At 63.4% G+C, this 230,686-nt stretch carries 204 protein-coding genes, 1 other RNA gene and 4 pseudogenes (2 of these 209 running past the window's edge); 121 read left to right on the plus strand and 88 right to left on the minus strand.

Annotation, left to right across the window (positions count from 1 at the left end; all coding sequences use genetic code 11):
• The 3 genes from KZJ38_RS04055 to KZJ38_RS04060 all read left to right on the plus strand — a co-directional run.
• Positions 1-478: the 3' end of a ribonucleotide-diphosphate reductase subunit beta gene (locus tag KZJ38_RS04055; protein ID WP_219798886.1), read on the plus strand. The gene continues 794 nt to the left of window position 1, outside the view; the window shows 478 of its 1,272 coding nt (coding positions 795-1,272); its start codon lies off the left edge, out of view; the stop codon is at positions 476-478.
• An 83-nt stretch (positions 479-561) separates the two neighbouring features.
• Positions 562-924, plus strand: a complete 363-nt coding sequence (locus KZJ38_RS36355; protein ID WP_425518317.1) for a hypothetical protein — start codon at positions 562-564, stop codon at positions 922-924.
• Between the two features lie 29 nt (positions 925-953).
• Complete coding sequence (locus KZJ38_RS04060; protein ID WP_219798887.1) at positions 954-1,535, plus strand: histone H1-like DNA-binding protein; 582 nt, start codon at positions 954-956, stop codon at positions 1,533-1,535.
• A gap of 375 nt (positions 1,536-1,910) precedes the next feature.
• Here KZJ38_RS04060 and KZJ38_RS04065 read toward each other — a convergent pair whose 3' ends face one another.
• The 10 genes from KZJ38_RS04065 to KZJ38_RS04110 form a co-directional block, all read right to left on the minus strand.
• The gene (locus KZJ38_RS04065) at positions 1,911-2,405 is read right to left on the minus strand and encodes an outer membrane lipoprotein (RefSeq protein WP_219800107.1); all 495 of its coding nucleotides are present in this window, start codon (positions 2,403-2,405) and stop codon (positions 1,911-1,913) included.
• 87 nt (positions 2,406-2,492) lie between these two features.
• On the minus strand, positions 2,493-3,434 hold the full coding sequence (locus KZJ38_RS04070; protein ID WP_219798888.1) for a carbohydrate kinase family protein: 942 nt from the start codon (positions 3,432-3,434) through the stop codon (positions 2,493-2,495).
• A 183-nt stretch (positions 3,435-3,617) separates the two neighbouring features.
• The gene (gene tpx / locus KZJ38_RS04075; protein WP_219798889.1) at positions 3,618-4,118 is read right to left on the minus strand and encodes a thiol peroxidase; all 501 of its coding nucleotides are present in this window, start codon (positions 4,116-4,118) and stop codon (positions 3,618-3,620) included.
• A gap of 79 nt (positions 4,119-4,197) precedes the next feature.
• Positions 4,198-5,700 (minus strand): zinc-ribbon and DUF3426 domain-containing protein, encoded by a 1,503-nt coding sequence (locus KZJ38_RS04080; protein ID WP_219798890.1) that lies wholly within the window; start codon positions 5,698-5,700, stop codon positions 4,198-4,200.
• A gap of 48 nt (positions 5,701-5,748) precedes the next feature.
• Entirely contained in the window at positions 5,749-6,651 is a 903-nt protein-coding gene (prmA, locus tag KZJ38_RS04085) for a 50S ribosomal protein L11 methyltransferase (RefSeq protein WP_219798891.1), read from the minus strand.
• A 4-nt stretch (positions 6,652-6,655) separates the two neighbouring features.
• Positions 6,656-8,023: an acetyl-CoA carboxylase biotin carboxylase subunit gene (accC, locus tag KZJ38_RS04090; protein WP_219798892.1), complete on the minus strand. Its 1,368-nt coding sequence runs from the start codon at positions 8,021-8,023 to the stop codon at positions 6,656-6,658.
• A gap of 19 nt (positions 8,024-8,042) precedes the next feature.
• A complete protein-coding gene (gene accB / locus KZJ38_RS04095; RefSeq protein ID WP_219798893.1) occupies positions 8,043-8,516 on the minus strand; it encodes an acetyl-CoA carboxylase biotin carboxyl carrier protein in 474 nt (157 codons plus the stop codon).
• A gap of 70 nt (positions 8,517-8,586) precedes the next feature.
• Positions 8,587-9,090 carry a type II 3-dehydroquinate dehydratase gene (gene aroQ / locus KZJ38_RS04100; protein ID WP_219798894.1) on the minus strand — a complete coding sequence of 168 codons (504 nt, stop codon included), beginning with the start codon at positions 9,088-9,090 and terminating at the stop codon, positions 8,587-8,589.
• A 195-nt stretch (positions 9,091-9,285) separates the two neighbouring features.
• Entirely contained in the window at positions 9,286-9,843 is a 558-nt protein-coding gene (locus KZJ38_RS04105; RefSeq protein ID WP_219798895.1) for a TlpA family protein disulfide reductase, read from the minus strand.
• 11 nt (positions 9,844-9,854) lie between these two features.
• Positions 9,855-10,511, minus strand: a complete 657-nt coding sequence (locus KZJ38_RS04110; protein WP_219798896.1) for a UDP-N-acetylmuramate--alanine ligase — start codon at positions 10,509-10,511, stop codon at positions 9,855-9,857.
• A 177-nt stretch (positions 10,512-10,688) separates the two neighbouring features.
• Between KZJ38_RS04110 and mpl the strand changes: the two genes are divergently transcribed.
• The 5 genes from mpl to mtgA all read left to right on the plus strand — a co-directional run bounded on the left by mpl (position 10,689) and on the right by mtgA (position 16,918).
• A complete protein-coding gene (gene mpl, locus KZJ38_RS04115) occupies positions 10,689-12,110 on the plus strand; it encodes a UDP-N-acetylmuramate:L-alanyl-gamma-D-glutamyl-meso-diaminopimelate ligase (RefSeq protein WP_219798897.1) in 1,422 nt (473 codons plus the stop codon).
• Positions 12,107-12,793 (plus strand): YqiA/YcfP family alpha/beta fold hydrolase, encoded by a 687-nt coding sequence (locus KZJ38_RS04120; RefSeq protein ID WP_219798898.1) that lies wholly within the window; start codon positions 12,107-12,109, stop codon positions 12,791-12,793. The genes mpl and KZJ38_RS04120 overlap by 4 nt, the downstream gene beginning before the upstream one ends.
• Positions 12,794-13,030: 237 nt before the next feature.
• Positions 13,031-15,193 carry a ribonuclease catalytic domain-containing protein gene (locus KZJ38_RS04125; RefSeq protein ID WP_219798899.1) on the plus strand — a complete coding sequence of 721 codons (2,163 nt, stop codon included), beginning with the start codon at positions 13,031-13,033 and terminating at the stop codon, positions 15,191-15,193.
• Positions 15,190-16,068, plus strand: a complete 879-nt coding sequence (gene aroE, locus KZJ38_RS04130; RefSeq protein ID WP_219798900.1) for a shikimate dehydrogenase — start codon at positions 15,190-15,192, stop codon at positions 16,066-16,068. The genes KZJ38_RS04125 and aroE overlap by 4 nt, the downstream gene beginning before the upstream one ends.
• Before the next feature lie 97 nt (positions 16,069-16,165).
• Positions 16,166-16,918: a monofunctional biosynthetic peptidoglycan transglycosylase gene (mtgA, locus tag KZJ38_RS04135; protein ID WP_219798901.1), complete on the plus strand. Its 753-nt coding sequence runs from the start codon at positions 16,166-16,168 to the stop codon at positions 16,916-16,918.
• A 118-nt stretch (positions 16,919-17,036) separates the two neighbouring features.
• On the opposite strand, the gene KZJ38_RS04140 is transcribed toward mtgA, so the two are convergent.
• Positions 17,037-17,585: an outer membrane beta-barrel protein gene (locus KZJ38_RS04140; RefSeq protein ID WP_219798902.1), complete on the minus strand. Its 549-nt coding sequence runs from the start codon at positions 17,583-17,585 to the stop codon at positions 17,037-17,039.
• A 600-nt stretch (positions 17,586-18,185) separates the two neighbouring features.
• On the opposite strand from KZJ38_RS04140, the gene KZJ38_RS04145 reads away from it, so the two are divergent.
• From KZJ38_RS04145 to pyrF, 11 genes are all read left to right on the plus strand, one after another.
• Positions 18,186-19,121, plus strand: coding sequence for an IclR family transcriptional regulator (locus tag KZJ38_RS04145; protein ID WP_219798903.1), 936 nt, complete (start codon positions 18,186-18,188; stop codon positions 19,119-19,121).
• Positions 19,118-20,323, plus strand: a complete 1,206-nt coding sequence (locus KZJ38_RS04150) for a 2-dehydro-3-deoxygalactonokinase (protein WP_246641633.1) — start codon at positions 19,118-19,120, stop codon at positions 20,321-20,323. The genes KZJ38_RS04145 and KZJ38_RS04150 overlap by 4 nt, the downstream gene beginning before the upstream one ends.
• Before the next feature lie 83 nt (positions 20,324-20,406).
• Positions 20,407-21,087, plus strand: coding sequence for a 2-dehydro-3-deoxy-6-phosphogalactonate aldolase (locus KZJ38_RS04155; RefSeq protein WP_219798904.1), 681 nt, complete (start codon positions 20,407-20,409; stop codon positions 21,085-21,087).
• Positions 21,084-22,010, plus strand: coding sequence for an SDR family oxidoreductase (locus KZJ38_RS04160; RefSeq protein WP_219798905.1), 927 nt, complete (start codon positions 21,084-21,086; stop codon positions 22,008-22,010). The genes KZJ38_RS04155 and KZJ38_RS04160 overlap by 4 nt, the downstream gene beginning before the upstream one ends.
• A gap of 205 nt (positions 22,011-22,215) precedes the next feature.
• Positions 22,216-23,217 carry an arabinose ABC transporter substrate-binding protein gene (locus KZJ38_RS04165; RefSeq protein ID WP_219798906.1) on the plus strand — a complete coding sequence of 334 codons (1,002 nt, stop codon included), beginning with the start codon at positions 22,216-22,218 and terminating at the stop codon, positions 23,215-23,217.
• 110 nt (positions 23,218-23,327) lie between these two features.
• Complete coding sequence (araG, locus tag KZJ38_RS04170; RefSeq protein ID WP_219798907.1) at positions 23,328-24,851, plus strand: L-arabinose ABC transporter ATP-binding protein AraG; 1,524 nt, start codon at positions 23,328-23,330, stop codon at positions 24,849-24,851.
• Positions 24,852-24,869: 18 nt separating this feature from the next.
• Entirely contained in the window at positions 24,870-25,889 is a 1,020-nt protein-coding gene (gene araH, locus KZJ38_RS04175) for an L-arabinose ABC transporter permease AraH (protein ID WP_219798908.1), read from the plus strand.
• Positions 25,890-25,948: 59 nt separating this feature from the next.
• Positions 25,949-26,749, plus strand: a complete 801-nt coding sequence (locus tag KZJ38_RS04180) for an SDR family NAD(P)-dependent oxidoreductase (RefSeq protein ID WP_219798909.1) — start codon at positions 25,949-25,951, stop codon at positions 26,747-26,749.
• A complete protein-coding gene (locus KZJ38_RS04185) occupies positions 26,746-27,666 on the plus strand; it encodes an SMP-30/gluconolactonase/LRE family protein (protein ID WP_219798910.1) in 921 nt (306 codons plus the stop codon). Before KZJ38_RS04180 ends, KZJ38_RS04185 begins: the two co-directional genes overlap by 4 nt.
• Before the next feature lie 219 nt (positions 27,667-27,885).
• Positions 27,886-28,977 (plus strand): aldose 1-epimerase, encoded by a 1,092-nt coding sequence (locus KZJ38_RS04190; RefSeq protein WP_219798911.1) that lies wholly within the window; start codon positions 27,886-27,888, stop codon positions 28,975-28,977.
• Between the two features lie 205 nt (positions 28,978-29,182).
• Positions 29,183-29,998, plus strand: coding sequence for an orotidine-5'-phosphate decarboxylase (gene pyrF / locus KZJ38_RS04195; protein WP_219798912.1), 816 nt, complete (start codon positions 29,183-29,185; stop codon positions 29,996-29,998).
• A 113-nt stretch (positions 29,999-30,111) separates the two neighbouring features.
• Here pyrF and KZJ38_RS04200 read toward each other — a convergent pair whose 3' ends face one another.
• From KZJ38_RS04200 to thiL, 4 genes are all read right to left on the minus strand, one after another.
• On the minus strand, positions 30,112-30,633 hold the full coding sequence (locus tag KZJ38_RS04200; protein WP_219798913.1) for a cupin domain-containing protein: 522 nt from the start codon (positions 30,631-30,633) through the stop codon (positions 30,112-30,114).
• Positions 30,634-30,753: 120 nt separating this feature from the next.
• Entirely contained in the window at positions 30,754-31,254 is a 501-nt protein-coding gene (locus tag KZJ38_RS04205) for a CinA family protein (RefSeq protein ID WP_219798914.1), read from the minus strand.
• 99 nt (positions 31,255-31,353) lie between these two features.
• Entirely contained in the window at positions 31,354-31,968 is a 615-nt protein-coding gene (locus KZJ38_RS04210) for a phosphatidylglycerophosphatase A family protein (RefSeq protein WP_246641634.1), read from the minus strand.
• A gap of 223 nt (positions 31,969-32,191) precedes the next feature.
• A complete protein-coding gene (gene thiL / locus KZJ38_RS04215) occupies positions 32,192-33,238 on the minus strand; it encodes a thiamine-phosphate kinase (RefSeq protein ID WP_219798915.1) in 1,047 nt (348 codons plus the stop codon).
• A gap of 214 nt (positions 33,239-33,452) precedes the next feature.
• Here thiL and KZJ38_RS04220 point away from each other — a divergent pair, with 214 nt between their 5' ends.
• The 3 genes from KZJ38_RS04220 to KZJ38_RS04230 all read left to right on the plus strand — a co-directional run bounded on the left by KZJ38_RS04220 (position 33,453) and on the right by KZJ38_RS04230 (position 37,244).
• Entirely contained in the window at positions 33,453-35,747 is a 2,295-nt protein-coding gene (locus KZJ38_RS04220; protein ID WP_219798916.1) for an NADP-dependent malic enzyme, read from the plus strand.
• Between the two features lie 500 nt (positions 35,748-36,247).
• Positions 36,248-36,661, plus strand: a complete 414-nt coding sequence (locus KZJ38_RS04225) for a ribonuclease (protein ID WP_219798917.1) — start codon at positions 36,248-36,250, stop codon at positions 36,659-36,661.
• Between the two features lie 16 nt (positions 36,662-36,677).
• Positions 36,678-37,244, plus strand: coding sequence for a barstar family protein (locus KZJ38_RS04230; RefSeq protein WP_219798918.1), 567 nt, complete (start codon positions 36,678-36,680; stop codon positions 37,242-37,244).
• A 127-nt stretch (positions 37,245-37,371) separates the two neighbouring features.
• Here the strand turns inward: KZJ38_RS04230 and KZJ38_RS04235 are convergent, their stop codons facing one another.
• From KZJ38_RS04235 to speE, 3 genes are all read right to left on the minus strand, one after another.
• Complete coding sequence (locus KZJ38_RS04235; protein WP_219798919.1) at positions 37,372-38,112, minus strand: 16S rRNA (uracil(1498)-N(3))-methyltransferase; 741 nt, start codon at positions 38,110-38,112, stop codon at positions 37,372-37,374.
• 19 nt (positions 38,113-38,131) lie between these two features.
• Positions 38,132-38,545: a VOC family protein gene (locus tag KZJ38_RS04240; RefSeq protein WP_219798920.1), complete on the minus strand. Its 414-nt coding sequence runs from the start codon at positions 38,543-38,545 to the stop codon at positions 38,132-38,134.
• A 121-nt stretch (positions 38,546-38,666) separates the two neighbouring features.
• Positions 38,667-39,581 (minus strand): polyamine aminopropyltransferase, encoded by a 915-nt coding sequence (gene speE / locus KZJ38_RS04245; protein WP_219798921.1) that lies wholly within the window; start codon positions 39,579-39,581, stop codon positions 38,667-38,669.
• 375 nt (positions 39,582-39,956) lie between these two features.
• Between speE and tkt the strand changes: the two genes are divergently transcribed.
• Both tkt and gap read left to right on the plus strand, forming a co-directional pair.
• Complete coding sequence (gene tkt, locus KZJ38_RS04250; RefSeq protein ID WP_425518345.1) at positions 39,957-41,954, plus strand: transketolase; 1,998 nt, start codon at positions 39,957-39,959, stop codon at positions 41,952-41,954.
• Positions 41,955-42,050: 96 nt separating this feature from the next.
• Entirely contained in the window at positions 42,051-43,061 is a 1,011-nt protein-coding gene (gap, locus tag KZJ38_RS04255; protein WP_219798923.1) for a type I glyceraldehyde-3-phosphate dehydrogenase, read from the plus strand.
• Positions 43,062-43,152: 91 nt separating this feature from the next.
• Here gap and KZJ38_RS04260 read toward each other — a convergent pair whose 3' ends face one another.
• Positions 43,153-43,845: a FadR/GntR family transcriptional regulator gene (locus tag KZJ38_RS04260; protein ID WP_219798924.1), complete on the minus strand. Its 693-nt coding sequence runs from the start codon at positions 43,843-43,845 to the stop codon at positions 43,153-43,155.
• 254 nt (positions 43,846-44,099) lie between these two features.
• Between KZJ38_RS04260 and KZJ38_RS04265 the strand changes: the two genes are divergently transcribed.
• The 3 genes from KZJ38_RS04265 (at position 44,100) to KZJ38_RS04275 (ending at position 47,098) form a co-directional block, all read left to right on the plus strand.
• Positions 44,100-45,428, plus strand: coding sequence for a C4-dicarboxylate transporter DctA (locus tag KZJ38_RS04265; protein ID WP_425518320.1), 1,329 nt, complete (start codon positions 44,100-44,102; stop codon positions 45,426-45,428).
• Positions 45,429-45,498: 70 nt separating this feature from the next.
• Complete coding sequence (gene alc / locus KZJ38_RS04270) at positions 45,499-46,509, plus strand: allantoicase (protein WP_219798925.1); 1,011 nt, start codon at positions 45,499-45,501, stop codon at positions 46,507-46,509.
• Positions 46,510-46,609: 100 nt separating this feature from the next.
• Positions 46,610-47,098 carry an ureidoglycolate lyase gene (locus tag KZJ38_RS04275; protein ID WP_219798926.1) on the plus strand — a complete coding sequence of 163 codons (489 nt, stop codon included), beginning with the start codon at positions 46,610-46,612 and terminating at the stop codon, positions 47,096-47,098.
• 93 nt (positions 47,099-47,191) lie between these two features.
• Here the strand turns inward: KZJ38_RS04275 and fur are convergent, their stop codons facing one another.
• Positions 47,192-47,620: a ferric iron uptake transcriptional regulator gene (gene fur, locus KZJ38_RS04280; RefSeq protein WP_219798927.1), complete on the minus strand. Its 429-nt coding sequence runs from the start codon at positions 47,618-47,620 to the stop codon at positions 47,192-47,194.
• A gap of 191 nt (positions 47,621-47,811) precedes the next feature.
• On the opposite strand from fur, the gene KZJ38_RS04285 reads away from it, so the two are divergent.
• The 4 genes from KZJ38_RS04285 (at position 47,812) to KZJ38_RS04300 (ending at position 50,958) form a co-directional block, all read left to right on the plus strand.
• A complete protein-coding gene (locus KZJ38_RS04285; protein WP_219798928.1) occupies positions 47,812-48,660 on the plus strand; it encodes an outer membrane protein assembly factor BamE in 849 nt (282 codons plus the stop codon).
• A 181-nt stretch (positions 48,661-48,841) separates the two neighbouring features.
• A complete protein-coding gene (gene dapB / locus KZJ38_RS04290) occupies positions 48,842-49,639 on the plus strand; it encodes a 4-hydroxy-tetrahydrodipicolinate reductase (protein ID WP_219798929.1) in 798 nt (265 codons plus the stop codon).
• Positions 49,640-49,720: 81 nt separating this feature from the next.
• The gene (locus KZJ38_RS04295; protein ID WP_219798930.1) at positions 49,721-50,443 is read left to right on the plus strand and encodes a MotA/TolQ/ExbB proton channel family protein; all 723 of its coding nucleotides are present in this window, start codon (positions 49,721-49,723) and stop codon (positions 50,441-50,443) included.
• A 50-nt stretch (positions 50,444-50,493) separates the two neighbouring features.
• Entirely contained in the window at positions 50,494-50,958 is a 465-nt protein-coding gene (locus KZJ38_RS04300; RefSeq protein WP_219798931.1) for an ExbD/TolR family protein, read from the plus strand.
• 177 nt (positions 50,959-51,135) lie between these two features.
• On the opposite strand, the pseudogene KZJ38_RS04305 reads toward KZJ38_RS04300, so the two are convergent.
• Both KZJ38_RS04305 and KZJ38_RS37070 read right to left on the minus strand, forming a co-directional pair.
• Positions 51,136-53,988: pseudogene (locus KZJ38_RS04305) on the minus strand (YadA-like family protein); the annotation flags it as partial.
• 338 nt (positions 53,989-54,326) lie between these two features.
• A pseudogene (locus KZJ38_RS37070) lies at positions 54,327-54,851 on the minus strand (ESPR-type extended signal peptide-containing protein); the annotation flags it as partial.
• Between the two features lie 508 nt (positions 54,852-55,359).
• On the opposite strand from KZJ38_RS37070, the gene leuS reads away from it, so the two are divergent.
• The 6 genes from leuS (at position 55,360) to KZJ38_RS04345 (ending at position 70,222) form a co-directional block, all read left to right on the plus strand.
• A complete protein-coding gene (leuS, locus tag KZJ38_RS04320; protein WP_219798933.1) occupies positions 55,360-57,954 on the plus strand; it encodes a leucine--tRNA ligase in 2,595 nt (864 codons plus the stop codon).
• Positions 57,955-58,064: 110 nt separating this feature from the next.
• Positions 58,065-58,616 carry an LPS-assembly lipoprotein LptE gene (locus KZJ38_RS04325; RefSeq protein WP_219798934.1) on the plus strand — a complete coding sequence of 184 codons (552 nt, stop codon included), beginning with the start codon at positions 58,065-58,067 and terminating at the stop codon, positions 58,614-58,616.
• Positions 58,617-58,650: 34 nt separating this feature from the next.
• The gene (gene holA / locus KZJ38_RS04330) at positions 58,651-59,811 is read left to right on the plus strand and encodes a DNA polymerase III subunit delta (RefSeq protein WP_219798935.1); all 1,161 of its coding nucleotides are present in this window, start codon (positions 58,651-58,653) and stop codon (positions 59,809-59,811) included.
• 196 nt (positions 59,812-60,007) lie between these two features.
• On the plus strand, positions 60,008-61,279 hold the full coding sequence (locus KZJ38_RS04335) for a glutamate-5-semialdehyde dehydrogenase (protein ID WP_219800110.1): 1,272 nt from the start codon (positions 60,008-60,010) through the stop codon (positions 61,277-61,279).
• Between the two features lie 46 nt (positions 61,280-61,325).
• Entirely contained in the window at positions 61,326-61,742 is a 417-nt protein-coding gene (locus KZJ38_RS04340) for a CopD family protein (RefSeq protein ID WP_219798936.1), read from the plus strand.
• Between the two features lie 1,022 nt (positions 61,743-62,764).
• Positions 62,765-70,222: a YadA-like family protein gene (locus KZJ38_RS04345; RefSeq protein ID WP_246641636.1), complete on the plus strand. Its 7,458-nt coding sequence runs from the start codon at positions 62,765-62,767 to the stop codon at positions 70,220-70,222.
• A 131-nt stretch (positions 70,223-70,353) separates the two neighbouring features.
• Here KZJ38_RS04345 and KZJ38_RS04350 read toward each other — a convergent pair whose 3' ends face one another.
• Positions 70,354-71,199, minus strand: coding sequence for a MurR/RpiR family transcriptional regulator (locus KZJ38_RS04350; RefSeq protein WP_219798938.1), 846 nt, complete (start codon positions 71,197-71,199; stop codon positions 70,354-70,356).
• Positions 71,200-71,515: 316 nt separating this feature from the next.
• Here KZJ38_RS04350 and edd point away from each other — a divergent pair, with 316 nt between their 5' ends.
• The 4 genes from edd (at position 71,516) to KZJ38_RS04370 (ending at position 76,234) form a co-directional block, all read left to right on the plus strand.
• A complete protein-coding gene (gene edd, locus KZJ38_RS04355) occupies positions 71,516-73,492 on the plus strand; it encodes a phosphogluconate dehydratase (RefSeq protein ID WP_219798939.1) in 1,977 nt (658 codons plus the stop codon).
• An 11-nt stretch (positions 73,493-73,503) separates the two neighbouring features.
• A complete protein-coding gene (gene eda, locus KZJ38_RS04360) occupies positions 73,504-74,139 on the plus strand; it encodes a bifunctional 4-hydroxy-2-oxoglutarate aldolase/2-dehydro-3-deoxy-phosphogluconate aldolase (RefSeq protein WP_219798940.1) in 636 nt (211 codons plus the stop codon).
• 204 nt (positions 74,140-74,343) lie between these two features.
• On the plus strand, positions 74,344-75,729 hold the full coding sequence (locus tag KZJ38_RS04365; protein WP_219798941.1) for a GntP family permease: 1,386 nt from the start codon (positions 74,344-74,346) through the stop codon (positions 75,727-75,729).
• A gap of 10 nt (positions 75,730-75,739) precedes the next feature.
• Entirely contained in the window at positions 75,740-76,234 is a 495-nt protein-coding gene (locus KZJ38_RS04370) for a gluconokinase (RefSeq protein WP_219798942.1), read from the plus strand.
• Between the two features lie 56 nt (positions 76,235-76,290).
• On the opposite strand, the gene purB is transcribed toward KZJ38_RS04370, so the two are convergent.
• On the minus strand, positions 76,291-77,679 hold the full coding sequence (gene purB, locus KZJ38_RS04375) for an adenylosuccinate lyase (protein WP_219798943.1): 1,389 nt from the start codon (positions 77,677-77,679) through the stop codon (positions 76,291-76,293).
• A 173-nt stretch (positions 77,680-77,852) separates the two neighbouring features.
• Between purB and KZJ38_RS04380 the strand changes: the two genes are divergently transcribed.
• The 6 genes from KZJ38_RS04380 (at position 77,853) to KZJ38_RS04405 (ending at position 83,727) form a co-directional block, all read left to right on the plus strand.
• A complete protein-coding gene (locus KZJ38_RS04380) occupies positions 77,853-78,812 on the plus strand; it encodes a LysR family transcriptional regulator (RefSeq protein ID WP_219798944.1) in 960 nt (319 codons plus the stop codon).
• A gap of 195 nt (positions 78,813-79,007) precedes the next feature.
• Positions 79,008-80,312 carry a Glu/Leu/Phe/Val family dehydrogenase gene (locus KZJ38_RS04385; RefSeq protein ID WP_219798945.1) on the plus strand — a complete coding sequence of 435 codons (1,305 nt, stop codon included), beginning with the start codon at positions 79,008-79,010 and terminating at the stop codon, positions 80,310-80,312.
• A gap of 281 nt (positions 80,313-80,593) precedes the next feature.
• Positions 80,594-81,499, plus strand: a complete 906-nt coding sequence (locus KZJ38_RS04390; protein WP_219798946.1) for a glutamate/aspartate ABC transporter substrate-binding protein — start codon at positions 80,594-80,596, stop codon at positions 81,497-81,499.
• Between the two features lie 88 nt (positions 81,500-81,587).
• Positions 81,588-82,328 (plus strand): amino acid ABC transporter permease, encoded by a 741-nt coding sequence (locus KZJ38_RS04395; protein ID WP_219798947.1) that lies wholly within the window; start codon positions 81,588-81,590, stop codon positions 82,326-82,328.
• On the plus strand, positions 82,328-83,005 hold the full coding sequence (gene gltK / locus KZJ38_RS04400; RefSeq protein ID WP_219798948.1) for a glutamate/aspartate ABC transporter permease GltK: 678 nt from the start codon (positions 82,328-82,330) through the stop codon (positions 83,003-83,005). Before KZJ38_RS04395 ends, gltK begins: the two co-directional genes overlap by 1 nt.
• A complete protein-coding gene (locus KZJ38_RS04405; RefSeq protein ID WP_219798949.1) occupies positions 83,002-83,727 on the plus strand; it encodes an amino acid ABC transporter ATP-binding protein in 726 nt (241 codons plus the stop codon). Before gltK ends, KZJ38_RS04405 begins: the two co-directional genes overlap by 4 nt.
• A 147-nt stretch (positions 83,728-83,874) precedes the next feature.
• On the opposite strand, the gene KZJ38_RS04410 is transcribed toward KZJ38_RS04405, so the two are convergent.
• The gene (locus KZJ38_RS04410) at positions 83,875-84,786 is read right to left on the minus strand and encodes a LysR family transcriptional regulator (RefSeq protein ID WP_219798950.1); all 912 of its coding nucleotides are present in this window, start codon (positions 84,784-84,786) and stop codon (positions 83,875-83,877) included.
• 266 nt (positions 84,787-85,052) lie between these two features.
• On the opposite strand from KZJ38_RS04410, the gene KZJ38_RS04415 reads away from it, so the two are divergent.
• From KZJ38_RS04415 to KZJ38_RS04435, 5 genes are all read left to right on the plus strand, one after another.
• Positions 85,053-86,312: a 3-isopropylmalate dehydratase large subunit gene (locus KZJ38_RS04415; RefSeq protein ID WP_246641637.1), complete on the plus strand. Its 1,260-nt coding sequence runs from the start codon at positions 85,053-85,055 to the stop codon at positions 86,310-86,312.
• A 14-nt stretch (positions 86,313-86,326) separates the two neighbouring features.
• Complete coding sequence (locus KZJ38_RS04420) at positions 86,327-86,827, plus strand: LeuD/DmdB family oxidoreductase small subunit (protein WP_219798952.1); 501 nt, start codon at positions 86,327-86,329, stop codon at positions 86,825-86,827.
• Between the two features lie 63 nt (positions 86,828-86,890).
• Positions 86,891-87,571 carry an RraA family protein gene (locus KZJ38_RS04425; protein ID WP_219798953.1) on the plus strand — a complete coding sequence of 227 codons (681 nt, stop codon included), beginning with the start codon at positions 86,891-86,893 and terminating at the stop codon, positions 87,569-87,571.
• A gap of 68 nt (positions 87,572-87,639) precedes the next feature.
• Complete coding sequence (locus KZJ38_RS04430) at positions 87,640-88,845, plus strand: pyridoxal phosphate-dependent aminotransferase (RefSeq protein WP_219798954.1); 1,206 nt, start codon at positions 87,640-87,642, stop codon at positions 88,843-88,845.
• A 60-nt stretch (positions 88,846-88,905) separates the two neighbouring features.
• Complete coding sequence (locus KZJ38_RS04435) at positions 88,906-89,832, plus strand: transporter substrate-binding domain-containing protein (RefSeq protein WP_219798955.1); 927 nt, start codon at positions 88,906-88,908, stop codon at positions 89,830-89,832.
• A 30-nt stretch (positions 89,833-89,862) separates the two neighbouring features.
• On the opposite strand, the gene KZJ38_RS04440 is transcribed toward KZJ38_RS04435, so the two are convergent.
• Entirely contained in the window at positions 89,863-90,777 is a 915-nt protein-coding gene (locus KZJ38_RS04440; RefSeq protein WP_219798956.1) for a class II glutamine amidotransferase, read from the minus strand.
• 343 nt (positions 90,778-91,120) lie between these two features.
• Between KZJ38_RS04440 and pyrC the strand changes: the two genes are divergently transcribed.
• From pyrC to rnpB, 3 genes are all read left to right on the plus strand, one after another.
• Positions 91,121-92,191 carry a dihydroorotase gene (pyrC, locus tag KZJ38_RS04445; protein WP_219798957.1) on the plus strand — a complete coding sequence of 357 codons (1,071 nt, stop codon included), beginning with the start codon at positions 91,121-91,123 and terminating at the stop codon, positions 92,189-92,191.
• Positions 92,188-93,045: a DUF3025 domain-containing protein gene (locus tag KZJ38_RS04450; RefSeq protein ID WP_246641638.1), complete on the plus strand. Its 858-nt coding sequence runs from the start codon at positions 92,188-92,190 to the stop codon at positions 93,043-93,045. Before pyrC ends, KZJ38_RS04450 begins: the two co-directional genes overlap by 4 nt.
• A 50-nt stretch (positions 93,046-93,095) precedes the next feature.
• An RNA gene (gene rnpB, locus KZJ38_RS04455) (RNase P RNA component class A) lies at positions 93,096-93,508 on the plus strand.
• Positions 93,509-93,630: 122 nt separating this feature from the next.
• Here rnpB and KZJ38_RS04460 read toward each other — a convergent pair.
• Entirely contained in the window at positions 93,631-94,053 is a 423-nt protein-coding gene (locus KZJ38_RS04460) for an OsmC family protein (RefSeq protein WP_219798958.1), read from the minus strand.
• Between the two features lie 722 nt (positions 94,054-94,775).
• On the opposite strand from KZJ38_RS04460, the gene rplM reads away from it, so the two are divergent.
• The 3 genes from rplM (at position 94,776) to erpA (ending at position 96,232) form a co-directional block, all read left to right on the plus strand.
• Positions 94,776-95,204 carry a 50S ribosomal protein L13 gene (rplM, locus tag KZJ38_RS04465; RefSeq protein ID WP_075158980.1) on the plus strand — a complete coding sequence of 143 codons (429 nt, stop codon included), beginning with the start codon at positions 94,776-94,778 and terminating at the stop codon, positions 95,202-95,204.
• Between the two features lie 11 nt (positions 95,205-95,215).
• Positions 95,216-95,608: a 30S ribosomal protein S9 gene (gene rpsI / locus KZJ38_RS04470; protein WP_219798959.1), complete on the plus strand. Its 393-nt coding sequence runs from the start codon at positions 95,216-95,218 to the stop codon at positions 95,606-95,608.
• A gap of 258 nt (positions 95,609-95,866) precedes the next feature.
• A complete protein-coding gene (gene erpA / locus KZJ38_RS04475; RefSeq protein WP_219798960.1) occupies positions 95,867-96,232 on the plus strand; it encodes an iron-sulfur cluster insertion protein ErpA in 366 nt (121 codons plus the stop codon).
• 148 nt (positions 96,233-96,380) lie between these two features.
• On the opposite strand, the gene KZJ38_RS04480 is transcribed toward erpA, so the two are convergent.
• Positions 96,381-97,472 carry an anhydro-N-acetylmuramic acid kinase gene (locus tag KZJ38_RS04480; protein ID WP_246641726.1) on the minus strand — a complete coding sequence of 364 codons (1,092 nt, stop codon included), beginning with the start codon at positions 97,470-97,472 and terminating at the stop codon, positions 96,381-96,383.
• Between the two features lie 322 nt (positions 97,473-97,794).
• Here KZJ38_RS04480 and tyrS point away from each other — a divergent pair, with 322 nt between their 5' ends.
• The 3 genes from tyrS to KZJ38_RS04495 all read left to right on the plus strand — a co-directional run bounded on the left by tyrS (position 97,795) and on the right by KZJ38_RS04495 (position 100,375).
• Positions 97,795-99,036: a tyrosine--tRNA ligase gene (gene tyrS, locus KZJ38_RS04485; protein WP_219798962.1), complete on the plus strand. Its 1,242-nt coding sequence runs from the start codon at positions 97,795-97,797 to the stop codon at positions 99,034-99,036.
• Positions 99,037-99,108: 72 nt separating this feature from the next.
• Positions 99,109-99,567 (plus strand): D-aminoacyl-tRNA deacylase, encoded by a 459-nt coding sequence (gene dtd / locus KZJ38_RS04490; RefSeq protein ID WP_219798963.1) that lies wholly within the window; start codon positions 99,109-99,111, stop codon positions 99,565-99,567.
• A gap of 142 nt (positions 99,568-99,709) precedes the next feature.
• Positions 99,710-100,375, plus strand: a complete 666-nt coding sequence (locus tag KZJ38_RS04495) for a histidine phosphatase family protein (protein WP_219798964.1) — start codon at positions 99,710-99,712, stop codon at positions 100,373-100,375.
• Positions 100,376-100,450: 75 nt separating this feature from the next.
• Here the strand turns inward: KZJ38_RS04495 and ruvB are convergent, their stop codons facing one another.
• From ruvB to KZJ38_RS04535, 8 genes are all read right to left on the minus strand, one after another.
• Positions 100,451-101,515 (minus strand): Holliday junction branch migration DNA helicase RuvB, encoded by a 1,065-nt coding sequence (gene ruvB, locus KZJ38_RS04500; RefSeq protein WP_219800112.1) that lies wholly within the window; start codon positions 101,513-101,515, stop codon positions 100,451-100,453.
• A 143-nt stretch (positions 101,516-101,658) separates the two neighbouring features.
• Positions 101,659-102,240 carry a Holliday junction branch migration protein RuvA gene (gene ruvA / locus KZJ38_RS04505; protein ID WP_219800113.1) on the minus strand — a complete coding sequence of 194 codons (582 nt, stop codon included), beginning with the start codon at positions 102,238-102,240 and terminating at the stop codon, positions 101,659-101,661.
• A gap of 160 nt (positions 102,241-102,400) precedes the next feature.
• Positions 102,401-102,943, minus strand: coding sequence for a crossover junction endodeoxyribonuclease RuvC (gene ruvC, locus KZJ38_RS04510; RefSeq protein ID WP_219798965.1), 543 nt, complete (start codon positions 102,941-102,943; stop codon positions 102,401-102,403).
• A gap of 156 nt (positions 102,944-103,099) precedes the next feature.
• The gene (gene purH / locus KZJ38_RS04515) at positions 103,100-104,665 is read right to left on the minus strand and encodes a bifunctional phosphoribosylaminoimidazolecarboxamide formyltransferase/IMP cyclohydrolase (protein ID WP_219798966.1); all 1,566 of its coding nucleotides are present in this window, start codon (positions 104,663-104,665) and stop codon (positions 103,100-103,102) included.
• A gap of 45 nt (positions 104,666-104,710) precedes the next feature.
• A complete protein-coding gene (locus KZJ38_RS04520) occupies positions 104,711-104,944 on the minus strand; it encodes a Fis family transcriptional regulator (protein WP_219798967.1) in 234 nt (77 codons plus the stop codon).
• A complete protein-coding gene (gene dusB, locus KZJ38_RS04525; RefSeq protein ID WP_219798968.1) occupies positions 104,941-106,005 on the minus strand; it encodes a tRNA dihydrouridine synthase DusB in 1,065 nt (354 codons plus the stop codon). The genes KZJ38_RS04520 and dusB overlap by 4 nt, the downstream gene beginning before the upstream one ends.
• Before the next feature lie 335 nt (positions 106,006-106,340).
• Positions 106,341-107,618 (minus strand): UbiH/UbiF/VisC/COQ6 family ubiquinone biosynthesis hydroxylase, encoded by a 1,278-nt coding sequence (locus KZJ38_RS04530; RefSeq protein WP_219798969.1) that lies wholly within the window; start codon positions 107,616-107,618, stop codon positions 106,341-106,343.
• Positions 107,615-109,099, minus strand: coding sequence for an aminopeptidase P N-terminal domain-containing protein (locus KZJ38_RS04535; protein WP_219798970.1), 1,485 nt, complete (start codon positions 109,097-109,099; stop codon positions 107,615-107,617). Before KZJ38_RS04535 ends, KZJ38_RS04530 begins: the two co-directional genes overlap by 4 nt.
• 178 nt (positions 109,100-109,277) lie before the next feature.
• Here KZJ38_RS04535 and KZJ38_RS04540 point away from each other — a divergent pair, with 178 nt between their 5' ends.
• Positions 109,278-109,889, plus strand: coding sequence for a glutathione S-transferase (locus KZJ38_RS04540; protein WP_219798971.1), 612 nt, complete (start codon positions 109,278-109,280; stop codon positions 109,887-109,889).
• A 54-nt stretch (positions 109,890-109,943) separates the two neighbouring features.
• Here KZJ38_RS04540 and KZJ38_RS04545 read toward each other — a convergent pair whose 3' ends face one another.
• The 3 genes from KZJ38_RS04545 to KZJ38_RS04555 form a co-directional block, all read right to left on the minus strand.
• Complete coding sequence (locus KZJ38_RS04545) at positions 109,944-111,554, minus strand: FMN-binding glutamate synthase family protein (protein WP_219798972.1); 1,611 nt, start codon at positions 111,552-111,554, stop codon at positions 109,944-109,946.
• 90 nt (positions 111,555-111,644) lie between these two features.
• A complete protein-coding gene (gene mnmA / locus KZJ38_RS04550; protein WP_219798973.1) occupies positions 111,645-112,844 on the minus strand; it encodes a tRNA 2-thiouridine(34) synthase MnmA in 1,200 nt (399 codons plus the stop codon).
• A gap of 22 nt (positions 112,845-112,866) precedes the next feature.
• On the minus strand, positions 112,867-113,343 hold the full coding sequence (locus KZJ38_RS04555) for an NUDIX hydrolase (RefSeq protein WP_219798974.1): 477 nt from the start codon (positions 113,341-113,343) through the stop codon (positions 112,867-112,869).
• A 274-nt stretch (positions 113,344-113,617) separates the two neighbouring features.
• Here KZJ38_RS04555 and KZJ38_RS04560 point away from each other — a divergent pair, with 274 nt between their 5' ends.
• From KZJ38_RS04560 to KZJ38_RS04570, 3 genes are all read left to right on the plus strand, one after another.
• Positions 113,618-114,769 (plus strand): Re/Si-specific NAD(P)(+) transhydrogenase subunit alpha, encoded by a 1,152-nt coding sequence (locus tag KZJ38_RS04560; protein ID WP_219798975.1) that lies wholly within the window; start codon positions 113,618-113,620, stop codon positions 114,767-114,769.
• A 112-nt stretch (positions 114,770-114,881) separates the two neighbouring features.
• A complete protein-coding gene (locus KZJ38_RS04565; RefSeq protein WP_219798976.1) occupies positions 114,882-115,205 on the plus strand; it encodes an NAD(P) transhydrogenase subunit alpha part 2 in 324 nt (107 codons plus the stop codon).
• Complete coding sequence (locus KZJ38_RS04570; RefSeq protein ID WP_219798977.1) at positions 115,206-116,660, plus strand: NAD(P)(+) transhydrogenase (Re/Si-specific) subunit beta; 1,455 nt, start codon at positions 115,206-115,208, stop codon at positions 116,658-116,660.
• Between the two features lie 76 nt (positions 116,661-116,736).
• On the opposite strand, the gene KZJ38_RS04575 is transcribed toward KZJ38_RS04570, so the two are convergent.
• From KZJ38_RS04575 to KZJ38_RS04595, 5 genes are all read right to left on the minus strand, one after another.
• Positions 116,737-118,035, minus strand: a complete 1,299-nt coding sequence (locus tag KZJ38_RS04575; protein ID WP_219798978.1) for a THUMP domain-containing class I SAM-dependent RNA methyltransferase — start codon at positions 118,033-118,035, stop codon at positions 116,737-116,739.
• A 304-nt stretch (positions 118,036-118,339) separates the two neighbouring features.
• Positions 118,340-119,125, minus strand: coding sequence for a PqiC family protein (locus KZJ38_RS04580; protein WP_219798979.1), 786 nt, complete (start codon positions 119,123-119,125; stop codon positions 118,340-118,342).
• Positions 119,122-120,765, minus strand: a complete 1,644-nt coding sequence (locus KZJ38_RS04585; protein WP_219798980.1) for a PqiB family protein — start codon at positions 120,763-120,765, stop codon at positions 119,122-119,124. The genes KZJ38_RS04580 and KZJ38_RS04585 overlap by 4 nt, the downstream gene beginning before the upstream one ends.
• On the minus strand, positions 120,758-121,489 hold the full coding sequence (locus KZJ38_RS04590; RefSeq protein ID WP_219798981.1) for a paraquat-inducible protein A: 732 nt from the start codon (positions 121,487-121,489) through the stop codon (positions 120,758-120,760). Before KZJ38_RS04590 ends, KZJ38_RS04585 begins: the two co-directional genes overlap by 8 nt.
• Before the next feature lie 7 nt (positions 121,490-121,496).
• Positions 121,497-122,234 carry a paraquat-inducible protein A gene (locus KZJ38_RS04595; RefSeq protein WP_219798982.1) on the minus strand — a complete coding sequence of 246 codons (738 nt, stop codon included), beginning with the start codon at positions 122,232-122,234 and terminating at the stop codon, positions 121,497-121,499.
• A 464-nt stretch (positions 122,235-122,698) separates the two neighbouring features.
• Here KZJ38_RS04595 and KZJ38_RS04600 point away from each other — a divergent pair, with 464 nt between their 5' ends.
• The 3 genes from KZJ38_RS04600 (at position 122,699) to KZJ38_RS04610 (ending at position 124,567) form a co-directional block, all read left to right on the plus strand.
• The gene (locus tag KZJ38_RS04600; protein ID WP_219798983.1) at positions 122,699-123,268 is read left to right on the plus strand and encodes a cytochrome b; all 570 of its coding nucleotides are present in this window, start codon (positions 122,699-122,701) and stop codon (positions 123,266-123,268) included.
• A 9-nt stretch (positions 123,269-123,277) separates the two neighbouring features.
• Positions 123,278-123,877, plus strand: a complete 600-nt coding sequence (locus KZJ38_RS04605; protein WP_425518321.1) for a YceI family protein — start codon at positions 123,278-123,280, stop codon at positions 123,875-123,877.
• Positions 123,878-123,976: 99 nt separating this feature from the next.
• Positions 123,977-124,567: a YceI family protein gene (locus tag KZJ38_RS04610; protein ID WP_425518322.1), complete on the plus strand. Its 591-nt coding sequence runs from the start codon at positions 123,977-123,979 to the stop codon at positions 124,565-124,567.
• Between the two features lie 96 nt (positions 124,568-124,663).
• On the opposite strand, the gene secF is transcribed toward KZJ38_RS04610, so the two are convergent.
• From secF to queA, 5 genes are all read right to left on the minus strand, one after another.
• Positions 124,664-125,614: a protein translocase subunit SecF gene (gene secF / locus KZJ38_RS04615; RefSeq protein ID WP_219798984.1), complete on the minus strand. Its 951-nt coding sequence runs from the start codon at positions 125,612-125,614 to the stop codon at positions 124,664-124,666.
• A gap of 18 nt (positions 125,615-125,632) precedes the next feature.
• Positions 125,633-127,729, minus strand: a complete 2,097-nt coding sequence (gene secD / locus KZJ38_RS04620; RefSeq protein WP_219798985.1) for a protein translocase subunit SecD — start codon at positions 127,727-127,729, stop codon at positions 125,633-125,635.
• Between the two features lie 135 nt (positions 127,730-127,864).
• The gene (gene yajC, locus KZJ38_RS04625) at positions 127,865-128,131 is read right to left on the minus strand and encodes a preprotein translocase subunit YajC (RefSeq protein WP_246641727.1); all 267 of its coding nucleotides are present in this window, start codon (positions 128,129-128,131) and stop codon (positions 127,865-127,867) included.
• A gap of 245 nt (positions 128,132-128,376) precedes the next feature.
• The gene (tgt, locus tag KZJ38_RS04630; RefSeq protein WP_219798987.1) at positions 128,377-129,585 is read right to left on the minus strand and encodes a tRNA guanosine(34) transglycosylase Tgt; all 1,209 of its coding nucleotides are present in this window, start codon (positions 129,583-129,585) and stop codon (positions 128,377-128,379) included.
• 122 nt (positions 129,586-129,707) lie between these two features.
• Positions 129,708-130,760, minus strand: a complete 1,053-nt coding sequence (gene queA / locus KZJ38_RS04635; protein WP_219798988.1) for a tRNA preQ1(34) S-adenosylmethionine ribosyltransferase-isomerase QueA — start codon at positions 130,758-130,760, stop codon at positions 129,708-129,710.
• Between the two features lie 467 nt (positions 130,761-131,227).
• On the opposite strand from queA, the gene recG reads away from it, so the two are divergent.
• On the plus strand, positions 131,228-133,561 hold the full coding sequence (gene recG / locus KZJ38_RS04640) for an ATP-dependent DNA helicase RecG (RefSeq protein ID WP_219798989.1): 2,334 nt from the start codon (positions 131,228-131,230) through the stop codon (positions 133,559-133,561).
• 127 nt (positions 133,562-133,688) lie between these two features.
• Entirely contained in the window at positions 133,689-134,648 is a 960-nt protein-coding gene (locus KZJ38_RS04645; RefSeq protein ID WP_219798990.1) for a LysR substrate-binding domain-containing protein, read from the plus strand.
• 44 nt (positions 134,649-134,692) lie between these two features.
• On the opposite strand, the gene KZJ38_RS04650 is transcribed toward KZJ38_RS04645, so the two are convergent.
• Both KZJ38_RS04650 and KZJ38_RS04655 read right to left on the minus strand, forming a co-directional pair.
• Positions 134,693-135,049, minus strand: coding sequence for a type II toxin-antitoxin system RelE/ParE family toxin (locus KZJ38_RS04650; protein ID WP_219798991.1), 357 nt, complete (start codon positions 135,047-135,049; stop codon positions 134,693-134,695).
• 7 nt (positions 135,050-135,056) lie between these two features.
• Positions 135,057-135,326, minus strand: a complete 270-nt coding sequence (locus KZJ38_RS04655) for a ribbon-helix-helix domain-containing protein (protein WP_219798992.1) — start codon at positions 135,324-135,326, stop codon at positions 135,057-135,059.
• Positions 135,327-135,497: 171 nt separating this feature from the next.
• Here KZJ38_RS04655 and KZJ38_RS04660 point away from each other — a divergent pair, with 171 nt between their 5' ends.
• The 5 genes from KZJ38_RS04660 to ubiA all read left to right on the plus strand — a co-directional run bounded on the left by KZJ38_RS04660 (position 135,498) and on the right by ubiA (position 139,233).
• Entirely contained in the window at positions 135,498-135,659 is a 162-nt protein-coding gene (locus KZJ38_RS04660; RefSeq protein ID WP_219798993.1) for a hypothetical protein, read from the plus strand.
• A 64-nt stretch (positions 135,660-135,723) separates the two neighbouring features.
• Entirely contained in the window at positions 135,724-137,184 is a 1,461-nt protein-coding gene (locus KZJ38_RS04665; RefSeq protein WP_219798994.1) for a catalase, read from the plus strand.
• Between the two features lie 117 nt (positions 137,185-137,301).
• Positions 137,302-137,466: a hypothetical protein gene (locus KZJ38_RS04670; protein ID WP_219798995.1), complete on the plus strand. Its 165-nt coding sequence runs from the start codon at positions 137,302-137,304 to the stop codon at positions 137,464-137,466.
• Between the two features lie 210 nt (positions 137,467-137,676).
• A complete protein-coding gene (locus KZJ38_RS04675) occupies positions 137,677-138,165 on the plus strand; it encodes a Dps family protein (RefSeq protein WP_219798996.1) in 489 nt (162 codons plus the stop codon).
• A gap of 204 nt (positions 138,166-138,369) precedes the next feature.
• Positions 138,370-139,233: a 4-hydroxybenzoate octaprenyltransferase gene (gene ubiA / locus KZJ38_RS04680; protein ID WP_219798997.1), complete on the plus strand. Its 864-nt coding sequence runs from the start codon at positions 138,370-138,372 to the stop codon at positions 139,231-139,233.
• 114 nt (positions 139,234-139,347) lie between these two features.
• Here the strand turns inward: ubiA and proC are convergent, their stop codons facing one another.
• The 6 genes from proC to KZJ38_RS04710 all read right to left on the minus strand — a co-directional run bounded on the left by proC (position 139,348) and on the right by KZJ38_RS04710 (position 146,655).
• Positions 139,348-140,163, minus strand: coding sequence for a pyrroline-5-carboxylate reductase (gene proC / locus KZJ38_RS04685; protein WP_219798998.1), 816 nt, complete (start codon positions 140,161-140,163; stop codon positions 139,348-139,350).
• A 19-nt stretch (positions 140,164-140,182) separates the two neighbouring features.
• Complete coding sequence (locus KZJ38_RS04690; protein ID WP_219798999.1) at positions 140,183-140,881, minus strand: YggS family pyridoxal phosphate-dependent enzyme; 699 nt, start codon at positions 140,879-140,881, stop codon at positions 140,183-140,185.
• A gap of 153 nt (positions 140,882-141,034) precedes the next feature.
• Positions 141,035-142,261: a glycolate oxidase subunit GlcF gene (glcF, locus tag KZJ38_RS04695; RefSeq protein ID WP_219799000.1), complete on the minus strand. Its 1,227-nt coding sequence runs from the start codon at positions 142,259-142,261 to the stop codon at positions 141,035-141,037.
• A gap of 7 nt (positions 142,262-142,268) precedes the next feature.
• Positions 142,269-143,357 (minus strand): glycolate oxidase subunit GlcE, encoded by a 1,089-nt coding sequence (gene glcE / locus KZJ38_RS04700; protein ID WP_219799001.1) that lies wholly within the window; start codon positions 143,355-143,357, stop codon positions 142,269-142,271.
• Between the two features lie 249 nt (positions 143,358-143,606).
• On the minus strand, positions 143,607-145,100 hold the full coding sequence (locus KZJ38_RS04705; RefSeq protein ID WP_219799002.1) for an FAD-linked oxidase C-terminal domain-containing protein: 1,494 nt from the start codon (positions 145,098-145,100) through the stop codon (positions 143,607-143,609).
• A 139-nt stretch (positions 145,101-145,239) separates the two neighbouring features.
• The gene (locus KZJ38_RS04710; protein WP_219799003.1) at positions 145,240-146,655 is read right to left on the minus strand and encodes an FAD-binding oxidoreductase; all 1,416 of its coding nucleotides are present in this window, start codon (positions 146,653-146,655) and stop codon (positions 145,240-145,242) included.
• A gap of 166 nt (positions 146,656-146,821) precedes the next feature.
• Here KZJ38_RS04710 and KZJ38_RS04715 point away from each other — a divergent pair, with 166 nt between their 5' ends.
• On the plus strand, positions 146,822-147,379 hold the full coding sequence (locus KZJ38_RS04715; protein ID WP_219799004.1) for a cob(I)yrinic acid a,c-diamide adenosyltransferase: 558 nt from the start codon (positions 146,822-146,824) through the stop codon (positions 147,377-147,379).
• Positions 147,380-147,515: 136 nt separating this feature from the next.
• Here the strand turns inward: KZJ38_RS04715 and KZJ38_RS04720 are convergent, their stop codons facing one another.
• The 6 genes from KZJ38_RS04720 to KZJ38_RS04745 form a co-directional block, all read right to left on the minus strand.
• The gene (locus tag KZJ38_RS04720; protein WP_219799005.1) at positions 147,516-147,848 is read right to left on the minus strand and encodes a helix-turn-helix domain-containing protein; all 333 of its coding nucleotides are present in this window, start codon (positions 147,846-147,848) and stop codon (positions 147,516-147,518) included.
• Positions 147,845-148,189 (minus strand): type II toxin-antitoxin system RelE/ParE family toxin, encoded by a 345-nt coding sequence (locus KZJ38_RS04725; RefSeq protein ID WP_219799006.1) that lies wholly within the window; start codon positions 148,187-148,189, stop codon positions 147,845-147,847. Before KZJ38_RS04725 ends, KZJ38_RS04720 begins: the two co-directional genes overlap by 4 nt.
• 193 nt (positions 148,190-148,382) lie before the next feature.
• Complete coding sequence (aroG, locus tag KZJ38_RS04730) at positions 148,383-149,456, minus strand: 3-deoxy-7-phosphoheptulonate synthase AroG (RefSeq protein ID WP_219799007.1); 1,074 nt, start codon at positions 149,454-149,456, stop codon at positions 148,383-148,385.
• A 375-nt stretch (positions 149,457-149,831) separates the two neighbouring features.
• Entirely contained in the window at positions 149,832-151,298 is a 1,467-nt protein-coding gene (gene tldD, locus KZJ38_RS04735; RefSeq protein WP_219799008.1) for a metalloprotease TldD, read from the minus strand.
• A 147-nt stretch (positions 151,299-151,445) separates the two neighbouring features.
• Entirely contained in the window at positions 151,446-152,315 is an 870-nt protein-coding gene (locus KZJ38_RS04740; RefSeq protein ID WP_219799009.1) for a carbon-nitrogen hydrolase family protein, read from the minus strand.
• Positions 152,316-152,463: 148 nt separating this feature from the next.
• Positions 152,464-156,741: a YhdP family phospholipid transporter gene (locus KZJ38_RS04745; protein WP_219799010.1), complete on the minus strand. Its 4,278-nt coding sequence runs from the start codon at positions 156,739-156,741 to the stop codon at positions 152,464-152,466.
• Positions 156,742-156,974: 233 nt separating this feature from the next.
• Here KZJ38_RS04745 and glnE point away from each other — a divergent pair, with 233 nt between their 5' ends.
• Entirely contained in the window at positions 156,975-159,776 is a 2,802-nt protein-coding gene (gene glnE / locus KZJ38_RS04750) for a bifunctional [glutamate--ammonia ligase]-adenylyl-L-tyrosine phosphorylase/[glutamate--ammonia-ligase] adenylyltransferase (RefSeq protein WP_246641639.1), read from the plus strand.
• 145 nt (positions 159,777-159,921) lie between these two features.
• Here glnE and recN read toward each other — a convergent pair whose 3' ends face one another.
• Together recN and KZJ38_RS04760 are read right to left on the minus strand one after the other, a co-directional pair.
• Positions 159,922-161,613, minus strand: a complete 1,692-nt coding sequence (gene recN, locus KZJ38_RS04755; RefSeq protein ID WP_219799012.1) for a DNA repair protein RecN — start codon at positions 161,611-161,613, stop codon at positions 159,922-159,924.
• A gap of 144 nt (positions 161,614-161,757) precedes the next feature.
• Positions 161,758-162,666 carry an NAD kinase gene (locus tag KZJ38_RS04760; RefSeq protein ID WP_219799013.1) on the minus strand — a complete coding sequence of 303 codons (909 nt, stop codon included), beginning with the start codon at positions 162,664-162,666 and terminating at the stop codon, positions 161,758-161,760.
• 311 nt (positions 162,667-162,977) lie between these two features.
• On the opposite strand from KZJ38_RS04760, the gene hrcA reads away from it, so the two are divergent.
• From hrcA to KZJ38_RS04775, 3 genes are all read left to right on the plus strand, one after another.
• The gene (gene hrcA, locus KZJ38_RS04765; RefSeq protein ID WP_219799014.1) at positions 162,978-164,012 is read left to right on the plus strand and encodes a heat-inducible transcriptional repressor HrcA; all 1,035 of its coding nucleotides are present in this window, start codon (positions 162,978-162,980) and stop codon (positions 164,010-164,012) included.
• 273 nt (positions 164,013-164,285) lie between these two features.
• Positions 164,286-165,356, plus strand: a complete 1,071-nt coding sequence (gene hemH / locus KZJ38_RS04770) for a ferrochelatase (RefSeq protein WP_219799015.1) — start codon at positions 164,286-164,288, stop codon at positions 165,354-165,356.
• A 98-nt stretch (positions 165,357-165,454) separates the two neighbouring features.
• Positions 165,455-165,862 carry an RNA-binding S4 domain-containing protein gene (locus KZJ38_RS04775; protein WP_219799016.1) on the plus strand — a complete coding sequence of 136 codons (408 nt, stop codon included), beginning with the start codon at positions 165,455-165,457 and terminating at the stop codon, positions 165,860-165,862.
• Here KZJ38_RS04775 and KZJ38_RS04780 read toward each other — a convergent pair.
• Positions 165,834-165,995 (minus strand): hypothetical protein, encoded by a 162-nt coding sequence (locus tag KZJ38_RS04780; protein WP_219799017.1) that lies wholly within the window; start codon positions 165,993-165,995, stop codon positions 165,834-165,836. The two genes, KZJ38_RS04775 and KZJ38_RS04780, sit on opposite strands and share 29 nt — an antisense overlap.
• A 398-nt stretch (positions 165,996-166,393) precedes the next feature.
• Between KZJ38_RS04780 and grpE the strand changes: the two genes are divergently transcribed.
• The 5 genes from grpE (at position 166,394) to KZJ38_RS04805 (ending at position 173,044) form a co-directional block, all read left to right on the plus strand.
• Positions 166,394-166,981 (plus strand): nucleotide exchange factor GrpE, encoded by a 588-nt coding sequence (gene grpE / locus KZJ38_RS04785; protein ID WP_219799018.1) that lies wholly within the window; start codon positions 166,394-166,396, stop codon positions 166,979-166,981.
• 91 nt (positions 166,982-167,072) lie between these two features.
• The gene (locus tag KZJ38_RS04790; protein WP_219799019.1) at positions 167,073-167,510 is read left to right on the plus strand and encodes a thioredoxin family protein; all 438 of its coding nucleotides are present in this window, start codon (positions 167,073-167,075) and stop codon (positions 167,508-167,510) included.
• A 142-nt stretch (positions 167,511-167,652) separates the two neighbouring features.
• A complete protein-coding gene (gene dnaK, locus KZJ38_RS04795) occupies positions 167,653-169,599 on the plus strand; it encodes a molecular chaperone DnaK (protein WP_219799020.1) in 1,947 nt (648 codons plus the stop codon).
• Between the two features lie 368 nt (positions 169,600-169,967).
• Positions 169,968-171,104: a molecular chaperone DnaJ gene (gene dnaJ, locus KZJ38_RS04800; RefSeq protein WP_219799021.1), complete on the plus strand. Its 1,137-nt coding sequence runs from the start codon at positions 169,968-169,970 to the stop codon at positions 171,102-171,104.
• A 35-nt stretch (positions 171,105-171,139) separates the two neighbouring features.
• Positions 171,140-173,044 carry a chorismate-binding protein gene (locus tag KZJ38_RS04805; RefSeq protein ID WP_219799022.1) on the plus strand — a complete coding sequence of 635 codons (1,905 nt, stop codon included), beginning with the start codon at positions 171,140-171,142 and terminating at the stop codon, positions 173,042-173,044.
• A 124-nt stretch (positions 173,045-173,168) separates the two neighbouring features.
• On the opposite strand, the gene KZJ38_RS36850 is transcribed toward KZJ38_RS04805, so the two are convergent.
• From KZJ38_RS36850 to KZJ38_RS04840, 8 genes are all read right to left on the minus strand, one after another.
• Entirely contained in the window at positions 173,169-173,303 is a 135-nt protein-coding gene (locus tag KZJ38_RS36850; protein ID WP_281425812.1) for a hypothetical protein, read from the minus strand.
• A gap of 149 nt (positions 173,304-173,452) precedes the next feature.
• Positions 173,453-174,268, minus strand: coding sequence for a 3-methyl-2-oxobutanoate hydroxymethyltransferase (gene panB, locus KZJ38_RS04810; protein WP_219799023.1), 816 nt, complete (start codon positions 174,266-174,268; stop codon positions 173,453-173,455).
• A 49-nt stretch (positions 174,269-174,317) separates the two neighbouring features.
• The gene (locus tag KZJ38_RS04815) at positions 174,318-175,016 is read right to left on the minus strand and encodes a deoxynucleoside kinase (RefSeq protein ID WP_219799024.1); all 699 of its coding nucleotides are present in this window, start codon (positions 175,014-175,016) and stop codon (positions 174,318-174,320) included.
• The gene (gene folK / locus KZJ38_RS04820; protein ID WP_219799025.1) at positions 175,013-175,579 is read right to left on the minus strand and encodes a 2-amino-4-hydroxy-6-hydroxymethyldihydropteridine diphosphokinase; all 567 of its coding nucleotides are present in this window, start codon (positions 175,577-175,579) and stop codon (positions 175,013-175,015) included. Before folK ends, KZJ38_RS04815 begins: the two co-directional genes overlap by 4 nt.
• Positions 175,580-175,627: 48 nt before the next feature.
• Positions 175,628-177,355 (minus strand): polynucleotide adenylyltransferase PcnB, encoded by a 1,728-nt coding sequence (gene pcnB, locus KZJ38_RS04825; RefSeq protein WP_219799026.1) that lies wholly within the window; start codon positions 177,353-177,355, stop codon positions 175,628-175,630.
• Positions 177,352-178,038 (minus strand): histidinol-phosphatase, encoded by a 687-nt coding sequence (locus KZJ38_RS04830; RefSeq protein WP_219799027.1) that lies wholly within the window; start codon positions 178,036-178,038, stop codon positions 177,352-177,354. The genes pcnB and KZJ38_RS04830 overlap by 4 nt, the downstream gene beginning before the upstream one ends.
• The gene (hda, locus tag KZJ38_RS04835; protein ID WP_219799028.1) at positions 178,031-178,795 is read right to left on the minus strand and encodes a DnaA regulatory inactivator Hda; all 765 of its coding nucleotides are present in this window, start codon (positions 178,793-178,795) and stop codon (positions 178,031-178,033) included. The genes KZJ38_RS04830 and hda overlap by 8 nt, the downstream gene beginning before the upstream one ends.
• A gap of 143 nt (positions 178,796-178,938) precedes the next feature.
• The gene (locus KZJ38_RS04840; protein WP_219799029.1) at positions 178,939-180,015 is read right to left on the minus strand and encodes an AI-2E family transporter; all 1,077 of its coding nucleotides are present in this window, start codon (positions 180,013-180,015) and stop codon (positions 178,939-178,941) included.
• 142 nt (positions 180,016-180,157) lie between these two features.
• Here KZJ38_RS04840 and purM point away from each other — a divergent pair, with 142 nt between their 5' ends.
• On the plus strand, positions 180,158-181,213 hold the full coding sequence (purM, locus tag KZJ38_RS04845) for a phosphoribosylformylglycinamidine cyclo-ligase (RefSeq protein WP_219799030.1): 1,056 nt from the start codon (positions 180,158-180,160) through the stop codon (positions 181,211-181,213).
• A gap of 171 nt (positions 181,214-181,384) precedes the next feature.
• On the opposite strand, the gene KZJ38_RS04850 is transcribed toward purM, so the two are convergent.
• Positions 181,385-181,801: a BON domain-containing protein gene (locus KZJ38_RS04850; RefSeq protein ID WP_219799031.1), complete on the minus strand. Its 417-nt coding sequence runs from the start codon at positions 181,799-181,801 to the stop codon at positions 181,385-181,387.
• A gap of 474 nt (positions 181,802-182,275) precedes the next feature.
• On the opposite strand from KZJ38_RS04850, the gene KZJ38_RS04855 reads away from it, so the two are divergent.
• The 4 genes from KZJ38_RS04855 to KZJ38_RS04870 all read left to right on the plus strand — a co-directional run bounded on the left by KZJ38_RS04855 (position 182,276) and on the right by KZJ38_RS04870 (position 187,337).
• Entirely contained in the window at positions 182,276-184,459 is a 2,184-nt protein-coding gene (locus KZJ38_RS04855) for an FUSC family protein (RefSeq protein WP_219799032.1), read from the plus strand.
• A gap of 30 nt (positions 184,460-184,489) precedes the next feature.
• Positions 184,490-184,699: a DUF1656 domain-containing protein gene (locus KZJ38_RS04860; RefSeq protein WP_219799033.1), complete on the plus strand. Its 210-nt coding sequence runs from the start codon at positions 184,490-184,492 to the stop codon at positions 184,697-184,699.
• Positions 184,696-185,664: an efflux RND transporter periplasmic adaptor subunit gene (locus tag KZJ38_RS04865; RefSeq protein ID WP_246641640.1), complete on the plus strand. Its 969-nt coding sequence runs from the start codon at positions 184,696-184,698 to the stop codon at positions 185,662-185,664. Before KZJ38_RS04860 ends, KZJ38_RS04865 begins: the two co-directional genes overlap by 4 nt.
• Before the next feature lie 143 nt (positions 185,665-185,807).
• Positions 185,808-187,337 (plus strand): efflux transporter outer membrane subunit, encoded by a 1,530-nt coding sequence (locus tag KZJ38_RS04870; protein WP_219800117.1) that lies wholly within the window; start codon positions 185,808-185,810, stop codon positions 187,335-187,337.
• Between the two features lie 93 nt (positions 187,338-187,430).
• Here KZJ38_RS04870 and miaA read toward each other — a convergent pair whose 3' ends face one another.
• Positions 187,431-188,393 (minus strand): tRNA (adenosine(37)-N6)-dimethylallyltransferase MiaA, encoded by a 963-nt coding sequence (miaA, locus tag KZJ38_RS04875; RefSeq protein ID WP_219799034.1) that lies wholly within the window; start codon positions 188,391-188,393, stop codon positions 187,431-187,433.
• Positions 188,394-188,550: 157 nt separating this feature from the next.
• Positions 188,551-190,680, minus strand: a complete 2,130-nt coding sequence (mutL, locus tag KZJ38_RS04880; RefSeq protein WP_219799035.1) for a DNA mismatch repair endonuclease MutL — start codon at positions 190,678-190,680, stop codon at positions 188,551-188,553.
• A 324-nt stretch (positions 190,681-191,004) separates the two neighbouring features.
• On the opposite strand from mutL, the gene KZJ38_RS04885 reads away from it, so the two are divergent.
• Entirely contained in the window at positions 191,005-191,691 is a 687-nt protein-coding gene (locus KZJ38_RS04885) for a DedA family protein (protein ID WP_219799036.1), read from the plus strand.
• A 242-nt stretch (positions 191,692-191,933) separates the two neighbouring features.
• On the opposite strand, the gene KZJ38_RS04890 is transcribed toward KZJ38_RS04885, so the two are convergent.
• The 8 genes from KZJ38_RS04890 to KZJ38_RS04925 form a co-directional block, all read right to left on the minus strand.
• Positions 191,934-192,749, minus strand: coding sequence for a mechanosensitive ion channel family protein (locus KZJ38_RS04890; RefSeq protein ID WP_219799037.1), 816 nt, complete (start codon positions 192,747-192,749; stop codon positions 191,934-191,936).
• 354 nt (positions 192,750-193,103) lie between these two features.
• Positions 193,104-193,448 carry a hypothetical protein gene (locus KZJ38_RS04895; RefSeq protein ID WP_219799038.1) on the minus strand — a complete coding sequence of 115 codons (345 nt, stop codon included), beginning with the start codon at positions 193,446-193,448 and terminating at the stop codon, positions 193,104-193,106.
• A 251-nt stretch (positions 193,449-193,699) separates the two neighbouring features.
• Positions 193,700-195,220 (minus strand): MFS transporter, encoded by a 1,521-nt coding sequence (locus KZJ38_RS04900; protein WP_219799039.1) that lies wholly within the window; start codon positions 195,218-195,220, stop codon positions 193,700-193,702.
• Between the two features lie 236 nt (positions 195,221-195,456).
• The gene (locus KZJ38_RS04905) at positions 195,457-196,248 is read right to left on the minus strand and encodes a class I SAM-dependent methyltransferase (RefSeq protein ID WP_219799040.1); all 792 of its coding nucleotides are present in this window, start codon (positions 196,246-196,248) and stop codon (positions 195,457-195,459) included.
• A gap of 158 nt (positions 196,249-196,406) precedes the next feature.
• Entirely contained in the window at positions 196,407-197,717 is a 1,311-nt protein-coding gene (gene tcuC, locus KZJ38_RS04910) for an MFS transporter (RefSeq protein WP_219799041.1), read from the minus strand.
• Positions 197,718-197,831: 114 nt separating this feature from the next.
• Positions 197,832-199,061, minus strand: coding sequence for a tricarballylate utilization 4Fe-4S protein TcuB (gene tcuB / locus KZJ38_RS04915; protein ID WP_219799042.1), 1,230 nt, complete (start codon positions 199,059-199,061; stop codon positions 197,832-197,834).
• A complete protein-coding gene (gene tcuA, locus KZJ38_RS04920) occupies positions 199,048-200,499 on the minus strand; it encodes an FAD-dependent tricarballylate dehydrogenase TcuA (RefSeq protein ID WP_219799043.1) in 1,452 nt (483 codons plus the stop codon). The genes tcuB and tcuA overlap by 14 nt, the downstream gene beginning before the upstream one ends.
• A gap of 129 nt (positions 200,500-200,628) precedes the next feature.
• On the minus strand, positions 200,629-201,549 hold the full coding sequence (locus KZJ38_RS04925; protein ID WP_219799044.1) for a LysR family transcriptional regulator: 921 nt from the start codon (positions 201,547-201,549) through the stop codon (positions 200,629-200,631).
• Positions 201,550-201,790: 241 nt separating this feature from the next.
• On the opposite strand from KZJ38_RS04925, the gene KZJ38_RS04930 reads away from it, so the two are divergent.
• The 10 genes from KZJ38_RS04930 to KZJ38_RS04975 all read left to right on the plus strand — a co-directional run bounded on the left by KZJ38_RS04930 (position 201,791) and on the right by KZJ38_RS04975 (position 211,659).
• Positions 201,791-203,218, plus strand: coding sequence for an MFS transporter (locus KZJ38_RS04930; RefSeq protein WP_219799045.1), 1,428 nt, complete (start codon positions 201,791-201,793; stop codon positions 203,216-203,218).
• Between the two features lie 77 nt (positions 203,219-203,295).
• Positions 203,296-204,696: an MmgE/PrpD family protein gene (locus KZJ38_RS04935; protein ID WP_219799046.1), complete on the plus strand. Its 1,401-nt coding sequence runs from the start codon at positions 203,296-203,298 to the stop codon at positions 204,694-204,696.
• Between the two features lie 137 nt (positions 204,697-204,833).
• Positions 204,834-205,160, plus strand: coding sequence for an NIPSNAP family protein (locus tag KZJ38_RS04940; protein ID WP_219799047.1), 327 nt, complete (start codon positions 204,834-204,836; stop codon positions 205,158-205,160).
• A gap of 117 nt (positions 205,161-205,277) precedes the next feature.
• Positions 205,278-206,708: an aldehyde dehydrogenase family protein gene (locus tag KZJ38_RS04945; protein WP_219799048.1), complete on the plus strand. Its 1,431-nt coding sequence runs from the start codon at positions 205,278-205,280 to the stop codon at positions 206,706-206,708.
• Positions 206,709-206,876: 168 nt separating this feature from the next.
• The gene (locus tag KZJ38_RS04950; RefSeq protein WP_219799049.1) at positions 206,877-207,272 is read left to right on the plus strand and encodes a carboxymuconolactone decarboxylase family protein; all 396 of its coding nucleotides are present in this window, start codon (positions 206,877-206,879) and stop codon (positions 207,270-207,272) included.
• Between the two features lie 88 nt (positions 207,273-207,360).
• A complete protein-coding gene (locus tag KZJ38_RS04955; protein WP_219799050.1) occupies positions 207,361-208,734 on the plus strand; it encodes an MFS transporter in 1,374 nt (457 codons plus the stop codon).
• Positions 208,735-208,787: 53 nt separating this feature from the next.
• A complete protein-coding gene (locus tag KZJ38_RS04960; RefSeq protein ID WP_219799051.1) occupies positions 208,788-209,702 on the plus strand; it encodes an NAD(P)-dependent oxidoreductase in 915 nt (304 codons plus the stop codon).
• A complete protein-coding gene (locus KZJ38_RS04965; protein ID WP_219799052.1) occupies positions 209,702-210,100 on the plus strand; it encodes a cupin domain-containing protein in 399 nt (132 codons plus the stop codon). Before KZJ38_RS04960 ends, KZJ38_RS04965 begins: the two co-directional genes overlap by 1 nt.
• 19 nt (positions 210,101-210,119) lie before the next feature.
• Positions 210,120-210,890, plus strand: coding sequence for a carboxymuconolactone decarboxylase family protein (locus KZJ38_RS04970; protein WP_219799053.1), 771 nt, complete (start codon positions 210,120-210,122; stop codon positions 210,888-210,890).
• Positions 210,891-210,978: 88 nt separating this feature from the next.
• Positions 210,979-211,659, plus strand: coding sequence for a GntR family transcriptional regulator (locus KZJ38_RS04975; RefSeq protein ID WP_219799054.1), 681 nt, complete (start codon positions 210,979-210,981; stop codon positions 211,657-211,659).
• Between the two features lie 42 nt (positions 211,660-211,701).
• Here KZJ38_RS04975 and KZJ38_RS04980 read toward each other — a convergent pair whose 3' ends face one another.
• On the minus strand, positions 211,702-212,502 hold the full coding sequence (locus tag KZJ38_RS04980) for an N-acyl homoserine lactonase family protein (protein WP_219799055.1): 801 nt from the start codon (positions 212,500-212,502) through the stop codon (positions 211,702-211,704).
• Positions 212,503-212,705: 203 nt separating this feature from the next.
• Here KZJ38_RS04980 and KZJ38_RS04985 point away from each other — a divergent pair, with 203 nt between their 5' ends.
• The 3 genes from KZJ38_RS04985 to KZJ38_RS04995 all read left to right on the plus strand — a co-directional run bounded on the left by KZJ38_RS04985 (position 212,706) and on the right by KZJ38_RS04995 (position 215,648).
• Positions 212,706-213,734: a LacI family DNA-binding transcriptional regulator gene (locus KZJ38_RS04985; RefSeq protein ID WP_246641641.1), complete on the plus strand. Its 1,029-nt coding sequence runs from the start codon at positions 212,706-212,708 to the stop codon at positions 213,732-213,734.
• Positions 213,735-213,859: 125 nt separating this feature from the next.
• Entirely contained in the window at positions 213,860-214,651 is a 792-nt protein-coding gene (locus KZJ38_RS04990; RefSeq protein WP_219799056.1) for an SDR family oxidoreductase, read from the plus strand.
• Positions 214,652-214,763: 112 nt separating this feature from the next.
• Positions 214,764-215,648 carry an NAD(P)-dependent oxidoreductase gene (locus KZJ38_RS04995; protein ID WP_219799057.1) on the plus strand — a complete coding sequence of 295 codons (885 nt, stop codon included), beginning with the start codon at positions 214,764-214,766 and terminating at the stop codon, positions 215,646-215,648.
• On the opposite strand, the gene KZJ38_RS05000 is transcribed toward KZJ38_RS04995, so the two are convergent.
• Positions 215,645-216,505, minus strand: coding sequence for a 2OG-Fe(II) oxygenase (locus KZJ38_RS05000; protein ID WP_219799058.1), 861 nt, complete (start codon positions 216,503-216,505; stop codon positions 215,645-215,647). The two genes, KZJ38_RS04995 and KZJ38_RS05000, sit on opposite strands and share 4 nt — an antisense overlap.
• Positions 216,506-216,960: 455 nt before the next feature.
• Here KZJ38_RS05000 and KZJ38_RS36980 point away from each other — a divergent pair.
• The 17 genes and pseudogenes from KZJ38_RS36980 to KZJ38_RS37080 form a co-directional block, all read left to right on the plus strand.
• Positions 216,961-217,389: pseudogene (locus KZJ38_RS36980) on the plus strand (carbohydrate-binding protein); the annotation flags it as partial.
• A gap of 74 nt (positions 217,390-217,463) precedes the next feature.
• Entirely contained in the window at positions 217,464-218,000 is a 537-nt protein-coding gene (locus KZJ38_RS36375) for a hypothetical protein (RefSeq protein WP_246641827.1), read from the plus strand.
• A complete protein-coding gene (locus KZJ38_RS36380) occupies positions 217,909-219,174 on the plus strand; it encodes a glycoside hydrolase family 18 protein (RefSeq protein WP_246641728.1) in 1,266 nt (421 codons plus the stop codon). Before KZJ38_RS36375 ends, KZJ38_RS36380 begins: the two co-directional genes overlap by 92 nt.
• A 103-nt stretch (positions 219,175-219,277) precedes the next feature.
• Positions 219,278-219,664, plus strand: coding sequence for a type II secretion system major pseudopilin GspG (gene gspG / locus KZJ38_RS05010; RefSeq protein ID WP_246641642.1), 387 nt, complete (start codon positions 219,278-219,280; stop codon positions 219,662-219,664).
• A gap of 23 nt (positions 219,665-219,687) precedes the next feature.
• Positions 219,688-220,872, plus strand: a complete 1,185-nt coding sequence (locus KZJ38_RS05015) for a type II secretion system F family protein (protein ID WP_219799061.1) — start codon at positions 219,688-219,690, stop codon at positions 220,870-220,872.
• A 4-nt stretch (positions 220,873-220,876) separates the two neighbouring features.
• Entirely contained in the window at positions 220,877-222,565 is a 1,689-nt protein-coding gene (locus KZJ38_RS05020) for a GspE/PulE family protein (RefSeq protein ID WP_219799062.1), read from the plus strand.
• A 22-nt stretch (positions 222,566-222,587) separates the two neighbouring features.
• Complete coding sequence (locus KZJ38_RS05025) at positions 222,588-223,421, plus strand: hypothetical protein (RefSeq protein ID WP_219799063.1); 834 nt, start codon at positions 222,588-222,590, stop codon at positions 223,419-223,421.
• Positions 223,418-224,008: a hypothetical protein gene (locus tag KZJ38_RS05030; RefSeq protein WP_219799064.1), complete on the plus strand. Its 591-nt coding sequence runs from the start codon at positions 223,418-223,420 to the stop codon at positions 224,006-224,008. Before KZJ38_RS05025 ends, KZJ38_RS05030 begins: the two co-directional genes overlap by 4 nt.
• Complete coding sequence (locus KZJ38_RS05035; RefSeq protein ID WP_219799065.1) at positions 224,005-224,517, plus strand: hypothetical protein; 513 nt, start codon at positions 224,005-224,007, stop codon at positions 224,515-224,517. The genes KZJ38_RS05030 and KZJ38_RS05035 overlap by 4 nt, the downstream gene beginning before the upstream one ends.
• On the plus strand, positions 224,517-225,125 hold the full coding sequence (locus KZJ38_RS05040) for a hypothetical protein (protein WP_219799066.1): 609 nt from the start codon (positions 224,517-224,519) through the stop codon (positions 225,123-225,125). The genes KZJ38_RS05035 and KZJ38_RS05040 overlap by 1 nt, the downstream gene beginning before the upstream one ends.
• Positions 225,122-226,969, plus strand: a complete 1,848-nt coding sequence (locus tag KZJ38_RS05045; RefSeq protein ID WP_219799067.1) for a secretin N-terminal domain-containing protein — start codon at positions 225,122-225,124, stop codon at positions 226,967-226,969. The genes KZJ38_RS05040 and KZJ38_RS05045 overlap by 4 nt, the downstream gene beginning before the upstream one ends.
• A gap of 17 nt (positions 226,970-226,986) precedes the next feature.
• Positions 226,987-227,454, plus strand: coding sequence for a type II secretion system protein (locus tag KZJ38_RS05050; protein WP_219800119.1), 468 nt, complete (start codon positions 226,987-226,989; stop codon positions 227,452-227,454).
• Between the two features lie 5 nt (positions 227,455-227,459).
• Entirely contained in the window at positions 227,460-227,837 is a 378-nt protein-coding gene (locus tag KZJ38_RS05055) for a type II secretion system protein (protein ID WP_219799068.1), read from the plus strand.
• Entirely contained in the window at positions 227,837-228,055 is a 219-nt protein-coding gene (locus KZJ38_RS05060) for a hypothetical protein (RefSeq protein ID WP_219799069.1), read from the plus strand. Before KZJ38_RS05055 ends, KZJ38_RS05060 begins: the two co-directional genes overlap by 1 nt.
• Positions 228,025-228,465, plus strand: coding sequence for a type II secretion system protein (locus KZJ38_RS05065; RefSeq protein WP_219799070.1), 441 nt, complete (start codon positions 228,025-228,027; stop codon positions 228,463-228,465). The genes KZJ38_RS05060 and KZJ38_RS05065 overlap by 31 nt, the downstream gene beginning before the upstream one ends.
• A gap of 166 nt (positions 228,466-228,631) precedes the next feature.
• A pseudogene (locus tag KZJ38_RS37075) lies at positions 228,632-229,087 on the plus strand (carbohydrate-binding protein); the annotation flags it as partial.
• Between the two features lie 396 nt (positions 229,088-229,483).
• Complete coding sequence (locus tag KZJ38_RS37080; protein ID WP_425518346.1) at positions 229,484-230,638, plus strand: chitinase; 1,155 nt, start codon at positions 229,484-229,486, stop codon at positions 230,636-230,638.
• Positions 230,639-230,672: 34 nt separating this feature from the next.
• Here KZJ38_RS37080 and KZJ38_RS05075 read toward each other — a convergent pair whose 3' ends face one another.
• Positions 230,673-230,686, minus strand: partial view of a lytic transglycosylase domain-containing protein gene (locus KZJ38_RS05075; RefSeq protein ID WP_246641643.1) — the end only. 535 nt of this gene lie beyond the right edge of the window; 14 of the gene's 549 nt are visible here — the last part of the coding sequence; its start codon lies beyond the right edge, outside the window — the gene reads right to left on this strand; its stop codon occupies positions 230,673-230,675.

Below are 230,686 nucleotides of genomic sequence, written 5' to 3' on the forward strand. Positions count from 1 at the left end.
TGTGATGGAGGGCCTGTTCTTCTACGTCGGCTTCACGCAAATCCTGGCGCTTGGCCGCCAGAACAAGATGACCGGCGCGGCAGAGCAGTACCAGTACATCCTGCGCGACGAGTCGATGCACTGCAATTTCGGCATCGACCTGATCAACCAGATCAAGCTTGAAAACCCGCATCTGTGGACGGCTGAATTCCGCGCGGAAATCCGCGAGCTGTTCAAGCAGGCGGTCGACCTTGAATATCGCTACGCCGAAGACACCATGCCGCGCGGCGTGCTCGGCCTGAACGCGTCGATGTTCAAGAGCTATCTGCGCTTCATCTGCAACCGCCGTTGCCAGCAGATCGGTCTCGATCCGCTGTACCCGAACGAGGAAAACCCGTTCCCGTGGATGAGCGAGATGATCGACCTGAAGAAGGAACGCAACTTCTTCGAGACGCGGGTAATCGAATATCAGACTGGCGGCGCGCTCTCCTGGGAGTAACGTCCCTCGCGCCGCGTATGAGATTTTGATGGGGATGCCGCCGGCACGTGCCGCGGCATATTGGTTAGGAGTTTGACTGCCTGATGCAGAGCGTGCCGGGTGCCATAGGCGCCGCAGTGTTATCGATGCGGGCCCAAAAGCGGGCCCACCAAGATCAGAGGCACTTTGCGAACCCTTCAGTGGGATGGGCAAACTTCCCCTTACGAAAAGCCGCTCGCCTGGCTCATGCGAGCTCGGGCGGCTCGATCAAACGCTTGCCGGCGTCGGTATCCGACGTCGACTGGACTTGGCGCGCGATGCCACGGGGCAACGCGCGCCTTACCGTATTCATTAGCGTAAGCGCGTCGGATATGCGTACGCCGATGAATAGCCCGCTTCGTAGCGCGCGCCCTGAAAAGCGTCCGCGGGAAACGGGTTTTGATGACGAAGGGTGTTGTTTGATTTAACTCTCATCTGAAACCTGAAGGAGAAAACCATGGCAATGGCCAAAAAGAAGCCTGCTGCAAAGAAAGCGGCAGTGAAGAAGGTTGCTGCGAAGAAGGCCGCTCCGGCGAAGAAGGCAGCTGCTAAGAAAGTCGCAGTGAAGAAGGTTGCTGCGAAGAAAGTAGCAGTGAAGAAGGTTGCCGCGAAGAAGGCGCCGGCGAAGAAGGCAGCAGCAAAGAAAGTCGCTGCAAAGAAAGTCGCAGTGAAGAAGGTCGCAGCGAAGAAGGTCGCAACGAAGAAGGCAGCACCGGCGAAGAAGACCGCAGCGAAGAAGGTTGCTGCGAAGAAGGCGCCGGCTAAGAAGGCCGCTGCGAAGAAGGTAGCGAAGAAGGCTGCTGCCAAAAAGGCGCCTGCGAAGAAGGCTGCCGCCAAGAAGGCTGCCCCTGCGAAGAAGGCTGCCGCGAAGAAGGCCGCTGCGCCTGCGAAGAAGGCTGCCCCTGCGAAGAAGGCTGTCGCCAAGAAGGCTGCCCCTGCTCCGGCTGCGCCCGCTGCATCGTCGGCTCCTGCTTCGACGGTCAAGACCGCGTTGAATCCGGCTGCTGCATGGCCGTTTCCGACGGGCCCGCGTCCGTAATAGCCGCAGTCAGGCTAGGCAGAGCAACAAGCTGTGAGAGCCGGCGCTGCGCGCGACTAAGGCGTGTGCCGGTTCGGTTGAGTAGCGCTACTCAATCCTCGATCCCGTCTCCCAATGTGGGTGGCGGGATTTTTTTCGCGCAAAGAAAAGCAATGCACAGGGAAGGGCAGGCGAGCGAGGTTGGCCGTCGACAGCGGCGTGCGCCGTCGTGGCCGGGGAAAGAAACGTTAGCGTCTATCTGACTGATGCACTGGCGTAGGCATGCTCAATGCGGATCACTGCGCGGCAGCGCGCGTTCAGTGCGGCGCTCTATGTGCCGTTCAGAGTGCCGCTGAGTGTGCCCGTCAATGCGCCCGTCAATGCGCCGGGCGCTCGTCAGTGCGTGACGCGCGTGACGCCGCCGCTCGATAGCAGCCGCACGCGTTCACCCGCGAGGAAGACCTCGCCGGTGTTCGTCTGCGTGATCGCGCGCATGTCGCCGTTGTCGAGGCGCACCGTGATCTCGACACCGTCGCGCGTGGCCGCGGCGTTCTCGACCGCATTGCCGGCTACTGCGCCCGCGAGACCGCCGATGATGCCCGTGACGATCGACCCGGTGCCGCCGCCGATCTGGCTGCCGGCGATGCCGCCGAGCGCGCCGCCGCCGAGAAAACCCAGGCCGGTCGGCTGACCGTTGTTCGAGCTGATCTTCACCGCGCGCACGCTATCGACGGTGGCCAACCGCACGGTTTCCTCGCGCTGCGCCTGCGACGCGGTGTAGACGTCGGCCGAGCTGCTGTTGTACGCGCACCCCGACATCGCAAGCGCGCCGCCGATTGCGCAAGCAATCGCCACGGCGGCGCCGCGCCGCTCTGCTGATCGATTATTCATCGAACGATTCATTGTTTTCATCTTTCACTCCCTTTGGGCCCCCGACAGGCCCCGAACTTCCTGACTGCGATACTGCGCCGAGTCAGTCTACGCGTCGAGTGCGTAGCCGAACGCCTGCTTGAATCGTTCGTTGATTTCCGCGCGCGACGGCGCGTAGTTTTGCGGCCCCTGGTGCTCGATCTTCAGCGCGCCCATCAGGCTGGCGAGGCGACCCGCAGTGGCCCAGCCGAGTTGTTTTTCGATGCCGTACAGGAGGCCGCCGCGGAATGCATCGCCGCAACCGGTCGGATCGAGCACGCGTTGCGCCTTGACCGCCGGAATTTCTTCGATGCCGCCTGCGTGATGGATCTGCGAGCCGTGCTCGCCGCGCGTAATGATCAGCGCATCGACGCGGCTCGCGATCTCTTCGATCGACCAGCCGGTCTTGTTGCTCACCAGTTTGGCTTCGTAATCGTTGACCGCAACGTAAGTGGCAAGTTCAATCATGCGCCGCAGCGACGCACCGTCGAAGAGCGGCAGGCCCTGGCCCGGATCGAAGATGAACGGCACCTTGGCGGCGGCGAACTGTTCGGAATGCTGGATCATTCCGTCGAAGCCGTCCGGCGCGACGATGCCGAGCGTCACGCCCTTCGCTTCGTCCGCGCGGTTCAGGTGCGACTGCATCATCGCGCCCGGGTGGAACGCGGTGATCTGGTTGTTCTCGAGGTCGGTCGTGATCATCGCCTGCGCCGAGTACGTGTCGGGCAGCACGCGCACGTGCGCCTTCGCGAGGCCGAGCTGATCGAGGCGATCGATATAGAGCTGCGCGTCGACGGCGCCGAGCGTCGCCATGATGTGCGCGTCGCCACCGAGCAGATGCAGCGCGTAGGCGATGTTGCCCGCGCAGCCGCCGAACTCGCGGCGCATCGTCGGCACGAGGAAGCTGACGTTCAGGATGTGGACCTGTTCCGGCAGGATGTGCTCCCGGAACCGGCCTTCGAAGGTCATGATGTTGTCGTAGGCGAGCGAACCGCAAATCAACGTAGCCAAGGCGAGCGTCCTGTAACAGTCAAAAGAACGAAATGTGCAGAAAGGTGAAAACCGGTATGTCGATACGACAGCGCCGCGCGTTCGTGGTCGTCGAGACCCGAAGCGCGGCGCAAGCGCATGCGCGCGAATAAGGCGGAGAGCGCGCGGCGCGTGAAGATTACGTCAGCAACTTACTCGCGCACCTTATTTCAGTGCATTGAGCGCGGCGTCATAGTTCGGCTCGGTCTTGATTTCGCTGACGAGCTCCGCGTGCACGACCTTGTCGTTTTCGTCGATCACGACAACCGCGCGCGCGGTGAGGCCGGTCAGCGGGCCGCTCGTGATGTCGACGCCGTAGGCGCGCGCGAACTCATGGCCGCGGAAGGTCGACGCGGTGGTGACATTGGCGAGGCCTTCCGTCGTGCAAAAGCGCGATGCGGCGAACGGCAGATCGCCCGACACGACGATCACCGCGGTGTTCGCAAGCTTGCCGGCCGCTTCGTTGAACTTGCGCGTCGAGGTGGCGCAGGTCGGCGTATCGAGGCTCGGCACGATATTGAGCACCTTGCGCTTGCCATGGAACTCGGCGAGCGTGACCGACTTGAGGTCGCGACCGACGAGCGTGAACGCCGGCGCCTGTTGGCCGACGGACGGGAACGTACCGGATACGTCGATCGGGTTGCCGCCCAGCGTAACTTGACTCATGTTGTGCTCCGAAGATTGATTGGACTAGCGATGGTTGGAAACGCGCGGCGGCCGGGTGCGGTCGCGCGCGTGAGGTCGGTCATGGATAAAAAATCTGCACGCGGAAATTGGTGGCCGTCGCGCTGCCGGTGTCGAGCCGCACGAACATCGTTTCGGTCGTGCGCGGCGCGAGGCCCGCGGAGATCTGCGTGCCCGGCTTCACATAGTCCTGCGGCCATAGCACGCGGCGCACCGCGATGTTGTTGTGTTCGTCGAGCAGCGTCAGTTCGACGGCCGGGTAGGCGAGCGGCACGTTGAAGCGATTGTGCAGCGGCATGCGCAGTTCGAGCTTGTGCGGGCCGTCCACCTGGCGCAGATCCGACGGTTCGACCTGCAAGCCGTCGATATCGCGCGGCGGCGTGAACGTGCAGCCGAGGTGCTCGCAGACCTGCGCGAACAGCATCCGCGAACCCGGCGCATAGACCATCACCGTTTCGCGCTGCCACCAGGCGAGCTGCGCAATCAGCACAACAAACAGCACGAGCGCAACGAGAATGCCGACGATGCGCAAGCCGAGGCGCCGCGGTTCGGACGCGCGCTTTTCGCGCACGACGGCGAATGCGTTGTCGTCGTCGCCGGGCGCGGCGGCGAACGGCGACGCGGCGGCCGGCCCTGCTGCGGCCGCGGCCGCCGGGCCGGGTCCGAAGTGTGGCTCGTTATCGGAGATATTCGGCGGGATACGCGTGCGATCTTCATCGGGCTCAAGCGCGGGTTCAAGTGCGGGCTCGGGGCGCGCCTCTTCTTCGCGACGGCGCCACACGTGCGGCGGCGGCACCGCGGGATCGCGCGGCGCTTCGGGCTCAGGCTGTGCGGCCAGATGCGGAACAACGGGCTCGGGTGGCGTTCTGAACGCAGGCTCGATCGGACGCGCGGTCGCGTTCTCGAGGTGCAGATCCTGCCCCTCGGTGAATTCGAGCTTGAGCTTGGGCTGCGCGGAGCGCGGGATCGTGACCGGGTTGTACGGAATCGTCGCGGCGTTATGGCGGATGCGGCGATCGACCGAGGCGTCCGGCGCGGGCGCCCATGGATTCCATGTTTCCGCGCGGAAATCGGGCGAATTGGGATCGTCGCTTGAGCCCGGCGCGTGCGCTTCGGGCGATGCCGACTCGAAAGGTGCATGGGGTGCCGCAGGGGCCTCGGGCGCAGCAGGGAAGCTCGCGGCGGCTGCCGCCGTTGCCGTAGCAGCCGGCGGAGGCACCGGCTCGGCACGTTCCGCAGCGGACGCATTAGAGACAGTGGAAGCAGCGGATGCGGTAGACGCAGCGGGCGACGCAGATGCAGAAGCGCCCGTCACAGCCGCCGCACCCAATCCTTCACCGCCGCTCACACGCGGCTCCTGCGCGATCAGCCGTGCAACTTCGTCGGCCGTGACCGGCGTCGCGCTGCGAAAATCGCCGCCGTCGGCGAGATCGAACAGACTGCTCGACGCATCGAATACTTCGCGGCAATGTCCGCAGCGCACGAGACCGCGGCGCAGGGCGAGCTGCGCGGGTTGAAGGCGGAAGACTGTTTCGCAGAAGGGACAGCGCGTCGCAAGAGCCATATTGAACCGGGAGCCGCGCGGGGCTGTGAGTGGAAAATATGCCCTATTCTAATGACTTTCGCGGCGGGTTCCGGCAAGGCACACCCAGCCGTCATGTTCGCGCCAAACCGAAATGTCGATCCAGGGCGCGTAAGCGCCTGCCACTTCGAGTGCCTGACGCGCGAGAATGCCCGACAGCGCGAGGCGTCCGCCCGGTTTCACCTTCGACGCGAGCATCGACGCCATCAGTTTGAGCGGGTTCGACAGAATATTCGCGACGACGATATCGAACTCGCCGGCAGGGCAATCGGCCGGCAATCCGTAGGTGACCTCTGCATGATTGCGCTCGCTGTTGTAGCGCGCGGAATCGACCGCTTGCGGGTCGATATCGATGCCGACCACTGGGTTCGCGCCGCACTTCTTCGCGAGAATCGCGAGAATGCCGGAGCCGCAGCCGTAGTCGAGCAGCGACTGACCGGGCGTCACCGTTTCTTCGAGCCATTCCATGCAAAGCCGCGTGGTCGGATGGCTACCGGTGCCGAACGCGAGGCCCGGATCGAGCTCGAGCACGAGCGCGTCCGGATCGGGTGCGTCATGCCACGACGGCACGACCCAGATCCGCTTGCCGATATGAATCGGGTCGAACTGCGATTGCGTGAGCCGCACCCAGTCCTGTTCTTCGACGTCGCGAACCGTAAACGGCGGCGTCGGCGCGAGGCCGAGTTCATTGGCTGCGGCCGCGAGCAGCACGCCAGGCTCGTGTTCGGCCGCGAGCAGCGCGACCACGCGCGAGTGCTGCCACGCGGTGCGCTCGGGCGTGAGCCCCGGTTCGCCGAACAGCGGCTGCTCGGCGGGCGTATCGGCGTCCGCGTCTTCGACAGAGACGGACAGCGCGCCCAACTCGAGCAGCGCGTCGGACAGGCTTTCCGCGTGCTCGCGCGCGAGTTCGACGACCAGTTCCCGATAGCTCATCGGCTTATGCTTCTTCCGGCGCGACCTGCTGCTTTGCGGCGAGCCGGTTTTCGAGGTAATGAATGCTCGTGCCGCCCTCGACGAACTTCGCATCGAGCATCAGTTCGCGGTGCAACGGAATGTTGGTCTGAATGCCTTCGACCACCATCTCGGAGAGCGCGATGCGCATCCGCTTGATCGCCTGCTCGCGCGTCGCGCCGTAGGCGATCAGCTTGCCGATCATCGAATCGTAGTTCGGCGGCACGAAGTAGCCGTTGTACGCATGCGAATCGACGCGGATACCGGGGCCGCCCGGCATATGCCACGACGTGAGCCGACCCGGCGACGGGATGAACTTGAACGGGTCTTCGGCGTTGATCCGGCATTCGATCGCGTGGCCGCGGAACTGAATGTCGCGCTGGCGGAACGCGAGCTTTTCGCCGGCCGCGATGCGGATCTGCTCCTGCACGATGTCGATGCCGGTAATCAGTTCAGTGACCGGATGCTCGACCTGCACGCGCGTGTTCATCTCGATGAAGTAGAACTCGCCGTTCTCGTAGAGGAACTCGAACGTGCCCGCGCCTAGATAGCCCATCTTCTTGCACGCGTCCGCGCAGCGGTCGCCGATGCGATCAATCAGCCGCCGCGCGATACCGGGCGCCGGCGCTTCCTCGATCACCTTCTGGTGGCGGCGCTGCATCGAGCAGTCGCGTTCGCCGAGCCAGATCGCGTTCTTGTACGAATCCGCGAGCACCTGAATTTCGATGTGGCGCGGGTTCTCGAGGAACTTCTCCATATAGACCTGCGGGTTGCCGAACGCGCGGCCCGCTTCTTCACGCGTCATATTGACCGCGTTGACGAGCGCAGCCTCGGTGTGCACGACGCGCATCCCTCGTCCGCCGCCGCCGCCCGCTGCCTTGATGATGACCGGATAGCCGACCGAGCGCGCCATCTTGACGATCTCTTTCGGGTCGTCGGGCAGCGCGCCCTCGGAACCGGGCACGCAGGGCACGCCGGTCTTGATCATCGTCTGCTTGGCCGAGACCTTGTCGCCCATCAGGCGGATCGTCTCGGGGCGCGGGCCGATAAAGACGAAGCCCGACTGCTCGACGCGCTCGGCGAAGTCCGCGTTTTCGGACAGGAAGCCGTAGCCGGGGTGAATCGCTTCGGCGTCGGTCACTTCGGCCGCGCTGATCAGCGCCGGCATATTCAGATAGCTGAGGTTCGACGGCGCCGGGCCGATACAGACCGCCTCGTCCGCGAGCTTCACGTACTTGGCTTCCTTATCGGCTTCCGAATAGACGACGACTGTCTTGACACCCAGCTCGCGGCACGCGCGCTGCACGCGGAGCGCGATCTCGCCGCGATTGGCAATGAGGATTTTTTCAAACATAGCGGATATTCGACTCGCGTCAGCCGATCACGAAGAGCGGCTGGCCGTATTCGACGGCCTGCCCGTTTTCGACGAGGATTTCCTTGATCACGCCGGCGAGATCGGATTCGATCTCGTTCAGAAGCTTCATTGCTTCGATGATGCAGATGGTCTGGCCTTCCTTGACCGTGTCGCCGACCTGCACGAACGGATCGGCGCCCGGCGACGGTGCGCGATAGAACGTGCCCACCATCGGCGAGGTCACGACATGCCCTTGCGGCGCCGCGGCAACGGGCGCCGACGGCGCGGCGGCCGCACCCTCGGCCACGCCCGCCGGATGAACGGGCGCGCCCACCGGAATCTGCGGCGCGTATTGGGCGGCAGGCGACTGCACGTAAACCGGCGGCGCATTCTTGACGATGCGCACCTTGCCTTCGCCCTCCGTGACTTCCAGCTCCGAAATACCGGATTCGGAGACGAGGTCGATCAGAGTCTTCAGTTTACGTAAATCCATGGGCATACCCCTTTCAATGCGTAGGTGCGCCGGCGCTCCCGCGAGCCAGCGCTCAATTCGTGTTCTGGGTTCAGGCGCGCGTCGTACCGGTGGCCGCCTGGGCGTTTGCCGGGGCTGATCCCTGAGCTGATCCCTGAGCAGACAAGCGGTCGAGCGCGAACTCGAGTGCGTACAGATAGCCTTTCCAGCCGAGACCGCAGATAACCCCCTCGGCAAGATCGGAGAAATACGAATGGTGCCGGAACGATTCGCGGCGATGCACGTTCGACAGGTGAATCTCGACGAACGGGATGCCAACGCCTGCCAACGCGTCCCGAATCGCGACGCTGGTATGAGTGTACGCAGCGGGGTTGATCAGGATGAAATCGGTCTTCTCGTTCCGCGCGGAATGGATGCGATCAATGAGCGCGCCTTCATGATTGCTCTGAAACGACGCGAATTCGACGCCGGCGTCCGCCGCGCGGTCCGCCAGCGCCTGGTCGATCTGCGGCAAGGTCACGCGGCCATAAACCTCGGGTTCCCGGGTGCCGAGAAGGTTGAGGTTGGGGCCGTGCAGAACCAGCAGTCGCGTCATGGTCGCTTCTATTTCCGTGGAATTCGCGGCACTTTAGCGCTGTTTAGAGAAATTTGTCTAGTTTCTCGAACGCCCGGACGGATGCCGTCGCAGCAGCCGGAAGCACATAGGAGCACAACTTCTCTCAATTTCAGTCGATTGGTGCATAAATCGCACGGTTCCGACCTCAATTAAACGTCGACAAATTGTCCTGCGTCAGAGCGCGTCGAGCGTGGCTTTCAGCTCATTTGGCTGAATCTGGCCCAATTTTGTCGACCGAACGACACCTTTTGCGTCAATCACGACCGTGTAAGGCAACGCGCCCGCGTTGTTGCCGAATGCGCGCGCGAGGTCGGCGCCGCCGAAGCCGATCACGTAGATCGGATAGTCAACATGCACCTTCTGTAGAAACGCTTTGACGTTTTTGTCGGAGTCCACGCCGAGGCCGACGAACTCGACGCCTTTTTTCGCGTATTCGCGATGCAGCTGGCTCAACGAGGGCATTTCCTCGACGCACGGTCCGCACCACGACGCCCAGAAGTTGATGACGACCGGGTGGCCTTTGAACAGGCTCAACGACTGCGGTTTGCCGTCCGCGTTCGTAACCGCCGCCGACCAGAGCTGGTCGACGGGGCTCGCCGGCGGGGCGGCGGGCGTTGCCGCGTGCGCGACCTCGGTCAGCGATTGACCGAATATCCAGTGACTGGCCGCCGCGCCCCCCGCGGCCGCGACGACCGCGACTGCAACTGCCGCCAGAATCCGCTTCGTGTTCATCTTTGGTCTGTTCAATTAGTAGAGGAGGCGGCGTCGCTTTCGGCGAGCAACGCCTGGACCGCCTGGACGCCCGCGCGTGCGGTCCGGCCGCGCGCATCGGCGCGCACCGCGCCGCGCAGGTCGTCGGTGCCGTAGAGCGCGACGTGGATGCCGACCGGCTCCGCGTCGCGTCCCGCCGCCCCGCTGGGACGCCACAGGAAGCTCAGCGTCTCGACATAGCCGCGTCCGGCGAAATGCCGGGTTTCCGAAACGTCGTACTGCACGTTCTCATTCAGCAGATAAATCGCGACTTCTTTCGGGTTGTCGCAAAACGCCTGCAGGTGAATATCCGAGTGCTCGCCCGCCGTGCCGCCGAGCACCGCGCCGGTCAGATACGGGTTGAACGGGGCGAGGCGCAACATCCAGTCGAGCGCGATTTCGCGGAGGCGGCGCAGCACCGCGGGCTGCGTGTCGCCCTGAAACAGCGACTGATACTCGCGGATTTCTTCTTCGATCTGGTCGTTATCAGGCAGCCAATCGCCGGAAACGCGCGTCTCCCCGACGACTTGCCGCGCTGCTTTACGCTTGGCCGTCGAATAGTCGAGACCGTCTTCCGCGATCATCCTCGCGGCGGCGATGGCGATTTCCTCGCGCACGCGCGTCGGGTCGAAATGTAGTTTGCGGACCATCAGCTAATCATACTAGAGAATACGTGGCGGTCTGCCTTGCGGCGGCCCTCCGGCCAAGGCGGCGGCGCTTGCCGGTGCACGCTGGCGCATGCCGGCCATGGTCGGCACACCGCGCCGCGAGGGCTCTGGGCGGCGCGGGTCGTCGGGTACAATAGCGGCCTTTGCAAGGACCGCTCTATGCACATCCACATTCTCGGTATCTGCGGCACGTTCATGGGTGGTCTCGCGGTGCTGGCGCGCAGCGCGGGTCATAAGGTCACCGGCTGCGATGCCGGCGTCTATCCGCCGATGAGCACGCAGCTCGAAGCACAAGGCATCGGGCTTATCGAGGGTTACGGCGTGGAGCAGGTCGATCTGAAGCCCGATCTGTTCGTGATCGGCAATGTGGTGTCGCGCGGCAATCCGCTGATGGAAGCGATTCTCGACCGCGGCCTGCCGTATATGTCGGGCCCGCAGTGGCTCGGCGAACACGTGCTCAACGGCAAATGGGTGCTCGCGGTGGCCGGCACGCACGGCAAGACCACGACGAGCTCGATGCTCACGTGGCTGCTTGAAGACGCCGGCATGAACCCGGGCTTTCTGATCGGCGGCGTGCCGCTTAACTTTGGCGTGTCCGCGCGGCTTACCGATTCAAGCTTCTTCGTGATCGAAGCCGACGAGTACGACACGGCGTTCTTCGACAAGCGCTCGAAGTTCGTCCATTACCGGCCGCGCACCGCGGTGCTCAACAATCTCGAGTTCGATCACGCTGACATCTTCCCCGATCTCGCCGCGATCGAGACGCAGTTTCACCATCTCGTGCGCACCATTCCCGGTATTGGCCGCATCGTCACGAACGGCCGCGAGGCCGCGCTCGAGCGTGTGCTCACGCGCGGCTGCTGGAGCGAGGTCGAGCGGTTCGGCGTCGAAGGCGGCTGGCAGGCGCTTGCTGCCGAAGACGGCGTGCCCGTCGACGAGCAGTTCGCGGTGTACCAGCAGGGCGAGCGCGTGGGCGTGGTCGACTGGCAGGTGCAGGGCGAGCACAACCGCATGAACGCGCTTGCGGCGATCGCGGCCGCGCGCCACGTCGGCGTGCCGCCTGCGCAGGCCGCGCAGTCGCTCGCGGGCTTTCGCAATGTGAAGCGCCGCATGGAAGTGCGCGGCAGCGTCGACGGCGTGACCGTCTACGACGACTTCGCGCACCATCCGACCGCGATTGATACGACGATTGCCGGCCTGCGCACGCGCGTCGGCCGTGGTGAACACGGAAAACGCACGCGCATTCTCGCCGTACTCGAACCGCGCTCGAACACAATGAAGCTCGGCGTCATGAAGGCGCAATTGCCGGCAAGCCTCGCCGACGCGGATCTGGTATTCGGCTATGGCGCTTTGAGCGGCCGCGACGCGCTCGGCTGGGATCTGGCGGAAGCGCTCGCGCCGCTCGGCGACAAGGCGCGCGCGTTCAACGATATCGACGCACTCGTCAAAGCGGTGCTTGACGCCGCGCAGCCGGGCGACCACGTGCTCGTGATGAGCAATGGCGGCTTCGGCGGCGTGCATCAGAAGCTGCTCGATGCGCTGTCGACGAGGCCGGCGGTGCTTGCGCGAGGCGTCGCGTGATTCTTTACCTGCACGGATTCCGCTCGTCGCCGCAGTCGTTCAAGGCGCGCCTTCTCGGCGAGCGCCTCGCGGCGCTTGGCCGCAGCGACGAATGGTGCTGCCCGCAACTGCCGGTGTCGCCGCTCGAAACGATCGCGCTGGCCGAGTCGCTTGCTCATGTGGGAAGTGACGCGCGGGTTAATTCACGAGTTGATTCAAATACGGCCCCGGACAACGCCGCGCACCCCGAGCGCGTCGTCGTGATCGGCAGCTCGCTCGGCGGCTTCTTCGCGACGTATCTTGCCGAAAAGCACGGCTGGCCGGCGGTGCTGCTCAATCCGGCGGTCGTGCCGCAGCGCGACCTGTCTGCGTATCTTGGCGAGCAGCCGCGCGTACACGGCGGCGGCAGTATCGTCGTGCAAGCGCATCACCTTGACGAGATGCGTGCGCTCGCCGTCACATCGGTCACGCGCCCCGAACGCTATTATCTGTTTGCGGCCACCGGCGACGAGGTGCTCGATTACCGCGAGATGCTCGCGCACTATCCGGCGGCACGAACGAAACTGATCGAAGGCAGCGATCATTCGATCAGCGAGTTCGCGGACTACGTCGACGATGTGCTCGCGTTTTGCGATAGCGCCGCGGCCGTCCCGCCTGCGCCGAACCCGAAGGCCGCGCCTCGCGAGGGCGCCGCGACGAAGTAGGCGCGCGGTTTGCGCGCCGAGGTTGCGTTCCGCGGATATCGTCCGCAGCTGCGCATTTCGCGGCCGGTTCGCGCACAATTCGCACCCAGTTGGCAGACAGTTAACAGATCATCATTTCCACGAATAGGCAGCAGCCGAGCGCGGCGCCATGCCAGATACACAAGGCGCGCACGCAACCGGATGCATGCAAACGCGGCGGCCCATGGCGGTCGACGCAAGTCAGAACGAGAGTATTGAGTGAACGTTTTCTTTGAGGAATCGGGCAGTTTCAAGGCAGGCAGCGTGTTGTCGAAGCAGGGCGACGCGTTCCAGGTCGAGTTGCCGGGCGGCCGGCGCGCGAAAGTGCGCGCCAAAGACGTGCTGATCGAATTCGACAAGCCGGCCGCCGGCGAACTGATGGAACAGGCCGACGCGGCCGCGCAGCAGATCGATCTCGACTTTCTGTGGGAATGTGCACCGGAGGACGAATTTCCGTTCGCGACGCTCGGTGCCGAATACTTCGGCGCCACCTTCGGTCCGATCGAGCGCGCGGCGCTCGTGCTGCGCATGCATAGCTCGCCGGTCTACTTCCGCCGCAAGGGCCGCGGTCAGTATCAGCGCGCGCCGCAGGAGCAATTGCAGATGGCGCTCGCGTCGCTCGAACGCAAACGTCAGCAGGCGCTCGTGCAGTCGGGTTACGAAGACGAGCTGAAAGAGGGCCGTCTGCCCGAAGCGTTCGCCGGCAAGGCGCTTGCGCTGCTCACAAAGCCCGACAAGAACTCGATCGAGTACAAGGCGCTCGAAGCGGCGGCGGCTCATCGCGGCGTGTCGCCGGCACGGCTCATGCTCGACTGCGGCGGCATTCCGTCGGCGCGCGCGCTGCATGAGGCGCGCTTTTTGTCCGAATTTTTCCCGCATGGCACGGGTTTTCCGCCGGTTACGCCGGGCGCGCTGCCCGACGATCTGCCCGAAGCCGAGGTTCAGGCGTTCTCGATCGACGACGTCACGACAACCGAAATCGACGATGCGTTCTCGGTCGAACATCTCGCCGATGGGCGCGTGCGGATCGGCGTGCATATCGCGGCGCCGGCGCTCGGCATTGCGCGCGGCGACACGGTCGACGCGATCGCGCGCGCGCGTCTGTCGACGGTCTATATGCCCGGCGACAAGATCACGATGCTGCCCGATGGTGTGGTCGATGTGTTCACGCTCGCCGAAGGCGGCATGCGGCCGGCGCTGTCTCTCTATAGCATCGTGAACCGCGAGACGCAGGAGATCGTCGCGAGCGAAACGCGCGCCGAGCTCGTGTTCGTGAAGTCCAACCTGCGGCACAACACGCTCGACGAAGTCGTCACCGAAGACGCGCTTGCCGCGGGCACCGGAGACTATCCGCACAAGGACGACATCGCCGTGCTGTGGCCGTTCGCGCAGGCGCTGTTCGAAAAGCGCCAGGTGATGCGCGCGAGCTTTGGCCTCAGGCGCGAAGTACAGCGCAATACCGATTTCAATTTCTACGTCGAAGGCGAGCATGTGACGATCACGCCGCGCCGGCGCGGCTCGCCGCTCGATCTGATCGTCGCGGAACTCGCGATTCTCGCGAACTCGACGTGGGGTGCGTTCCTGCACGATCACGGCGTGCCCGGCATCTACCGCTCGCAGCGCGCGTTCGGCGCGCCGACCGGCCCGAAGCGCACGCGCATGCAAACAACGGCCGCGCCGCATGAAGGGCTCGGCGTCGCGCAGTACGCGTGGAGCACGTCGCCGCTGCGGCGCTATGTCGACCTCGTCAACCAGTGGCAACTGATCGCGTGTGTGCAGCATGGGGTGACCGCGAAGCTCGCCGCGCCGTTCAAGCCGAAGGACGCGGACCTGTTCGCGGTCGTGCAGGGCTTCGACGATACGTACACCGCGTACGCCGACCATCAGCGCCGCATGGAGTATTTCTGGTGCCTGCGCTGGATCAAGCAGGAAGGGCGGAAGCAGATCGTCGCATCGGTGGTGAAGGGCGACCTCGTGCGGTTCGAGGAAGTGCCGCTGCTGCTGCACGTACCGGGGCTCGGCGTGCATGCGCGCGGCACGCGCGTGCTGCTCGAGGTGATGTCGATCGATGAGCTGACGATCGAAGCATCGGTGCGCCTGCTGCATGTGCTCGATGCGCCGACCGTGACGAGCGGCAACGAAGCTGAAGAAGCCGATGAGAACGAAGGCGACGAGGAAATCATCGACGCCGCCGATGAGTCCGCGGAAAGCGAAGCCGAGGCACAAGCGGAAGCGGATCTCGACGGCGCGGCGTCGTCCGAAGGCGGCGACGCTTCTGCCGCCGAGGGCTCCGCGCAAAACGACGCCGGACACGATGGCGACGCGGCGAACGCCGATGCGGCCGGTTCCGATTCGCATCACGAGACGGAGCCGGGCCGATGAGCGCGTCTTCGGTCCCGGTCTCCCGTTCGCGTGATCAATACGCGGTGATCGGCAATCCGATCGCGCACAGCAAGTCGCCGTTTATTCACGCGCGCTTTGCCGAACAAACCGGCGAGCCGGTCGAATACGGCCGGCTGCTCGCGCCGGTCGATGCGTTCGTGCCGCACGTGCGCGAATTCATCGAGGCGGGCGGTCGCGGCCTCAACGTGACGGTGCCGTTCAAGCTCGACGCGCATGCATTGGCCGACACGTTGTCGCCGCGCGCGGCGGCCGCGGGCGCGGTGAACACGCTGCGCTTCGACAAGGCGGGCATCTACGGCGACAACACCGACGGCTTCGGACTCGTGCGCGATATCGAAGTGAACCTCGGCGTATCGCTGGCGGGCGCGCGCGTGCTGCTGCTCGGCGCCGGCGGCGCGGCGCGCGGCGTCGTGCTGCCGATGCTCGAGCGTGCGCCGCGCGTGCTGACGATCGTCAATCGCACGGCGGCGAAGGCCGATGCATTGGTCGCGCAGTTCGCGCGGGCTGCTAGCGACGCGGGCTGCGGTCTGACGGGCGGCGGTGCGCAGGCGATCGAGCCCGGCGCATACGACGTGATCGTCAACGCAACCGCCGGGAGCCTCGATGGCGCGCTGCCGGAATGCGACGACCGTGCGTTTGGTGCAGAGACGCTTGCCTACGACATGATGTACGGCGCGCAGCCGACCGTCTTCATGCAGCACGCGCGCACGCTCGGTGCACGCGCGGCCGATGGACTCGGCATGCTGGTCGAACAGGCGGCCGAGTCGTTTTACGTGTGGCGCGGTGTGCGGCCCGATGGCGCGCCGGTGCTCGCGGAATTGCGCAAGCAGCTTGCCGCGCCGGCGGGCGCTTAGCAGCAGCTGGGCGCTTGCGTCGCGAGCAGGTTGCCTTCCGGGGTTGCCATCCGACGACATTCTCTAAAGGCGAACGGCGTTGAGCATAGCGGACAACATGAGAACACCGAAGCGCTCGAAAGCAGGCGCGAAGGCAGGAGCGAGCGTCAAGGCGATCACCGCGGGCCGTTGGGCGGCGTACGCGGTGGCCGTGTTCGCGTTCTCATGGTTTGCGATTCAGGCGTTCTACTTCGCGCAGATCGCACTGTGGAATTACGTGAACCCGCAATCAACAGCGTTCATGCGTTCCGACGCATGGCGTCTCGCACAAGACCGGCCCGATCTGTCGATCCAGCACACGTGGGTGCCATATGACCAGATTTCGCGCAATCTGAAGCGCGCGATCATCGCGTCCGAAGACGCGAATTTCGTCAACAACAACGGCTACGAAACCGACGCGATCCTGCAAGCGTGGGAGAGGAACAAGGCGCGCGGCAAGATCGTCGCGGGCGGCTCGACGATCACGCAGCAGCTTGCGCGCAATCTGTTCCTGTCGCGCGAAAAGAGCTATATCCGCAAAGGGCAGGAGCTCATCATCACGTGGATGCTCGAGACGCTGATGGACAAGGAGCGGATCTTCGAGATCTATCTGAATTCGGTCGAATGGGGTAACGGCGTCTACGGCGCCGAAGCGGCGGCGCGCTACTACTACAAGACCACGGCGGCGAAGCTTTCCGCCGGTCAGGCGGCGCGGCTCGCGGTCATGCTGCCGCGCCCGAAGTACTTTGACGAGCACCGCAATTCGGGGTATCTGACGCAGCGCGCCCGCGTCATCGCGCGACGCATGGGGGCGGCGGAATTGCCGGATTGACTGCTTGACGGATGGGGCTTGCCGTTTAGGTTTCCGCCTCTCGCGACAAAATAAAACGGCAACTGCGCGTCCAATGCAGTTGCCGTTTTTTGCTTTGCGGCCAGGAATAGATGCCGGTTCAGCGGAAATAATAGGTCAGGCCGACCGTGAAACTATTATTGGTTCTTTTTGTTCCATTCGAATTCGACTGGTCGGCTGTCCATTCGCCGCTGATATGGATATTTTTGTAAATCGCGTATTCGATGCCGAGTCCGCCATGAAGCCGTGTATCCGGCCATGCTGACGTAAAGCCGATGCGCGCGTACGGCATGACCTTATTGAACGGCACGCCGATGCGGAGATCGAGGCCGCCGTCGTCTTTGGTCGTCGATCCGCCGTGCAGATCGGCGAAGACTTCGGCGCCGAGCACGACAGGTCCGACGTCGAAGCCGTAGCCGGCCATCGCACCGAAAAACCCGGTGCCGTGCGTGCTTTTGTTGACGACGCCGGATGCGTCCGACCAGTTGCCACCGACTTTGATGCCGGCATAGGGGCCGGCGAACTCCGAGTGCACTGTCTGAGCAGCGGCGGATTGCGAATCAGGCGATTGAGGCGGTGTTTGAGCGTGCGCGACGCCCGCAAGCGCGGCGAAGGTAAAGGCGGCCAACCAGAGTTTAATTGAAGTCATCTCGGAAATGAAAAGTTCGCTGTTTGCTTTTGATTTTCTTCATTTCGGGAAACGAAGAAAATCAATATAAGACAATAAATACGAAGACTTAAACGCAAGCAATGCGAGACTAAAAACTTCAGATAGTTGACTGAATCAGACGCTTCTTAAATAAATTTGCGACAGCACGTGCCGTTTATCCTGGTTTTATTGAGGCCGCGCGCCGATCGCGCATCGAGGTGAAGTGAGCCGGCTGGCGTCGGCCGTGCGCCCGAAAAGGGCGTCGATCATGCCTTCATCCCAGTATGTGGTTGATCTATTCACATATTGGTGTATCTTGGAAAAGCGCCCTACAATCCGTTCCAACCAGCCGGTCCACCCGGCGAAAACACATCGTCGGCGCCACCGCAGCATAAGCGCGACGAAACGCAAAACGAATCGGAGACAACCCGCTATGGCCTCGTTCCTGTTCTGCCGGCAGCCGGCGCGCATCAGTCGCGCCGCGCCCGTTTGACGTTCCACTCGACGTTCCGCCCGACGTAGCGCAATTCAGTCCCGTCTACGTCCCGCTTGACGTCGTGCGTCACGTTCCCTGATACCCCCAACGTTTGCCTGATCGCCATGAATAAAGCGATGACCAATCACGCCGGGTCCGAGTCCGACGCGGTGAGACAACCCGTAGTACGCCCGTCGAACGGCACGGCGCTCCCGCCCGCCGACCGCGACACGATCGCGCTGCCGAGCACGCTGCTCGATATCACGCCACAACAGGCCGGCACGCAGACGCTGTTGCGCGGCCTCGCGATTCTCGAAGCGGCCGCAGCGGGCGTGCGCGATCTGCGCACGTTCGGCGCCGCGCTCGGCACGACGCGCAGCACGACGCACCGGCTCGTCAGCAGCCTCGTCCAGGCGCGCTATCTGCGCCAGGTGCAGGGCGGCTATCTGCTCGGCCCGAAGCTGATCGAACTCGGCACGATCGCGCTCGAGCAGATGCCGCTCACGACCGTCGCGCGTCCGCATCTGGCCGCGCTCGCCGAAGAAACGCACGACACGATTCACCTCGGCGTGCGCGACGGCGACGACGTGCTCTATATCGACAAGATTCCCGGCACGCGCGGGCTTGAGATGCGTTCGCGCGTCGGCCACCGGATGCCGCTCGCGTCGACCGGTATCGGCAAGGCGATGATGCTCGACCTCACGCCCGAGCAATGGCAGAAGCTGTTCGACGCATCGCGCCGCGCGCTCGCCGGCGTGAGCTTCAAGCCCGACAACCGTCCCGATCTGCAGACCTTCATGCAGCGCATGACGAACTACTCCGGCGGCGGCTTCACCTTCGATCTCGAAGAAAACGAAGCGTCGATCCGCTGCGTCGCGGCGCCGGTGCGCGACGCGTCCGGTTCGATCGTCGCGGCGTTGTCGGTGGCGAGCACGCTGCCGTATATGTCGCTCGAGCGCATGGATGAACTGATTCCGGTCGTGCAGCGCGAAGCGCGCGCGATCTCGGAAGAACTCGGCTGGCGTGCGCCGCAACCGGCAACCCGCAGGATCAAGCGATGACAGCACTGGGTTCACCGCCCTCCATGCGGCCTTCGATGCCGCGCGCGGCTGCGGATAAGTCCGCAGCCGCGACTCGCGACGCACAGAAGCGTCGCAGCGCAGCGGCCGGCGCCGACGATGCCGCCGGCGGCGAGTCGGGCGCCATCGCCAACCACAAAGCGGCACTGATCGCGCTCGACTGGGGCACGACCGCGCTGCGCGCCTATCTGTTCGATGCGGCGGGTCAGTTGCTCGAAACGCGCGCGTCGACGGCCGGCATCATGAACTTGCCGCGCGCCGCGAACGAAGGCGGCTTCGATGCGGCCTTCGACTCCGTGTGCGGCAGCTGGCTCGAACAGGCGCCGCATCTGTCGGTGATGGCAGCCGGCATGGTCGGCAGCGCGCAGGGCTGGAAAGAGGCGCCGTACGTCGACACGCCGGCGAGCCCCGATGCGATCGTGCGCGGTCTCGCGCGCGTCCAGACCGCGAGCGGCGTCGCGCTCCATATCGTGCCCGGTGTGCTCGAGCGCGGCGAACTGCCGAACGTGATGCGTGGCGAAGAGACGCAGATTTTCGGCGCGCTTGCCGGTGACACGGTAACCGTCGCGAACCAGCCGGCAGCGGGAGCAAAGGCAGAAGCGAACGCAGCAAGTGCGGCAAACGAAGATGAAAGCGCGCTGATCGGCTTGCCCGGCACGCACGCGAAGTGGGTGATCGTGCGCGGCACGCACATCGAGCGCTTCTATACGTTTATGACGGGCGAAGTGTTTGCCGCGCTGTCCGAGCACACGATTCTCGGCCGCACCATGACGACGCCCGATCGTCCCGATACGGCGGCGTTTCTGCGCGGCATCAGCGTCGCGCGCAATCACGGCCACGCGGGCATGCTCGCGACGATTTTCAGCACGCGCACGCTCGGCTTGACCGCGCAGCTATCGCGCGAAGAGCAGCCCGACTATCTGTCGGGGCTTCTGATCGGCCACGAACTGAACGGACTCGAAGCGGTGCTCGAGCGTCAGCAGTCGACGCTTGCCGGCCGCACGCTGCGCCTGATCGGCAACGAGGCGCTGTGCGAACGGTATCGGCTCGCGCTCACGCAATACGGCTGCCAGTCGGCCGAACTCGTTAAACATGCAACCGAACGGGGCCTGTGGCGCATTGCCGTGCAGGCAGGCCTCGTAACACCCGCCGCCGGTGCTGCGCCTGCGTCGCGCAACGGCTAACGCCCGAGCGAAGCGCATGCGAACCACGCGGACCGCAACGCAATGGGCCCACGCACCGGCAGGGGAACAGACAAGGAACCGACATGCAAGCTGAACTGAATCTGCCCGGACCCTACCAGCCGCACGCGGGCTTGATGTCCGCCTTCGAAGCGTGTCCGCTGATCGCGATCCTGCGCGGCGTGACACCGGCCGATGCGGCCGATCACGGCCGCGCGCTCTATGAGGCGGGCTTTCGCATCGTCGAGGTGCCGCTTAATTCGCCGCAGCCGTTTGACAGCATCGCGGCGATTCGCCAGGCGCTGCCGCCCGACGCGATCGTCGGCGCGGGCACGGTGCTGCGGGCCGAGTTCGTCCATCAGGTGAAGCAGGCGGGCGGCGAACTGATCGTGATGCCGCATGCGGACCCCGAAGTGGTGATCGCCGCAAAGGCGCATGCGATGGCCTGTTCGCCCGGCGTCGCCACGCCGACCGAAGCGTTTATCGCGCTCAAGAACGGCGCCGACGTGCTGAAGATGTTCCCGGCCGAACAACTGGGCTGCCAGGTCGTGAAGGCGTGGCGCGCGGTGATCGCGGCCCAGGTGCCGCTCGTGCCGGTCGGCGGGATCACGCCCGACAACATGGGTCCGTTTCTGACCGCGGGCGCGAACGGTTTCGGTCTCGGCTCCGCGCTCTTCAAGCCGGGCCAGAGCGCCGCGATTACCGCGTCGCATGCGAAGGCGTTTATCAACGGGCTGCGCATTGCGCGCGCGGGTGCGAAGAAATGAATCGCCTTGCCAGCAAGGTCGCATTGATCACGGGCGCCGGCCGCGGCATCGGCGCCGCGATCGCGCACGCGTTCGCGCGCGAAGGCGCGGCGGTCGTGCTTGCCGAACTCGATATCGAAACGGCGCAGCAGACGGCGCGAGAGATTGAAGCGGCGGTAGCTGCCGGGAACTCCGTCGCGAACGGTAACGCGAGCGGCGGCGCAAGCGCTACGAACGGCGGTAGAAGCGGTGCGAACAGCACAGGCGGAGCAAGTAGCACAAGCGGCACGAGCAGCGCAAGCAGTGTGAGCAGCGCAAACAGCACAAGTGCCGCACGCGTGCTCGCAGTCCGCACCGACGTCACGCAGTCCGCATCCGTGCAGCACGCCGTCGACGAAGCGCAGCGCGCCTTCGGCCCGCTCGACGTGCTCGTCAACAATGCGGGCATCAACGTGTTCTGCGATCCGCTGACGATGACCGACGACGACTGGCGCCGCTGCTTCGCGGTCGACCTCGACGGCGTCTGGAACGGTTGCCGCGCGGCGTTGCCGGGCATGGTCGAACGCGGCCGCGGCAGCATCGTCAATATCGCGTCGACGCACTCGTTCAAGATCATTCCGGGCTGCTTCCCGTATCCGGTCGCCAAGCACGGCGTGATCGGTCTGACCCGCGCGCTCGGCATCGAATACGCGCCGCGCAATGTGCGCGTCAATGCGATCGCGCCCGGCTATATCGAAACGCAGTTGACGCGCGAATGGTGGGACAACCAGCCGGACCCCGCTGCCGCGCAGCAGGCGACGCTCGATTTGCAGCCGATGAAGCGCATCGGCCGACCGGAAGAAGTGGCGATGACGGCGGTGTTTCTCGCTTCCGACGAAGCGCCGTTTATCAACGCGAGCTGTATCACCGTCGATGGCGGGCGCTCGGCGCTTTATCACGATTGACGGGCAATAAGAGCGACGAACGCAACAAGCGCAACAAGAGCAACGAACGCAACATCGAACACAACAAGAGCAATAACGGCAAGAGTACCGTCCACGCCAACCCGTGGCGAGCAAAGTGAACCGGTTGACGCGCTGGCCGCGTGTGTCAGTCCCGGTACAAGAAGACGCGGCCGATAACCTTCTCGTTACTAGTCAGGAGACAAGCATGAAACGCAGAATATTCCTCACGCTCGCGGCGGCAGCGACGACGGCGGTGCTCGTCAACGCGCCGGTTGCGCAGGCGGCCGACCAGGTCAAGATCGGCTTCCTCGTGAAGCAGCCGGAAGAACCGTGGTTCCAGGATGAGTGGAAGTTCGCCGAGATCGCCGCGAAGCAAAAGGGCTTCACGCTCGTGAAGATCGGCGCGCCGTCGGGCGAGAAGGTGATGAGCGCGATCGATAACCTCGCCGCGCAAAAGGCGCAGGGCTTCGTGATCTGCACGCCGGACGTCAAGCTCGGACCGGGCATCGTGGCGAAGGCGAAGGCCGACGGCCTGAAGATGATGACGGTCGACGACCGCCTCGTCGACGGTTCGGGCAAGCCGATCGAGTCGGTGCCGCATATGGGCATCTCGGCTTACAACATCGGCAAGCAGGTCGGCGAAGGCATCGCCGCCGAAATCAAGAAGCGCGGCTGGGACATGAAGGACGTCGGCGCAATCGACGTGACCTACGAGCAGCTGCCGACCGCGCACGACCGTACGGCCGGCGCAACCGACGCGCTCATCGCCGCGGGCTTCCCGAAGGCGAACATCATCGCCGCGCCGCAAGCGAAGACAGACACGGAAAACGCCTTCAACGCAGCGAACATCGCGCTCACGAAGAACCCGCAATTCAAGCACTGGGTGGCCTACGGCCTCAACGACGAAGCGGTGCTCGGCGCAGTGCGCGCTGCCGAAGGCCGCGGCTTCAAAGCCGACAACATGATCGGCATCGGTATCGGCGGTTCGGATTCGGCACTGAACGAGTTCAAGAAGCCGCAGCCGACGGGCTTCTACGGCACCGTGATCATCAGCCCGAAGCGTCACGGCGAGGAAACCTCGGACCTGATGTACGCATGGATTACGCAAGGCAAGGAACCGCCGCTGCTGACGCTGACGACGGGCATGCTCGCCACGCGCGACAACGTGGCGGAAGTGCGTAAGGAGATGGGTCTCGCGTCGAAGTAACGAGCCTTTCGTTACAGGAGACGTGACGTAGCACGAAGTAACGGCAAAGCGCGTGGACGCCTGTGACGTCCGCGCGTTTTGTGCAAACACCAGTGGCAACAGGAGGCGAAGTGTCAGCGACGCTGCGTTTTGACAATATCGGCAAGGTGTTCCCAGGCGTACGCGCGCTCGACGGCATTACGTTCGACGTGCATGCGGGCCAGGTGCACGGCCTGATGGGCGAGAACGGCGCGGGGAAATCGACCCTGCTCAAGATCCTCGGCGGCGAATATCAGCCGGACTCGGGGCATGTATTGATCGACGGCAAAGAGGTGCATTTCGGCAGCGCCGGCGCGTCGATCGCGGCCGGCATCGCGGTGATTCACCAGGAATTGCAGTACGTGCCCGATCTGACGGTCGCGGAAAACCTGATGCTCGGCCGCTTGCCCAATGCGCTCGGCTGGGTCAACAAGCGCTATGCGAAGCGCTATGTGCGCGAGCAGCTCGCGGCGATGGGCGTCGATCTCAATCCCGATGCGAAGCTGCGCAAGCTGTCGATCGCGCAGCGGCAGATGGTCGAAATCTGCAAGGCGCTGATGCGCAATGCGCGCGTGATCGCGCTCGACGAGCCGACCAGCTCGCTGTCGCATCGCGAAACCGAAGTGCTGTTCAAGCTCGTGCGCGATCTGCGCGCCGACAACCGCGCGCTGATCTATATCTCGCACCGCATGGACGAGATCTATCAGTTGTGCGACGCCTGCACGATTTTCCGCGACGGCCGCAAGGTTGCCTCGCACGAGACGCTTGAAGGCGTGAGCCGCGACACGATCGTCAGCGAAATGGTGGGCCGCGAAATTTCGGATATCTATAACTACACGCCGCGCGCGCTCGGCGAAGTGCGCTTTTCGGCCAAGGCGATCGAAGGCGGACCGCTCACGGAACCGGCGAGCTTCGAAGTGCGGCGCGGCGAGATCGTCGGCTTCTTCGGGCTGGTTGGCGCCGGCCGCAGCGAACTGATGCACCTGGTGTACGGCGACGATCCGAAAAAGGGCGGACAACTGACGCTCGACGGCAAGCCGATCAAGGTGAAAAGCGCGGGCGACGCGATCCGCCAGGGCATCGTGCTGTGCCCCGAAGACCGCAAGGAAGAGGGCATCGTTGCGATCGCATCGGTGGCCGAGAACATCAATATCAGCTGCCGGCGCCACTATCTGCGCGCGGGCATTTTTCTCGATCGCAAGAAGGAAGCGGAAACCGCCGACCGCTTTATCAAGCTTCTGAAGATCAAGACGCCGAGCCGCCGCCAGAAAATCCGCTTTCTGTCGGGCGGCAACCAGCAGAAAGCGATTCTGTCGCGCTGGCTGGCCGAACCGGATCTGAAGGTCGTGATTCTCGACGAGCCGACGCGCGGGATCGACGTCGGCGCGAAGCACGAGATTTACAACGTGATTTACCAACTCGCGGAGCGCGGCTGCGCGATCGTGATGATTTCGTCGGAATTGCCGGAAGTGCTCGGCGTTTCCGATCGCATCGTCGTGATGCGGCAAGGCCGTATTTCCGGCGAACTGGCGCGAGGAGCGGCGACCGAGCAATCGGTGCTGAACCTTGCATTGCCGAAGAGTTCGACAGTATCCGAGACCGCACAGGCGGCCTGAAGTCTGAGGAGCAACGACATGCAACAAGCTCAAGAAAACCTCGCGCAACAGGCGGCGAAAAGCGCCGCCGAAGCGCTGATTCCGCAGGCGAACGATCGCCAGAAATGGTGGCAGCAGATCACCGAGTACAGCCTGATCGTAATCTTCGTCGTGATGTTCATCACGATGTCGCTGACGGTCGAACACTTCTTCTCGATCGAGAATATGCTCGGCCTCGCGCTGTCGATTTCGCAGATCGGCATGGTCGCGTGCACGATGATGTTCTGTCTCGCGTCGCGCGATTTCGATCTGTCCGTGGGCTCGACGGTGGCGTTTGCCGGCGTGCTCTGCGCGATGGTGCTCAATGCGACCGGCAACACGTTTATCGCGATCGTGGCCGCGGTGTTCGCGGGCGCCGTGATCGGCTTCGTGAACGGCGCCGTGATCGCGTACCTGCGCATCAACGCGCTGATCACGACGCTCGCAACGATGGAAATCGTGCGCGGTCTCGGCTTTATCGCGTCGCACGGGCAGGCGGTCGGCGTGTCGTCGGAGACGTTTATCGCGCTCGGCGGCCTGTCGTTCTTCGGTGTGTCGCTGCCGATCTGGGTCACGCTGATCTGCTTTATCGTGTTCGGCGTGATGCTCAATCAGACCGTGTACGGCCGCAATACGCTGGCGATCGGCGGCAATCCGGAAGCATCGCGTCTGGCCGGTATCAATGTCGAGCGCACGCGCGTGTATATCTTCCTGATCCAGGGCGCGGTGACGGCCCTGGCCGGTGTGATCCTTGCGTCGCGCATTACGTCGGGCCAGCCGAATGCAGCAGAAGGCTTCGAACTCAATGTGATCTCGGCGTGCGTGCTTGGCGGCGTATCGCTGCTCGGCGGCCGCGCGACGATCTCGGGTGTGGTGATCGGCGTGCTGATCATGGGCACGGTCGAGAACGTGATGAACCTGCTCAATATCGATGCGTTCTATCAGTACCTCGTGCGCGGCGCGATCCTGCTCGCCGCGGTGCTGCTCGACCAGTTGAAGAACCGCGGTTCGCGCGATTGATCTGTGATCGGCGCGCAACCGATACGCAACCTGTGATCGACCTTTAGGGGAAGCGAACCATGTCATCTCCGGCTAACGCAAGCGCACGGCATGCCGCCGATGCCTATGCGCGCTATCCGAGCCTCACGGACCGCACGGTGCTGATCACGGGCGGCGCGACCGGCATCGGCGCGAGCTTCGTCGAGAATTTTGCCGCGCAGGGCGCGCGCGTCGCGTTCTTCGATATCGACGAAACGGCCGGCGATGCGCTGGCCGACGAACTCGGCGATTCGCGGCATAAACCGCTGTTCGCGCGCTGCGACCTGGCCGATATCGACGCGCTGCAGAAGGCGATTGCCGACGTGCGCGCGGCGCTCGGGCCGATCGCGGTGCTCGTCAACAATGCGGCGAACGACAAGCGCCACAAGATCGAGGACGTGACGACCGAGTCGTTCGACGCTGGTATCGCGGTGAACGTGCGGCATCAGTTCTTCGCTGCGCAAGCGGTGGTCGACGATATGAAAGCGGCCGGCGGCGGCTCGATCATCAATCTCGGCTCGATCAGCTGGATGCTGAAGACCGGCAACCTGCCGGTCTACCTGATGGCGAAGTCGGCGGTTCAAGGGCTGACGCGCGGCCTGGCGCGCGATCTCGGGCCGTTCAATATTCGCGTCAATTCGCTGGTGCCGGGCTGGGTGATGACGGAAAAACAGAAACGCCTGTGGGTCGACGACGCGGCCCGCCGCGCGATCAAGGAAGGGCAGTGCATCGACGCCGAGCTGATGCCGGACGATCTCGCGCGCATGGCGCTGTTTCTGGCCGCCGACGATAGCCGGATGATTACCGCGCAGGACATGATTGTCGACGGAGGGTGGGCATGAACGGGGAGGCAGGGGTGCAGGCAAAAACACAGGAACAGCGTGCGGCGCTCGCGATCGACGCGAAATGCGCGCTCGGTGAAGGCGCGACGTGGTGCTCGCGCAGCAACCGCTTCTATTGGGTCGACATCGAAGGCGCGCGCTTGTGGCGCTACGATCCGCGTGATGCGAGCAGCACGTCGTGGTCGATGCCGGAGCGGCTTGCCACCTTCGCGCTGTGCGCCGATCCGCACTATCTGCTGCTCGGGCTCGCGTCGCGTCTTGCGTTCTTCGATCTGGCGACCGGCGCGATCGAGACGATCGTCGAGGTCGAAGCGGGCTTGAATACACGTGTCAACGATGGCCGGTGCGATCGCCAGGGGCGCTTCGTGTTCGGCACCAAAGATGAAAGCGCACCGGCGCAACCGGTCGGCGGCTTCTACCGGCTCAATCGCGACCTTTCACTTGAAAGGCTGCCGTTGCCGGCGCCGGCGATTTCGAACAGCATCGCCTTCAGTCCCGACGGCGCGACGATGTATTTTTGCGACTCGCCGACCCGCGAAATTCGGGCGTGCGATTATGGCGCGGACGGACGCGTGTCGAATGAGCGCCTGTTCGTGCGGCTTACCGATGCGACGGGTGAACCCGACGGTTCGACTGTCGACGCCGAAGGCGGCTTGTGGAACGCGCATTGGGGCGGTGCTCGTGTCGTGCGCTACGATGCGAACGGCGTCGAAACGGAACGCGTGACGGTGCCGACCGCGCAGCCCAGTTGCGTGGCGCTCGGCGGTGCGCGGCTTGCGACGCTCTATGTGACGAGCGCGCGTGTCGGTCTCGATGCCGATGCACTGCGCGAGAATCCGCTTGCAGGCGGCGTGTTTATCGCGACGCCGGCGCGGCGCGGTTTGCCGGAGCCGGTGTTCGAGGGTATCCCACGCTAGAGTCGCGCTGCGGTGTGATCTACAGTTCTGCTGGTTCCGGGTTTTTCTCCGGTGCTGTTAGTGCTTGGGCTTTCGCTTATCCGTTTCCGCTTTCTCCGCTTGAAGCAGGGCAATTCGCAGCATGCAGCACAGACCAAAGAGGCTGCCGTTATTCGCGCAGCCCGCATAAGCCGCCGTCCCTGACGGCGACATTCGATGCCTCTCGAAGGGAGCTTTGACATGACTGTCGCGAATACTGCTGTCCCGTCTTCTTCGTCCTCTTCGTCGTCCTCGTCTTCTTCCGCTTCTCCCACTGAAACGCGTCGCGCGCGGCTGCAGGCGGCGACGCATCCGGTACTGGCCGGGCCGAGCACGTCGGCGGTTGCGATCGGCGCGTCGAATGCCGGCGAAATCGACAACGTCACGCTCGCCAATGCGTACTTGCGTATCGATGTCGCGCCGCATCTCGGCGGCGGCCTCACGCGCTTCGACTGGCGCAGCGAAGGCAATCTGGTGCCGGTGTTCCGGCGCTGCCGTCACGTGAGCCCGCATACCGATGCGAACGAACTCGCGTGCTATTCGCTGCTGCCGTATTCGAACCGGATCGGCGGCGGGCGTTTCACGGTCGGTGGCCGGACAGTCGACGTGCCGTGCAATCGCACCGGCGAAGCGCTGCCGATTCATGGCGACGGCTGGCTCGCGTCGTGGCACGTGGCCGAGATGGGTCAGGAAAGCGTGCGGCTCACGCTCGATCGCAGCGACGGCAAGCCGTATGCATATCGCGCCGCGCAAAGCTATACGCTCGATGGCCCGACGCTCGTGATCACGCTTGATATCGAGAACGTCGGGCGCGATACGCTGCCGTTCGGTCTCGGCGTGCATCCGTTTCTGGTCCGCGACGACGATACGCAGCTGTCGGCCGCGGCCGCGGGCCTCTGGCTTTCCGGCGACGACTGGCTGCCGGTGCGCCAGGTGCCGGTGCCGCCCGCATGGCAGTTCGGCGTGGCGTATCCGTTGCCGCGCACGATGGTCAATCACGCGTTCACCGACTGGAGCGGGCACGCGACCGTGGTGTGGCCGAAGCGGAGATTGTCATTGACGGTGTCGTCGGGCACCGATTACTACGTGCTTTACACGCCGCCTGGCGAGGACTTCTTCTGCTTCGAGCCCGTCGATCACCCGATCAACGCGATGAACCTGCCGGGCGGTGCGGCCGAGCATGGGATGACGATGCTTGCGCGCGGCGAGCGGCTGTCGCGGACATTCCGGTTTACGGTCGAACACGTCGGGCTGCGTGCGGTGGCGGGTGGTAGGGGCGCACGGCGGCAGTGAGGTTTATGCGGGGCGGCGCGCGCTTGTCCCGCGTGCTTGTCGTGATGCGCGTGTGATGCGCGTGTGTCGTGTCTTGCGCGCGCCCTCGTGAAGCTCACCGCGAGCCCGCGCATTAGACGTGTCTAAATGCGCGCGAGTAAAATACGCGCCTTTCCTGCATTCGATGCCCGCGCGCGGGTTTCACTTGTTCCACCCGGGCTCTACCATGACCTCCTTCATTCAGACGCTCAATCTCGCCTGGCAAAACACGAACTCGCTGCTGTGTGTCGGGCTCGATCCGGAGCCGGCGAAGTTCCCCGGCGCGCTCGCGAACCGGTCCGATGCGATCTTCGATTTCTGCCGCAAGATCGTCGATGCGACGGCGCCGTATGCCTGCGCATTCAAGCCGCAGATCGCGTATTTCGCCGCGCATCGCGCGGAAGATCAGCTCGAGCAGCTGATCGCGCATATTCATCTGAAGCACCCTGAATTGCCGGTGATTCTCGACGCGAAGCGTGGCGATATCGGCAGCACGGCCGAGCAATATGCGCGCGAGGCGTTCGACCGCTACCGCGCGGATGCGGTGACCGTGAACCCGTATATGGGCTTCGATTCGCTCGAGCCGTATCTCGAGCACAAGGGCAAGGGCGTGATCGTGCTGTGCCGGACCTCGAATCCGGGCGGCTCCGATCTGCAGTTTCTCGACGCCGGCGGACGGCCGCTTTATCAGACGGTCGCGCAGCTCGCGGCGGAGAAATGGAACGCGAACGGCCAATTGGGCCTCGTGGTCGGCGCGACGTTCCCGAAGGAAATCGAAGTGGTGCGCGGGCTCGTCGGCGACATGCCGCTGCTGATTCCGGGCATCGGCGCGCAAGGTGGCGACGTCGAAGCGACGGTGCGCGCGGGGCGCACCGCGGCGGGTACGGGCATGCTGATCAACTCGTCGCGCGCGATTATTTACGCGGGCAAAGGCGACGATTATGCGGAAGCGGCGGCTGCGGCCGCGCAGAAGACGCGGGATTCGATCAACGCGTATCGCTGATCCGATACGCGAAGAGGGCTCGCTTTCCGATTGTGCGACCGTGCCAAGGCGCCTGAAACAGATCGCGCTTAACGCGGCGCGCGCCGCCTGAATTTCCGCCGCGCGGCGGCGCCTTACGCCCCGCCTTCCACCGGCCCCAGCCGCGCAATCAAATCGCGATGCGCGGGAAACTGCGCCTGCAATTGTGCGACGTCGGCCACTTCGAATTCGCTGAATTCGAACCCCGGCGCGACCGTGCAGCCGACCACGGCGAAGCTCGCCGGATCTTCACACTCGGCGGCGAACCAGTCGCCTCCCAGCACGGTTGCCTGAAACACGGTATCCGGATGCGTGAGCGCGTTGCCGAGCCGATGCGTCGTGAGCTTTCCCTGTCGGTCGAGCACGCGCACGAGGAGCGGATCGCCCGCATAGAAGTGCCAGAGTTCATCGGACTTCAACCGGTGCCAGCGCGAATACGCACCGTCACATAGCATGTAATAGATCGCCGTCGACGCGGAGCGCGGTTCGTTTGCGTTTTCCTTGCGATGGATAGTCTGCGCCGCGCGATACGTCTCGCGGTAGTAGCCGCCTTCCGGGTGCGGCTGCAAGTCGAAGTGGCGGATCAGTTCGTCTTTCGAATGGGCGTTTGTGGGCATGGTCGGCGATGGTTCGGGTTTAGTCCGCGTTCAGCTCGCGTCTGGCAGGGCGTTGGCCGTGATGTGCCGGTAACGTGCGCAACGGACATTGAAGGATGAAGCTTCACCCAACAAAACGCCTCAGCGCTCCCTTTCATCCAGCAATTTAAGCATCCCGCGCAATGCGTGCTCGGCGGCCTGCACACGAATTCGCTCGCGATCGCCCTTGAACACGAGTGTTTCCACAACGGTATGCAGCCGGTTGCTCCAGCCGAACGAGACCATGCCGACCGGCTTCGTTTCCGTGCCGCCGCCCGGCCCCGCAACGCCGGTAATCGCCAGCGACACCTGTGCGCGGCTGTTGCGCAACGCGCCTTCCGCCATCGCGCGCGCGACGGGTTCGCTGACTGCGCCGTGCTTCTCGATCATGTCGGCGGGTACACCGATCATTTCGCTCTTCGCCTGATTCGAGTACGTGACGAAGCCGCGCTCGAACCACCCGCTGCTGCCCGAAATATCGGTGATCGCGGTGGCGACCATGCCCCCCGTGCACGACTCGGCGGTTGCGAGCATCAGACGCTCATCGCGCAGGCGGTTGCCGACGCGGATCGCGAGTTGGTGAACGACGGTATCGGTAGGCATGCTGTATCCCGTTCAGGTTTGCGCTCGGTATTCCGCGCAGGCTTCCGCTCGGTATTCCGCTCGGTTTCCAATTCGATCGGTCTGATGAAGGCGCGCCGGTCAGACCGCCATTCGCCACAACGCAATCACGAGCAACGTGAAAAACGCGGCGACGAGATCATCAAACATGATGCCGAAACCGCCTTTCAGTCTGCGGTCGAAGTAACCGATCGGCGGCGGTTTCACCATATCGAAGAAACGGAACAGCACGAATGCCCACAGTTGCCCGGTGAACGACACCGGCGTGACCAGCAGCAGCACGAGCCAGAACGCGACGATCTCGTCCCACACGATCGGCGAGGGATCTTCGATGCCGAGACGGTTCGCGGTAAAAGCGCAGACCGCTATTCCGCCGAAGAAACCCGCGATAACGAGAATGCCCCATTCGATCACCGTAAGCCGGTCGGCGAACAGCGCGAACGATGCCCACGCGAAGAGCGTGCCGATCGTGCCCGGTACGATCGGCGACAGACCGCTGCCGAAGCCGAGCGAAATCAGATGGCACGGGTGCGACAACATAAAGCGGGCCGTCGCGCGGCGCGGGCCCGGCTTGCGCGGACCGCGATTGTCGACGCCGTTTGCATCGCGTCGCGTGTCCGCGCCGGTGGCTGTCGGGTTGTTGGTTGCCGGGCGGTTCGTGTCCGAAGCGCCCGATGCGGACGCGTTCGATGTCAATGCTTCGGGCGTCGTAGCGCGCGTAGCCGCCGGCTCATCGCTGGGTCGGCCGTCGGTTGCGGAACCACTGTGCGCGCGAGCGCCGGCTGCCGGAGCTCCGGTTGCTGGGTTGCCGTCCACCGGAGTGCCGGCCACCGGAGTGCCGGCCACCGCAGTGTCAGCCACAGGTTTGCTGGCTGCCGGTTCACCTGTCATGGGTCCACTCGCGGAACCGAACGAAGGTTCAGTCTGCATGAAAATGATCGAAGCCTTGCAACGTCAATGTAAGCGGCGCGCCCGTTGCATCGTGCCACGCAATCGTAGGCGTGGCGGCGGCCGAGTCGGGAGCGATTATTGTACCGATGCGAGTCGCGCGTACGCCTGCGTTGTCACTGACTTTTTCAATTGAAGCGCGCGCGGCGACGGGCGCGGTGAAGCACAACTCGTAATCGTCGCCGCCCGCAACCGTGCAGCGGCGCTGCACGTCAGCCGGCAATCGGCTCAATTGCTCTGAGCGAGGCAACGCGTCCGCATCGACTGTCGCGTTCATCTGCGAGCGTTCAAGGATATGCATGAGATCGCCCGCCAGTCCGTCTGAAATATCAAGCGCCGCGTAAGCAAGGCCGCGCAATGCGAGGCCGAGTTCGATACGCGGCTCAGGACGCTCGAGTGCGTGACGAAAGTGCGCGGCGTCGCTTGCGTTCGCCTGCCATTCGTTGCGTGCGACGCCGAGCCCCGCGCGCGCATCGCCGAGCGTGCCCGATACCCAGATGTCGTCGCCGGCGCGAGCGGCATCTCGACGCAGTGCAACATGAGCCGGCACGGAGCCGAACACGGTGATGCACAGATTGAGCGGGCCACTCGTCGTATCGCCGCCGATCAGTTCGCAGTTAAAGCGCTCGGCGATATCGAAGAGGCCCTCGCTGAACGCGGCCAGCCATGCTTCGTCGGCGCGCGGCAGCGAGAAAGCAAGCGTGAACGCCTGCGGTTTCGCGCCCATCGCGGCGAGATCCGACAGGTTCACCGCGAGCGCCTTGTGACCGAGCGCGCGCGGATCGATGTCCGCGAAAAAATGCCGTCCTTCGACAAGCATGTCAGTCGATATCGCCATCATTTCGCCGGCGGGCGGCGCGATCAGCGCGCAATCATCACCAATGCCGAGCGCGATCGCGCCTTCACGCAGCGCGGTGTTCGTGCTCGACGCGGCGCCGCCTGTCGCGCTTGAGGGCGGACGTGTACGCGCCGCACGGCGCGCGAAGAAGCGGTCGATCAGCGAGAACTCGGAAAGCATGCGGTAAAGTCCGGAGTACGGTTAGCGACTGAAGCCGCGCATTGCATTCAGGATCACAACACACTTCTGAATGTTGCGGCGCGATCAGCCCAAATGCGGGTTTTAGCACGGTTTGAGCGGTAGCTATTGTTCCCGGATTGAAAGGCTCGTATTGTGGGATTGGCGCTACAATGCCGTCGAACTTCTATTCTAATCCGCCAATTCAGGCTCGCTTATGTCGACTCCCGCCAATAGCAAACTCCGTGAAGCCGCGCTCGACTATCATGAATTCCCGACCCCGGGAAAGATCGCAGTCACGCCCACGAAGCAGATGATCAACCAGCGCGATCTGGCGCTTGCCTATTCGCCGGGTGTCGCGTTCGCGTGCGAAGCGATCGTTGAGAATCCGCTTAATGCGGCGCGCTTCACCGCGCGCAGCAACCTGGTCGGCGTGGTCACGAACGGTACCGCGGTGCTCGGTCTCGGCAACATCGGACCGCTCGCATCGAAGCCGGTCATGGAAGGCAAGGCGGCACTCTTCAAAAAGTTTGCCGGCATCGACGTGTTCGACATCGAGCTCAACGAGTCGGACCCGCACAAGCTCGTCGATGTGATCGCCGCGCTCGAGCCGACTTTTGGCGGCATCAACCTCGAAGACATCAAGGCGCCCGACTGCTTTATCGTCGAGCGCGAAGCGCGCAAGCGCATGAAGATTCCGGTCTTCCACGATGACCAGCACGGCACGGCGATCGTGGTGGCGGCGGCGATCCTTAACGGCCTGAAAGTGGTCGGCAAGAATATTCGCGAAGTGACGCTTGTTGCATCGGGCGCCGGCGCGGCCGCGCTCGCGTGTCTCGACCTGCTCGTCGACCTCGGGCTGCAGCTCGAAAACATCACCGTGACGGACCTCGCGGGCGTCGTCTACAAGGGCCGCACCGAGCTGATGGATCCGGACAAGGAACGCTTCGCACGCGAAACCAACGCGCGCACGCTTTCCGAAGTGATCGCCGGTGCAGACGTGTTCCTCGGCCTGTCGGCTGCGGGTGTGCTGAAGCCCGAAATGGTCAAGCAGATGGGCGACAAGCCGCTCATCCTGGCGCTTGCGAACCCGACGCCGGAAATCCTGCCGGAAGTCGCGCGCGAACTGCGCCCCGATGCGGTGATTGCAACGGGCCGCACCGACTATCCGAACCAGGTCAACAACGTTCTGTGCTTCCCGTTTATTTTCCGCGGTGCACTCGATGTCGGTGCAACGACCATCACACGTGAGATGGAAATCGCCGCGGTCAACGCGATTGCCGAACTCGCGCGCCAGGAGCAGAGCGATATCGTCGCGACTGCGTACGGCATTCAGGACCTGTCGTTCGGGCCCGAGTACCTGATTCCGAAGCCGTTCGATCCGCGCCTGATCGTGAAGGTCGCGCCGGCTGTCGCGAAGGCGGCGATGGAATCGGGCGTCGCGACGCGTCCGATCGAGGACATGGACGCGTACGAACAGCATCTGCAGCAGTTCGTCTATCACAGCGGCACGACGATGAAGCCGATCTTCCAGCTTGCGCGCAGCGTCGACGCGGGGAAGAAGCGCATCGTGTTCGCCGAGGGCGAGGAAGAGCGCGTGCTGCGCGCGGTGCAGATCGTCGTCGACGAAAAGCTCGCGAAGCCGATTCTGATCGGCCGCCCGGCCGTGATCGAGCAGCGCATTGCGCGTTATGGTCTGCGTCTCGTGGCGGGCCAGGACTACACGATCGTCAATACGGACCACGACGAGCGCTATCGCGACTTCTGGCAGACGTACGCGAAGATGATGGCGCGCAAGGGCATCAGCGAGCAGATGGCGAAGCTCGAAATGCGCCGCCGCACGACGCTGATCGGTTCGATGCTGGTGAAGAAGGGCGAGGCGGACGGCATGATCTGCGGCACGATCAGCACGACGCATCGTCATCTGCACTTTATCGATCAGGTGATCGGCAAGAAGGAAAACGCGAGCGTCTATGCAGCGATGAACGCGCTCGTGCTGCCGAACCGGCAGATCTTCCTCGTCGATACGCACGTGAACGTCGATCCGACGCCGGCGCAGCTGTGCGAGATCACGGTGATGGCGGCCGAGGAAGTGCGGCGCTTCGGCATCGAGCCGAAGGTGGCGCTCCTGTCGCATTCGAACTTCGGCACGAGCCATGCGCCGTCCGCGCAGAAAATGCGCGAGGTGCTCGCGATGCTGAAGGAGCATGCGCCCGACCTGCAAGTGGATGGCGAGATGCACGGCGACGTCGCGCTCGACGCGAACCTGCGCCGCGAGATCCTGCCGGAATCGACGCTCGAAGGCGATGCGAACCTGCTCGTGCTGCCGAACATCGATGCGGCGAACATTTCGTACAACCTGCTGAAGACGGCGGCGGGCAATAACATTGCGATCGGTCCGATTCTGCTCGGCGCCGCGCAGCCCGTGCATGTGCTGACCGCGTCGGCGACGGTGCGCCGGATCGTCAATATGACGGCGCTGCTCGTGGCGGATGTGAACGCCACGCGTTAAATCAAGCGCGTTATGCCGCCAGGTGCTGACGGTCACCGTCACCGGCGTCAGCTGAGCGTCATTCGACTGTGAGCATCGCCGGGTCGTCACCCGAGGCCGCACCGCCGGCCTCATCTCACCTCCACCCGCAAAAAAGGGCGTGCCCGCAACGGGCACGCCTAGGGTGAGCAGGGGATCGATTCACCCAAAAAAGGCCGGATGCTGGCATTCCGTTTTGCGGATCGCCGGGGGCAAGGAGGCATGAGGTACTGCCCCGCATCTCGCCTTGGTTGAATTTTATCTTGTTCGAGATAAGTCCCGCTGTAAAGAGTTGTCAAGAAAGGCGCACAGGGCGGAATGCGCGACGAATGGGCGAGATGCAAGGTTCATTTCTGCTCGCGGGCCGCTTCGTCTAAAACCTTTCATTTTCCGAACGAGCGTTGCTTCCGGGGTCCATTAGCGATACCCTTACGACTTTCATGGTCGTCAAACTCGTGATCTAACAGCGGGAACCCTGATTCATGGCACGCAGGTGGCTTCGCAACGGCGTGCTGGTCGCCGTCCTGTCGGTCGGCGGTCTGTGCAGCGGTTTTGCGCCCGGCGCCGCGTCTGTGGCCTTCGGCCGCGACGTCACCGTACCGGGCAGCACTGACACCGTCGCGGTAGCGCAGTTGCCGCCGGAAGCAGTCAAAACGTTGAACTTGATTGCAGCGGGCGGGCCTTACCCGTATGAGAAGGATGGCGTCGTATTCGGCAATCGCGAGCGGTTGCTGCCACCGCGCCAGCGGGGCTATTACCACGAATACACCGTTCCCACGCCGCGCGCGCATAACCGCGGAGCGCGTCGCATCGTCTGCGGTGGTCCGCTAAGGCGAACCGACAACTGTTTTTACAGCGACGATCACTACGCCAGTTTTAATCGCATCATTGAATGACATCGGGACATACGGCATGAGCGACAACATTTACGCGCACGACCGCAAAGTCGCGAGGGATCTTTTTGCACCCGGTAACGGCAATCTTTTCCAGCGCGTCATGCAGATGCGCGAGGCCGGAGAAGGTCAGGGCGGCCCGGTCGGGCCCGAAGCCGGTACGGCGCATTCATCGAACGAGGATTCCATGAGTCTTTTTGCGACCGTACGACCGAATATCGTACAGTCGATTCGCGCCTTCCGCGTCCAGGATCTGGCCGACGAAGCACAGAAGCTCGGCCAGCATTTTCTGTTTGCCTGCTGCGGCAATGCGCAGAGCAAACAGGAGGTGATGGAAACCATTGCGACGTCCTTCCTGTTTCCGAAGCATTTCGGCAAGAATTACGACGCCTTGTACGACTGCCTGACCGATCTTGTCGCGAAGGCCGGAACGCAACCGGGCTTTGTGATCGTGCTCGAGGCGCTGCCGGTCGCGACGAAGTTCGATAAGGAAGCGCGCGAGACGCTGCTCGACGTGTTCCGCGAGGCGGCGGAGTTCTGGGCCGAGCGCAAGGTCGCGTTCAGGGTGTTTTACTCGTTCGCGTGAATGGATCGAGCGCGCGGCGCACCGGCTCTCGCGATTGCTTCGTAAGATAAGAAAAGGCTTGCCGATCAAAGATTGGCGAGCCTTTTTCGCTTTGTGCTGTCGGGGTGCTCAATCGCAGTAGAACGGTTTACCAGCCACCCCATCGCGCAGCCAGCGCGGACAACACCGCAATTCCTGCCGTTTCGGTACGCAATACACGCGGACCGAGCCCTACGGCGGTGAAGCCGTGGCTCGTTGCTGCCGCTTCTTCCGCGGCCGAAAATCCGCCTTCAGGGCCAATCAGCACCAACGCGCGCCGTTTCGGCGGTTCATGCGTCAGCGCCGAAAACGGGACGCTCGCGCGCGGCGACAGCAGGAGCCGCAACTCGCCGTCTTCCGGTTCTTTCGGCATCGAGCCGAGCCATGTCGCGAGTTCGCGCGTCGGCAGCACTTCCGGCAGGCGATTGCGCCCGCATTGCTCGCACGACGCCTGCACGATGCGCTGCCAGTGCACCTGGCGCCGCTGCGCGCGTTCGCCGGAGAGGCGCACGACACTGCGCGTGGTGGTGAGCGGCGCGAATGCCGATGCGCCGAGTTCCACCGCCTTCTCGATCAGCCAGTCCATCTTGTCGCTGCCCGCAATGCCCTGCGCGAGCGTCAGGTGGTAGGGCGGTTCCGCTTCGGCATCTCGAAAATCGCCGATGCGCACCGTCGAGCCGCGCCGTTCCATTTCGACGACTTCCGCGCCGTATTCGCCGCCCGTTCCGTTGAAGAGCGTGATCGTATCGCCGGGCTGCAGGCGCAACACCTGAACATGTCGATTGACGTCATCAGGCAGGGCGACGACGTCGCCGGACGTCAGCGCGATCCCGACGAAAAAGCGGGGCATAAGCGAAGTTCTCATTGATTTACGACAGATGGCGCGCCAGCGCCCAGCGGTAGCCGTCAGGATCTTCGATTTGCGCGAAGCGGTCGCCCCAGAACTGATCTTGCGGCTCGCTCAACGATTTCGCGCCGGCGGCCATGGCGCGGGCAAATACCGCATCGACGTCGTCGACGTATAGGTAGAAAGACTGCGGTGCGATGGCGTTCGCGCTTTTCGGCGTCTTCGCCTTCGAGCCGAATGCGCCTTCCGGCGCGAACATCACGATCAGCTGATCCTGATAGGTCATCTCGACATGCATCAGGGCGCCGTCGTCGTGCACGCTGTCGCGCACGTGAAAGCCGAGTGCGGTTTCGTAGAAGGCGATCGCCATGCGTGCATCGCGGACCGTCAGATACGGGGTGAGCCACGGCACTCCGGCTGGGCGTGGGGAAGTCATCGAGCTCTCCTGAAGCTTGGGGCGGTCCGATCGTCGCCGTGTGCCCGGGCTGCCGGAAGTTTCGCCGCTGGGCCGGATGCGGATCGCGGCGACGGATGGAGCCGGGCATTGTGCATGTCTGTCATGGCGACGGCTTTAAGAATCGGCCTAGTTTATCGCGCACGGCATGCGGTGCGGCGAACAGCGCGGCGTGCAGTGCCGCATCGTAAAAACGCAGCCCATGCAAACCGCGTTGCACGAGGCGCGCGGCAAGCTCAGGTTCGGCGAGCGAAGCGGGGTCGAGCGTGTCGCTTGCGATGGCCATCATCCACAGCGAACCGTAGAGCGGCACGTACGCGGCAAGCGGGCGGACGATCGCGAAGGCCTGCTGCAAATTCGCCAATAGCGCCGTGACGCGCGCCGCGTGAAAGTACGGCGACCCCAGATGCAGCGAGAGCGCGGCTTGCGGCGCGAGAATGCGTTTCAGGTCTGCGAAGAAGGCTGGCGTGTAGAGGCCTGCGGCGGGCGAATCGGGCGGCGTCAGGTCGAAGACGACAAGATCGAACAGATCGCACGGCATCGGCATTTCGCCCGGAGCGAGTGCCGCATGTTGCGCAACGCAGCGCGCGACATATTTCGCGGCATCGCCGATCACGAGTTCGACACGCGGGTCCTCAAATGCGCCGCCGTGCACGTCGGGCAGATGTTCGCGCGTGAGCCGCACGACTTCGTCGTCGAGTTCCGCCACGACGATCCGCTCGATGCTCGCGTACCTGAGCAACTGTTTTGCCGCGCCGCCATCGCCACCGCCGAGCACGAGCGCCGCGCGCGGCGCCGGATGCGCGAGCGCGGCCGGGTGCGTCATGCATTCGTGATAGATGAATTCGTCGCCGGCCGACGTCATCGGCTGTCCGTCGAGCGTGAAGAGACGGCCGAGCTGCGGCGTGTCCCACACCTCGATGCGCTGATGCGGCGAATCGACGCGCGCGAGCTGGCGCGCATTCGGAAAACCGTAGACCGCATCGGGCGCGGGCTCGAACAGTAGCGAAACGCTCACGGAGCAGCGGTGCGCGGGTGAGGCGCGTCAAGTTGGCGATGCGCCGATTATAAAGGCCGAAGAGCCACGCAACGCCCCGCCGGCAAGGGGGACAAAGCCGATCCTCTGTTAGAATATTCCGCTTTCAGCCGCATCCGATTGCCTGGTCGTACCGCGTCACTGGCGCCTGGTTTCGTCTCCTGCTGGCGCTTCCTGAATCTGGCCGATGAAGTTGGCCAGTCAAGTTGCCCGATGAAGTTGCCCAATGTTGTCTCTGGAGCGCGTTGACCGAGGTTCACTGGCCGCCAGGCTTTCCGGACCCTCCGCCCGCGCCTCGCTTTTTGGACTCGTTCTCCGGATCTACACATGACGACCTCTCCCGCCCCGACCTCCCAGATGGCCAACGCGATTCGCGCGCTGGCGATGGATGCTGTTCAGAAGGCGAATTCAGGCCACCCCGGCATGCCGATGGGCATGGCGGAAATCGCCGTCGCGCTGTGGTCGCGCCATCTGCGTCATAACCCGACGAATCCGCACTGGGCGGACCGCGACCGCTTCGTGCTGTCGAACGGGCACGGCTCGATGCTGCTGTACTCGCTGCTGCATCTGACCGGTTACGACCTGCCGATGGAAGAGCTCAAGAACTTCCGTCAACTGCATTCGAAGACGCCGGGCCACCCCGAGTACGGCATGACCGCGGGCGTCGAGACCACCACGGGCCCGCTCGGCCAGGGCCTCGCGAATTCGGTCGGTATGGCGCTTGCGGAGGCGTTGCTGGCGGAAGAATTCAACAAGCCGGACGCGAAGATCGTCGATCACCACACGTATGTGTTCCTCGGCGACGGCTGTCTGATGGAAGGCATTTCGCACGAAGCCTGTTCGTTCGCCGGCACGCTGAAGCTGAACAAGCTGATCTGCTTCTACGACGACAACGGCATTTCGATCGACGGCGAAGTGGTCAACTGGTTCCACGACGATACGCCGAAGCGTTTCGAAGCTTATGGCTGGAACGTGATTCCGAACGTCAAGGGCGACGACGTCGAAGCGGTCGATGCGGCGATCAGGAAAGCGAAACAGTCGGACAAGCCGACGCTGATCTGCTGCAAGACGGTGATCGGCGAAGGCGCGCCGCATAAAGCCGGTTCGCACGACGCGCACGGTGCGCCGCTCGGCGCCGACGAAATCGCGGCCACGCGCGCGAATATCGGCTGGACCGCGGAGCCGTTCGTGATTCCGCAGGACGTCTACGCCGCGTGGGATGCGAAGGAATCGGGCGCGAGCGTCGAAGGCGAATGGAACAAGCGTTTCGCCGCCTACAAGGCGAAGTATCCGACGGAAGCCGTCGAATTCGAACGCCGGATGTCCGGCAAGCTGCCCACCGACTGGGCGCAAAAGGCGCAGGCGATCATCGCCGGCGCGAACGAGCGCAAGGAAACGGTTGCGACGCGCAAGGCTTCGCAGCAAACCATCGAAGGTCTGGCCGCGGCGCTGCCGGAACTGCTCGGCGGCTCGGCCGACCTGACGGGCTCGAACCTCACGAACTGGAAGGCGTCGAAAGCGGTGCGCGCGCGCAAGGAAGGCGCGAGCGGCATCCAGTGGGGCAACCACGTGAACTATGGCGTGCGCGAGTTCGGCATGAGCGGCGCGCTGAACGGCATCACGGTGCACGGCGGCTATAAGGCATTCGGCGGCACGTTCCTGACGTTCTCCGACTACAGCCGCAACGCGCTGCGCGTCGCCGCACTGATGAAGGCGCCGAGCATTTTCGTGTTCACGCACGATTCGATCGGTCTCGGCGAAGACGGTCCGACGCACCAGTCGGTCGAACACGTCGCGAGCTTGCGTCTGATTCCGCATATGACGGTGTGGCGTCCCGCTGATACCGTTGAAACGGCGGTGTCGTGGACGCAGTCGATCGAGCACAAGGGCCCGTCCTGCCTGATCTTCAGCCGGCAGAACCTGCAGTTCTCGGAGCGCACCGATGCGCAGATCGCGAATATCGCGAAGGGCGGCTACGTGCTGCGCGACTGGAGCGACGACGTGCCCGCGCGCAAGGTAATCCTGATCGCGACAGGCTCGGAAGTGGAACTCGCGATGAAGGCGGTCGAGCCGCTCGCACGCGAAGGGATCGCGGCGCGTGTCGTGTCGATGCCGTCCACTAATGTGTTCGACCGTCAGGACGCCGCGTATCGCGAGCGCGTGTTGCCGGCAGGCGTGCGGCGCGTCGCGATCGAAGCGGGCGTGACCGAGTTCTGGCGCAAGTATGTGGGCCTCGAGGGCGGCGTCGTCGGTATCGACACGTTCGGCGAGTCGGCGCCCGCCGGTGCGCTGTTCAAGCATTTCGGCTTTACCGTCGAGAAGGTAGTGGAGACGGCGAAAGCCGCGCTCGGCTGACGCGCATGGGCGCCGCCGCGCTGCGAGCGAAGCGGCGCGCGCGGCGCAGTCCGCAGCCGCAACGTGCAGATTTTTTTTAGTCACCAGGAGAGAGCAATGACGATTCGCGTCGCAATCAACGGCTATGGCCGGATTGGCCGGAACACGCTGCGTGCGTTCTACGAGAACGGCAAGAAGCACGACCTGCAGATCGTGGCGATCAACGACCTCGGCGATGCCAACACCAACGCGCATCTGACCCAGTACGACACCGCGCACGGTCGCTTCCCGGGCGAAGTGAAGGTGGACGGCGAGAACCTCGTCGTGAACGGCGACAAGATCCGCGTGCTCGCGAACCGCAACCCGGCTGAACTGCCGTGGGGCGACCTCGGCGTTGACGTCGTGATGGAGTGCACGGGCTTTTTCACGACGAAGGAAAAGGCGAGCGCGCATCTGAAGGGCGGCGCGAAGAAGGTGATTATCTCGGCGCCGGGCGGCAAGGACGTTGACGCGACGATCGTCTACGGCGTGAATCACAACACGCTGAAGGCCGCGCACACGGTGATCTCGAACGCATCGTGCACGACGAACTGCCTGGCGCCGCTGGTCAAGCCGCTGAGCGACAAGATCGGCCTCGAAAACGGCCTGATGACGACGATTCACGCCTACACGAACGACCAGGTGCTGACCGACGTCTATCACGAAGATCTGCGCCGCGCGCGCTCGGCGACGCACAGCCAGATCCCGACCAAGACCGGCGCCGCATCGGCGATCGGTCTCGTGCTGCCGGAACTGGCTGGCAAGCTCGACGGCTACGCGATTCGCGTCCCGACCATCAACGTGTCGATCGTCGATCTGTCGTTTATCGCGAAGCGCGATACGACGGTCGATGAAGTCAACGCGATCATGAAGGAAGCGTCGGAAGGCGCGTTGAAGGGCATTCTCGGCTACAACACGGCGCCGCTCGTGTCGATCGACTTCAACCACAACCCGGCTTCGTCGACGTTCGATGCGACGCTCACGAAGGTGTCGGGTCGTCTCGTGAAGGTGTCGAGCTGGTACGACAACGAGTGGGGCTTCTCGAACCGCATGCTCGATACGGCGGTGGCGTTCGCGAACGCGAAGTAAGAAGCGCGAAATAAGGAACGCGAATAACGTACGCTGAATAAAGCGTCGCGTTGCTCGAAGAAGGCTGTCCTGTTATTTAGGGCAGCCTTTTTTATTTTTGCGGCGTCGGAAAATAGACGCCCGCGCGCTGCGCCGCATTGGCGATGTGCGTTTCGATCGCGTTGCCAGCCGCGGCTGAATCGCGCGCCTTGAGCGCGTCGAGAATCGCGCGATGCTCGTGATACGTCGATAACACCAGTTCGCGTCGATAGAACGGCATGCGCTGGCTTTCCTTCATGATGTCCGCGCTGCTGCGCAGGACCGTCTCAATCGCCGCATTACCGGCGATATTCACGATACGCATGTGAAATTCGAAGTCGAGCTGCGCGGCTTCGTCGAGTTCGTTTGCCGTCAGCGCCGCTTGCAGGGCGGCGATGTTGTCCTCGAACCAGACGATGTCGTCCTCGCTGATCGCGAGCGCCGCCATGCGCGCGGCAAAGCCTTCAAGCGCGTAGCGCATCTGGTAGGTGTCGGGCAGCGAGGTCTGGTCGGCGAAACGCCACGGGTGCGCGCTCGATGCCTTCGTGCTTTGCACGTAGACGCCTTTGCCCGCGCGAATCGCCAGCAGCCCGAGTGCCTCGAGTGTGGTCAGCGCTTCGCGTAGCGACGCGCGGCTGATCGATAACTCTTCGGAAAGCTGACGTTGTGCGGGCAGCAAACTGCCGACGGGATAAACGCCGCCTTCGATCCGTTCGCGGATCGTGGCGATGGCGGCGTCGGTGACGGTGTGCGGAGCGTTCTTCATGATTGGGCAGACTCGAGCGTGGTCTGACCAGCATTGTAGTCGCGATTTCTTCGGCTGCACCGGCTCGAGGCGTAAACGCACGGCCGTGCACGGGCGAGTGATCAAAAAGAGTGCCTGAAATTCACGGGTAAACACGGTCCCTAACTTCCTTGACTCGACTATATCGGCTTCCTACTATCCGCCATAACAGTACTGGTCGGACCAGTATGAACAGAAGTCGATTCGTCGCAGCAATCCGTAACCGGGAGAAAGCCGTGTTGAAGTTTTTCAATTCGCTGTTTGGTCGGGTGGTGATCGCGCTGGTCGCGGGCATCGTAATCGGCGCGCTCTTTCCGCATTTTGCGCAGTCGTTGCGGCCGCTCGGGGACGGCTTCCTCAAGCTGATCAAGATGGTGATCGGGCCGATCGTGTTCTGCGTGGTGGTGAGCGGCATGGCGAACGCGGGCGATCTGAAGAAAGTCGGCCGCGTCGGCGTGAAGGCGGTCGTCTACTTCGAGGTGATGACGACGATCGCGCTCGTGATCGGCGCGGTGCTCGCGTATGTCACGCGGCCCGGTGTCGGCATGAATATCGATCTGCATTCGCTCGACGCGGCGTCGCTGGCCACGTACACCGATCACGCGAAGAGCCTGAAAGACACCGCGGGCTTCCTGCTGAAGATCATCCCCGAAACGGCGATCGACGCGTTCGCGAAAGGCGACATCCTGCAGATCCTCGTGTTCTCGGTGCTGTTCGGCTCCGCGCTGTCGCTGCTCGGCGAGCGTGCGCAGCGTGTCAACGGGCTGATCGAAGAGCTTTCGCATGTGTTTTTCCGCGTGATGAGCTTCATCATCAAGCTCGCGCCGCTCGGCGTGCTCGGCGCGATCGCATTCACCACCGGCACATACGGCGTCGCGTCGTTGAAGCAGCTCGGCATGCTGGTCATCGTGTTCTACGTGTGCTGCATTGTGTTCGTCGCGGTCGTGCTGGGCATCGTGATGCGGCTCTCCGGCTTGAGCATATTCAAGCTGATCCGCTATTTGCGCGAGGAACTGTCGATCGTGCTCGGCACGGCGTCGTCGGATGCGGTGCTGCCGCAGATCATGCGCAAGCTCGAATGGATGGGCGTCAAGGATTCGACGGTCGGCCTCGTGATTCCGACCGGTTACTCGTTCAACCTCGACGGCTTCTCGATCTACCTGACGCTCGCGGTGATTTTCATCGCGCAAGCGACCAATACGCCGCTGTCGATGCACGACCTGATCGTCGTCGTGCTCGTGTCGCTCGTGACGTCGAAAGGCGCGCATGGCATTCCGGGCTCGGCAATCGTGATTCTCGCGGCGACGCTGTCCGCGATTCCCGCGATTCCGGTGTTGGGCCTCGTGCTGATATTGCCGGTCGACTGGTTCGTCGGCATCGCGCGGGCGCTGACGAATCTGATCGGCAACTGTGTCGCGACGGTCGTCGTCGCGGTGTGGGAGTCGGACATCGACAAGGCGCGCGCCCGTCAGGTGCTGAATCTTGCGCCGGGCTACCGCTACATCGCCGCTGAGAACGAAACGCCCGAGGAGACGCAGCACCACGGTCATGCGCCGGCGGTGTGAGCGGTAGCGAACGGCTTTCAACCTTGCTTCAGCAGCACTCATCGACCGATCGATCATCGAGTAAATCATCATGGCCCAACCTGCTCTCGACCCCAACGCCCCCGCCTTCACGCGCCGCTATATGAATCTCGCCGATCCGCGCCTGGGTGCGAAGGCGCTTTTCGCCAGCGACGAATTCTTTGCGCCGAAGGAGCGGATGCTCGATCCGCAGCCAGCCGTGTTCATTCCCGGTAAGTACGACGAGCACGGCAAGTGGATGGACGGCTGGGAGACGCGCCGCAAGCGCACGACCGGCCACGACTATTGCGTGCTGCGCCTTGCGCGGCCCGGTATCGTGCACGGCGTCGATCTCGACACGAGCCATTTCACCGGCAACTTTCCGCCGGCCGCCTCGATCGAGGGATGCTATACGGACGCCGAGGTGCCGCCCGATCAGGCCGACTGGCAGACGCTCGTCCCGGCCACTACGCTGCAAGGCAACCAGCATCACTATGTCGACGTCGACGACACGCGGGTTTTCACGCATCTGCGTGTGAATCTGTTCCCTGACGGCGGCCTTGCGCGACTGCGCGTGTACGGCCAGCCGAAGCGCGATTGGGAGCGCCTCGAGCGCGGCACGCTGGTCGACCTGGCGGCGATCGAGAACGGTGCGTATCTGGTCGCCGCGAATAACCAGCACTTCGGTCCCGCGTCGCAGATGCTGATGCCGGGCCGCGGCGTGAACATGGGCGACGGCTGGGAAACACGGCGCCGCCGTGAACCCGGTAACGACTGGGCGATCGTCGCGCTGGCGCGGCCGGGCACGATTCACAGGGTCGAAGTCGACACCGCGCACTTTAAGGGTAATTTCCCCGACCGTTGTTCACTGCAGGCCGCAACGGTGACCGGGGGCACCGACGATTCGCTGGTCACGCAGGCGATGTTCTGGCCGGTGCTGTTGCCGGAGCAGAAGCTGCAAATGGATCATGTGCATACGTTTGCGGCCGAGCTGGCGGCGCTCGGCCCGGTGACGCATGTACGATTCAATATCTTTCCGGACGGCGGCGTGTCGCGGCTGCGTCTGTGGGGAGAAATAACGTAAATGAGAAGGTAAATGAGCGGGTAAATGAGCGGCTAATTGAGCGACTCACCAGCGAGTCAATGAGCGACTAACCGGCGATGAGATATCGGGAGCAGCGGCGATGAATACACTGCGAATCGAGCGTCTGACGCGCGAAGCGTTTGCGCCGTTCGGCGATGTGATCGAACTAGACGGCGCGCGCCACTATCCGATCAATGGCGGCACGACCGAGCGCTATCACGACCTCGCAAGTGTCGACGTCGGCGAGGGCGGCGGCCGGCCGCTGATCAACGTGTTTCGCGGGCAGCCGCGCGCATTGCCGATCGAGATATCGATGATGGAACGGCATCCGCTTGGCAGCCAGGCGTTTGTGCCGGTTACCGACGTACGTTATGCGATCGTGGTGGCGCCGGCGGGCGAACTCGATCCGTCGCGTTTGCGGGCGTTCATGACGGAAGGCTGGCAAGGCGTTAATTATGCGAAAGGCGTCTGGCACCATCCGCTGCTTGCGCTCGATCGCGTCAGCGATTTCATCGTGATCGACCGCGGCGGCGAAGGGCCGAATTGCGATGAACAGACATTGCCCGAACCGTGGCGCCTCGTGCTTTAGCTGATGTAACGGTGGCGAATCGCATCCGCTAGCCTGACGAAAAAAGACCCGCCCGACTTTCATCGGACGGGTCCTTTTTTGTTGTGTGCCGCGTCAGTGCTTGCGATGCGGGCAGTTGTCCTTCGTGCACGCACCGTACAGCGCGAGCGCATGCTCCTGGAGCCGGAAACCGCGCTGCTTCGCGATGGCCTGCTGGCGATTCTCGATTTCAGGGTCGAAGAATTCCTCGACGAGACCGCAATCGATGCACACGAGGTGGTCGTGGTGCGTCCCTTCGTTCAGCTCAAAAACCGCTTTGCCCGATTCGAAATTGCTGCGCGTCAGCAATCCGGCCTGCTCGAACTGTGTGAGCACGCGATAAACCGTCGCAAGGCCGATGTCGAGTTCTTCGTGCAGCAGATTGCGGTACACGTCTTCAGCCGTGAGATGGCGTACGGGGCTGTGCTGGAAGATCTCGAGAATCTTGAGGCGCGGTAGGGTCGCCTTGAGCCCGATATTCTTGAGATCGGTTGGATTGGTCATGGCAAGGGATCCCTAGAGTACAATGCAGGGTTCTCATAGTAATTGGATTTGCCGTTCAGGTCATCTTCGACGGAAACTTGCAAACCTACGTGGCTCGTAGCGGCTTGTTTTACGGCTTGTTCGTGGCAAATAGAGCCCGCACGGTGAGGGAAATGATTCCAAAATCTGTATTGTTCTACCGGGGGAGCCGCATGCGGAGTACCTTGCTTGCCGCGGCGGCCGTAGCGCTGGTTGCCGGATGTTCCACATACGATAGCGTGACGCAGAAAATCGCGCAGAGCATCACGCCATACCGCATTACCGTCGTGCAGGGCAATTTCGTGTCGAAAGAGGCGGCGGCACAAATGCAGGTCGGCATGTCGCGCGCGCAGGTGCGTCAGTTACTCGGTACCCCGTTGTTGACGGACATGTTCCACGCGGACCGCTGGGACTACCTCTTCTATTTCAAGCGCGGCTCGACGGCGATCGTCCAGCAGCGCGATTTCGTCGTGATTTTTGCGAACGACCGCGTCGCGAGCTGGTCGGGTGGTGAAGATCTGCCGTCGAATCTCGAACTGCTCGCCGATATCGACGGCGACAAGGCGGGCAAGAAGACGCACGCGACGGCGATTGCGGCAAGCAGCGCGAGCGCGCCGGCTGCCGCGGCATCCGGCGCATCGGCGGCCGTCGCCGCGGGTTCGCAGCCGGCGGTGGCGCCGTCCACGCCGGACACCACGCTTTCACCGACCGCGGAAGCGGCGCAGGCAGGCAATCTGCCGCCTGAGGACCCGAACGCACAGGCCGCGCAAGCCGCGAACCGGTTGACGAACGCCGTGCCCTCATCGCCGGCGCCGGGCGCGACGCCGTCGGTGCGCGCGGGCACGCCGCAATCGAACGGCGGTGTGCCGCAAAACGCTACGGCGCCGGGCCAGCCGCAGTTCCACTTCCAGCGTCCGCCGCCGCCGCAAATTCAAGGCGTGCCGCAGGACAATCCGGTTGGACCGACGGGTCCGCAGAGCAGCACTCCGCAGGCGCCGGCGCAGTCGCAACCGGCGTCCTGATTGTCTGATAGACGGGAACGGGCGGTGCCTCGCAAGGTCCGCCTTAGGTGGTCCGCTTTAGGGGGGCTGCCTTGTAGTGGTCCATTCAGCGGTCCGTTTCCGTATTGCCGCACAGGCGCGGTGCGGGCCCATGCCAATGCCGTTGCCGAGTCACGTCGCGAGACACGTTACCGAGTCAGCCATGAAAATTGCCATTGCCGGCGCATCGGGCCGTATGGGCCGCATGCTCATCGAAACCGTTCTCAACGAATCTGACATGACGCTTTCGGGCGCGCTCGATCGCCCCGGGACGCCGCAACTGGGCCAGGACGCAGGCGCATTCCTCGGCAAAGAAACGGGCGTCGTGTTATCGGACGACATCGACGGCGTGCTCGCGAAATCTGACTATCTGATCGACTTTACGCGTCCCGCGGGGACGATCGCGCACGTCGACGCGGCGATGCGTCACAACGTGAAGGTCATCATCGGCACGACGGGTTTTGATGACGCGCAAAAGGGGCAGCTGCGCGCCGCGGCTGAAAAGACCGGCATCGTGTTTTCGTCGAATATGAGCGTGGGCGTCAACGTCACGCTGAAGCTGCTCGAATTTGCCGCGCGTCATTTCGCGCAAGGCTACGACATCGAGATTATCGAGGCGCATCATCGTCATAAGGTCGATGCGCCGTCCGGCACCGCGCTGATGATGGGCGAAACGATCGCCGATGCGCTTGGCCGTAAGCTTGATGATTGCGCGGTGTATGGTCGGCATGGTGTGACCGGCGAACGCGATCCGTCGACGATTGGTTTTTCCGCGATTCGCGGCGGCGATATTGTCGGCGATCACACGGTGCTGTTTGCGGGCACGGGCGAGCGCATCGAAATTGCGCACAAATCGGCGAGCCGATTGTCGTATGCGCAGGGCGCGTTGCGCGCGGTGCGTTTTCTCGCGGGACGCGAGAACGGTCTGTACGATATGCAGGACGTGCTCGGGCTGCGGTGAACGGCTAGCGCAAACGCGCGGCGGGCCCGTTAGCGCGTCACGTCCACGTCCGTTCTGCGCGTTTTCAAACTGCGAGGTCAGATGGCAAGCCCCGGCATTCTCCACTACCTGCAAACCAGCGATGCCATCACGCATGGCGTTGCTTATGTGCTGGCGGCAATGTCGATTGCCAGCTGGTGCTTCCTGATCGTCAAAGGCTGGATGCTCGGGCGCGCGAAGCGGCAGGCGCCGCGCGCAATCTCTATTTTTTGGCAGGCTTCCACATTGTCCGATGGCGTCGCCGCGCTGCGGCGCGCGGACAGCGAGCGCGTTTTTACGCCGCTTGCGGAAGCTGCGCTGCGCGCATCGGAAGTCGAAGTTCCGGGCGCGATGCTCGCGCGCGTCGAGCGCAGCGAGCGCGTGCTGCGTGCGTTGCGAGAGGCGCTCAGCAAGTCGCAGCGCCGGCTGGAGTTCGGACAGGTGCTGCTCGCGTCCGTAGGAAGCACGGCGCCGTTCGTTGGCCTGCTCGGCACCGTGTGGGGCATTTATCACGCGCTCGGCAGCATCGCGGAGAGCGGGCAGGCGATGATCGAGAATGTCGCCGGGCCGGTCGGCGAGGCGCTGATCATGACCGCGTTCGGTCTCGTAGTCGCGATTCCTGCGGTGCTTGCGTACAACGTGCTCGGACGCCTTGTGCGGCAATTGTCCGAGGAACTCGACGGCTTCGCCCACGACTTGCACGCGTACCTGTGCGCACCGGCGGAGCGGCAGCCACGCGATGCCGCGGAACACGCGGCGAGCCGCAACGCCGCCGCGCATCGCTAACGCGCGCATCGGCGGCATATTCCCGCAACACGACGCGGAGACCCAGCGACATGGCATTCGGCGGACTCGACAAGCACAAGACAGCGGCGCCGATGGCGGACATCAACATGACGCCGCTGATTGACGTGATGCTCGTGCTGCTGGTGATTTTCATCATCACGGCGCCGCTTTTCACGCACGCTATTCGGCTGGACTTGCCGCGCGTGAGCGCATCCGAGGCACGCGAGACGCCGCAGACGGTGACGCTTTCCATTGATGCGGCGGGCAAAATCTACTGGAATGACAAGCCGGTGACGCTCGATCAGATGCGCGCACGGTTCGATGAAGCGGGCAAGCAGAAGGATCAGCCGGAAATTCATTTGCGCGCCGCACGGACCACGCAGTATGAGGTGATTGCTCAGGTGATGGGCGCGGCGCAGCAGGCGGGGTTGGAGCGGATCGGGTTTGTGACGCAGCCGCCGGCGGATCCCAATGAACGACGTTCTTCGGGTAAAGCGGCGACTGATCGGCCGTAGCGCGCCGGGCGTCAGCGCTTTGAAGGACAGCGCTACGATTCGACGCCGCAATAGGACGGCAAGGCGCGCCGCTGGATAAATGCAAAAAAGCGCGGATGACTGTTACCAGTCAACCGCGCTTAAACCTACGTTATCGGAATACGCCGCAACTTCCAGCGCATCCGTTTCAGGCTTAGCTTAGAACTCGTAGCCAACCTGCACTCGGGCACCTGCGTCGCCCGTCGAGGTCACGGACAAGGCGCCGTTCGTCAGCCACTTGCCGTTGCGTGAACGGTGCGTCACGCCTACCGCTGCGGCCGCGCCGCTCTTGTACACGCCGCTGCCCGCTGCGACGACCGTCTTGCCCGGCTGGGACGGCGTCAGGTTCGGCATTGCCATCGCCGCTGCGATACCGGCGTACGAGTTCTTCGCGACCTGATTCACCGTGTTCTGCACCGAGTTGATGCGCGAATCGGTGTAGTCCTTCGCGGTCATGCCGGCGGGCATGTTGCCGATTGCGTCACCTACTGCAGCGTTCAGCTGTTCGACGTTCACGGCGTCGGTGGCTTCCGTACCGGCCGCCACGTTGGCGATCTGGCGCTCGCTGCCCGCTGCGCCCACCGAGACGGTGTTCGCACGGTCAGCGACCGAGTTCGCGCCGAGGGCGACGGAGTTGTCCGCCGAAGCCTTCGCGTTGGCGCCCATCGCCGTTGCGTGGTTGCCGCTTGCGACTGCGGCTTCCGTTTCGCGGCTGCCGTTTGCCGTGAACAGCGGGTTCGACGAATTGTTGGCGATGTTCGTCACGTTGGCGATGGCTTCGTTCATCTGGCTCACGTTGACCGCGTCCATGCTGTCGGTGCCGGCCGCCACGTTGTGGATGGTCGTGCCGCCTGCGACGTTGTCGCCCATCGTGATGCTGTTGTAGTTGATCGAGCCGTCGGCGTTGTGGTCGTACGTGGCTGCGGCGTTTGCGGTGCCGTCGGTGTTGATCAGGCCTGCCGCTTTGAGCTGGCCGAGATTGACGGCGTCGGTATCGGCTGTGCCGGCTGCGACGTTCGTGATCTGGCGTTCCGCGCCGGCGGCGCCGACTGACACCGTGTTCGCACGATCAGACACCGAGTTCGCGCCGAGTGCGACCGAGTTGTCTGCCTGTGCACGAGCGTTGCCGCCGATTGCAACCGCATCCGTGCCGATTGCCTGCGAGTCGGCCAGAACCGAGTTGGCGTGGAAGTACTTGATGCCGGTTCCGTTGTTCGTGATGTTGTTCAACGACTCGTTGATGTTGCTGATCGCCGTCGAGTTGATCGTCGTGCGCTCGTCGATGTTGGTGATCGCGTCGCCGATGTTGTGAACCGTCGTGCCGTCAACCGTGTAGCTCGGTGCGGAGATCGTGCCGTCCGCGTTGACCGTCGAGCCGCCGCCGATTGCGTCCGCAATCGAGGTGCTGACGCTGTACAGCTGCGAGCCGTTCACGGCGTCGGTGCTCGTGGCGTTGACTGCGCCAGCCTTCACGTTCGTGATGGTCGTGCCGTTCGCGCCGTTCAGCGTGACCTTGTCATGCGCCGATGAGTCGTACGCAACTGCGTCAGCGAGCGAGCCGTTGATGTTGGTGATCTTCGAGTTCAACGTGGTGATGTCGCTGGTGTTTTGCGCGACGTTCTGGTTCGTGGCGTACAGCTGCGAGCCGTTCACGGCGTCGGTGCTCGATGCGCTCAGGACGCCGGCCTTCACGTTCGTGATCGTCGTGCCTGCTGCGCCGCCTGCCAGCGTGATCTTGCCCTTCGTGGCGTCGTCGTAGGCGACGAAAGCGTTCGAGACATTGCCCGAGGTGTCCACGTTCAGGCCTGCGGCCTTGAGTTGTGACATGTTCACTGCGTCGGTGTCGGCCTTGCCTGCTGCGACTCCCTTGAGCTGACGTGCGCCAGCCGTGCCGGTGAAGTCCACCGTCGTGCCGTTGGTTGCCTTAGCGACCGTGATCGACTTGGTAGTCGCGTCCTGCTGGACCAGGCCCACCGTACCGTTGCTGATGTTGTTCACCGTGTTCGACAGGTTCGTCACGTTCGTGTTGGTCGCGTTCAGCTGCGAGCCGTTCACGGCGTCGGTGCTCGTGGCGTTGACTGCGCCAGCCTTCACGTTCGTGATGGTCGTGCCGTTCGCGCCGTTCAGCGTGACCTTGTCATGCGCCGATGAGTCGTACGCAACTGCGTCAGCGAGCGAGCCGTTGATGTTGGTGATCTTCGAGTTCAACGTGGTGATGTCGCTGGTGTTTTGCGCGACGTTCTGGTTCGCGGCGTACAGCTGCGAACCGTTCACGGCGTCGGTGCTCGATGCGCTCAGGGCGCCGGCCTTCACGTTCGTGATGGTCGTGCCTGCTGCACCGCCTGCCAGCGTGACCTTGCCCTTCGTGGCGTCGTCGTAGGCGACGAATGCGTTCGAGACATTGCCCGAGGTGTCCACGTTCAGGCCTGCCGCCTTAAGCTGCGACATGTTCACTGCGTCGGTGTCGGCCTTGCCTGCTGCCACGCCCTTGAGCTGACGTGCGCCCGCCGTGCCGGTGAAGTCCACCGTCGTGCCGTTGGTTGCCTTCGCCACCGTGATCGCCTTGGTCGTTGCGTCCTGCTGGACCAGGCCCACCGTACCGTTGTTGATGTTGTTCGTCAGGTTCGTGATCGACGTCGTGTTGCCCGTCGTCGCCGTGTCAAGTGCGGTCAGCGCCGAGCCTACATCGCCCTTCGTCTGACCTTGCACCGTATAGGACGGCGCCTTGACCGTGCCGTCCGCGTTCACTGCGGCGCCACCGCCCAGTGCCGTCGTCACGCCCTTGAGCTGCGAGACGTTCACTGCATCGTTATCCGCCGTGCCGTTTGCAACGTTGGTGATCTTACGTTTAAGCGTTGACGAACCGACCGAAACGGTGTTTCCGGTGTCCGCGACAGAATTGGCGCCCAGCGCGACAGAATTGGTCGCAGACGCCGTTGAGTTTGCACCAAGAGCGGTGCCCAGATACGCATTTTGCGCAGATGCATTTGCACCGATTGCCGTTTGATAGCCGTAAGTACCCTCGACCATCGTCGCATTTGCGTTCGAGCCGATGGCGACGCTGTAGCCGCTTTGCACCGTATAGCCCAGCCCCCCGGCCGCAGCATTGTTACCCATTGCGATGGAGTCTCCATGGTACGCTTTGCATTGGTACCAATGGAGATGTTGTTGCCGCTCGTCACAGTCTTGGCGCCCGCGGTTGCCACCGCGCCACCGCCAATCGCGATATCGTTCGTGTAGTTTGCAGCCGAGTCGGCCAGCGACGAGTTCACGTGGAAGTACTTGATCCCCGCGTTGCCGTTGGTGATGTTGTTCACCGTGTTCGACAGGTTCGTCACGTTCGTGTTCGTCGCGTTCAGTTGCGAACCGTTCACCGCGTCCGTGCTCGTTGCGCTCACCGTACCGGCGCCCAAGCCCGTGATCTTGTTGTTATTCATCAGCACGGCGCCGACCATGCTGATGCCCGCCGTACCCTTCAATACGAGCGTACCATCCGACCAGCCGGTAACACGTGCTACCGAATCGCCAAAACCCGCTCCACCGTTCGAGTCACCATTAGTGTTCAGAGAAAAGGCAACCGTCCCATGGGTAGTACCCTCGTCGCTATTCCATCCATAGCAACCCACCCCATTATTGCTAACGTCACCGTAGCTATGTCCGCCACTCTCGCCACACAATTGCAAGCTGCCATTGATCGGCTGACCAGCCATAGCCGTGCCGCTAGACATCAGCCCACCAAGCCCACCTGCACAGAGCACTGCGCCGACAATTGCCAACTTGAGCGATGAAGATTTCTTGCGGCCCTTTGCATTTTCTTGCGCGACATTCCAAGTTGCAGTAACGGCATTCCAAACGATACGGTAAGCGCGATTCATAATTCGATCCCAAAAATAATCTAAAAAAGACCGAAGCAGTGCGCTCCCTGCTACGAAATAAAATGCTCTAGTTCCTGAGCTTTTCGTGGTTCTGTCCTTTGGGACAGTCAGCGCAACAAGGAAAATTCTAGAGATCGAATATTGAGATAGGCATCGGAGGATTCTTAAACCGTCTTATTTTTTGGGCGAAAAGCCGCCGTGCCGCTTAAGACTCGATTGAGTTTGAAGTCAGGAAACTTTGTAGAAAGAAAATTGAATGGCGGCTAATAGCGGATAGAAACGCAAACCAGGTTGTCGGGTCTTCACGCCTCCAGGATGCGGAGACGCACCACTGGGTGGCAGCGCCTCTCACCGGTCGCGCGCCGCGCAACCGGCCCGCACCGCCCGGCGCCGCCCCCACCGGACGGTATAATCAGCACTTTCCCCAAAACCGGGGATCCGACGACATTTGACCCAGCCGGGCAAGCGGCCCAGTGCCTCCGGACCGACCCAGCGACACCACCCAACCATGCAAGAAAAGTACATCCCATCCGACGTCGAATCCGCCGCGCAATCTCAATGGCGCGCGACCGACGCCTACAAGACGGCGGAAACCGCCAGCAAGCCCAAGTTCTATTGCGTGTCGATGCTGCCGTACCCGTCGGGCAAGCTGCATATGGGGCACGTGCGCAACTACACGATCAACGACGTGATGTACCGTTACCTGCGGATGAACGGCTACAACACGCTGATGCCGATGGGCTGGGACGCGTTCGGCATGCCCGCCGAGAACGCGGCGATGGCAAACAACGTGCCGCCGGCGAAGTGGACGTACGACAACATCGCGTACATGAAGGGGCAGATGCAGTCGATGGGCCTCGCGATCGACTGGTCGCGCGAAGTCACCACCTGCAAGCCCGACTACTACAAGTGGAACCAGTGGCTGTTCCTGAAGATGCTCGAGAAAGGCATCGCGTATAAGAAGACGGGCACGGTGAACTGGGACCCGGTCGATCAAACGGTGCTCGCGAACGAGCAGGTGATCGACGGCAAGGGCTGGCGCTCGGGCGCGGTCGTCGAGAAGCGCGAAATCCCGATGTACTACATGCGCATCACGCAGTACGCCGACGAACTGCTGAACGACCTCGAAGGCCTCGGCTGGCCCGAGCGCGTGAAGGTCATGCAGCAGAACTGGATCGGCAAGAGCTTCGGCGTGAACTTCGGTTTCCCGTATGAAATCGACGGCGAGAAGAAGCTGCTGCGCGTGTTCACGACGCGCGCCGACACGATCATGGGCGTCACATTCGCCGCAATCGCCGCCGAGCATCCGCTCGCGACGCGCCTCGCGCAGGGCAAGCCCGACCTGCAAGCATTCATCGACGAATGCAAGCACGGCGGCGTCGCCGAAGCCGATATGGCGACGATGGAAAAGAAGGGCATGGCGACTGGCTTCTACGTCACGCATCCGCTCACGCAGCAGCAAGTCGAAGTGTGGATCGGCAACTACGTGCTGATGAGCTACGGTGAAGGCGCGGTGATGGGCGTGCCGGCGCACGACGAGCGCGATTTCGCATTCGTGAAGAAGTACGGTATTCCGGTCAAGCAGGTAGTGGCGGTTGAAGGCCAGAGCTTTTCGACCGACGCCTGGCAAGAGTGGTACGGCGACAAGGAAAACGGCGTCCTGGTCAACAGCGGCAAGTACGACGGGCTCAACTACACGCAGGCCGTCGATGCGATCGCGGCCGATCTGAAAGCGCTCGGCGTCGGCGACAAACAAATCACCTATCGCCTGCGCGATTGGGGTATTTCGCGTCAGCGCTATTGGGGCACGCCGATTCCGATCATCCACTGCCCGACGTGCGGCGACGTGCCGGTGCCCGAGCAGGATCTGCCCGTCGTGCTGCCCGAAGACCTCGTGCCGGACGGCACCGGCAATCCGCTCGCGAAGTCCGAAGCGTTCGTCAATTGCACGTGCCCGAAGTGCGGCGGCGCGGCGAAGCGCGAAACCGACACGATGGACACCTTCGTCGATTCGTCGTGGTACTTCTACCGCTACGCGGCGCCCGATGCGAAGACGATGGTCGACGCGCGCACCGATTACTGGATGCCGATGGATCAGTACATCGGCGGCATCGAGCACGCGATTCTTCACCTGCTGTACTCGCGCTTCTGGGCGAAGGTGTCGCGCGATCTCGGCATCGTCAAGTTCGGCGAGCCCGCGAAGAACCTGCTCACGCAAGGGATGGTGCTCAACGAGACCTTCTACCGCGAAGACAAGACCGGCAAGAAGACGTGGTACAACCCGGCCGACGTGACGGTCACGCATGACGACAAGGGTCGTCCGATCGGTGCGACGCTCAATTCGGATAGTCAGCCGGTCGTGCTCGGCGGCGTCGAGAAGATGTCGAAGTCGAAGAACAACGGTGTCGACCCGCAGGTGCTGATCGATCAGTACGGCGCTGATACTGCGCGTCTCTTTACGATGTTTGCCGCGCCGCCGGAGCAGCAACTCGAGTGGTCGGGTGCGGGCGTCGAAGGCGCGAGCCGGTTCCTGCGGCGCCTGTGGGCGTTCGCGCAAGCGAATCACGCGGCGTTGCGGAAGCCCGCATCGTTTGACGCATCGCAACTGGCGGACGTTGAGAAGACCGTGCGTCGCGAGATCCACAGCGTGCTGAAGCAGGCCGATTTCGACTATCAGCGTCTGCAATACAACACCGTCGTCTCGGCCGCGATGAAGATGCTCAACGCAATCGAAGGCGCGCGCGATGCGAACCCGGGCGTGCTGCGCGAGACGTATGGCATCCTGCTGCGCGTGCTGTATCCGGTTGTGCCGCACGTGACGTTCCAGCTGTGGCAGGAACTCGGCTATGCCGAAGAATTTGGCGTACTGCTCGACGCGCCATGGCCGAAGGTCGACGAAAAGGCGCTCGAACAGGCCGAGATCGAACTCGTGCTGCAGGTGAACGGCAAGGTGCGCGGCGCGCTGACCATTGCAAAGGACGCACCGCGCGAAACGATCGAACAGGCTGCGCTCGCGCATGAGATGTTCGCGAAGTTCAGCGAAGGGCGGCCGCCGAAGAAGGTCGTTATCGTGCCGGGCCGGCTCGTGAATATCGTCGCGTGATTGCAGGCGCGCATGCGAAAAGCGCGGCGCGGGCGTCGCAATGCGCTTCCGCTGCCTTTCACGGCTGTTTCGCCGTGTGCCAAGAATTAACTGCGAACCCAGGAGCCAAAGTGACTCGCAGATCGTTTCTGACGCTCGCGTGCAGCGTAATGATGTTGTCCGCGTGCGGCTTCCAGCTGCGCGGCCAGTCGGACTACGCGTTCAAGCGCCTCGCCATCGCCGGCGCGCCGCCGGCGTTCGCCGCGCGCCTGACGCGCGTCGTCCAGGGCGGCAGCGATACTGTCATCGTCAATTCGCCCGCCAATGCGGACGCGGTGCTGCGCATAACCGAATCGCTCGGCAACAGCGTGTTGACGCTGAATTCGCTCGGCGTGGTCGAAGAGTACGCGTTGACGTATTCGATCAACTACACACTGGTTGGCGCGGACGGAACGCTGCTGATTCCAACGAGCGTGATTTCGCTGAATCGCGCCATGACCTATAGCGATCAGTTCTCGCAGTCAAAGGCGGCCGAGGCCGACATTCTTTACGCGGACATGCGTAACGACGCGGTCGATCAATTGTGGCGGCGTCTGGCGATCGTGAAGTCGCTGCATCCGGCGCCGGGGCAGGGCGTGCCGGCCGTGGTGCCGCACGCGCCGCTACCCCCGCCGCCGCTTTGATCAGTGTTGCCTTTGTTTATCGCTAAATCCGACCATGCAACTGCGACTTGACGCGCTTGAACCGCATCTGACGAAAGGGCTCGCTGGCCTGTATGTCGTGTATGGCGACGAGCATCTGCTCGCGCAGGAAGCCTGCGATCGCATTCGCGCGGCTGCGCGCGCAGCGGGCTTTACGGACCGCAATGTGTTCACGGTCGAGCGGGGCTTTGACTGGAGTTCGCTGCTTGGGGCGAGTCAGTCGATGTCGTTGTTTGGTGACAAGCAACTGGTCGAACTGCGTATTCCGACCGGCAAGCCCGGCAAAGAAGGCGCCGAAGCGCTGAAGACGCTGGCCGACGCTGCAAATCCGGATGTGCTGACGCTTATCACGCTGCCGCGGCTCGATGCGGCGACGCAGAAGGCTGGGTGGTTCACCACGCTTGCCGATGCAGGTGTTGCGTTGAAGATCGATCCTGTCGAACGCGCGCAGCTGCCGAACTGGATCGGGCAGCGGCTCGCGCTTCAGCAGCAGCGCGTAGCGCCCGGCGATGAAGGACGGCGTGCGCTGCAGTTTATGGGCGAGCGCGTCGAAGGGAATCTGCTGGCTGCGCATCAGGAGATTCAGAAGCTTGGGCTGCTGTATCCGGCCGGTGTGCTTACGTTCGAGCAGATTCACGACGCGGTGCTCAACGTCGCGCGCTACGACGTGTTCAAGCTTAACGAGGCGATGCTGGCCGGCGACGTCGGCCGCTTATCGAGGATGCTCGACGGCCTGCGCGGCGAAGGCGAGGCCGCGGTGCTCGTGCTGTGGGCGGTGGTCGAAGAGATACGGACACTGCTGCGCATCAAGCGCGGTGTCGCCGCGGGCAAGCCGCTCGCGATGCTGCTGCGCGAAAACCGCGTGTGGGGGCCGCGCGAGCGGCTCGTCGGACCTGCTCTATCGCGTGTGACCGAGCGCGCACTGGAGAAGGCGCTGAGCCTGGCCGCGCGGCTGGATCGGCAAGTGAAAGGCTTATCGGGAAGCGCGCCCGGCAGTCGTCGCGCTGGCGATCCACCGCCTGATCCATGGGCAGGATTGTTCGAACTCGCAATGACAGTAGCCGCAGCTCCAGCACCGAGCGCGGGAAAAGGCGCGGGCCCGGCCGGCGGCTCGCCGCGTGTGCCGCCAGCCGGGCGACCGGCGCCCGCGGGGGCGGTCGGGAGGCGGCCGTCGTAGTTTTGACGGGTTCCCCTGATCCTGGCGGCCGATGGTCCGGCGCTCATGGCCCTTGTAGCGGCCGCAGTCTGGGCCCGGGTTCACTTTAGCCTTGACGTGCAAATCGCTTCTCCGACTTACAATCGATCCAAGGTTCGCTAACTGACAGCGGCCGCGCCCTCAAAACCCGAGGCAGCGTGACCGCATGAGACTCACGATGGATATCGACCAGTACATGACCGACCTCGGCCAACGCGCGCGCAAGGCGTCGCGCGCGATGGCGCGGGCGTCGACGGCGGCGAAGAATGCCGCGCTAGAGGCCATTGCACACGCGATCGAGCGCGACGCAACGCAGCTAAAGGAAGCGAACGGGCGGGACGTTACGCGCGCTCGCGAGAAGGGCCTGGATGCGGCGTTCGTTGACCGCCTCACGCTCTCCGACAAGGCGCTGAAGACGATGGTCGAAGGCTTGCGCCAGGTTGCGGCGCTGCCGGATCCGATCGGCGAGATCAGCAATCTGAAATACCGGCCGAGCGGCATTCAGGTCGGGCAGATGCGCGTGCCGCTGGGCGTGATCGGCATCATCTATGAGTCGCGGCCGAATGTGACGATCGATGCGGCGGCGCTGTGTCTGAAGTCGGGCAATGCGACGATTTTGCGCGGCGGGTCCGAGGCGCTCGAATGCAATACGGCGCTGGCCAAACTGATCGGCGAAGGACTCGATGCGGCCGGTTTGCCGCAAGATGCAGTGCTGGTGGTTGAGACATCGGACCGAGCAGCCGTGGGCAAGCTGATCACGATGACCGAATACGTCGACGTAATCGTGCCGCGCGGCGGCAAGAGCCTGATCGCGCGGCTGATGGAAGAGGCGCGCGTGCCGATGATCAAGCATCTCGACGGCATCTGTCATGTGTATGTCGACGATCGCGCGGATATCGCGAAGGCGATGAATGTTTGTGATAACGCAAAGACGCATCGCTACGGCACGTGCAACACGATGGAGACGCTGCTGGTCGCACGCGAGATCGCACCGAGGATCTTGCCGCAGCTCGGCAAGCTCTATCGCGAAAAAGAGGTTGAATTGCGCGTGGATTCCGCAGCGCGTGTTGTGCTCGAGGCTGCTGGTGTTGCGCCGTTAGTCGATGCAACCGAAGAGGATTGGAGTACCGAGTATCTCGCGCCGGTGCTTGCAGTGAAAATCGTCGACGGCCTTGATGACGCGATCGAGCACATCAACACGTACGGCTCCGCACACACGGATGCAATCGTCACCGAAGATCACGACCGCGCGATGCGCTTTCTGCGCGAAGTAGATTCGGCGAGCGTGATGGTGAATGCGTCGACGCGTTTCGCAGACGGTTTCGAGTTTGGCCTCGGCGCTGAGATCGGGATATCCAACGATAAACTGCACGCGCGCGGGCCTGTGGGGCTTGAAGGCCTGACGTCTCTCAAGTATGTCGTGTTGGGACATGGCGAAGGGCGCCAATAAGCTTGTTTGTCTGATTGACATCAAAAATGCAGAATAAGGACTCTTGATGCTTTGGATCAAAACGTTTCACATCGTATTGATCGCTGCGTGGTTCGCCGGGCTTTTCTATTTGCCGCGGATTTACGTCAATCTTGCGATGGAGACGGAGCCAGCGGCCGTCGCACGATTACTGATCATGGCGCGCAAGCTGTTTCGCTTTATGTCGTTTATCGCCGTGCCTGCGCTTGCCTGTGGGCTTTGGCTTTGGCTCGCGGTCGGCATCGGGCGCGGGCAAGGATGGATTCACGCGAAGGTCGGCGTGGTTGTATTACTGGTGATTTACCACGTCTACTGCGGCGTATTGCTGCGGACGTTCGAGCGCGGCGAGAATCGTCGCTCGCACAAGTGGTATCGGATGTTTAATGAGCTTCCGGTGCTGGGCATGCTGGCAGCGGTGGCGCTGGTGGTGATCAAGCCGTTTTAAAGTAACTTGTTGTTCTCTCGGTGCTCTTCAATTACCGGCATAGACGCTAAAATAAGTTAGTGAACCTTCTTTAGCGTCTTTTGTTGCGTATCAAGCTCTTCTTTTTTTGACCGACTATCACGTTGGTTATCTTCGCGGCGCTTATGTGCCGATTCGCATCGCAGTCCATTTCGTTTAGACGTTTCGACGAATTACTGGCAATACGCAAGTAGTGCCTATCTTCGCACCGCCGCCTTCTTTTGCATCACGTGCGCACGCTCCGCCCTTTGACACGACGGATTTCGGCTAGCGCGGAATTTCTTTCGCCTTCCTTTCTTGCTTGCTTTGATCGGCCTCCGGCAAGTCCCTATTCGGAGTTGTCCGATATTCCCTTAAGAGGGCGTCCCATAAAGTTCACATCGCGGTAGATGGGCTGGGCGAACTCTCTCTCTTCTCAAATTTTCTCCTATCCCACCTCCCGGCTTCGGCCGATTGACACGCGACAGCGGTTCACGACTTCTCGTGTCCCGAGGCCGGTCTGAAGTGCTCCATTTTTTCTTTGGCTAAAGGCTCCGATTGCTCGGCGCCGCGGGATGTTTTTGCGTCTGTTTTAGCTGCAAAGGTTATTCCGAGATTTTTAGGATTGTGCGATGAATAAGGCTTATCGGTCAGTTTGGAATGAGTCCACCGGGACGTGGATGGCGGTGCAGGAGAATGCGAAGGGACGTGGGAAAAAATCTCGCGGCACAACTTTGTCTGCCGTTGGCGGAAGCCTGATCGCAGGGACCCTGCTTGTCGCGGCTAGCGGTTATGCGCCTGAAGCGATGGCTAAGGGTGCGCTGCGCCTATGTAACGGTGGTTATGGCAGCGGTGGAACTGCATATGGGCCTAGCAGCAGCAGCAGCATCGGAATTGGCTGTACCAGTGGGTCGAATGACGGTGCGGACTTTACGTTGGACGCCAATCAGTCGTCGACAGACGGTGGTGCCGGATTTGAAGGCGCAACGACCTATGTCCGCGGATGGTACAACGGCGCTCTTGAATTGAAGGCTGGCACTACCGTGAATGTGCTTAGCCAGATGGACATGGGGAGCAACAAGATCACCAACGTTGCAAACGGCACGGCGGATAACGATGCGGTGAACGTCTCGCAGCTCAAGGGCGTGACGACGGCACTGGGCGGTGGCGCCGCAGTGAACGCGGACGGCACGATCAAGAAGCCGAGCTACAACGTTGCAGGCAGCACCTACGGCGACGTCGGCGCAGCGCTGAGCGCAGTGGACGCGAAGGCATCGACCGGCTCGGCTGACGGCGTGAAATACGACACGTCGGCACACGACAAGGTGACGTTCAGCGGTGCAAACGGCACGACGCTGTCGAACGTGAACGCCGGCAAGGCGGACAAGGACGCGGTGAACGTCGCCCAGCTGAAGGCAGCGGGCCTGAACATCGATACGTCGGGTGCGGTGACGAACTCGTTCGTCGCCTACGATGATGCGACGAAGGGCAAGGTCACGCTGGCAGGCGGCTCGGCAGGCACGACGATCACAAACCTGAAGGCCGGCGCAGTCAATGCAACGAGCAAAGACGCGATCAACGGCTCGCAGCTCTTCACGCTTGCAGCAAGCGAAGCAGCAGCGCTGGGTGGCGGTTCAGCTGTCAACACCGACGGCAGCATCTCGAAGCCAACCTATTCAGTCGACGGTAAGTCAGTAAGCGGCGTCGACGGCGCGGTGAGCGCACTCGACACGCGCATCACCAATGCCACAGCTAACAATGTGGATATCGCCAGCAAGATGAAGTACGTCAAGTTCGGCGACACGACCGCACTGGACGCCACGGCTTCCGGCGAGAACTCCGTCGCAATCGGCGGCTACGCCCAAGCAATTGGTGCAAACTCGCTCGCAATCGGCGCGCAGTCTCGTGCAATGGGCGCGAACTCCGTCGCGGTCGGCTACGGCTCGTCGGCTACGCAAGACAACACCTTCGCAGTCGGTTCCACCACGTTGAAGCGTCGCGTCGTCAACGTTGCAGACGCGACCGGCGTCAGCGATGCGGTCACGCTCGGCCAGATGAACACGGCCATCGGCGCGGCGATCGTGAACTCCGGCGTGAAGAGCAACGGCATGCTCGGCGCATCGACGATGCTGCTCGGCGCGACCGCCTCGAGCAAGACGCCGGATCAGTTGATCGTCTCCGGCCCGACTAGCCTGTCCACTCCGACCGACGCCATCGGCCGGAACGGCATCGCGATGGGTCTGAACGCGCACGCCAATGCGGATAACGCAGTGGCCGCCGGTCAGAACGTCAGCGTGCTCGGCGCGAACGGCGTTGCAGTCGGCCAGAACATCGCGGTCGGCGCGGATTCCGCCGTCGGCATCGGTGTGGGCACGTCCGTAGCGTCCGAAAACGCGGTCGCTATCGGCAGCAACGGCACGGAAGTCAACACCGGCGCGGCGAATGCTGTCGCGATCGGTAGCGGCGTGTCGGTCGGTGGCCAGAATTCCGTCGGTCTCGGCAGCAACATCATTGTCGGCACCGCGAATAGCGTGGTGCTCGGTGCGAACAGCTCCGACGACAACCGTGCGAATACGGTATCGGTCGGCTCCTCGGCCGTGCCGGGCATGGGCACGTCGCTCGTGCGTCGCCAGGTCATCAACGTCGCAGCGGGTACGCAAGACTTCGACGCAGTCAACGTTTCGCAGCTGAAGGGCGTGACGACGGCATTGGGCGGCGGCGCTGGCGTGAACACGGACGGTTCGATCAAGAAGCCGAGCTACAACGTGGCGGGCGGTACGTATAACGACGTCGGTACGGCACTCGCCGCTGTGGACTCGAAGGCAGGGTCGGGCTCGGTCGACGCGGTCAAGTACGACACGTCGGCGCACGACAAGGTGACGTTCAACGGTTCGAACGGCACGACGCTGTCGAACGTGAACGCCGGTAAGGCGGACAAGGACGCGGTGAACGTCGCCCAGCTGAAAGCAGCGGGCCTGAACATCGACACGTCGGGCGCGGTGACGAACTCGTTCGTTGCGTATGACGATGCGACGAAGGGCAAGGTCACGCTGGCAGGCGGTTCGGCAGGCACGACGATCACCAACGTGAAGGCCGGTGCAGTTAGCGCATCGAGCAAGGACGCGATCAACGGCTCGCAACTGTACGGTGAGGCCAGCAGCACGGCCGCCGCATTGGGTGGTGGCGCCGCGGTGAACTCGGACGGCACGATCAAGGCGCCGACGTACACGGTCCAGGGTCAGACGAAGGGCGATGTTGGCTCGGCGCTGGCTGCGATCGATACGGCGACGACCGGCAACACGACGTCGATCACGAACCTGACGAATAACATCAACAACGGCACGATCGGTCTGGTCCAGCAGGACAAGACGACGAAGGCGATCACCGTGGCGAAGGCAACCGACGGCACGACGGTGGACTTCACCGGCACGGCTGGCGCGCGTCAACTGAAGGGCGTGTCCACGGGCTCGGCCGACACGGATGCAGTGAACGTAGCGCAGCTGAAGGCAGCAGGCCTGAACATCGACACGTCGGGCACGGTGACGAACTCGTTCGTTGCGTATGACGATGCGACGAAGGGCAAGGTCACGCTGGCAGGCACGAACGGCACGACCATCTCGAATGTGAACGCCGGTAAGGCGGACAAGGACGCGGTGAACGTCGCCCAGCTGAAGGCAGCGGGACTGAACATCGACACGTCGGGCACGGTGACGAACTCGTTCGTCGCCTACGACGACGCGACGAAGGGCAAGGTCACGCTGGCAGGTGGCGCGGCAGGCACGACGATCACGAACGTGAAGGCCGGTGCAGTCAACGCATCGAGCATGGACGCGGTCAATGGCTCGCAGCTGTACAACACGGCGAACAGCACGGCGGCAGCGCTGGGCGGCGGCACGACGGTGGACGCGAACGGCAAGATCACGAAGCCGAGCTACAACGTTGCCGGCAGCACGTACGGCGATGTCGGTTCAGCGCTCGCAGCGGTGGACGCGAAGGCGGCCACGGGTTCGATTGACGGCGTGAAGTACGACTCGTCGGCGCACGACAAGGTGACGTTCAATGGTTCGAACGGCACGAAGCTGTCGAACGTGACGGCCGGTACGGCGGACATGGACGCAGTGAACTTGGCGCAGCTGAAGGCAGCGGGTCTGAACGTGGACACGTCGGGCAATGTGACGAACTCGTTCGTTGCATACGACGACGCGACCAAGGGCAAGGTCACGCTGGCAGGCGGCTCGGCGGGCACGACGATCACCAACGTGAAGGCGGGTGCATTGAACGCCACCAGCACGGAGGCGGTGAACGGCGCGCAACTGTACGCCACGAACCAGAACGTGAGCTCGCTGTCGACGCAAGTCACCAACATCAACGCGCAGATGGGCGACGTGGTGAAGTACGACACGTCGGCGCACGACAAGGTGACGTTCAACGGTTCGAACGGCACGACGCTGTCGAACGTGAACGCCGGTAAGGCGGACAAGGACGCGGTGAACGTCGCCCAGCTGAAAGCAGCGGGCCTGAACATCGACACGTCGGGCGCGGTGACGAACTCGTTCGTTGCGTATGACGATGCGACGAAGGGCAAGGTCACGCTGGCAGGTGGTTCGGCAGGCACGACGATCAGCAACGTGAAGGCTGCAAAGGCCGACAACGAAGCGGTCAACCTCGCGCAGCTGAAGGCAGCCGGCCTGAATGTCGACACGTCGGGCACGGTGACGAACTCGTTCGTCGCCTATGACGACGCGACGAAGGGCAAGGTCACGCTGGCAGGTGGTGCAGCAGGCACGACGATCACGAATGTGAAGGCCGGTGCGGTCAACGCATCGAGCATGGACGCGATCAACGGCTCGCAGCTGTACAACACGGCGAACAGCACGGCGGCAGCGCTGGGCGGCGGCACGACGGTGGACGCGAACGGCAAGATCACGAAGCCGAGCTACAACGTTGCCGGCAGCACGTACGGCGATGTCGGTTCAGCGCTCGCAGCGGTGGACGCGAAGGCGGCCACGGGTTCGATTGACGGCGTGAAGTACGACTCGTCGGCGCACGACAAGGTGACGTTCAATGGTTCGAACGGCACGAAGCTGTCGAACGTGACGGCCGGTACGGCGGACATGGACGCAGTGAACTTGGCGCAGCTGAAGGCAGCGGGTCTGAACGTGGACACGTCGGGCAATGTGACGAACTCGTTCGTTGCATACGACGACGCGACCAAGGGCAAGGTCACGCTGGCAGGTGGTGCGGCAGGTACGACGATCACCAACGTGAAGGCCGGTGCAGTTAGCGCATCGAGCACGGACGCAATCAACGGTTCGCAGCTCTACTCGCTCGCTGCCAGCGAAACGAAGGCACTCGGCGGCGGTTCGACGGTCAATCCGGACGGCACCATTTCGATGCCTGAGTACTCGGTCGGCGGCAAGACGGTCGACGGCGTGGATGGTGCGGTGACCGCGCTCGACACGCGTATTACCGATATGTCGTCGGCGATGGTCGAAATCGCGCCGAAGCTGAAGTACATCAAGTTCGGCGACACGACGGCGCTCGACGCGACGGCTTCCGGTGCGGACGCGGTTGCAATCGGTGGCTACGCTCAGGCAATGGGCGACGGCGCGCTCGCAATCGGCGCGAATGCCCGTGCGATGGCAACCAACTCGGTGGCGATCGGTTTCGGTTCGTCGACGTCGCAAGCGAACACGTTCGCGGTCGGTTCGACGACAGGCAAGCGCCGTATCGTGAACGTCGCTGACGGTACGAGCATCACCGATGCGGTGACGGTGGGCCAGATGAACACGGCTATCGGTGCGGCGATCTCGGGCTCCGGCGTGAAGAACAACGGCATGCTCGGCGCCTCGACGATGTTGCTCGGTGCGACGTCCAGCAAGACGCCGGATCAGCTGATCGTCTCGGGTCCGACGACGTTGTCGACCCCGACCGACGCGCTCGGCAAGAACGGCATCGCAATGGGTCTGAACGCCCACGCTAATGCGGATAACGCAGTGGCAGCGGGTCAGAACGTCAGCGTGCTGGGCAGCAACGGCGTTGCGGTCGGCCAGAACATCGCGATCGGCGCGGATTCCGCGGTCGGTATCGGTTCGACGGTTTCGGCGGCTTCGATCAACTCGGTGGCCATCGGCAGCAACGGCACCGAAGTGAACACGGGTTCGGACAACGCAGTGGCGATCGGTAGCAACGTGTCGATCGGTGGCAAGAACACCGTCGGCATCGGCAGCAACATCGTCGCCGCTACCGAAGGCAGCGTGGTGCTGGGCGCGAACAGCTCGGACGATAACCGTGCGAACACGGTCTCGGTCGGCTCGTCGGCAGTGCCGGGTATGGGCACGTCGCTGGTGCGTCGTCAGGTGATCAACGTGGCGGCCGGTACGCAAGACTTCGACGCGGTCAACGTGTCGCAGTTGAAGGGCGTGACGTCTGCGCTCGGCGGCGGTGCGACGGTGAACGCGGACGGTTCGGTGAAGAAGCCGAGCTACGCGATCGGCGGCAACACGTACACGGATGTGGGTTCGGCATTCTCCGCACTGGCATCGCAAGCAGGTTCCGGTTCGGTCGACGGCGTGAGCTACGACACCTCGGCGCATGACAAGGTGACGTTCAACGGCGCCAGCGGCACGACGCTGTCGAACGTGAAGGCCGGCGCGCTTAGCGCCACCAGCATGGACGCGGTGAACGGTTCGCAGCTCTACGCGACGAACCAGAACGTGGCGAAGAACACCGGCGACATCACGACGCTGAACACGCAGATCACCACGATCAACGGTCAGCTCGCGGATGCCGTGAAGTACGACTCGTCGGCGCACGACAAGGTGTCGTTGGCAGGTGGTGCAGCAGGCACGACGATCACGAACGTGAAGGCGGGCGCAGTCAGCTCGTCCAGCATGGACGCGGTCAACGGTTCGCAGCTGTACAACACGGCTAGCAGCACGGCGGCAGCGCTGGGCGGCGGTTCGTCGGTGAACGCGGACGGCACGGTCAAGAAGCCGAGCTACAACGTCGCAGGCAGCACGTATGGCGACGTCGGTTCGGCCCTGGCGGCGGTGGACGCGAAGGCGGCAACCGGTTCGGTCGATGGCATCAAGTACGACACGTCGGCGCATGACCGCGTGACGTTCAACGGCGCCAACGGCACGACCCTGTCGAACGTGAACGCCGGTAAGGCGGACAAGGACGCGGTGAACGTGGCTCAGCTGAAGTCGGCGGGTCTGAACATCGATACGTCGGGCAACGTGACGAACTCGTTCGTCTCGTACGATGACGCATCGAAGGGCAAGATCACGCTCGGCGGCGCAGCCGGCACGACGATCGCGAACGTGAAGGCCGGCGCGGTGAACGCGACCAGCAAGGACGCGATCAACGGCTCGCAGCTGTTCAACACGGCTAGCAGCACGGCGGCAGCGCTGGGCGGCGGCTCGACGGTGAACGCGGACGGCACGATCTCGGCTCCGACGTACGCGCTGAACGAAGGCTCGACGACCGTTCATACGGTTGGCGATGCGATCACTAACATCGACGGTCGTGTCACGCAGAACACCAGTGACATCACCAACATCACCAACACGCTGGTTGACGGTGGTGTGATCGATGGCTCGACGGGCAAGTCGCTCGCCGTGGTGTACGACAGCGCAACGAAGGACTCGGTGACGTTCGGTGGCAAGGGTGCAACGGCTCCGGTCGCACTGCACAACGTTGCTGCGGGTGAGTTGTCGGCAACGAGCAACGATGCGGTCAACGGTTCGCAGTTGTTCACGACCAACAAGCGTATCGACGAGATCAACCACAACGCGGGCAACATCGGCGACGTGGTGATGTACGACACGTCGGCTCACGACCGCATCACGCTGGGTGGTCTCGCTGGTGGCATGAGTGCTCCGGTGATCCTGTCCAACGTCGCGGACGGCAAGAGCAAGTACGACGCGGTGAACTTCGGTCAGTTGTCCGCGCTGCAAGGTCAGGTCACGAACCTCGACAACCGTGTCACGGTGGTCGAAGGCCAGGTGACCAACATCAGCGGTGGCGGCGGTAGCTGGAACAACGATGCAGGTGGCAAGAAGATCACCAACGTCGCTGATGGCACCGAGAAGACCGATGCGGTCAACGTGGGTCAGTTGAACGAGGCGGTGCAAAGCGCGAACAACTACACGGATTCGCGTATCGGTGAATTGCCGAGCGGCATGTCGTCGAAGGACTACGTCGATCAGAGCATGAAGTCGATGCAGTCGCAGGTGAACAGCGTCGCGAAGAACTCGTACGGCGGTATCGCCGCGGCAACCGCGCTGACGATGATTCCGGACGTCGATCAGGGCAAGACGATCGCGGTCGGTGTCGGTACCGGTAACTACAAGGGCTATCAGGCTGTCGCGCTCGGCGCTTCGGCACGCATCACCCAGAACCTGAAGGTGAAGGTTGGTGCGGGTATGGCCCCGGGTAACGGGACGACCGTCGGTGCGGGTGCTTCGTACCAGTGGTAAGCAGTAAGCGGAAGAGCGGTGCAGTAACGGCCGCTCGACTGCGAGTTGCAAGACCTGTGTAGTTCTTCAAGCAGTAGTTGGTCAAACGGGCTCCTTCGGGAGCCCGTTTTTTTGCATGGCCGCCTGGGCGCTTAGCCTTCCGGCCCAACCCGCCGGCGCGTAATCAGATCCTTCGCGCCCGCCAGTTTCTCCGCCAGCTCCGGCCCGCGCTGCAACGCGACGCCGACCGCCAGAATGTCGCCGATCGCGAGATGCGAGGTACGCGACGTCATCGGCGAAAAAATATCTGTGTCTTCATCGACGTTCGCAAAGAGTCCAATCGAGGCGATTCGCGCGAGCGGCGAATTGCCGTGCGTGACCGCGATCACTTTCGCGCCTGCGGCAAGCGCCGATTTCGCCGCATCGATGATGTCGCGCGTGCGTCCCGTGTTCGAAATCGCGACCACCACGTCGCCTTTGCCCAGCAGCGCGGCTGACATCAAAAACGTATGCGGATCCGAATAGGCGACGCTCGGCATGCCTAGCCGGAAAAACTTGTGCTGCATATCGAGCGCGGCGACGCCCGAGCCGCCCGCACCGTAGAACTCGATCCGGCGCGCGTGCGCGAGCACGTCGATTGCCGCCGCGACGCTGTCCGACGACAGGTTGTTGCGCACCTGGATCAGCGCGCCGATGGTCCGGTCGAGTACTTTTGCCGCGACGCCCGGCGCCGGCTCGTCCGGACGCACGTCGCGATAGACCGCAGGCACGTCGGCTGCAATACCCTGTGCCAGCCGGATCTTGAACTCGCGGAAGCCCGAAAAGCCGAGCGCATGGCAGAAGCGCGCGATTGTCGGCTGGCTCACGCCCGCGCGCGCCGCGACTTCCGTCATCGACAGATCGAGCACTTCGCGCGGCGCCTCGATCACGTAGTCGGCGAGCTTGCGTTCGGATGGGCGCAACTGGTCGCGCATCGCTTCCACCTGGGACAACATCATCGGAGAACTCGCACTATGCTGAAGAAACGAATGGACTATAGCTGATCAGCAGATTAGGTACAAAAACTACATATCGCTGTATAGGTGATTTCCCTGGGAAGCGGGCTGTTTTATCGAACGCCTTTGATAAAGCGGCTTATGAGCCGATCGACTGAATCTCGGATTCAGCATCGGCAACATTGATTCGATGTAGTTTTTCTACTAAACTCCCTGTGCACGGTCGGAAACGCAGGCCGTGTCCCCGCGATACCGAATCCGGCGCGAGCGCCTTCCGATGTGCGCATCCGCCCGCCAGAGCGACGAAGGAGCATCATCGATGGTTTCCCCGCATTCGCAATTGATGAAGGTCACGCGTCGCGTGATCGAGCGCAGCCAATCGACTCGCGACGCCTATCTGGCGCGCATCGAGCAGGCGCAGGGTCATTTCCCGGCGCGCGGCGCGCTGTCGTGCGCGAACCTCGCGCACGGTTTCGCCGGCCTCGAAGGCAACGACAAGTTCGCGATCAAGACGATCGCTCAGCCGAACATCGGCATCGTGTCCTCGTACAACGAGATGTTGTCCGCGCACGCGCCGTATAAAACATTCCCCGACATCATCAAAGCCGCCGCGCGCGAAAACGGCGGCGTCGCGCAGTTCGCGGGCGGCGTGCCCGCGATGTGCGACGGCATCACGCAAGGCAACGCGGGCATGGAACTGTCGCTCTTTTCGCGCGAAGTCATCGCGATGAGCACAGCCGTTGCGCTCACGCACAACATGTTCGATGCGGCGCTATGTCTTGGCGTGTGCGACAAGATCGTGCCGGGCCTGATGATCGGCGCGTTGCAGTTCGGCCACTTGCCGACCATCTTCGTGCCGGCCGGCCCGATGACGAGCGGCCTGTCGAACGACGACAAGGCCAAGATCCGCCAGCAGTTCGCGACCGGTGGCTGCGATCGCGGCGCGCTGCTCGAGGCGGAAGCGGCCGCGTACCACAGCCACGGCACCTGCACGTTCTACGGCACCGCCAACAGCAATCAGATGCTGATGGAAGTGATGGGCATGCATCTGCCCGGCTCGGCGTTCGTGCATCCGCATACGCCGCTGCGCGATGCGCTGACCGCGCAGGCCGCCCGCCGCGTGCTCGATCTCACGGTCGATCGCGGCCACTACATGCCGATCGGTCATGTGGTCGACGAGAAGGCGGTTGTGAACGGCATCGTGGCGTTGCTCGCAACCGGTGGTTCGACGAACCACACGCTGCACCTCGTCGCGATCGCGCGCGCGGCGGGCATCATCATCGATTGGGATGACTTCGACACGCTGTCGCAAGCCGTGCCGCTGCTCGCGAAGGTCTATCCGAACGGCAAGGCCGACGTGAATCACTTCCATGCGGCCGGCGGCGTGGCGTTCCTCGTGCGCAATCTGCTCGAAGGCGGTCTGCTGCACGAAGATGTGAACACCGTCGCGGGCAAGGGCCTCTCGCACTACACGCAGGAGCCGAAGCTGATCGACGGCAAGCTGACGTGGGTGCCGGGCGCGCACGAAAGCCACGACACGAAGGTGCTGCGCAGTATCAAGGAGCCGTTCCAGCCCGACGGCGGCCTGCGTCTGATGCAAGGCAAGCTCGGCCGCGGCGTGATCAAGATTTCCGCGGTTGCGCACGAGCATCGCGCGGTGAAAGCGCCCGCGATAGTGTTCGACTCGCAGGAAGCCGTGCAGGAAGCATTCGATAACGGCGAACTGAAGCGCGATTTCGTCGCGGTCGTGCGCTTCCAGGGCGCGCGTGCAAACGGTATGCCCGAGCTGCATCGTTTGACGCCGTTGCTCGGCGTGCTGCAGGATCAGGGTTTCCATGTGGCGCTCGTCACCGATGGCCGTATGTCCGGTGCATCGGGCAAGGTGCCCGCGGTGATTCACGTATCGCCTGAAGCGTTATTGCAAGGCCCGCTCGGCAAGGTGCGCACCGGCGACACGATCGTGATCGACGCGGAAGCCGGCGTGCTCGACATCGAGATCGACGCAGCCGAATGGGAGGCGCGTCCGCTTGCCGTGTGCCACCACCAGGCGGAAAACGAAGTGGGCTTCGGTCGCGAGCTGTTCGGCGTGTTCCGCGCGGCGGCGGCGCCGGCAGAGCTCGGCGCATCGGTGTTCGGTCCGCTCGTCGGCGAAGCCGCGCATTACGACGGCGCACAAGCAAGCGGCCACGGCCACGGCGCGAAGGCGGGCGCTTCAGCATCGACAGACCACGAGGCGAAAAAGCACGCCTCTGCACAAGCCACGCACGCGCAATCCAGCCACGCAATGCACAAGTAAGGAGTGTGACCATGACGTCAAAGACAGTAAGCGACATCGTTCGGCTGGGCCCCGTCATTCCGGTGCTCGCATTCGATTCGGTCGAGCAGGGCGAGCACGTGTCGCGTGCGTTGCATGCGGGCGGCGTAAAAGTGCTCGAAATCACGCTGCGCACCGAATCGGGTTTGAAAGCGATCGAGCGCGCAAGCCAGCTGGCGGAAGATATCGTCGTCGGTGTCGGCACGATCACGAGGCCCGAGCAATGCGCGCTGGCGAAGAAAGCCGGTGCGCAGTTCGGTGTGTCGCCGGGACTCACGAAAGACATGCACAAGGCCGCGCAGGATGCCGGACTGCCGCTGCTGCCCGGCGTGATGACGCCGACCGACATCATCGTCGCGCTCGAACTCGGCTATGAGATCGTGAAGTTTTTCCCCGCGCAGCAAGCAGGCGGCGTGCCGATGCTGCAAGCGTTTCACGGTCCGTTCCCGACGCTCAAGTTCTGTCCGACCGGCGGCATCACGGCTGAATCGGCGCCGAATTTTCTCGCGCTGCCGAACGTGGTCTGCGTCGGCGGCTCGTGGCTCACGCCGAAGGCCGCGCTCGCGGCGCAGAACTGGGATGAAGTGACGCGTCTTGCACGTGCCGCGACCGCGCTCGCCGCACATTGATGTGAGGGCAATGCGTTTTTACCGTTGATCTAGCCTGAGCATCGGTTTCTGCAGTACGCACGAAGCCTCGCCGAGTCAGCCGTATGGCTGCGAAGGCGAGGCTTTTTTACGCGCACACAGTAAAATTCGCGTCCTGGTACGCGACGTGCAGCCGCACTCTCCGACACCCTGCATTCAAAATCAATAACGCATAGGAGGAGCTTTATGGAAGCTGTCCACGGCAGCATGCTGCTGGTCTACGGCGTGATCGCGATCGCAGTTCTGATCCTGATGATCACGCGCTTCAAGGTCTATCCATTCCTCGTCCTGATCATCGTTTCCTTGCTGCTCGGGCTCGCTGCCGGTATGCCGGCCGGGTCGATCGTCAAATCGTTCGAAACGGGCAACGGCAATACGCTTGGGCATATCGCGATCGTCGTCGGCCTCGGCACGATGCTTGGCAAGATGATGGCCGAATCGGGCGGCGCCGAGCGCATCGCCACCACGCTAATTCGCTGGTTCGGCGAAAAGAACATTCACTGGGCGATGATGTTCGTCGCGATCATCGTCGGTTTGCCGGTGTTCTTCGAAGTGGGCTTCGTGCTGCTGATTCCGATTGCCTTCAACGTTGCGAAGCGCACGGGCAAATCGCTGCTGCTGATCGGCCTGCCGATGGTCGCGGGTTTGTCGGTCGTGCACGGGCTGATTCCGCCGCACCCGGCCGCCTTGCTCGCGGTGCAGGCGTATCACGCGGATATCGGCAGAACGATTGTGTATGGGTTGATCGTCGGTGTGCCGACGGCGATCGTTGCCGGGCCGCTATTCGCGTTGCTGATTCACCGTCACATCACGTTGCCGGAAAACAATCCGCTCGCTGCACAGTTCATCGCGAAGTTCGACGATCAGAGCGGTGATCATGACAAGAAGCGTGAAGAGTGCGACTTGCCGGGTTTCGGTGTCACACTCTTCACGATCCTGCTGCCGGTCATCCTGATGCTGATCGGCAGCTGGGCCGATCTTGTCACGACGCCGAAGACGCTCGCGAATGATCTGTTGCACTTCATCGGCAATACGGATGTCGCGCTGCTGATCGCGGTGCTCGTCAGCTTCTGGACGTTCGGTGCGCAGCGCGGCTTCAATCGCGAGCAGATCCAGAAATTTTGCGGTGAATGTCTCGCGCCGATCGCGGGGATCACGCTGATCGTCGGAGCGGGCGGCGGGTTCGGCCGCGTGCTGATGGATAGCGGTATTTCGAAGCAGATCGTCGACACGGCGACGTCCGCGCATCTGTCGCCGCTGTTGCTCGGATGGTTGGTGGCCGCGCTGATTCGCCTCGCGACCGGTTCCGCAACCGTCGCGATGACGACGGCCTGCGGCATCGTCGCGCCGATCGCGTCCGCGGGTGCGGTCGCCGTCAAGCCGGAACTGCTTGTGCTCGCAACCGGCTCAGGCTCTCTGATTTTCTCGCACGTCAACGATGGCGGCTTCTGGCTGATCAAGGAGTATTTCGGAATGACGGTCGGTCAAACGTTCAAGACGTGGTCGCTGTGCGAGACCATCATTTCGGTGCTAGGTTTGGGACTAACCTTCGCATTGGCGGCCGTCCTGTAAGGAGTGTTCGATGATTCTGATTGCGATGGGCGTGTCGGGCGCCGGCAAAACGCGGATTGGCGAGTTGCTCGCCGAGCGGTTGCATTGCGACTTCACCGATGGCGACGCGTTTCACAGCGCGGCGAACAAGGCGAAGATGCACAAAGGCATTCCACTGACCGACGACGACCGCTGGCCGTGGCTGAAGACAATACGCGCGGCGATCGAAGAAAAGCAGCATGCGCACGAGACGGCGGTGTTCACGTGCTCGTCGCTCAAACGCGCGTATCGCGACATCTTGCGCGCGGGTGACAAGGATGTGTGCTTTGTCTATCTGAAGGGAACGCGCGAAGTACTGCAGGAGCGGTTGTCGACTCGTACCGGGCACTTCTTCGACCCGTCGCTATTGCAGAGCCAGCTCGAGACGCTCGAAGAGCCGAACGAAGATGAAGCGATTACGGTGAGTATCGATCTGACGCCGGAGCAGATTGTCGATGAGGTGATTGATCGGCTGAAGATGCGTTAGCCCTCGTGCGGGGTCCATAGATAAAAATTGAGCCGCCCTTGGGCGGCTCATTTCTCTTAACCAATCCGCTTCGCCAACTCCACCGCCTTCCCGACATAAGAGCCCGGCGTCATCGCAAGCAGCCGCTCTTTCGCATCCGCCGGAATATTCAACCCGCCGATAAACGTCTGCAGCGCGTCGCGCGTAATGCCCTTGCCGCGCGTCAACTCCTTCAGCTGCTCATACGGGTTTTCGATTCCATATCGACGCATCACGGTCTGCACCGGCTCGGCCAGCACTTCCCAGCAATTGTCGAGATCGTCGTTCAGGCGCTGCGGATTGACTTCGAGCTTGTCGAGACCGCGAATCAGCGCATCGTATGCCAGCAGCGAGTAACCGAACGCGACGCCGATATTGCGCAGCACCGTCGAATCGGTCAGGTCACGCTGCCAGCGCGACACCGGCAGTTTGTCCGCGAGGTGGCGCAGCGTAGCGTTCGCGAGCCCGAGATTGCCCTCGGAGTTTTCGAAGTCGATCGGGTTGACCTTGTGCGGCATCGTCGACGAACCGATTTCACCCGCCTTCGTCCTCTGCTTGAAGTAGCCGAGCGAGATATAGCCCCACACGTCGCGATCGAGATCGAGCAGGATCGTGTTCGCGCGTGCGACCGCGTCGAACAGTTCCGCCATATAGTCGTGCGGCTCGATCTGGATGGTGTACGGGTTGAACGCCAGCTTCAGCCGCTCCTCGACGACCTTGCGCGAGAACGCTTCCCAGTCGAACTCCGGATACGCAGACAGATGCGCGTTGAAGTTGCCGACCGCGCCGTTCATCTTGCCGAGCAGTTCGACCTTCGCGATGCGCTCGATTGCCCGCGCGAGCCGCGCGGCCACGTTCGCCACTTCCTTGCCGAGCGTCGTCGGGCTGGCTGGCTGGCCGTGCGTGCGGGACAGCATCGGTTGCTCCGCCTGTGCATGCGCCAGCGCGATCAGCCGCTGATGCACCGAACGCAGCGCCGGCAGGATCACATGTTCACGCGCACCGGCAAGCATCAAACCGTGCGACGTATTGTTGATATCTTCCGACGTGCACGCGAAGTGGATGAACTCGCTCGCGCGTTCGAGCTCGGGCTGTCCCTTGACCGACTCCTTCAGCCAGTACTCGACGGCCTTCACGTCGTGGTTCGTCACGCGCTCGATGTCCTTGATGCGCGCCGCATCGTGCGCCGTGAAGCGCTCGACCAGCTGCAGCAGAAATTGCTCGGATGCCGCCGAAAAACGCGGCACCTCGGCAAACCCGGCGTGCGACAGCGCGATCAGCCAGTGAATTTCGACGGTCACGCGGTGACGCATGAAGGCGGCTTCCGAAAGCCAGTCGCGCAGGGCTTCGGTTTTCGGCGCGTAGCGGCCGTCGAGCGGGGACAGCGCGGTCAGCGCGAACAGGGTATCGGGGCGGGTGTCGGACATGATGGGGCGGACGCGCAGCGTCAGGACGGAAACGGGGAGAACCGCGAATTTTACCACCGCGGGCGCCTTGTCCAGTGCTTAAGCCCGTCGTTAGTCCCATTGGCTTGCCGGGCCGCCGCTAGAATGCTGACTTCGCCGGACTTCCTTTTTCCCCGGCGCCCATAGGCTCGCGCATGGAACTGAAATGGCTCGAAGACTTCGTGTCGCTCGCGGAAACCCGCAGCTTCAGCCGCTCCGCTGAACTGCGGCACGTCACGCAGCCGGCATTTTCGCGCCGCATCCAGGCGCTCGAAGCGTGGCTCGGCACGGAGCTGATCGACCGCTCGGTGTATCCGACGCGTCTGACCAACGCCGGCCAGGTGTTCTACGAGCAGGCGCTCGCGATGCTGTCGCAGTTCCACGAAGCGCGCACGCTGTTGCGCGGCCACACGGCGACGCCCGCCGCGACGATCGAATTCGCGGTGCCGCATACGCTATCGCTTACGTACTTTCCGCGCTGGCTGCAGCGCATCGAGGCGCAACTCGGGCCGATCCATACGCGCTTGCGCGCCCTCAACGTACACGATGCGGTGTTGTCGCTCGTCGAAGGCGGTTGCGATGTCGTCATGGGTTATCACCATCCGAGCCATCCGGTCGCGCTCGATCCGGCCCGTTACGACATGTTGACGCTCGGCCACGAGCCGATCAGTCCTTTCTCGGCGCCGGGCCGCGCGGGGCGCGCGCGTCACACGCTGCCGGGCACGCCGGATGCGCCCGCACCATACCTGTCGTATACGCCGAACGCCTATCTGGGTCGCATGACCGAGGTGATTATCTCGAACGCGCCCCAGCGTCTGTATCTCGACCGTGTGTACGAGACCGACATGGCGGAAGGACTGAAAGCGATGGCGCTGGCCGGACACGGCATCGCATTTCTTCCGCATAGCGCCGTCGAAGACGCGGTCGCCGACGGCCGCCTGATCCGGCTGGACCGCGCGACGCGCGGCAGCGGCACGTTAGGCCAGTTCACGTTGACAATGGAGATCCGCCTCTATCGCGACAAGCTCGCCGTACAAGGCGACGATCCGCGGCATACGCTGATCCGGGCGCTGTGGGACGTGGTAGAGGCTGAGTTGGCGCAAGACGCCAGCTGATCGATGTAACGCACACACACGGGAACAAAGCGTAGGCGACGGCAAGCAAGGGCAGACAAACACCGCCGTCAGCAACAGCATTTTGCGCGTTCCCAAAGGTTATGCATAAAAAACATAACGGGATGATCAAACGGCATTGGCCTTCACCGAGGCGATTTTCGACAATGGCGTCATTCGTTGAGCGTCGGAGTCTTCATGTCATCCCAATCGAAGTTCGAAACATCGCCGGAAGCATTGCCCTCCTATCTGCATAAAGACGACCTCGGCCCGTGGGGCAACTATCTGCGCCAGGTCGACCGCGTCGCACCGTACCTCGGTACCCAATCGCGCTGGATCGAGACGCTGAAGCGTCCCAAGCGCATCCTGATCGTCGATGTACCGATTGAACTCGATAACGGCACGGTTGCCCATTTCGAAGGCTACCGTGTGCAGCACAACGTATCGCGTGGTCCCGGCAAGGGCGGCGTGCGTTATCACCAGGATGTGACGCTGTCGGAAGTCATGGCGCTGTCCGCCTGGATGTCGGTAAAGAATGCGGCCGTCAATGTGCCGTACGGCGGCGCGAAGGGCGGCATCCGCGTCGACCCGCGCAAGCTGTCGCGTGGCGAACTCGAGCGCATGACGCGCCGCTACACGAGCGAAATCGGCATCATCATCGGGCCGAACACCGATATTCCCGCGCCGGACGTGAACACGAACGAGCAGATCATGGCGTGGATGATGGACACGTACTCGATGAACCAGGGCCAGACGGCCACGGGCGTGGTGACCGGCAAGCCGATCACGCTCGGCGGGTCGCTCGGCCGCCGCGAAGCGACGGGCCGCGGCGTGTTCGTGGTCGGCTGCGAAGCGGCGCGGCGCACCGGCGTGTCGATCGAAGGCGCGCGCATCGCGGTGCAGGGCTTCGGCAATGTCGGCGGTATCGCGGCGCGGCTCTTCCAGGAGGCGGGGGCAAAAATCGTCGCCGTGCAGGACCACACGGGCACCCTGCATAAATCGACCGGCATCGATGCGGGCGCGCTGCTCGAGCACGTTGCGAAGACCGGCGGTATCGGCGGCTTCCGTGAAGCGGACACCATTGCCAGCGACGACTTCTGGTCCATCGAATCGGACATCCTGATTCCGGCCGCGCTCGAAAACCAGATCACCGAGAAGAACGCGCCGAAAATTCGCACGAAAATCGTCGTGGAAGGCGCAAACGGCCCGACCACGACCGCGGCCGACGACATCCTGCACGACAAGGGCGTGCTCGTCATTCCCGATGTGGTCGCGAATGCGGGCGGCGTGACCGTCTCGTACTTCGAATGGGTGCAGGATTTCTCGAGCTTCTTCTGGACCGAGAACGAGATCAACGAGCGGCTCGAGCGCGTCATGCGCGAGGCATTTGCCGCGGTCTGGCAGGTCGCGGATGAGCAGAAGGTCTCGGTGCGCACCGCGGCGTTTATCGTCGCGTGCAAACGGATTCTGATGGCGCGCGAGATGCGCGGGCTTTACCCCTGATGCACCCCTGAAGTACCTCTGATGGGCGGCTTCGGCCGGGATTTAATTTTTCACAAACGGTTTGTGCACGATTCTGTATGATCGCGCACACTGCAGGCGGACGGCGTTGTAAGATGCCGTCCGCTTTTGCGTATGCGTTCCGTAGGGGCTGCGCGCGGGGCGCAATACCGGACACAGTGCTGGATTTACGCAACATTTGCGTCCAAACATGGTTAACGACCATTCTTTCAAAATAGTTACTTTGATACACTTGCGCCGGTATTTGCCAAGGAGACTTACAAATGAAGGTTAAAAAAGCTGCACTGCTTCTCGCGACTGTCGGACTGTTTTCGGGTTTGTTCACGGCGGGCGCTCAGGCGCAGGACGCCGGCACGCTGAAGAAGATCAAGGACACGGGCGTTATCTCGCTGGGTCACCGCGAATCGTCGATTCCCTTTTCGTACTATGACGATAAGCAGAATGTGGTCGGTTACTCGCAGGAATTCGCGCTCAAGGTAGTCGAGGCCGTCAAGGTGAAGCTGAATATGCCGAACCTGAAGGTGAAGCTCACGCCGGTGACGTCGCAAAACCGCATTCCGCTCGTGCAGAACGGCACGATCGACCTCGAGTGCGGCTCGACCACGAACAACCTTGAGCGCCAGCAGCAGGTCGCATTCTCGAACACGATCTTCGTGATCGGTACGCGCCTGATGACGAAGAAAGACTCCGGCATCAAGGACTTCCCGGACCTGAAGGGCAAGACGGTCGTGACGACGGCCGGCACCACGTCCGAGCGCCTGCTTCGCAAGATGAATCAGGACAAGGACATGGGCATGAACATCATCAGCGCGAAGGATCACGGCGAATCGTTCCTGACGCTGTCGACGGGCCGTGCCGCCGCGTTCATGATGGACGACGCGCTGCTCGCAGGCGAGCGCGCGAAGTCGAACAACCCGAACGACTTCGTGATCGTCGGCACGCCGCAATCGCATGAAGCGTACGGCTGCATGCTGCGCAAGAACGATCCGGAATTCAAGAAGGTGGTCGACGATGCGATCGCGAAGCTCGAAACGTCGGGCGACGCCAATCCGATCTACAAGAAGTGGTTCGAATCGCCGATTCCGCCGAAGGGCCTGAACCTGAACTTCCCGGAAAGCGACGATATCAAGGCTCTGTACAAGAGCCCGAACGACAAGGCAATCGACTAAGGTCGATCAACCGTTACCGTCGCAACGTGTTGAACGAAACGGAAGGGGCGAGGCGCTTCTTCCGTTTCTTTTTGTTGGAGTCTTTGTCATGTCCTATCACTGGAACTGGGGCATTCTGCTAAGTCCGGTTTCCACGGGCGAGCCGACTACCTATCTTGGCTGGCTGATGTCCGGCTTCTGGGTGACGATCGTCGTTTCGCTGTCGGCATGGGTGATCGCACTGATCGTCGGTTCGCTGTTCGGCGTGCTGCGCACCGTACCGAACAAAACGCTTTCCGCGATCGGCACCACGTATGTCGCGATCTTCCGCAACATCCCGCTGATCGTCCAGTTTTTCACCTGGTATCTCGTGATACCGGAGTTGCTGCCTGTATCGATGGGCACCTGGTTCAAGCAGTTGCCACCGACCGCGCAGTTCTTCTCATCGTCGATTATCTGTCTGGGTCTCTTCACCGCCGCGCGCGTCTGCGAACAGGTGCGTTCGGGCATCAACGCGCTGCCGCGGGGCCAGCGCGCCGCCGGCCTCGCGATGGGCTTCACGCAATGGCAGACCTATCGCTATGTGCTGTTGCCGGTTGCGTACCGCATCATCGTGCCGCCGCTTACGTCCGAGTTTCTGAATATCTTCAAGAATTCCGCGGTGGCGTCGACAATCGGTCTGCTCGAACTTTCGGCGCAGGCGCGGCAGCTCGTCGATTACACCTCGCAGGCGTATGAGTCGTTTATCGCGGTGACAGTCGCGTATATGGTGATCAACCTGATCGTGATGCAGTTGATGCGCATCCTCGAACACAAGACCCGCCTGCCGGGCTATATCGGAGGCAAGTGATGCATCACTTCGACTGGAGTGGTATTCCGGGCGCGCTGCCTACCTTGTGGACCGGCGCGATCATCACGTTCCAGATTACCGTGATCGCGATTGTCTGCGGCATTCTGATCGGCACGGTGCTCGCGCTGTTGCGGCTATCGGGCGTCAAGCCGCTCGAATGGTTCGCGCGTATCTATGTGACGCTGTTCCGCTCGATTCCGCTCGTGATGGTGCTGCTGTGGTTCTTCCTGATCGTGCCGCAGGTGCTGCAGAACCTGCTCGGGCTGTCGCCCGACATCGACATCCGGCTCGCTTCGGCCATGGTCGCGTTCTCGCTGTTCGAAGCGGCGTACTACTCGGAGATCATCCGGGCCGGCATTCAGGCGGTGCCGCGCGGCCAGGTCAATGCGGCGTTCGCGCTCGGCATGACCTACAGCCAGGCGATGAAGCTGATCGTGCTGCCGCAAGCGTTCCGCGCGATGGTGCCGCTGCTGCTTACGCAGGCGATCGTGCTCTTTCAGGATACGTCGCTTGTCTACGTGATCGGCCTCGCCGATTTCTTCCGTACGGCTGCGAATATCGGCGACCGTGACGGTACGAGCGTCGAGATGGTCCTGTTTGCGGGTGCCTGCTATTTCGTGATCTGCGTGATCGCGTCGAGCCTCGTCAAAAGTCTTCAGAAAAAGGTCGCAAGATGATCTCTATCAAGAATGTTTCGAAGTGGTACGGCCAGTTTCAGGTGCTGACCGACTGCACGACGGAAGTGAAAAAGGGCGAGGTGGTCGTCGTGTGCGGCCCGTCGGGTTCCGGCAAATCGACGCTGATCAAGACCGTGAACGGCCTCGAGCCGTTCCAGAAAGGCGATATCGTCATCAACGGCCAGTCGCTCGTCGACAAGAAGACGAACCTGTCGAAGCTGCGTGCGAAGGTCGGCATGGTGTTTCAGCACTTCGAACTGTTCCCGCATCTGACGATCACTCAAAACCTGACGCTTGCGCAGATCAAGGTGCTCGGCCGGTCGAAGGACGAAGCTGCGGCGAAGGGGCTCAAGCTGCTCGATCGCGTCGGCCTGCGTGCGCATGCGGACAAGTTTCCGGGGCAGCTGTCGGGCGGTCAGCAGCAGCGCGTGGCGATTGCGCGCGCGCTGTCGATGGACCCGATCGCGATGCTGTTCGACGAGCCGACGTCCGCGCTCGACCCGGAGATGATCAACGAAGTGCTCGACGTGATGGTCGAACTCGCGCAGGAAGGCATGACGATGATGTGCGTCACGCATGAAATGGGCTTTGCGAAGAAGGTCGCGCATCGCGTGATCTTCATGGACAAGGGCCTTATCGTTGAAGACGACCGCAAGGACGATTTCTTCGCGAATCCGAAGTCGGATCGCGCAAAGGATTTCCTCGCGAAGATCCTGCATTGAGTGCACGCCAATGCGCCGCGCTTTGCCTGGTTTGGCGAAGTGCGAGCAAGTGGTCATAGCAAACGGGCAGCGCGACGCTGCCCGTTTTGTTTTTGGCGATGCAACGACCATCGCCGCCGCAAGACCATCGCCGCCGCAACGACGAGACTAACGCGCGACCAACGCGAGATCGGGCTTTGAGAAATCGCAGAGCCGCCGTGCCTGATCGGCGACCACCGAATACAGCGCTGACGGCCCGTCGTTTCGATAAATCGCGTAATAGCGCACGTCGGGCAGCCGCTGCGGCGAATCCAGCACATTGAGCAGTCCTTGCTCGACGAGATCGGCGAAGTACAGCGCCGGCAGATAGCTCACGCCAAATCCCGCCACCGTCAACGAACTGAGCGCGATCAGGCTATTGCCCGCGAAGGTGCGCCGTATGGCCAGCTTTTTCGATTCGAACCAGCGGTCGTAGATCGCGTCGACGCCCGACGTGCCGATCTGCATCAGGATCGGATAGTTCGCAATTTCCTCAAGCGACAGCACGCGCGATGCATCGACGAGCGACGGACTCGCCATCCATTTGAGCTGCAGCTTCCTGAGCGGCACCGACGTAAAGCGCGGATCCTTAAGCACGGTCGGCGCGATGATGAAGTCGATATCGCCGCGCAGGAGCCTTGCGCCCAGATTCGTGCTCACGTCGATTTCCGGTTCGAGCGACACGGTCGGATAGGCCACGCGAATGTCCTGCACGAGCTTCGGCAGGAACGTCAGTGCGATCAGCTCGGTGATGCCGAGGCGAAAGTGCCGCACCACTTCCACTTCCTTGCCCATCTTTTCCAGCAGACGGTCGCGCAGCTGCAGCATTTCCTCGGCTGCTTCGAGCAGTTCGCGGCCTTTCGGCGTCAGTTGCACGATGCGGCGGCTGCGATCGAACAGCGGCACGAGGAAGAATTCTTCGAGTTCGCTGATGCGCTTCGAAATGGCCGACTGCGTCGTGTACAGGCGGTCGGCGGCCGCGCTGAAGGTACCGAGGCGCGCGACCCAGTAAATGGCTTCGAGCTGCTTGAGCGTGAGCATGGTTTCGCGAAGGTGAAGTAATGCGGTTGATGGGAAACACGAGGCAACGGCGGGTAGCAGCCGCGGGCCAGTTATCCGAACTATGAATTTTATTCATGTTTCGCGATGCCTTTTACTCCGGCTACGCGGCATTCTGGTTTGGGATACTGCGCAAACCGGTTACGCGAGGAGATAGCCAACACCGGCAACGCGGAACAGCGACGTAGAACCCAGCGACGTAGAAAAGCCCAGAACCCGCATCAGCGAGGCAAAACGATATGCGAGGCATGACCTTGTCGGAAAAGCTGCTGTCCGCCGCGGCAGGGCGCAATGTACGAGCAGGCGAAATCGCGATCTGCGAGGTCGACTGCGCGATGGGCACCGACGGCTCGATTCCGATGGCGATGGACTATTTCGCGTCAATGGGCGGCGTGCGCGTGCATGCACCCGAGAGGCTGCTGTTCGCGCTCGACCACTATGCACCGCCTGCCAGCGCGAAAGCCGCCATGCTGCAGGCGAGGATCCGCCGCTTTGCGCGCGAGCAGGGCATTCCGCTCTTCGACATCGGCGCGGGCATCGGGCATCAGATTGTCGTCGAGCAGGGGCTCGCGACGCCGGGGCGGCTGCTGGCCGGCGCCGATAGCCACGCGGTCACGTACGGCGCCGCGAACTGCTTTGCGACCGGCATCGGCTCATCGGACCTCGCGGGCATCATGCTGACCGGCAAGACGTGGCTGCGCGTGCCCGAGTCGATCCGCATCACGCTGCACGGGAAGCTGCCGCGCGGCGTTTACCCGAAGGATCTCGCGTTGTGCCTCGCGCAGCTGTTCGGCGCGGATGGCGCGACTTATCAGGCGCTCGAGTTTCACGGCGATGGCGTCGCATCGCTCGATTTCGAAGACCGGCTTGTCGTGGCGAATCTGTCGGTCGAAATGGGTGCGAAAAACGCCGTGTTTCCGTTCGATGCTGCTGCGCGCCGCTATCTGGAAAAGCGTGTTGCCGGGCCGCTCGAAGCGGTATCGGCGGATCCGGATGCGCAGTATGCCCGCGTTATCGATGTCGACTTGTCGACGCTGCAGCCTTACGTCGCTATGCCTCACAACGTCGACAACGTCACAAGCCTCGCAGAGCTCGGCAATGTGCCGGTGCAGATGGCGTATCTCGGCACGTGCACGGGCGGCCGCGCGAAGGACTTTCGACAGGCGCTTGCAGTGTTCCGTGAGTACGGCAAGCCCGCGAAAGGCGTGCAACTCGTGGTGACGCCTGCGTCGCGCGAAGTGATGCACGAGCTGACCGAAGGCGGTGAACTGGCCGAATTCGTCGCGCTCGGTGCGGTTATCGTCACGCCCGGCTGCGGGTCGTGCTGCGGCACCGCGGGCGCGATTCCCGAAGACGGCGCGAACGTCGTGTCGACGGCGAATCGCAATTTCAAGGGGCGCATGGGCAACGCAAGCGCGAATGTGTTTCTCGCGTCGCCGGAAGTTTGTGCCGCAAGCGCGGTCGCGGGCCGCATCGTCAGCCTTCAAACCTTCGCCGCCAGCCGATAACGATTCCAACGACCATGCAATTTTCCGTGACAGGGCTTGCGCGCCGCTTCGGCGACGACGTGAACACCGACTACATCATCTCTTCACAGCGCAAGCGCGAGTCGCTCGACCCCGCGGTGCTGAAAAACTTCCTGTTCGAAACGATCGCGCCGGAATTCGCGCAGACCGTGCGTATCGGCGACATCCTCGTGGCCGGCAAGAACTTCGGCTGCGGCTCGGCGATGGAAGTCGCGGTGACCGCGGTGGTCGGCGCGGGCATTCGCGTCGTGCTCGCGCAGAGCTTTGCGCGCACGTACTTTCGCAATGCGATCAATAACGGGCTTTATCCGGTCGAGTGCGATACGCGTGCGATTCGCGAGGGTGACGCGTTGCAAATCGACATCGGCGCGCACACGCTGGTTCGTTGCGCGAGCAACGATCAGGTTATCGAAGCAGCGCCTATCGCGCATGACATTCTGAAAATACTCGACGCGGGCGGCCTCGTGCCGTATCTGCGCCGGCACTCGTCGTTCTGAATGCCTGACCGAACGACTGATGTTTTCCCAGCTTTCCAGCTTTCAGATACACGGACATTCACCATGAGCCAGCCCAATATCCCCGGTTTTCGCATCCTGCCGATGCCCGCGCCGATCGGCAAGGACATCATCGAGCGCTTTCAGTCGGTCGTGACGCCGCATATCAGCGACAACATGCATCGGCTATGCGGTGTGATCGGCCTTAAGGCTTATCACGCCCGCAGGAAGCTTGTCGGACGCGCGATCACCGTGAAGGTCAGGCCCGGCGACAACCTGATGATCCACAAGGCAATCGATATCGCCGAGCCCGGCGATGTGATCGTCGTCGACGGTGGCGGTGAGGTCACGCAGGCGCTCGTCGGCGAGCTGATGCAGATGCATGCGCAGGTGCGTGGACTCGCCGGCTTCGTCATCGATGGCGCCGTGCGCGATGTCGCAGCGCTCCACGCGGCCGATTTCCCGTGCTACGCGCGCGGCAATACGCATCGCGGTCCGTTCAAGGAAGGTCCGGGCGAAATCAATGTACCGGTTGCGATCGGCGGTCTCGTGATCGAAGCGGGTGATTTGATTGTCGGCGATGAAGACGGACTGGTCGCGGTGCCGGCCGATCAGCTCGAGACGCTGCTTGCCGCGGCGGCGGCGCAGGCCAAGCGCGAGCAGCAGCGTAAGGAAGCGATTCTGAAGGGCGAAGACAAGCGCGGCTGGATCGATGTGTATTTGCGAGAGAAGGGCGTGATCGCCTGAACCGCGTGCCTGAACCGCGCTTAAAGCAAGAGAAAGCCGCCGCCACATACCAACAAGGGGACTTCGAAATGAAGCTGATTGCCGCACGGATGGACCGTATCAAGCCGTCGCCGAGTTCGATGGCGACCGCGCGCGTGAAGGAGCTGCGCGCCGCGGGCCGCGATATCGTCGGGTTGACCTCGGGCGAGCCGGACTTCGAGACACCGCCGCATATCGTCGAAGCGGCCTATGCGGCGATGAAGGCCGGCAAGACGCGCTATACGGTAGTCGACGGCACGCCTGAACTGAAGCGCGCCGTACGCGATAAATTCGCGCGCGAGAACGGCCTCGCGTACGAACAGGACGAAGTGTCGGTCGGCAATGGCGGCAAGCAGATCGTGTTCAACGCGCTCACCTGCACGGTCGAAGAAGGCGATGAAGTGGTGATTCCCGCGCCGTATTGGGTGTCGTATCCGGACATGGTGATGCTCAACGGCGGGCGGCCGGTGATCGTCGAATGCGATGCGCAAAGCGGCTACAAGATGACGCCCGCGCAACTCGAAGCGGCGCTCACACCGCGCACCAAGTGGGTCGTGCTCAATTCGCCGTGCAATCCATCCGGTGCGACGTACACGGAGAGCGAACTCGTCGCGCTCGGCGAAGTGCTGAGCCGTCATCCCGATGTGTGGGTGTTGACCGACGACGTTTACGAGCACCTGATCTACGACGGCCAGACCTTCGCGACATTTGCGCGCTGCAACCCGCAGCTGCACGATCGGACGCTGACCATCAACGGCGTATCGAAAGCGTATGCAATGACCGGCTGGCGCATCGGCTTCGCCGGAGGCCCGAAGACGCTGATCAAAACGATGGCGAAGCTGCAGTCGCAGAGCACCAGCAATCCGTCGTCGGTGAGCCAGGCGGCGGCGCTTGCGGCGTTGACCGGTCCAAACGACTTTCTCGCGGGCTGGCGCAGCGAGTATCAGCGGCGGCGCGATCTGGTCGTCGACCGCCTGAATGCGATCGATGGCCTTTATTGCCCGCGGCCCGCGGGCGCGTTTTACGTCTATCCGTCTTGCGCGGGCGTGATCGGGCGGCGCGGTCCGAACGGCAGCGTGATCAGCGACGACAGCGACTTCGTCATGCATCTTCTGGAGAGCCGCGAAGTAGCGGTGATTCAGGGCGCGGCGTTCGGCCTGTCGCCCGCGTTTCGCATTTCATTCGCTACGTCGTACGAACAACTCGAAGAAGCATGTAACCGGATCGAGGCGGCTTGCGCGATGCTCGACTCATAGCTTTCAGCACGGCGCGCGGCCCCTTGCCGCGCGTTTTCCACTATCGGGAAGGGGACAACAATGAAAACGCTGCAGATCAAGGCGCGTCACTGGGCGCCGTGCGGGGCGATTGCGTTGCTGCTGTACGGTTGCTTCGCATTGCCGGCGCAGGCGCAGGATCTGACCGGACGCCTCGCGTCGATCAAGGATCGCAATACGATCGTGCTCGGCTACCGTGAGTCGTCGGTGCCTTACTCGTACTACGACAACAACGAGCAGGTAATCGGCTACTCGCACGACATCGCGCTGCAGATCGTGAAGGAATTGAAGGCCGCGATCAATGCGCCGAATCTGCAGGTCAAGATGATTGCGGTGAATGCGCAAAACCGCATTCCGCTGATTCAGAACGGTACGGTCGATCTTGAATGCGGCGGCACGACGAACAACAAGGAACGTGCGCAACAGGTCGGCTTCTCCGATACGATTTCCGTCACCGAAACGCGGCTTCTGACCAGAACGAATTCGGACATTCATTCGTTCAACGATCTGAACGGCAAGACGGTCGCGGTTACCGCGGGCACCACGTCGGAGCGCTTTTTGCGCAGCTACGTGCACGAGAAGAACGCGAATATCACGATCATCTCGTCGCGCGACCATAGCGCGTCGTTCATGACGCTCGAAACCGGACGTGCCGCCGCATTCTTTATGGACGCCGATGTGCTCGCGAGCCAACGCGCGACGGCGCACAACCCGCAGGAATATGTGGTGACGGGTGAGCCGCAGACGCGTGAGGCGATCGCGTGCATGCTACCCAAAGGCGAGACTCAACTGAAGGCGATCGCGGACCGCACGATCGCGCGGCTCGAGACGAGCGGCGAAGGCGAGGCGCTGTACAAGAAGTGGTTTATGTCGCCGATTGCGCCGAAGGGCATCAATCTGAATTTGCCGATGAGCGATGCGATGAAGGCAGTGTTTCAGCATCCGAACGATCAGCCGATGGATGACTGAATGGGCGCGGCAGCGTGGTCCGGCGTGACTTTACGACTCGAACGCAGCCGCGTCGTCGGATTCGAGATCGAGCGTCGACGTGTCGGGCAGCATCGATGCGCCCGACGTCACCGCGCCGTCGCAAGGCGCTTGCGCGGCTTTTTCGAGCACGGCGGGCGGCACCGGCACGTTCGTCTGCGCGACCATCTTGCCGTGCTGGAACATCAGCAGATCGCCGGGCGCAAAACGCGTCCAGACTTCGTTGTCCGTGAGCGGTTGCGTGGCGATGACCGCCACGCGATCCTCGGGCGTCGTGTACTTCGCGAAATCGATCGAGACGTCCGCATCCACCAGATGCGCGGTCGAGAACGGCCAGCTGCGCACAAGGTAGTACAGGTGCGTCGAGCAATGTGCAAAGAGTGCCTGCCCGTTCGACATCAGGAAGTTGAACACACCGAATTGCGTGATTTCACGCGTGAGCGTTTCGAGCGCGGCGAACAGTTCTTCGAGCGGGGGTTGCTGCTGACCCGGAAACGCCTGGCGCAGACCCTGCAGCAGCGCGCAGAACGCGAGTTCGCTATCGGTCGTGCCGACGGGCTGATAGACGCCTGACAGGACAGGGCGGTAATTCTGCAGATCGCCGTTGTGCGCGAATATCCAGTGACGCCCCCACAGTTCGCGCAGGAACGGGTGGCAATTTTCGAGCACGATATGGCCTTGCGTCGCCTTGCGGATATGCGCGATCGTATTCTTTGATTTGATCGGATAGCGCTTGACCATCTCGGCGATCGGCGACGTGGCCGACGATTGATGATCGATAAAGAGGCGGCATGCCTTGTCTTCGAAGAACGCGATGCCCCAGCCGTCGGCGTGGTGATCGGTGACGCCGCCGCGTGCCGCAAAACCGGTGAACGAAAACACGACATCCGTCGGCGCGGCGCAGTTCATTCCAAGAAGTTGGCACATGATGCGCTAGGGTCAAGCGTCTGAGACGTGTAAGGGCCGGTAGTGCGCGAAGCCTTGCGGCTTAAGGGCGAGCCAGCCGTTACAATGGTATTTTTACAAGCATAGCACCGCGCCCCAGGCCGTAATCATTAAAATTGACGTATGTTCAGGCCGCTTTTCGACCGCTTGTGACCGCTTGTGACCGCTTGTGACCGCTTGTGACCGCTTGTGACCGCTTGTGACTGCTTGTGGCCGCTCTTGACCAGGTGTGACCGGGTTTGAGAGGGCCTGCATGCGTGATTTACGCCGTGATTGCCGTGCTTTGCTCAATTTGATTGCCATGATCTCCTCATCGTCCGCTCCCATGTCTTCTTCGTCACCTACCGGCACGTCCGTCGATTCTGTTTCGCTTGCACGTCCTGATGACTGGCATCTGCACGTGCGCGACGGCGCGATGCTCGCGGCCGTGTTGCCGCACACGGCGCGCCAGTTCGGCCGCGCGATCATCATGCCGAACCTGAAACCGCCGGTGACGACGACCGAACAGGCGCGTGCGTATCGCGAGCGAATCCTTGCCGCGATTCCTGCGGGCATGAAGTTCGAGCCGTTGATGACGCTATATCTCACCGATAACACCGCGCCCGATGAGATTCGTCGCGCGCGCGAAAGCGGCTTCGTGCATGGCGTCAAACTGTATCCGGCCGGCGCGACAACGAATTCCGATGCGGGCGTGACGAACCTCGCGAAGTGCGCGAAGACGCTCGAAGCGATGCAGGAAACCGGCATGCCGCTACTCGTGCATGGCGAAGTGACCGATGCGTCGATTGACCTGTTCGACCGCGAGAAGGAATTCATCGATCGCGTGATGACGCCGTTGCGCCGCGACTTCCCCGCGCTGAAGGTTGTGTTCGAACACATCACGACGAAGGACGCGGCCGAATACGTGCGCGATTCTCACGCGGAGCCCGGGCTTCTCGGTGCGACGATCACCGCGCACCATCTGCTCTACAACCGCAACGCGATTTTCCAGGGCGGCATTCGTCCGCATTACTACTGCCTGCCGGTGTTGAAGCGCGAGCAGCATCGTGTGGCGCTTGTCGAAGCGGCCACCTCGGGTAATCCTCGCTTTTTCCTCGGCACCGATAGCGCGCCACATCCTAAGGGGCTCAAGGAACATGCATGTGGCTGCGCAGGCTGCTATACGGCCCTGCATGCGCTCGAGCTTTACACGGAAGCGTTCGACAAGGCCGGCGCGCTCGATCGCCTCGAAGGCTTCGCGAGCTTTTATGGCGCGGACTTCTATGGTCTGCCGCGCAGTGCCGAACGCGTGACGCTGCGTCGCGAGGAGTGGACGCTGCCCGCCGAGGTGACGGCCGGCGATACGCCCGTCGTGCCGTTGCGCGCGGGTGAAGCAATTGGCTGGCGGCTTGTGTGAATCGTTTGAATTGCGTGACGGGGCAGGCGGCGCGGCCCGCTGCCGGCTTTGCCGATATCGACTGGTCGACGCCCTGGTTCTCGCAATTCACGCCACGTGGGGAGCGCTGGCAGCAGGCCGCGCTACAAAGCCCGGCCGCACTGCTCGCGGAAATGAACGCCGATGCGCAGCGATGCGTCCACACAACCGGGCGCGGCGCGCGCCTGTCGTTTATCTCGCAGCATGAGCTTCCGCCCGGCGCGACCTACGAGGCGCACATCGCAGCGACCGGTTGCGTTCCCACCCGTCACAATCTTCACGATTTCTTTAACGCGCTTTCGTGGTTCCAGTTTCCGCGGATCAAGGCCGCGCTCAGTGCGCGCGGAAGCGCCGCGCTCGATGCGCTCGGCGTGGGTCCGACACGCGGTAGCACACGCGACGCGTTGACCGTATTCGACGAAAACGCGGTTCTGTTCGCCTGTTCCGACCGGGCGCTGGCGGCCGCGTTGCGGGCGTTCGACTGGCGGGCGCTTTTTATCGCGGGCCGTGACGCATGGGGCGCGCGCGGCGAAGTGCGCTGTTTCGGCCATGCGCTGCTGGAAAAGCTGGTTGCGCCGTACAAGGCTTGCACCGCGCATGCGTGGATCGTCGACGTGCCTCCCGCTTACTTTTCGTGGGACGTAGTCGCACGCGACGCTTGGCTCGACGACACAGTCAGCCGCGCCTTGCTTGCGACAGATGCAATGACGGGCCGCGTGTTCGCGCCGCTGCCGGTGCTCGGCATTCCGGGATGGTGGACGGCGAACGAAGCACCGTCGTTCTACGACGATCAATCGGTGTTCCGCGCGGGCCGCCGGGCCGAACGGGCGGGGTAGGCCGTAGGCCCGACAGGTCGATCATGCGCGATGGTAGAATCGCGCTCAGCAAAGCAGGCCAGGCAGTCGCGGCTTTGCCGGTTACGGCCGGCGAAGGCGAGGAAAGTCCGGACTCCATAGGGCAGGGTGATGGCTAACGGCCATCCGTGGCGACACGCGGAACAGGGCAACAGAAAGCAAACCGCCGATGGCCTGGCGAAAGCCAGGATCAGGTAAGGGTGAAACGGTGCGGTAAGAGCGCACCGCGGCTGCGGTAACGTAGCCGGCACGGTAACCTCCACCCGGAGCAATTCCAAGTAGGCAGGCGTGCATCTTCGCGATGCAGGACGGGGCCCCCGTTTCGTCTGCGGGTAGGAAGCTTGAGCGCGTCAGCAATGGCGCGCCTAGAGGAATGGCTGCCACGCGCGGTGCGTTTTCGGACGTGCGGCGTGCACAGAATCCGGCTTATCGGCAGGCTTTGCCGCTGAATGAAAAACGCCGGCGTCCCTATTTGCAGAGTTACTGCAGTTGGGGCGCCGGCGTTTGTTTTTGTTGCGTGTGGCGGCGGTGCGCATTTGCGCACCGCACGCAGGAAGGCCAGTCCGATCAGGCGTCGACGATGTCGAACGAGTGGGTCAGCTCGGCGGTCTTCGCGAGCATGATTGACGCGGAGCAGTACTTGTCGTGCGACAGATTGATCGCGCGCTCGACCGTCGTCGGGTTCAGGTTCTTGCCGGTCACGGTGAAGTGGAAGTGGATCTTCGTGAACACCTTCGGATCTTCGCTCGCGCGCTCGGCCTTCAGCGTCACCGAACAGTCGACGATTTCCTGGCGGCTCTTCTTGAGGATCATGACGACGTCGTACGCGGTGCAGCCGCCCGTGCCGAGCAACACCATTTCCATCGGGCGCGGCGCCAGATTGCGGCCGCCGCCTTCAGGCGCGCCATCCATCGCGACCAGATGGCCGCTGCCGGTTTCCGCGGCGAAGGCCATGCCGTCCGTTCCCATCCAGCTCACTTTGCATTCCATGTGCGATCCCCAGCTGATTCGGTGCAAATTCGAGCAGGCATTGTAGCCCGTTGGTTCGGGGTTCGCCCGAAGCTACATCGTTTCGCACGCACCTTGACCGCACGTCGATTGTTGCGGTGCGTCACACAACCGCTTATGAGGGGTTCCCCTAAGACCTTTAGGGTTTTCCAGCGCTGATTTTGCACCCTCATGGAGCATTGAGTGCGCGTTATTCATTGATTTTAAAGGGAGTTTGTCGAGTATTTAAAGTACAGGCGACATGTCATATTGTGAAATCAAATTTCGCATTGCAAATCCTCTTGCATCGCACAAGCCGCGCTCATATAATCTGTTCATTGGTTGTCGCTTCTGGGCAACCTCCGCATGTCTCCTCCACCCTCCTCCTAAGGTGGATTAAGCCCGAACCAGTGGTTCGGGCTTTTTTTCGTCTGCTGAGCTCGTTCCGCCGGAGTTCATCCGGCTCCCAGTCGCGCTGCGCTGTTTTGCTCGCGATTTCGTCCTGCGCACCGGACACACGCCGGCATCGTTAGCGACGCTTTGACTCGGGCTCACAATTTCCTTTATAATTCAGGGCTTTTCCGCATTCATGCCCGCGGAAGAAGAACAGGGAGCGCCTGCACAGCGTTACGGAAGCATCTAGAACTTCCCGGCAAACGTGGTCAATGGACGCAGTTCAAGTCCAGCAGGAACAAAAAGGGCACAGCAATTTATTTGGATCGATCATGAAAACTTTTTCCGCAAAAGCCCATGAGGTGACGCGCGAATGGTACGTGATTGACGCGACGGATAAGGTTCTCGGCCGTGTCGCCAGCGAAGTGGCACGCCGTCTTCGCGGCAAACACAAGCCTGAATTCACTCCTCACGTCGACACTGGCGATTTCATCATCGTCATCAATGCCGGCAAGCTGAAGGTCACGGGCAACAAGACCACGGACAAGAAGTACTACCGTCACTCGGGCTACCCGGGCGGTATCTACGAAACGACGTTCGGCAAGATGCAGGAACGCTTCCCGGGCCGCGCGCTCGAGAAAGCGGTCAAGGGCATGCTGCCGAAGGGCCCGCTCGGCTACGCAATGATCAAGAAGCTGAAGGTCTACGCCGAAGCAACGCATCCGCATTCGGCGCAACAGCCGAAGGCGCTCGAGATCTAAGGGGAGCCCACATGATCGGTAACTGGAATTACGGTACGGGCCGCCGCAAGAGCGCTGTTGCTCGTGTCTTTATCAAGGCTGGCAAGGGCGAGATCATCGTCAACGGCAAGCCTATCGCTGACTACTTCTCGCGCGAAACGTCGCTCATGATCGTGCGTCAGCCGCTGGAACTCACGAACCACGGCACCACGTTCGATATCAAGGTGAACGTGTCGGGCGGCGGTGAAACGGGTCAGGCCGGTGCGGTTCGCCACGGTGTCACCCGTGCGCTCATCGACTATGACGCAACGCTGAAGCCGGCGCTGTCGAGTGCTGGTTTCGTCACGCGTGACGCACGTGAAGTCGAGCGTAAGAAGGTCGGTTTCCACAAGGCACGCCGCAGGAAGCAGTTCTCGAAGCGTTAATCGCTTCTGGCGATTCCCGTCGCGCCTGCTTTACTGGCTGCGGCGGAATCCGTCACAAAAGGCCGCTGTCGCAAGCTTGCGTCGGCGGCTTTTTGTTTTGCAGGCCCGGGCGGGCTGCATCCCGCGCGCTTGGGCGCGGCGCCGACCGTGTCAGCCCGTCATCCCGCTATTCGTAAGAACCTATTGTTTTCATGGACTTCGGCACGATATCAGGATCGGCCCTACAATAGCGTTTAGTAGCTTTTTTGGAGAGTTCGCATGAACGCAGTGACCGAAACCCCAGTAGCCGAAATGCCGGCTCCGTTCGTTTTCACGGACGCAGCGGCTGACAAGGTCAAGGAACTGATCGACGAAGAAGGCAATCCGGAGCTGAAGCTGCGTGTTTTCGTGCAGGGCGGCGGCTGCTCGGGCTTTCAGTACGGTTTCACGTTCGACGAGGCGATCAACGAAGACGATACCGTGATGAACAAGAGCGGCGTCCAGTTGCTGATCGACTCGATGAGCTATCAGTACCTGGTCGGCGCCGAGATCGACTACAAGGACGACATCAACGGCGCGCAATTCGTGATCAAGAACCCGAACGCGTCGACAACCTGTGGTTGCGGCTCGTCGTTCTCGGTTTGACGATTTAATGCGCAGTCTGTGTGACAGGAAACGGGGCCTCGGCCCCGTTTTTATTTGCCACCACCGCTTTGAGTTTAGCTTCACCATGCTTTGAAGCAGCTTTGGCACGGCGTGGCGCGCCGTTCGCCGCTCACTCCGTCTCAAGCATTCAGCGCGGATATAACGCCCCCAGCACACGTTCGCCTGCCGCGCCGGTCACTGCCGGCAAATTTCCAGGTTCCCGCGCAACATGCCGCATCGCCAGCCACGCGAACGCAAGCGGCTCGACCTGATGCGGCGGCACGCCGAGCGCTTCAGTGGTCAGCACCGGCACGCCGCTCACACCGCTTTCCTCCATCGCGCGTTGCAGCGCTTTGAGCAATTCCGCATTGCGCGCCCCGCCGCCGCACACATAGAGCGCCGTGCAATCCGACGCGTGACGCTCGATCTCGCGCGCAACGGTTATCGCGGTCAGCGACGTCAATGTGGCTTGCACGTCGGCCGGCTGTAGCGAACTGAATGGCTGCAACTTCGCATCGAGCCATTCGTTATTGAAGAGGTCGCGCCCCGTGCTTTTCGGCGGCTGAAGCTCGAAGAAAGGCTCGTCGAGCAACGCATGCAGCAGCGGGCGGTGCACCTGGCCGTTTGCGGCGAAATGCCCGTTCTCATCGAAAGGCTTGCCCAGATGGCGCTGCGCCCATTCGTCGAGCAGCGCATTTGCGGGCCCGCAATCGAAGCCACGCACCGCACCGTTTGCCGACAGGATCGTGATGTTGCTGATGCCGCCCAGGTTGCACACAACACGCGTTTCGCCGCTGGCGCCGAACACGGTGGCATGAAACGCCGGCACGAGCGGCGCGCCTTGCCCGCCCGCTGCAACGTCGCGCGAGCGGAAGTCGGAGACGACGTCGATATGGGTCATCTCCGCGAGCAGCGCCGGGTTGTTGATCTGCCGCGTATACCCTTTCTCCGGACGGTGCCGAACGGTTTGCCCATGTACGCCAATCGCGTGGACATCTTCCGCGGACAGGTTGCCGCTTCTGAGCAGCTCATGTACGCAAACGGTGTAGCGCGCGGCGAGCGCGTTAGCCGCAAGCGCTTCGCGCTCGATTTCGTTGTCGCCTGGCTGTTGCAGGCCGAAGAGGGCGTCGCGCAGCGTTTCCGAAAAGCTCACGAACGCTTCCGATCGCACCACCGGTACCTTGCCCGCCGCAAATTCGACAGCGATACCATCGACGCCGTCCATGCTCGTGCCCGACATCAACCCGAAGTACACGCCGTCTGCGCTTGTCGCCTCTTTCGCCACGTTGGGCTCCTTTCAAACGTAGGTTGCGAATCGCTTATTGCATACCGCTCATTGCAAGCAGATCACGGCGATTGTCGCGCAATGCGGCCTCACGCAACAGGTTATGCAACGCGGTGCGCGGCCGCACGCGGTTGATTCGACACCTGCATCATGCCTCATTCGGGGCGCGGCGAAACCCTGGCCATTCGGCCAGCACGGTGCGATCGCGGTCCCATTCCGGCCGCTTTGCGCGTCAACTATGGGACAATCTCACTTTTCGCGATTCCTCCGTTACAGCATGAGCACCGAGCCCACTTCCAAACCCGCCTTTCCCGTCACTGACGAAGTCCGTCATGCGCTTGCCGTCACGAAGCGCGGTGTCGACGAGCTGCTGATCGAAGAGGAGTTCGAGCAAAAGCTCGCGAAAAGCGCGGCGACCGGCACCCCCCTTCGCATCAAGCTCGGTCTCGATCCGACCGCGCCTGACATCCATATCGGCCACACGGTCGTACTCAACAAGATGCGGCAGTTGCAGGACCTCGGGCACAACGTGATCTTCCTGATCGGCGATTTCACGTCGCTAATCGGCGATCCGTCCGGCCGCAACGCAACGCGTCCGCCGCTCACACGCGAGCAGATCGAAACGAACGCCAAGACTTACTTCGACCAGGCGTCGCTTGTGCTCGACCGCGCGAAGACCGAGATTCGCTACAACAGCGAATGGTCGATGCCGCTCGGAGCGGACGGCATGATCAAGCTCGCGTCGCGTTACACGGTGGCCCGCATTCTCGAACGCGAAGATTTCACGAAACGCTTTCAAAGCGGTGTGCCGATTTCGATCCACGAATTTCTGTACCCGCTGATGCAGGGCTACGACTCGGTGGCGCTGAATTCGGACCTCGAACTGGGCGGTACGGACCAGAAGTTCAACCTGCTGGTCGGGCGCGAACTGCAAAAGCAGTATGGCCAGGAGCAGCAATGCATCCTGACCATGCCGCTGCTCGAAGGGCTCGACGGCGTCGAGAAGATGTCGAAGTCGAAGAACAACTACATCGGTATCAGCGAAAAACCGACCGATATGTTCGGCAAGCTGATGAGCATCTCCGATGACCTGATGTGGCGGTATTTCGAACTGCTGTCGTTCCGGCCGATGAACGAGATCACCGGATTCAGACGCGAGGCCGAAGCGGGCCGCAACCCGCGCGACTTCAAGGTGATGCTCGCGCAGGAGATCGTTGCGCGCTTCCATTCGCAGGCGGACGCCGAGCGTGCGCTCGAAGACTTCAATCACCGCGCAAAGGGCGGCGTGCCGGACGACATCCCGTCGGTGACGCTCACTGGCGCGCCGCTCGCGATCGGTCAGTTGCTGAAGCAGGCGGGCCTCGTGCCGTCGACGAGCGAAGCGCTGCGCAACATCGAGCAGGCCGGCGTGAAGATCGACGGCACGACGATTTCGGATAAGGCGCTCAAGGTCGAAGCGGGCGAATACGTCGTGCAGGTCGGCAAGCGACGTTTTGCGCGCGTGACGCTTTCGGTGTGACGTGAACGTCATCGCGCACATGGTCGACTCCGCCACGCGAATCCTCGCCCTTGCGTTAGCCGGGTGTGCCGCATGATTGCGTTGATCCAGCGCGTGAGAAACGCCGAGGTGCGCGTCGGCGATCGTGTGACCGGCGCGATCGGTGCTGGTCTGCTTGCGCTTGTCTGCGCGGAACGCGGCGATACCGACGCGGTTGCCGACCGGTTGCTTGCGAAAGTGCTCGGCTATCGTGTTTTCAGCGATGCCGCGGGCAAGATGAACCTGAATGTGCAGAACATCGACGGCGCTGGTCGCGCGGGCGGCCTGCTGCTGGTCTCGCAGTTCACGCTGGCGGCGGATACGAATAGCGGCCTGCGGCCGAGCTTCACGCCGGCAGCACCGCCCGACGAGGGCAAGCGCCTGTTCGATTACTTCGTTGCGGCGGCGCGTGCGAAGCATCCGCTTGTCGAAACCGGCGAGTTCGGTGCGGAGATGCAAGTCTCGCTGGTGAATGACGGGCCGGTCACGTTCTGGTTGCAAGTTCGCGCATAACGCATCGTATTGCATGACATTGCGTCTCAGCGCATTGCGCGTCGGGCCGGCACCGCTCGCCGGCATGTGTTATTAACGAACGATCCAACTTTGCGTTCGATATCCGGCTTGACGAAGCCACGAACACGCACCGCTTATTCTCATGTCCACTCAAATTCTCTTTATCCGGCACGGCGAAACGGACTGGAATCGCATCAAGCGCATACAAGGGCATATCGACATCCCGCTCGCGGCGTCCGGCATCGCACAGGCGCGGCGGCTCGCTGTGCGGCTTGCGCGCGAAGCGAAAGGGGGTGCGCGCCTCGATGCGATCTATTCGAGCGACCTGCAGCGCGCGCAGCAAACGGCGCAGCCGTTCGCCGACGCACTCGGCATGCCGCTGATCCTGAACGAAGGCTTGCGCGAGCGGTCGTTCGGCGCGTTTCAAGGCCACGACAGCGACGAGATCGCCCAGCGCTTTCCCGACGAATACGCGCAATGGCAAACGCGCGATCCGGGCTTCGCTCCGCCGGAAGGCGAGTCGGAACGGGTGTTCTATCACCGTGTGTTGCACGCGCTCGAGCCGATCGTCGCCGCGCATCCGGATGGACGCATCGCGTGCGTCGCGCATGGCGGCGTACTCGACTGTGTGTACCGGCTTGCAAAGGGCATTGCGCTCGACGCGCCACGCGATTACCCGCTGCTCAATACGAGCATCAACGTTGTCGATTTCGACGGCGGGAAGGCGACTGTCGTGTCATGGGCAGACGTTGCACATCTCGACGGGCACAGCGAGGACGACGGCTTCCACAAGTCGCCGCGGGCGTAACGTTAAAGCCGTTGGCGTATCTCAATCAAGGCTGCCGCATCGCGCGCTGAACCACTGCGCGCGGGGCGGCGGCGCTTATGCAGGATCCGAGTCCCACAAGCCGCGTACCGGACTCGAAGAGTCGGGCGCGGCCAGCCCGAAATGCCGGTACGTGAGCAGCGTCGCAACACGGCCGCGCGGCGTGCGCTGCAGATAGCCCTGCTGGATCAGATAAGGTTCGAGCACGTCTTCGATCGTATCGCGCTCTTCGCCGATCGCCGCGGCGAGATTGTCGACGCCGACCGGGCCGCCATCGAATTTGTGCAGGATTGCCTCGAGCAGCTTGCGGTCCATCAGATCGAAACCGACCGGATCGACATCGAGCATTGCCAGAGCGGCATCCGCCACCTTCGCGCTGATATTGCCGTCCGCCTTCACTTCCGCGAAGTCGCGCACACGCCGTAGCAGGCGGTTCGCAATACGCGGCGTGCCGCGCGAGCGTTTCGCGATTTCGAGCGCGCCTTCCGGATCGATCTGCGCATTCAATAACGATGCGGAGCGCGTGACGATGCGCGCGAGTTCCGTCGCGTTATAAAACTCGAGCCGCGCAACGATACCGAAGCGATCGCGCAGCGGATTGGTCAGCATGCCGGCGCGCGTGGTCGCACCCACCAGCGTGAACGGTTGCAGATCGAGCTTCACGCTGCGCGCAGCCGGACCTTCGCCGATCATGATGTCGATCTGGTAGTCCTCGAGCGCCGGGTACAGGATCTCCTCGACGACCGGCGACAAGCGGTGAATTTCGTCGATAAACAGCACATCGTTTGCTTCGAGATTTGTCAGCAGCGCGGCGAGGTCGCCGGCTCGCTCGAGCACCGGCCCCGACGTTTGCCGCAGATTGACACCCATTTCACGCGCGATGATGTGCGCAAGCGTGGTCTTGCCGAGGCCCGGCGGCCCGAACAACAGAACGTGGTCGAGCGACTCCGAACGGCGCTTCGCAGCTTCGATAAAAATCTCGAGCTGACCGCGCACCTTTTCCTGGCCGACGTATTCGTCGAGCTGACGCGGGCGCAGCGCGCGCTCGAACGCCTCCTCATTCGGCGACACGGGCGTGGCGGCGATGATGCGTTCGGCGGCGAGTTTGTCGGTTTCGATCATGACGGGCATTGTACCGCGCGCCGCGTGTTCACAAACCTGGCCGAATGGCCAGGGTGTTTTCGCGGCGGCAGTGTGACATGCTTCGCTTCGTCGTCAGGTGCAACGCGCCGCCAGCGTTGCACAGCGCGACGGCGACACGCCGGTCAGGTCTTCGACAATGCCTTGAGCGCGAGCTTGATGCCTTCCGAGACTCCCGTGCCGGCCGGCACATTTTTGATGGCCGCCAACGCTTCTTTTTCGGAGTAACCCAATGCGAGCAAAGCATTCAGGATATCGGACGCATGACCGGAAGCGGAGACAGCGCCTGCGGCAGCGCCGAGGTCGGCACCGAGCTTTCCCTTGAGTTCGAGCAGCAGCCGCTCCGCGGTTTTCTTGCCGATGCCGGGCACGCGCGTGAGGCGGGCGGCATCCTGCAGCGTCACGGTTTGAGCGAGCTCCTGCACGCTCATGCCGGACAGCACGGCGAGCGCCATGCGCGCGCCGATGCCACTGATCTTTAACAATTCGCGAAACGTTGCGCGTTCCTGCGCGGTGCCGAAGCCGTACAGCAGGTGGGCGTCCTCACGCACGATCAGCTGCGTGAGCAGCACCACTTTTTCGCCTGTCGACGGCAGGTTGTAGAAGGTGCTCATCGGCACGTCGACTTCGTAACCGACGCCGTTGCAGTCGACGAGCAGGTGCGGCGGGTTCTTTTCCAGCAGGACGCCGGCAATGCGACCGATCATGATCGATTCAATCGTGGGGGAAAGCGCGAGTGTAGCGCAGCGCGAACCCACGCGGCGCGGGCCGAAGGGGATGAAAGGGCTGGAGGGGCTAAAGCACGCTGCCGCTGTGATCTTGCCGCCCGTGGGCGCAGCGGTTCGGGTTCGTGCGACGCGGTGCGCCCTAACCGACCAGCCGTCCCCGCCGCACGCGCAGGCCCTTCTTCGCCAGCGCCGGCGCGATACCACCGAGCGTGCTCAGCGTACTGCCGCCGTGCGCGTGGCAAATGGCCATACCGAGCGCATCGGCGGCATCGGTGCCCGGCATGCCGGAGAGCGTTAGCAGGCGCACCACCATCTGCTGCATCTGCTCCTTCGTTGCGCGACCGTAGCCGACCACCGCCTGTTTCAACTGCAGTGCCGTGTATTCGGCCACCGGCACGCCGCCCGCCACGAGCCCGCAGATCGCCGCGCCGCGCGCCTGGCCGAGCAGCAGCGTCGATTGCGGATTGACGTTGACGAAGACCTTCTCGATGGCCGCCTGATCGGGCGCATGCTCGCGAATCAGCGTGGATATACCCTCGAAGATCGTACCGAGACGGGACGGCAGATCGCTGTCCTGCGTCTTGATGACGCCGCTCGCGACGTAGCGCAACTGGTGACCGGACTGGTCGATCACGCCGAAGCCGGTCACGCGCAGGCCGGGGTCGATGCCGAGAATTCTCATAGCGGAAGGGCGGACTCAGTGCCTGCGATACTACAACGAATCGGATGAAAAACGGCCCGACAGTGTCGCTCTGCCGGGCCGCCTGGTCAATCTGGTGACGTGATTCAGTGGGGTAACTCAGTAACGTGACTCAGTAACGTGACTCGGTGACGTAACTCAGTGCCGGAAATGCCGCACGCCAGTCACGACCATCGCGATGTTGTGCTCGTCCGCGGCGGCGATCACCTCGTCGTCGCGCACCGAGCCGCCCGGCTGGATCACGCAGGTCGCGCCGGCCGCGACGACCACGTCGAGCCCGTCGCGGAACGGGAAGAACGCGTCCGACGCAACGGCCGAGCCGTTCAGCGACAGCCCGGCGTTCTGCGCCTTGATGCTCGCAATGCGCGCCGAGTCCACGCGGCTCATCTGTCCGGCGCCGACGCCGAGCGTCATGCCGTTGCCGCAGAACACGATCGCGTTCGACTTCACAAACTTCGCCACGCGCCACGCGAACAGCAGATCGTCCATCTCCTTCGGCGTCGGATAGCGCTTCGTCACGACACGCAGGTCGCGCGCCTGCACATTCTTCGCATCGAGCGACTGCACGAGCAGCCCGCCGCCGACGCGTTTCAGGTCGAACGCGTTGCTCCCGTCGCCGAGCGCGATTTCGAGCAACCGGACGTTCTGCTTGGCAGCGAACACCTGACGCGCCGCGGCGCTAAACGCCGGCGCAATCAGCACCTCGACGAACTGCTTGGCAACGGCCTGCGCGGTTGCTTCGTCCACCTCGCGGTTGAACGCGATGATGCCGCCGAACGCCGAGGTCGGATCGGTCTGGAATGCCTTCGCGTACGCTTCGTTCGTATCGGCGCCCACTGCCACACCGCACGGATTCGCGTGCTTGATGATCACGCAGGCCGGTACGTCGAATGTTTTTACGCATTCCCAGGCAGCGTCCGAATCGGCGATGTTGTTGTACGACAGTTCCTTGCCCTGCAGCTGCGTGTAGTTCGCGAGCGCACCGGCCGGCACCGCGAGGTCGCGATAGAACGCCGCGCTTTGATGCGGATTTTCACCGTAGCGCAGGTCCTGAACCTTGTCGAATGCGAGATTGAACGTGGCCGGATACGTGTTGCGCGAGCGATGCTGCAGCTCTTCGGTGAGGCTCGTCAGGTAATTCGTGATCGCGCCGTCGTACTGCGCGGTGTGTGCGAACACCTTGGTCGCAAGCCGGAAGTTCGTCTTGTAGCTGACCGTGTTGCGGTTCGCGCGCATTTCGTCGAGCACGGCCGCGTAATCGACCGGATCGACGACCACCGTAACGTCGCGGTGATTCTTCGCCGCGGAGCGCAGCATCGTCGGGCCGCCGATGTCGATGTTCTCGATCGCGTCTTCGAGCGAGCAGTCTTCCTTCGACACGGTCTGCACAAACGGATACAGATTCACGACAAGCAGGTCGATGGTCGGAATGCCGTGCTGCTCGAGCGCGGCCATGTGTTCGGGCAAATCGCGGCGCGCGAGAATGCCGCCGTGCACTTTCGGATGCAGCGTCTTCACGCGCCCGTCGAGCATTTCCGGAAAGCCCGTGTAATCGGCTACCTCGGTGACCGCGAGGCCCGCATCGGCGAGCAGTTTTGCGGTGCCGCCGGTCGACAGGATCTTGACGCCGAGTTCCGACAGCGATTTCGCAAAATCGACGATACCTGACTTGTCGGAAACGGAGATGAGCGCTTGCTTGATCATGATGAAAACGGGAAAGCCCGATGAAGGCGTGGCAGGGCGCGTGCGCTACAGCAAACCGTGCTGTTGCAACTTCTTGCGCAGCGTATTGCGGTTGATGCCGAGATACTCGGCGGCCAGCGACTGATTGCCGCCGGCCTGCTCGAGCACCACCTCGAGCAGCGGTTTTTCAACGCACGAGATGACCATGTCATAGACGTCGTGCGGATTGGAGCCGTCGAGGTCCTGAAAGTACACATCCAGGCTGTCGCGGACACATTGTTCGATATTGTGCTTGCTCATGCTGCTAATAAGTCGGATTGGTCCCGTTCGCCGTTGTTTTTTGCATCGTCTTCGACATACACGAGGCGATCGGAAATCGCCTTTTGCGCGTCGAAGAATTCATTGACGGCGAGCAGCTGCTCGCGCGTCGTATCCAGCGTATTCATCCGATGGCGGAACACGTTGGCGCCGGAAAGGCCGCGAGTGTACCAGCCGATATGCTTGCGCGCAGTACGCACGCCGGTGAATTCTCCGTAAAAAGCGTAGTGATCCTCGAGATGCTCGTTCATGACCTGCTGAATCTCGTCGATTCGCGGCGGCGGCAGCAGGCTGCCCGTCTGCAGGAAATGATCGATTTCGCGGAACAGCCACGGGCGCCCCTGCGCCGCGCGGCCAATCATGATGGCATCCGCGCCGGTCGCGGCGAGCACATCGCGCGCCTTCTGCGGCGACGTGATGTCGCCGTTGGCGACGACCGGAATGCTCACCGCAGCCTTGACCGCGGCGATTGTTTCGTATTCGGCTTCGCCGTGGTAGAGATCCGCTCGCGTGCGGCCATGCACGGTCAGCATCGAGATGCCGGAGGATTCGGCGAGACGCGCGACGTTGAGCGCGTTTTTGTTTTCGCGATTCCAGCCGGTACGAATCTTGAGCGTGACGGGTACCGCATCGGGCCCGATGCCCACTGCGTTGACGACGGCCTCGACAATGCGTTGCACGAGCGGTTCGTTTTGCAGCAGCGCGGAGCCGGCCGCGACGTTGCACACTTTTTTCGCGGGGCAGCCCATGTTGATGTCGATGATCTGCGCGCCGTTCGCGACGTTGTAGCGCGCGGCTTCGGCCATCATCTGCGGGTCGGCGCCGGCGATCTGCACGGCGATCGGCTCGACTTCGCCCGCGTGGTTCGCGCGCCGCATGGTCTTTTCGCTCTTCCAGAGCTGCGCGTTCGACGCAACCATTTCCGAGACGGCATAGCCCGCGCCGAGCCGCTTGCAAAGCTGGCGGAACGGCCGGTCCGTCACGCCCGCCATGGGGGCGACGAAAAGGTTGTTGCGCAAATTGTGCGTGCCGAGAACGGGCATGAGCAAAAGAACCAGCCGCGGTGAGCCGCTTTGCGGGACAGCGCTGCACAACAGCGCCGACACAGGAGCGGGTACCGCAGATCGCGAGGGGAAAGTTTCTATTTTAACGTTAACGGCGCACCACCCGTCAGAGTTAAGTGCGTGATAAGCCGTTAAATCTTCTATGAAAGTGCGCTCTGTCATAGAACGCACACGCGCCGACAGGCGTTATTTCCGATGCAGTACCATGCAAATGGACGCGTGCACAGGCACACACTAGCGCGATCGGTGCACGAAGTGTGCGGCCACGCTCCCGCAAACGCGCCGCCCGCCTGCCGCAATTGGCGACGCTGGCGCTAGCGCCGTTGCCCGAACATCATCTGCCGTGCGAGCGCCGTTTTCACAGGCGGCACGAATTCAAGCGCAGTCAGCGCGAGGCCGCGCAGCGGGCCAAGCGCGGGAAAGTCGAACGTGAAGAGACGTGCGAGCGTATCGGTGGCGCCGATCGTGAGTCGCCGGTCGAGCGCGCGGCTGCGCGCGAACGCCGCCAGCGCGAGCGGCGACGCACCGTGTTGCGACAGCGCGTCGGCCAGCGCATGCGCGTCGCGCAGACCGAGGTTGAGCCCTTGCCCGGCGACCGGGTGCAGCGTCTGCGCGGCGTTACCGATCGCGACGACGCGGCCGTTCACGAGCGCGTCGACGGTATTGAGACCGAGCGGAAATGCCGCACGTCCGCGAATGTGCGTAAAGCGGCCCATCCGCTCGCCGAACGCGACGCCGAGTTCGTGCAGAAACGCGTCGTCGGGCAGTTGCGCCCGGCGTGCCGCTTCTTCGGGCGCGCAGCACCAGACGAGCGCATAGTCGGCGCCGCGCACACCGCCTACCGGAAGCAGCGCGATCGGCCCTTGCGAGGTGAAGCGTTCCCATGCGACATGCGGCCGCGGCGTCGACACGGTGACCGTGCCGACGAGCGCCGTTTGCCCATAGTCGCGCGTGCCGCCGCCGCGAGCCGCCTGCTGTTCGTGAAAGAGGCCGCCTTCGGCGCTGACCAGCAGACGCGTACGCAGCGTGCGCGGCGCGTGGGCCGGGCCAGTGCTTTCGATATGCAGCGTCACGCCGTCGTCTTCCTGCACGGGCGGCCGCGCGGTCGTCGATTTGAACCAGTGCACGGGCGTCGTCTGCACGACCTGCGCGAGCGCGTGCACGATCGAGCCGTAGCGCAGCACGTAGCCGAGCGCCGGCAGCCCGTGCTCGGCGTGGTCGATCAGCGTGCGGCCGAAGTGTCCGCGCTGCGAGACGTGAATGCGATGAATCGCGGTCGCATCGGTGGGCCAGCGCAGCGGCTCGAGTATCATCCGGCTGCCTTGCGACACGGCGATCGAGCGCGGATCGGATGCCGCGTCTTCCGGCTCGCGAGCGTCGATCAGCGCAATCGACAGCGCGCGCGTCGCGCTGCGCCGCGCGAGCCAGCCCGCGAGCGCGAGCCCGACCGGACCCGCACCGACTATCGTCACGTCGAAGTCGAACGGCTGGTTTTGCTGCGGAAGGCTTACGGTGTTCGAGCCTGGCCGCTCGCCCGTCTGAAACCCATGACTTGGCGTATGCTGCCCCTGATCCACATTCGCCTCGCTCATGCGGCGCCGGGCGCAGCAAGCGCAGTATCTTGCACCGCTTGCGCGTCGCGCATTAACGCTTCGATCTCGTCAGCGTCGACGGGTACGTCGCGTGTGAGCAGCTCACAGCCGGTCGCGGTGACGACCGCGTCGTCTTCGATGCGGATGCCGATGTTCCAGTATTTTTCCGGCACGTCTTCAGCGGCACGAACATAGAGACCAGGCTCGATCGTGAGCGTCATCGACGGCGCCAGCGTGCGCCACGGCGGCATTTTCTGACCGTCTGGCGCCGCACTTCCATTAACGCTGCCTTCACCGCTTCTCTCACCGCTTCTTTCCCCGCTTCTCTCACGGTAATCGCCGCAGTCATGCACATCCATCCCGAGCCAATGCCCGGTCCGATGCATATAAAACCGCGCATACGCGCGCTGCTCGATCACGTCGTCGACGGTGGCATAACGGTCGCGCCCGATGATGCCGGTATCGAGCAGCCCTTGCGCGAGCACGCGCACCGCGGCTTCATGCGGTGCATCGAAGCTCACACCGGCGCGCGTCGCATCGATCGCCGCCTGCTGCGCGGCGAGCACGATGTCGTACAACTCCCGCTGCGCGGCGCTGAAGCGGCCGTTGGCCGGAAACGTGCGCGTGATGTCGGATGCGTAGCCGTCGAGTTCGCAGGCGGCGTCGATCAGAATCAGATCGCCGTCGCGCGCGATCGCGTTGCCGGCCGGATAGTGCAACACGCAGGCGTTCGCGCCGGCCGCAACGATTGATCCGTACGCCGGCGCTTGCGCGCCGTACTTGCGAAACGTGTAAAGCAGCTCCGCTTCGAGTTCGTATTCGCGCATACCCGGCCGGCATACGGCCATCGTGCGGCGATGCGCGAGCGCGGAAATCTGTGCGGCGCGGCGCATCACGGCCAGCTCGTGGCTGTCCTTGAAAAGACGCATCTCGTCGAGCACCGGCAGCAGGTCATGTACCGCAGTCGGCGCCACGACGCCGCTGCGCGAGCGCGCGCGCACCGCGTCGAGCCATAGACGCACCTGCGCGTCGAGTTCCGGCGATACGCCGAGCGCATAGTGCAGGGCAGGCTTGTCCGCAATGATGCGCGGCACATGCGTGTCGAGCTCGTCGAACGGAAACGCGGCATCGAAGCCAAACGCATCGCGCGCGCCTTCCGGACCGTAGCGGAAGCCTTCCCACGTCTCGCGCTCCGCGTTCTTCTCGCGGCAGAACAGGATGGCCGCGGGCGCATCGGGCGCCGCGCTCGCATCGAGCACGAGCAGCGCTTCGGGTTCGGTAAAGCCGGTCAGATAGTAGAAGTAGCTGTCGTGCCGGTACGGGTAGTCGGCGTCGCGGTTGCGCAGCACTTCGGGCGCGGTCGGTACGATCGCGACACCGCCGCCCGCTGCGCGCAGTGCGGCCAGCACGCGCTCGCGCCGTTGACGGTAGACGGCGACGGCCGCTGTCGGATCGAGGGAGGATTCGGTCGGCAGGTTCATCGTGCGATTGTAGCGCTCTATAAGACATTGCAATGCGCAGCGCGTATGGCGCGAATTGTTGCAATCCGCCCACAAGCAGCCCGGCACCGCTTACAGGATCGGGCCGCGACCCTTGAAACGACGCCATTCCACGTATACTTTCGGCCAATCAAGAAAACGAGAAGAGGCAGAAGAAGTGATGAAACTCATCGGTTCACTGACGAGCCCGTTTGTCCGCAAAGCGCGGATTGTGCTCGCAGAAAAAAAGATCGACTACAAACTGGTGCTCGAGAACCCGTGGTCGGATGAGACGACTATCCACACGTTCAACCCGATCGGCAAGGTGCCATGCCTCGTGATGGAAGACGGCGAGGCCGTCTTCGATTCGCGCGTGATCTGCGAATACGTCGATACGCTGTCGCCGGTCGGCAAACTGATTCCGCAACAGGGGCGCGAGCGCATCGAAGTGCGCTGCTGGGAGGCGCTCGCGGACGGCATCATGGACGCCGCCGTGCTTGCGCGGCTCGAAGGCGTGTTGCGCACGCCGGATCAGCGTAGCGAGAACTGGGTCGAGCGGCAGCGCCGCAAGGTCGACGAGGGTCTCGTCGCGATGTCGCAAGGCCTGGGAAGCAAGCCGTGGTGCACCGGTAATCACTACACGCTGGCCGATATCTCGGTGGGCTGCGCGCTCAGCTATATCGACTTCAGAATGCCGGCGCTGAACTGGCGCGAGCTGCATCCGAATCTGGACAAGCACTACCAGAAGCTGTCGCAGCGGCAGTCGTTCATCGACACGGTGCTGACGGAGTAAGGACCAAAGAAGCGGCGGCTGCGTCGATAAACGCACGCACGCCGCCTTCTGCTGTCAAGCCGCAACGCTCGACACTTCCGGCGTGAACGAATCGCTGGTCGCGACCGGCCACCATTTCTCATACAGCGTGTAGCGGTAGGTGCCGTTGAGCAGATCGTTCGGCTCGAGGTACTTCAGTAGATCGCACATCAGCCGCACCTCATACGACGACACGCGCCGCACGATATGATGCGGCCGCAAATCCGCCGGATGCCGCAGCCCGGCGGCCTGCACGATTTCCTTGAGCGCATGCAGCGTGTTGTGGTGATAGTTGAACACGCGATCGGACTTGTCGGACACGATCAGCGCGCGCTGGCGCACCGGGTCTTGCGTCGCGACGCCGGTCGGGCAGCGTCCGGTATGGCAGGTTTGCGCCTGGATGCAGCCGACCGCGAACATAAAGCCGCGCGCCGCGTTGACCCAGTCCGCGCCGATCGCGAGCGTCTTCGCGATATCGAACGCGGTAATCATCTTGCCGCTCGCGCCGATGCGAATCTTGTGGCGCAGCCCGATGCCGACGAGCGTATTGCGCACGAGCAGCAGCCCTTCCTGCAGCGGCACGCCGATATGATCGGTGAACTCGAGCGGTGCCGCGCCCGTGCCGCCTTCCGCGCCGTCGACCACGATAAAGTCCGGCAGGATGCCCGTTTCCAGCATCGCCTTCGCGATACCGAAGAATTCCCATGGATGCCCGATGCACAGCTTGAAGCCGGTCGGCTTGCCGCCGGACAGCGTGCGCAGTTGTTCGACGAATTCGAGCAGCTCGCGCGGCGTCGAGAACTCCGAGTGCGAGGCCGGCGACACGCAGTCGCGGCCCATCGGCACGCCGCGCGTCTCAGCGATTTCCGGCGTGATCTTCGCGGCCGGCAGCACGCCGCCGTGGCCCGGCTTCGCGCCTTGCGACAGCTTGATCTCGATCATCTTCACCTGCGGGTCGCGTGCCTGCTTCGCGAACTTGTCCGGGTTGAAGGTGCCGTCGTCGTTCCGGCAGCCGAAGTAACCCGACGCGATCTCCCAGATGATGTCGCCGCCGTGCTCGCGGTGATACTTCGACATCGAGCCTTCACCGGTGTCGTGCGCGAAGCCGCCTTTCTTCGCGCCGAGATTGAGCGCGCGAATCGCGTTCGCCGACAGCGAGCCGAAGCTCATCGCCGACACATTGAAGATCGACATCGAATACGGCTGCTCACGCCCTTCGCCGACCGTGATGCGGAAGTCGTGATCGTCGAGCTGCGTCGGCGCGAGCGAGTGGCTGATCCATTCGTGGCCGACCGCTTTCACATCGACTTCGGTGCCGTAAGGGCGGCTGTCGGTTTCGTTCTTCGCGCGCTGATAGACGATGCTGCGCTGCACGCGCGAAAACGGCTTTTCATCGGTGTCGCCTTCGACGAAATACTGGCGGATCTCGGGCCGGATGAATTCGAACAGGAAGCGGAAATGTCCCCACAGCGGATAGTTGCGCAGGATCGCGTGCCGTTTTTGCGTGAGATCCCATGCGCCAAGCGCAACGAACAGCGCGGGCACGACAAGCCAGAACCACGAGATAAGCGACACGGCCGCGAGCGCCGCGCAGGTCGCGGTGACAAGCACCGCGCACCACATCGCCAGATAACGTCGAGAAAACATGGGGACTCCGTTGCTATGAATGCGCCGCGGCGGGATCGTTCGTCGCCATGCGAACGGAATCCGCTGCGGGGGTGAGGGCGTGGAGCGTGGTCAGCGCGCGGCAAGCGCCGCGTCGCGCGGCGCTTGCGTGGCAGGCTGAGGCTGCGCGGTTACCGCGTGTTCGATGATGCCGCCGCCAAGACAGATGTCGCCATCGTAGAGCACGGCGGATTGCCCCGGTGTGACAGCCCATTGCGCATCGTCGAAGTGCAGCGAGAAGAGAGCTTGTTGCGCGCTGTGCTGCGAACCTTGCTGCGAAGAACCTTGCGCTGCGCTTGGCGACACGCCGACGCGCGAGAACGTGCACGCCGCATCGGCTTGCCGGTAACGCGTTTTCGCGCCGCACGCGAAGCCTTCGGCCGGCGGCTCGCCCGCGACCCAGCTCGTATTGCCGGCGACGAGCGTTTCGCTGAGCAGCCACGGATGGTCGTGCCCCTGCGCGACGAAGAGCGTGTTGGTCGGAATATCCTTGCCCGCGACGAACCACGGTTCGCCGCTGCCGTCCTTGCTGCCGCCCAGACCAATGCCCTTGCGCTGGCCGAACGTATAGAACGCAAGGCCGATATGCTCGCCGACGAGCTTGCCGTCGGTCGTTTTCATCGGACCGGGCTTCGTCGGCAGATAACGGTTCAGGAAGTCGCGGAACGGCCGCTCGCCGATAAAGCAGATGCCGGTCGAATCCTTCTTCTTCGCGTTCGGCAGGCCGATCTGTTCAGCGATCTCGCGCACCTTCGTTTTCGGAATTTCGCCGAGCGGAAACAGCGTCTTCGACAGTTGCGCCTGGTTCAACCGGTGCAGGAAGTACGACTGGTCCTTCGTATGGTCTTTCGCCTTCAGCAGTTCGAAACGGCCGTCGATTTCGCGCACGCGCGCGTAGTGCCCCGTCGCGATGGTTTCCGCGCCGAGCGACATCGCGTGATCGAGGAATGCCTTGAACTTGATTTCGGCGTTGCACAGCACGTCCGGATTCGGTGTGCGGCCGGCCGAGTATTCGCGCAGGAATTCGGCGAAAACACGGTCTTTGTATTCGGCGGCAAAGTTGACCGCCTCGACGTCGATGCCGATCAGGTCGGCCACCGATACGACGTCGATCCAGTCCTCTCGCGTCGAACAGTATTCGCTGTCGTCGTCGTCTTCCCAGTTCTTCATGAAAAGGCCGACCACGTCGTAGCCCTGTTCCTTCAGCAGCCACGCAGTGACCGACGAATCGACGCCGCCCGACATGCCTACTACGACTTTCTGCTTGCTCATCTCTTTGTGCCTGCTGCTTTCTTTATCGGGGAGGCCCGACCGAATGCGTGTGCACGAAGTCGAGCGGGAAACGCTTGCCCGCGAGGTAATCGTCGATGCAGCGCATGACGAGCGGCGTGCGATGCCGTTCGGTACATGCGCGCAGCTCGTCGGCGGTCATCCACAGCGTGCGGACGATGTCGGGGTCGAGTGCGCGATCGGTGACGGCGCCTGCCGACCCGCAGAACGTGAAGCGCAGGTACGTCGTGCCATCGCTGTCCGGGCGCGCCCAATGCGTCATATAGACGCCGATCAGCGCCTCGGGCGTGAACGGATGCGCGGTTTCCTCGAGGGTCTCGCGAACCACCGCTTCGGCGAGTGTTTCGCCCGTTTCGAGGTGGCCGGCCGGCTGATTGAGCCGCAGCCCGGCGGACGTATGTTCCTCGACGACGAGAAAGCGCCCGTCGCGTTCGACGACGGCCGCGACCGTCACATGCGGAGCCCAGGTTTCCGGTTTCATGGGCCGACATTTTACCGTTTCTGAGGTTTCGCCGCCCAACCGGTGCGCGGACTTGCGAGCGCCGGCGAATGGCGGGTGAGGGCCGCCGCAGGCCTGCAAGGGCCTCGCGCGGGCGCGTGAAGACCTGTGGCTTTCCCCTACGCCCTATCAGCCGACAAATTTAATGCGCGCGCTGGGGATTCGGTTAAAGTGACACAGTAGCCGATGCATTGAGCAAGCCGGCGAGCCCTCGTCGGCAAGTCCGTCAAACAAGAAGGTCGAGGAGGAGTTCACGATGCACATCGGAGTGCCAGCCGAGACGCGCGCCTACGAAACCCGCGTCGCCGCGACGCCCGAGACGGTCAAAAAGTACGTGTCGCAGGGCCATCGCGTGACGGTACAAAGCGGCGCCGGCGTGCCCGCCAGCTTTCCGGACGACGCATTTTCCGCTGTCGGCGCCGAAATTGCCGATGCGGCCACTGCCTTCGCCGCCGATCTCGTTCTCAAAGTCCAGTCGCCCACCGAAGCCGAGCTGCCGCTGATCAAGCGCGGCGCGACGCTGGTCGGCATGCTCGATCCGTTCAACGCGGAGAATGCCGCGCGCCTTGCCTCAACGGGCGTCACCGCCTTCGCGCTCGAAGCCGCGCCGCGCACGACGCGCGCGCAAAGCCTCGACGTGCTGTCGTCGCAGGCGAATATTGCCGGTTACAAGGCGGTGCTGCTTGCCGCGGATCTCTATCCGCGCTTCATGCCGATGCTGATGACCGCGGCCGGCACCGTGAAGGCGGCGCGCGTGCTGATACTCGGCGCGGGCGTCGCGGGCCTGCAGGCCATTGCGACCGCGAAGCGCCTTGGCGCCGTGATCGAAGCATCCGATGTGCGGCCCGCGGTGAAAGAGCAGATCGAATCGCTCGGCGCGAAATTTCTCGATGTGCCCTACGAAACCGATGAGGAACGCGAAGCGGCCGAAGGCGTCGGCGGCTACGCGCGGCCGATGCCGCCGTCGTGGCTCACGCGCCAGGCGGCGCTCGTTCACGAACGCGCGCGGCAGGCCGACATCGTGATCACGACAGCCCTGATTCCGGGACGCGCGGCGCCGACGCTGATTTCGACGGACACCGTGCAGTCGATGAAGCCCGGCTCCGTGCTGATCGACCTCGCGGCGGGACGTGGCGCGGAAGTCGAAGGCGAGGCAGGACGACGCGGCGGCAACTGCCCGCTGACCGAAGCGGACCAGGTTGTCGTCAAGCATGGCGTGACGCTTGTCGGTTACACGAACCTCGCATCGATGGTGCCTGCGGACGCGTCGTCGCTGTACGCGCGCAACCTGCTCGACTTCCTGAAGCTGATCGTCACGAAGGAAGGCGCGCTCAACATCGATCTTGCCGACGATATCGTCGCGGCCACGCTGCTCGTGCGCGACGGCGCGGTCGTGCGCGCAGCCTGATCGCGGCCTGATCGCAGCCATCGGCCCGTAACCGTACAAGTACTGTTCCAGCACCGCAAAACGAACGCTTGAACGCACAAGAACGCTTGAAGACGCACAAGGAGAATCAGCGATGGAAGTCATCAACCACACGGTGATCAACCTGATCATTTTCGTGCTGGCGATCTACGTCGGCTATCACGTGGTCTGGAACGTCACGCCCGCGCTGCACACGCCGCTGATGGCGGTGACCAACGCGATCTCGGCGATCGTGATTGTCGGCGCGATGCTCGCGGCGGGGCTGACGGTCGGGCCGGGCAAGTTCTTCGGCACGATCGCGGTCGCGCTCGCGGCCGTCAATGTGTTCGGCGGCTTTCTCGTCACACGGCGCATGCTCGAGATGTTCAGGAAGAAGGAGCCAAAGAAGCTCGCCGCTCCGGGCAAGGAGGGCGCATAAATGAGCCTGAACGTCGTTACGCTGCTCTACCTCGTTGCGTCGGTGTGCTTCATCCAGGCGTTGAAGGGCCTGTCGAATCCGAAAAGCGCACGCGCGGGCAATCTGTTCGGCATGGTCGGCATGGCGATCGCGATCGTCACGACCATCGCGCTGATCGTCAAGCAGGCGGCGCTGCTCGGCGCCGACTTGCCGCTCGGGCTCGGTCTGCTGTTCGGCGGGCTTGTAGTCGGCGGCGCGATCGGTGCGTTTATCGCCGCGCGTGTCGAGATGACGAAGATGCCGGAACTGGTCGCCGCGATGCACTCGCTGATCGGTCTTGCGGCCGTGTGCATCGCCTACGCGGTCGTGTCGGAGCCGGCCGCGTTCGGTCTCACGGCCGAGGGTGCGCCGTATCCGAACTTCCTGCCGTACGGTAACCGCATCGAGCTCTTTATCGGCACCTTCGTCGGCGCGATCACGTTCTCGGGTTCGGTCATCGCGTTCGGCAAGCTGTCGGGCAAGTACAAGTTCCGCCTGTTCCAGGGCGCGCCGGTGGTCTACGCGGGCCAGCACACGATCAACCTGCTGCTCGCGCTCGCAATGATCGGCTTCGGCATCATCTTCTTTCTGACGCAGTCGTGGCTGCCGTTCGTCATCATGACGCTGATCGCGTTCGTGCTCGGCGTGCTGATCATCATTCCGATCGGCGGCGCCGATATGCCGGTCGTCGTGTCGATGCTGAACTCGTACTCGGGCTGGGCGGCCGCGGGCATCGGTTTCTCGCTGAACAACGCGATGCTGATCATCGCGGGCTCGCTGGTGGGTTCATCGGGTGCGATTCTGTCTTACATCATGTGCAAGGCGATGAACCGCTCGTTCTTCAATGTGATTCTCGGCGGCTTCGGCGCGGAACCAGGCGCGGCGGCCGCGGGCGGCGCGCAGGAGCAGCGGCCCGTGAAGTCGGGCTCGGCGGAAGACGCGTCGTTCATGCTCGGCAACGCGGAGACGGTGGTGATCGTGCCGGGCTATGGGCTTGCCGTTGCGCGCGCGCAGCATGCGTTAAAGGAGCTGACCGACAAGCTCGTCGAAAAGGGCATCGACGTGCGTTATGCGATCCACCCGGTTGCGGGCCGCATGCCGGGGCATATGAATGTGCTGCTTGCCGAGGCGGAAGTGCCGTACGACCTCGTCTTCGAGATGGACGACATCAACAACGAGTTCGGCCAGACCGATGTCGTGCTCGTGCTCGGCGCGAACGACGTGGTGAATCCGGCGGCCAAGAACGATCCGAAGTCGCCGATCGCGGGCATGCCGATCATCGAGGCGTACAAGGCGCGCACCGTGATCGTCAACAAGCGCTCGATGGCGGCCGGCTACGCGGGCCTCGACAACGATCTCTTCTACATGGACAAGACGATGATGGTCTTCGGCGATGCGAAGAAGGTGATCGAGGATATGGTGAAGTCGGTCGAGTGAGCGATACGGTTCGGTGTGCATCAATCGACCGGTTGCTGCGGTTGCTGCACACCAACCAGAAGCAGAATCCCCGCAATTACTCCGCGGACGCGGCGGGCTTCTGCTTGACACTGCCGGCGACGAGATCGAAACGGAACAGCCGGCATTCGAGCGCGCCGTTGAAAAGCGGCGTCTTCGCCGATTCGCGTAGCCGAAGCTGACCCGGCAGTTTGCGATCGGACGTCAGAACGAACGCGTGCCAACCGGTAAAGCGCTGCTTCAACGCATCGCCGAGCGACTGGAAAAACTCGCTGTCCGGCGTATCCGAATGCGTGCGATGAAACCGTTCGTCACGATCGTCGCGGTTCTCGCGATCGCGGCTTGGCGCACGAACCTCGCCGCGCGGGCCGCGGCCGCGCACTTCGATGCGCTCGCCGTACGGCGGATTCGCGACCAGAATGCCTGCGGCGTCCGTCGGCGGCGTCATGCCGCGCGCGTCGACCTGCTTGAGCGGCAGCCCTGAAAAGCCCGCGCGGTCGAAGTTTGCGCGCGCCTTTTCAAGCATGTCGCCGGAGATGTCGCTGCCGTAAATTTGCAGGTCACCGCGCCTCGCATCGGCACGCGCGGCGCGTTTGACGTCCTGCGCCGCGACCTTCATTGCTTGCCAGACGCTGACGTCGTATTGCTTGAGCTTCTCGAAGCCGAAACGCCGGTCGGCTCCCGGCGCGATGTTCAATGCGACCTGCGCCGCTTCGGCGAGGAACGTGCCGCTGCCGCACATCGGGTCATAGAGCGGCGTGCCCGGCGTCCAGCCCGTCAGCCGCAGAATGCCGGCGGCGAGGTTCTCGCGCAGCGGCGCGGCGCCCTTGTCGAGGCGCCAGCCGCGCTTGAAGAGCGGCTCGCCCGATGTGTCGAGATACAGCGTGCATTCGGTGGCGGTGAGAAACGCGAACACGCGCACGTCGGGTGCGCCGGTGTCGATGCTCGGCCGCGCGCCGCTGACGTCGCGCAGGCGATCGCAGATCGCGTCCTTGACCCGCAGCGTAGCGAACTCGAGGCTGCGCAGCGGCGACTTGATCGCGGTCACGTCGACGCGCAACGTTTCATTCGCCGAAAACCATTGCTCCCAGCGTTGCTCGAGCGCGAGCGCATAGACGTCCTGTTCGTTGCGGTACGGCCGCTGCGCGATTTTCAGCAGCACGCGGCTCGCAATACGCGAATGCAGATTGGCGGCCATGCCGGCCGCCCAGCCGCCGCGAAAGTGCACGCCGCCGGGCACCTGCGCGCCCGCGGTGAACGGCGCGCCGTTCAGATGCTTCGCGGCAATCTCGGCGAGTTCGGCGGCAAGCGCGGCTTCGAGGCCGCGTGGGCAGGGGACAAAAAAATCGAAAGACATGGAGCGGGCCGCAGGGCGTTGGACGCGGATCGGAACGCGTCGGGCGTGGAGTAAGCCGCCATTGTACGCGGTCGGGCTCCGGGCTTGGCGAGGCCGTGGCTCTGCGGAAATCGCGTTGTATCGGCGCCGCGCGGGCCGAAGTCGACGGATACGTGAGCGCCGTGCGGCCGGCGTATCTGCATCGGCGACCGGGCCTCAGTGCTCGCGGTCGCCGCGCCCGAAGTAGAGAAGCATCACCTTGTGCTGAAGCCGGCGGATATCCGCACGCCGTGTCGCGTCGGCGATATCCGCTGCTTCAGTTGCTTCAACTGCCCGCGCCCGCCTTTGGCGGAGCCACTGCCGTCGGCGCCGCCTGCACCGACGCCGTCGGACACGCGGGCGTTGCACCCTTCGCCGGATTCGCGGAAAGCGTGCGCACCGCGTCGGCGATTTCGTTCGAAATCTGCTGGACCGCGCGCTGATGTCCGATGGCGAGCGCATCGTAGCCGGCGACGACCGGTACGCTTGCCACCGTACGGCACGTTAGAAGCGCCTGCGTGCGCACCGCGCGCACGCTCCAGACGGCATCGATCAGCGCATGCGAACCGGGCCACGACTCGAAGCGCTGCACGTTCACCTTGACCCGATAGACCGGCACGCGGTCCGGATACGGCGTACCGAATACGTCGAACGTGCCCAGCTGCCGCGTCAGCGAGTTCGACAGCGCGCGGCGGATTTCATCGCCCGGCAGCGACGCCCAGCGCTCCTCTTCGAGCACGCTCACCTGGTTGTTGCTGTTCTGGACGACGAACTGGTTCTTGGCAACCTGCGGCGGCACATCGACCGGCGTCACTTCAATCAGAAACGCCGGATTCGCGACAGCTGCTGTCGCGGCGGTAGGCGCGGACGTATCGCCGGTGGAGAGCGTGTAGAACCGGCTCGACGGCGACGAGCACGCGGCCAGCGCCAGCGCACACAACACGCCGGCCGCGGCCGTCGTCGTAGCCCTGGCCTTGGCTGTAATCGCAACAGCCGCCTCGCCGCCGGAACCGGATCGCGCCGCCGTGCCGCGCGGCGCACGCAACGAACGGGTGAGCCACGCAAACGTCATTTTTGATCTCCTGGTTTTCCGCGGACGAGCGATTCGGGGTGGCGCTCCAGATAATCGGACAGCGCGTTCAGCGACTGCAGCGTGCGCGTCAGCTCCTGCAGCGCCTGGTGGACGTCGGATTGCAGCGGCGAATCCTGCTGCAGCGTCTGCTCGGCCGAGCCGAAAGTCTGCTTGGCGGCCGTGAGCGTGTCGCGCGCCTGCGGCAGCAGTTCCGTGTCGAGCTGCGAGAACAGCTTGTCCGCATGCTTGAGCGCGGCGTTCACGTTCGTGCCGATCTGGTCGAACGGCACCTTGTCGAGCTTCTTCGCAATGTCCGCGATCTGCAGCTGCAGTTCGTCGAGCGAATTCGGCATGGTCGGCAGCTCGAGCGGATCGGCCGCTACGTCGACGGTTGCCTTCGGCGCGTTCGGGAACATGTCGAGCGCGATATACAGCTGGCCCGTGATCAGGTTGCCGGTGCGCAGCTGGCCGCGCAGCCCGTGCCTGACGAGCGCCTGCAGCAGATCGTTGCTGGACGGCGTGCCCGGCGCCGGCAGCGCTTCGCGCGTGCGGCGGCGCAGACGGTCCGGATACAGGTTCATCGTGACCGGCATCGTGAAGTTGCGGATCTTCGGATCGTATTCGACGCCGATACTCGTCACCTGGCCGAGCACGATACCGCGGAAGTCCACCTGCGCGCCGACCGACAGCCCGCGTAGCGACTGGTTGAAGTTCATTACGACGCGCACCGGTTCGCCGTCGGGCTCGCGCATTGCATCGCTTTCGTCGTCACCGAGGCGGAACGTCATATTGTTCGGCGCCTGCACGCCGACTGCCTGGCCCGGCGGCGACTGGAACGCGAGACCGCCGACGATCACCGTCGCAAGCGACTGCGTATTGAGTTTGAAGCCGCTCGAATCGAGCCGCAAGTCGACGCCGCTCGCATGCCACCAGCGCGAATTCGTGCCGACATACTGGTCGAACGGCGCATTGACGAACACCTGCACCGTCACGCCGGTGCCGTCCTTGTCGAGCGAAAAGCCCGTGACCTGGCCGACTTGCACGCGCCGGTAGTAGACGGGCGAGCCGATATCGATCGAGCCGAGCGACTCGCCGCGCAGCGTGAACTGCCGCCCCTTCTGGTCGACCGTGACGGCCGGCGGCGCTTCGAGTCCGACGAATTCAGTCTGCGTCTCGGTCGAACGCCCGCCATCGACGCCGATATACGAGCCCGACAGCAGCGTGCTCAAACCCGTCACGCCGCTAGCGCCGATCCGCGGCCTGACGACCCAGAAGCGGCTGTCCTTCACCGCGAAGTCGTCGGCTTCCTTCGACAGCTGCACATAGACGAGCACGCGCGAATGATTGTTCGACAGCTTGATCTGCTTCACGTAGCCGATGTCGACGTCCTTGTACTTGACCTTCGTCTTGCCCGGCTCGAGCCCCTCCGCGGAGCTGAAGCTGATCGTGATGGTCGGGCCTTTCTGGTAGACCGACTGGATTACGAGCGCGACGCCTATCAGCGCGGCGATCAGCGGAATTACCCACACGAGCGACGGCAGCCAGCGGCGGCGCGCGTCGATATCGGGCTCGGGTACGTCCGGTCCGGTCGGATCGTGGCGCGGCGCGTCGGGCGGCGTCGGGTCTTGTGGACTATTCATGGGGCGTGTCCTGGGAGTCCTGTGAGGCCTTCGAAGGGGAAGTCGTGCTGTCGTTGTTGTTCGTGTTCGTGCTCGGTCGGCGGCGCGGCGGTGGGCCGGTCTCGATGTTGTCCCAGATCAGGCGCGGATCGAATTGCATCGACGCGAGCATCGTCAGGATGACGACCGAGCCGAACGCGATCGCGCCGGGCCCCGCGGTAATTTCGGCGAGCGACTTGAAGCGCACCAGCGCGACGGTCAGCGTGATGACGAAGATGTCGAGCATCGACCAGCGTCCGATCCGCTCGACCATGCGATATAGCGCGGTGCGCTCGTGCGGCCGCCAGCGCGAACGGCGCTGCGTGGTGATGCTGAGCAGCGCGAGCACCGTGAGCTTCATCATCGGTACGAGAATGCTCGCGACGAACACGATGATCGCCAGCGGCCAGTCGCCCGACGTCCAGAAATAGACGACGCCGCTCATGATCGTGTCGTTCTCGGTGCCGACCAGCGATGTGGTGTGCAGCACGGGCAGCAGATTTGCCGGAATGTAGAGCACCGCGGCGGCGATCAGCAGCGCCCACGTGCGCATCAGACTATCCGGATTGCGCCGGTGCATCGGCGCGCCGCACCGTTCGCAGCGTTGCGGCGCATGATCCGCGCTCGCGAAACGAACGCGCTTCTGCACGCGTCCGCATGCATGGCACGAGATCAGACCGGCGCGCGAGGCCGTCAGGTATTTCATCGGGCGCTCATCCCCTGCGCGGCGTGGACGCCGCCGTGCCCGTTGTGCCCGCCGTGCCGCTGCTACCCGGCTGCCGTGCGGTGGGCTTGCCGAGGTTTTTCGTGCGCCGCATACGGCGCCGCGTCTGTCGCGTTTTGTGCCGCGTCAGCGTATCGGCGATGTCCCACAGCGTGCGTGGCTCGAACGTCACGACCACCGCGAACATCAGTGTCAGCGCGCCGAAAGCAAAGAGCGCCGCCTCGGGAATCACGCGCGCCACGCTCGTCATTTTGACGATCGTGACGAGCGTGCCGAGCATGAACACCTCGATCATGCCCCACGGCCGCACGAACTGGATCGCGCGCATGACCTGATGAAACGCCAGCGGCACATAGCCCGCGCGCACCGACAGCAGCACGTACAGCAGCGCGAGCAGTTCGGTCAGAGGAAAGAGGATCGTCGAGCAGAACACCATGACGGCGACGATCTGCATGTCCTGGGTCCACAGCACTTCGATGGCGCCGAACAGGCTCGCCTGCGAGGTGATGCCGTTGGCTTCGAGCTCGATAATCGGAAAGGTCTGCGCGATCAGGAAGGTGATGAGCGCGGCCATCGTCATCGCGCAGATCGGGTCGAGGCGTCCCGTCGAACTGCCGTACAGCACGGCTCCGCAGCGCGGGCAACGCGCGAGGCGCCGCCGGCCGAGGCGCGGCTTCTGAAACAGCGCATCGCAGTCGTGGCATGCAATCAGGCGGTCTTGTTCCATGCAGGCAAGAGCAAAACGTTAAGAGTTCGGCGGTCGGCGGCGCTTGCGTTCGCGCCGCTCTCCACGGGCGGGCCACAAAAACCTGGCGACATAGTATCAAAGGCGCTTCGCCGTCACCGCATAGGGTGGCAGCGGCCGGAGGTGACGTGTCGCGTGCTTGCGTGGCTTGTGTTGGTCGCCGCGGGTGTTCCCGTCACTCCGCCGTACTGCACCGGTATCGCCGCATGGTACGAGGCTGCGGTGTTTCCCATCGGGCCCGAGCCGTAATAGCAAATTCCGGACCGCGCCGCGATAGGTTCGGGACGCTTGCATGGAAGCCCGTAGGGTGGAGTAGCATGACGCGAGGGCGCGTCCACGATAAAAGATGCGAGGCTGCACGCGATGCGACACGCATCGACGGGAATAACGGGCGCGGCCATGTCGTTTAATTTCAATCTCGCGATTCCTTGTACGGGAGGCCTGCCGTGGCACATCTCTCGTCGTTTGCCGGACGCGCAACCAGCCTGCGCTACACGCGCACGGCCATCGCTTTTCACTGGCTGATCGCAGTGCTGATCGTTTGCGGCTTTTCGCTCGGCTGGGTGATGACCGATATTCCCGGCTTTACGCCGACGAAGCTGCGTTACTTCTCGTGGCACAAGTGGATTGGCGTTACGGTATTTGCGTTAGTCGTGCTGCGTATCGTGTGGCGTACGACGCATGCGGCGCCGCCGCTGCCCGCAGGCATGCCCGCCTGGCAGCGCATGGCCGCGCAGGCCACGCACCTCGCGTTGTACGTGCTGATGGTGGTGATTCCGGTGTCCGGATATCTCTACAGTTCGGCGGCCAATGTGCAGGTGGTGTATCTCGGGCTCGTGCCGTTGCCGCGGCTGATCGCGCCCGACCCCGTGCTCAAGACGGTGCTGAAGAACGTGCATATCGCGCTCAACTACACGTTGCTCGTGCTTGTCGTACTGCACATCGCGGCCGCGCTCAAGCATCAGTGGCTCGATCGCGACGGGCTGCTGTCGCGCATGATCCCTTTCCTCAAATAAGGACAACCAGTGAAAGCCTCGTTCACACGGATCAGGGTCGCCGCATCGGCCAGATACTTCAGCATCGCGATGGCGGCTGCGGCCGCCATGCCGTTTGCGCTGACGGCGCGCGACGCACACGCGCAGATCGACGTGGCGCATAGCACGATCACCGCGACGTCGAAGCAGATGAATGTGCCCGTCGAAGGCAAGTTCACCAAATTTTCTGCGCAGCTTGCGTTCGATCCGGCGCAGCCGGCCGCGGGCAGCGCGAAGGTCGACGTCGATATGACGAGCTACGACCTCGGCGACGAAACCTATAACGACGAAGTGCGCGGCAAGGACTGGTTCGACACGAAGCGCTTCCCGGGCGCGACCTTCGTCTCGAGCGCGATTGCACCCGCTGGCGCGGACAAGTTCAACGTCACCGGCAAGCTGACGATCAAAGGCAAGTCGCAGACGGTGGTCGTGCCAGTGACCGTGACGACGCAGGGCGCGGCGCATGTGTTCGACGGTGCGCTGACGATCAGGCGCTCGCAATACGACATCGGGCTCGGCGAATGGAAAGACACGTCGGTGGTGGCCGACGATGTCGTCATCAAGTTTCACTTCGTTGGTGCGGGGAAATAAAACTGCAGGAAGTGGAGTAAGAGGTATCGAGATGTAGAAGACAGCGATCGGCATCGGCGCGCGCGTTCGTGCATCGCGCCTGAAAAAAGGAGAACAAAGGTGAGGAAGACATGCTTGGTCGGCGCCGTCGCGGCGCTTGCGGTTTCGGCTTTGCTTCCGCTCGACGCAGCGGCGGCCACCGATACGTATCAGCTCGATCCCAATCACACGTTTCCGAGCTTCGAAACCGATCATATGGGCGGCTTGTCCGTATGGCGCGGGAAGTTCACGAAGTCGGCGGGAACCGTGACGGTCGATCGCGCGGCGAAAACCGGGACGGTCGACGTGACGATCGATACGTCGTCGATCCAGACCGGCAATCCGAAGCTCGACGAGCATGCGCGTTCCGACGAGCTGCTCGACGTCGCGAAGTATCCGACGGCGGTCTACAAGGGCACGCAGATCCGCTTCGACGGCGACAAACCGGTCGAGGTGATCGGCGATCTCACGCTGCACGGCGTGACGAAGCCGCTGAATCTGCGGGTCGTCTCGTTCAAGTGCATGCAGCACCCGATGCTCAAGCGCGAGGTCTGCGGCGTCGATGCGACCGCGAAGTTCGACCGCGCGGACTACGGCATCAATCTCGGGCAGAAGCAGGGCTTCAATATGGCGACTGTGCTGCATATCCAGGCCGAAGGGATCAAGCAGTAGTTCGGTGACTGCCAGGCGGGTACCAAAAGAAAAAAGGCCGGTTCAATTTGAACCGGCCTTTCTGCCGAAGAAAATTGCAGCGCAAGCGTGCCGCGATCAGACTTGCGCGCCCGCGTTCGGATCGTTTGGATCGTGGCGTTCCTTCTTTTCCTTCACGAGATCTTCACGCTTCACGCCGAGCCACATCGCGAGCGCCGCCGCGACGAACACCGACGAGTAGATACCGAACAGAATACCGACGGTCAGCGCGAGCGCGAAGTAGTGCAGCGTCGGGCCGCCGAACAGGAACATCGACAGCACCATCATCTGCGTACAGCCGTGCGTGATGATGGTTCGCGACATCGTGCTCGTGATGGCGTGGTTGATCACTTCCATCACCGACATCTTGCGTTCGCGCCGGAACGTCTCGCGAATCCGGTCGAAGATAACCACCGACTCGTTGACCGAGTAGCCGAGCACCGCAAGCACGGCCGCAAGCACCGACAGCGAGAATTCCCATTGGAAGAACGCGAAGAAGCCGAGAATGATCACGACGTCGTGCAAGTTCGCGATCACGCCCGCGATGGCGTACTTCCATTCGAAGCGGAACGACAGGTAGATCACGATACCTGCCACTACACACGCGAGCGCGAGCAGGCCGTCGGTGGCGAGTTCCTTGCCGACCTGCGGCCCGACGAACTCGACGCGCTGCAACTGCACCTGCGCGTTGTCGGCCTTCAGCGCGGCCATTGCCTGATCGCTTTGCTGTGCCGAACTCAGACCCTGCTTCAACGGCAGGCGGATCAGCACGTCGCGCGACGTGCCGAAGTTCTGCACCTGCGCGTCGGCGTAGCCGATCTTCGTCAGCGTGTCGCGCACCGGTTCGAGCTGCGCGGCTTGCGGATACTGCACTTCGATCACCGTGCCGCCCGTGAATTCGATCGACAGGTGCAGGCCGCGGTGCACGAGGAAAAACACGGCGGCGATAAACGTGATCAGCGAAATCGCGTTGAAGATCAACGCCCGTTGCATGAACGGGATGTCTTTATGGATGCGGAAAAATTCCATGGTCTCGTTCTCCGGGCGTCAGCGGGTTGAACCCGGTTTCTTCGGCGTGTCGCTGGCGGTTGGCGTGCCGGGCGCATTGCGGCGGCGTACCGTTGGTTTGCCCGCGTTGGCCTGCGCGCCGGCGGACCCCTTCGCGGCTGCTTTGCGTTTGGCCGTGGAAGCGGGCGCCGGCACGTTCGCGCTGCGCGCGGTGGCCGTGACGGCGTCGTCGCCCGAGGTATCGTCTTCGAGGTACGCAGCAGCGCCGCCGGCCGTCGCCGTTGCCGGCCGCCATACCTGGCCGACCGCGAGCGACTTCAGCTTCTTCTTGCCGCCGTACCAGAGGTTCACGAGGCCGCGCGAGAAGAACACGGCCGAGAACATCGACGTCAGAATGCCGATACAGTGCACGACCGCGAAGCCGCGCACCGGGCCGGAACCGAACGCGAGCAGCGCGAGGCCGGCAATCAGGGTCGTGACGTTCGAATCGAGAATGGTCGCCCATGCATGCGCGTAGCCGTTCTGGATTGCAAGTTGCGGCGGTGCGCCGTTGCGCAGCTCTTCGCGCACGCGCTCGTTGATCAGCACGTTCGCGTCGATTGCCATACCGAGCGCGAGCGCGATAGCGGCGATACCCGGCAGCGTCAGCGTGGCCTGCAGCATCGACAGGATCGCGATCAGCAGCAGCAGGTTCACCGACAGCGCGATCATGGAGATCAGGCCGAACAGCATGTAGTACGCGATCATGAAGGCGGCGATCGCGATAAAGCCGTAGACGACCGAATCGAAGCCCTTCTTGATGTTGTCGGCGCCGAGGCTCGGGCCGATCGTGCGTTCCTCGATGATGTCCATCGGCGCGGCGAGCGAGCCGGCGCGCAGCAGCAGCGCGAGGTCGGCTGCCGCTTGCGGCGTCGGCTGGCCGGTAATCTGGAAGCGGTCGCCGAGTTCCGACTGGATCGTTGCGACCGTCAGCACCTGACCCTTGCCCTTTTCGAACAGCACCATCGCCATCGGCTTGCCGATGTTGTCGCGCGACACCGCGCGCAGCGCGCGGCCGCCCGCCGAGTCCAGGCGGAGATTGACGGAAGGACGCTGATGCTCGTCGAAGCCCGCCGACGCGTCGATAATGCGGTCGCCGGTGAAGATGATCTGCTTGCGCAGCAGCACCGGCACCTGGTTGCCTTGCGTGAAGAGCTCGTCGCCCGGCGGCACCGGGTCGTTCGGATTCGGATGGGTGTTGACCGGGTCGGCGAGGCGCGCTTCGAGCGTCGCCGTGCGGCCGATGATGTCCTTCGCCTTGGCCGTATCCTGCACGCCCGGCAGTTCGACGACGATGCGGTCGTTGCCCTGCTGCTGGATCACCGGTTCCGCGACGCCCAGTTCGTTGACGCGGTTATGCAGCGTGGTGATGTTCTGCTTGAGCGCGGCGTCCTGTACTTCCTTTTCCACGGCCGGCGTGAACGTGCCGACCACCTGCCAGCCGCCGGTCGGCGCCGGTTGCGTGGCCCACTGCAGTTCGCTGACGGCTGTGGTCAGTTGCTTGCGCGCCGCTTCGGCGACGCTCTGGTCCGCGAAGCTCGCGACCACCGACTGGCCGACGCGGTTCACGCCGCCGTCGCGAATGCGGTTGTCACGCAGCAGCGTGCGCGCATCGGACGCGTCGGAATCGAGTTTCTTGTTCAGCGCGCCCGCCATGTCGACCTGCAGCAGGAAGTGCACGCCGCCGCGCAGATCGAGACCGAGGTACATGGGCAACGCGTGCAGCGCAGTCAGCCAGTGCGGCGATGCGCTTTGCAGGTTCAACGCGACGACGTACGTTGGATCCGACGGGTCGCTGTTCAGCGACTTCTGCAGCAGATCCTTCACGCGCAGCTGCGTGTCCGTATCGGCCACGCGCACGCGGATGTTCGCGTTCAACGTCGAATTATCGAACGTGACGTCGTCGGCTTTGATCTGGCTCGCCGCCAGCGCCGCTTCGACCTGCGACAGCGTGGCCGAATCGAGCTTGACCGTTGCCTTGCCGCTCGACACCTGCACCGCCGGCGCTTCGCCGAAGAAGTTGGGCAGCGTGTACAGGAAGCCGATGGCGAGCGCCACCAGCATCACGGCATATTTCCAGAGGGGGTAACGATTCATGGGATGGTCCAACGGACGGTTGGCGGCAAGATGCCAGTTGCTTGCAAGGCCACGCCGCGTTCAGCTGCAGCGGCTTCAACCTGGGGCTTCGGGACAGGCCTTGCGGGTCTTGCTCTAGTTGCGCAGATCGTCGCGTTACAGCGATTTGATCGTGCCTTTCGGGAGAATCGTCGTGACCGAAGCCTTCTGCACGGTGATTTCCGTTCCTTCCGAGATTTCGACGCCGACATACGCGTCGCCGACTTTCGTGATCTTGCCGACAATACCGCCGTTCGTCACCACTTCATCGCCTTTGGCCATCGCCGCGAGCATGTTGCGATGCTCCTTCTGGCGCTTCATTTGCGGGCGGATCATGATGAAGTAGAGCACTGCGAACATCAAAATCAGCGGCAGGAAGCTCATCAGGCTCGATTCGGCGCCCCCCGCGGCTCCGCCTTGCGCAAATGCGTTGGTAATGAAATTCGGCACGTCGGTCTCTCCGTTTTTAGCAATCAGAAAAAGTCAGCCGATTATTCTACCACCGGCCCTTTACGCGACGGCATGGCACGGATGTATCTGGGCCCGCGTGTAACACGGATTGGATACGTCGACCGGCATGCCGTTTCGAAAGTGAATTGTAAAGTTTTATGCGGCACTCGGGCATCGTTCTAATCGGTGCCGCGCGCGCGATTCTCGTGGAACTGCTGGCGAAACGCCGTGAAGTTGCCGCCGTCGATCGCGTCGCGCATTTCCTGCATCAGCTCGAGGTAGTAGTGCAGGTTGTGGATCGTATTCAATTGCGCGCCGAGAATCTCGCCGACGCGATGCAGATGGTGCAGGTAACCGCGCGTGAAGTGGCGGCACGTATAGCAGCCGCATTGCTCGTCGAGCGGGCGCAGCGAACTTTTGTGCGTTGCATTGCGGATCTTGATGTCGCCGAAACGCGTGAAGAGCCAGCCGTTGCGCGCGTTGCGCGTCGGCATCACGCAATCGAACATGTCGACCCCCGCTGCGACGCCGGCCACGAGATCCTCGGGCGTGCCGACGCCCATCAGATAGTGCGGCTTGTTCGCGGGCAGCCGCGGCGCGACGTGTTCGAGCACGCGCATCATGTCCTCTTTCGGCTCGCCGACCGACAGTCCCCCGATCGCGAGGCCGTGGAAGTCCATTTCGGCGAGGCCCGCCAGCGATTCGTCGCGCAGATCCTCGAACATGCCGCCCTGAACGATGCCGAAGAGGGCATTCGGGTTCGACAGGCGGTTGAATTCGTCGATCGAGCGTTTTGCCCAGCGCATCGACATGCGCATCGACGCGGCCGCTTCATCGCGCGTGGTTGGCACGCCGTTGGTGGCGTACGGCGTGCATTCGTCGAACTGCATGACGATGTCCGAATTCAGCACTTTCTGGATCTGCATCGAGACTTCCGGTGACAGAAACAGCTTGTCGCCGTTGATCGGCGACGCGAATGTGACGCCGTCTTCGGTGATCTTGCGCAGGTCGCCGAGCGAGAACACCTGGAAGCCGCCTGAGTCCGTCAGGATCGGCCGCTTCCAGCCCATAAAGCTGTGCAGGCCGCCGTGCGCGGCGACGGTGTCGAGGCCGGGGCGCAGCCACAGGTGAAACGTGTTGCCGAGAATGATCTGCGCGCGGATTTCTTCGAGTTCGCGCGGCTGGATCGCCTTGACCGTGCCGTAGGTGCCGACCGGCATGAAGATCGGCGTTTCGACGACGCCGTGGTTCAGCGTTAGACGGCCGCGGCGCGCGAGGCCGTCGGTTTTCAGCAGATCGAATTTGAGGCCGTTGGCGGGCGGCGTGTGGGCTGTCGCCGGGTGATCGGCGTGATTTGTGTGATCGTTGCGATGATGACCGTCGGTCATTGAGAAGCTCCTATGCCACTGGAGAACAGTCCAGCGCTTTGAGTAGTGAGGCCCGCCGAAGGATATCCGGTGGCCGATGAAACACGTTTGAATTCAGGCAGATGCCGCACGAACGCCCGCCGTCACTCAGCTTCGCTGCGCGTCAGCAACATCGCATCGCCATAACTGAAGAAACGGTATCGTTCTTCGATTGCATGCGTATACGCGGCACGAATCGTATCGATGCCGGCGAATGCGGACACGAGCATCAGCAGCGTCGACTTCGGCAGATGGAAGTTCGTCACGAGCCGGTCAACGACACGAAAGCGATAGCCCGGTGTGATGAAGATATCCGTTTCCGCGCTCGTCGCGGCGAGCGGCCGGCCGGCGCTTTCCGCATCGCGCGCGGCGGCTTCGAGCGCGCGCATCGACGTCGTGCCGACCGCGATCACGCGGCCGCCGCGCGCACGCGTCGCGGCGATCTTGTCGACCAGCGACTGCGGCAGCTGATACCACTCGCTGTGCATCTTGTGCTCCGCGATGTTTTCGACGCGCACCGGCTGGAACGTGCCCGCGCCGACGTGCAGCGTGAGCGTCGCGCGTTCGACGCCGCGCGCATCGAGCCGCGCGAACAGCGCTTCGTCGAAATGCAGGCCGGCGGTCGGCGCGGCGACCGCGCCCGGATTTTGCGCGTAGACGGTCTGGTAGCGCGTTTCATCGGTTGCATCGGGGTCGTGCTCGATGTACGGCGGCAGCGGCAGCCGGCCGTACTGCTCGATCAGCGTCAGGCAGTCGGCCGGAAAATGCAGCGTGTAGAACGGCTCGACGCGCTCGCCGACCGTCACGTCGAACGCGTCGGCAAGACGTATTTGCGTGCCCGCGGCCGGGCTCTTGCTCGCGCGGATTTGCGCAAGCGCGGTGCGTTCGCCGGTGAGCCGCTCGATCAGCACCTCGATCTTGCCGCCGCTCGATTTATGGCCGAGAAAGCGCGCTTTCAGCACCTTCGTGTCGTTGAACACCAGCAGATCGCCCGGCGCGACACAGTCGGGCAGTTCGGCAAAGTGACGGTCGATGAGCGTTGCCGGCTGAGTCCGGCTGTCCACTTCGAGCAGGCGGCTTGCGCTGCGCTCGGGCAACGCGACTTGTGCAATCAGTTCGGGCGGCAGCGCGAAATCGAAATCGGAGAGGGTGAACATGCGGACGGGCTGAATACGGAACGGCTAATAAAGTGGCGTGCAAATGGTGCAAGCGCCTGGGTTCGGGCGTGCAGCAAAGCTGCGGCGGATGCGACGGCAATGCGGCAACGAATGCAGGAACGACGAAGCGGCGACGATGCGGCAACGACGATGCGGCAACGACGACGCGGCAACGACGACGCGGCAACGACGACGCGGCAACGACGACGCGGCAACGACGACGCGGCAACGACGACGCGGCAACCGGCGGCAAATTATGACCAATGCCGCGCGCAGGCGATAAGCGGCAGCGATCCCGCAATGATCCAATCCGCGTCGGACTCAAGCAAAACAGATCAGACAGAATCGACGCCGCGCGCCGAGCGGCTATGATTGCGGGACATTGCCGCGCCGGCGCCTGCCTCCTGATGCCGCGCCGAACGGCCACGAAAACGTGGAAAGCCGATATTGTACTTGCGAAGCGACTCATGCCCTTGTCCGAACGCCGTCCGCCTGTAGACCCCGATGATGCCGACGCCGCCTTGCCGCGGCGCGCCGTGCGCGGCAAGGCGGCGTCGGCGCGGACGCAGGTGAGCGACGAGGCTGCGGCCGCATTGCCGCAGCAGCAGGATCCGGCGCCCGCGTCCGAGGGGCCGACAACGAAAGCGGCGAAGAAGCTGCCCGCGAAGCGCGCGGCAAAACCGGCTGCCGGCTCCCCATCCGGGCGCGCAGCCGAGAAGCCCGCCGACAAGCCCACCCTTCCTCGCACCGCCGACAAGCTCGCGAAGCTCGGCCTCTCGCGCGACATCGATCTCGTGCTGCATCTGCCGATGCGCTACGAAGACGAAACGTCGCTGACACCGATCGGCGAGCTGCTGCCGGGCGGCATCGCGCAGACGGAAGGCGTCGTGTTCGATAACGAAATCGCGTACCGGCCACGCCGTCAGTTGCTCGTGAAGCTGCGTGACGACGCGGGCGACGAGCTCGTGCTGCGCTTCCTCAATTTCTACGGCTCGCAGGTCAAGCAGATGTCGGTCGGCGTGCGGCTGCGCGTGCGCGGCGATGTGCGCGGCGGCTTCTTCGGCATGGAGATGGTTCATCCGGCGGTGCGCGTCGTCGATGAAGATACGCCGCTGCCGCAGGCATTGACGCCGGTTTACCCGAGCACGGCCGGCGTGACGCAGGCGTATCTGCGCAAGGCGATCGACAACGCGCTGTCGCGCACGTCGTTGCCGGAGCTGCTGCCGGAAGCGATCGCGCACGCATATCTGAAGCCGCTCGAATTGCCGCCGCTGATGCAGGCGGTGCGCACGCTGCATCACCCGCACGCGGACGCCGACGAAACCGCGCTGATCGACGGCACGCATCCGGCGTGGTCGCGCATCAAGTTCGAAGAATTGCTCGCGCAGCAGATGTCGCTCAAGCGCGCGCACGAGGAACGCCGCACGCGCTCGGCGCCCGCGATGCCGTGCCGCGCGGCCGGCGACGCCGGTTCGCTCGTCACGCGTCTGCTCGCCGCGCTGCCGTTCTCGCTGACGGGCGCGCAGCAGCGCGTCGGCGCCGAGATCGCGAACGATCTGACGCAGCCGCACCCGATGCAGCGTCTGCTGCAAGGCGACGTCGGCAGCGGCAAGACGATCGTCGCCGCGCTTGCCGCCGCGCAGGCGATCGATGCCGGCTACCAGGCCGCGCTGATGGCGCCGACCGAAATCCTCGCCGAGCAGCACGCGCGCAAGCTGCGTGGCTGGCTCGAACCGCTCGGCGTCACGGTTGCGTGGCTCGCCGGCAGTCTCAAGGCGAAGGAAAAGCGCGCGGCGCTCGAAGCGGCCGCGCTCGGCACCGCGCGGCTCGTGATCGGCACGCACGCGATCATCCAGGACACCGTTGAATTCGCGCGCCTCGGGCTCGTGATCGTCGACGAGCAGCATCGCTTCGGCGTCGAACAGCGTCTCGCGCTGCGCGCCAAGGCGCAGAACGCCGCGGACGGCGCGCGCGCGTTCCAGCCCCATCAGCTGATGATGTCGGCGACGCCGATTCCGCGCACGCTCGCCATGACGTACTACGCGGACCTCGACGTCTCGACGATCGACGAACTGCCGCCGGGCCGCACGCCGATCCTGACGAAGCTGATTGCGGATGCGCGCCGTGAAGAGGTGATCGGACGCGTGCGCGAAGCGGCGCTCACCGGGCGTCAGGTCTACTGGGTCTGTCCGCTGATCGAGGAGAGCGAGACGTTGCAACTGCAAACGGCCGTCGAGACCTACGAAACGCTCGTGGCCGCGCTGCCCGAGCTGAAAGTCGGGCTCGTGCACGGCCGTCTCGCGCCCGCGGAAAAAGCGGCGGTGATGGACGCGTTCACACGCAACGAGGTCCAGTTGCTGGTGGCGACGACCGTGATCGAAGTCGGCGTCGACGTGCCGAACGCGTCGTTAATGGTGATCGAACACGCGGAGCGCTTCGGGCTCGCGCAACTGCATCAGTTGCGTGGCCGCGTGGGGCGCGGCAGCGTCGCGTCGGTATGCGTGCTGCTGTATTCGGGGCCGCTATCGATTGCCGGGCGAGCGCGCCTGCAGACGATGCGCGAGACCACCGACGGCTTCGAAATCGCGCGCCGCGACCTCGACATTCGCGGTCCCGGCGAGTTTCTCGGCGCACGCCAGTCCGGCGCGGCGATGCTGCGTTTCGCCGACCTGCAGCAGGACGGCTGGCTCATCGAGCCGGCGCGCGAAGCGGCAGCGCAGCTGCTCGCGCAATACCCGGACGTCGTGACGCAGCATCTCGCGCGCTGGCTCGGCGGGCGTGAACACTATCTGAAGGCATAGGTCATAAGCGCGGACGATGGCTGTTTGCCGCTCGCCGCGCTGCCGCAGCATGCGTGGTGGTTGGCGAATTGGCCCCATAGGTGTATAACTGAAACCTATTGATTTTATTGCACTGATTGGTCCCTCAATGACGCTCACAGAACTGAAATACATCGTCGCGGTGGCGCGCGAGCGGCATTTCGGCCGCGCGGCGGAGGCGTGTTTCGTCAGCCAGCCGACGCTGTCCGTAGCGATCAAAAAACTCGAAGACGAACTGAACGTGCAGATCTTCGAGCGCGGCACGAGCGAGGTCAGCGTGACGCCGATCGGCGAGCAGATCGTCACGCAGGCGCAGCGCGTGCTCGAGCAGACGCTCGCGATCAAGGAGATCGCGAAACAGGGGAAGGATCCGCTCGTTGGGCCGCTGCGCCTTGGCGTTATTTACACGATCGGGCCGTATCTATTGCCGACGCTCGTCAAGCAGATGATCAAGCGCGTCCCGCAGATGCCGCTGATGCTGCAGGAAAACTACACGCTGAAGCTGATCGAACTGCTGAAGCAGGGCGAAATCGACGTGGCGATCATGGCGCTGCCGTTTCCCGAAACGGGCCTGATGCTGCGGCCGCTCTACGACGAGCCGTTCGTCGTCGCGCTGCCGTCGGGCCACGCGTGGGAGACGCGCGACAAGATCGACGCGAGCGACCTCAAGCAGGAAACCATGCTGCTGCTCGGCAGCGGCCACTGCTTCCGCGATCACGTGCTCGGCGTGTGCCCGGAGCTGATGCGTTTCTCGCAGAACGCGGACGGTATTCAGAAGACCTTCGAAGGCTCATCGCTCGAGACGATTCGTCATATGGTCGCGAGCGGCGTTGGCATTACCGTGCTGCCGCGCATGTCGGTGCACGAGGTAAAGCCCCATGCGGGCGGCGTGGATTCGGGGCTGCTCAGTTATGTGGCCTTCGACGAGCCGGTGCCGGATCGCCGCGTCGTGCTTGCGTGGCGCAAGAGCTTCACGCGCATGCCGGCGATCGATGCGATCTGCGACGCGGTGGCCGCTTGTGATCTGCCCGGTGTGAAGAAGCTCGATTTGCCGGCGGCGGTGAATTGAGGCGAGGGCGCCCGGTTAATGATGGGCGCTTACACCGTATCGCTTTAAAACGCGCTGTCGTGCAGCATGAGGAATGAAGGCGGCGACTCGTCGTCTGCCGCAGTGAGGGCCGCCTCGATATCCCGGCCGCCATAAAACACACCAACGATGATCGGCTGCTCGTCTTCGACAAGAAAGGCAATTGCTGTGCGGCCACGGTAGTTCGTCAGCCGCAGCCCGGGCCGAATATCGTCGCGCCGATGACCGCGATGCGGGAAGGTCCGCAAGCTTTCGCAATACGCGACGATTCCATCTACGTAATCCACGGCCACGCGCGGCGAAGAGACATCCGCGAGATATCGCTCGAGTTCGGCTAGATGCTCCAACGCCTCAGGAGCGAATCTGACTTCGGATGTCGTCATAGGCAAATCACTCTCTCGATTTTCGTTTCGCGGCGAGCGCCGCGCGAACATCACTTGCGCTGACCGCGCGGGACGGGTCGGCCTTCAGCGCATCGTAGGCAGGCGCAACTTCTTCGCGCAGCCATGTTTCGATCACGCGATCACGCGCGGCCAATGTGCGCAAGCCATCCCGGACGACCTCGCTATCCGTCGCATATTCGCCGCTCGCGACTTTGGAACGGACGAGGTCAGCTAGTTCGTTAGGCAGGGTGATGCTGAATTGCTGCGTGGAACGCATGATTGCGTCTCCGGGACATTGGAGTAGGATTTAATCCTACACGAAGCGCCGGGTTCGCGCGACCCTCTATCGAATAGATAAATTTAATTAAATTATATAAATCGATAGCTTTGCTATAGTGCCTCTCATGGATCTTCGCTGATCCCCAACAACGAGAACCCGGAGGTACCCATGCAGCACGTGTCGCCTTTTGCCATCCAGTCCCGCAGCCAGTCTGTTCCCGCTTCGTTCCAGCAGCCGAGCGCAGCCGCCGCGGCAGTCAACGCCGCACCGGCGCAAACCCTGCGCACCGTCGCCATTGCTCTGCTCGTCGATCGCGCGCTGTCCGCGTAATCCCGACGCATCGAATGCCTTTCCCGAAGAACGAATCGCCCCTGACAAACAAAGGAACAGAGCAATGACCGAACGTACCCTCACCAACGCCGCCGGTGCGCCCGTTGCCGATAACCAGAACTCGATGACCGCCGGTGTGCGCGGTCCGGTCGCCTTGCAGGACATGTGGCTGATCGAGAAGCTCGCGCATTTCGATCGCGAAGTGATTCCCGAGCGCCGTGTGCACGCGAAGGGTTCGGGCGCCTTCGGTACGCTGAAGGTCACCCACGACATCTCGCGCTACACGAAGGCGAAAGTGTTTGCGCAAGTCGGCAAGGAAACGCCGCTTTTCATGCGGTTCTCGACGGTGGCGGGCGAACGCGGCGCGGCCGATGCCGAGCGCGACGTGCGTGGCTTCTCGATCAAGTTTTATACCGAGGAGGGCAACTGGGATGTCGTCGGCAATAACACACCGGTGTTCTTTATCCGCGATCCGCTCAAGTTTCCCGATTTCATCCACACGCAAAAGCGTGACCCGTACACGAATCTCCGCAGCAATATCGCGGCGTGGGACTTCTGGTCGCGCCATCCGGAATCGCTGCATCAGGTGACGATCCTGATGAGCGACCGCGGCATTCCGCAAAACTATCGGCAGATGCACGGTTTCGGCTCGCACACGTTCTCGTTTATCAACGCGAACAACGAGCGGTTCTGGGTGAAGTTCCACTTCAAGTCGATGCAGGGCATCGCGAACTACACCGACGCCGAATCTGCGCAAGTGATTGCGCAGGACCGCGAAAGCGCGCAGCGCGACCTCGTCGACAATATCGACAAGGGTAATTTCCCGCGCTGGCGCTTCTGCATCCAGGTGATGCCGGAAGCCGATGCGGCGAACTATCGCTACAACGCGTTCGACATCACGAAGGTGTGGTCGCACAAGGACTATCCGCTGATCGACGTCGGCGTGATCGAACTGAACCGCAACGCCGATAACTATTTCGCGGACGTCGAGCAGTCGGCGTTCACGCCGGCGAATGTGGTGCCGGGTATTGGCGTCTCGCCGGATCGTTTGTTGCAAGGGCGTCTGTTCTCGTACGGTGACACGCAGCGCTATCGCCTCGGGATCAACCATCACCAGATTCCGGTGAATGCGTCGCGCGCGCCCGCACAGCGCTCGTTCCACCGTGACGGCGCGATGCGCGCGGACGGCAATCTCGGCCGCACGGCGAATTACGAGCCGAACCGGTTCGGCGACTTCGCGCAGGATCCGAACGCGGCGGAGCCGCCGCTCGCGGCCGGTGCAGTCGATCGCTACGACCATCGCGACGACGGCGATTACTACAGCCAGCCCGCGGCGCTGTTCCGCCTGTTCGACGCCGCGCAGCGCGAGCGCTTCTTCGGCAACATTGCGCGTCACATCAATGGTGTGCCGGAGGATATCGTCGCGCGTCAGATCGAGCATTTCCGCCGTATCGACCCGGCGTACGCGGAAGGCGTGATCGCGGCGATCGAGAAGATCGCCGCGACGTCGGGGAAAACGAAGTAACCCGACGAAGTAACCCGACGAAGCAACCCGAGTCGAGCAGTTCGACGGCGGCGCGGCAGCAAGCCACGCAACAATATGCAGCCCGCGCCGCCGTCCTGAAGTGAAAGGAGAACGATCATGGTCCAGATGGTATTGATGAGTATCAACGGCCGCGCGCACGCTCAGCACTTGCAGCGTATGCACAGCGCGGCGCTTGCGCGCCGGATGCTCGGCCTGGCGGTGGTCAGCAGCGGCTATGCGGTGATCGTCGCGCACGGCATCGCGCACATTTTCGGCGGCTGAGCGCAAGCGCGTTCGGCGCTTGCGCTCCAGGCGACACATGGAACGATGTGGCGCAACGCGCGCAATGCAATGATGGCCGCGACGCACGCCGGCTCGCACGCGAAGGGTTGGCGTTCTACGCTAAACTGTCGGGCGTTCGAGCGTTCAAGGATTGCGAACAGACAATCCCGGGCAAGCGACCGGTACGAATCACTCTTGAAAGGAGTCATCATGGCCAAAAAAGAAGCCGTTTCGCACGTCAACATCGGTATCAGCGACAAGGATCGCAAGAAGATTGCAGAAGGCCTGTCGCGCCTGCTAGCCGATACCTACACGCTGTATCTGAAGACCCACAACTTCCACTGGAACGTTACGGGTCCGATGTTCAACACGTTGCATCTGATGTTCGAAGGCCAATACAACGAACTCGCGCTGGCCGTCGATTCGATCGCCGAGCGGATCCGCGCGCTGGGCGTGTTCGCGCCGGGCAGCTACAAGGACTTCGCGAAGCTGTCGTCGATCGCTGAAGCGGACGGCGTGCCGTCGGCGGAAGAGATGATCCGCCAGCTCGTCGAAGGCCAGGAGTCGGTTGTGCGCACCGCGCGCGAAATTTTCCCGCTCACGGAATCGGCAAACGACGAGCCGACCGCCGATCTGCTGACGCAACGCATGCAGACGCACGAAAAAACCGCGTGGATGCTGCGCTCGATGCTCGCCTGAGCGGGAGCGAACGAGAAGACGTCGCACTGACGTTGAAAAGCCCGACAGGGGTAGAACCTGTCGGGCTTTTTCGTTTGCGGACGCGCTGATTGATGCGGCAGCGCAGGACGCGCGAGCGTGGCCGACTGTGGCGCGATTGCGCCGTTCGGAAAGTCCCGCCCCATGCTGCACTAAAATAGCGGCATCGTCCCCGACGCACTTCCCATGTTCGCCAGACTCCCGCTCTATCTGCGGCTCGTCCGCATGGACAAGCCGATCGGCAGCCTGCTGCTGCTGTGGCCGACGCTCAACGCGCTGTGGATCGCATCCGACGGGCGGCCGGCGTTATCGCTGCTCGTTATTTTTGCGCTCGGCACGCTGCTGATGCGTTCGGCCGGCTGCGCGATCAACGACTACGCGGACCGCGATTTCGACCGCTTCGTGAAGCGCACCGAAAACCGGCCGATCACGTCGGGCAAGATCAAGGCATGGGAAGCCGTCGCGCTCGCGGCGGCGCTCGCGCTGGTCGCGTTTGTGCTGATCTGGCCGCTCAATACGCTGACGAAGGAACTGTCGGTGTTCGCGCTTTTCGTCGCCGGCACCTATCCGTTCACCAAGCGCTTTTTCGCGATTCCGCAGGCGTATCTCGGCATTGCGTTCGGTTTTGGCATTCCGATGGCGTTCGCGGCCATTCAGGACCAAGTGCCGATGCTTGCATGGGTGATGCTTGTTGCCAATGTGTTCTGGTCCGTTGCATACGATACCGAGTACGCGATGGTCGATCGCGACGACGACATCAAGATCGGCATTCGCACCTCCGCATTGACGTTCGGCCGCTACGACGTGCTCGCGATCATGCTCTGCTACGCGGCGACGCTCGGCATCTATGCGGGGATCGGCGTCGTGCTGCACTACGGTGTGCTTTACTGGATCGGTCTTGCGGCGGCCGTGGGCTGCGCGATCTATCACTACACGCTGATCCGCGGCCGCGAACGGATGCCGTGCTTCGCCGCGTTTCGCCATAACAACTGGCTGGGCGGCGTGCTGTTTGCCGGCATTGCGGCGCATTACGCAGTGCAGAACCTATGAACGATAAAGGGGCCGCGTGAGCGGCCCGTCGCACTCGTGGCGCTCGGCGCAGCAGGCCGCAGCAGGCCGCAGCGGGCCGCACGAGGTGATAGCGCGCGCCTCAGGCGGCAGGCACTACTGTTTGCCGAACTCCTCGCCCATCTCTTTCGCGCGCGCATCGGCGGCAAGCGCGCCGCGCACGATCGAATCCTTCACATGCTGCGCGTCGAAGGCGGCGAGCGCCGCCGCAGTCGTGCCGCCTTTGGACGTCACGCGTTCGCGCAACACCGACGGCGGCTCATCCGATTGCGCCGCGAGTTGCGCCGCGCCGGTGAACGTCGCGACCGCGAGCGCGCGGCCTTGCGCCTCGTCCATGCCGAGCTGACGGGCTGCTTCCTGCAGCGCTTCGATGAAATAGAAGACATACGCCGGACCGCTGCCCGAGATCGCGGTCACCGCATCGATCTTCGATTCGTCGTCGAACCAGACGGTTTGCCCGACCGCGCCGAGCACTTGCGAGGCGAGCGCGCGTCCGCTTTCGTCGACGCCGCCTAGTGCAACCAGACCCGTGACACCCATGCCGATCAGCGCGGGCGTATTCGGCATGGTGCGCACGATGCGCGCGTGGCCGTTCAGCCAGCGCGACAGGTCGGCGGCGCGAATGCCCGCGACGATGCTGATCACGAGCTGCCGTGCCGACAGATGCGCGGCCAGCGCGCTGGCGACGTCCTTCGCCACTTGTGGCTTGACCGCGATCACGATCGCGTCGAACGATGCGAGCGCCGTGTCGGCGGCCGCGCCGGTCGCGATGCCGAATTGCTGCTGGTTGCGCTTGCGCGCGTCTTCGTTCGGATCGATCGCATAGAGGTCGGCTGCCGCGACGCCGCGCTTGATCAGACCGCCGATCAGCGCGGCAGCCATATTGCCGCCGCCGATAAACGCAATTCTCATGGTGTGTCCGGAAGAGGGTTCAGTTGGAATAGTCGCGAGCGCCGAAGATCGCGGTGCCGATGCGCACCATCGTCGCGCCTTCGAGCACGGCCGCCTCGAGATCGTCCGACATGCCCATCGACAGGGTATCGAGCTCGAGCCCGGCGGCGCGCAGCCGGTCGAACAGTTCGCGCAACGCGCGATGTGGCACGCGCTGCTGCTCGATGCTGCCGGCGGGCTCCGGAATCGCCATCAGACCGCGCAAGCGCAGCGTCGGCAGCGCGGCGATCGCGTGCGCGACGTCGGCGGCTTCTTCGGGCAGCACACCGGATTTCGACGCTTCGCCGCTCACGTTGACCTGCACGCATACATTGAGCGGCGGCATGCCGTCGGGCCGCTGTTCCGCGAGCCGCTGCGCGATCTTCAGACGATCGATTGAATGAACCCAGTCGAAACGCTCGGCGACGGGGCGCGTCTTGTTCGATTGCAGCGGCCCGATGAAATGCCACTCGATCGATTCGCGCAGATCGGCGAGCGCGTCGAGCTTCGTTAGCGCTTCCTGCACGTAGTTTTCGCCGAACGCGCGCTGGCCGGCCGCATGCGCGGCACGGACGTCTTCGGCGGGAAAGGTCTTCGATACCGCGAGCAACGCGACCGAGCGCGGGTCGCGGCCCGCGACTTGCGCGGCGAGCGCGATGCGCTGGCGCACCGCGTCGAGATTGTGGATCAGGTCGGGCATGACAACGTCTGCAAAGGGTCGGTGGCGTCCAATTATACGGATGCGATGGCGGTGCACCGTGTCAGCGCATCGCTGTGCCGCCATGCGGTCGTGCACAGGTTCGTCCGCTTTCGCGTACGCGGCCCGGGTGCGCGCGTTCGGGTGACTGGCCGGTCACCCGGCCAGCATGTGCTCGACGAGCTCGATCCAGTGCACCACCGGCATCGACGTGCCGCTTTGCAGATGCGCAATGCACCCGACGTTCGCCGACACGATGATCTGCGGCTCTTGCGCATGCAGGCGCTCGAGCTTCTGGTTCCGCAACGCATACGACAGCGCCGGCTGCGTCAGCGAATACGTGCCGGCCGAACCGCAGCACAGGTGACTGTCGGCGGGCAGCCGCACGTCGATGCCGAGTTCGCCGAGCAGATGCTCGACCTTGCCGCGTATCTGCTGCCCATGCTGCAGCGTGCAGGGCGGATGGAAGGCCACGGTATGTACCGCGCGCCGGCGCGTGAGGGCGGTCAGCGGCTCCTCGAACTCAGGCAGGATCTCGGCGATGTCGCGCGTCAGTTCGACTATGCGGCGCGCCTTCTCCGCATACACCGGATCGTCGCGCAACAGGTGCGCGTATTCCTTGACCGTCGCGCCGCAGCCCGACGCGTTCATTACGATCGCTTCGACGCCCTCTTCGACGTACGGCCACCATGCGTCGATGTTCGCGCGCATGTCATCGAGCGCTTCGTCGTTGTAGCCGAGGTGCAGACGGATCGCGCCGCAGCATCCGGCGTCCGGCGCGACGATGGTTTCGATGCCGAGCGCGTCGAGTACGCGCGCGGTGGCCGTGTTCACATTCGGCATCATCGACGGCTGCACGCAGCCGGAGAGCATCAGCATCTTGCGTTCGTGCTTCGAGGCGGGCCATTCGAGCTGGCGCTGGCGCGCAGGCACCTTGTCGCGCAGCTTCTTCGGCAGCAGTGGCCGCACGTGTTGTCCGAGGCGCATGACCGGCGTGAACAGCGCTTCGTTCGGCACGAAGCTCGCCAGTACGCGGCGCAGCACACGCTGGCCGAACGGCCGCGACACTTTTTGTTCGGTCAGCTTGCGACCGATCTCGACGAGCCGGCCATATTGCACGCCCGATGGACAGGTTGATTCGCAATTGCGGCAGGTGAGGCAGCGATCGAGATGCAACTGCGTGCTGCGCGTGACCGGCGTGCCTTCGACCATCTGCTTGATCAGATAAATGCGGCCGCGCGGGCCGTCGAGTTCGTCGCCGAGCAGCTGGTAGGTCGGACAGGTCGCCGTGCAGAAACCGCAATGCACGCACTTGCGCAGGATCGCGTCGGCTTCCGCGCCGTCGGGCGTATTGCGAATGAAGTCCGCGAGGTTGGTTTGCATCGCGCGCTCAGAAGTCGGGGTACAGCCGGCCGCGATTGAAGACGCGAGCCGGATCGAAAGCGGCCTTCAGGCCGCGGTGGATCTTCATCAATGGCGCCGGCAACGGCGTAAACACGCCGGCGCTGCGATCGTAGCCGTGGCCGGTACGGAAAATCGTGGCATGGCCGCCGGCCTGCTTGGCGCTGATGCGCACCGTTTGCGCATCGGCGTCGGTGATCCACCAGCGCTGCGCGCCGCCCCATTCCATCATCTGTGCGCCCGGCAACTGCAGCGGCTCGGTGATGGTCGGCAGTGCGAGCCGCCAGAGCGCGGCCTTGGGTGCGATCGCCGCAAAGAACGGGTCCGTCTGCTCGCGCAAGCCGGACCAGAAACGTTCCGCTTCGACCGCGTCGACCACTTCGCCGCCGAGCGACGAACGCGCCGATTTGACCGCCGCTTCCGCTCCGCCGAGACGCAGCACGAGGGTGCCGTTGCGCCATGCGCTCGCGCTGACGGGCAGCGGCCGGCCGCCCCATTCGTTGAGCTTACGGACCGCATCGGTGCCGTTCATATCGAACTTCAGCGTGATTTCCGCCTTCGGGCGCGGCAGCACCTTGACCGACAGTTCGAGAATCAGTGCGAGCGTGCCGAGCGAGCCGGCCATGAGCCTCGAGACGTCGTACCCGGCGACGTTCTTGACGACCTGGCCGCCGAAGTGCAGCACCTGACCGTGGCCGTTCATGACGACCGCGCCGAGCACGAAGTCGCGCGGCGCGCCCGCCGACTGACGGCGCGGGCCGGCGATACCCGCGGCGATGCAGCCGCCGAGCGTCGCTTGCGGGCCGAAGTGCGGCGGTTCGAATGCGAGCATCTGGTCGTGCTCGGCGAGCGCCGCTTCGATTTCCGCAAGAGGAGTGCCCGCGCGCGCGGTAATCACCAGTTCCGCTGGATCGTAGGCAATGATGCCGCGGTGGGCGCGCGTATCGAGGACCTCTCCTTGCAGCGACTGGCCGTACCAGTCTTTCGTGCCGCCGCCGCGAATCCGCACTGGGCGTCTTTCGGCGGTGGCCGAACGGATGCGTTCGGACCATTCGGCGACGATGTCGTCCTCATCCATGGCGTCGTGTTTCGTTGTAGTGGTTTCGATTGTACCGGGCGGCGCTCGCCTGGCAACCCGGAACGGACCCGTACGGGGACCCCTGAGCGGCGCTATGGGAGATGCTTTGCGGAGTCAGTAAGAACCCGGATGTAGGGGCCGTGCGCGAGGCAGGCGGGCAAGAAACCGGTGCCTGCGCGTTTGCCTGCAGCGCAGGCCATACGCCACAGGCATCAGTGAAGGATTCCGGTTACCGTGCAATGGCGTCGACTAGAAGCGCGGCAGTTCCGGATGCGGTAACAGGCCCGCGCGAATATGCATTTTGCCGTACTCGGCACACCGCGCGCGCGTTGGGATGCCCTTGTCGGGGTTCAGCAGGCCGGGTGGGTCGAACGCGCGTTTTACCGCATGAAACGCATCGCGTTCCTCAGGAGAAAATTGCACGCACATCGAATTGATTTTCTCGATCCCCACGCCGTGCTCACCCGTGACGGTACCGCCGAGCTCGACGCAACTCTCGAGAATATCCGAACCGAATGCTTCGGCGCGATGCCATTCGTCGAGATCGTTGCCGTTGAAGAGAATCAGCGGATGCATATTGCCGTCGCCCGCATGGAACACGTTGATGCAGCGCAGGTTGTACTTCTGTTCCATCGCTTCGATACGCGCGAGCAGCGGCCCGATGCTGCGGCGCGGCACCGTGCCGTCCATGCAGTAGTAGTCGGGCGAGATGCGGCCGGCCGCCGGAAACGCGTTCTTGCGTCCGGACCAGAAGCGTAGCCGCTCGCTTTCCGAACGCGAGATCTGGATACGCGTTGCGCCATGCTCGCGCAGCACCGCAGTCATCCTGACGATTTCTTCGCTGACTTCTTCAGGTGTGCCGTCGGATTCGCATAGCAGGATCGCCGCGGCATCGAGGTCGTAGCCCGCGCGGACGAATTCTTCGACCGCGCGCGTGGCCGGCTTGTCCATCATCTCGAGGCCGGCCGGAATGATGCCCGCGGCGATGATGCCGGCGACCGCGTCTCCGCCTTTCACGACGTCGTCGAAACTCGCCATGATCACCTGCGCGGTCTGCGGCTTCGGAATCAGTTTGACCGTGACCTCGGTGACAATCGCGAACATGCCTTCGCTGCCGACCACCACCGCGAGCAGATCGAGGCCCGGTGCATCGGGGCTCAGCGAACCGAACTCGACCACTTCGCCTTCCATCGTGATCGCGCGCACGCGCATGACGTTGTGCACGGTCAGGCCGTACTTCAGGCAATGGACGCCGCCCGAATTTTCAGCGACGTTGCCGCCGATCGTGCAGGCAATCTGCGACGACGGGTCCGGCGCGTAGTAGAGCCCGTACGGCGCGGCGGCCTCGGAGATCGACAGGTTGCGCACGCCGGGCTGGACGGTTGCGGTACGCGCATACGGGTCGACTTCGATGATCTTGCGAAAGCGCGCGAGCGATACGACCACGCCGTGCCGGATCGGCATCGCGCCGCCCGACAGGCTCGTGCCCGCGCCGCGCGGCACGATCGGCACATCGAGCCGATGGCAGATCTGCACGACGCGCTGCACTTGCGACTCGGTTTCGGGCAGCACGACGGCCAATGGCAGACGCCGGTACGCGGCGAGGCCGTCGCATTCGTAAGCGACCGTATCTTCCTCGCGATATAGCAGACAGTGGGTCGGCAGCACGGCCATCAAGGCCTGCACGACTTCGCGTTGCCGTTGCGCGAGCACTTCAGCGGACAGTTCGGCGGGCGCGTTCATGGTCTGTCTCCTCGTATTGACTTGTTGTGGGGGCGCCGGGTCCGGCATGCGCGGTTCGTCTTCGTTATGGGGATGCGCGTGCGGGACGTTCTTCGGCCCGGCCAGTCAGTTCATGCTTATTTTCGTCCTCATTTTCGTCCTATGCCGCCCACGAAAATATCTTGCCTGGGTTCATCAGGTTGCGCGGATCGAGCGCGTGCTTGATCGCGCGCATCGTGTCGATCGCAACCGGGCCTGCTTCCTCGACGAGAAAATCGATCTTGTGCAGGCCCACGCCATGCTCGCCGGTACACGTGCCATTCATTCGCAAAGCTCGCTGCACGATGCGCTGGTTCAGGCGCTCGGCTTCGGCGAACTCCTCGGGCCGCTGCGGATCGATCAGCATCGCGACGTGGAAGTTGCCGTCGCCGGCATGTCCGACGATCGGGCATGGCAGCGGCGACGCCTTCAGATCCCGCTCCGTTTCGACGACGCATTCCGCGAGCCGTGAAATCGGCACGCATACATCGGTGGTGACCGCGCGGCAGCCGGGCTTCAATTGCAGCATCGCAAAGTAGGCGTTGTGCCGCGCGTTCCACAGGCGGCTGCGGTCTTCGGGATGCGTCGCCCATTCGAAGCCTTCGCCCGCGTTCTGCGCGGCGATTTCCTGCACGAGTTCAGCCTGCTCCTTCACGCCGGCTTGCGTGCCGTGAAATTCGAAGAACAGTGTCGATGCTTCGCGCAACGTCAGATTCGAATGGCGGTTGATCGCGCGAATCGCGAGTGCATCGACAAACTCGACGCGCGCAATCGGCACGCCCATCTGGATCGTTTCGATGACCGTGCGCACGGCCGTTTCCATCGATGGAAACGCGCACACGGCGGCGGACACGGCCTCCGGTAGCGGATAGAGCCGCAGCGTGATTTCGGTGACGACGCCGAGCGTGCCTTCCGAGCCGACGAAAAGACGCGTCAGATCGTAGCCCGCCGAAGACTTGCGTGCGCGCGTGCCGGTACGGATCACGCGGCCGTCGGCCAGCACCGCGCTGAGGCCGAGCACGTTTTCGCGCATCGTGCCGTAGCGCACCGCGTTCGTGCCGGACGCACGCGTCGCGGTCATGCCCCCGATGCTCGCATCGGCGCCGGGATCGATCGGGAAGAAGAGGCCGGTGTCACGCAGTGCAGCATTGAGCTGCTTGCGCGAAATGCCGGGCTCGACGGTGACGGTAAGGTCTTCCGCATCGATCGACAGCACACGGTTCATTTCGGCGAGATCGATCGACACACCGCCTTGCACCGCGAGCAGATGACCTTCCAGCGACGAGCCGTTGCCGTAAGGAATGACCGGCACGTCGTATTGACCGCAGAGCCGGATGACGGCCTGCACGTCTTCCGTGTTGCGCGCGAAGACGACCGCATCCGGAAGCTGCGGGTCGAACGGTGACTCGTCGCGGCCGTGATTCGTGCGGACCGCATCGGCGGTCGACACGCGTTCGCCGAAGGCGGATTTCAGCGCGCCAAGCAGTTCAGCGGGGAAAGGGCGGCGCACGGCGGCGGGCGGCGCGGGATGGTTCACGCTGGTCTCCTGTAAGGCATATTTGTTGCAGCGGGTTTAAATCATTCTACGCCGAACGCCTGGCGGCAAACATGGGGTGACGAGGGCGGCGGCGATCCGCGTCCAAAACTTATAATGGCTTCGACCGAGGCGCATTGCCGCGACAGAGGATGAGAGGAACGACATCATGGGTCACCGCCTGAGCAAGATTGCGACGCGCACCGGCGACGACGGCACGACGGGCCTCGGCGACGGCAGCCGCGTGCGCAAGGACGATGCGCGCATCGTGGCAATTGGTGAAGTCGACGAGCTCAACTCACATATGGGCCTGCTGTTGTGCGAGAGCCTGCCCGACGATGTGCGCGCGGCATTGACAGCGATTCAGCATGATCTGTTCGATCTCGGTGGCGAGCTGAGCGTGCCCGGCCACACGATGATTGCCGATGCGCATCTGCGCCGGCTGGACGGATGGCTTGCCGACTACAACGCGACGCTGCCGCCGCTGAAGGAGTTCATCCTGCCCGCAGGCTCGCGAGCCGCTTCTCAGGCACATGTTTGTCGAACTGTGTGCCGTCGCGCGGAGCGCGCGATCGTTGCACTCGGGACGATGGAGGGCGTGAGCACGGCGCTGCGAGGCTATGTGAACAGGTTGTCGGATCTGCTGTTCGTGCTCGCGCGCGTGCTCAATAGAGTGAATGGCGGCAGCGATGTGCTATGGCAGCATGATCGCTCGGCGAAGAGGTAGAGGCGAAGAGGTAGAGGCGAGGGGTAGAGGCGAGGGGTAGAGGCGAGGGGTAGAGGCGAGGGGTAGAGGCTGCATAGACTTCACATTCGATCAGTACGCAGCTTCGACCCGCTTCACGTTGATTCAACCCGCGACGCTACCCGACAGCCAGCGTCACCGGCTTGCCGATGCGGCTCAACATTTCGACAAGCGTGTCAATGGTGAACTTCGACGTTTTCTTGTTCACGACATCGGACACACGCGGCCGGGACACCATCAGAATTTCGGCCGCTTCCGCCTGCTTCAGATGATGCTGTTCGATCCAGCTCGAGAGTTCGGTCATAAGCTGTTCCTTCAGCACGCGCGTGTCGTTGATCTGCTTTTGCGAAGCGGCATGCAGACGCTTCGCTTCTGCCGCGGAGAAGCCGAGTTCGAGGAACAGGTTCGCCCCCGGCTTCGTTACGTGACGGATTTTAGTATCGATCGTCATTGCTCTGCCTTCCTAACATTTGCTAAAGCACGATACCGTGCTTCGGCGGTTTCCCTGTCTTGTTTGCTCGTTGCCTGCGTTTGCTTCTGGAAGCAATGCAGAACATAAATGGCTTCGACAAACTTTGCGACATACATCACGCGAAATGTACCTTCTTCTTCATGAATGCGAATTTCGCGCGTCCCTGCACCGACCAGTTCAAAGGGTTTCCAGTTGTCCGGGTCAAGCCCGGCTTGTACTTTGGAAAGCTGAAAGCCTGCTTGCCGCCGTGCTTCCTCCGGAAACGCCAGAAGGTCGTCATAGCTGGAGCCAACCCAGCGAATCTCTTTTTCCCGACTCATACGCTCCCTTCATGTACAAAATGTTGTACCGATATTCTTCTCAAGTCAAGTCCTTTCGACATGCTTGCGAAGAACGCTTACGGTACCCGTGTCGTACATGAATGAACATTCGTCCGGATGGCTAACGATAAAAAAGCCCGGCACGGTGGCCGGGCTTTTCAAGATGCAGTGGAGCGTGCTGCTATCGCATGATTCAGTTGCCGCTGCCGCGTGCGATACGGCGTTGTCTGACGGCGTCGGCGAGTCCGTCGAGTACGCCGATGCTTTCGTCCCAACCGATGCATGCATCGGTGATGCTCTGGCCGTATGTCAGCGCGCAGCCCTTCTGCAGATCCTGGCGGCCCGCGACCAGATGCGACTCCACCATCACGCCGACGATGCGCTCGTCGCCGCCCGCAATCTGGCGGCCGATATCGGCGCAAACCGGAATCTGGTTCTCATGCTTCTTCGAGCTGTTCGCATGGCTCGCGTCGATCATGAGCCGTGCGGCGAGGCCGGCCTTGCCGATGTCCGCGCACGCGACATTGACGCTCTCCGCGTCGTAGTTCGGCGCTTTGCCGCCGCGCAGAATGATGTGGCAGTCTTCGTTGCCCGCTGTCGACACAATCGCCGAATGGCCGCCCTTCGTTACCGAGAGGAAGTGGTGCGGTTGTGATGCTGCTTTGATCGCATCGACGGCGATCTTCACATTGCCGTCAGTGCCGTTCTTGAAGCCCACCGGGCACGACAGCCCTGAAGCCAGTTCACGATGCACCTGCGATTCGGTCGTGCGCGCGCCGATTGCGCCCCACGAAACCAGGTCGGCGATGTACTGCGGGCTGATCATGTCGAGAAATTCGCTGCCGGCCGGCAGGCCCAGCTCGTTGATATGCAGCAGCAGCTCGCGCGCAGCGCGCAAGCCGTCGTTGATCTTGAAGCTGTTGTCCAGATGCGGGTCGTTGATGAGGCCCTTCCAGCCGACCGTCGTGCGCGGCTTTTCGAAGTACACGCGCATGACGATTTCGAGTTCGCCCGCGAGGCGTTTGCGTTGTTCGATAAGACGTCCCGCATACTCGAGCGCGGCCTTCGGATCATGAATCGAGCACGGACCGATGATGACGATCAACCGGTCGTCCATGCCGTGCAAGATGCGATGCAATGACTGACGCGTGTTGAAGATCAGGTCCGATTCTTTTTCGCTGCACGGGAATTCGCGGATCAGGTGCGCGGGCGGGGTGAGTTCCTTCAGTTCGCGAATGCGGACATCGTCGGTATTGTGCGGGGGCATGTTGTTCTCCAGATACAGTTCGTAGCGTCAGTTCGTTGCGGTTCGTTGAAAATGAGCGGGAGGGCTAGGCTCCGCACATCGATCAATGGAAAAAGCGGCGGCAAAAAAAAACCGTCAGACTCGCTGACGGTTTTTCGGGAATTTCGGGTTTGCCCTTTATGCGCTAACACCCCTCTCGATCCGCCAGCGGTCTGAGATGCCAAAAGAAATAAAAATAAAACTTGGCGGACATGAGAGGAAAGAGTCGGTTCTGCAAAAAAGGTTGAGTGGCTTTATACCTTGAGCAAGCGCGATTGGCAAGCGGCGAGGCCAAAAAATGCGGAAAATCCGCACGCTTTCGGCAATTTCTGCGGAAAGCGTGCGAATCGCCTGCTATCAGACCGTGCCGCCGACCGTCATCCGGTCGATGCGCAGCGTCGGCTGGCCGACGCCCACCGGCACGCTCTGGCCTTCCTTGCCGCACACGCCGACACCCGTATCGAGCGACATGTCGTTGCCGATCATGCTCACGTACTTGAGCGACTCCGGCCCGCTGCCGATCAGCGTCGCGCCCTTCACCGGATAGCTGATCTTGCCGTTTTCGATCATGTAAGCCTCGGATGCCGAGAACACGAACTTGCCGTTCGTGATGTCGACCTGACCGCCGCCGAAGTTCACCGCATAGAGGCCGTTCTTCACCGACGCGATGATTTCCTGCGGATCCTTGTCGCCGTTCAGCATGTACGTGTTGGTCATGCGCGGCATCGGCAGCGCCGCATACGATTCGCGGCGCGCGTTGCCCGTGACCGGCATCTTCATCAAACGCGCATTCAGCGTGTCCTGGATGTAGCCCTTCAGGATGCCGTCTTCGATCAGCGTCGTGCACTGCGTCGCGTTGCCTTCGTCATCGATATTGAGCGAGCCGCGGCGGTTCGGCAGCGTGCCGTCGTCGACGACGGTCACGCCCTTGGCCGCGACCTGCTCGCCGATGCGGCCCGCGAATGCCGACGAGCCCTTGCGGTTGAAGTCGCCCTCGAGCCCGTGGCCGATCGCTTCGTGCAGCAGCACGCCCGGCCAGCCCGGCCCGAGCACGACCGTCATCGCGCCGGCCGGCGCCGGACGCGCGTCGAGGTTCACGAGCGCCGCATGGACGGCATCGTCGACGTAGCGCGACAGCACGTCGTCGGTGAAATGGCCGTAGTCGAAGCGGCCGCCGCCGCCGCCTGTGCCGATTTCGCGGCGGCCGTTCTGTTCCGCGATCACCGTCACCGAGACGCGCACGAGCGGCCGGATATCGGCCGCAAGCGCGCCGTCGCTGCGCGCGACGAGCACGACGTCGTATTCGCCGGCGAGGCCCGCCATCACCTGCGTGATGCGCGGGTCGCGGCCGCGCGCCATCTGTTCAATGCGCTCGAGCAGCTTGACCTTGGCCGTCGCGTCGAGCGAATGGAGCGGGTCGGACGGCAGATACAGATCGCGGCCCGCGACGCCCGTCAGCGACGAAGCCGCCTTGATCTTCTGCTTGCCGCCGCCTGCCTTCGCGATCGCGCGCGTCGCGATCGCCGCCTGGCGGATCGCGTCGGGCGACAGATCGTCCGAATAGGCGAACGCGGTGCGGTCGCCGGACACGGCGCGCACGCCGACGCCCTGGTCGATGCTGAAGCTGCCGGATTTGACGATGCCTTCCTCGAGGCTCCACGCTTCGCTGCGCGTGGCCTGGAAGTAAAGGTCCGCGTAATCGACGCGATGCGTGAAGATTTCGGCGAGCGTGCGGGTCAGCACGGATTCGTCGAGGCCGTAGGGCGTGAGAAGGACGTCCTTGGCCGTCGCGAGATTACGGATGCTGGGTTCGATGATGTTCATGCGAAGTAGGTTCAGCTCGATTCAAGGGATTCGGACGGTGCGTATCGGTTCACATATGGGTGACGGCCGATGCGCTTTCAATGTGTGGGAGTTCTCGTTTGGGTACATGCGATTGCGCGGAACGACACCGGATAGTAGCGGGCGGCGCTAGCCGAGCACACGATGGCGGTACGCCGGCAGGCTTTGCCGCACTTCGTCGATGCGGGCCCGCTCGATCGTGCCGGCGACGACGCCCGCGCCTTCGTCGCGCACGTCGAGAATTTCGCCCCAAGGGTCGATCAGCATGCTATGTCCCCACGTGCGGCGGCCATTTTCGTGCTTGCCGCCTTGCGCTGCGGCGAGCACGTAGCACTGGTTCTCGACAGCACGCGCGCGCAGCAGCGTTTCCCAGTGCGCGCGCCCGGTTGTATACGTAAACGCTGACGGCACGACGATCATCGCGCAATCGCCGAGGCGCCGGTACAGCTCCGGAAAGCGCAAATCGTAGCAGACCGACAGGCCGACCCGCCCGAACGGCGCGTCGAAGGCGCGTACGGCTTCGCCGGGGCGGATCGTGCGCGCTTCGTCGAACGATTCGTCACCTTTTTCGAAGTTGAACAGGTGGATCTTGTCGTAGCGCGCGACCTCGCGGCCCGCGGGGTCGAACACGAGCGTCGTGTTCAGCACGCGCGACGCTTCCGGCGCTGTCAGCGGCAAGGTGCCGCCGATGATCCACACGCCATGCCTGCGTGCCGCATCCGACAGAAAGCGCTGGATCGGGCCGTCGCCGTACGGCTCGCGTACGGTGAGCTTGTCGGTGTCCTTGAAGCCCATAAAGCAGAAGTACTCGGGCAGCAGCACGAGTTGCGCGCCGCCGGCGGCGGCCTGCGCGATGAGCTTGTCGGCGTCGGCGAGGTTGCGGTCGCGATCGGGCGTGCTGACCATCTGCAGCGCCGCGACGCGGTACGGGGCGGCCAGTGGTGACGACGGTGACGCTGATGTCTGGCCGACCGGGGATTGCGCGTGTTGATCGCTCATGAGCGTATCGAAAGATTCCTTTCGGGGCGGCGCGCGCCACAGGGCGCGACGCCGGGCATGGACGGAACTGCCCGGAAACTGCGCGGAACTGCCTGGAAACTGCGCGACAGCAGTTGTGCAGTGCAACGAGCGTATTGTCGGAACTCGCCTATTGGGTCACTGCCGCCTGCGCCGCGGGTACGTTGTTCATATTACCGCGATCGCCGTGGACCCGCTCGACGTGAGGCTTCGCCCACGATCCGGTGATCGCATAGTCGAGTACGAACGCGTGCTCGAGCGACTGCGACAGTACGATGTCGCCGACCAGCGCGCCGAGCCCGATCAGCGGATTGATGATCGTCGCCGCGACGACGCCCGCGCCGACGCTGACGGTCGGAAACACGCGCACGTTCAGATCCTGCGTTTCGTGCGCAAGGTCGACGCTGCCGCTCATCTCGGCGCGCGCCGGTGCGGTCACCAGCTTGAAGTTGTTCGTGCGGCCGACGCCGTCGGTAATTTCGCTGGTGCCCGTGACGCTCGAAAACGGCAATCCTTCGCCGATCACATCGCGGAAGTTGAGCGTGGCGAAGCGCGCGAGGCTTTGCAGGCTCACCACGCCGAGCAGCTTCGCCACGCCGGGGTCGACTTTCAGAATCTGCCCGTGGCGCAGATCGACCGCCAGATTGCCGTCGAGCGTCGAGTAGTCGATTCGTGTCGGACCGCCTAGCCACGTCAGCTTGCCCGACAGCGAGCCTTCGCCGTCTTTCAGCGTGCGCGGCAGACCGGCGCGTTCGAGCAGCTCGCCCGCATTTTTCACGTCGAGCTTGAAATCGACCGCCGTGCGGCGCGGCGTGCTCTGGTCGGTGACCGCGCCGTAGTCGCGCAGCGTGCGCCAGTTCGCAGTGGCCGTGAAAGTTGCCGCCGGGTTGCTGATGTCGAGCTTGTCGAGCTGCCAGACCGGCACGCCGTCTTCCTCGAAATTGCGCGCGTCGACCTCGAGCCGGCCGACGTCGCGGCCGCGCACGATCAGTTCGTTGACGACGAGGTCGATGCTTGGCATGTTCTGCGCGGGCTGCTGCATTGCCGGCCCGAGCAGATCGTTTTCGGTGGCGGCCGGAATCACGAGGCGCGCGAGGCGCGCCTGCAGCGTGCCCGGCGATTCGCGCGTCGCGCCCGGCAGCCACGACACGTGGCCCGACACCTGGTTCGACGCGATGTTCGCCTGCCAGGTCCGGTCGTAATGCGACGCGCCGACCACCACGCTTTCCCAATGGCGCTTGAGCAGCGTCAGCGTGCCGATGTGCAGCGCGAAGCGGTTCGGGATGAATTGCGCGGTCGTCTCGCTCGGCGGCACGGGCGCCACGCCCTGGTTCGCATTGCGCATCTGGATAAAGAGCGCGCGCCAGGCGTCGGCATCGAGCGTGTCGAGATCGATCGTGGCGGCGACGCCTTCGGAAGGCAGGTCCGCGGGCCGATTTACGCCGATCGCGCCGCGCACGACTTTCGGCATTTGATGCGGTTCGCCACGCAGCAGATAGGTCGCGGCAATCGGGCCGATGTTGAGATCGGCGCGTTCGAGACCGCTGTCCGCGGCGCTGTTTCCACTGCCGTCCCCGCCGCTATTCACCGTATTGCTGCCGCCTGCGCCGGCTGCGCCGTTTTCTCCATTTGCTGGCGGCTTGAACGAAAAACTGAGCGGCATTGGCGTGCCGGCGGGCTTGTTGAACGGCGCGGGGAAGTCGAGCGCAAGGCCGGTCAGATCTGAGTGCCCCGACACTTCGGGCAGCCGGCCCTTCGCGCCGCGTACGCTGAGCGCGTACGGTGCGCCACCCTGGATGTGGCTTAGCACCTGCGGCGCGAGTCCGCGCAGATCGAGCTCTCGCGCCGCCTCGAGCGCGACGTGCCCATTCAGATCGACCGCGTAGGTGCCGTTCTCCTTGAGTCCGCCGTTCGCATGAATATCGCCGCCGAAAAAGTGCCCCGCGAGATTGTCGACCTGCGCGGTGCGCTCGGTGAAGTGCACCTTGCCCGTCAGTTGCGACAGCGGCGGCACCTTTTCCATCGCGAGCCGGTTGTTCTCGAAGGTGATCGCGCCCGCGACGCCGACCTTCGGCCGCGGCGCGTGCGGGTCGAGCGGCGCACGCGGCACGGTCAGCTTCAGCGCGAGCGCGGCCGGGCCCTCGGCCTTCACCTTGCGCGTGATGTGCTTCGTGATGATGCCGATCGAGCTGTCGTCGACGTAGTCGAGCATGTCCGACAGCGGCCCGCGCCCGGTGCCGGTGATGACGAGCCCCTTCGAGCGGTCGGCGAGATCGTCGATCTTGCCCGTCACCTTGTTGACCTTCACGCCCTTGTAGTGCCCGCGATCGACGTCGAAGCGCAGCACGTTTTCCTTCAGCGAGAACACCCCGTCGATGCCTTCGAAGCCCGGCCAGATGCTGGGCGCGCCGTTTCTCAGCGTGCGCGGCGGGAACGGCGTCGGGTCGAAGCGGCCACCCGTAAACGGCGCGACGATACGGAACACGCCCGCTTTCGGATCGCGCGCATACGGGAATTTCTCGAGATTTCCGTGGATCTGGATGGTGCCGCCGCGCGACATGCCTGCCTGCAAGCCGTGACCCAGATACAGGCGTAGCTTTTCGCTGATGCTGGTCGGCAGATAGCGGACGATCCGCGCAACCTTTGCTTGCTCGAAGGTCGCGTCGAGGTCGAGCGAGCCGCGCCCGTGTCCGACATTCGAATAGCTCGCGCTGGCCTTCGCGACGGTGTCCTCGTTCGCGACCGTGAGTTCGGACACGTCGACCTTGAACGCCCGGTGCTTGTCGCCCGCCGCGATGGTCGGCGCGACCGTCCACGTGCCTTTGCCCTGCAGGCGGTCGAAGGTCAGGCGTGGGTCGTCGAACACGCCCGGCAACGTAATGGCCGCCTTTCGCGTGTCGAGCGTGATCGAGCCTTGCTTCTCGTTCGCGTCGATCGACCCCCACAGGTTTTCGAAGCCCGGAATGCCGGCGCGCGGATGGCCGCGCGCGGTCAGCCCTGGCGGTGGCTCCTGGGCGGCGACGCTGATGCCTTGCAGATTGCCCTTGAACGTGTAGTGGATGATCGGCTCGGCGCCGACCTCGGCGCGTTCGGTTGCGGCTTCGCCGGACTCCGGCTTGTCGCGCTCGACTTCGATCGTGTAGTCCGACACGATGCCGCGCGGATTGAAGCGCACGAGGCTGTTCAACAGACGCCGCGGCAGCGGCAGCGCGCGGCTGAATTCGGCGAGGATGCCAAGGTCGACGCGATCGCCCGTAAAGCGGATCAGTTGACCATGCTGGATGCTCTGCTTGCGAAAGCGGCCGTCCAGCGTGCTGAATGCGAGCGCGCGTGTCACCGGTGTGCCGTCGGTCAGCGGCGGCTGGCCGAGCTCCGCCCGCAGGTTGTGAAGCTGCAGCGTGTATTCGTCGGCTTCGTGCGCGAACGTCCACGAGAAACGCGCGACCGGCACATCGAGCTTCGGCTGGGTCGGGCGCACACGCAGCGCAATGTCGCTGCCCGTCAGCTCGCCGGTCGCGGAAAGGATTCGCCCTTCCGAAAACTCGAGCCAGATCGCATTGTCGATGCGGCCCGCGTACGTTGTGATCGGGAAGTCGATATAGCGCGCAAGCATCGGCAGGTCGACGGGCCCCGTCGACAGATACGCGCTGCCGCTCCAGTTGATCGGCTTGCCCATCGCGCCGGTCCGTGCGTTTTTGAAATGTGCGCGAAAATCGAGCGGTCCCGATAACACCTTGCCGTCGGCGGGCGCCTGCAGTGCAAAGCGATGTTCGTCGCCATCGTTAAGAATCGCGAGGCGGATGTTCTGCAGTGCGATTTCCGGCACGTTCTTCTGCGCGTCGCGCCAGCGCAGCGTGCCGCCGCGCAGGATCATGGCCTGCTGGCGCAACAGCCACGTGGAAAACGTGTCGTTGCCCGTATGGCCCGTCGGCAGTGGCACGCCGGCCACCGATAGCGTGCCGTCGTCGTTGCGCTCGACGAGCAGATCGGGTTGATCGACGATGAGGCTCGAGAGAATCGGCTTGAGCTTCCACAAGGTGCTCCACGAGACAGTCGCGGTAGCGTGCGGAATCGACAAGGCGACATGGCCGTTGCGATCGCGAATCGTGAGATCGGAGACTTCGACACCGGGCTGGAAGCTGATCCAGTGCGGCGTCAGCTTACCGATCGACAACTGCGCGTGGATTTTTTCGGAGATCGCCGCTTCAATGCGCGGACGAAACGATTCGACTTGCGGCAGCACGACATAGCGCAGCCCGAGCACGAGCAGCAACGTGAGGAAGTACGCGACAAGCGCGACGCCCAGCACGAAGTGAAGGGTATGCCGCAGCACCACATGGTCGCCTCCGCTGTCGTGCCGGACGCGTCCTACGTCGTGCCGTTCAGCGGGCAGGTTTCGCTCGGACATGCTTAAGGCAGGTTGGGCGTATGGTAGTTTTGCGGACTAACGATGAAATGTATCACACGAGCCGTCACGAAGTACTTCCGGCAAACCCTGTGCCGGTGGGGCCTGGCGGCGAGCCGGACGAATTTTTTGCAACGCTTTTGCAAACCTGCTCGCGTGACTGCGGGCGGGTGCGGCAAGCGGGAATCAGTGCAAACCATGGAAGTCAGTCGAAGCAACGAGCGAGCCAGATACCGATGACCGATACGACGTTGTTGAGTTCCAGCTATTCGAATTACGCCTGTCGCGCGTATGCGGCGCGGCCTGAACTGGCGGAGCGCGTCGCGGCACTGGCGGCGGCGCCCATTACGCGCGAGCGGATCGACGCGCGCCTGGATGAACTGTGTGGACTGGAGGTTGAAAATCGCGCGGCCGCTGACGCATCGCTGACCGAAGAAGCACTGAAACAGGCGCTGCGGCAGTTGCGTATCGACGTGTTTTGCGCCGTGATGGAGCGCGATCTTGCCGGTCAAGCGGACGTCGCCGAAGTCACCGGCACGATGACCGACCTCGCCGAAGCCACGATCCAGCGCGCGCTCGCCGTGTTGTCGGCCGAACTCGAAGCGCAGTTCGGCGAGCCGCGCGGCCCGGACGGCGAGCGGCTCACGCTCGGCGTGGTCGGCATGGGCAAGCTGGGCGGTCGCGAGCTGAACGTGTCGTCGGATATCGATCTGATCTTCGTCTACGAAGACGACGGCGAGACGGCCGGCGGCCAGCGCGCCGCGATCGCGACGCAGGAATACTTCACGCGGCTCGGCAAGCGGCTGATCGCCGCGCTCGCCGAAGTGACGAGCGACGGCTACGTGTTTCGCGTCGATATGCGGCTGCGGCCGAACGGCGATTCGGGGCCGCTCGTATGCAGCCTCGGCATGCTCGAAGAGTATTTCTATGTGCAGGGGCGCGAGTGGGAGCGCTATGCGTGGATCAAGGGGCGTCTCGTGTCCGAGCCGGCCAGCGCCGAGGCGCGGCGCCTCGCGAAGCTGCTCGACGCGATCGTGATGCCGTTCGTCTATCGCCGCTATCTCGACTTCGGCGTGATCGGTGCGATTCGCGCGTTGCATCTGCAGATTCGCCAGGAAGCGCAGCGCCGTGCGTCGATGCGGCCGGACCAGGCCGACGACATCAAGCTTGGCCGCGGCGGCATACGCGAAATTGAATTTAGCGCACAAGTGTTTCAACTGATCCGTGGCGGCCAGGACTCGGGCTTCCGGATCCGGCCGACCCTCGCGGTGCTGCGTCATGCCCACTCGCGCGGGCTGATTGCGACGCCGGTCTGCGAGGCGCTCACCGATGCTTACCGCTTTCTGCGCGAACTCGAACACCGGCTGCAATACCGCAACGATGCGCAGACGCATGCGATGCCGGTCGACGACGGCGAGCGCGCGAGTCTCGCGCAGTCGATGGGCTTTGCCGACTACGCCGCGTTGATGGCGACGCTCGATGCGCACCGCGAGCGCGTCGAGCAGCAGTTCGATCAGATCTTTGCCGACAAGGCGAACGGCGAAGGCGGGCGCGCTGCGCACGACGACGGCGCGGCCGCGTGGGTGTGGAGCACCGCGCTTGCCGACGACAGCGCCGGCGACGCGCTGGCCGCGCGGCTCGTCGAACTGGGCATTGCGGAGCCTCAAGCGCTGCTGGCACGGATGCAGGCCGTGTGGAACTCGTCGCGCTACACGGGGCTGCCCGAGCGAAGCCGCGAGCGCTTCGACATCGTCGCGCAACGCACGCTCGAAGCGGCGCGCAGGCTCGAGCCGCCGGAGCGGCGTGGCGACACCGTCGCGCGTGTATTCGATCTGCTTGAGGCGGTGAGCCGGCGCGGCGCGTATCTCGCGCTGCTCACCGAGTATCCGCAGGCGTTGCATCGGGTGCTGTCGGTGCTCGGCGTATCGCGCTGGGCGGCCGGTTACCTGATCCGCCATCCGCAGCTGCTCGACGAACTGCTCGACGACGAAGCGATGGCGAGCCCGTTCGACTGGGCCGAGTTCAAGCGCACGCTGCGCCTGCGACTCGCGGCGGCGGATGGCGTCGAACAGCAGATGGACCTGCTGCGGCACGCGCACCAGGCGGAGGTGTTCCGCATTCTGCTGATCGATCTGGCCGGCAAGCTCAGTGTCGAGCATGTGAGCGACCGCCTGTCCGAGCTCGCCGACGCGGTGCTCGACGTCACCATCGAAGCGGTCTGGAATCAGCTCGCGAAGCGCCACCGCGATGTGCCGCGGTTCGCGATCATCGCGTACGGCAAGCTCGGCGGCAAAGAGCTCGGCTACGCATCGGATCTCGATCTGATCTTTTTGTACGACGATCCGGCCGACGTCGCGCCCGATGTCTATGCGACGTTCACGCGCCGGCTGATCTCGTGGCTCACGACCGCGACCGGCGCCGGCACGCTGTTCGACATCGATCTGCGCTTGCGGCCGAATGGCGAATCAGGGCTGCTCGTCACGGATCTCGATGCGTTCCGCCGCTATCAGCTGCGCGAAGGCGACGCGGCGAATACCGCATGGGTCTGGGAGCATCAGGCGCTGACGCGCGCGCGCTATTGCGCCGGCGACACGCAGATCGGCGCGCGCTTCGAGGCGATCCGCGAACAGGTGCTGACGATGCCGCGCGAAGCGGCGCCGCTGATGAAGGAAATCGTCGAGATGCGCGAGCGCGTCGAGGCCGGTCATCCGAATCGCACGCCGCTTTTCGACCTGAAGCACGACCGCGGCGGGATGGTCGATATCGAGTTCACGGTGCAGTACTGGGTGCTGCTGCATGCGGCGCGCGATCCGGAGCTGATCCGCAATACCGGCAATATCGCGTTGCTGCGCGAGGTGTCGCGGTTTGGGCTGATGAGCGGCGACGAAGCGGAGACGGTCGGCGCCGCTTACCGGCGGTACCGGAAGCTGCAGCATCAGTTGCGGCTCGACGGCATGGAGAAGGCGCGGGTCGAGACGGAAACGGTCAGCGCGGAGCGGGAAGCGGTGTTGCAGCTTTGGAAGCGGGTGTTTGGGTAACGCGCGAGCTGCTCGAGTTCTTGGGAGGGGTTTTATAGCGGCTATGAAGGGTTTTAAAGCGGCTATGAAGCGGCTATGAAGCGGCTGCGAAGCGCAGGGCCGCCTTGGTATGGGACGGCCCCGCTGCTTCGTTAGCGTGTGAAGGTTATGCGGTCAGCATTTCCTTCGCGTGCTTGCGCGTCGTTGCGGTGATCTCGAGGCCACCGAGCATCCGCGCGACTTCCTCGATCCGGCTCGCCCTGTCGAGCGGCGTGACGGTGCTGAACGTCGAGCTCTTGCTGCCCTTGCCGTTTTTGCCGTTCGTGCTCTTCGCGACCTGGAAGTGATGGTCGCCGCGCGCGGCGACTTGCGGCAAGTGCGTCACGCACAACACCTGACGGTCGTGGCCCAGCTGATGCAACAGCCGCCCGACCACTTCCGCGACGCCGCCGCCGATGCCGGTATCGACTTCGTCGAAGATCAGCGTCGGCGTCGGGCTCGCCGTGCTCGCGATCACCGCGAGCGCAAGGCTGATACGCGCAAGCTCGCCGCCCGACGCGACTTTCGCGAGCGGCCGCAACGGCACGCCGGCATGGCCGGCCACGCGGAACTCGATCTGCTCGAGCCCATGCGCGCCGCCTTCCGGCAACGCGACCAGCGACACTTCGAAGCTGCCGCCTGCCATCGACAGTTCCTGCATGCCGGTGGTTACCGCGGAGCCGAGGGCCTTTGCGGCTTTTCCGCGCGCCTTCGACAACTGCTTCGCTTCTGCGAGATACGCGTCCTTCGCTTTGCTCTCGACGGCGCGCAGGCTGTCGAGGTCAGCGGCGGCGTCGAGCGCGTCCAGCTGCGCGCGGCGCGCCTGATGTTCTTCAGGCAATGATTCGGGCTGCAGCCGGAATTTGCGCGCCGCCGAATGCAATGCGTCGAGACGCTTCTCGACTTCCGCGAGCCGGTCGGGGTCGAGTTCAAGCCGCTGCGCATAGTGCGACAGCGAGTACGACGCTTCCTGCAACTGGATCTCGGCCGGTTCGAGCGCGGCGAGCGCATCGTTGAGCGCCGGGTCGATTTCCGCGAGATCGCGCAGCTTCGAGATAATCGCGCCGAGGTGCGTGAGCATCGCGTCGTCGGATTCGGACAGTGCCGCGAGCGCGCCCTGCACACCATCGATCAGATTCGCGGAATGCGACAGACGCCGGTGTTCGTTATTCACCTCCTCCCATTCGCCGGGCTGCGGCGCGAGCTTGTCGAGCTCGGCGAGCTGCCATGCGAGCCGTTCGCGTTCGAGCTGCAGTTCGCGGTCGCGCGACTGCGCGTGCTCGACGGCCTGCGCCGCATCGCGCCAGCCGCGCCACGCGCGCGACACGGCAGCGGCCACGTCGGCGAGCCCCGCATGCGTATCGAACAGCTCGCGCTGCGCGTCAGGGCGCATTAGCAATTGATGCGCATGCTGGCCGTGGATGTCGACCAGCATTTCGCCAAGCTCGCGCAACTGCGTAAGTGTTGCGACCGTGCCGTTGATGAAGGCCCGCGAGCGGCCGTTCGCATCGATCACGCGGCGCAGCAGGACGGTGCCGTCCTGCGCTTCGTCGTCTTCGGGCTGTGCGGCGAAAGCCTGCTCGTCGAGCCATTGGTCGACCAGCGTGTGCGTGTCGAATTCGGCGGTGATGTCGGCCCGTGTTTCGCCGGTGCGCACGACGCTCGCGTCGGCGCGCGCGCCGAGCGTCAGGGCAAGCGCGTCGATCAGGATCGACTTGCCGGCGCCGGTTTCACCGGAGAAGACCGTAAAGCCGCTGTCGAATTCGAGGTCGAGTGCGGCGACGATGACGAAATCGCGAATCGAGAGGTGGCGAAGCATGGAGTCGGCTTGTTTGTGGTGTCCGGCAGCGTGCGGGTTGGGTAGGGGAATTGTGCGGCGGTTCGTGAGGTTCGCGTCGATCCGGGCGATTCGTGCGGTCTGGCTGGTCCGGATGGTGCGGGATCGTCCTGAAGACTCACGGGATCAGTCGCTGTCTTCTTCATCGCTCTCATGCGACGGGTATTCGTTCCAGTGCAGCTTCTTGCGCAGCGTCGCGTAGTAGCTGTAGCCGACCGGATGCAGGAACGGCACCATATGGCGCGAGCGCCGCACCTCGATCGTGTCGTTCAGTTCGAGCGACGTGAACGACTGCATGTCGAAATTCACATTGACATCGCGGCCCGACACGATCTGGATGCTGACATTCGAATGGTCCGGAAGCACGATCGGCCGGTTCGACAGCGCATGCGGCGCGATCGGCACGAGCACGATGCCGTCGAGCTGCGGATGCAGGATCGGCCCGTTCGTCGAAAGCGCATAGGCGGTCGAACCGGTCGGCGTGGCGACGATCAGCCCGTCCGAGCGCTGGTTGTACATGAAGCGACCGTCCACCGACACGCGCAGTTCCACCATGCCCGACACGCCGCTGCGGTTCACGACCACGTCGTTGAACGCGAGCGCATGGTAGAGCGGCTCGCCCGCGCGCATGATGCGTGCCTCGAGCAGCGTACGCTCCTCGCGCTCGAAACTGCCGCCGAGCATCTGCACGACGATCTTCTGCATGTCCGAGATCGGGATGTCGGTGATAAAGCCCAGGCGCCCGTGGTTGATGCCAATCAACGGTGTCTTGTACGGCGCGAGCTGGCGGCCGATGCCGAGCATCGTGCCGTCGCCGCCGAGCACGACCGCGACGTCGGCGCGCGCGCCGATCTCCGCGGGCCGCAGCGCCGGATAGCCGGTGACGCCGATCTCCTGAGCGATCTGCGCTTCGAATACGACGTCGAACCCGCGTCTGGCGATGCAGGACGCGAGTTGAGTCAGCGGCTCGCCGATGCCGGGCGTCTGCGGGCGCCCGACGAGCGCAACGGTCTTGAACTGGCTGGTAACTTGCATGCTGGCATTACACCATAGCTGCGGGCCGAAAAGAACCGTCGCCCCGCGCCGGAGGAACGGGCGCGGCGGGCCGAAGGCGCGGTCGTGGCAGGCATCGGCGCGAGTGAGCGCCGCTGGCTTGCATGTAGCCGATTATCGTTAGAATGGTGAAGCGCTGATGACAACGGCTGGCGCTTGCCCTCGCAAGCGCGCGAGCGAGCACCTGCGCGGTGCGCTTCGCATGGCGCGGTGGCGCAATGCATTGCGGGGCGCGCGCTGCAGGTACGCTTAACGCTCGCGGCAGCGTCGTCATTGAGCTAAAATTTTTCGCCATGTTAGATCCTCGCGCACAAACCCTCCTCAAAACGCTGATCGAGCGGTATATCGCCGAAGGTCAGCCGGTCGGCTCGCGCACGTTGTCGCGGTTCTCCGGGCTTGAACTGAGCCCGGCCACCATCCGCAACGTGATGTCCGACCTCGAGGAGCTCGGTCTCGTCATCAGCCCGCATACGTCGGCTGGACGCATTCCGACGCCGCGCGGTTACCGGCTTTTCGTCGACACGATGCTGACCGTCGAATCGGTCGCCGACGAAGAGGCGGTCACACGGGCCGTCAAAAAGACGTTGCAGCCCGACACGCTGCAGACGGGCGAGCCGCAAAAAATCGTCGCGGCCGCGGCGAGCGTGCTGTCCAACCTTTCCCAATTCGCCGGCGTCGTGCTGACGCCGCGTCGCAGCCACGTATTCAAGCAGATCGAATTCATGCGTTTGTCCGACAAGCGCATTCTGCTCATCATCGTGACGCCCGAAGGCGACGTGCAGAACCGGATGATGGCGACGCAGCGCGACTATTCGCCGGCCGAACTCATCGAAGCGTCGAACTACATCAATGCGCATTTCGCCGGCCTGTCGTTCGACGAAGTGCGCCGCCGGTTGCGCGAAGAGATCGACCAGCTGCGCGGCGACATGACGACGCTGATGCATGCCGCGGTTACTGCGAGCACCGACGAAACCGATACCGGCGAAACTGTATTGATTTCGGGTGAACGCAAGCTGCTCGAAGTGGCCGACCTTTCCTCGGACATGGCGCGGCTGCGCAAGCTGTTCGATGTGTTCGACCAAAAGACCAGCCTCCTTCAATTGCTCGACGTATCGAGCCACGCCCAAGGCGTGCAGATTTTCATCGGCGGCGAGTCGAATCTCGTGCCGATTGAGGAAATGAGCGTGGTGACGGCGCCGTACGAAGTGAACGGTACGATCGTCGGCACGCTCGGCGTAATCGGACCGACACGCATGGCTTATAACCGCGTGATTCCGATTGTCGATATCACGGCGCGCCTGCTTTCGTTGACGCTGAGTCAGCAGTGAATCGGCAGTGAGCCAGCAGTGAATCGGCCAGTAGGTGCCTCCCTGTGCGGTATGCCGCACGTTTCCATGCATATACCTGCCTTCATGATGCTGCGTTGTGCGGTGCTTGCCAATCTGCCGAATGGCCAGGTTTCGGCCACGAACCGCGCCGCTATAATGGCCTTCACCTGAAACGTTGCCGCCTTCGATCGCATGGAGCGATCTCAGACGGTCTCGAGCGGCCGTACGCGCGCTCACCTTTGCCACATAGCCCTTTGCCTCTGCCCGTTATTTATGCGCTTTGATCTCGAGCGGCCACTGCAGTCTGCTGTCGCACACCGCGTCGCGGTTCTGCTGATCAACCTCGGTACGCCCGATGCACCGACGACGGGCGCGGTGCGGCGCTATCTCGCGCAGTTTCTGTCCGATCCGCGCGTGGTCGAAATTCCGGCGGCGCTATGGCAGATCATTCTTCGCACGGTGATCCTGCCGTTTCGCAGTCCCGCTTCGGCGAAGAAGTATGCAGCGGTATGGATGCCCGAAGGGTCGCCGCTCAGGGTCTACACCGAAAAGCAGGTGGAAGCGCTGCGCCAGTTATTGCACGCGAACGACTACACGGTGATCGTCGACTACGCGATGCGCTACGGCACGCCTGACATCCCGGCCATGTTGAATCAGCTGAAGCTGGCGGGCGCCGAGCGTGTATTGCTGATGCCGATGTATCCGCAATACTCGTCGTCGACCACCGCCACCGCTTTCGACGCGGCGTTCGGCGCGCTAAAGCGGATGCGCAATCAACTCGAAATCCGCACCGTGCGTCACTATGCGGATCATCCCGCGTATATCGCCGCGCTCGCGGCGCAGGTGAATCACTACTGGCATGTGCACGGGCGTCCGGATTTTGCGGCCGGGGACAAGCTGGTGTTGAGTTTTCACGGTGTGCCCAAACGTACGCTGGACCTGGGCGATCCCTACCACGAGCAGTGTCAGCAAACGGCAGCGCTGCTGATGCATGCGCTGGAACTGACACCGGTCGAGTGCCGCGTGACGTTTCAGTCCCGCTTCGGCAAGGCCGAATGGCTGCAGCCCTATACCGCGCCGACAGCCAAAGAACTCGGTGCGGCTGGTGTGCGTCGTATCGATGTGTTTTGTCCGGGCTTTACCGCCGACTGCCTCGAAACCATCGAGGAAATCGGCATGGAAGTGCGCGATGAATTCACGCACGCGGGCGGCAAGGAGTTTCACCGCATTGCTTGCCTCAATGCGTCGCCGGCCTGGATCGCCGCGCTTGGCGAGATCGTCGCGCAGCATCTGCAAGGGTGGCCCGTGCAGGAAAGTGCGCGGCAAGCGGCGGTCGCTCCGTGAGCGAAATGTGCGGGCATGCTACCTGCGCCGGTTATCGCGTAACCCGCTTCGTGTCCTGCGGCATGTCAAGACGCACGAGGCGTTTGAATGACTGATAGATGAACTACAAGATTTCGACTGAACCCGGCGCCCGGTTGCGCATCGATAAATGGTTGTGGGCGGCGCGCTTCTTCAAGACGCGGTCGCTCGCGGCAGATGCGGTCGAGAAGGGGCGGGTGCGTATCGGCGGTGCGAGCGTCAAACCCGCGAAGGACGTGCGGGTGGGCGACCTCGTCGAGATCGAAATCGAGCGGATCGTCTGGCAGGTGCAGGTACTGGGCGTGTGCGATGTGCGAGGGCCGGCGTCGGTCGCGCAGACGCTCTATGCCGAAACGGACGAGGGCCGGACCAAACGGCAAGCGGAACTCGAGCGGCGCAAGCACTTCCGGGAGCCGACGGCCACGTTGCACGGACGGCCGACGAAACGCGACCGGCGCGTTATCGACAAATTTTCAGGTGGGGATTGAACAGCGACTCCATCGTCGCGTGCACACCGCCGTATTCGGTGGTGTGATCGTTGACGGCGCCGGACATGCAGATGGTCGTGGTTCCCGCGATGAGCACCAAGGCGACCACCGATATTGCGAAGGTCAGTTTCACGGTACTCCCCTTGGAGATGCAAGACGGGAAACGGGCGGTTCACGGTGGTAAGCGATACGTCAGATTAGGGTAAACATGCCTTTTCCGACGTACTCAATGAGTTTAGGCCACTCGCGGATCGCACTCAATCTCAATATGATGACGGGCGAGTCATGGTTGTAACGGCGAGTTTCTCCCGTCATTTTTTGCCCCGTCGCGGTGCAAAAAGGGCTGGCGAACCGCTTGAAACCGGTGGCGCACAACCTCATCTGCACCGCTGTCGAGCAGTCAGCATGTTGTAGATTTGCAACGCCATTGCGCGCATACGAGCGGACCGGTAAAACGGCCGGTTCATGCGAAGCACCCGGCGACATGCGGGCCGCTTTAATAGTTTTAATTCTTTATCGACTTTCAGCGACATGGAAAACACGCAAGAGAAACCGACGAGCCAGAATCCCACGCCCGCCGACGATGCAGCGCGCCAGGCCGCCGATGCCGCCGCGCAGCAACCTGCGGGCGCCGCCAACGCCGCCAATGCCGATACCCAGGCAGCGGGCGGCGACGCCGCACTCGCTGAAGCGCAGGCGAAGGTCACCGAATTGCAGGAGAGCTTCCTCCGCGCGAAGGCCGAAACCGAAAACGTGCGTCGCCGCGCGCAGGAAGACATCGCGAAGGCGCACAAATTTGCGATCGAGAATTTCGCCGAACATCTGCTACCGGTCATCGATAGCCTCGAAGCGGCCGTCGCGCACTCGTCGGACGACCTCGCCAAGGTGCGCGAAGGCGTCGAACTGACGTTGCGCCAGCTGACGGGGGCGCTCGAAAAAGGGCGCGTGATGGCAATCAATCCGGTCGGCGAGAAGTTCGACCCGCATCGCCACCAGGCCATCTCGATGGTGCCGGCCGAGCAGGAAGCGAACACGGTCGTCGCCGTGCTGCAGAAGGGCTACGTCATTAACGACCGGGTGCTGCGCCCGGCGCTGGTCACGGTTGCGGCGCCGAAGTAAGCGCGGCGCCATTCCTTCCGGCGCTTTTATCCGGCTTTTTCATCCGGTATCCAACGCTTAACGCATTCCAGGTTCTTTGCATTCTCGCTTTATGGCCAGTATCCCTGTCGACCCGTCCGCCTTTGCCGCTTTCGATATGCAGGAACTGACCGCCGAAACGTTCGACGCCGGCCTTCAGGCGGCCGGTGACGAACTGGCGGTGGTGTTTTTCTGGGGCTTCGACTGCTTTAACTGCGAGATCGCGAAGAAAGCAATGCTCGCGAAGCCCGACGAGATCCGCGCGCTCGGTCTGCGCTGGTTTCACAGCAACGTGTACGAGCATCGCGAGCTGGGCCGCCGTTTCCTGCTGCATGGAGTGCCCACGTGGTTCTTCTTCCATCGGGGAAAGCGCCTTGGCCGCGCGACGGGCTGGCATGGCATCGCCCAGTTCGAAGCCGCTGTGGCAGCCGCCCGCGAGAAAATCCGCGCGGCGGAAAAGGATGACAGCGCGAGAAATAGTGAGGGCACCGGCGAGCGCATTGGCGATTGAAAAAAATTAAAGACCGTATCGTGTTCAAGGTCTTGAAAACGCTGCCAGCGCACTTATTTTGAGTGCAGGTATGAATTGAGGGGCGGGGCGACCGGCAGATAACGGCGTTCCCGCAGCGATCAAAGTCAGGAGATTAGTAAAAATGGGCAAGATTATCGGTATCGACCTCGGCACCACGAACTCGTGCGTGGCGCTGATGGAAGGCAATCAGGTCAAGGTGATCGAGAACTCGGAAGGCGCTCGCACGACGCCGTCGATCATCGCGTACGTGGACGACAACGAAGTGCTCGTCGGCGCGCCTGCGAAACGCCAGTCGGTTACCAACCCGAAGAACACGCTGTACGCGGTCAAGCGCCTGATTGGTCGCCGCTTCGAAGAGAAGGAAGTTCAGAAGGACATCGGCCTGATGCCGTACAAGATCGTCAAGGCTGAAAACGGCGATGCATGGGTCGAGGCGCACGGCCAGAAGCTCGCGCCGCCGCAAATCTCCGCGGAAGTGCTGCGCAAGATGAAGAAGACGGCTGAGGACTACCTCGGCGAACCGGTTACGGAAGCGGTGATTACCGTGCCGGCGTACTTCAACGACAGCCAGCGCCAGGCAACCAAGGATGCGGGCCGCATCGCCGGTCTCGAAGTGAAGCGGATCATCAACGAGCCGACCGCGGCCGCGCTCGCGTTCGGTCTCGACAAGGCCGAGAAGGGCGACCGCAAGATCGCGGTGTTCGACCTCGGCGGCGGTACGTTCGATATTTCGATTATCGAAATTGCCGATGTGGACGGCGAAATGCAGTTCGAAGTGCTGTCGACGAACGGCGATACGTTCCTCGGCGGTGAAGACTTCGACCAGCGCATCATCGATTACATCATCAGCGAGTTCAAGAAGGAGCAGGGCGTCGACCTGTCGAAGGACGTGCTCGCGCTGCAGCGCCTGAAGGAAGCGGCTGAAAAGGCGAAGATCGAACTGTCGTCGACGCAGCAGACCGACATCAACCTGCCGTACATCACGGCGGACGCGTCGGGTCCGAAGCACTTGAACCTCAAGTTCACGCGCGCCAAACTCGAAGCGCTCGTCGAGGAGCTGATCGAACGCACGATCGAACCGTGCCGCACCGCGATCAAGGATGCGGGTGTGAAGGTCGGCGAAATCGACGATGTGATCCTCGTCGGCGGCATGACGCGTATGCCGAAGGTGCAGGAAAAGGTGAAGGAGTTCTTCGGCAAGGATCCGCGCCGCGACGTAAACCCGGACGAAGCGGTGGCAGTCGGTGCCGCGATCCAGGGCCAGGTGCTCTCGGGCGACCGCAAGGACGTGCTGCTGCTTGACGTGACCCCGCTGTCGCTCGGTATCGAGACGCTCGGCGGCGTGATGACGAAGATGATCAACAAGAACACCACGATCCCGACGAAGCACGCGCAGGTGTATTCGACGGCCGACGACAACCAGTCGGCGGTGACGATCAAGGTGTTCCAGGGCGAGCGCGAAATGGCAGCAGGCAACAAGCTGCTCGGCGAGTTCAACCTCGAAGGCATTCCGCCGGCACCGCGCGGCGTGCCGCAGATCGAAGTGAGCTTCGACATCGACGCGAACGGTATCCTGCACGTCGGCGCGAAGGACAAGGCGACCGGCAAGGAAAACCGGATCACGATCAAGGCGAATTCGGGTCTGTCCGAAGCCGAGATCGAGAAGATGGTGAAGGACGCGGAAGCGAACGCCGAAGAAGATCACAAGCTACGTGAGCTGGCCGATGCCCGCAATCAGGGCGACGCGCTGGTCCACAGCACGAAGAAGGCGCTCACCGAGTACGGCGACAAGCTCGACGCCGGTGAGAAGGAGAAGATCGAAGCGGCGTTGAAGGACCTCGAAGACACGCTGAAGAGCGGCTCGGCCGACAAGGCGGAGATCGACGCGAAGATCGAGACCGTGGCGACCGCATCGCAGAAGCTCGGCGAAAAGATGTATGCCGATATGCAGGCGGCGCAGGGTGCGGCCGGCGCGGCAGCAGGTGCTGCGGCTTCCGATGCTGCGTCGGGTGCCGAGAAGGCCGACGACGTCGTCGATGCGGACTTCAAGGAAGTGAAGAAGGACTAAGCCGGGGGTGCTGTCCGAGCCAGGCTGCGCGTGACTTGACCATGCGCGGCCTGGCTGTAAGACCTGCGGTCGACCTTGGATCAAAGCGCTAGATCGAAGCCTTGGATCAAAGCCTCGGATCGAACCCGAGGAAAAACCCGGGTTAAAAGCTGGGCTAAACCTGAGTTAAAACCTGGGTTGAAGCCTGATCGGAAGCCGCACGGAAAACGCGCCTGGTGAGCCTTCACGGCTCTCCGGGCACATTTGTTTTATGGCAGGCATGGTTTCGCAGCGGCAGACAGGCGCGAAGCCAGCGCCGGACGAGTCGCTAGACTCCAGCATTCATGAGGAGCCGCCGCGTTGCAGTGCGCGGAGGGCGTTGAACCGATATGGCGAAACGGGATTACTACGAGGTTCTGGGCGTCGCGAAGAACGCGAGCGACGACGAGATCAAGAAGTCTTATCGCAAGCTCGCGATGAAGTACCACCCCGACCGCAATCCGGGCAACAAGGATGCGGAAGAGCATTTCAAGGAAGCCAAAGAGGCTTATGAAATGCTCTCGGATTCGCAGAAGCGCGGCGCGTACGACCAGTACGGCCACGCGGGTGTCGATCCGAACATGGGAGCGGCGGGCGCGCAGGGCTTCGGCGGTTTTGCCGACGCGTTCGGCGATATCTTCGGCGACATCTTCGGCCAGGCGGCCGGCGGCGGCGGCCGCGGCGGACGCGCCGGTCCGCAGGTCTACCGCGGCGCGGATCTGCGCTACAGCATGGAAATCACGCTCGAGCAGGCGGCGCACGGCTACGACACGCAAATCCGCGTGCCGAGCTGGGTGTCTTGCGAGGTGTGCCACGGTTCGGGCGCGAAGCCCGGCACGAAACCGGAAACCTGCCCGACCTGTAGCGGCACGGGCACCGTGCGGATGTCGCAAGGTTTCTTCAGCATCCAGCAGACGTGCCCGAAGTGCCACGGCACCGGCACGTATATTCCCGAGCCTTGCACGCACTGCCACGGCGCAGGCAAGACGAAGGAAACCAAGACGCTCGAAGTGAAGATCCCGGCCGGCATCGATGACGGCATGCGCATCCGCTCGGCCGGCAACGGCGAGCCGGGCATCAACGGTGGCCCGTCGGGCGATCTGTACGTCGAGATTCACATCAAGCCGCACTCGGTCTTCGAGCGCGACGGCGACGACCTGCATTGCCAGATGCCGATCCCGTTCACGACGGCGGCACTGGGCGGCGAGATCGAGGTGCCGACGCTCGCCGGCCGCGCGAGCTTCACCGTGCCGGAAGGCACGCAGTCGGGTAAAACCTTCCGCCTGCGCGCCAAGGGTATCAAGGGCTTGCGTTCGAGCATCGCCGGCGACCTGTACGTGCACGTCCAGGTCGAGACGCCGGTCAAGCTTACCGACACGCAGCGCGATCTCCTGCAGCAATTCGAGAAGTCGCTTGTCGAAGGCGGCGCGCGACATAGTCCGCAAAGTAAGAGCTGGTTTGATCGGGTCAAGAGCTTTTTCGATTAAATTCGAATTAGTGCAACTTGATGTCGGCGGTACCTATGGCGGTTGATGACCCGCATGCCGTATTTGCGCTGCTCGACGATTGCAACTCGACTGCGGTTCGCCGATCGAGTCGTCTATACACGGGCTTTCGCCATGAGCGCGTGTGCACCAGCAGCGCGCAGCTCGACGCCGTCTGCGAGGCCGCCGCCGATGATGCTCGCCGTGGTCTGCATGCGGTCGTGATCGCGGACTACGAATTCGGCCGCAACCTCGTCCTCACCAAAACAACGCAGCGCGCCGGTGTCCACGGTGGTGTCAATTCGGAGACACCTGGCGCGCTGCGTTTTCTATTGTTCGATCAGTGCGTGAAGCTCTCGCGCGACGAAGTCGACGCGTGGCTCGTGCAGCGTGATAGCGGCGCGGTCGAGCCGTCGGTCGCGGGCACGGGTGGCGTGCGCGCGAGCGTCGACTATCCGGAGTTCGAGCGCGCGATCGGCGCGATTCACGACGCGCTGCGCGCCGGCGACTCGTATCAGGTCAACTACACGTACCGGCTCGGGTTCGACGTCTTCGGACCGCCGGCCGCGCTGTTCCGGCGGCTGCGCGCGCGGCAGACGGTGCAGTACGGCGCGCTTGTCGCCATGCCGGGCGGGCGGTGGGTGTTGTCGTGTTCGCCGGAGCTCTTTATCGAAAAGAAGAGCGGCGCACTGCGCGCGCGGCCAATGAAGGGCACCGCGCCGCGCTCGCGCGATCCGGACGCCGACCGCGCGGCCGCCGATTTTCTCGCTCACGATCCGAAGAACCGTGCCGAGAACGTGATGATCGTCGACCTGCTGCGCAACGATCTGTCGCGCGTCGCGGAGACCGGCTCGGTCAAGGTGCCCGCGCTGTTCTCGGTCGAGCCCTACGAATCGGTGTTGCAGATGACGTCGACGGTGACCGCGCTGCTGCGGCCGCGCACGTCGTTCGCCGATATCCTGCGCGCGCTCTTTCCGTGCGGATCGATCACCGGCGCGCCGAAGCACCAGACGATGCAGCTGATCGACGTGCTCGAAAGCACGCCGCGCGGCCTCTACACCGGCGCGATCGGCTGGCTCGATGCGCCGGCACAGCCGATGGCGCCGGCCACGCAGCGCTGCGGCGATTTTTGCCTGTCGGTGGCGATTCGCACGTTGACGCTCGACCCATCGCCTCGGCAAAACAGCATCTACCACGGCACGCTAGGCATCGGCGCGGGCATCGTGCTCGATAGCGTCGCGGCCGACGAATATGCGGAGTGTCAATTGAAGGCGCGATTCCTGACCGAAGCCGATCCGGGCTTCCAGCTGTTCGAAACGATGTACGCGACGCGCGAGGCGGGCGTGCGCCATATCGACCGCCATCTTGCGCGCATTGGCGCGAGCGCTGCGTGGCTCGGCTTCCGGTTCGACGAAGCTGCGGTTCGCGCGCGGCTCGACGCGCACTGCGCTGCGCTGCAGGCCGGCCAGCCGCACCGCATGCGGCTCGTGCTCGACAAGGCCGGTGCGGTCGAAGTGACCGTGGCGCCGCTGATGCCGCTGGCGGAGGAAAGCGTCGGCGTGCTGCTCGGCCCGGCGCACGGATTTGCGAATGTGCAGTCGGACGATCCGCTGCTGCATCACAAGACCACGCGCCGCGCCGAATACGATCGCGGCTGGCGCGAGGCGGAAGCGATGGATGCGTTCGACACGCTCTTCTTTAACGAACGCGGCGAGCTGACCGAAGGCGGCCGGTCGAACGTATTCGTGAAGCTCGAAGGAAAGTGGTGGACGCCGCCGCTAGCGTGCGGCGTACTGCCGGGCGTGATGCGCGCGGTGCTGCTCGATGACGTGGACATGGCGGCCGCCGAGCGCGTGCTGACGCGCGACGATGTGATCGGCGCCGATGCGCTTCTGATCTGCAACGCGCTGCGTGGCGCAGTGCCGGCGCGGATCGTCGGTTGAGATCAGTTGAGCTGGGCTGTATGGGACGGAGACGCTGAACCGAATCGGGCTAGATCGGGCCGCCGGCGAAGTTCGCAAACCCGGCGCGCGCAAAGCGCGCGGTGAGTCGGTGAAAGCAGGCAACTCACGACTGACGCGCATACACAAGACGCGCGATCCAGGCGATAAAGCGCGCATGCCACGTCGCATCGCGCATATCATGAGGCGCACAGTCGTGATGGCGAATGCTCGCGATGTCGATCAGGCAGAAGGGGCTCACGTTCATCTCCTTGCGTGCGCGGCGCTGCCGCGGCAAAAAGACAACGAAGATAAACGCGCGCATTTGCAGGGTGAATCGGAGCGCTCCTAATCGACGCAATCCCGGAGGCAAACCCAGACTCAAACCCCGAAGCAAACCCGGACGCTAAATCAGAACGTATGCTCGGCGGCTGGGAACAACCCATCCTTCACTTCGCGCACATATGCCTCGATCGCAGCGAGAATGCTCGAGCTGCCCTGCATGAAATCCTTCACGAAGCGCGGACGCTTGCCCGGAAAAATACCGAGCATATCGTGCAGCACGAGCACCTGACCCGAACAGTCGATGCCCGCGCCGATGCCGATCGTCGGAATTTTCAACTGCTTCGTCACTTCGGCGGCAAGCCGCGACGGCACCGCTTCGATCACCATCAACTGCGCGCCGGCGTCCTGCAACGCGCGCGCATCGCGCAGCAACTGGCTCGCGCCCGCTTCGGTCTTGCCCTGCACCTTGAAGCCGCCAAACGCGTGCACCGACTGCGGCGTAAGCCCGATGTGCGCGCACACGGGTACCGCGCGGTCGACGAGAAACCGCACGATGTCCGCCGCCCATTCGCCACCCTCGAGCTTCACCATCTGCGCGCCCGCGCGCATCAGCGTGACGGCGTTCGCAAACGCGTCGGCGGCCGTGCCGTAAGTGCCGAACGGCAGATCCGCGACGATCAGCGCCGACGGACGCGCGCGCGCGACGCAGGCCGTGTGGTACGCGATGTCTTCGAGCGTGACCGGCAGCGTGGTGGCCTGGCCTTGCAGCACGTTGCCGAGCGAATCGCCGATCAGCAGCGAATCGACACCCGCATGATCGAGCAGCGACGCGAAGCTCGCGTCGTAGCAGGTCAGCATCGCGATCTTTTCCCCGGCTTCGCGCATCGCCTGAAGTTTCGGCACGGTGATCGCGTTGCGGCTCGTTTCCTGCAAGTAGGTCATGGGGCAATCCGTTCGTTGAAGAGGGAAACGCGGGAAGCAGGGACGCGCTTTATAGCGACGTGCCCTTGACGAAGAATTCCTTGCGGCCGCGCATCGTCTCGATACGTTCGACCAGCAGCGCGAGGTCGGCGTTCGATTCGATCGGGTTCAGATGTTCGGCGTTGACCGTCAGCACCGGCGTGCGGTCGTAGTGATAGAAGAACTCGTTGTACGCATCGCACAGTGCGCGCAAATAGGCGTCCGAGATCTGCAGTTCCATCGGCACGGCGCGCTTCTGGATGCGCGAAAACAGCACCTCGGGACTGGCCTGCAGGTACACGACGAGATCGGGCGCCGGCCCATCGGCTTCGAGCCGCGCGGCAAGCGCGCGATACAGCTGCCACTCGTCGTCCTTCAGCGTCAGGCGCGCGAAGATGCCGTTCTTCTGCGTGATGAAATCGGTAATGAGCGGCGTGCCGGCCGCCTGCAGCGCGGCGATCTCCTGAACCTGCTGGGTGCGCTGCAGCGCAAAGCTCAGCTGCGCGGGCAGCGCATAGCGCGCGGTGTCGCGGTAGAAGCGTTCGAGAAACGGGTTGTCCTGCGGCCGTTCGAACAGCATCTGCATCGACCAGCGTTCGGCAAGACGCGTCGCGAGCGACGTCTTGCCGACGCCGATCGGCCCTTCGATGGCCAGATACCCGTACGGCGGGCGCATGGCCGGGGCGGTGACCGTAAGCGGTGCGATCGTGCTCAGCGGCGACGCGGTCATGAGCAACCGCCCTTGTCCGGTCCGCCGGGATCCAGATTGCTGGTTTTATTACCGCTCAGGGCGGCAAGCGTGGGACACAAACACGCGGCCTTCACCTTCTCGATGCGCTGCGCTGCAACCGCCTCGAGAAAATCCTGCGCGCGGCCGCGTTGCGGAATGATCAGCGACGGGTCGATCTCGACGAGCGGCACGAGCGCGAACGCGCGCTCGGTCAGCCGCGGATGCGGCACAGTCAGATCCGGTTCGTCGATGCAATGCTCGCCGAACAGCAGGATGTCGAGATCGAGCGTGCGCGGCGCATTGCGATACGGCCGTTCGCGGCCGAAGTGCGTTTCGATCTTGTGGCAAAGCGCGAGCAGATGACGTACCGGCAACGCCGTCTCGAGCTTCACGGCGAGGTTGAAATAGTCATCGCCGCCCGCGTCGATGGGGGCAGTGCGATACAGGCTGGACTTCGCGACCACGGTGATCGCGTGCTGCTGTGCGAGGCACACCACCGCGTCTTTCAGGGTCTGGCGCGCATCCCCGAGGTTTGCGCCAAGGCCGAGATAGGCAACCGTCATGGCATCACTTCCTACGACTTTCGTTCGACGGCTTCCGCCGGAATCGCGTCAGTCTTCGTGTGTGCCGTTCGGGCTCACATCCTTGACTTCGCGGTTGCCTGCGGGCGTGCCGCCCTCCATACCGTCGCCCGCCTTGCGGTTTCTGGCGCCACCTCCGCGCCGCCGTCGTTTTCTGGGCGTCCGGTCCTTCCCGCCTTGCGTGAGCAATGCTTCACGCGCGGCAGCGTCTCCGTTAATGAATTCTGTCCACCACGTAGCGACCGACTCGTCCAGTTCACCGGATTCGCTGCGCAGCAGGAGGAAATCATACCCCGCTCTAAATCTTTGGTGTTCGATCAGCTTCAACGCGCTGCGTCCGGAGCGCCGCTCAAGACGCATCTGCAGCCCCCAGATTTCGCGCATATCGGCCGAGAAGCGCTTGTGAATCGCGAGTTTCTCGGTCTGCATATCGAGCACATCATCCATCGCGCGATGCAGCGCCGGCACCGGCAACTCGCCGTTCGCTTCGTATTGCTGCCAGCGCTGCTGCACGTCGTGCCACAACAGCGTGGCGAACAGGAAGCCCGGCGACACCGGCTTGCCTGCCATCACGCGCGCATCGGTCTTGTTGAGCGCAAGCGTGATGAAGCGCTCGCCGTGCGGCTGTTCGAGCACGACATCGAGCAGCGGCAGGAGACCATGATGCAGGCCTTCCTTGCGCAGCCGCTGCAGGCAGGCGAGCGCATGGCCTGACAGCAGCAGCTTCAGCATCTCGTCGAAGAGACGTGCCGCAGGCACATTGTTGATCAGATCGGCAAGCGACGTGATCGGCGCGCGCGTCGCATCGTCGATTTCGAAGCCGAGCTTCGCCGCGAAACGGACGACGCGCAGCATACGCACCGGATCTTCGCGAAAGCGCGTCACCGGGTCGCCGATCATCCGCAACAGACGCGCGCGCACATCGGCCATGCCGTTGTGGTAATCGAGCACCGTCTGCGTCGCGGGGTCGTAATACATCGCGTTGATCGTGAAGTCGCGTCGCGTCGCGTCTTCGTGCTGCTCGCCCCAGACATTGTCGCGCAGCACGCGTCCGCTTGCATCGACCGCATGCGTGCGACGATCGAGCTCGTCGCGCCGCAGGCGTCGCGGCGGCGCGGCAGGCGCTGCAGGCGCGGACGCATCCGTGTCACCATCAGCATCGGATTCGGGCGCGTGGGCAGGCGCAGCCGCGGCCGCCGGCGGATCGACGAGGGCACGGAACGTCGATGTCTCGATGATTTCCTGGCCGAACTGCACATGCACGATCTGGAAACGCCGCCCGATGATGCGCGCGCGGCGAAACAGCCGCTGCACCTGTTCGGGCGTCGCGTCGGTCGCGACGTCGAAGTCTTTCGGCGCAATGCCGAGCAGCAGGTCGCGCACCGCGCCGCCGACGATAAACGCGCGAAAGCCCGCCTGCTGCAGGCCTTCGGTTACGCGGATCGCGTTTCGGGAGATCAATGTGGGGTCGATGCCGTGAATGTCCGACGCGATGATCACGGGCAGGTTCGGGTCGCGCGCGCCTTCTCCCTTAGCCGCGCTGCCGGCCCGTGCGGGCTTGCGCCGCGAGCGGGCTGAAGATGCAGCCGAAGCGGAACCTGAGGCGCCGGCGGGCGCACCGCGCGGCGGCGGATTCTCGACGCGTTCGGCCGCGGCGTTGTCTTCTTCGTGCGGAGAGTCGGACGGGTCTTCGTCGGCGAGGTTGTCGGCGTCCGCCCGGTCTTGTCCGAACAGCTTGCGAATGAGTTTTTTGATCACGTGGTCTGGAATAGTTCGAGGATCCGCCAGCCGTGTGTCTGCGCATACTCGCGCAGCGTGTCGTCCGGGTTGGTCGCGATCGGGTCGGTGACCTTTTCGAGCAGCGGGATGTCGTTGTGCGAATCGCTGTAGAAGTAGCTGCGCTCGAAATCCGACCATGTTTTGCCGAGCGAGGCGAGCCACGCTTCGGTGCGCACGATCTTGCCTTCGCGGTAGCTCGGCGTGCCGGTCGGGCGGCCCGTATAGGCCGATGCCGGATGCCCGTCGACGGTTTCCACTTCGCACGCGATCAGCTTGTCGATGCCGAATACCTCAGCGATCGGTGCGGTGATGAATTCGTTCGTGGCGGTGACCATACAGCACAGGTCGCCGGCATCGCGGTGCTCGCGCACGAGTTCCATCGCGGCGGGCACGATGGCCGGCTTGATCACCTCATGCATGTACTGGTCGTGCCACGTCTTCAGCTGTTCGCGCGAATACTTCGCAAGCGGTGTAAGCATGGCGACGAGATACGCGTGAATATCGAGCTTGCCGGCCTTGTAGTCGGCATAGAAGCGGTCGTTTTCACGCGCGAAATTGTCAGCGTCGACGATGCCGAGTTTCACCATGAAGCGGCCCCATTCGTGGTCGCTGTCGGTGGGAATGAGCGTGTGATCGAGATCGAAAAGTGCGAGATTAGCCATGGGGGCCTATTTTACTTGAAGCGGCCTGATCGGATGGTTGAAGCGCGGATGGCTGGAACGGCGCGTCCGGGTCGGGCGAGGCGAGCATCGCGCGCAGCAGCGGCAGCGTCACCGCGCGCTTCTGCTCGAGCGAAAAGCGGTCGAGCGCGTCGAGCAGCGCCATCAGGCTCGGCATATCGCGGCGAAAGTGCGTGAGCAGATAGGCGGGCACGTCGTCGGCGAGCGCGATGCCGCGCTCGTGCGCCGCGTGCTTGAGCACGGCGGCCTTGCCTTCGTCGGACAGCGGCGCGAGGTGGAACACGAGGCCCCAGCCGAGGCGCGTGCGCAGGTCTTCGCGCACCGCGAGGCCGAGCGGCGCCGCGTTGCCCGTCGCGACGAGCGCGCTGGCCGGATGCGCGCGCACTTCGTTGAACAGATTGAAGAGCGCGATCTGCTGCGCGGCCGACAGCGCGTCGCAATCGTCGATCGCATAGAGCGTGACGCGCGCATCGAACGCGAACGCGTCGAGGCTGCTGTGCGGCCCCGCGTAGCGCACGTGGCCCGGCGCCGCTTCATGCGCGAGCGCCTGCAGCAGATGCGTGCGGCCGCTGCCCGGTTCGCCCCACACATAGAACGTGCGGTCCGCGACGGGGCCGGCCGTGAGCGCGGCGTCGAGTTCGCGCAGGCGCGTGACGAGTTCGTCGTTCGCGCCGGCGAAGAAGTTGTCGAAGGTCGATGGCGGCGGCGTGCCGAGATCGAGCGTAAGTTGGCGCAGCACAGTAGTCGATAAGGAGAAGGCCAGTCAGTTCCGCAGCAAGCCGCGTGCATTCGTTGTAACGCGCGATATCCACGCAAATGCGACCGGGGCGCGTCGCAGATGCGCCACCGGAGCGATACAGCGGCGCGCTTTGATCGCCGGCGTTAGTTCTTGTAAAGCGTGCTCGACAGATAGCTTTGGCGCAGTTCGCGCCACGCGACGGACAGTATCGCGCTGACCGGCAACGCGAGCAGCACACCGAAAAAGCCGAACAATTGACCGAACGCGAGCAACGCGAAAATCACGGCGAGCGGATGCAGGCCGATGCGTTCGCCGACGAGACGCGGCGTCAGGATAAAACTCTCGAGAATCTGGCCGACGCCATACACCACGGCGACCGCGCCGATCCCGTACCAGCTGCCGAACTGCAGCAGCGCGGCGACGAGCGCGAGGATCAGGCCCGTCGCGAAACCGATATAGGGAATAAATACCGCGAGACCGGTAAAAATGCCGACCGGCAGCGCGATCTCGAACCCGGCGGCCCATAGCGCGATCGAATAATAGACCGCGAGCACGCCCATCACGAGCAACTGGCCGCGCAGGTATTGCGACAGCATCTGGTCCATGTCGCGCGACAGCTGCACCGTTTTCACGAGCCAGCGGCGCGGAATGAAGTGCGTGATGCGGCGGGTCATCGCGTTCCAGTCGTACAGCAGATAGAACAGCACGAGCGGCACCATCACGAGATTGCTAACGAGGTCGAGCATCAGGTTGCTGCTCGTGCGGATCGACGTCCACGCGTAGACCACCACGGTCTGCGCGCTGCCTTCGAGCTGGTTCGTGACGAGATCGCGAATGCTCGCGAAGTCGAGCGAATCGGCGAGGCCGACAATCTCGAGCTTCGGCTGCAGCCACTTGTGTACGTGCGAAATCATCACGGGCACCTGCTGGCGCAACTGCGGCACTTCCTTCTGCACGACGACGAGTATCAGCAGCACGAGGCCGGTCACCATCAGCGTGAAGAACAGCATCATGAGCAACGCGGCGACCACCTTCGGCACGCGGTGGCGTCTGAGCCAGGAGACGCCCGGATGCAGGATGTAAGCGAGGATCGCGCCGAGCAGAAACGGCGTGAGCACCGGGCTCAACAGCCACAGAAGGATGCCGGTGACGAGCGCGATGGCGAACCAGATCATCGCGCGCCGCTGATAGGGCGTAAAAATCGGAGCGTTCTGCTGCAAGATAAACTTTTCCTCGTCTTTCTGCGTGGGCTTTCCCCGCCGGCGCCGCTGTGTAAAAGGCGTGTATACCGTGGGAAGAATTCCAGCCCGCGGGCCGGCATCAGGTAAAATCGCATTTTACCGACCTTCTCGCGCTTTCCTTATGAATCAACCGAAATCCGCTCCTGACGCTCAAGGTTTGTCGTATCGTGACGCCGGCGTGGACATCGAAGCAGGCGATGCCCTCGTCGATGCGATCAAGCCCTTTGCCAAGAAAACGATGCGCGACGGCGTGCTGGCCGGCATCGGTGGTTTCGGTGCGCTGTTCGAGGTGCCGAAGAAATATCGCGAACCCGTGCTCGTCTCGGGCACCGACGGCGTCGGCACGAAGCTCAAGCTCGCCTTCCACCTGAACAAACACGATACGGTCGGCCAGGATCTCGTCGCGATGAGCGTCAACGATATCCTCGTGCAAGGCGCCGAGCCGCTCTTCTTCCTCGACTATTTCGCGTGCGGCAAGCTCGAAGTCGGGACGGCCGCGACGGTCGTCAAAGGCATTGCGTATGGCTGCGAACTCGCCGGCTGCGCGCTGATCGGCGGCGAAACGGCTGAAATGCCGGGCATGTACCCCGATGGCGAATACGATCTCGCGGGTTTCGCGGTCGGCGCGGTCGAAAAGAGCAAGATCATCGACGGCAGCACGATCGCCGCAGGCGATGTCGTGCTGGGTCTCGCGTCGAGCGGCATCCACTCGAACGGCTACTCGCTGGTGCGCAAGATCATCGAGCGCGCGAATCCCGATCTCACCGCCGATTTCGACGGCCGTCCGCTTGCGGACGCATTGATGGCGCCCACGCGCATCTACGTGAAGTCGATGCTCGCGCTGATGGAACAGGTCACGGTGAAGGGCATGGCGCACATCACGGGCGGTGGGCTCGTCGAGAACATTCCGCGCGTGCTCAAGGCGGGGTTCACCGCCGAACTCGATCATCGCGCATGGCCGCTGCCGCCGCTCTTTGCGTGGCTGCAGAAGCACGGCGGTGTCGCCGATGCCGAGATGCATCGCGTGTTCAACTGCGGCATCGGCATGGCCGTGATCGTTTCCGCGCAGGATGCGAAGCAGGCTATCGGGCTTTTGTCCGCAGCGGGCGAGCAGGTGTGGCAGATCGGCACCGTGCGGCAAAGCAAGGAAGGCGAGGCGCAGACGGTGGTCGTCTGACCCGGCGGCGATTGGTGCGGTAACAGCGGCAGTCAACCGCGTCAGCAGCGCATGGCATTCAACGAAAAACGGCACGTGAACGAAAGCGCGTGCCGTTTTTCTATTTCAGCTTCCCCGCTTCAATTCCTCGCTTTAACTTCTCGCTTGAACTTGTCCCTTGAACTTCTCCGTTCAATCGTCGGATTCGGGCCGCAGGATCAGAAGATTCTGCACGGCAGTCACGCCCGCCACCTTGCCGGCGATCTCGCTCGCGGACTGGATCATGTTCTGATCGGGCACGGCGCCGATCAACGCGACCTTGCTGCCCTTCGCGCGAATCAGAATATCGGTCGTATCGATTTTCGCGTGCGTGAGCGCGATCCGCACCTCACGCTCGAGCTTGTGGTTGGCGTGACGCAGGCTCGCCCGCGACGGATGCGACGCGGGCTGCTCCGCTTGCGCAGCCGGCGCGGTCTGCGCCGATGATGCGGCCTGCGCATCTTGCGCGAACGCGGTATCGCTGAATATCGATGCCGCCGCAACGGCGGCGGCGCATGCGATTGTCGCGCAGGTTGCGACGAGCTTTCGGCTTGACTTCGTCTGGCTCACGGCTGACCTCCTGGATGTGAAAAATGCAGTGAGAAATGCGGCGAAAAATGCAGTGACAGATGCAGTGACAGACGCAGTGACAAATGCGGTGGAAGCAGCCATTGCAGCAATCGCGATGCTGACAATGTGCATCCGCAACGAATCCTGCGCTTGTGCCGGGTAACGGAAAATGACGAGTTCGCACGGACAAGGCGCGCGCCGCGAGACCCGCTCCGGGAAGGGCTTCGAGCCCTGCGAGAGCAGTGTCGAAGCCGCCCTGTACGGTGGCCGAAAGGCATCTGCAACCCACGCGCCAACCGCACCGGAAACCGTGCGAATCTGAAATAGCAGTGCGTGGCGGGAAACGCATTGTTTCGTGACAGGACAGACTTGCGTGACCGTCGGGCTCGGCGCTTCGTGCACGCTTCGTGCACACCTCAGCGCGCCTCATGCCGACTCCGATAAACCAAGAACGACACGACGCGCAAAACCCTCATGACCAACCCGTCCGCTCGCGACTGGCTGTTTTCGGTCAAGACTTTCGTGGCCGGGATGCTCGCGTTATATATCGCGCTCGCCGTGCCGCTGCCGCGTCCGTCGTGGGCGCTCGCGTCGGTCTATATCGTGTCGAACCCGTTCGTCGGCGCAACGCGCTCGAAGGCGATGTTCCGCGCGATCGGCACGGTAATCGGCGCGGCGATGTCGGTCGCGCTCGTGCCGCCGTTCGTCGAATCGCCTTACCTCTTCAGCGTGCTCGTCGCACTGTGGACCGCGACGATGCTCTACCTGTCGCTGTCGGACCGCAGCGCGCGTTCATACGTATTCGTTCTGGCGGGCTTTACGCTGCCGCTCGTCGCCTTTCCGACCGTGACGAACCCGACGACGATCTTCGATGTCGCGATCGCGCGCACCGAGGAAATCCTGCTCGGCATCATCTGCGCGAGCGTGGTCGGTTCGATCCTGTTTCCAAGCCGGCTCGCGCCGACGCTGCTCGCCCGCACCGACTCGTGGTTCGCCGACGCCGCGCAGTTTGCGCGGGCCGCGCTGTCGGCGCGTTCCCACGATGTCGTGCAATTGCCGCTGCAGCAACGGCTGGCCTCGACCGTCAAGGCGCTCGACGTGCTGCTCTCGCAACTGACTTACGATCACTCGAGCCCCGAGGTCGTATCGCGCGCCTACACGCTGCGCGAACGCATGCAACTGTTCCTGCCGGTGCTGGCCGCGGTGGCCGATCCGCTTGCCGCATTCCGGCATTCGGCGGCTATCGCGCGGGTGCCGGAGTTCGAGCCGCTGCTCGCCGACGTGGGCGCGTGGATCAATGCGCCATTGCGCCGCGAGGAGAACGTATCCGTCATCGGCGATCCCGAAGCGACAAGTTTGCGCGCGCGGATCGCCGCGTTGCGCGTCAGTGTGCCGCGCACGCTTGCGCCGTGGGACGGCGCGCTGCTGTCGAACGCGCTGTGGCGCGTGCAGATGGCGATCGACATCTGGCAGGACTGCCGCGAACTGCGCGCGCTGTTCGATCAGCCCGACGGCAGCTGGCACCCACGGTTCCGGCATTGGCGCGTGAATGGCGAGCAAACCTGGGTGGACCACGGCTTCATGCTGTTTTCGTCGGGCACCGTCGCGGCTTTCGTGATCGTGGCCTGCAGCCTGTGGATTGCCTCGGGCTGGCATGACGGCGCGAATGCGGTGTTTATCGCGACGGTCGCGTGCTGCTTCTTCGCCGGCCTCGACGAACCCGCGCCGGCGATTTTCCGGTTCTTCGTCGCCAACATCGTGTCGGTGATTTTGTCGGGCGTGTATCTGTTCGTCGTGCTCCCCGAGGTCCATAACTTCGAGACGCTGCTGCTCGCGCTCGCGGTGCCGTTCCTTGCGATCGGCACGCTGATCGCGCATCCGAAATTCAATGCGGTTGCAGCGGTGATCGCGCTGTTCACCGCCACGTTCATCAGCTTCAGCGGTTCATACGACGCGAACTTCATGGTCTTTATCAATACGACTTCCGCGTCGCTTGCGGGCATCGTGTTCGCGTTTGTCTGGACCCAGGTGACACGGCCGTTCGGCGTCGAGTTTTTCGCGCAGCGGCTGATTCGCGCGACCTGGGCCGACGTCGCGCGCTCCGCGTCCGGGCAGCCGATCGCCGATGAGCGCACGTTCTTCTCGCGCATGCTCGACCGCCTGATGCAGGTGCTGCCGCGCGTCTCGGTCTCGGGCCCGCATCATCATCCTTCGGTCGAAACGTTTCGCGACTTGCGCGTGGCGTCGAGCTCGCTCGATTTGCGCCACTACCGCGAGGGCGTCGCCGCCGACATGAGCGCGCAGCTCGACCGTGTGCTGACCAATGTGCGCACCTACTACGAACTGTGCGTGGCGCGGCGCAAGCGCCAGCCGGTGCCGCGCGGACTGATCGAAGCGATCGACGCGGCGCTGTCGCGTATCTCGCAGCGCGTGGCAGGGACAACGGCAGGCACACCCGCTGACCCAACCGCAGGCACACCCGCAGGCACCGCGGCAGGCGCGGTACCGGGCGCGCCGCCGTCGTTCTCGACCGAGATCCGGCTGCGCGATGCGGTGCACGCGCTGGTCGGCCTGCGCCTGTCGCTTGCGCCGCTCGCGGTGGGCGCGCCGGCCGCGCCGGCCGGTCTCGCGGGCTCAGGACCGGCGCCGGGCGCATGAGCGTCACCCTTTGAACTCAACGAGCAAGCCATGATCGGGGAAATCAATATCGTCGGCGTTTTCGTACCCACCGTGCTGGTGCTGATGCTGGTCGCGTATCTGATCAAGCGCGGCGTCGTCGCGCTGCTCGCGCTGACCGGTTTTTATCGTTTCATCTGGCACCGGGCGGCGTTCGATTTTTGCATCTATGTGTTCATCTTCGGTGCGGTCGTCGTTCTAACGAAGCGGTTCGGCGCGTGAAACAGATCTCGGTGTTCTCCGTCATCCTGACGCTGATCGCGACCGTTGCGGCCGCGCTGGTGCTGTGGAAGGTGATCGACTACTACATGTTCTCGCCGTGGACGCGCGATGGCCGCGTGCGCGCCGATATCGTGCAGATTTCGCCTGACATCTCCGGCTGGATTACCGATATCCGCGTCGTCGACAACCAGCCGGTCAGAAAAGGCCAGGTGCTGTTCGTGATCGACGAGGCGCGCTACGGGCTCGCCTATCGCGAGGCGGCCGCGACGCTCGCGCAGCGCAAGGCGACCTACGACGAAGCGCGCCGCGAGGACGTGCGCAACCAGCAGCTGGGCAACCTCGTAGCGGTCGAGGTTCTGCAACAGAGCCACGCGCGTGCGATCGAGGCGCGCGCGCAGATGGATCTCGCGCAGGTCGCGCTCGATACCGCGCGCCTGAACCTGCAGCGCACGACGATCGTGAGTCCCGTCGACGGCTACGTAAACGACCGCGCGCCGCGTCCGAACGAATACGCGACTGCGGGGCACGCCGTGCTGTCGATCGTCGATGCGCATTCGTTCCGTGTCGACGGCTACTTCGAAGAGACGAAGATGCGGCATATCCGCATCGGGCAGGCAGTCGATATCGCGGTGATGGGCGAACCGAAGCTACTGCGCGGCCATGTGGTCAGCATCGTCGCCGCGATCGAGGACCGCGACCGCACGAACAGCACGCCGAACCTGCTGCCGAACGTCGACCCGGCGTTCAGCTGGGTGCGGCTTGCCCAACGCATCCCGGTGCGCGTCGCGCTCGACGAAGTGCCGCAGGACTTCCAGATGATCGCGGGCCGGACCGCGACGGTGCTGGTCCGCGGCCCGGAACTGCGGCCGATCGGCAACGGCGCGGCTTCTGCGCCTGGCGCCGCGTCGGCGCCGCAATCGCGGTTCGAATTGTGGTTCGAGCGGGTGATTGGAGCGCTGAGATGAACGCGAGCACGCGCCGTGCGGAGCGTGTGGATCGCGTGGCGCCGCGCGTGGGCGGTTGCGTGCGCGCGCTTTTGTCGGCGCTTCTGTCCGTGCCTGTGCGCGCATTCGCGTTCGCGCGTATCAGGACGCCCGGCGCGGCATGCATGGCGTTATCGGCGCTTACGTCCCTCGTATTTGCATCCGTCGCGTTGCTTACCGGCTGCACGGTCGGCCCGAACTATTCGCTGCCGAAAGACGCGCTCGTCAACTCGAACTTCGCGAATGCGCCGATCGACGGCTCGAACGATCCGCTCGTCACGCAGCAGCCCGTTCCGCAGAACTGGTGGCGCCTCTACGACGACCCGGTGTTGAACAGCCTTGTCGAAGATGCGCTTGCCGAGAACCGCGACTTGCGCGTCGCGGTCGCGAATCTCGCGGCGTCGCGCGCCGAAGTGCAGTTCGCGCGCGAGCAGGACGGTTTCTCGGGCGACGCATTGGGAACCGTTCAATACTCGCAGCTCTCGCCCGAACAGTTCCTCACCAACAAGATTCCGCCACAGACGCTCGCCGTGCTTGGCTTTAACGTGTCGTATGAGCTCGATCTATTCGGCAAGCTGCGTCGCGGCGTCGAAGCGGCGAAGGCCGACGACGACGCGGTCGAAGCCGCGCGCGATCTCGTGCGCATCACCGTGGTCGCGGACGTCGTGCGTTCGTACGTCGAGAACTGCGCGGCGGCCGAAGAACTCGCGATCGCGCAGCATTCGCTTGCGCTCGAGCGCGAGCGCGTCGACGTATCGCAACGGCTTTTCCAGGCGGGCCGCGGCAACGAGCCGGACGTGACGCGCGGCATCACGCAGCGCGACACGATCGCCGCCGAGATTCCGCGTTTCATGCTGCGCCAGCGCGTCGCGCAATACCGGCTCGCGACGCTACTCGCGCGCTCGCCGCAAGATTTGCCGCCGGCGGCGAAGAACTGCGCGAAGCTGCCGCAGATCGGCGAGCCGTTGCCGGTCGGCGACGGCGCCGCCTTGCTCAAGCGCCGGCCCGACGTGCGCGAGGCAGAGCGCAAACTCGCGGCGTCGACGGCGCGCATCGGCGTCGCGACAGCGGCGCTGTATCCGACCATCAGCCTCGGTGCGAGTGCGGGCTTCAACGGGCTCGCATCCGATATCGGCACCGCGCCGACCGCGTACTACTCGGTCGGCCCGATGATCAGCTGGGTGTTTCCGGTGAACGGCCAGCGCGCGAAGGTGCAACAGGCCGAAGCGTCGACGGTGGCGTCGCTTGCGCATTTCGATTCGGTCGTGCTGAACGCGCTGCGCGAAACCGAGTCCGCGCTCGCGACCTACAGCCTGGACACGCAGCGCGCGCAGGTTCTCGAAACCGCGCTGCAGTCGGCGCGCACGTCGGCCGATCAGACGCACCAGTTGTACACGAGCGGCCGCGAGTCGTTTATCTCGGACCTCGACGCGACGCGCACGCTAACGCAGGTCGATGCGCAGGTTGCCGCGGCGCGCTCGACGGTGGCGGTCGATCGGGTCAATCTGTTTCTTGCGCTCGGTGGCGGGTGGGAAGAAGAGGAGCAGGGCGCGCAGACCGGCGCGTCACAGGCGGGCTCCGGGAGTCGCGCGCGACAGGCCGCACAGGGGAGCGGGCAGGCCGCTGTTCAACCGGGTGCGCACAGGAGCGAGTAGCTGGCAATCGGAGCGCGTGGGCGGTCGTACGCAAGGCACACGCGAACAATCGACACGTAGCGAACGCCCGATGTTCCCGCCGCCTCGAATGTGTCAATCGAGCCCGTCGGCGATCCGCTCCAGCGCATGCAGCGCCTGTTCGGTCGCATCAAGCGCGCAGCAGTCGATCACAATCCGTTCCGGCATCGCGCGCAGCCACGTCAACTGTCGCTTGCACAACTGCCGCGTCGCGAAGACGCCTTTGTCGCGCATCGTCGCGTAGTCGATCGCGCCGTCGAGATATTCCCACGCCTGCCGGTAGCCGACGCAGCGCATCGACGGCAGACCCGCATGCAGATCGCCGCGCGCGCGCAACCGTTGCACTTCATCGATCAAGCCCGCCTCGAGCATCGCGTCGAAACGCTGCGCGATGCGCGCGTGCAGCATGGCGCGATCCGACGGCTCGAGCGCGACCGGCACGAAGCGGTAGCGTGCCGCGGCCGGATCGTCGCGTGTGGGCGCCGCGAGCAGCGCCGACATCGGCTGACCGGCCAGCATAAAGACTTCGAGCGCGCGCTGGATGCGCTGCGCGTCGTTCGGCGCGAGCCGCGCGGCCGTTTGCGGATCGACGGCGGCGAGGCGCGCGTGCAGCGCGGGCCAGCCGTCGTGCGCGGCATCGGCTTCAAGCCCGGCGCGCAGCGCGGCATCGGCGGCGGGCAGGTCGTTGAGCCCTTGCGTCAGCGCCTTGTAGTACAGCATCGTGCCGCCGACCAGCAAGGGCACGCGGCCCCGCGCGACGATCGCATCGAGCGCGCGCAACGCATCGGTGCGGAAATCGGAAGCCGAATACGCATCGGCCGGATCGACGATGTCGATCAGATGATGCGGCACCCGCGCGCGCTCTTCCGCGCTCGGCTTCGCGGTGCCGATATCCATGCCGCGATAGACGAGCGCCGAATCGACGCTGACGATTTCCGTCGGATGCCGTGCCGCAAACGCGAGCGCAGCGGCGGTTTTGCCCGATGCCGTGGGGCCGAGCAGACAAGCGATGGGAAGCGGGGCGGCGGCACGGGTCATGGCGATGCGCTCAGGCGCGGGCGAACCGCAACGCAATCGTGTAAGCGAACGCGTGCATATGCGGAGCGCGCGCGGCGCAATGCATGCGGACGGCGTGCAACGTCGGCGCTGTCTTCAGTGCACACAACCGTTGTGCACGCATCGATCCGCAACGCGTTCATTGTCCGCGCATGAAAAGGCGATCGAGGTCGGACAGCGTCAGCTGATACCACGTCGGCCGGCCGTGATTGCACTGATCCGCGCGTTCGGTCGCTTCCATCTGCCGCAACAGCGCGTTCATTTCATCGAGCGTCAGGCGCCGGTTCGCGCGCACCGCGTGATGGCATGCGAGCGTACCGAGCAGCTCGTGCTGACGCTCGGTCAGTACGCGCGAGCCGCCGAACGCATGCAAGTCGGACAGCACAGCGCGCGCGAGCGCGGGCAGATCGGCGTCTTTCAGCAGCGCCGGCACCGCGCGAATCGCAAGCGTGGTCGGCGACAGCACGGCAAGGTCGAAACCGAGCGCATCGAGCGTCTCGCGTTCTTCCTCGACGATGCCGATTTCGACGGGATCGGCCGGCATCGACTGCGGAATCAGCAGCGGCTGCACAGCGATTGTCCGGTCGGCAAGCGCGTTCTTGAACTGCTCGTACAGGATGCGCTCGTGCGCCGCGTGCATATCGACGATCACGAGCCCGCGCGTATTCTGCGCGAGCACGTAGATGCCGTGGATCTGGCCGAGCGCGAAACCGAGCGGCTGGTCGTCGGAGGCATCGAATGTGTCAAATGCGGCGGCGGCCGGCAGCGATGCGAACGGCGAGCGCGTGTCGTCGCCATCGCGCGCGACGGGCGCCGTGGATGCGTCGAATGGCGTCGCGCCGTATGGCGTGCCGGCGTTGCTGTCCTTGCGGCCAAACAGCGCGTCGTAGAGCGCAAGCGGCTGCGCCACCGGCAGCGTGCCCTGGCGCATCCGCGCATCGCGCATCCATGTCGTACCCGACGGCGGCGCGTTGCTGCCGAAGCGGCTGCCGCCATCCGACGACGATGCACCGCTGCCGCTCGCGCCGCCGCTTCCGCCGAAGCCACCCGCGCTACCTGTGCCGGCGAAGCCACCGCCGCCACCCGCACCACCGAGCGGCGTCGACCCAAACGACCCCGGCCGCCCAAGCGGTTCGATATGCGCGGCATGGCCGCCCGCCGTCGTCTCCGGCGACGCGCCCGCATGACGCGCGAGCGCGCGCTGCACGGCGTGGAACACAAACTGGTGAATCGAGCGCGAGTCGCGAAAGCGCACTTCGATCTTCGACGGATGCACGTTCACATCGACCGCTTCGGGCGGCAGATCGAGGAACAGCACATACGACGGGTAACGGTCGCCGTGCAGCACGTCTTCGTAAGCGGCGCGCACCGCGTGGGTGAGCAGCTTGTCGCGCACGTAGCGGCCGTTCACGAAAAAGTACTGCTGGTCGGCGCGGCCTCGGCTGGCGGTCGGCAAGCCGGCGCAGCCGTACACGGCGAGCGGACCGGCCGCTTCGTCGAGCGGCAGATGCGCGGTGGCGAACGCTTCGCCGAGAATCTTCGCGACGCGCGCCGCCGGATCGCTTGCGTTCCAGTGTTCGACCGCACGACCGTTATGCAGCACCGAAATCGCGACGTCGGGCCGCGCGAGCGCGACGCGGCGGACCATCTCGATGCAATGGCCGAGCTCGGTCTGTTCGCTCTTCAGGAATTTGCGGCGCGCCGGCGTATTGAAGTACAGCTCGCGCACTTCGATGGTGGTGCCTTGCGTGCCGGCCGCGGGCGTCAGCGCACCAGTGTTCGCGTCGATGCGCGTCGCGTGCGGCGCGTCGCCGATGCGGCTCGTGATGGCCATTTCCGACACCGATGCGATCGACGCCAGCGCCTCGCCGCGAAACCCGAGCGTCGCGACCGCTTCGAGTTCCGCGAGCGAGCGGATCTTGCTCGTCGCGTGACGCGTCAGCGCGAGCGCGAGTTCGGCTTCAGGGATGCCGCAGCCGTCGTCGGTGATCGAAATGCGTTTGACGCCGCCTTCGTCGAGCAGAATGCGCAGTGTGGTCGCGCCGGCGTCGAGCGCGTTCTCGAGCAGCTCCTTGACGACCGAGGCGGGCCGCTCGACCACTTCGCCGGCGGCGATCTGGCTGATCAGCTGGTCGGGCAGGGGCTGGATCGCGCGCGGCGCGCGTGCCGCAGGCAACGCGCGGGATGGGGCGGCGGCAACGGAAGCTTGCGCGGGCGCGGCGGAGGCGCTCGCGGCCGTGCCGTCTGACGGTTCGCGGAATTCGGACATGGCGGAATTATAGCGATTCGCCGTGCGGCGACCCTGGGCCCGTCGCCATCGGCTCGCCGCGATCGTCGCCGCCGTGGCGCCCGGCCGCTCATAATTTCTTAATATTGAAGCCGACACTTTCGGTATCATGGCGCGGTCGCAATTCCGGTCGGGCGCGTTTTGTTGTTTTGTGTTAAGCGCGGCTGTGCGCATCGCCCCATCGGGTGCATCGGATGCTGCGACAGATGGTGCGTGTGCGCGCATTCGCGTGCGCTTTTCGTCGGACTACAAGCGCGCCGGAAGCGGCCCACGCTGAGCCATTCACGCTCTTGAGAGGATGTCTTTTTGGATACGCTGCTGCATTTCGTCAATCTCGTCCTGCACATCGACGCCTTCCTTGGCGATTTCATTCGCCAGTACGGCGCATGGGTGTATGCGGTCCTCTTCCTGATCGTGTTTTGCGAAACCGGTCTCGTCGTCCTGCCGTTCCTGCCCGGCGACTCGCTGCTCTTTATCGGCGGCGCGTTCGCGGCGAGCGGCGCCATGAATGTCGGGTTTCTGATCGTGCTGCTTGTCGTCGCGGCCGTGACCGGCAACACGGTCAACTACATGATCGGGCGCGCGATCGGCGTGAGGGTGTTCGATTCGCACATTCCTGTGCTTGAGCGGTTCCTCGATCGCGAGGCGCTGCGCAAGACGCACAACTTCTACGAAAAGCACGGCGGCAAGACGATCGTGCTGGCGCGTTTCATTCCGGTCGTGCGGACCTTCGCGCCGTTTGTCGCGGGCGCGTCGCAGATGACCGTGCGCCGCTTCCAGCTATTCAACATTGCCGGCGCGTTGTTCTGGGTGCTGCTGCTCGTATTGCTCGGCTATTTCTTCGGCAACATTCCGTTTATCCGTCAGTACCTGAACGTGATCGTGCTGGTCGGCATCGGCGCCGCGATCGTGCCGGTTGTGTTGGGCGCGCTGTGGAAGGTGGTGCGGCGACGGGCGCCGGAGACTTCCGCGCGCAAAACGGGCGGACAGTGACGGCTGTGAGCGCCTCGTCAGTCTGACGGGCAAGCATCGCGCGGCGAACCGCGCATCAGGTAAGACGGAGGGCATCGCATCACGCTTGCGATGCCCTTTGTGTTTGTGTTGCCGCAACGGATTGCGGATTGGATGCGCGTATTGCGTTTAGAGCGATGAGCGCGATGAGCATTGCGGCGACCGCGAGCACCGCACGCCGCGCAGGCCGCGCAGGCCGCGCAGGCCGTCAAACCACGGTTCGGCTAGGAACTGGCCGTGCGTCGCACGAACGGTGTTTCCGGCGTCGGATAGCCGGCTTCCCTGAAGGTCTCGACAATCGCGCGGTTCGTGTCGAAGTAGACCTGCCAGTAGTGGTCGGTATGCGTGTAAGGCCGCACGCACAGCATCGGTCCTTCGGGCGTGAACGACAGCACTTCGATATCGGGCGCGGGGTTCTCCGCGACATTCGGGATGCGTACGACGGCCGCGCGCAGCCGGTTCGTCGCATCGATGGGATCGACGCCGTTGGCGATCTTCGCGGTCAGCTCGACGCGGCGCACGGGCAGCGCGCTGTAGTTCGAGATCGTGTCGGAGAAGATCTTGTTGTTGCCGACGATGGTCGTGACGTTGTCGGGCGTGACGATCGTCGTGCCGAACAGCCCGAGTTCGCGGACTGTGCCGGTCACGCCGCCGGCCGTGACGTAATCGCCGACCTTGAACGGCCGCAGCACCTGCATGAATATGCCGGCCGCGAAGTGCGCGAGCAGGCCGCCCCATGCGGTGCCGATGGCGAGACCGAGACCCGCGAGCAGTGCGGCGAACGACGTGGTCTGTACGCCGAACACCTGCAGAATCGCGAGAATCAGCAGCAGATTCAGCAGCGCGCCGAGAATCGAGCTGAGGTAATGCGCGAGTGTCGGGTCGACGCGGCTATTGCGTTCGAGAACCGAGCGCAGCACGCGCGTGATGAGTCCGATGACCCAGCGCCCGATGATCCACAGAACGATCGCGGCAAGTACTTTGGTTCCGAAGTCGATGCCCCGGGTCATCAGGAAAACGCGTACGGTTTCAAGGTCCACGATGTCCTCGCTCGAGTCGGTTATGTTGTGCTTCGTTTGATCGACTGCAGCGCATGTGCGGTGCTGCGCGGCGCCAACGTGCGTGTGCGCCGCTGTTGCTCTGCCACTGCGATGTGTTATTGCGGACGCCTTTGCCCGGGAAGGTAGGACAGGGCATGGGGCGTGATGGCTAGCGGGGCTCGTCCTCCCCGTAGTGCCTATAGTTCTCGGGAGTTATAGCCGAGCGCGCGAGCGTTAGCAAGTCGTATTCCCGCATTGCTATGCATCGTTCATCCAGAAGTCACACATGGCTCGCGCCGCGGCTGGTCGAACGCGCCGGCTTGATGTTTGCCTCAGGCCGGCTTGGGCGCTCGCTTAGGGCGCCGCATTGATGCGCAATGCTTGAAAACGACGCGAGCGCCGCTGCTCGCGCAATCGTGCAAAACAGAAACCGGCCGCACCGGCGAGCCCATACGCGCACGCGCGTCCGCCAAACGCAAGGGCGGAACTGAACTTGCCATAGCGCAGTTGCGAGTCGGCGAACACGAGGAAGGTCAGCGCCGCATCGAAGATCAGCGCGAACAGCGCGACCGTCATGAAAATGCGCGAGCCGTCGAGCGACTCGTCGGGCCATAACCAGTTGACGACGCAACAAACGGCCAGCACGACCGCGAGCAGCGCGAAAACCCACAGCAGGTGAAAGAAGAGAAGGTCGAACATCGATATCGGCGAGGAAAGCACAAAGGAAAACGCAAAGCGACAGGCGCGTTGTTCAGCTTCGCTGCGCGTGTGTTGCACAGCTGTTGCAACACACGGAGCGAGGCGGCGCGCGATCATTGCATGCCTTTCTCTCTCAATAAATAGCGATGTGCGGATATCGACTGCAAAAGCTTTGGAATGCAAAAAGGCTCACCGGTTACCCGATGAGCCTTTGTATGTTGCCGCCTGTTTTCAGCGGTTATCGCGTGGTGTCAGCGCATTGCAGAGGTCGCCGCCGCTGCGCCCGTCGTACCCGTCGCGAAATCTTCCGCATCGACGTCGTAGCCCGACGGCTCCCAGCGAATCGCGAGCAACGCAACGAGTCCGCACAGCGGCGCGGCCGCGATGATCCAGAACACGCGCGTGCCGAGCGCGGCCGCGAGCACCGGGAACAGGAACAGCGACACGGTCGAGCTTGCGCGCATCAACGTCTGGTTGAAGCCGACGCCCACGCCGCGCAGCGACGTCGGGTAGCTGAGCGAGGCGAACGTCATGCTGTGCGAGCCGGGACCGAAGCCTTGGCCGAGCAGGAACGCGCCGAGCAGCGCGACCGCGATGACGACCTGCACGCCGCCCGCCGGCTTGCCGACAATCGCGAGACCGACGAGCGCGGCGAGCTGGAACATATAGCCGAGTACCGTCGGTTTCCATGCGCCGGTCTTCGGCACCGTGCGCACGGCGATCAGCCCACCGACGAACGCGAACGCGAGATTGAGCGCGAGCGAGGCGAGGATCGTCGTCAGCATCGATTGAGCGAGGAAGCTCGAGATAATCACTGGCAGCCCGAACGCGACTGCGTTATAGGCAAACGACGACGCCACCGCGATCACCGTCGCGAGCACCGTGCGCCTCAGATAGACGCCGCGCAGCAGCGTGCCGTAGTTGGCCCACGATGCGCGCCGCGGCGCGCTCGTTGCGGCGGCGGTGGCTCGCAATGCATCCGGTGCGACCGCCGCGTCGATGCCGTACGAGCGTTTGAGGATTTTCGCGGCGCCCGCGAGATCGCCCTGATTCGCGGCCCACACCGGCGACTCGCTGATGTAGCGGCTGCGGATCGCGATGATGATCAGCGCGGGCACGGCGCCGAAGCCGAGAATCAGTCGCCATAGCAGCGGCTGGTGGCTGGCCGGCAGCATCGCGTAGAAGGCGAGCACGAGCAGATACGACACGCTGATCGCCGCGTACCAGACAGGGCACCACATTGCGACGCGCGCGGCCTTGTTGCCGCGTCCGTTCAGCCGCGAGAACTCGGCGAGAAACGCCATCGCAACGGGCAGATCGATGCCGACGCCGAGACCCATCACGAAACGCGCGCCGCCGAGCACCCAGGCATTTGGCGCAAACGCGCACGCGAGCGCGGCGACCACGAAGAAGAACATATCGGCCATAAACACGCGGTAGCGGCCGATGCGGTCGGTCAGAAAACCGCCGAGGCAGGCGCCGACGATCGCGCCGAACGTGATGGCCGAGGCGACGAAGCCGGTGCCGGCCGGCGTCAGCGAAAATTCGCGCGCGACATCCTTGAGGCCGAATGCGAGCGCGCCGAGGTCGTAGGCGTCGAGAAACACGCCGCCGAGTGCGATGGCGACGACGATGCGCGCATCGCTGCCAACGGCGGCGCCCTGGTTGACGAGACTTGAGACATCCGCGGCGGAGCGGATCAGCGCACGCGCGGGAGCGGCCGCTTGTTGGGCCGGCGTCGCGGCGCGTTCGGGAGCGAGGGAGGTAGACATGCGGCGAGCGCGCAAAAACGCGCAAAGCCGTGATGGTACGGGCGCCTTACGATACCCGGCAAAGTTATTTTCGTTATTAGCTCATGCGCGGTGCGGTGCGGGGGCGGGCCGCCGCGAGAGGCTGTGCTGCAGGGCCGACATTAACGCTGCAATCAGTGCGGTGCAATCAACGCGGTCTTATCAACGCGGTCTTATCAACGCTGTGGAATCAACGCTGTGGAATCACCGCCGCGCGATCACCGCCGCGCAATCACCGCCGTCGACTCGACCCATTCATCGAGCCAGCCGTCGCACGCATGCGTGTCGAGCAGTTGCTTCGCGCGTTCCATCAGTTCATCGAGCTTATCGCCCAGACGACTGCGCGACAGACTCGACATCGAAAGCGGCCGCATCATCAGCGCGTCGACCGACACGCGGCGCCGTTCGACGACCGATATGCGCTCGAGCGACGCAAACGCCGATTGCAGGAGCACCGCTTCATGGCTGACCCAGTCGACGGATTTGCGGCGCGCACGGGCGGGGTCGGCTTGCGCATACTGATCGAGCAGGCTTCGGAAGTCGGCCATCCACGGTTCGGTTGCGCTTTCGGGGTGCGATGTGCCGAACAGCGCGACCGCACCGCCTGGCTCGATCAGCGTATCGAGGCGCCGCAGCGTGTCGGCACGGTCCATCCAGTGAAACGCCCGGCCGATCACCGCAAGCCGGAACCGTCCCATGTCGTCGGCGAGATCGTACGAGCTGCCGTTGCGGAACACGATATTCGGCGCGATGCCGGCGCCCAGTTCCGATGCGATGCGCAGCATGCCCGGTTCAGGGTCGAGTGCGAGCCCATCGGCGACCCACGACGCAAACGCGATCGACAACTGCCCCGGCCCGCAGCCGAGGTCGAGCAGACGCTGTGTGCCGTCGAGTTCCGCAGCAAGCGCGACACGCCGGATCAAACGGGGAGAGTAGGCTGCGCGGCCGGTCAGATAATGCGCGGCGGCCTGCCTGAAACGGTCGGGGATGAAGGGAATCGGATCGGTCATGAGGCGCATCGGCATGCTGAAGGACAAACCGATGTTAGCTGAAGCGCCGTGTGGCCCGCAGTTCGGAGCCTGACCTTGATGCGGTTCCCGCCGCACGGTACGCATGGGGTGCGCGCCCGGCGGGAACCCGAACCTGCTTGCTGCTTATTGCATGTTGCCTACGCCACGTCCCGCAACCGCTCCGCGACGCCGCCTTTGCGATACAGGATAAGCGTCGCGATCAGCCCGCATACGGCCGCGAAGCTCAGCCAGTAGCCAGGCGCGGCCTTGTCGTGCAGTGCCTGGATCAGGAACGTCGACACAGCCGGCGTAAAGCCGCCAAAGAGCGCCGTGGCAAGACTGAACGCCAGCGAGAAGCCCGCGACGCGCACTTCGACCGGCATCACTTCCGTCAGCGCGGCGACCATTGCGCCGTTGTACGCGCCGAAGAAGAACGAGAACCACATCAGCACGATAAACATGCGGCCGAAGCTCGGCGCAGCGGCGAGCCACGACAGCGCCGGATACGCGGTGAAAATCGCCAGCACGGTGATCAGCAGCAGCAGCGGCTTGCGGCCGATACGGTCCGATACCGCGCCGCCGATCGGCAGCCAGATGAAGTTGCCGATACCGACGCACAGCGTGACGATCAGACTATCGGCCGTCGACAGCTTCAGCACGGTCTTGCCGAAGGTCGGCGTATAGACGGTGATGAGATAGAACGTCGTGGTCGTCATCGCGGTGAGCAGCATGCCGGCAATCACCGTCGTCCAGTTCGCGAGCATCGAGCGGAACACTTCGCGCGCGGTCGGATGGTGCTTGCGGGCCGCGAACGCTTCGGTCTCCTGCAGCGAGCGGCGCAGCAAAAACAGGAACGGCACGATGATGCAGCCGATAAAGAACGGAATGCGCCAACCCCATGCATGCAGCGTGTCGATGGGCATCCATGCGTTCAATGCGTAGCCGAGCAGCGCGGCGACGATAATCGCGACCTGCTGGCTGGCCGACTGCCAGCTCGTATAGAAGCCCTTGCGGCCCGGCGTCGCCATTTCGGCCAGATACACCGACACGCCGCCCAGTTCCGCGCCCGCCGAAAAGCCTTGCAGCAGGCGACCGATCAGCACGAGCGCCGGTGCGAGCAGGCCGATCGTTTCATAGCCGGGCACGCACGCGATCAGGATCGTGCCGCTCGCCATCAACGAGAGCGTGACGATCAGGCCTTTGCGGCGGCCCACTTCGTCGATATACGCGCCGAGCACGATCGCGCCGAGCGGCCGCATCAGGAAGCCGGCGCCGAAGACCGCGAAGGTCAGCATCAGCGATGCGAATTCGCTGCCGGTCGGGAAGAACACCTTCGAGATATAGGTGGCGTAGAAGCCAAACAGGAAGAAGTCGAACTGCTCGAGAAAATTGCCGCTCGTGACCCGCAGCACGGCGGCCGCCTTCGACCGGGTTGTGTGCGCCGCGAGGGGCGTGGTGGTCGAGGACATTATGTGTGTCTCCATGGGGTATTTCCGCAATGCGTAGTTTGAACCTTTGTCGCTCTGTTTTCCTTTCATTCCGAAAGGAATGCGGCCTTAAATCAGCGCGCCTCGTACGCTAACTCATTCCGAACCGAGCTTCAAACTATTCGCCTGTCTTTTTTCGATCGACGACTTGAGCAGTGCGGCACTGCGGTAAATGCCGTGCGCGAATTTGCCGTAAGGCAGCGTCGCGAACAACGCGAGCACGACGCCTAAGTGCACAGCGAGCAGCCATCCGAGCGCCGCCGTATCGCGCCAGGCGAGCAGGGCGAGGCCGGTCGCGCTCGTGAGCAGCAGCAACGCGATAAAGCCGCGATCCATCGGCTTTTGCGCAGCGTCGCCGCGTGCCGGATCGCGCTTCATGTTCAGCCATAGCAAACCGGCGGGCCCGATCAGCAAACCGATGCCGCCGAGCGTGCCGAGCAGCACGGGCACGCTCACGAACGGATACGGCGCATGCAGGTCGAGGAAATAGTGATAAAACGTTGCGACGACGGTCGCGGCGAAACACAGCATGAAGCCGTAGAACGTGAAGTGATGAAAGCGCCGCCGCGCGAGCGTGAAGCGATCGTCGGCTTCGTTGCAGCCGTCGCCGTGGCCGCCGTCGAGGTACTTGAGCGTCAGCGCATTTTTCGTTGCTTCCGCAACTGCCCCGCCTGCGGTCGCACTCGATGCGGTTCCCGCCGTCACGTCCTTCCAGAAGCGCGTCACGCCTACACCGAGCGACACGATCGCCAGCACGAACACGATGCCGAATAGCAGCGCGAGCAGGTTGTGCGGGAAGATCGCATAGAAGTTGCCGGCGAGCGGCGTGCCGAAAAGCGGCCCTTTCATCGCCATGCCGAGCACGAGGAAAAGCGCGAGGCCGACTGCAAGCGCGAGCGACAGCGTGAGGCCATTGCGTTTATACAGCGCGCCCATAAACGACGGCACCGCGTATTCACTGTACGTGTCGAGACGCACCCTGGCCATCGCCTGCGGCACATTGACCGCGAATTCATGCGGCGGTGCGTACTGGCACGCGTGGTAGCACGCGCCGCAGTTATGGCACAGGTTCGCGAGGTAGTTGACGTCGGCTTTGCCGAATTCGAGGCGGCGTGTCATCGCGGGGAACACTGCGCAAAAGCCCTCGCAATAGCGGCACGCATTGCAGATCTGCATTTGCCGCGCGACTTCCGTTTCGTTTTCGGTGAGCGGCAGCACGCGGATAGTCCGGTTCGTGTGCTGCGACTGCCCGCCGCCGCCGTTCGTTCCCTCGCGGCCGGACGCCAGTTGCTGCGCATCGTGCGCGAGTGCTTCAAGCTTCTGCACGTTCTACTCCAGTTGATTCGCTTGCGGCATCGGCCGTCCAGTCGGTGAGCGCCTGTCCCTTCGCGGCGTAGGCGGCTTGCCGGCCCGCGATGCGGCCGAACGCGGTGCCGATCGACATGCCGACGCCCGCCGTATAGCCCTTGCCGAGAACGTTGCCGGCCATCATCTCGCCGGCCACGAACAGGTTATCGCTCGGCTTGCCGTCGAAATGCACCTGCGCGCGGTCGTTGACCTTGAGCCCGAGGTACGTGAACGTGATGCCCGGACGCAGCGCGTAACCGTAGAACGGCGCTTTATCGAGCGGCAGCGCCCAGTGTGTTTTCGACGGCGTGAGGCCTTCGGTATGGCAGTCGTCGAGCTTCGTGTGGTCGAATGTGCCGGGCCGGCATGCGGCGTTGTACGCGTTGACGGTATCCATGAAGGTGTCAACGGGCAGGCCGAGCGCGCGCGCGAGGTCGGGCAGCGTGTCGGCCTTGACGCCCGGAAACACGGGCGGCATGAAGCGGCCGATCGCTTGCGAATCGATGATCGAATAACCGATCTGTCCTGGCTGCTGTGCCACGAGCCGGCCCCAGATCGCGTAGCGCTTCGGCCAGAAGTCTTCGCCCTCGTCGTAGAAGCGCTCGGCATCGCGGTTCACGACCACGCCGAGCGACACGCAATCGATGCGCGTGCAGATGCCGCCGTCGTACAGCGGCGCGCGCGCGTCGATTGCCACGCAATGCGATTGCGACGGATCGCCGATCGCGTCGGCGCGCGCTTCCTCGATCATGTGTTTGAGCAGCACGCCCATGTTGAAGCGTGTGCCGCGAATCAGGAAGTTATCGGCCGGCCATTCGCCGCGCTCGTTTTGCCCCCACGCTTCGCGCAGCCATTCGCGGTTCGATTCGAAGCCGCCGGCGGCGAGCACGCACGCGCGTGCCTCGAAGCGCTGGTTGCCGCTTTTCGCGGCGACGAAGCGGCCGTTGTCGAGTTCGATCGAATCGACCGGCGTTTCATAGCGGATCTGCACGCCGAGCGCTTCCGCGCTGCGGTAGTACGCGTTGACGAGCGCCTTGCCGCCGCCCATAAAGAACGCGTTAGTTCGCGCGACGTGCAGCGCGCCCGATAGCGGCGGCTGAAAGCGTACGCCGTGCTTGCGCATCCATGGACGGCACGTCGACGACGCGCGAATCGTGAGGCGCGCGAGGTATTCGTTCGTGATGCCGCCCGTGACCTTGAGCAGGTCCTGCCAGTACTCTTCTTCCGGGTACGCTTCGACGAGCACGTCTTGCGGCGCGTCGTGCATGCAGCGCAGATTGCGCGTGTGCTGGGAATTGCCGCCGCGCCATTCGCGCGGCGCGGACTCGAGCAGCAGCACCGATGCGCCGGCTTCGCGCGCCATGAGCGCGGCGCACAACGCGGCGTTGCCGCCGCCGATGACTAATACGTCGACCATGTGGGGAAGTCTCCTAACAGGGCGGCAATTTAGTTGGCGTGGGGATTTGCCGCAAGGAGGCAGCGCGCAATGGGTCTTCACGTTTTGTGAAGACTTTCGGAAAAGATCGCTATTGGTACCCGGTACCCCTTAACGCAGCCGCGCACCCAGCCAGCGCCCTTCACCGACCAGCGCGCGCGCCGTATCCGCCAGCACCACCCGCGCGGCAAGCCCCGCCGGCGACAGTTCGTCGTCCGAGACGCTGACCAGCAGATTCGGCCGCACCGCATCGGCGTCCGCAATCTGTACGCTCGCGAGCCCCGCGTACTCGGCCCGTGCCAGTGCCGCGCCAGGCTGGATCGTCGCGCCGAGGCCGCCGCGCACCGCATCCATCAGCATCGCAAGGCCGTCCACTTCGGCCACGATGCGCGGCTCGTATTTCGCACGCTTGAACGATTCGGCGAGCGTCGTGCGTAAGCCGTGCGGGCCGCTCGGCAGGATCAGCGGCAGCGCGCCGAGTTTCGCGAGCCGCACACGCTTCGTCGACGGCATGCCGGGCAGGTCGCGCGCGCCGATCACGAAGAGCCGCTCGTCGAGCAGCGGCATCACGCTCCAGCGCTGCGCGGGTTCTTCGTGAAAGAGAATTGCAAGGTCGATCTGCCGCGCACCGAGCATCGAGGCCAGATAGCCCGACAAGGTCTCGACCATGCGCAGCCGCACATCGGGGTAGCGTTCGCGCATCGCGCGCATAAACGCGAGGCCGAGCACGCCGCTCGTGCTGGTGGCGAGGCCGACCGTTACGTGGCCCGACAGGCGTGCCTGGCGCGCGGCGAGCGCGGCGTCGTCGACGTGCCGCAGGGCGAGTTGCGCCTGGCGCCAGAACGCGAGTCCCGCGTCGGTCGGCACGACGCCGCCCGACGTGCGCTGCAGAAGGCGCGTTGCGAGTTCGCTTTCGAGGCGGCTGATCTGCTGGCTCAGCGCGGACGTGACGATGCCGAGTTCGAGCGCCGCTTTGCCCATGCTGCCGTGCTCGACGACGCTGACGAAATACCGTAACTGACGCAATTCCATGTGTTCCCCGCTCGGGTAGCCGTTGAGCGGCATTGTCCGGAGTGGGGTCGGAAAAGGCAAATGAGGGCAAATGAGGGCAAACGACGGCAGTCAGAGGGCAAGCGCGGAGCAATAGTCCTATCTGCGGGCCGAGTAGGCCTAACTGCTTGACCGATTGTATGACAGGAATATAATCATCTCAAAACGAGATCCATCCGGAATCAGCGGCCATCCACAGCAGAGCAGAGCGGAGACACTCAGCATGCGTGATTCATCGACGATCGGCTTACGCCTCGACGGGCTGCCGCTATCCGGCTTTCATTGGCGTTTGCTCGGCCTGATCGCGGCCGGCATGTACTTCGACTCGTTCGACATCTACATCGCGGGCACCGTGCTCGCCGCACTGATCCACAGCGGCGAATCGACGTTGAAGCTCAATGCGACCTTCGTATCGGTCACCTTCATTGGGATGATGGCCGGCGCGTGGCTCTCGGGCGTGCTCGGCGATCGCTTCGGCCGCCGCTTTTCGTATCAGATCAATCTCGGCATTTACGGCTTTGCTTCGATTGCGGCCGCGCTCGCGCCGTCGATCTACTGGCTTATTTTCTTTCGGCTCGTCATGGGTCTTGGAATGGGCGCGGAGATCGTGGTCGGTTACGCGACGCTTTCGGAATTCATTCCAGCCGCGTGGCGTGGCCGCTTCGGCACGATCCTGAATCTGATCATCAATACGTCGCTGTTTCTGTCGACGTTCCTTGGCTGGCTGATCGTCCCGCACTACGGCTGGCGCTGGATGTTCGCGATTGCCGGTTGCGGCGCGCTCGTCGTCTGGTTCCTGCGCAAGTCGATGCTCGAGTCGCCGCGCTGGCTCGCCGCGCGCGGCAGGACCGACGAAGCGGAAGCGATCGTTGCGCGCGTCGAGACCGCATGCGGTGTGGACCCCGCGGCGTCGAGAGAAGCGGCGCGAGCGGCGGTGCGGCAGGCCGCCCAAAACACGACGACCGTCGCAACGCAGAACGAAGCGCGCCTGTCCGAACTCTTTTCGCGGCGGCTGTTCACGCGCACGATCACGGCCATCACGGTGCTGGTCGCGCTGTTTATCGTCAACTATGCGTTCGTCAGCTGGATTCCGACTTTCCTCGTCAAACAGGGGCACAGCATTTCGAATTCGCTCGGCTTGACGGCGCTGATGTTCGCGGGCGGCCCGGTCGGCTCGTTGATTGCGTTCGCGCTGGCTGAGCGTGTCGGACGCAAGTGGGGCATCGTCGTGTTCTCGCTGGTCTGCGTGGCGTTCGGCGTCGCGTATCCGTTCGCGCAAACGGCTGCGACGATCACGATGCTCGGTTTTGCGATTACCGCATGCATTTATGTGCTGTCGTCGTTTAGCGTCGCGAGCTATGTGCCCGAACTGTTTCCGACCGAATTGCGTTTGCGCGGCTCGGGTCTGGCGAACACAGTCGGTCGTGCGGTCAGCATCGCCGTGCCCTATGGCGTCGCGGCGGCATTCGCGGGATTCGGCATTAGCGGCGTGATCGCGCTGATTGTCGGCACACTGTTATTGCAGGCGCTGATCGTCGGCGTGCTTGGCGTGGAGACGAAGAACCGTTCACTCGAAGCAATTGCGGCCGAAACCGGCGAAGGTGGGCATGCAGCGGGTGAGCGTGCGGCCGCCGCGATCGGCGGCCGGTAATCGAGGCATATCGCTCGCTCGCCCCTCCCGCACGAAAGCAGAATTAACCCTTGTGTTTACCGAAGGAACGTTAGCCGATGCAGCAACGCACGACTTCCGCTAAAGAACCGGTCACGCTGACGCAGCAGCTCGCGCAATTCGTCGAGCGCACATGCTGGGACGATATTCCGACAGCGGTGCGGCACGAGGCGAAGCGCTCGCTCGTCAATTATTTCGCCGTTGCTTTCGCGGGCTGCGCCGACCCGTCGATCGAACAGGCCGTGAACGTGTATCGCCGCTTTCGGGCGGGTTACGACGCGCGCCTGATCGGCCGCGCCGAGCGTACCGATGTGCTCAATGCGGCCGCGCTCAATGCAATGACCGCGAACGTGCACGATTTCGACGACACGCATCTGCCGACCATCATCCATCCGACGGCGCCGGTCGCCGCACCGCTGTTCGCGCTCGGCGAAAGCGCAACCATCGGCACGGCCACAAGCGCGAAGATGAGCGGGCAGGCGCTGCTGCTTGCCTTCGTGCTCGGCGTCGAGATCGAATGCCGGATCGGCAATGCAGCATCGCCGTCGCACTACCAGCGCGGCTGGCACATTACGTCGACTTGCGGCGTATTCGGTGCGGCGGCGGCCGCGGCGAAGGTATTGAACCTCGATGCGAACCGGACCGTGCATGCATTCGGCCACGCGTCGGCACAAGCGGGCGGACTTGTCGAAACGCTCGGTACGATGGCGAAAAGCGTGAGCGTCGGCAATGCGGCGCGCAATGGCATGCTCTCCGCCTTGCTCGCCGGCGAAGGCCTGCGCGGACCGGCGCAGCCGATCGAAGGCGAGCGCGGCTTCTTGCGCGTGTGCGCCGATAAGCCCGATTTCAACGCGCTGACCGCGGGTCTCGGCAGCGACTGGGCCTTGCAGGCCAACACCTATAAGCCATACCCCTGCGGCGTCGTGCTGAACCCTGTCATCGAAGCGTGCCTCGAGCTCGCACGCGACAAACACTGGTCGCTCGCCGATATCGAGCGCGTCGAACTGCTCGGCCATCCGCTGTTGCGCGAGCGCACCGACCGGCTCGGCATCCGCAGCGGCCGCGAAGCGCAGGTCAGCGCGCAGCATAGCGTGGCGGTGGTGCTTTCAACGGGCCGCGCGGGTCTCGCCGAATTCAGCGACGAAAGCGCGGCGGATCCGGACGTGCGCGCGTTCGCGGGCCGCGTGGCATTCGTCGACGATAGCCGCTTTCCCGTGGAAGCCGCGCGCGTCACCGTGCTGCTGCGCTCGGGCGAAAGCGTATCCCGTACGGTCAGTGCTGCACGCGGCAGTCTTGCGGTGCCGCTGTCCGATGCGGACCTCGACACGAAATTGAAGGAACTCGCCGCGTATGGCGCGCCGCATGTCGACGCGCAACGCTTGCTCGATACCTTGTGGACGCTCGATACTTCGGCCGACGCCGCGCTGCCGATGCATATCGCGTGTGCTGAATCGGCTTAGTGCGTGGGTCAGCGCGCGGGTTGAAAAAATAAAGCAGGCCGCCTGCCCGGCTTTGTAGCGCATTTGCGTAGTCGGCGGCTTCGCTGAGATAGCATTGCCTTCGCATTTCCCCTGAACCCTTATACGGAGAATTTTCAATGATTGTCGAGATGCGCGTCTATCACTGTGCGCCGACACGCCTGCCGGCGCTGCTGGATCGCTTCGTCAACATCACGCTCGGTTTCTTCGAGAAATACGGTATTGAGCAGGTCGGCTTCTTTACGACGCTGGCCGGCCCGAGCAATCACACGTTGACGTACATGATCAAGTGGGAAAGCCTTGCTGAGCGCGAAACCAAATGGAACGCGTTTCAGTCGGATCAGGAGTGGATCACGAAACGCGCGGCGACCGAAGCGGATCAACCGATCGTCGAGCGCATCGAGAACACCTTCCTGACGCCGACCGCTTTCTCCGCGCTTCGATAGAACCGCGCGAAGCGCTGCCCGCTAGCCGGTCGCGCCATGGCCCGGCTGGCTGGCGGGCTGTGGCTTCGAAGGCTTGCGAGCAGCTTGAGCCGGCGATTTATCACTCTGGAGCCTCGAATGTCTCGCGTTGGACAGTTTTATATCGATGGAAAATGGGTCGCGCCGCTTGCGCCGGTCTGGTTCGATCTGATCGATCCGGCCACTGAGGTGCGTTTCGATCAGCTTGCACTCGGCAATGCGGCCGACGTCGACCGTGCGGTCGCCGCCGCGCGTCGCGCGTTCCCTTCTTATTCGACGAGCACGGTGGCGGATCGCATCGCGTTGCTCAAGCGCATCGTGCAGATCTACGAGCGCCGTATCGACGAATTCGCGGAAGCGATGCGCGCCGAAATGGGCGTGCCGATTACGTTCGCGCGCAACAATCAGGCGGTGCGCGGCCCCACGCATCTGAACGCACTGATCGATGTGCTCGACTACTTCGCGTTCGAAACGCAACGTGGCACGACGCGGCTGCGGCACGAAGCGGCGGGCGTCTGCGGGCTTATCACGCCGTGGAACTGGCCCGTCAACCAGATCGTCGTGAAGATCGCGCCCGCGCTGGCGGCCGGTTGCACGATGGTGCTCAAACCCAGCGAATATTCGGCGCTAAGCGCGTTGCTCTTTGCCGAAGTGCTCGATGAAGCGGGCGTGCCGCCGGGCGTGTTCAATCTCGTCAACGGCGACGGTCCGGGCGTAGGCGCGGCGATCGCATCGCATCCGGATATCGACATGGTGTCGTTCACCGGTTCGACGCGGGCGGGCATTCAGGTCGCGAAACTCGCGGCCGATACCGTGAAGCGCGTGGCGCAGGAACTCGGCGGCAAGTCGGCCAATATCCTGCTCGACGACGTGAACCTCAACGATGCGGTCACGCGCGGGGTGAACACCTGCTTCGCGAACTCGGGGCAGTCGTGTTCGAGCCCCACGCGTATGCTCGTGCCGCGGCGCATGATGGACGAAGCCGCGCATATCGCGAGCCGTGCGGCGCAGGCGTTCAGGGTCGGCGCGACCGACAAGGTCACGACGCAACTGGGCCCGGTCGTGAACCGCAGCCAGTTCGTGCGCATCCAGGCCATGATCCAATCGGGCCTCGACGAAGGCGCGCGGCTCGTCGCCGGCGGCACCGGCTTGCCCGAGGGCTTGTCGAAAGGCTGGTTTATCAAGCCGACCGTGTTCGCCGACGTGAAGCCCGACATGACGATCGCGCGTGAAGAGATCTTCGGCCCGGTCCTGTCGATGATCCCGTACGACGACGATGAAGAGGCGATCGAGATCGCGAACAACACGGTCTACGGACTGTCCGCGTATGTGCAGTCGGGAAGTGTCGAGCGTGCGCGCACGGTGGCGCGCTCGTTGCGTGCGGGCGGTGTGCATCTGAATTACCCGGCGCCCGATTTCAGCGCGCCGTTCGGCGGCTACAAACGCTCGGGCAATGGGCGCGAGTGGGGCGAGGCGGGCCTGCGCGAGTATCTGGAAATCAAGGCGATGGTCGGTTACGGCGAAGCGTGAAGCGTGGCTGGGCGTCGATACGCAGGTATCGACGCTTTTCAATCGGGCCAGGCCAAAAAAATTTTGCACTGTTCGTTTGTATGACAATCGGTCGATAAGACGATCAGTGAAGATGTAGCATACGATGCCGGTCTGCGACGGCATCGCAAACAACCGAGGGAAACGAAGATGGCAAGCAATGACTGGTTTGAAAAGGGTTTCGCGAATCGCAAGAAGGTGCTTGGCGCGGGACATGTCGAGAAATCGTGGGAAAACGCCGACGAGTTCAATCGTCCGATGCAGAAGCTTGTCACCGAGTATTGCTGGGGCGAGATCTGGGGCGACGAGACGCTGCCGTTCAAGACGCGCAGCATGCTCAACATCGGCATGCTGACCGCCATGAGCCAGCACCACGAACTCGCGGTGCACGTGAAAGGCGCGCTAAAGAACGGCGTGACGAAAGACGAGATCCGCTCTGTGCTGATGCAGGCTGCGATCTATTGCGGCGTGCCGCTCGCGCTTGCCGCGTTTCGCGTTGCCACGGAAGCGATCAAGGCCTACGAGGCAGAAGCAAAGTCGTCGTGAGCATGCGTGCCGTGTGAAGGCACTGCGGGCCGCTTGGCGGCTTCGCGCGGCACCGCAAGCGTGCCGGATAACTACATCGGAGACATGAATGAAAGCGCTGACCGCGGAGCACGTCTCACCGATCGCCGACGAACAGTCGATCGATGCGAAGAGAAGGAGCGCCATTAAAGGCGCGTTTTTCTCCGAATTCATCGACATGTTCGATATTTATCTGCCGGTGGTCGTTCTGTCGCCGGTGCTGTTTTTCTTCCAGCCGCCGCATCTGTCGAGCGGTATGGAGACGATCCTCGCGTCCCTCGTGTTTATTACCACGCTGCTTGGCAGGCCGATCGGCGCATTGCTGTTCGGTATGGTCGCGGATCGGCTCGGACGCCGTAAGGCCTCGATCTATTCGGTGTCGGGCTTCGGCGTGATTACCTTGCTGATCGCGTTGCTGCCCGGTTATCAAAGCATCGGGGTCGCCTCGTACTGGCTGCTCGTGCTGCTGCGCTTTGTCGACGGCATTTTCCTCGGCGGCGGGTATACCGGCGCCATGCCGCTTGCGATCGAGTATTCGAAGAAGCATCAGCGCGGTTTCGTCGGAGGCCTGATCATCGCGGGTTTTCCGGCCGCGTACGTGACGATCAATCTCGTTGCGATGGTGATGTTCGCGGTTTTTCCGCTGAACGGCGTCAATTCGCCGTATGTGCAGTGGGGTTGGCGCATTCCGTTCGTGATCGGCGCGGTGCTGGCCGGTGTGCTTGCGCTTTACTACGTGCATAAGGTCTCGGAATCGGAGATCTGGAAAAGCGAGGCCGGTGAGAAGCATGCCAAAAACGAGGCCAAACACGAGGCCAAACACGACACGCCGCTGCTGTCCGAACTGATGAGGGGCAAAAGCGCGCGCAGTCTCGTGCAGGTGCTGTTGCTGATGACAGGCTTCTGGCTCACGCAAAACATCATCACGATCTTTTTGCCGACTGGCCTGCTCGTGCATACGCTGCATCTGAGTGGTTTTCAGCTGACGTCCACGCTGCTGCTGTCGTATTTCGTGCTGTTTTTCAGCTATATCGGCGCGGGCATGCTTGGCCAGAAGATCGGCCGGCGGCGCTTTTTCGCGATCGTCGGTCCGCTGATCGCGACGATCGGCGCGGCATTGCTCTATGTGCTCGGCAACGTGCGCGGCCTGTCGCTGCCCGCGATCATGCTGACCGTGTGCGTGCTTGCCGTGCTCGTCACGTCGCCGTGGGGCGTGATCGTGACTTACATCAACGAGCGGTTTGCGACCGAGGTGCGCGCGACGGGCTTCGGCGTCGGTTTCAGCCTCTCGGTGATCGTGCCGTCGTTCTACGCGTTTTATATGAACTGGCTCAGCGCGTGGATGCCGCTTTCGGTGACGCCCGTCGTGCTGCTCAGCCTCGGCGGCCTGATCGGCATGACCGGCGCGCTGATGGGACCTGAAACGAAGGACGTCGATTTCTAGTCTGCTTATTTCTAGCCCGCATATTTATAGCCTGCTCAATGACACAGGACACCATGAACAAGGAACGAATCGGATTTATCGGACTCGGCAATATGGGCAGCCGCATGACGCGCCGCATCGTCGATGCCGGGATCGCTGTGCTCGGTTACGACACGGTGGTCGAGCGCGTGAAAGACGCCGGCGCGCGGTCCGCCGCATCGATACGGGAGGTGGTCGAATCCGCCGACCTCGTGCTGCTGTCGCTGCCCGATAGCAAGGTAGTCGAAGCAGTCGTCGAAGGCGACGGCGGCATTCTCGCGCACTGCCGCACAGGGCAAACCGTGATCGACCTCAGCACAGCCGCCGCCAGCTCGACGGTGCGGCTGAACGGCCTGCTGAAAGCGCGCGGGGTGCAATACATCGATGCGGGCATTTCGGGCGGCGCCGCGGCCGCGGAAAAAGGCACGCTGACGTTGATGGTGGGCGGCGACGCCGCCGCGATCGAAGCCGTGCAATGGATCTTCAAGCCGATCGCCGGCAAGGTGCAGGTGATGGGCGAAAGCGGTGCCGGCCATACGACGAAGCTGCTCAACAATTTCCTCAACGCGGTGAGTCTTGCCGCGACCGCCGAAGTGATGGTCGCCGGCAGGAAGGCGGGGCTCGATCTGCATCAACTGCTCGATGTGCTCAATAGCAGCACCGGGGTCAACTTCGCGACGCAAAGCCGCTTTCCGAAGATTGTCGATGGCGATTATCTCGAAGGCGGGCTCACGTCGAAGCTGATGACGAAGGACATCGTGCTGTATATCGACCGCGTGCGCGAACTTGGCGTCGCGTCGATCAACGCGGCGGGGCCGCTCGCGAGCTTCGGTCTGGCAACGTCGCTCGGTTACGGCGACGTGATCAGCAATCGTGTCGTCGATGCGATCGGCGACGTTTCGGGCGGCGTGAGGCTTCACAACGACGCACAACGCAAAGGAGCAAAGTGATGAAGGTGTTTCATGGCAGAAAGACGGGCGCCGCCTCGGAGCGGCGCGGCAATGGCGATACGTTTACCGGTGTGGTGTGGGCGGACCCGGTGATGCCGTCCACCGACGGCGTGACGATCAACACGGTCTGTTTCGAGCCCGGTGCGCGAACATACTGGCATTCGCACGAGCGCGGCCAGATCCTGCAGGTCACGGCGGGGCAGGGCTGGATTTGCGTCGAAGGCGGCAAGCCTGAAGTGATTCGCCAGGGCGATGTGGTGTGGATCGGGCCGAACGAGCGTCATTGGCATGGCGGCAGCGCGGACAGCTTTATGGTTCATATCGCGACGTCGCTTGGCGCATCGACCTGGCAGGAAGCGGTGAGCGAGCACGACTATCCGCCGTCTACCACGCGCTAAAAAGACAGGACCGATCGCCATGCAATCGACCGAAGCATTGACGGAAAAGCAGCAGCGCGTGAAGGACGAGTTCATGCGCGTGCGTAAAACGTGGGGGCCATCGTGGGAAAGCCTGTTACGTCTCGATGCGGATTTTCTCGAGGCATACCTGAATTTCTCCGCGGTGCCGTGGCGCAGGAATCACCTCGAAGACAAGGTGAAGGAATTTATCTACATCACCGCGGATGCCGCCGCGACGCATCTGTATGCGCCCGGTATCCGGCAGCATCTGCAGATGGCGCTCAAGTTCGGCGCGACGCGCGAAGAGCTTGTCGAAGTGCTCGAACTGATCAGCACGATCGGCATTCATGCGTGCAATGTGGGCGTGCCGCTGTTACTCGAAGTGCTTGAAGAAGAAGGCAAACGCACGGGCCGCGCGCCGCTCGACGCGCGGCAGCAAACGCTCAAGGCCGGCTTCGAAAAGAATCGCGGGTACTGGCATCCGTCGTGGGACGGGCTGCTCGAACTCGATCCCGACCTCTTCGAAGCGTATCTCGCGTTTTCGTCGGTGCCATGGCGCACCGGCGTGCTGAGCCCGAAGGTCAAGGAGCTGATTTATTGCGCGTTCGACGCGTCGGCGACGCATTTGTACCAACCGGGGCTCAAGCTGCATATGCGCAACGCGATCCATTACGGCGCGACGGCCGGCGAGATTATGGAAGTGCTTGAAATTGTCAGCGTGATCGGCATTCACGGCGCGGCGGTCGCGGCGCCGATGCTTGAAGAGGCGCTTGCCGCGCACGCGGCATAGCGCGCAGCGACCGCGCACGGTTTCGCATCCGGTATGATGTGCAACAAAATTCTATTGTCGGACAGGCATACAACGGACGGGATGAACGATGTCAGCAGAAATTGGGGTGATACGACCGGAAACGCTGCGCCATCAGGTCGAAAACGTGCTGCGGCAGGCGATCATGACGGGACGTTTCGCGCCGGGCGCGCGTCTCGTCGAGCGCGAACTGTGCGAAACGCTCGGCGTGAGCCGCACCTCGGTGCGCGAGGCGTTGCGCAAGCTCGAAGCCGAGAAGCTCGTGCGCAGCGTGCCGCACAAGGGGCCCGTGGTCGCGGTGATGTCGAAGCAGGAAGCGAGCGAATTGTATGCGCTGCGAGCGCTGCTCGAAGGCTTCGCCGCGCACGAATTCGCGCGGCTGGCCGACGACCAGGCCATCGCGCGCTTCGGCGAAGTGGCGAAGGAACTGCGTGCCGAAGCGACCGCTCGCAATCAGGCCGGCGTGCTGCGCGCGAAGACCGCGCTTTACGATGTGCTGCTCGACAACTGCGGCAATTCGCTGATCAAGGAATTCCTGACGAGCCTCTATTCGCGCGTCAATCTACTGCGCGCGACCTCGCTCATGCATCCGGAGCGCTTGCCCGCGAGCTTGCGCGAGATCGACAAGCTCTATAAGGCGTTGAAAGCGCGCGACGGCGAAGCGGCGCAACAGGCCGCCCGCGTCCATGTGCAGAACGCGGAGAAGGCCGCGATGCGGATGCTCGACGAGCAGCAGCCTGACGAAACGTAAGCGCAAAGACGCACCTATAGACGCACATATCGTTGTCGCCGCCTATCCCGGCACCGCATCGAGGCGCGCGATCCAGCCCTGCGTTTCCTTGCTATGTGCCGGATAGCGCCGCAATACATCCGGGTCGTGTCCCGGCACGACATGCTGTGGCGAATCGGCAAGTTCATGCACGATCCGGTATCCCTCCAGCATGTCGCCGATGTTGTACACGGCTGGAAACGGCCGCTGTTGCTCCATATTCGCGTACAGATGCGACGCATCGGACGCGAGCACGACCCAGCCGCGTTCGGTATGCACGCGCGCCACTTGCAGCCCGTTCGTATGGCCGCCCACCAGATGTAGCGAAAGACCCGGCGCAAGCTGCGACGCGCCGTCGTGAAAGCGCACACGGCCGTCGAATACGCGGCCGACCATCGTCTTCACGTCGTCGGGGTTGAATGGGTGCTTGAGTTCGCGGTGGCACATGCAGCGGCCCGTGCAATACGCCATTTCGCGGTCCTGCACGTGGTAGCGCGCTTGAGGGAACAGCTCGCGGTTTCCTGCATGGTCGTAATGCATGTGCGTGACGATCACATCCTCGACAGAATCCGCGCGGATGCCGATGGCCTGCAAGCCTTCCTCGACGCGATGCGTGGTCGTGCGCCCGCGTCCACTACCGACTTCCGGGTCGAACCCGGTATCGACAAGCCACGTGCCGCTTTCGCCGACGATGGCCCAGACGAAATAGTCGAGCGGCATCGATACGTCGTGCGGGTCGCCTCCGATAAAGTTGTCGCGCGCGGGGCGGTCGTGGTGTGCGTATTTGATCGCGTAGATCTTGTAGTTTTCGAGCGGTGAAGTCATCGAGCGTCTCCTTTCCCGAATACTGTTCGCGAGAAGTCCACGAAAGTGTCACAAGTACTGATAGCGCTATCATAGCAAACGCACAGCAATCTGCAGCGAGCCGATGCGCAATACCGGTGGGATACAATTCGCCATCGTTTCGAAAGGCCGGATGCAGAACAGTGAAAAAGCGCGCAGGCACCGCTGCTGGCGGGAACTCACGGTTGAGCGAGAACAGAACGCGCAGCGGCGGCGGCGCGGTGCGCATGGCCGACGTCGCGAAGGCCGCGAACGTGTCGCTGATGACGGTATCGCGTGCGCTGAACGAGCCGGCCAAACTATCCGAAGAAACGCGCAAGCACGTGCTCGATACGATCCGCAAGATTGGCTACGTGCCGAATTCGATCGCGTCGAATCTGGCGTCGAACCGTTCGAACGTGGTCGGACAGATCGTGCCCAGCATCCAGAATTCGCTGTACTCGCACACCATGAAAGGCGCCGCCGATGTATTGCGCGCGGCCGGCATGCATCTGCTGATTGCCGACAGCGGCTATTCGCTCGACGAAGAGGAGGCGCTGATCGGCGCATTCGTCGCGCAACGCGTATGCGGCCTGCTGCTGCATAACACCGCGCATACGCCGCGCGCCACGCAACTCGCTCGCCAGGCCGGCATTCCGGTTATCGAGACCGGCGACCTCGTGCGCAACCCGCTCGACGTCGTGATCAGCTATTCGAACTTCAATGCGGCGAAGGAGATGACGCTATATCTGGCGGCGCGCGGCTACAAGTCGATCGGCTTTGTCAGCGTGCCGATGCGTAACAATCCGCGCTCGAAGGAGCGTTTGAAAGGCTATTACGCTGCGCTTACGGCGCTCGGCCGCGAACGCAATCCGGCGCTTGTGCTCGAAGCGGAACCGGGTTTGACGGCCGGTGCGCACGCCATGATCGACATGATGCAGCGCGTGCCGGAGGTCGATGCGATTTTCTTCGCCGGCGACGTGCTCGCGGTCGGCGCGCTGTTCGAAGCGCAGAGGCGCGGCTGGAAGGTACCCGAGCGCATCGCGATTGCGGGCTTCGACGATCTCGATATCCTCCGCCACACGGTGCCGAAACTCACCTGCCTGAACCTGCCGCGCCTCGAAATCGGCCGACGTAGCGCCGAATGCCTGCTGCAGCGCCTGCGTGGCGATGCGGACGCGGCACCGACACGGCTCGATCTCGGCTTCGAGATCATTCAGCGCGAAAGTACCTGATCACGCGTTCCGGCTTTTTCAGTTCCCCGCTTTTCAGTTCCCCATTTGGCATCGCGCTAAGTTAGCGCTATCATAAAAAGCAGGCCTTCCTCGCAGCGGAGGGCATTGCCGACAGGGACTGCCGAATGGAAGGGACAATTGCGGGAAAAACTGCGCTTGTGACGGGTTCTTCGCATGGCCTCGGCTTCGCGATCGCGGATGCGCTGGCTGCGGCAGGATGCAAGGTCTTGTTGCACGGGGTCGAATCCCCGGCCGATGTGCAGTCCGCGCGCGCGGCGTTCGAAGCGCGCCATCAGATTGCGCCGCACTATATTCAGGCGGACCTCTCGAAACCTGAAGCGGTCGAACGGTTGGTCAACGAGACGATCGAGCGCACCGGCTCGCTCGACATCCTGGTGAACAATGCAGTGACACGGCACTTCGCGCCGCTCGAAGCGTTCCCGGTCGATAAATGGGATCAGGCGCTCGCGGTCAATCTGAGTGCGGCGTTTCACGCGGTGCGCCTCGCGTTGCCCCGCATGCGCGAACGCGGCTGGGGACGCATTTTCAACATGACGTCCGTGTACGGCATGCGCGGCACCGCAAACCGTGTCGACTATGTGACGACCAAGTCGGCGTTGCTCGGCCTCACGCGCGCAGTGGCCGCTGAAACGGTCGGCGCCGGCATCACGTGCAACGCGATTTGTCCGGGCGCGGTGCATACGCCGACCAGCGAAAAGCGCATCGTCGCGCTTATGAATGAAACCGGGCTCGCGCGCGAGCCCGCGGTTCACGAATTCCTGCGCGGCAAACAGCCGGGCGGCGAGTTCGTCGATGCGGCGCATGTCGCGCAACTCGTGGTCTTTTTGTGCAGCGATGCGGCGCGCGATATCACCGGCGCGATGTTGCCCGTCGAAGGCGGGTGGCTGGCCACCTGAGCGGTAACGCACGCGCGTCAGGAATGCTTGGCGGTCCGTGAGGCCGGTTTGGACGATCAATCGAATACCTCATGAGACGGCGCACTTTCCATTCATATCTGAGGAGCAGGAGATGCTTGAGAACAAGCTGATCGGTTTTATCGGCGTCGGCGTAATGGGCAGGCCGATGGCGCGGCGTCTGATCGAGCACGGTCATTCGCTCGTGATCTACGACAGGGACGCGAATGCGCTCGCCGAACTGCAGAAAATCGGCGCGCATGTGGCCGGCAGCGTGCGCGAGGTGGCGGACAGCGCGGGCGTGATCTTTACGAGCCTGCCGACGCCCGCGGTTTTTCGCGAGGTTGCAAGCGGCGCGCAAGGTGTGGTGCAGGGCAAGGCGGCCAAGATACTCGTCGACCTGTCGACGGTCGGCTCGACCACCGAGAAGGAAGTTGCTGCGGCGCTGCTTGCCAAAGGCATCGAGACGATCGACGCACCTGTGAGCGGCGGCGCGGCCGGCGCGCAGAAGGGCACGCTCGCCGTGATGATCGCGGGCAAGCCCGAGGTGGTCGCACAGGTGCGCGAGCTGTTCGATGTGTTCGGCAAAGTCTTCAACGTCGGCAGCGAGCCGGGTCAGGGACAGTTGATGAAGCTGCTGAACAACATGCTCTCGTCGACCGCTTTTGCGATCACATCGGAAGCGTTTGTGGCCGGTGTAAAAGGCGGGCTCGATCCTGAAACGATGATGGCGGTCATCAATGCGGGCAGCGGCAAGAACGGCGCGACGCAGGACAAGTTTCCGAAGCAGGTGTTGCCGCGCACGTTCGATTTCGGCTTTCCGATCGGCAGCGTCTGCAAGGACATCGGGCTTGCGGTCGACGAATGCCAGGCGCTCGGCGTGCCGATGTGGGTTGGCAGTACGGTGCGGCAACTGTGGAATTTCGCGGCGCTGCAGGATGGGACGAAGCGCGATATGACGGAGCTCGTTCGGTATATCGAGGACTGGTCGGGGCACTAGTCACACACGCGCTCCCGCATCCACTTCGTCATGATCCACTTCTCGCCGTTCGTCACGGGCGCGCCGCCGTGCAGCGTCATCGGATCGAGCTGCCCGCGCCCGTTCATATACCTGAAGTACACTGCGCCGCCCTGACGCGCCGTGACCGCGACGCGCGCTTCCGGGAAGATCGTTGTGCCGCCGCTTTCGACGTCGTTGAGATAGACGATCAGCGTCGCAACGCGCTGCCCGCCGCGCGACGTGTGGACCATGCTGCCTTCCTGATCGGGCGGAAAGTAGTCGAAATGCGGCTGATACTCGCCCCCCGCCGCATAGTGCAGGATCTGCAAGCCTTCGCCGTGGTCGATCGGCCAGTTCATCAGCGCGGCGATGCGGCGATCGAGCCGCTCGATCAGCGCGTCTTCGCAGCGCGGGAACCAGCAGCCTTCGCTGGTGCGCGTCTCGATCACGTCCTCGCTGCCGTTGTCGGGATTCACCGTCGTCGATCGCTTCAGGCGGTGCCTTGAACGCTCGATCAGGTCCGCACACTCGTCGCCCGACAGCACGTCGTCGAACACGATGATCTGCGGACGTGCGACGCGGATCAATACCGATACGTCGCGGTCGTATGCGCGTATGCAATTGCCCTCTGCGATGGGGCATGCGTCGTATTCGTACGTGTTGGCATCGTTGACAGTAGTGTCGACGACTGTTGCGCGCTCACCGTGGCCCGCTGTGACGGCGCTTCGCACGACGTCGCGTGCCATAGACGCATCGATGCCGGCCTGCACCATCGCCGCGACGATCGATTCGTGCGTGCAGCCGCGGTTCAAATTGCTCGTCAGCCATTCATTCCATACGGCATCCATCACGTCCATTGACGCCTCCGTCGAATTGCCGGTTGGATTTCAGGAAATAAATGATAGTAGATCTGAAATGTTATTTTTTGAAGAGTGAGGAGTGAATTGAAGTCTATTAAACATTAATTAACGGACGGTTGGTGGATGATTTTTAATGAATTCCGATGTGGCCAATTCAATGACCGGCTGAAGCGTCGATGCGATCCGTAACCATGTCGTTACGCTCTCCCCGCGGTTGGAGGCTAGTCAACGTCGGGGAGAAATGTTTGATATTTTATTTACCTTTACAAACTTGAATAAAGGAGGAAAAAGGGTTTTTCGATTTATTGGTTAACTCTTGATTGATCGATTTGAATGACCTATCTATTAGCAAAGGCGTGTCGTGGTGAATAACAGGTTGGGTCAGCAGTTGCGTCGCTTGTCTTGTTTTGCGTGGCTGTCGGCCGCAGTGCCGGAATGCGTCAGGAGATCTTATGAAGATCAAGAAGAACGGGGCCTGTGTGTCAGCACTCGTTGCGTTGTTGCTCGCAACTCGTTCGATTGGCGCGCTGGCCGATGAGTGGAAAGAAGGTTCGACCTACACCGCCGGCACCACGGTCACGTACAACGGCCACTCCTATCAGGCGCTGCAGACGCATACGGCGTACACCGGCGCAGGCTGGACGCCGCCCAGCTCGCCGACGTTGTGGCGCGATCTGGGCGCGAGCGGTGGTACGCCGTCACCATCGCCGTCGCCAGCACCGTCGCCAGCACCTGCACCCGCACCTGCACCTGCACCGTCACCTGCGCCATCACCGACGCCATCACCGACGCCCTCGGGCGCGGGGTGCTACGCCGCGTGGTCAGCGACGCAAGCCTATGCCAATGCGGGTTCGCTCGTGACGTACAACGGACACAACTACAAGAACAAGTGGTGGACGCAAGGCGACAATCCTGCGCAGTCCGGCAGTTGGGGCGTATGGCAGGATCTGGGCGCATGTGCGGGCGGTCCGTCGCCAGCACCCGCGCCGACACCGGCACCAACACCGACGCCGACACCGACACCAACGCCGACACCAACACCAACACCAACACCGACGCCAGCACCGACGCCAGCACCGACGCCGACGCCGACGCCGACGCCAACGCCAACGCCAACGCCAACGCCAACGCCGACGCCAACGCCGACGCCGACGCCGACGCCGACGCCGACGCCAACGCCAACGCCGACACCGACACCGACACCGACACCGACACCGACACCGACACCGACACCGACACCGACACCGACACCGACACCGACACCGACACCGACACCGACGCCATCGCCATCGCCATCGCCATCGCCATCGGACGGCGGCGGAGGAGGTTCATCCTCGTCGAGCGCGCACGAGGTAGGCGGCTACTTCGCGCAATGGGGCATCTACGACCGCAACTTCAAGGTGAAGGACATCGACACCTCCGGTCAGGCCAAGCAGTTGACCTTCATCAACTACGCGTTCGGCAACCTCTATGCGAAGAATGGCGGCTATGAATGCGGCATCGTCAACAAGGCCGAGCCCGGCGCGACCAATCCGAACGCGCCGGACGCAGGCACCGGCGGGGACGCATGGGCCGACTATCAGAAGGGCTTCTCGGCCAACGAAGCCGTCAACGGGACATCGGACCCGTGGCAATACGCGTGGGACGATCCGCGCAACGGCAAGGCCGGTCCGCTCAAAGGCAACTTCAATCAGCTGAAGCAGCTGAAAGTGAAGTACCCGAACCTGAAGATCATGATTTCGATCGGTGGCTGGACCTGGTCGAAGTGGTTCGCGCGCGCGGCGGCGACCGACGCGGGCCGCAAGCAACTGGTGTCGTCGTGCATCGACGTGTATATCAAAGGCAATCTGCCGTTCGACGCGGGTTCGAATGCCGGCGGAGACGGCGTTGCGGACGGCGTGTTCGACGGCATCGATATCGATTGGGAGTTTCCAGGTGGGGGCGGCCAACCTTATAACATCGTTGACCAGAACGATAAGCAAAACTACACGCTGCTGCTCGCAGAGTTCCGCAAGCAGCTCGATGCGATCGGCGCACAAAAGGGCAAGCGATATCTGTTGACCGTAGCCATCGGCTCGGGTGGAGACAAGATCGCCAATACAGATCCCGCCCAATACAGCAAATCGCTCGACTGGATCAACGTCATGTCCTACGACTTCCATGGCGGATGGGAGTCGGCCGGCCCCACTGATTTTCAGTCGAATCTGTACAAAGATCCGGACAGTCCGAATGTGAAGACCGAGAACGGTGCGACCTATAACGTCGATGCCGCGATCAGAGGTCTGCTCGACAAAGGTGTGCCGCCTTCGAAGATCGTCGTCGGCATTCCGTTCTACGGCCGCGGGTGGACCGGCGTGACCGGCGGCCCGAAAGGCGACGGTCTCTACCAGAAGGCCACGAAGCCGGCGCCCGGCAAGTACGAAGAAGGCATACAGGATTACCGGATATTGAAGAGCGCGCCCGGCACCGTGTACGAGCATCCGGTCGCGAAACAATCGTGGAAGTTCGACGGCACGACGTTCTGGTCTTACGACACGCCCACGACGGTACGCACCAAAGTCGATTACGCGAAACGGCAGAACCTCAGGGGCGTTTTCTCGTGGGAGCTCGACGGCGACACACCCGATGCGGAGCTGACGAAAATCCTCGGTGAAGCGAACAAGTGATATGCGCTTACATTGGAAAAGCAAGCGGGCTGTCATTGCGCCGATATCCGACACCGCATCGTTGCATCCGCAACGATCTCCAGGCCGCTGGCGAGGTTTCACCTTGCTCGAACTGCTCGTGGTGTTGCTCATCATCGCGCTGCTGGCGGGCTATGTCGGTCCGAAGCTGTTCGGCGAAGTCGGCAAGGCGCGCAGCAAAACCGCAGCGTCGCAGATGAAGGGGATTGAAAGCGCGCTCGATCGCTACCGTCTCGACACGGGGCACTATCCGCCGAGTGACGTCGGCCTGGCGGCATTGATGACGAACCAGGGCAGCACGCCAGGCTGGGAAGGTCCGTACATGACCAGTGCGATTCCGAACGATCCATGGGGCAAGCCCTATATCTATCGGGTGCCTGGAGAAAACGGAAAGGACTACGACCTCTTCACTTATGGCGCAGATGGCAAGCCGGGTGGAACGGGCGAGGATGCGGACATCTTTTCGAAGTAAAACGATCCTGATCGGCGGTCGTCATGCGCTACCGGGTGACAGTCAAGAGCGAGAGCGGCGAACAGGAATTCGAATTGCCGGGCGACGACGAGGCGCAGGTACGACGGACCGTAGCGGAGATGGGCATGTCGGTCGTCGGCGTCGCGCCGATGGAAAAGCGCACGTTCTCGCTGTCGTTTCGCAAGCAGGTATTCGAGCGCTCGCTTTTTACGCAGGAACTGATCGCACTACTGGAAGCGGGACTGAGCCTCGTGGAAACCGTCGAAACGCTACGCGACAAGAGCAAGGAAGGCATCAACCGCACGGTGCTGGAGACGATAGTCAATGCGCTGTACGAAGGCTTGCCGCTATCGAAGGCGCTCGAGCGGCAGCCCGATGAATTTCCGGCCCTGTACGTGGCCACGGTCGCATCGGCGGAGCGCACCGGCCATCTTGCCGAGGCGCTCAAGCGTTATCACCACTACGATGCCCGGCTCGATTCCGTGCGCAAGAAAGTAGTAGCGGCGATGGTGTATCCGTCGATCGTGATCGCAACGGGGACCTTGATCATCGTCTTCCTGGCGTTTTATGTGATTCCGAAGTTCAGCCAGGTGTTCGCGTCGATGAAGGACATTCCGTTGTCCGCGAAAGTGATGGTGTGGTGGGGAGACCTCGTTCATGAACACGGCGCCGTGTTGCTCGTATGCCTTGCGCTGGGCATCGCGGCGATCGGCTGGTCGCTTGGCAACGGCAGGATCCGGACGAAGATCATGAACGTGCTGTTCCGCTTCCGGCGCCTCGCGACCTATCAGCGGCTTTTTGCGCTGACGCGCTTTTACCGGACGCTCGGTTTGCTGCTGTCGGGTGGCATGTCGGTGGTCGCGTCGATGGAGCTCGCGGCGCAGTTGCTGCCGCGGCAGATGCAGGCAGCGCTGGCGCAGGCGGTCGAATCGATCCGCGCGGGCCAGGCGCTGTCGGCGGCGCTGCCGTCTGCCGATCTGACCACGCCGGTCGCGGAACGGCTGATTCGTGTCGGCGAGCAGAGCGGCGAGCTGCCGGCGATGATCACGCGCTCGGCCGAGTTCTGCGACGAAGAGCTCGATCGCGCGATCGATACGTTGATGCGTGTCGTCGAGCCGGTGCTGATGCTCGTCGTGGGCGGCATTGTGGGAGCGGTGATTTTTCTGCTGTACATGCCGATATTCCAGCTTGCGGGCAGCGTGGGGTGAAATCATGGCGCAACTGCTCCACGCTCAAACGGCGGCTAATACAGCGGCTCCAGCGCTTAAGGCCGAAGACGAAACGCCGGATGCGCGCAACATGCAGGCCCGCTTATGGGACGAAGCAGAGCACGATCCGTCGGTCTATCTGCAGCGCGTCGCGGCACTGACCGGGTTGCGCGGCCTCGACGCCGAGGAACTCGAAGCGATGGAGCCCTGTTTCGACCGGCTGCCGTTTGCGGAGTCGATTTCGCGCAATTGCGTGCTGATCCGCGACGGCGACAGACAGCGGCTTTTCGTGCTGCCCGATCCGTTCGACCGCCATCTGCGCGCATGGGCGATGCAGCGCGTCAAGGCCAGCTTCGCCTTCGCTTTTTGCGTGCCCGCCGACCTGCTCGCGTATCTCGCCGTCCACGAGTCCGCGCATCAGGCGCTCACGCAGATCAGTGTTGGCGACGCCGCGAGCGCCACGGCGGAAGCCGGCATGGAAATATCGCTCGCGACGCTCGCGGCCGATGTGCATCCGGTCATCCGTCTCGTGAATTCCTCGCTTTACGATGCGTTGAAAGCGCGCGCGTCGGATATTCATATCGAAAGCACGGCGACAGGGCTCGTCATCAAATACCGCATCGACGGCGTGTTGCAGACGACGGCGTCGACATCCGGTGTCGACGTCGCCGAACAGGTGCTGTCGCGCCTGAAGGTCATGGCGGACCTCGATATCGGCGAGCGCAGAGTGCCCCAGGATGGGCGCTTTCGCGCCATCATCAATCAGCGCGAGATCGATTTCCGCGTGTCGATCATGCCGTCGATTCACGGCGAAGACGCCGTACTCCGCGTGCTCGACAAGCAGCGAGGCGACTCGGGCAGCACGTCGCTGCGCCTCGATGCGATTGGCCATGAACGCGATATCGTCGAAGCGCTTCGTGCAGTCGCGCATGAACCCTATGGGCTCATTCTCGTGACCGGGCCGACCGGTTCGGGCAAATCCACGACGCTGTACGCGACGCTGACGGAAATCAACACCGGCGAAGAAAAGATCATCACGATCGAAGACCCGGTCGAATACGAATTGCCGGGCGTGCTGCAGATTCCGATCAACGACAAGAAGGGCCTTACGTTCGCACGCGGACTCCGGTCGATCTTGCGGCACGACCCGGACAAGATTCTCGTCGGCGAAATACGCGACGGCGAAACGGCGGGCATCGCGGTGCAGGCCGCATTGACGGGGCACCTCGTGCTCACGTCGGTTCACGCCAACAACGTGTTCTCGGTGCTCGACCGCTTCCTGCATATGGGCGTCGATATGCACAGCTTTGTCGACGCGCTGCTGGGCGCGATGGCGCAGCGGCTCATGCGCAAGAACTGCCCGCATTGCGTTCGCGACGACGCCGCGCCGGACGATGCTTTGCTGCACGCATCGGCATTGACGCGCGAACAGGTACGCGACTGGCGCTTCCGCAAGGGCGTAGGTTGCGAAGCATGCCGGCGTACCGGCTATCTCGGCAGGCAGCCGATCGGGGAAGTGCTGCGCCTTAATGATCGGATCAAGCAATGCTTTGTCGAGCGGCGGCCGATGGTCGAATTGAAAGAGGCTGCGCAGCAAAGCGGGTTTATCCCGATCAGGCAGGTCGCGCTGCGCGCGGTAGCCGACGGGCGTACGACGCTCGCCGAAGTCAATCGCGTGACGATGATCGAATAGCGCGTGAGCGACGGAGATCCCGATGGCCCTGTCATGGAGTCGCATCACATCCGGCGTACGCGCGGCGAACCTGACGCAATGGTTGCGCTCGCGGCCGCGCCGCGAGGTGAAATGGTGGAGCCAATCGACCGTTTGGCTCGACGGTTATCGCGCATGCCGCTTCGACGCATCGGGACAGGTCGAAGCGGTTTTCCCTCTGGCGAGCCCCTATGAAATTTCAGCCGCGTTACCCGCACTCGATGCATTGCTTCCTAAACCGCAGACGCTTGGCGTGCATCGTCTGCGCGTGCTCATCGGTGCACCGTTCGTTTGCTACTACGCGTTGCCGTGGCGCGCCTTGCCGCGGCCCGTCGACTGGCTTCCGCTGGCGCGCATGCAGTTCGTGCAGGGCGGGGGCGGCGGCGCCGAGGCCTGGCGCTTCAACGTACAGGACCACGGAGGGGGACGCGCACGCCTTGCCGCGGCGGTGCCCGAACTGCTCTGCGAGTATCTTGCGCGCCAGTGCAAGCAGCGCCGAATCAGCATGCATACGGTCGAACCCGCGTACACCTATGCCGTATCGCGGCACCGCCGGCATATCGCGGACGGCGAAATTGCGGTGGTCGAACTCGAGGAGATGGAATCGAAAGGGGTCTACATCGCAAACATAGGATTTCGAAGCAAGGGGCATTGGAGCGGTTTCGTCACGCTGCCCGCGCTGGAGCCGTTCGATCTGGTGTTTCGCGATGCTGCGAGCTTGTGCGATGCGCCGCTGCCCGAGCGGATTTATGTGATCGCGCCCGATACCGTGGACCGCAACGCCGCCGATGCGTCGCGAACGCACTGGCTGAGCGTTCCATGGAGGGTTCCGGTATGAAGGCACGCCGGCTCGACATGGCAGCGGCGAATCGCCCGGACGCGGCGCCGGGCATCGTCGCGCTGCTGTTGGCGGTCGCGCTGCTGCTCGTCGCGATGCGATATCTCGATCATCTGAAAAGCGATGGCGAAGCGCTCGACGAGCGCGAAACGTCGATTGCAAAGCAGGAGCAAAAGTACCAGGTGATTGGCAAGGCGCATCGGAATCCCGGCAACCCGCATGCCGAAGAACTGATGGCGCAGCAGCGCTATGCGGCGGAACCGGCGCGCGATCTGATCGAAAAGGGATGGAGCCCGAATATCGCGCTGCTCTCGCTGGAAGTGGTCACGATGTCGCGGCAGATCAACATGGTTTTCGAAACGCGAACGGCACAGGAGGCGCTGTCGTACGCGGACTGGATCGAGGCTCAGCCCGCTACCGAGCGCGTGAATGTGACGCGGCAGACGGAGAAACCGGGGCCGCCCGTCAAATCGGTCGAAACGACGCTGCAAATCACGTGGCGCGCGAATGCGGGTCAAGCCATGACGAGCACGGCGACAGCGTCAGCTTCCGCTGCGGCCTTTGCACCGACGGAGGCGCATCGATGAACCGGCTGCTTTGGGAAGCGCGGCGGATGCAGTGGCGTCTCGGCACGCCCGGCCTGCTCGCGGCGGTTCTTGTCGGCGCGGTGATCGCGATCGCTGTGTTCGAGATCGTGCCGACGGCGCGCGATATCGCGACGCGAGAACATGAACTCGATACGCGGACGGCAAAGCTCGCTGAACCGCCCCCGCCGACACCCGATGAAGCAGTGGGCCCTGCTAGCCCGGACCAGCGCTTCTTTGTCTTCCTGCACAGCTTCCACGCGATCGCGCTGAAGAACGGCATTTCGATACCGCAGGTCAGCTACGAGCCGCCCAAGGAGGATGGGGCGCTTAGGCGTTATGCGGTGACAGCGTCGTTTGCGAGCACTTATCTGCAACTGCGCAGCTTCTTCGCAGACCTTCGGCGCTTGCCCGGCGTGCGGTGTCAGCGCGTGGCGGTTTCCCGGCCGGATATCGGCGCGACCCAGCTCGACGTACGCATTCAGTGTTCGTTTCTCGTTGAGGGAGCGTAATGAAGGGCGTCGATGTCAGGTCGATGAATATCTCGAGGCCGGTGCAGGGCCTGCTCGTCGTGGCTGCCGGTCTGGCCGCGTTCGCATACTGGAAGGGACATGAAGCGCCTACCTCGATGTCACACGAGCGCAACGCGCCCTCGATCACGGCTTCAGCCACGCGGGCCGTTTCGCGAAGCGAGGCTGCCGTGCCTCCTGCTTCGGACGCTGCACGCGCTGCAAGCTCAGGAGGTACCGCTTCGGCAATGCCGGCGCCGCCAGCACCCGCGCCGGCGATGGTCGACGTGTTTCCGAGCCAGAACTGGCTGCCGCCGCCTCCTCCGCCACCTCCCGTATCCGCTGCGCCGCCACCGCCGCCTGAACCGCCGCCGTTGCCGTTTGTCGTTCGCTCGTTATGGCTCGATCAGCACGGCGCCCTCTATGTCGTGCTGAATGCGGCCAGCAAGGATTTCATGTTGTGCGCGCAATGCGACAGGAAAGGATTTTTGCGCGCCGGCGATGTGTTGCTCAACGTGTACCGGATAGAGAGCGTGAGCGACCAGGGCGTCCGGTTTCTCTATCTGCCGTTGAAGCGCAAGCAGCAGTTGACGTTTGGAGGAGGCCGATGATGCGGCTCGTCCGGTTGACCTTATCGCTGTTACTGATTCTGCTCGCGGCGTGCGCGGGAGACATGCGCCGCCAGCAGCTCGAGACGCAATTGAGCACCTTGCCGCCTGATCAGGCGCTCGAGTTGCTCGCCCAGCAGTCGGCTCAATACCCTGAGGACCTGCAGGTTCGCAGCGAGTATCTGCAAATGCGCCGCCGCGTGATGGAAGACTATCTGACGCGCGCGACGACGGCCTACTATGCGAACGACCTTGCGCAGGCACGCATGTGGGTGCAGAAGGCGCAGCAGGCGGCGCCGGGCGACGACAATCCCGGCCAGATGCTCGAATGGATCGATACGCAAGGACCGATCGATTCGGCAGTGCAGTACGCGGAATCGATCCGCACAGAAAGACCGGATGAAGCGCTTGCGATAGCCAACAACGTGCTCAGACGGCAACCCGGCAATCAGCGCGCCGCGCGTTTGCGCGACGACTTGCAAACGCCACGAGGCCGCGAGCTGACACCTACGTTGACGCGCGACCTCAGTCAGCCGATCACGGTGCAGTTCCGCGATCAGCCGCTGATCAGCATTTTTGAGCTCGTTTCGAATATCACCGGTTTGAATTTCACGTTCGATCACGACGTCGCGGCCACGGCGCCGACAACGATCTTCGCGACCAACACGCCTGTCAAACAGGTGATGGCAATGGTGCTTCAGGCCAATCAGCTTTCGAGCAAAGTGGTCAACGGCACATCGCTGCTCATCTATCCGAAGCGGCAGGACAAGGAAACCGAATACCGCGATCTCGCGGTGCGCACGTTTTATTTGCAGAATTCGCAGGCGCCGCAGGTGCTGGCCGTGCTCAAGCAGATGGTGAAGACGCGCGACGCGGTGGTCGACGAGCGCACCAACGCGATCATCATGCGCGATGCGCCGGAGACGATCGCGGTGGCGGAGCGCCTGATCGCGGCAATGGATGTGACGCCTGCCGAGGTCGTGATCGAGGCGCAGATCATCGAGGTGTCGTCGACGGACCTGCTGCAGCTCGGCATACGGTACCCGGACCGGATCGAGTTCGGCATACGGCCGACTCCCGACGAGACGGATACGACGTCGCTGCCTGCGGGCTTCGTGTCTCTCGATGAACTGCATCATCTGAACAGCAGCGATGTGATCGTGCGGCTCGGCACGATCGGCATCGACTGGCTGCAGAGCATGGGTAAAACGAAGACGCTGGCGAATCCGCGGATCCGCGTGCGAAACCGCGAGAAGGCGAAAGTGCTGATCGGCGACCGCCTGCCGGTTGTGACGACCACGCTGTCCAGCAATTTCAGCTCCGAGAGCATCAACTACCAGGACGTCGGCCTGACGCTCGAAGTGCAGCCGTCGATCGTCAATTCGCGCGAAGTGCAGGTCAAGCTGAAGCTCGAGGTATCGAATGTCACCGATACGATCACGACGAGCAGCGGCCTCGTCGCGTATCAGATCGGCACGCGCACGGCCGAGACGGTGATGAGCGTCAACAACAACGAAACGCAGATTCTTGCCGGGCTGTTACAGCGCAACGAGCGCACCGGTGGGCAGGGTCTTCCGGGCTTGAGCCGGATTCCGATACTCGATCGGATCTTCGGCACGAAGGTCGACGATGAAAAGCAAACCGAACTGATTTTGCTATTGACGCCGCGCATCGTGCGCAATCAATCGCTACCCGCGGGAAATGCGGTCGCGTTCGATTCGGGTACGGAAACGCGCATCACGACCGAAGGCAACGAGCTGACTGGTGGAACGGCGATCAAGGTGCCGCCGAAGGGCATGACCACGCCGCCGCCGGCGCTCGCGCCGCCTGGCGGGAAGAAGCCGTAGCCCGCGTGGAAACGATCATGCAGCGCGGCTTCACGTTGATCGAGATGCTCGTCACGCTGGCGATCATGGCGGCGCTTGCGATGGTCGCGCTGCCGCTTACGCAGATCGCGGCACAACGAGAGAGGGAAGAAGAGTTGCGGCGCGATCTGTGGCGGATTCGCGATGCGATCGATGCGTATAAGGCGGCAGCGGAAGCGGGAAAGCTCGACCGGACGGTCGGCGACAGCGGATATCCGCCGACGCTGAGCGCGCTCGTGGAAGGCGTGCCGGACAAAACGAGCCCGACGCACTCGCGCCTGTACTTTCTGCGGCGCATTCCACGCGATCCGATGTGCGATTGCCCGAGCAAGGCCGATGCGCAGACGTGGGGCAAGCGCAGTTACGCAAGCCCGCCGGATTCGCCGAGCGAAGGCACGGATGTGTACGACGTGTATTCGCTGTCGGAGGAGCAGGGGATCAACGGAATTCCGTACCGGAAATGGTGATTGAAATGGCTAGGCGTACTTTCCGCGCTTTTACGCTGATTGAACTGCTGGTCGTGCTGGCCATCATTGCGACGCTTTTAACGATCGTTGTGCCGCAGTTTTTCGGGCAAACGGATAAGGCGAGGGAAACGGTGCTGCGCGAGAACCTCAGCATGATGCGCGATTCGATCGACCGGTTCCGCGCGGACCAGGGACGGTATCCGGAGACGCTCGACGAACTCGTCACGCGGCGCTATCTGCGCGAAGTGCCGATGGACACGATTACACAAAGCCGGAGCACGTGGAAAGTGGCGCCAGCGCCTGATGGGAAGCCGGGCGTCTATGACGTGCATAGCGGTGCGAAAGGCAAGGCGAAAGATGGGACCGATTACGCGAACTGGTGATGGTTTCTTTTGCGGGCTGGCGTGCGGGCGTGAGCGTTGGCGCGGGCGTGGGTGTGGACGTCGTGGCGGCTGCGGCTGCGGTGGCGGTGGCGGTGGCGGTGGCGGTGGCGGTGGCGGTGGCGGTCGCGGTCGCGGTTGTGGTTTCGGAGGCGGGCTCGGCTACCGGCGGCGTGAGCGTGGTGTCGTCATGTTATGGGCGCTCGTGTGCGTCGCGCTGATATCGATCTACCTGATGAAGGTCGGCGAGATGTGGGCGACGAATATCACGCGTGCCAACGAAGACGAGTTGCTCAGAAGGGGCGACGCGATTCGCAACGCGATCGACAGCTATGTGCGCGCGGAGAGCAATGGCGTTTTTCCACGAAGCTTCGACGATCTCTTGCATGACCCGCGGGTGTCGTACCCGCGTCGGCATTTACGCGCGGTGTACGGCGATCCGATGACGCACGGCGACTGGAAGCTTGTGACGGGCCCCAATGGTGAGCTGTATGGCGTTTATAGCGAAGCGGACGGTGCGCCGCTGAAACGGGATGGCTTCTCCGATGCGGACGTGAGCTTTTCGCTGCAGACGAGTTATCAGGAATGGAAGTTTGTGGTCTATCCGAGCAACGGGATGGTCAGGCGGTGAGGGTGGTGAGTTGGAGAGTGGGGTTGGGTCGGAGCGTGCGGTTTGTCGTTGAGATCTGCGATGCCGGCGGGGCGCGTGATGGTCGAGCGTACAGGATGGATCGCGATTGAGCGGAGGCGATATGAAGTCATATGTTGATAAAAGGTTCGCTTTGATGCCGGCTGTGATGGCGCTCTATGCCGTCGCTGGTTATGCACAACAGGCGTGGCAGGAAGGTGCGACCTATACCGCGGGCACGACGGTGACCTATAACGGACGCTTGTATCAGGCGCTGCAAACGCATACGGCGTATCCGGGCGCGGGTTGGACGCCGTCGGCTTCGCCGACGTTGTGGCGAGATGTGGGGGCGGCTGGGGGGACGCCGACACCAACGCCAACGCCAACGCCAACGCCAACGCCAACGCCAACGCCAACGCCAACGCCAACGCCAACGCCAACGCCAACGCCAACGCCAACGCCAACGCCAGCGCCAACGCCAACGCCAGCGCCAGCGCCAACGCCAACGCCAACGCCAACGCCAGCACCTGCACCAACTCCAGCGGCCGGAGGGTGCTACGCCACATGGTCGGCCACTCAGGCATATGCAACGCCGGGGACCAAGGTGACTTACAACGGACACAACTACAAAAACAAGTGGTGGACGCAAGGCGACAACCCCGCACAGTCGGGCGCCTGGGGCGTTTGGGAAGACTTGGGCGCGTGCTCCGGTGGCTCGACACCGACGCCGGCACCAACACCAGCGCCGACGCCGACACCGACACCGACACCGACACCGACGCCAACACCGACGCCAACACCGACGCCAACACCGACGCCAACACCGACGCCAACACCGACGCCAACACCGACGCCAACGCCAACGCCAACGCCAACGCCAACGCCAACGCCAGCCCCCACCCCCGCGGCCTACAAGCCAAAGATCACCTACATCCCCGAACCTGCCGGCTATCCCACCACCGCGGACTTCAGCAAAGCGGAAAGCGCGTTAGTCGCTCAATCGCAGGGTCGCATCGAGATCATGCGCGACGCTCTGCGCGTGTTGCCCGATTCCGATGTCGACGCCGTCGTGCCGGGGCGCGCCGCCAATCCGTCGAACGTGAAGCGGGTCGAGTCGATTATCAGCGAGCAGAAGTTCAACGAACTGTTTCCGGTGCGGAACATCGCGTATTCCTATGTGAACTTCCTGCGCGGCATCGCGAAGTTCCCCGCGTATTGCGGCGACTATAAGGACGGGCGCGACGCGAATGCGATCTGTCGCAAGCTGCTCGCGACGTCGTTTGCGCATTTCGTTCAGGAGACCGGTGCAAACTGGCCATCGCTAACGCCGGCGCAGGCCCGGTCCGGGTATCCGGATCACAACAATCCGGTGCTCGCGACGATGCCGCAGGACGCGGCGATCCCGTTCTGGAAACAGGCGCTCTGGTTCCTGCGCGAATCGGGCTACGAGGAGGGCTCTTCGGTCGGCGCATATCAGCAATGCGCGCCAGGTTCGCATGCGACGAACTGGATCTTCTATCCGTGCGCGAAGAACAGCAAGGGGCAATATCTCGACTACTTCGGACGCGGCGCGAAGCAGTTGTCGTGGAACTATAACTTCGGTCCTTTTTCGCAGGCGCTCTACGGCGATCCGAACGTGCTGCTCGACAATCCCGGCCGCGTCGCCGATACCTGGCTCAATTTCGCCTCCGCCGTGTGGTTCGCCGTCACGCCGCAGACGCCGAAACCGCCGATGACATGGGTCATCGACGGCACGTGGAAACCCAATAACGTCGATCTGGCCAACAACATGAAGCCGGGCTTTGGCGCGACTATCTACATCATCAATGGCGGTATCGAATGCGGCGGTGGAGGGGCCGAGCGAGCGCAGGTGCAGAACCGTATCGCGGCCTACAAGGAAACGGCGCGCGAACTCAATGTAACGATTCCGTCCGACGAGCCGCTCGGATGCGCGAATATGCGCGGTTTCGCGGAAGGTTCCGCCGCCGCGACGCAGGCGTATCTGGACAAGGATTACTCATGGGCGAACGGCAAACCGGTGACCGGATGCAAACTCGTCGATTACCAGATGCCGTTTTCGCTGATCACGCCGGGAGACTACAAGGCATGCACCGACTATTTCTTTAGAGGCAAGGTCGAGTACAACGGTCAGACCGTGATCGACAACACGAAGTGAGATCGAGCCTTGTTGCGAAGCAGGCGTGTGGGCGCTATTGCATGTTGC

The organism is Paraburkholderia edwinii (genome assembly GCF_019428685.1).
GTDB classification, from domain to species: Bacteria; Pseudomonadota; Gammaproteobacteria; order Burkholderiales; family Burkholderiaceae; genus Paraburkholderia; species Paraburkholderia edwinii.

Bases quoted from the DNA above. Each gene is read 5' to 3' on its own strand.
- KZJ38_RS36355 (WP_425518317.1), top strand. From the start codon at position 562: ATGCAGAGCGTGCCGGGTGCCATAGGCGCCGCAGTGTTATCGATGCGG.
- KZJ38_RS04060 (WP_219798887.1), top strand. From the start codon at position 954: ATGGCAATGGCCAAAAAGAAGCCTGCTGCAAAGAAAGCGGCAGTGAAG.
- KZJ38_RS04065 (WP_219800107.1), bottom strand. From the start codon at position 2,405: ATGAATAATCGATCAGCAGAGCGGCGCGGCGCCGCCGTGGCGATTGCT.
- tpx (WP_219798889.1), bottom strand. From the start codon at position 4,118: ATGAGTCAAGTTACGCTGGGCGGCAACCCGATCGACGTATCCGGTACG.
- KZJ38_RS04080 (WP_219798890.1), bottom strand. From the start codon at position 5,700: ATGGCTCTTGCGACGCGCTGTCCCTTCTGCGAAACAGTCTTCCGCCTT.
- prmA (WP_219798891.1), bottom strand. From the start codon at position 6,651: ATGAGCTATCGGGAACTGGTCGTCGAACTCGCGCGCGAGCACGCGGAA.
- accC (WP_219798892.1), bottom strand. From the start codon at position 8,023: ATGTTTGAAAAAATCCTCATTGCCAATCGCGGCGAGATCGCGCTCCGC.
- accB (WP_219798893.1), bottom strand. From the start codon at position 8,516: ATGGATTTACGTAAACTGAAGACTCTGATCGACCTCGTCTCCGAATCC.
- aroQ (WP_219798894.1), bottom strand. From the start codon at position 9,090: ATGACGCGACTGCTGGTTCTGCACGGCCCCAACCTCAACCTTCTCGGC.
- KZJ38_RS04105 (WP_219798895.1), bottom strand. From the start codon at position 9,843: ATGAACACGAAGCGGATTCTGGCGGCAGTTGCAGTCGCGGTCGTCGCG.
- KZJ38_RS04110 (WP_219798896.1), bottom strand. From the start codon at position 10,511: ATGGTCCGCAAACTACATTTCGACCCGACGCGCGTGCGCGAGGAAATC.
- mpl (WP_219798897.1), top strand. From the start codon at position 10,689: ATGCACATCCACATTCTCGGTATCTGCGGCACGTTCATGGGTGGTCTC.
- aroE (WP_219798900.1), top strand. From the start codon at position 15,190: ATGAGCGCGTCTTCGGTCCCGGTCTCCCGTTCGCGTGATCAATACGCG.
- mtgA (WP_219798901.1), top strand. From the start codon at position 16,166: ATGAGAACACCGAAGCGCTCGAAAGCAGGCGCGAAGGCAGGAGCGAGC.
- KZJ38_RS04140 (WP_219798902.1), bottom strand. From the start codon at position 17,585: ATGACTTCAATTAAACTCTGGTTGGCCGCCTTTACCTTCGCCGCGCTT.
- KZJ38_RS04145 (WP_219798903.1), top strand. From the start codon at position 18,186: ATGAATAAAGCGATGACCAATCACGCCGGGTCCGAGTCCGACGCGGTG.
- KZJ38_RS04150 (WP_246641633.1), top strand. From the start codon at position 19,118: ATGACAGCACTGGGTTCACCGCCCTCCATGCGGCCTTCGATGCCGCGC.
- KZJ38_RS04155 (WP_219798904.1), top strand. From the start codon at position 20,407: ATGCAAGCTGAACTGAATCTGCCCGGACCCTACCAGCCGCACGCGGGC.
- KZJ38_RS04160 (WP_219798905.1), top strand. From the start codon at position 21,084: ATGAATCGCCTTGCCAGCAAGGTCGCATTGATCACGGGCGCCGGCCGC.
- KZJ38_RS04165 (WP_219798906.1), top strand. From the start codon at position 22,216: ATGAAACGCAGAATATTCCTCACGCTCGCGGCGGCAGCGACGACGGCG.
- araH (WP_219798908.1), top strand. From the start codon at position 24,870: ATGCAACAAGCTCAAGAAAACCTCGCGCAACAGGCGGCGAAAAGCGCC.
- KZJ38_RS04180 (WP_219798909.1), top strand. From the start codon at position 25,949: ATGTCATCTCCGGCTAACGCAAGCGCACGGCATGCCGCCGATGCCTAT.
- KZJ38_RS04185 (WP_219798910.1), top strand. From the start codon at position 26,746: ATGAACGGGGAGGCAGGGGTGCAGGCAAAAACACAGGAACAGCGTGCG.
- KZJ38_RS04190 (WP_219798911.1), top strand. From the start codon at position 27,886: ATGACTGTCGCGAATACTGCTGTCCCGTCTTCTTCGTCCTCTTCGTCG.
- pyrF (WP_219798912.1), top strand. From the start codon at position 29,183: ATGACCTCCTTCATTCAGACGCTCAATCTCGCCTGGCAAAACACGAAC.
- KZJ38_RS04200 (WP_219798913.1), bottom strand. From the start codon at position 30,633: ATGCCCACAAACGCCCATTCGAAAGACGAACTGATCCGCCACTTCGAC.
- KZJ38_RS04205 (WP_219798914.1), bottom strand. From the start codon at position 31,254: ATGCCTACCGATACCGTCGTTCACCAACTCGCGATCCGCGTCGGCAAC.
- thiL (WP_219798915.1), bottom strand. From the start codon at position 33,238: ATGCTTTCCGAGTTCTCGCTGATCGACCGCTTCTTCGCGCGCCGTGCG.
- KZJ38_RS04220 (WP_219798916.1), top strand. From the start codon at position 33,453: ATGTCGACTCCCGCCAATAGCAAACTCCGTGAAGCCGCGCTCGACTAT.
- KZJ38_RS04225 (WP_219798917.1), top strand. From the start codon at position 36,248: ATGGCACGCAGGTGGCTTCGCAACGGCGTGCTGGTCGCCGTCCTGTCG.
- KZJ38_RS04230 (WP_219798918.1), top strand. From the start codon at position 36,678: ATGAGCGACAACATTTACGCGCACGACCGCAAAGTCGCGAGGGATCTT.
- KZJ38_RS04235 (WP_219798919.1), bottom strand. From the start codon at position 38,112: ATGCCCCGCTTTTTCGTCGGGATCGCGCTGACGTCCGGCGACGTCGTC.
- KZJ38_RS04240 (WP_219798920.1), bottom strand. From the start codon at position 38,545: ATGACTTCCCCACGCCCAGCCGGAGTGCCGTGGCTCACCCCGTATCTG.
- tkt (WP_425518345.1), top strand. From the start codon at position 39,957: ATGGCCAACGCGATTCGCGCGCTGGCGATGGATGCTGTTCAGAAGGCG.
- gap (WP_219798923.1), top strand. From the start codon at position 42,051: ATGACGATTCGCGTCGCAATCAACGGCTATGGCCGGATTGGCCGGAAC.
- KZJ38_RS04260 (WP_219798924.1), bottom strand. From the start codon at position 43,845: ATGAAGAACGCTCCGCACACCGTCACCGACGCCGCCATCGCCACGATC.
- alc (WP_219798925.1), top strand. From the start codon at position 45,499: ATGGCCCAACCTGCTCTCGACCCCAACGCCCCCGCCTTCACGCGCCGC.
- KZJ38_RS04275 (WP_219798926.1), top strand. From the start codon at position 46,610: ATGAATACACTGCGAATCGAGCGTCTGACGCGCGAAGCGTTTGCGCCG.
- fur (WP_219798927.1), bottom strand. From the start codon at position 47,620: ATGACCAATCCAACCGATCTCAAGAATATCGGGCTCAAGGCGACCCTA.
- KZJ38_RS04285 (WP_219798928.1), top strand. From the start codon at position 47,812: ATGCGGAGTACCTTGCTTGCCGCGGCGGCCGTAGCGCTGGTTGCCGGA.
- dapB (WP_219798929.1), top strand. From the start codon at position 48,842: ATGAAAATTGCCATTGCCGGCGCATCGGGCCGTATGGGCCGCATGCTC.
- KZJ38_RS04295 (WP_219798930.1), top strand. From the start codon at position 49,721: ATGGCAAGCCCCGGCATTCTCCACTACCTGCAAACCAGCGATGCCATC.
- KZJ38_RS04300 (WP_219798931.1), top strand. From the start codon at position 50,494: ATGGCATTCGGCGGACTCGACAAGCACAAGACAGCGGCGCCGATGGCG.
- leuS (WP_219798933.1), top strand. From the start codon at position 55,360: ATGCAAGAAAAGTACATCCCATCCGACGTCGAATCCGCCGCGCAATCT.
- holA (WP_219798935.1), top strand. From the start codon at position 58,651: ATGCAACTGCGACTTGACGCGCTTGAACCGCATCTGACGAAAGGGCTC.
- KZJ38_RS04335 (WP_219800110.1), top strand. From the start codon at position 60,008: ATGGATATCGACCAGTACATGACCGACCTCGGCCAACGCGCGCGCAAG.
- KZJ38_RS04340 (WP_219798936.1), top strand. From the start codon at position 61,326: ATGCTTTGGATCAAAACGTTTCACATCGTATTGATCGCTGCGTGGTTC.
- KZJ38_RS04350 (WP_219798938.1), bottom strand. From the start codon at position 71,199: ATGATGTTGTCCCAGGTGGAAGCGATGCGCGACCAGTTGCGCCCATCC.
- edd (WP_219798939.1), top strand. From the start codon at position 71,516: ATGGTTTCCCCGCATTCGCAATTGATGAAGGTCACGCGTCGCGTGATC.
- eda (WP_219798940.1), top strand. From the start codon at position 73,504: ATGACGTCAAAGACAGTAAGCGACATCGTTCGGCTGGGCCCCGTCATT.
- KZJ38_RS04365 (WP_219798941.1), top strand. From the start codon at position 74,344: ATGGAAGCTGTCCACGGCAGCATGCTGCTGGTCTACGGCGTGATCGCG.
- KZJ38_RS04370 (WP_219798942.1), top strand. From the start codon at position 75,740: ATGATTCTGATTGCGATGGGCGTGTCGGGCGCCGGCAAAACGCGGATT.
- purB (WP_219798943.1), bottom strand. From the start codon at position 77,679: ATGTCCGACACCCGCCCCGATACCCTGTTCGCGCTGACCGCGCTGTCC.
- KZJ38_RS04380 (WP_219798944.1), top strand. From the start codon at position 77,853: ATGGAACTGAAATGGCTCGAAGACTTCGTGTCGCTCGCGGAAACCCGC.
- KZJ38_RS04385 (WP_219798945.1), top strand. From the start codon at position 79,008: ATGTCATCCCAATCGAAGTTCGAAACATCGCCGGAAGCATTGCCCTCC.
- KZJ38_RS04390 (WP_219798946.1), top strand. From the start codon at position 80,594: ATGAAGGTTAAAAAAGCTGCACTGCTTCTCGCGACTGTCGGACTGTTT.
- KZJ38_RS04395 (WP_219798947.1), top strand. From the start codon at position 81,588: ATGTCCTATCACTGGAACTGGGGCATTCTGCTAAGTCCGGTTTCCACG.
- gltK (WP_219798948.1), top strand. From the start codon at position 82,328: ATGCATCACTTCGACTGGAGTGGTATTCCGGGCGCGCTGCCTACCTTG.
- KZJ38_RS04405 (WP_219798949.1), top strand. From the start codon at position 83,002: ATGATCTCTATCAAGAATGTTTCGAAGTGGTACGGCCAGTTTCAGGTG.
- KZJ38_RS04410 (WP_219798950.1), bottom strand. From the start codon at position 84,786: ATGCTCACGCTCAAGCAGCTCGAAGCCATTTACTGGGTCGCGCGCCTC.
- KZJ38_RS04415 (WP_246641637.1), top strand. From the start codon at position 85,053: ATGACCTTGTCGGAAAAGCTGCTGTCCGCCGCGGCAGGGCGCAATGTA.
- KZJ38_RS04420 (WP_219798952.1), top strand. From the start codon at position 86,327: ATGCAATTTTCCGTGACAGGGCTTGCGCGCCGCTTCGGCGACGACGTG.
- KZJ38_RS04425 (WP_219798953.1), top strand. From the start codon at position 86,891: ATGAGCCAGCCCAATATCCCCGGTTTTCGCATCCTGCCGATGCCCGCG.
- KZJ38_RS04430 (WP_219798954.1), top strand. From the start codon at position 87,640: ATGAAGCTGATTGCCGCACGGATGGACCGTATCAAGCCGTCGCCGAGT.
- KZJ38_RS04435 (WP_219798955.1), top strand. From the start codon at position 88,906: ATGAAAACGCTGCAGATCAAGGCGCGTCACTGGGCGCCGTGCGGGGCG.
- KZJ38_RS04440 (WP_219798956.1), bottom strand. From the start codon at position 90,777: ATGTGCCAACTTCTTGGAATGAACTGCGCCGCGCCGACGGATGTCGTG.
- pyrC (WP_219798957.1), top strand. From the start codon at position 91,121: ATGTCTTCTTCGTCACCTACCGGCACGTCCGTCGATTCTGTTTCGCTT.
- KZJ38_RS04460 (WP_219798958.1), bottom strand. From the start codon at position 94,053: ATGGAATGCAAAGTGAGCTGGATGGGAACGGACGGCATGGCCTTCGCC.
- rplM (WP_075158980.1), top strand. From the start codon at position 94,776: ATGAAAACTTTTTCCGCAAAAGCCCATGAGGTGACGCGCGAATGGTAC.
- rpsI (WP_219798959.1), top strand. From the start codon at position 95,216: ATGATCGGTAACTGGAATTACGGTACGGGCCGCCGCAAGAGCGCTGTT.
- erpA (WP_219798960.1), top strand. From the start codon at position 95,867: ATGAACGCAGTGACCGAAACCCCAGTAGCCGAAATGCCGGCTCCGTTC.
- KZJ38_RS04480 (WP_246641726.1), bottom strand. From the start codon at position 97,472: ATGTCGGGCACGAGCATGGACGGCGTCGATGGTATCGCTGTCGAATTT.
- tyrS (WP_219798962.1), top strand. From the start codon at position 97,795: ATGAGCACCGAGCCCACTTCCAAACCCGCCTTTCCCGTCACTGACGAA.
- dtd (WP_219798963.1), top strand. From the start codon at position 99,109: ATGATTGCGTTGATCCAGCGCGTGAGAAACGCCGAGGTGCGCGTCGGC.
- KZJ38_RS04495 (WP_219798964.1), top strand. From the start codon at position 99,710: ATGTCCACTCAAATTCTCTTTATCCGGCACGGCGAAACGGACTGGAAT.
- ruvB (WP_219800112.1), bottom strand. From the start codon at position 101,515: ATGATCGAAACCGACAAACTCGCCGCCGAACGCATCATCGCCGCCACG.
- ruvA (WP_219800113.1), bottom strand. From the start codon at position 102,240: ATGATCGGTCGCATTGCCGGCGTCCTGCTGGAAAAGAACCCGCCGCAC.
- ruvC (WP_219798965.1), bottom strand. From the start codon at position 102,943: ATGAGAATTCTCGGCATCGACCCCGGCCTGCGCGTGACCGGCTTCGGC.
- purH (WP_219798966.1), bottom strand. From the start codon at position 104,665: ATGATCAAGCAAGCGCTCATCTCCGTTTCCGACAAGTCAGGTATCGTC.
- KZJ38_RS04520 (WP_219798967.1), bottom strand. From the start codon at position 104,944: ATGAGCAAGCACAATATCGAACAATGTGTCCGCGACAGCCTGGATGTG.
- dusB (WP_219798968.1), bottom strand. From the start codon at position 106,005: ATGCCCGTTCTCGGCACGCACAATTTGCGCAACAACCTTTTCGTCGCC.
- KZJ38_RS04530 (WP_219798969.1), bottom strand. From the start codon at position 107,618: ATGAGCGAGGCGAATGTGGATCAGGGGCAGCATACGCCAAGTCATGGG.
- KZJ38_RS04535 (WP_219798970.1), bottom strand. From the start codon at position 109,099: ATGAACCTGCCGACCGAATCCTCCCTCGATCCGACAGCGGCCGTCGCC.
- KZJ38_RS04540 (WP_219798971.1), top strand. From the start codon at position 109,278: ATGAAACTCATCGGTTCACTGACGAGCCCGTTTGTCCGCAAAGCGCGG.
- KZJ38_RS04545 (WP_219798972.1), bottom strand. From the start codon at position 111,554: ATGTTTTCTCGACGTTATCTGGCGATGTGGTGCGCGGTGCTTGTCACC.
- mnmA (WP_219798973.1), bottom strand. From the start codon at position 112,844: ATGAGCAAGCAGAAAGTCGTAGTAGGCATGTCGGGCGGCGTCGATTCG.
- KZJ38_RS04555 (WP_219798974.1), bottom strand. From the start codon at position 113,343: ATGAAACCGGAAACCTGGGCTCCGCATGTGACGGTCGCGGCCGTCGTC.
- KZJ38_RS04560 (WP_219798975.1), top strand. From the start codon at position 113,618: ATGCACATCGGAGTGCCAGCCGAGACGCGCGCCTACGAAACCCGCGTC.
- KZJ38_RS04565 (WP_219798976.1), top strand. From the start codon at position 114,882: ATGGAAGTCATCAACCACACGGTGATCAACCTGATCATTTTCGTGCTG.
- KZJ38_RS04570 (WP_219798977.1), top strand. From the start codon at position 115,206: ATGAGCCTGAACGTCGTTACGCTGCTCTACCTCGTTGCGTCGGTGTGC.
- KZJ38_RS04575 (WP_219798978.1), bottom strand. From the start codon at position 118,035: ATGTCTTTCGATTTTTTTGTCCCCTGCCCACGCGGCCTCGAAGCCGCG.
- KZJ38_RS04580 (WP_219798979.1), bottom strand. From the start codon at position 119,125: ATGACGTTTGCGTGGCTCACCCGTTCGTTGCGTGCGCCGCGCGGCACG.
- KZJ38_RS04585 (WP_219798980.1), bottom strand. From the start codon at position 120,765: ATGAATAGTCCACAAGACCCGACGCCGCCCGACGCGCCGCGCCACGAT.
- KZJ38_RS04590 (WP_219798981.1), bottom strand. From the start codon at position 121,489: ATGAAATACCTGACGGCCTCGCGCGCCGGTCTGATCTCGTGCCATGCA.
- KZJ38_RS04595 (WP_219798982.1), bottom strand. From the start codon at position 122,234: ATGGAACAAGACCGCCTGATTGCATGCCACGACTGCGATGCGCTGTTT.
- secF (WP_219798984.1), bottom strand. From the start codon at position 125,614: ATGGAATTTTTCCGCATCCATAAAGACATCCCGTTCATGCAACGGGCG.
- secD (WP_219798985.1), bottom strand. From the start codon at position 127,729: ATGAATCGTTACCCCCTCTGGAAATATGCCGTGATGCTGGTGGCGCTC.
- yajC (WP_246641727.1), bottom strand. From the start codon at position 128,131: ATGAGCTTCCTGCCGCTGATTTTGATGTTCGCAGTGCTCTACTTCATC.
- tgt (WP_219798987.1), bottom strand. From the start codon at position 129,585: ATGACCGACGGTCATCATCGCAACGATCACACAAATCACGCCGATCAC.
- queA (WP_219798988.1), bottom strand. From the start codon at position 130,760: ATGTTCACCCTCTCCGATTTCGATTTCGCGCTGCCGCCCGAACTGATT.
- recG (WP_219798989.1), top strand. From the start codon at position 131,228: ATGCCCTTGTCCGAACGCCGTCCGCCTGTAGACCCCGATGATGCCGAC.
- KZJ38_RS04645 (WP_219798990.1), top strand. From the start codon at position 133,689: ATGACGCTCACAGAACTGAAATACATCGTCGCGGTGGCGCGCGAGCGG.
- KZJ38_RS04650 (WP_219798991.1), bottom strand. From the start codon at position 135,049: ATGACGACATCCGAAGTCAGATTCGCTCCTGAGGCGTTGGAGCATCTA.
- KZJ38_RS04655 (WP_219798992.1), bottom strand. From the start codon at position 135,326: ATGCGTTCCACGCAGCAATTCAGCATCACCCTGCCTAACGAACTAGCT.
- KZJ38_RS04660 (WP_219798993.1), top strand. From the start codon at position 135,498: ATGCAGCACGTGTCGCCTTTTGCCATCCAGTCCCGCAGCCAGTCTGTT.
- KZJ38_RS04665 (WP_219798994.1), top strand. From the start codon at position 135,724: ATGACCGAACGTACCCTCACCAACGCCGCCGGTGCGCCCGTTGCCGAT.
- KZJ38_RS04670 (WP_219798995.1), top strand. From the start codon at position 137,302: ATGGTCCAGATGGTATTGATGAGTATCAACGGCCGCGCGCACGCTCAG.
- KZJ38_RS04675 (WP_219798996.1), top strand. From the start codon at position 137,677: ATGGCCAAAAAAGAAGCCGTTTCGCACGTCAACATCGGTATCAGCGAC.
- ubiA (WP_219798997.1), top strand. From the start codon at position 138,370: ATGTTCGCCAGACTCCCGCTCTATCTGCGGCTCGTCCGCATGGACAAG.
- proC (WP_219798998.1), bottom strand. From the start codon at position 140,163: ATGAGAATTGCGTTTATCGGCGGCGGCAATATGGCTGCCGCGCTGATC.
- KZJ38_RS04690 (WP_219798999.1), bottom strand. From the start codon at position 140,881: ATGCCCGACCTGATCCACAATCTCGACGCGGTGCGCCAGCGCATCGCG.
- glcF (WP_219799000.1), bottom strand. From the start codon at position 142,261: ATGCAAACCAACCTCGCGGACTTCATTCGCAATACGCCCGACGGCGCG.
- glcE (WP_219799001.1), bottom strand. From the start codon at position 143,357: ATGGATGAGGACGACATCGTCGCCGAATGGTCCGAACGCATCCGTTCG.
- KZJ38_RS04705 (WP_219799002.1), bottom strand. From the start codon at position 145,100: ATGAACGCGCCCGCCGAACTGTCCGCTGAAGTGCTCGCGCAACGGCAA.
- KZJ38_RS04715 (WP_219799004.1), top strand. From the start codon at position 146,822: ATGGGTCACCGCCTGAGCAAGATTGCGACGCGCACCGGCGACGACGGC.
- KZJ38_RS04720 (WP_219799005.1), bottom strand. From the start codon at position 147,848: ATGACGATCGATACTAAAATCCGTCACGTAACGAAGCCGGGGGCGAAC.
- KZJ38_RS04725 (WP_219799006.1), bottom strand. From the start codon at position 148,189: ATGAGTCGGGAAAAAGAGATTCGCTGGGTTGGCTCCAGCTATGACGAC.
- aroG (WP_219799007.1), bottom strand. From the start codon at position 149,456: ATGCCCCCGCACAATACCGACGATGTCCGCATTCGCGAACTGAAGGAA.
- tldD (WP_219799008.1), bottom strand. From the start codon at position 151,298: ATGAACATCATCGAACCCAGCATCCGTAATCTCGCGACGGCCAAGGAC.
- KZJ38_RS04740 (WP_219799009.1), bottom strand. From the start codon at position 152,315: ATGAGCGATCAACACGCGCAATCCCCGGTCGGCCAGACATCAGCGTCA.
- KZJ38_RS04745 (WP_219799010.1), bottom strand. From the start codon at position 156,741: ATGTCCGAGCGAAACCTGCCCGCTGAACGGCACGACGTAGGACGCGTC.
- glnE (WP_246641639.1), top strand. From the start codon at position 156,975: ATGACCGATACGACGTTGTTGAGTTCCAGCTATTCGAATTACGCCTGT.
- recN (WP_219799012.1), bottom strand. From the start codon at position 161,613: ATGCTTCGCCACCTCTCGATTCGCGATTTCGTCATCGTCGCCGCACTC.
- KZJ38_RS04760 (WP_219799013.1), bottom strand. From the start codon at position 162,666: ATGCAAGTTACCAGCCAGTTCAAGACCGTTGCGCTCGTCGGGCGCCCG.
- hrcA (WP_219799014.1), top strand. From the start codon at position 162,978: ATGTTAGATCCTCGCGCACAAACCCTCCTCAAAACGCTGATCGAGCGG.
- hemH (WP_219799015.1), top strand. From the start codon at position 164,286: ATGCGCTTTGATCTCGAGCGGCCACTGCAGTCTGCTGTCGCACACCGC.
- KZJ38_RS04775 (WP_219799016.1), top strand. From the start codon at position 165,455: ATGAACTACAAGATTTCGACTGAACCCGGCGCCCGGTTGCGCATCGAT.
- grpE (WP_219799018.1), top strand. From the start codon at position 166,394: ATGGAAAACACGCAAGAGAAACCGACGAGCCAGAATCCCACGCCCGCC.
- KZJ38_RS04790 (WP_219799019.1), top strand. From the start codon at position 167,073: ATGGCCAGTATCCCTGTCGACCCGTCCGCCTTTGCCGCTTTCGATATG.
- dnaK (WP_219799020.1), top strand. From the start codon at position 167,653: ATGGGCAAGATTATCGGTATCGACCTCGGCACCACGAACTCGTGCGTG.
- dnaJ (WP_219799021.1), top strand. From the start codon at position 169,968: ATGGCGAAACGGGATTACTACGAGGTTCTGGGCGTCGCGAAGAACGCG.
- KZJ38_RS04805 (WP_219799022.1), top strand. From the start codon at position 171,140: ATGGCGGTTGATGACCCGCATGCCGTATTTGCGCTGCTCGACGATTGC.
- panB (WP_219799023.1), bottom strand. From the start codon at position 174,268: ATGACCTACTTGCAGGAAACGAGCCGCAACGCGATCACCGTGCCGAAA.
- KZJ38_RS04815 (WP_219799024.1), bottom strand. From the start codon at position 175,016: ATGACCGCGTCGCCGCTGAGCACGATCGCACCGCTTACGGTCACCGCC.
- folK (WP_219799025.1), bottom strand. From the start codon at position 175,579: ATGACGGTTGCCTATCTCGGCCTTGGCGCAAACCTCGGGGATGCGCGC.
- KZJ38_RS04830 (WP_219799027.1), bottom strand. From the start codon at position 178,038: ATGGCTAATCTCGCACTTTTCGATCTCGATCACACGCTCATTCCCACC.
- purM (WP_219799030.1), top strand. From the start codon at position 180,158: ATGAATCAACCGAAATCCGCTCCTGACGCTCAAGGTTTGTCGTATCGT.
- KZJ38_RS04855 (WP_219799032.1), top strand. From the start codon at position 182,276: ATGACCAACCCGTCCGCTCGCGACTGGCTGTTTTCGGTCAAGACTTTC.
- KZJ38_RS04860 (WP_219799033.1), top strand. From the start codon at position 184,490: ATGATCGGGGAAATCAATATCGTCGGCGTTTTCGTACCCACCGTGCTG.
- KZJ38_RS04870 (WP_219800117.1), top strand. From the start codon at position 185,808: ATGGCGTTATCGGCGCTTACGTCCCTCGTATTTGCATCCGTCGCGTTG.
- miaA (WP_219799034.1), bottom strand. From the start codon at position 188,393: ATGACCCGTGCCGCCGCCCCGCTTCCCATCGCTTGTCTGCTCGGCCCC.
- mutL (WP_219799035.1), bottom strand. From the start codon at position 190,680: ATGTCCGAATTCCGCGAACCGTCAGACGGCACGGCCGCGAGCGCCTCC.
- KZJ38_RS04895 (WP_219799038.1), bottom strand. From the start codon at position 193,448: ATGTTCGACCTTCTCTTCTTTCACCTGCTGTGGGTTTTCGCGCTGCTC.
- KZJ38_RS04900 (WP_219799039.1), bottom strand. From the start codon at position 195,220: ATGTCTACCTCCCTCGCTCCCGAACGCGCCGCGACGCCGGCCCAACAA.
- KZJ38_RS04905 (WP_219799040.1), bottom strand. From the start codon at position 196,248: ATGACCGATCCGATTCCCTTCATCCCCGACCGTTTCAGGCAGGCCGCC.
- tcuC (WP_219799041.1), bottom strand. From the start codon at position 197,717: ATGTCCTCGACCACCACGCCCCTCGCGGCGCACACAACCCGGTCGAAG.
- tcuA (WP_219799043.1), bottom strand. From the start codon at position 200,499: ATGGTCGACGTATTAGTCATCGGCGGCGGCAACGCCGCGTTGTGCGCC.
- KZJ38_RS04925 (WP_219799044.1), bottom strand. From the start codon at position 201,549: ATGGAATTGCGTCAGTTACGGTATTTCGTCAGCGTCGTCGAGCACGGC.
- KZJ38_RS04930 (WP_219799045.1), top strand. From the start codon at position 201,791: ATGCGTGATTCATCGACGATCGGCTTACGCCTCGACGGGCTGCCGCTA.
- KZJ38_RS04935 (WP_219799046.1), top strand. From the start codon at position 203,296: ATGCAGCAACGCACGACTTCCGCTAAAGAACCGGTCACGCTGACGCAG.
- KZJ38_RS04940 (WP_219799047.1), top strand. From the start codon at position 204,834: ATGATTGTCGAGATGCGCGTCTATCACTGTGCGCCGACACGCCTGCCG.
- KZJ38_RS04945 (WP_219799048.1), top strand. From the start codon at position 205,278: ATGTCTCGCGTTGGACAGTTTTATATCGATGGAAAATGGGTCGCGCCG.
- KZJ38_RS04950 (WP_219799049.1), top strand. From the start codon at position 206,877: ATGGCAAGCAATGACTGGTTTGAAAAGGGTTTCGCGAATCGCAAGAAG.
- KZJ38_RS04955 (WP_219799050.1), top strand. From the start codon at position 207,361: ATGAAAGCGCTGACCGCGGAGCACGTCTCACCGATCGCCGACGAACAG.
- KZJ38_RS04960 (WP_219799051.1), top strand. From the start codon at position 208,788: ATGAACAAGGAACGAATCGGATTTATCGGACTCGGCAATATGGGCAGC.
- KZJ38_RS04965 (WP_219799052.1), top strand. From the start codon at position 209,702: ATGAAGGTGTTTCATGGCAGAAAGACGGGCGCCGCCTCGGAGCGGCGC.
- KZJ38_RS04970 (WP_219799053.1), top strand. From the start codon at position 210,120: ATGCAATCGACCGAAGCATTGACGGAAAAGCAGCAGCGCGTGAAGGAC.
- KZJ38_RS04975 (WP_219799054.1), top strand. From the start codon at position 210,979: ATGTCAGCAGAAATTGGGGTGATACGACCGGAAACGCTGCGCCATCAG.
- KZJ38_RS04980 (WP_219799055.1), bottom strand. From the start codon at position 212,502: ATGACTTCACCGCTCGAAAACTACAAGATCTACGCGATCAAATACGCA.
- KZJ38_RS04990 (WP_219799056.1), top strand. From the start codon at position 213,860: ATGGAAGGGACAATTGCGGGAAAAACTGCGCTTGTGACGGGTTCTTCG.
- KZJ38_RS04995 (WP_219799057.1), top strand. From the start codon at position 214,764: ATGCTTGAGAACAAGCTGATCGGTTTTATCGGCGTCGGCGTAATGGGC.
- KZJ38_RS05000 (WP_219799058.1), bottom strand. From the start codon at position 216,505: ATGGACGTGATGGATGCCGTATGGAATGAATGGCTGACGAGCAATTTG.
- KZJ38_RS36375 (WP_246641827.1), top strand. From the start codon at position 217,464: ATGTGCGGGCGGTCCGTCGCCAGCACCCGCGCCGACACCGGCACCAAC.
- KZJ38_RS05015 (WP_219799061.1), top strand. From the start codon at position 219,688: ATGCGCTACCGGGTGACAGTCAAGAGCGAGAGCGGCGAACAGGAATTC.
- KZJ38_RS05020 (WP_219799062.1), top strand. From the start codon at position 220,877: ATGGCGCAACTGCTCCACGCTCAAACGGCGGCTAATACAGCGGCTCCA.
- KZJ38_RS05025 (WP_219799063.1), top strand. From the start codon at position 222,588: ATGGCCCTGTCATGGAGTCGCATCACATCCGGCGTACGCGCGGCGAAC.
- KZJ38_RS05030 (WP_219799064.1), top strand. From the start codon at position 223,418: ATGAAGGCACGCCGGCTCGACATGGCAGCGGCGAATCGCCCGGACGCG.
- KZJ38_RS05035 (WP_219799065.1), top strand. From the start codon at position 224,005: ATGAACCGGCTGCTTTGGGAAGCGCGGCGGATGCAGTGGCGTCTCGGC.
- KZJ38_RS05040 (WP_219799066.1), top strand. From the start codon at position 224,517: ATGAAGGGCGTCGATGTCAGGTCGATGAATATCTCGAGGCCGGTGCAG.
- KZJ38_RS05045 (WP_219799067.1), top strand. From the start codon at position 225,122: ATGATGCGGCTCGTCCGGTTGACCTTATCGCTGTTACTGATTCTGCTC.
- KZJ38_RS05050 (WP_219800119.1), top strand. From the start codon at position 226,987: ATGCAGCGCGGCTTCACGTTGATCGAGATGCTCGTCACGCTGGCGATC.
- KZJ38_RS05055 (WP_219799068.1), top strand. From the start codon at position 227,460: ATGGCTAGGCGTACTTTCCGCGCTTTTACGCTGATTGAACTGCTGGTC.
- KZJ38_RS05060 (WP_219799069.1), top strand. From the start codon at position 227,837: ATGGTTTCTTTTGCGGGCTGGCGTGCGGGCGTGAGCGTTGGCGCGGGC.
- KZJ38_RS05065 (WP_219799070.1), top strand. From the start codon at position 228,025: ATGTTATGGGCGCTCGTGTGCGTCGCGCTGATATCGATCTACCTGATG.
- KZJ38_RS37080 (WP_425518346.1), top strand. From the start codon at position 229,484: ATGCGCGACGCTCTGCGCGTGTTGCCCGATTCCGATGTCGACGCCGTC.